Genomic DNA, 175,669 nt, shown 5'->3' with positions numbered 1-175,669 from the left:
GGCCGGGGCTCCGCGGCTCCCTGCCAGTCAAGGCGGTTCAGGTTGTGGACGATCCCGCCGCTGCCCAGGATCAGCACCTCGCGGTCACGGAGCGGCGCCAGGGCCCGGCCCGCGGCCAGCAGCAGCTCGGGTGTGCGGGGGCGGGGCAGGGACAGCTGCACGACCGGGACGTCAGCCTCGGGCCTCAGGTAGCGCAGGGGCACCCAGGCTCCGTGGTCCAAGGGGCGCTGGTCGTCCAGCACCGCCTCCAGGCCCGCCGCCCGCAAAAGCCCCGCTGCTTCAGCGGCCAGCTCCGGAGATCCTGGCGCCGGGTAATCCAGCCCATACAACGCTTCCGGAAAGCCGCCGAAATCATGAAGCACGCCTGGCGCTGCGGCCGAGGAGAGCCGGAAGGGGCCCGGCGCCTCCCAGTGGGCCGAGCAGACGAGGACGGCGCGCAGGGGCGGCAGGCGCCACCTGAGGGCCGAGACCGCCTCCCCCCAGGCCTCTCCATCCAGGGCCAGCATGGGGGAACCATGGGCCAGGAACACGGAGGGGAGGGAGGTCACGCGCATGGTTCCATCATCAACCACGCTAATGCGTGTTTTAACTCTTGGTTGCCGTTCATCCTCTCCAACCTTCATGACGACGGACCTCCGGCATTGGGTAAGCTACAGGTCATCCCCGGAGCCCGCATTGAACCTCAGGCTTGGCGTCAACGTCGATCATGTGGCCACCCTGCGGCAGGCCCGCGGAGGCCATGAGCCGGAGCCGGTGGCTGCCGCGCTCCTGGCCCAGAGTGCCGGGGCCCACGGCATCACGGTCCACATCCGCGGCGACCGCCGGCACATCCAGGAGCGGGACCTCCGGGTGCTCAAGGAGGTCCTCGCCGTGCCCCTGAACGTGGAATGCGCGGCCACCCCCGAAGCCCTGGAAGCCGTCATCCCCACGAAGCCCTCCTGGGTGACCCTGGTCCCGGAGAGCCGCGAGGAACTCACCACCCAGGGCGGTCTCGACGCCATCTTCCTCCAGGGGATGCTGAAGCCGGTGATCCGCGAACTCCGTGGTGCGGGCATCCATGTCAGCCTCTTCGTGGACCCGGTGCTCGACCAGGTCAAGATGGCCGCCAAGCTCGAGGCGGACGCGGTGGAACTGAACACGGGCACCTACAGCGACCTGCCCATGGACTCCGATGCGTCCCTCGAACTGGGTCGTCTCCGGGACGCAGCCCGCTTGGCCAGCCGCCTGGGCCTCCGGGTGCTCGCCGGGCACGGCCTCAACCTCCAGAACGTCGGCCCCGTGGCCGCCATCCCGGAGCTCGAGGAACTCAACATCGGCCACAGCCTCATCGGGAGGGCCGTCCTCGTGGGGTTGGACCGTGCCGTCGAGGAGATGCTCATGGCCATGGGGGAGAGCCGCCCATGAGCACCGTCCTGATCGTGGATGACGACTGTGAGGTCCGCCAGATCCTGCGGGAGTATGTCGAACTGGAAGGGCATCGCGTGATCGAGGCGGCCGGCTCGAGCTTTGCCCGGCGAGCCCTGGCACAGGAGCATGTGGACCTGATCTTCCTGGATGTCCTCATGCCCGGGGAGAGTGGAACGGCCCTCTGCCACTCGATCAAGGACGACCCGGAATGCCAGGGGATCAAGGTGGTCCTCCTCACCGGATTCGATGGGGAGCGAGCCTGGTCGCAGGGACTGCGGAGCGGGGCCGACATCTTCCTGGTCAAGCCGGTGAACCGCGAGCGGATCAAGGTGCTGCTTGAAGAGCTCCTCACCCCGGAGCGCCTGGCATGAGCAACCTCCGCGGCACCCTGGAGAGCATCTCCCTCACCGATGTGGCCCAACTGCTCCACGTCAACCGTAAGACGGGCATGCTCCAGGTGAGCTCCGGCAAGATCAGCGGAGTGCTGTACTTCTCCGGCGGCGAGGTCATCCACGCGGAGACCCTCTCGGCCCGGGGTGAGATGGCCGCCTTCGAAATCCTGGAATGGGATTCCGGCCACTTCGAGTTCCTCACCACCCAGGTCCAGACTCCCGCCACCATCCGGCGCACGGTGCCCGACCTGCTCATGGACTCGGCACGCCTTCAGGACAGCCGGAAGCGCCTGCATTCGATCTTTCCCAGGCTGACCGCCGTGCCCTGGCCCACGCTCCCAGCCCCGCAGCTGCTCGAGGGCATCAAGCTCTTCGCCGAGGAGCGCAAGATCCTGCCCTTCTTCGACGGCTACCGGGACTTCCAGGATGTCATGTCCGCCTCGGGGCATCACGACGTGGCCGTGCTCCAGGCTGCCGCCATCCTGAGGGACGCTGGGAGGCTGGAGGTGTTGGAACCCGATGCCCACATGTCCGTCGTGCAGATGAAGACCGGCCTATTCAAGAAGGGCGGCCACCTCCAGCTGCCCAAGACCATGGAGGGCTGGTGGACCGCCCTCGGCCCCTACCGGCACGGCATCCAGAACCTCCGGGTCATCTGGCCCCATGGGCCGGCGGTGGAGCGGGTGGAGTTCGTCTCCGGCCTCACGGACAAGCAAGTGGCCATTCCCCGGGAACTCATGCAGGCCTGGGGGCTGGCCGAAGGATCCCATGTGAAGGTGAGGCCTGCGCCCTGAGGGCACCCCTGGAGTCCCCATGATCGAATCGCCCGAAGAAAAGCCGCAGGAAGACACGCCGGAAGGCCTGGTGGCCGAATTCCAGACCAGGCGGGAACGTCTCGACCAGCGGCTCCTCAGCTTGGAAAACCTCATCGCCGACCTCCGCAGCGAGTTGCAGGGGGATTCCCAGGCCAGCCTGCATCGCCTGGCCGAGGCCGCCCAGGACATGGCCAATGGCCGGGTCTACCAGAAGATCGACATCGAGGCCAAGGGCGAGCTCGGAGCCCTGGTCTCGAGCATCAACCAGACCCTGATGAACCTGCAGCAGCTCGACGCCTCGGTGAAGCACCAGAGCACCCAGGTCCCCGAACTTGCCGCCCAGCTGGACGCCATCACCTCGGACACCGAAGAGGCCACCCAGAGCGTCATGAACCGCCTGGATACCCTCATGGCCGCCGCCGACGACGCCAGCCGGGCCGTCCAAGCCTGCCAGGACGGCCTCGGTCGCCAGAACCAGCGCCAGGCCACCCTCCATGCCGCCATCGCCGGGTTTCTCGATCGTGCCGCCGCAGGTGAGGATCATAACCTCCTGGCCCAGGAGATCCTGGAATACCTCTTCGCCCACCAGGTGTCCACTCCGCCCCCGGAAGTGGACCTCGGCCCGGCCACAACCATGCTGCAGAAGGTCAGCGACGAGGCCTTCGAGATCCTGAATATCCTCCAGTTCCAGGACATCACCCGCCAGAAGATCGAGAAGGTCGTCATCCTCCTCAAGCAGTTCCAGGGCGGCTTGAACCGGCTGCTGGTGATCTTCAACATCCACACCGCAGGGCTTGGCGAGAACCAGGGCTTTGCAGAGCGGAAGGTGGCGACCCAGGATCACATCTTCGACACCAGCCTGGAAGCCGACAGCCGCAAGGACAGCGTGGACGACATCATCGCCCAGTTCAAACTGGCCGGCGGAAGCTGAACTTTAGGTCAGCACGATCTCGAGTTCGCCTAACCCTTCGATGCCACAGCGGACCCGGTCGCCCCGGACGATCGGGCCAACTCCGGATGGCGTGCCGGTGAAGAGGAGGTCGCCCGGGGCAAGCGCCACGAACCTGGAGACGTGGGCGATGACCTCTGGCACCGACCAGATCATCTGAGACAGGTCGCCCCGCTGCTTCTCCACGCCGTTTACCGTCAGCCAGATCGCGCCGCGGCCGAAGTGCCCCGCCGCCGCCACTGGCAGAATGCGGGAGACCGGCGCCGACTGGTCGAACCCCTTGGCCGAGTCCCAGGGCTGGCCCTTGTCCTTCGCCTTCGCCTGCAGATCCCGGCGGGTCAGGTCGATGCCCACGGCGTAACCGTAGACGTGGGCCAAGGCCTCCGCCGCCATGATGTCCCGGCCACCCGTCGCCAGGGCCACCACTAGCTCGACCTCATAGTGCAGGTTCGAGGTCAGCGGCGGATAGGCGATGTCACCTCCGCCTGGAACCACGGTGTCGTGGGGCTTGCCGAAGAAGAAGGGAGGTTCGCGCTCGGGATCCATCCCCATCTCTCGGGCATGGTCGGCGTAGTTGCGGCCGATGCAATAGATCCGGCGCACCGGAAAGACCCGTGAAGTCCCCTCGATGGGAAGGGCGGGCACGGCAGGAACGGGGATGACTGCCTCCATGGGGCACTCCTGTGGGTCCTGGTTTAGCTCTTGGCCCGCGGATGGGCCTTCTCGTAAGTCCGGGCCAGTTCCTCCAGCCCCAGGTGAGTGTAGCGCTGGGTCGTGCTCAGGCTGGCATGGCCCAGCAGCTCCTGGATCGCCCGGAGGTCCATGCCGCGGTTGAGCAGGTGGGTGGCAAAGCTGTGCCGGAGCGCATGAGGGCTCACCCTCGACCGGACCGCCGCGGCGGCCAGGGCCCCACGGAGCATGGCCCGCACGCTGGTGGGCGTGAGGCGGCCCCCACGCAGGTTCAGGAAGAGGGCAGGACTGGGCGGCAGAGCCTTGGCCGCCAAGTGGCCTGAACGGAAGCCCAGGTAGGCCTTGAGCACCCCGGCGGCCTGGGCGTGGAATGGAACCAGCCGTTCCTTGCGGCCCTTGCCCAGGACGCGCAGGGTGCGTTGGTCGAAGAGCAGATCCTGCAGATCCAGTCCCACCAGCTCCGATACGCGCAGGCCCGAGGCGTAGAGCAGTTCCAGCAGGCAGGCCAAGCGGGCGGTCGGAAAATCGACCGCGACCGGAAGGTCCAAGAGCGCCCGGCTTTCCCCTTCCGTGAGGAAGGCGGGTAGTCGCTTCGGCTGTTTGGGGTTCCGCAGACCGGAGGCTGGATTCTTGGTGATCCTCCCCGTCTCCCAGAGCCACGTGAAGAAGCCGCGGAGGGTGGAAAGGATGCGGGCCTGGCTCGCCGGATCCAGTCCGCGATTGCCGAGCTCCAGGGCGAAGCCACGCAGGGTGCGCGGGGTCACTTCCCAGCCCTCCCAGCCAGCCCGGATGGCGTGCTCATGAAGCTTGCCAAGGTCGCCCTTCTGCGCGCGGGCAGTGTGCGGGGAGACCCCTCTGGCGCGCTGTTCAAGGTGGTAGGCCTGGACCTCCTCACCCATCGTTGCGCTTCCCTTCCCTGCTACCATTCCGTCACATCCCCATCATGTCCGGAGTCATTGTGGCGCAGCCCGTCGAAACGATTGCCCAGCTTTTCTATCAGGCCGTCCAGCGGAACCTCCCGGATGCCCTGGCGTTCAAGCGGAATGGAAGCTACGTACCCATCTCCCATGCCGAACTGCTGGCCCTGGTGGAGCGCCTCTCCCTCGCCATGACCGCCCGCGGGCTCAAGGCTGGCGACCGGGTGGCGATCCTCTCCGAGAACCGCCCGGAGTGGGCCATCGCCGACCTCGCCTGCGCCGTCCAGGGGCTTCCGGACGTCACCATCTACGCCACCCTGAACGCCCCGCAGGCCGCCTACATCCTGAAGGACAGCCAGTCCCGCTGGGTGCTCTGCTCGGACCGGGCCCAGCTGGACAAGGTCCTGACCCAGTGGGACCAGTTGCCGCTCCTGGAGACGGCCGTCCTGTTCGATGGCGACCTGCCCGAAGGGACCGGACGCAACCTCCTGCACTGGGACACCCTCCTGAGCGAAGGCCAGGCCATGGAGGCCCGCCGGCCCGAGGTGAGGGGGTGGGCCGATCAGCGCAAGCCTTCGGACATCCTGACCCTCATCTACACCTCCGGGACCACGGGCGACCCCAAGGGCGCGGTGCTCACGCATGGGAACCTCGCCTCGAACGTGGTGACCTCAATCGAAGCAGTGAAGATGGAGGAAGGACACCGCTGCCTCAGCTTCCTGCCCCTCACCCACATCTTCGAACGCATGGCCGGCCAGTTCCTCATGCTCCACATCGGCGCCTCGATCTACTACGCCGAGAGCGTCAACACCGTCCCGGCAGACCTCCTGGAAGTGAAGCCCACGGTCCTGGCCTCGGTTCCCCGGATCTACGAGAAGGTGTATGGCCGCATCTACGATGGCGTGGCCTCCGCCAGCCTGGTCAAGCGCCTGATCTTCCACTGGTCCATGGTGGCGGGCCGCCGCATCGTGTCCCAGCTCTACCAGGGTCAGACCCCAAGCGGCTGGAACGGCTTCTGCTATGGCATTGCGCGGAAGCTGGTCTTCGACAAGATCTCCGCCAGGCTTGGTGGCCGCCTAAAGTTGGCGGTCAGCGGCGGCGCCCCTCTGGGCGGGAAGATCATGGAGTTCTTCTGGATCGTGGGCGTGCCGATCCTCGAGGGCTACGGCCTCACAGAGACCAGCCCGGTCATCACCATCAACCGGTTTGGCGAGGTGCTTCCAGGTTGTGTCGGACGCCCCCTCTACAAGGACTGGAACGGTCGCCCCTTCGTGAAGATCGCCGAGGATGGCGAAATCCTCTGTCAGGGGCCGAACATCATGGTCGGGTACTGGAACAACGAGAAGGCCACCCAGGAAGCCATCGATGCGGACGGCTACTTCCATACCGGCGACATCGGCCATCAGGACGACCAGGGTCGCCTCTACATCACCGACCGCAAGAAGGAGCTCATCGTCACCAGCAGCGGCAAGAAGGTCGCGCCTCAGCCCATCGAGAACCTGCTCAAGGGTGACAAGTACATCTCCCAGGCGGTGCTCATCGGTGATCAGCGGAACTTCATCAGCGCCCTGATCGTGCCGAACTTCGACAGCCTGGTGCGTTGGGCGGGCTACAAGAAGCTCCGCTTCGCGTCCCATGCCGAGCTCATCCAGGATCCCCTGGTGCTTGCCAAGGTCGGCAGCCGGCTGGAGCGCATCAATCAGCACCTGTCGAACTATGAGCGCGTCAAGAAGTTCATCCTCCTGGACCACGAGATGACCCTCGAGGGGGGACAGCTTACGCCTTCTCTGAAGGTGAAGCGCCGGGTGGTGAACCAGATGTACTCCGACCGGATCGAAGCGATGTACAGCGAGCCGAAAGTCTGATCCCGGTCCCCGGCAAAGTCAGATTCTGGTAGCCTTGACGATCCATCTAGCCTCTGGAGGATCGCCTTGCGCTTCCGTGCTGCCTTTCCCCTCGTCCTGGTTTCCTTCCTTGGCCTGGGTTGCAGGTCCCCGCAGACCGGGACCGGGCCGTGGACCACCCTTCCCACCGGACTGGGCATCATGGACCTCGTCCAGGGACAAGGCCCCTCGCCCAGGCTCGGTCAGACCTGCGTCGTCGACGCCCTGGGCTGGATCGAGGAAGGTGGCGTGAAAGGCAGGCCCTTTCTCGACACAAGGAAGCGGGGCTATCCCAGCCGGTTCCCCATGGGTGGTGGGCGAGTGATCAAAGGCTGGGAGGATGGGCTGGCCACCATGCAGAAGGGCGGCAAGCGGCTGCTCCGGGTGCCCCCTGCGCTCGGCTATTCCCCCCAGGAACTGGGACAGGACATTCCACCCGGGTCCACCTTGATCTTCGAGTTGGAGCTGCTCGATATTCGATAGTCTGCGGGTCCCAGACCCTCGAGGTGTTCCCTGCCCCTCCCCCGCCCAGCGTCGGTCCCGATTCCCATCCGGCCCATCCCGCCGGAGCAGAACCCTCCGCCCTCGTTCCGCCCAGGGAAGCTGCTTCGCGCCTTTCTGACCGTATGCGCGATCATCGTCATCACCGAGCTCACCATCATGGTCCTGCTCGAGCCCTACTTTGGGGCCAATCACCTGGCCATGGCCTTCGTGGACTCCGCAACCCTCATCGTCGTCTGCTTCCCGTCCATCTACTTCCTCCTCATCAAGCCCATGGTCCGGGACCTCTTCGCCAAGGCGGAGGCCGAGCGGGCGCTGAGCGAGGTCCGGGCCTCCAACGAGTTCCTCCGCCAGGACGCCGAGGAGCGCAGCCGGGCCGAGGCCCTGGAGCGCACCAAGGCCGATGCCCGCATCCAGTTCCAGGCGCGGATCCTGGCCGTGGTCCAGCAGGCCGTCGTGGCCACCGGCAAGGGCGGGGTCATCCTCTACTGGAACCGCTTCGCCGAGTGGATGTTCGGGTGGACTGAGGAGGAAGTCAGGAACCAGACCCTGGCCAAAGTGACTGGATTCACCTCGGAAGCGGCCAGCACCGGGCTGTCGGGATTTGGCGCGGTCAAGGGCTGGACCGGAGAGGTGAAGGCGATCCGCCGCGATGGTTCCTCCTTCCCCGCCTACCTGACCTGCTCGACCATCTGGCGCGGCGACGGGTCCGTGGCCGGCTTCGTCTACACCTTCATGGACATCACCGAGCGGAAATCGGCGGAGGCGGCCATCCGCGATTCCGAGGAGAAGTACAGCACCGTCGTCGAGAACTCTCCCACCGGCATCTTCATCTACCGGAATGGCCGGCTGGAGTTCGCCAATCAGCGGTTCTTCCAGATGGTGGGCCGGTCCCAGCTTGACCTCGCGGCCATGGACGTGGCCGACATCATCCACCCAGACGATTGGGCCATGGTGCGGGAGATGTGGCGACGTCGCCTGGCCGGCACGGGAGCCACACAGGACTATGAGTGCCGCATCCTCCATTCGGGTGGCGAGACCCGCTGGATCAGTGGCAGGACAGCCCTCATCCGGTACGGAGGGGAATTCGCCCTCCTCGGCAACATCCAGGACATCACCGAACGCCACAAGGCCGAGCAGGCCCTCCGGGATTCCCGCGAGACCTTGCACCGCCTCTCCGCGCGGCTCATGTCAGCCCAGGAGAGTGAACGCCAGCGCGTGGCCCGGGAGCTCCACGACAGCATTGGACAGTCCCTGAGCGCCGTGAAGTTCATGGTGGAGCGGGCCCTCGACGAGCAGGCCGCCCACGGCCCGGACAGCCCCCAGGCCAGGAGCCTGAGGGCCGTGGTCCCGGTGATCCAGTCCTCGGTGGAGGAAGTCCGGCGCATCTCCATGGCGCTGCGACCGACGACCCTCGATGATCTCGGCCTTCTCGCCACCATCGCCTGGTTCACCCGCGAGTTCCAGGTGACCTACCCCCACATGGAGGTGGAGCGACTGATCGAGATCGAGGAGTTCGAAGTCCCCGAGAACCTCAAGACGAACATCTTCCGGATCATGCAGGAGGCCATGAACAACGCCGCTAAGTACAGCCAGGCTTCCCGGGTCACCGTGGCCCTGCGGCAGGTGCTGGGCGATCTCCAGCTCGTGGTGGGGGACAACGGTGTGGGATTCAATCCCGCCGAGGCTCGCCGAAACACCACGGCCGGGGGGTTCGGGCTGGCCTCCATGCGGGAGCGGGCCGAGCTCTTCGGGGGCTCCCTGATCCTCACATCCTCACCGGGCGAGGGCACCATGATCATCGCCCGCTGGGCACTGTCAGAGGAGCCTACTTCGTGACCAGCCCCTTCTCGATGGCGTAGGCCGTCAAGGCGGACACGGAGTGCAGGTGGAGGCGGTCCATCAGGTTCGCGCGGTGCTTCTCCACCGTCTTCGGGCTGATGCAGAGATACTCCGCGATGTCCTTGGTGCGGTAGCCCTCCGCGATGAGCTTCAGCACCTCCCGCTCCCGGCTCGACAGATCGTCGAAGCCGGGCTTCAGGGAAATGCCATCTTTGGAACTGAGGTAGCCCGACACCACGGTGGTGGCGATGGCGGGGCTGAGATACCTCTCTCCGTTCAGGACACTGTGCACGGCCGTGATCAGCTCCACGGAGGAGGAGTCCTTGAGGACATAGCCATCTGCCCCGTTCTGAAGGGCGGTGAAGACATAGTCTTCGGTCTTGTGGACCGTGAGCACCAAGACCTTGGTGTTCGGACTGAGCCGCTTGATCTCCTTCAGTGCCTCAAGCCCGTTGGAGCGGGGCATGGACAGATCCAGCAGCATCAGGTCGGGAGTCAATTCCTCGGCGCAGCGGATCGCGTCGCGGCCATCCGTGGCCTCCCCGACCACCTCCAATTCGGGACGGGCGGCCAGCAAGGCCTTCAATCCTTCGCGGAGGATTGTATGGTCCTCTGCGATGACCAGCCTCTGTTTCTGTTCCGGGGCCATGGGCTTCCTCGGTCCGAGTTCGCTTGAGGTCACAGCCTAACGATGATCGCCTGCCCTTGACTAGGGTCTTTCACCGGGACAATTACATGGTTCCACCTGGGGCCGATAGTTGGAAATACTGAACATTGCGAATTCTCCAGGCCCATCCACAGCCCAGGGGCTGTGCCCGCCCAGGAGTGCCGGGTCATTGGAGACCAGCGCAAGAACCCATGGAAACTCAGTCCCGGTGAAGGGCTGCGACTGCCTGGAGCACCTTGGACGGAACCTAGGCCTTTAGCCTGCTCCCGATGTAGCCTCGCACGGCCGCATCAGTCTCGGGCAGTTGCAGGCCCGCTAGCTTCGCGATCCGCAGTGCCTCCTCCAGGGGCATCCCCTTGTCGAGGACCAGCCAGGGGCAGATCGCCGCCGCCGCCCGGTTTCCGTTGTTGCAGTGGAGCAGCACCTTGGCCCCCCGCGGCAGGTCCCGGAGGATGGCCCGCAGGAAGTCGAAGTCCCCGGCGGGCGGAGTCTTGCTGAGGGCGTAGCGCAGGTACTGGACACCCATTTCCTGCATGCGGACCGACTCGGATTCGCAGTTCAGGTTGGCTTCCCCGTCCCGGCGCAGGTCGATCACATGCGTGATGTGCTGCTTCTTGATGGCGGCGCAGGTCTGATCGTCCGGGGCGCCGCGCAACACAAAGACGCCTGGGCGCACCTCCATGGCACCCGGGATGACCGGGTCCTGGGCCTGGAGCACCAGGGCTGGTAGCAGGAGAAGCAGCGTCCGAGACATGGAACCCTCCGCGACATCGCCTGGCTCGCCAGGCTGGTTCGCGGAGACCACCGATGGGACTGCAAGCTGGGAACCCTGGTCCCAACGGGCGGGTCTCCACACCCTTCAATGTAGGCAAAGAGGTCAGCTATGCAATGGGCCGGATCAAACCGTCCTGGAAAAAGGCGTCTTGGCACTGAGCTTGGCCAGGTAGGCGTCGAAGGGCTGAACCAGGTTGCGCACGAAGCGCCGGCCCAGATGGGTGATGAAGATGCCCTCGGGGCGGACCTCCACGGTGCCCAGGGGGACCTCCTCCAGCAGCTGCGTGACCGCATCGGCAAAGAGGATGGGTCCGTCCACCCCGAACTTCTCCTTCAATTCGGACCAACGTAGCTCGAAGTGGCCCATGAGGTGGTGGATCACCCAGCGGCGCAGCTCGTCGTCCTCGGAGAGGCGGTGCCCCTTGTGGATGGCCAGATGGCCGTCCCGGATGCTGTGTTCCCACTTTGAGAGGATCTTCTCGTTCTGGGCGTAGACCCCCGCCACGTTGGAGATAGCGCTGGGACCGAAGCCCAGCAGGTCCGCACCCGCCTTCACGGCGTACCCCATGAAGTTGCGGATGAGCTTCCCCTCCTGCACGGCCTTGGCCATGGGGTCGTCAGGATGGGCGAAGTGGTCCATGCCGATGGCCACGTAGCCGGACTTCTCCAGGATGTCCGAGGCCATGAGCAGCAGGTCCAGGCGCAGATCCGGCGAAGGCAGGGTCTCCGCGGGGATGCTGCGCTGAAAGGGCATGATGCTCGGCAGGTAGGCGAAGCCGTAGATGGCCATGCGATCCGGCGACAACTCAAGGGTGGCTTCCAGCGTGCGGCGGAAGGTATCCATGGTCTGGCCCGGCAGGCCATAGACCAGGTCCAGGTTCACGCCCTCGAAGCCCAGGTCTCGGCACTGCTTCATGGCCGTGAGGGTGTGGTCCCAGGTCTGGCCGCGGGTGATGAGGGCCTGCACGTTCTCATCCAGGTCCTGCACGCCGAAGGAGACGCGGTTGAAGCCCAGTTCGCGCAGGGTCGGCAGCTGATCCGGCTCCAGGAAGGTGGGATCCACCTCGATGGCGATCTCGGCGCCCGGCAGGAACTCAAAACGATCCTTGAAGAGCTGGAAGGTGCGCTTGAGGTCGGCGGCATTGAGGTAGGTGGGTGTGCCGCCGCCCCAGTGCAGCTGCAGGGCCTTGCGGCGGTCCTTCAGGTGCGAGCAGACCAGGTCCAGCTCCTTCGTCACCGCCTCGAGGTAGGCCTCCACGGGATCGTACTGGGGGCTCACCACCACGTTGCAGCCGCAGTAGGCGCAGCGACGGGGGCAGAAGGGAATGTGCAGGTAGAGCGACAGGGCCTCGTCCTTGCGGGTATCGGCACGGTCCAGGGCCGCGAGGACCTCAGGCTCCGGAAAGTCGTCGCTCCAGGCTGGCGGCATGGGGTAGCCCGTGTAGCGGGGCCCGGGCCGGTCGTAGCGTCGGATGAGCTCGGCGAGCTGGTTCATGCCTTCACCTCATCGAGTACGGCTCCCACCACGGCGGGGTCGGTTTCAGGCGTCAGGCCGTGGCCGAGGTTGAAGATGTGGGGGTGGCCCTTCATGGCATCCACGATGGCGCGGGCCTTCCGTGTGGCGGTTTCCTTGCCGGCCAGTAGCGCGACGGGATCGAGGTTGCCCTGCAGCACCATCTTCGGAAAGCGGCGTCGTGCTTCGGAAATCGGCACCTGCCAGGGCACGGCCAGGCCCTTGCAGGGCAAGTCATTCAGGGAATCCGGCAGGTAGCCCGTACGGGCGAAGAAAAGGGTGGGTGCGGCGGTCACCTGGGACAGCGTTCGCTTCACGGAAGGCAGCGCGAAGGTCGCGTAGTCGTCAGCGTCCAGCTCGCCGGCCCAGGTGTCGAAGAGCTGCACGCCCTGGGCACCGGCCTCGATGTGGAGGTTGAGCAGCCGAGCGGCAGCGTCCGCAAGTTTGTCCATCCACTGCTGGGCCAGCACGGGGTTCTGGTGGATGAAGGCCTTGGCCTTCGACCAGCTCTTGCTGCCCTTCCCTTCGATGCCATAGGCCAGCAGGGTCCATGGCGCGCCCGCGAAACCCAGCATGGTGACCTTGGGCGGCAGGGCGGCCTTAACCTTGCGGATGGCATTGCAGACCGGCTCAAAGACCTTCTCATCCAGGGGCCGGTTAATATCGATCTGGTCCAGCGTCTTGCCGATGCGGGGCCCGCCTTCGGGGATGGTGACCTCGCAGCCCAGCGCGTCCAGGATCACCAGGATGTCGCTGAAGATGATGGCGCCATCGATCTGGGGGAAGCGCCGGATGGGCTGCAGTGTCACTTCCGCCGCCAGGTCCGAGTCATTGAGCAGTTGCTCGAAGGTGACCCTGGCCCGCACCTCGCGGTACTCCGGCAGGAAGCGCCCTGCCTGGCGCATGAACCAGACTGGGGGCTTGTCGAGGACTTCACCGTTGAGAACACGAAGAAGGGACTGGGGCATCACATCACCGAAAAAACCATTCACCGCAGGAGGCGCAGAGAACGCGTATGAAGACGAACTGCGGAAAGATCAGGCGAAGTCCTTGGCCACGGCGGCCACGGCCTGCTTGAAGTGGGATAGCTCGGGCTCGCCGTGGGCGGAACCGAGGAAGGCCACTTCGTAGCCGCTGGGAGGCAGGTAGACGCCCTGGCCGAGCAGCGCCTTGTGCAGGCGGTTGAAGTTACTGATGGCTTCGCCCTTCACCGCATCGCTGCGGCGGACGCCATCCTGGAACAGGGGCCAGAGCAGGCTGCCATAGCGGGGGCAGTGGAGGTTGGGAATGGTCTCGAAGGCCGTGGCCCACCGGGCGGCATTGGCTTCCAGGCCCGCGTAGAAGGCCGGGGTGAGCTTCTCCATGGTGGCGAGGCCCGCGGCCATGGCCACAGGATTTCCCGACAGCGTGCCCGCCTGATAGACCGGACCATCGGGCGCGACCACGCCCATGATGTCCTTGCGACCGCCGTAGAGGCCCACCGGCATGCCGCCGCCGATGATCTTGCCGTAGGTGCCCAGGTCTGGCGTGATGCCGAGGCGCTCCGCCGCGCCGCCGGGGGCCACACGAAAGCCGCTGATGACCTCGTCGAAGATGAGGACCACGCCGTGCTTGGTGCAGAGCTCGCGCAGCCGCTTGAGGAACTCGGGGCGCTGGAGCAGCAGGCCATTGTTGGCGGGAATGGGTTCGATGATGGCCGCGGCCAGCTCGTTGCCAATCTCGGCGAAGGTGCGTTCCAGGGTCTCCAGGTCATCGAGGGTGACCACGGAGGTCAACTCGGCGATGGCCTTGGGCACGCCGGCGCTGGTGGGGGCGCCGAAGGTGATGAGCCCGGAGCCGGCCTTCACCAGGAGGCCGTCGCTGTGCCCGTGGTAGCAGCCTTCGAACTTCAGGATGCGCTCCCGGCCCGTGAAGCCCCGGGCGGCGCGGAGGGCCGACATGACCGCCTCGGTGCCCGAGGACACGAAGCGCATCTTCTCGATGAAGGGCACCATTTCCTTGATCTTGCGGGCCAGGGCCAGCTCGCGGCGGCTGGGCGCGCCGAAGGTGAGGCCCTCGTGCATGGCTTCGTTCACGGCGGCCAGGATGTCGGGGTGGGCGTGTCCCAGGATCAGCGGGCCCCAGGACATGCAGAGGTCGAGGAAGCGCTGGCCATCCTCGTCCTCGAACCAGGCGCCACTGGCCTTCTTGAAGAACTTGGGCGTGCCGCCCACGGCCCGAAAAGCCCGCACGGGGCTGGAGACGCCGCCGGGGAAGTGCGTCAATGCTTCTGCGAATAGAGTCTCGTTCGACATGGGCTTCCTTTTCTTCGTGGTCTTCCCGTCTTCTTGGTATCGCCTGCGTCGATACGCAAGACGAATTGATTTCTCGTGGTGAATGTTCTTAGGAGATCCAACCCTTTTCCACCGCTTCGCGGCCGGCGTAGGTGACGATCATGTCGGCGCCGGCGCGCCGGATGGCGATGAGGTGCTCGTACATCAGCTGGTCACCGTTCACCCAGCCCAGGCGATCCGCCGCCTTCACGCTGCTGAACTCGCTGGACACGTGGTAGGCGCAGATGGGCGCCAGCTGGGCCTCTCGGAGGCGCCAGATGAGGTCCAGGTTCGGCAGGGCTGGCTTGACCATGAGCATGTCCGCGCCCTCGTCCACGTCCAGCAGCGCATCATTCAGGCCTTCCCGGGCATTGCGGGGATCCATCTGGTAGGTCTTGCGGTCGCCGAACTTGGGGCTGCTGTCGGCGGCCTCGCGGAAGGGTCCGTAGTAGGCGCCCGCATGCTTGATGGCGTAGGTGAGGATGCTGGTCTGGGTGAACCCGTTGTCGTCGAGCATCTCCCGGATGGCCGCCACGCGCCCGTCCATCATGTCGCTGGGGGCGGCCACGTCCGCACCGGCCTCGGCGTGGCGCAGGGCCATCTCGGCGAGGATTGGCAGGGTCTCGTCGTTCTTCACCACGCCGTTCTCGTCCACCACGCCGCAATGCCCGTGGCTGGTGCAGCCGCAGAGGCAGACATCGGTCATAACGATGAGGTCGGAGCCGAAGGCCTGCTTGAGGGCCCGCACGGCCGCGGGGATGACGCCGTTGTGGTCGCAGGCATAGCGGCCATCCGGGCTCTTGAGTTCGGCATCCGGCACGCCGAAGAGCAGCACGCTGGCCAGGCCCTTCCTGAGGTCCTTCTCCACCTGGCGGACGGTCTCATCCACGCCCGCACGGACGATGCCCGGCAGGCTGGAGATCTCGCTGCTGCCCGGCTGGGGCTGCACGAAGTAGGGCTGGATGAGATGGCGCGGCCGGAGATCAGTCTCGGCCACCAGGTTGCGCATGGCGGCGCTGGTGCGGAGGCGGCGGGAGCGGTTCAGCATGGGGACTCCTCCTTCGGATTCTGTTGAGATGCCAGGTGCTGGGCGAGCATGGCCCAGAGAAGGCTGGGCTTCGGTTCGCAGTAAGCGTCGACCGGGGCGCCGGCTTTGGCGAAGGCCTCGGCCGTGGCCTCGCCCCAGGCGAAGCGCCGCACGGACTGCGAGAGCGGCGCGAGGATCTCGGCCTGAGTGGGGCTCAGGGCCAGGACGCCCTCCACCTTCGGCAGGGCCGGGAAGGGTTCACGGGCCGCCTCACGGTGGGTGACCCAGGGATGAAGGCGCCAGATGGAGCCCCGGGCGGCCACTTCGAGGTATTCACGGCTGCGTTCGCCGCGCACCAGGATGAACTCCCCGCCCGCCGGGAAGCGCCCCTGCAGCAGCTCCCACAGCGCCTCAGCGCGGGCTTCAACCGGCAGCTGGACATCCAGGTCTTCCCGCCCCAGGGCATCCGAAGTCCCCGCACCCTGGACCAGGCAGGTCATCCCCGCGGGAAGGACCGGCGCCGCCACCTTGGCCCCGGAAGGGCTCAGGATCAGCAGGGCCTGGACGCGGTTCAAAAGCATGGGCGGCGCCGCGCCGGTCACCCGCAGGGAGGTGAAGGAATAGGGAACCGGCCGCCAGCCGGCCTTGCGCACCGTGTCCGCCAGCGGGTGCTGAGCGGGCCGGGCCAGCGCCAGGCGGGGATGGTGGCTCGAGGGCGTCATGACAGGCCGATGCCCCTGAGCACGGCCGCCAGCAAGGTCTTGTCATCGATACCGCGGGCCTCGGCCCGGCGGAGCTCGCCATCGGGTGCAAAGGCCGCCCGCAGCAATAGGCTCCCGTCGGCCTGGGGCGTGGCCAGAGCGCCAAGGGGCTGCTGACAGCCGCCGCCGATGCCCGCCAGCACCTGGCGCTCCAGGGTGACGCAGCGGGCCGTCATGGCGTCATGCATGTCTGCAAGCGCCTCGACGAGGTCCGGACGGTCCACCCTCGCCTCGGCCAGCAGGGCCCCCTGCCCCGGCGCGGAGGGCAGCTCCTCCGGCGTCAGCGGACGGACCGTGAGCCCGGAGAGATCCAGTCCGAGGCGCTTCAGGCCCGCGGCCGCCAGCAACGTGGCATGCAGGGGCTGGTCCCGGAGCACGCCATCCCGCACACGCTGCAGGCGGGTCTGCACGTTGCCGCGGATCCAGGTGAAGCTGGCCTTGGGGAAGAGCTGGCTGAGCACGCGCTCGCGGCGCACGGCGCTGGTGCCGATGACCAGATCCTCGGGCGCATCCGGACGGATCACCATCCAGTCCAAGGGGTCCTCACGGAGGGGGATGCAGGCCGGCACGATGCCCGCCGGGCGATCCAGGGACACATCCTTGAGGCTGTGGATGAGCAGGTCCGCAGCACCCGCCGCCATGGCGTCCTCCAGCTCCTTCGTGAAGAAGCCGCCGCCCACCTGCTTGTCGAGGGGACCCTGCAGCCACTGGTCGCCAGAAGTGGAGAACTTGCGCCACGATACCTCGTAGCCCTTGGATTCGAGGAACCGCACCATGGGCTCGGCTTGGCCCACGGCCAGGGCGGATCCCCGCGTGGCGACTGTGACACGCTTCGTTCTCATGGCTGGACCGCCTCTCCGTCTGCAGTGGGCTTGGGTTGGGTCTGGATGAGGGCCCGGAAGGCCAGGGTGCGCCCCCGAGACAGGATCTCCTTGAGGGCCTCGCGCTGAACCTCATCCAGCCCCGCCATGGAATCCTCGAGGGCCTTCGCTTCCTCCTCGAGAGCACCCCAGGCCGAATCCAGCCGTTCCTGCGCCGTCACCAGATGGCGCTTGCGGGCCCGGGCCACGGCCCGGTGCCGGAGTCGCCCCGCAGCACCCACGAGGTAGGGTTCCGCTTTGAGGGCCGCCTCGGCCCGCTGGGCCCGGGCCGTGGTGGTCTGGGCGAGGAAGGCGTTGAGGTCGATCCGATGCACCCAGGGAAGCTGCTCAAGTCCAGGTTCAGAGTCCGGCGGCAGGGCCAGGTCAAGGATGCGCAGGATGGGTCGCCGGAGGGACTGCCAGGCATCCAGGGTGAAGAGGGGCTCCGGGGCGGCGGTGGCCGTGACGATGGCGTCGAAGCCTGCCGGATCATGCTGGAGCTGCGCCAGATCCACGATGGGAAGGCCCAGGGGATCCGCCAGATCGTGGGCCTTGCTCCGGGTCCGGTTGGCCACGGCCACCCGGAAGCCGCGCTCCGGCAGGCGTTCCGCCAGGTACTGGGTCATGGGCCCAACGCCCACCAGGACTACAGAAGCATCGCTGGGCAGCCCCTCGGTCAGGTGCTTCAGCGCCACCGTGGCAACGCTCACATTGCCGTCCGCGAGCCCGAGCCGCGCGCGGAGGCGCTGCCCCTCGCGGATGATGTCCTCCACGGCCGTCTGGGCCTCGTCGCCGGCCACGCCCACCTGCCGGGCCTGCACCAGGGCGTCCTTCAGCTGGCCCGGAATCTCGCGGTCCCCCAGGTTGGCCGATTCCAATCCCGCTGACATGGCCAGCAGGTGCGTCCAGGCCTCCTCACCCTCATAGCGGCGGAACCCGGGGCCGGGGTCGATGGCATCCGCGTCGCCCCCCCAGACCATCCAGAGCACCCGCTGACAGGTGGCGAGGTAGATGAGCTCCCGGGAACCGGAGCGCCTCTGCCAGTCCCTCAGGTGGGCCGGAAGGCCATCCCGGATCACATGCTGCGCCACCAGGTCCAGGTCGTGGACAGGCGCGTGAAAGCTGATGAGGACGGGTTCCATATCGGATCCCATCATCGGTTGGGGATGGAGCGGCTCGGTCATCGCTTCGTCATGCCCCTGCGAAAGTGGCCGTCATCACATGGGCGGTGAGGGAGGGAACAGGCCCTCGATGGATTCCCAGTCCCACTCGGCAAGACCGGGGAGGCTGCCTTCCCGGAGTTCCTGCTGGGTCAGCCAGGCATCGTAGATCACCAGGGCGCACATGGCCTCGGCCACCGGCACGATGCGTGGCGCGATACAGGGATCGTGGCGCCCATGGGTTACGATGTCAGCGGCATGGCCCTCACGGTCGATGGTGCGCTGGGTCTTCGAGATGGAGCTGGTGGGCTTCACGGCCAGCCGCACCACAACCGGGGCCCCGGTGCTGATGCCGCCCAGGGTACCCCCGGCGTCGTTCTTCTCCGGGCCCTCCGGCCCCAGCGGATCGTTGTTCTCGCTGCCGCGCCGCCGGGCGCTGGCGAAACCCGCGCCCAGCTCGACACCCTTCACCGCCCCGATTGACATGCAGGCCAGGGCCAGCAGGCCATCCAGCTTGCCGAAAGCGGGATCACCCAACCCGATAGGCAGGCCTTCGAGCCACACTTCGCAGACGCCACCCACGCTGTCGCCCTCGGCCCGGGCGGCCTCCACCGCGGCCTTCTGGGCCTCGAAGGTCGCGGGGTCCGCCACCCGCAGGGGATTCTTCTCCACGAAGCCCCAGTCAATGGCCTTGCCTTCGAGGCCCGCGATCTCCCGGTTGAAGCCACGCACCGACACGCCCAGGGCCGCCAGCTGCTGCTTGGCCCAGGCGCCGGCGGCCACCCGGGCCAGGGTCTCTCGGCCGCTGCTGCGGCCGCCGCCGCGTGGGTCGCGGATGCCGTACTTGCGGTCGTAGGTGAGGTCCGCGTGGCCCGGCCGGAACAGCTCCGAGATGGCCTTGTAGTCGCCGCTCTTCTGATTCTCGTTGAAGACCATCATCGCGATGGGATGCCCCGTGGTCCGCCCCTCGAAGACGCCGCTCAGAACCTGCACCCGGTCCCCCTCGCTGCGGGGGGTCACCAGGTCCGACTGCCCCGGCCGCCGCCGGTCCATCTCCTGCTGGATGGCCGCCAGATCGAAGGGCAGCCCGGGCTTTACACCGTCCATGACGACGCCCACCGCGGCCCCATGGCTCTCGCCGAAGGTGAGGATGCGGAAGGCCCGGCCGAAGGTGGAAGGTGAGTCGAAGAGCATCCAGCCATGGTGAACCGGAGCCCTCCGGACGTCACCGGTTTTCCAGGAGGGAGGGTCAGGCGGGCCGATCCAGGTCCCAGGTGGTGACGCTTTCCGTCGAGAAGGAGGGCAGCTGCGGCCAGGGGCTCGGGCCTTCAAAGCCCGCCACCTGGAGTGCGCCGAGGTACTCGGCGGCATAGGCGAGGTAGGCGGCCAGGGGGCCCCCGCCCCGGATTTTCACGCGTGTGGCCCCCGGCTCCTGCAACTGGAAGGGCACGAGGAGACCGGCCATCACGTCGCCGGGCAGCCGCTTCAGGGCGTGGTCCAGCGGCGGCAGGCCCTGGAGCAGCCAGCGGATGGCCTGCTCGAGGCCCGCGGTGCCCCTCAGCCTGGGCCGGGCGACCGTGGCCTCTGGTGGCGCCGTGGGCAGGACAGGAACTCCCAGCAGGGTTGTGAACTCCTGGCCGGTGAACCCGGCGATGGGCGCACCAGCCGCCCCGAAGGCCCAGGCGAGCCAGAAGGAGGCTGGCCCAGTGCCTTCGATCCACACGCCGGATTCCGGGTTCGTACCGAGGGCCAGGTGGGTCCGGGCCATGCGGGCGGCTCGCTCCGTGAAGGCCCGGGCGCGGTCAAGCCCGCCCTCGAAGGGATCCGGCACGCCCGCCGGGCGCTCGGCGTAGGCCTTCAGCACGCTCTTGTGGATCGCCCGGTGGACGCGGAGGTGGCCCCCAGAGAGGAACCTGGATCCCTCGTGCACGCGGTATTCCATCTGCGGTTTGTGCAAGTGGACCCTCGGGCCGATGGCATCCGCGCGCAGCACGAACAGGACATCGTCGGCGAGGTCATCGGAGGAGAACCCACCCAGTCGCTCCGCCAGTTCAAGGGTCGCGGCGAAGGGCACACCGATGGAATCCACGCTGAACAGGCGCTCCAGGGGAAAGGGTTCAGGCCTTCGCCTGATCTTGGTGCGCCGGCCCTGCTCGTCCATCTCCCAGTAGTCACAGGCCGCCAGGCCCAGGGGATGTCCCGCGAGCGCCTTGCGGTGGTCCCCGACAAAGCAGGGAAGCAGCCGGTTGTCGGTGTGGATGTAGGAGAAGTCGCGCCCCCTGCCCTTTGCCTTCTCCAGCATCAGGTTCAGGCAGGTGCCGGGATCCATGCGCCGGGGCTCATGGATGAAATGGATCCGTGGATCCGTGAAGGCCGCCATCACCTTGGGCGTTTCGTCGGAGGAGTTGTCGAGGATCCACAGCTCCCAGTCGGGGTCCTCTTGTTTCAGCACGCTCTCCACGGCTTCGCGGATGAAGTGGGCCTGGTTGTAGGAAGGCATAAGGAGCTGGAAGGGGACGGGCATGGGCGGCTGGTATCCCGGGATCGGAGCATCGGTGGCGGGGCTGAGGACATGGGATGATAGCGTCCTCACGCTGATTGGAGAGGCCCATGGGGACGCTGAACATCGCCATCGATGCCCGTCTGGATCCCGGCAAGGCCGGTGGCGTGGAGTCCGTGATCCTAGGCCTTGCCCATGGGCTGAGCCGTCTTGATCCTGGCGACGAGGCCTACCACTTCCTCACCTTCGCCGGTCCGCAGCCCTGGCTGGAGCCCCATCTCGGCGGGGCCTGCCGCCTGCTGCAGAGCACGCAGGCCGTAAAGCAGCCCTCGGCCCTGAAGACCTTCGAGCGGGCCTTACGCCACCGGCTCCGGGCATGGTTCCCGTCGAAGGAGCGCACTGAAGTGAAGGTCCCCCGCTCCGACGGCACTCTCGAGTCCGCCGGCATGGACCTGGTCCACTTCCCGCTGCAGAGCGCCTTCCTCACGAAGGTGCCGAGCCTCTACCACCCTCACGACCTCCAGCACGTACACCTTCCGGAGCTCTTCACCGCCAGCGAGATCCACCGCCGGGAGGTCCTCTACCGCGCCTTCTGTGCCCAGGCGGCCCTTGTACCCGTGGCCTCCGAGTGGGTGCGGCGGGACCTGGAGGCTCATCTCGGCCTCCCCCCAGGAAAGGTACCGGTGGTCAACCTCGCGCCTTTCAACGCCGCCATCGCGCCCCTGGCCCCCGGCCGCCGTGAGGTGTTGGCCCGAGAGCTGGCGCTGCCCGCGGAAGGCTTCGTGTTCTACGCGGCCCAGACCTGGCCGCACAAGAACCACATGGCCCTGCTAGAGGCGCTGGGCCTGCTGCGAGACCGGGACGGGCTCCGCATCCCCTTCGTCTCCTCCGGCCGCAAAGGGGACTACTTCCCGGTCCTGGAGCGCCGGGTACGGGAACTGAAACTCAGCGATCAGGTCCAGTTCCTCGGCTTCGTGAATCACGAGGCGCTGCAGGCGCTGTACGAGATGTGTCGCTGCGTCGTGATTCCCAGCCGCTTCGAGGCGGCGAGCTTCCCCCTGTGGGAGGCTTTCCAGGCCGGTCGGGCCGCCGCCTGCGCCACCACCACCTCCCTGCCGGCCCAGGCCGACGGTGCGGCGCTGCTATTTCCCGCTGAGGACGTGCCGGCCCTGGCAGAGGCCATCAAGCACCTCTGGACGGACTCCTCCCTGCGGACCGAACTCGTCGCGAAGGGAACGGAAAATGTGGCGCGCTTCTCCTGGGATCGCACGGCAAGGCTGTTTCGAGCGCACTACCGAAGAACCGCAGGACGCCCCGTGAGCGCCGAGGATCAGCAGCTCTTGGCGGCCCCGCCCATGTTCTAGCCGGTGCCCAGCGACTTGCCGGGACCGCGCCCGGGGCCGTATCCTCGTGCATTCCTTGATTCCAGGAGCCACGCCGTGACCCACCCCCACCTCCCCGTGGCCCAGCCGGACCTGGGCGGCAACGAGCTCGCCTATGTCTCCCAGGCCATCCAGGAGGGCTGGATCTCCTCCACGGGCCGATTCCTGAACCGCTTCGAAGCCGACTTCGCCCGCTTCTGCGGCGTCCGCCACGCCCTGGCCTGCGCCAACGGCACCGTGGCCATCCACCTGCTGCTCCTCGGCATGGGCATCGGACCGGGGGACGAGGTCATCGTGCCCTCCTTCACCTACGTGGCCTCGGCCAACGCCGTGACCTACACGGGAGCTCGCCCCGTGTTTGTGGACTCTGAGCCCGTCACCTGGAACCTCGACGCAGACACGGTGGAGGCGGCCATCACGCCGCACACCAGGGCCATCATGGCCGTCCACCTGTACGGGCACCCCGCCCCAATGGCGAGACTGCTTGAGATTGGCCGGCGCCACGGCATTTCGGTCATCGAGGACGCCGCCGAGGCCCACGGCGCGAAGGTGGAAGGGAAGACGGTCGGCGGCCTCGGCCTGGCGGCCACGTTCAGCTTCTACGGCAACAAGATCCTCACCACCGGCGAGGGCGGCATGGTCACCACCGACGACGATGCCCTGGCCGCCCGCCTCCGCCAGCTCCGCGGGCAGGGTATGGATCCCGAGCGCCGCTACTGGTTCCCCATCGTGGGCTACAACTACCGCCTGACCAACCTCGCCGCGGCCCTGGGCTGCGCCCAGCTGGAGCGGGCGGAGGAGCTCATCAGCCACCGCCTCCGGATCGCCCATGGCTACCGGGAGCGCCTGGCGCCGCACGCCGAGCGGCTGGGCCTCCAGCTCGCCAGCGAGGCCCCCTGGGCCAGCTCAGTGCACTGGCTCTCCTGCATCCGGGTGCCCGCGGCGAAACGGGATCCGCTGATGGCCTTCCTGGCGGAACACCAGATCGAGACCCGCCCCTTCTTCCCGCCCATGCACCGGCTTCCGATGTACTCCGATCCGTCCTTCCGCCAGGGTCGGCCCCTCCCCGTGGCCGAGGAGCTGGGCGACACCGGCATCAACCTGCCCACCTACACCGGACTCGGGAATGCGGACCTCGACCGCATATGCCAAGCCATCATCGCCGGGCTGGAACGCTGATGCAGGACCTCTGGATCGTCGGCGGCAGCGGTGCGGCCCTCGAGGTCTGGGCCGTAGCCCGGGCCATGGAGGCAGCCAGCCCGCAGCCCTGGAAGGTCCGGGGCTTCCTGGTGATCGCTGGAACTCCCGAATTCGACCCGGAGGGTCTGGAAGTTCAGGAGGAGACGGCCTTCCTCGCGGCTCCGTCCACAGCCTCGGCCCTGATCGTGGTGGGCCTCGGTGAACCTTCCCTCCGACAAAAGGTGGCCCGGACTTACGCCTCCAAGGGCTTCAGCTTCGCCACCCTGATCCACCCCAGCGCCATCATCGGCCCAGCCTGCAGCGTGGGCGAGGGGACGGTGCTCATGGCCCAAGCCATCCTGGAGACCCATGTGACTGTAGGCGAGCATGCGCTGCTCAATGTCGGCTGCTCCATCGCCCACAACGGCAGCCTCGGTGCCTGTTGCAGCTTGGGCCCCGGGGTTCGGCTGGCGGGCTGGGTGACCCTGGGCGACCGGTGCGACCTCGGGGTGGGCTGCTGCGTGCGTCCGAGGGTGGTCCTTGGACCAGATACGCGTGTAGGTGCAGGCGCGGCGGTGGTGGCTGACCACCCCGGCACCGCGATCCTGGTGGGTGTGCCGGCCACTCCCCTTCCGACCCCCTGAGACTCCAGATGCAGCGGGTTCTGCCAGACTGTGATCCGTTCACAGCTTCAGAGGCTAGGCGCACGGACTTCCCTCCCAGGATCAAGGAGGCTTTTGCGGAGAGCGGCGCCGAAGCAGCGGAAACCGCAACCCACAACTCCTGGTGATTCATGTCCCACCTCTTCAAGCGCCTTGAACGGTTCCTGCGCCACCGGCTGCGGAGGCCCGGGCGCCCGGACCTCCAGCAACGCCTGAGATCCCTGGAACAGTCCATGGCGAACCTCCTGCTCCTGCAGGCCGAGACCCAGGTCCAGCGGGTCAGAAACCTGCCACCCGGCACCCCCCTGGGCGAGGCCGAGTTCAAGGTGTACTCCCAGTTCGGCGAAGACGGGATCCTCCAGTTCCTCACCCACCATGTGCCCTGCCCCGACACCCGGTTCGTGGAGTTCGGCGTGGAAGACTTCCGCGAGGCCAACTGCCGGTTCCTCATTCAGAAGGATCCGTGGACCGGCCTCGTCATGGACGGGGATCCCAACCTGGAGGCCCGCCTCCAGGCCCAGTCGGTCTACTGGGCCCGCAACCTCAAGGGGCGCACGGCCTTCATCACGGCCGAAAACATCGACAGCCTCCTAGCGGAGGAGGGATTCACCGGCGACCTGGGGATCCTCAGCATCGACATCGACGGGAACGACTACTGGGTCTGGAAGGCCGTCACCGTGGCCTCCCCTCGCATCGTGGTCTGCGAATACAACAGCGTCCTCGGCTGCCAGCGCCCGGTGGTGGTCCCCTACGATCCCGGCTTCCGCCGCCAGACTGCCCACCCCACCTGGCTCTACGCCGGAACCTCCCTGCCGGCCCTCTGCCACCTCGCCCTAGCGAAGGGCTACGCCTTCGTGGGGTCCAACCGGGCCGGGAACAACGCCTTCTTCGTGCGCCGGGACGTCCTCGGGGACCTCCGGCCCCTTGAGGCCCACGCGGGCTATGTGGAAAGCACCTTCCGGGAATCCCGGGGGGCCCAGGGACAATTCACCTACCTGACCGGCCGGGACCGCCTTGCCGCGATCCGGGACATGCCCCTGCTCGACGTAGCCACAGGCGAGTCGATCAAGGCGGGTGATCTGCTCGCCCCTGCTCAGGGCCTCTAGGCCACCTCACCCGGGGCAGGGACCGAGTCCGAACCCGGGCGCCATGCCATAATTCGGGCTTCCTGACCGTACCCACGCCCCCTTTTTTCTGGTGCAGCTTGTCCAACTCAAAGATCGCGCTCATCACCGGCATCACAGGCCAGGACGGCAGCTACCTCGCGGAGCTGCTGCTGGCCAAGGGCTATGAAGTCCATGGGGTCATCCGCCGGGCCTCGAACTTCAACACCGACCGCATCGACCACCTCTACATCGATCCCCATCAGGCCCCGAAGCTGCACCTCCACTACGGCGACCTCACCGATGGCGGCGCCCTGCGCCGGCTTCTCGACCAGGTCAAGCCCGCCGAGGTCTACAACCTGGGGGCCCAGAGCCACGTGCGGGTGAGCTTCGATCAGCCGGAGTTCACAGCCGATGTCGTGGGCCTCGGCGTGCTGCGCCTGCTGGAGGCCGTGCGAGCCTACCAGGACGCCACCGGGAACCAGGTGCGGCTCTACCAGGCCGGCAGCTCCGAGATGTTCGGCTCCGCCAAGCCCCGCCAGCACGAAGGCACGCGCTTCGAGCCACGCAGCCCCTACGCCTGCGCCAAAGTCTATGCCCACTACCAGGGCGTGAACCACCGCGAGAGCTACGGCATGTTCGTGGCCAACGGCATCCTCTTCAACCACGAGAGCCCCCGCCGCGGCGAGACCTTCGTCACCCGCAAGATCACCCGGGCCGCCACCCGCATCAAGCTGGGCCTGCAGACCAAGCTCTTCCTGGGCAACACCCAGGCCAAGCGCGACTGGGGCTTCGCCGGGGACTATGTCGAAGCCATGTGGCGGATGCTCCAGCAGGACCAGCCCGACGACTACGTGGTGGCCACCGGCGTGTCCATCTCCATCCAGGACTTCCTGGCCCTGGTCTTCGAGCAGCTCGATCTGGACTGGAGGCAGTATGTGGAGATCGACCCCCGCTACTTCCGGCCCGCCGAGGTCGATCACCTCGAGGGCGATCCGGGCAAGGCCCGGAAACTGCTCGGGTGGGAGCCCAGCACCGAGGTCGCCACCCTGGCCCGAATGATGGTGGACTGCGATCTCCGCATGGCTGAGAAGGAGCTGGTGCTGCGAAAGGCCGGCCACGAAGAGGCCCCTCGCGGGGGATACCGGTGAACCACCCGGAGACGTTCCCACTCCAGGGCCGCAGGATCTGGGTCACGGGCGGCAACGGCTTCCTGGGCCGGCATGTGGTGGCGCAACTCCGGCAGCACGGCGCCGAAGTCCTCGCGCCCCGCTTCAGTGAGCTGGACCTGCTGGATCCCGCCGCCTCGGCCCGCTTCCTCCGGGAGCACCGCCCATCGGGTGTCGTGCACCTGGCCGCCCGGGTCGGCGGGATCGGCGCCAACCGCGCCCACCCGGGCTCCTTCTTCTTCGCGAACATGGCCATGGGCCTGCACCTCATCGAGGCCTGCCGCGTGGAGGGCATCGAGAAGGTGCTGGTGCTCGGCACCGTCTGCGCTTATCCCAAGTTCTGCCCCGTGCCCTTCCGCGAAGACGACATCTGGAACGGCTACCCCGAGGAGACCAACGCGCCCTACGGCGTGGCCAAGAAGGCGCTGCTGGTGCAGCTGCAGGCCTACCGCCAGGAGTACGGCACACGGGGGATCTTCCTCATCCCCGTAAACCTCTACGGCCCCGGCGACCACCTGGACCTGGCCACCAACCACGTCATCCCCGCCCTCATCCGCAAGTTCATCGAGGCCAAGACCCAGGGCCTGGACCATGTGGAGCTCTGGGGCACCGGGAGCCCCAGCCGGGAGTTCCTCTTCGTGGAGGACGCCGCCCATGGCATCGTCGAGGGCCTCCTGCGCTACGAAGGCGAGGACCCGGTCAACCTCGGCACCGGCGAGGAGATCACCATCCGCGACCTGGCCCTGAAGATCCAGGCCCTCACGGGCTTCGCGGGGGACCTGCGCTTCAACCCCGCCTACCCGGACGGGCAGCCCCGGCGCCAGCTGGACACCTCCCGGGCCCTGGAGCGCTTCGGCTGGCAGGCCCCCACCCGGCTCGACGACGGCCTGCGGCGCACCGTGGCCTGGATGCAGGGCGCCCTGGCCTCCGGCGGGGCGAGCTAGTCCGGCGCCGTCCTCAGGCGGGAGAAAAGGCCAAGCCCTCATCCAGGGCACGGCAGATCATCCCTGCATCCAGGCTCTGCATGCATGGATGGCCCTCCGTCCTGCAGTCCCCCCGCTGACAGACCAGGCAGGACAGGCGCTCATCGCGCACCGCACGCACCCAAGGTCCGCGGGGACAGGTCAGGGCTGGATCGGTGGGGCCGAAGGCCACCACCACGGGCACACCGCAGGCCGCCGCCAGATGGCTCAGGGCCGAGTCGTTGCCCAGGGCGACATTTGCCCCAGACAGGATGCCCGCCGCCACGGAAAGAGGCGCCTGGCCGGACAGATCCACCACGCCCGGGGCCTGGGCCGCCACCAGGGCAGCGTGGGCCTGGTCCTCGCCCGGGGCCCCCAGGAGGACCACCTGGAGACCCAGGCCCTGCAGGTGGCGCGCGGCCGCGGCGAAGGGCCCGGCGCCCAGCTTCTTGTTCCAGCTCATGGCCCCCAGCGCCAGCACGGCGTAGGGCTGGGAGCCAAACTTCGACCGGAGGAGTTCCTGCGCCTGCACCTGCGCGGCTGCCCCCGGGCGGAAGGCCAGGTGCCCCGAGGTATCCAGAGCCGGAAAGGCCTTTCGCAGCAGCAGCCGATAGCGATCCAGCTGATGGCCCTTGAGCCGCCCGTAGTCCAGGCGGTGCGTGGCCAGGAAGCCCGTCAGCCAAGGCGACCAGCCCACCCGCAGCGGCAGACCGGCCTGCCGCGCGGCCAGGGTGGCCCGAAGGCTCCGGGGCAGGTTCAGCACACCACCGGCCTGGTGCGCCTTCAGCAGGTCGGCCATGGCGGAGGCGCCCTGCTTCCCGACGGGGTCAGCCACCGTCGCGGCATAGGGCTCAGCGTCCTCGAAGAGCTCCACCACCGGGGCCGGTCCCCAGGCCACCAGCTCGTGGCCCAGGGCGCGAAGGGGCGCCACGGCCTGGGTGATCATCACAGCGTCGCCGATGAACCGCGGCAGGCGGACCCAGAGGGCCCCCTCAGACACGCTCACGCAGCGCCTCCGGCAGTTCCATAGGGAGCTGCCGGCCCCCATCGTGCTCGGCCACGAGCCCTTGCAGTAGGTTCCAGGCGCGCAGTGGCGACACCCGGAAGGCCGTGCTGTCCAGCTCCACCTTGAGGTTGGTGGGGCGGGATTCGCCGGCGTCGATGCAGGGGCCGCGCACCGAGAGGGCGAAGGGCCCTAGAGGGTTGATCAGCTCTTCGGGGGAGGCGCCGTTGACGGTGAGCGTGGGCCGCCCCGTGCCCGCTGCCGTGTGGGCCAGGCCCGTGTCCACGGCCACATTGCCCCAGGCTTCGCTCTGAATGGCGCAGGCCTGGGGGATGGAGGTGCGTCCCGTAAGGTTCAGGGTGCCGGGCACCTGGGCGGCCAGCTGGCCCCCCAGCTCCACCTCGTCGGGGCCGCCGAGCCACACCACCTCGAGGCCGGCCTCCAGGGCCAGGCGTGCGAAGCCGGTCCACTGGGGGAGCTCCGGGAACCAGCGCTTGTTGTAGCCCCGGGTGCCGAAGGAGAGCGTGACGAAGGGGCCGCCCTTCCACCCGGCCTGGCGCAGCAGGTCGAAGCCGCCCTGGCCGCCGAACTGCGCGGGCCGCATGGGCGTCCATTCGAGGTGCGAGCTGCCCGTGAGCTGGGCCAGCAGCGGCTCGTAGCGGCGCACGATGTGGATGGGGAGGTCCCGGTAGGTGAAGGTGTGGTGGTAGAGGAAGCCCAGGTGGTTGTCGGTGTCGCCGGCGCGGATCGGCACCCGGGCCAGCCAAGCGGCGAAGGCCAGGCGCGCGGACTGGCTCAGGTTCACGAAGGCCACCGGGGGGCGGGAGCGCCAGCGGGCCACGAGGGCCCAGGGATCGGGCTTCTGGTCCCGCCCCGCCTCGATGACGCTCTCGGCGATGAAGTCAGGGTGGGCCTCGCTGAAGATGGCGGCGCCGATGGCGTGGCCAACGGCCACCCAGCGGATCTTCTTGCCCTGGGCTTCGGCCACGGCGTTCCAGCTGCGCTGCAGGGCGAAGAAGAAGGGAATCGAGAAGATCACGTCCCCGAGCTGGCGCGGAAAGCGGATCCAGACCTCGGGCTGCTCGAAGGCCGGGAGCAGCTCCCGCAAGCGCTCATGCCCCGGCTTCACCTGACCCACCACCGCACCTCCACGCCCCATTGTGCCCGAAGCGCCCTGATGGCATGGGCTAGCATGAAGCATCCCGAGGTCCCCATGCGCCGCCTGCTCTTGCTCCTGAGCCTTCCTCTGCTGGGCCAGGGGCCCCACTTCACGGTCCGCGACGCCCTCCAGGCCGAGTGGGCGCGGCAGCCCCTGAGCTGGACCGAGACCCAGAAGGCCGCCCTGCCCCCCGCGGACCGGGCACGGCTGGAGCGCACCCTCCAGCGCATCGGCGCCCCGGGCAGCCCCGCCCTGGTGCCACCGGAGCTGGAGAAGCCCACGCTGGAGGTCTGGGAGGACAAGGCCAAGGTAGCCCGCACGCCCCAGGAGCGCTTCACTGCCCTGTTCATGCTGAACCGCCTGAAGAGCCCCAAGGCCCTCACGGCGTTGGACGGCCTTTCCGCCACCGACGCCGCCACCTGGCCGAAGCACCTGCACCTGGAGGCCTCCCTCGCCGCCGCGCGACTGAACGGCGCCGAGGTGTCCCCGGCCCTGCAGTCCCTCCTCGATGCGCGCCAGAAGGCCGGCAAGGTCGATCCCGTTCGCGCCCAGGCCGCGCGGCTGAGGCTGGTGATGGCGGGTAAGGAGAAGGAGTTGCTGCCGCTGGTGCCCGCGACGCCGGGAAGCGTGCTCACGCTGATGGATGCGTGGAATCGGGCACCATGGAAGGAACGCGTGAAGGAGCATCTTGCTCTTTGGTGGGATGTGGCAGGAATTGAGGTCCCTCCCCCACCAGGCGAAAAACGGGCACCGGTTGATCTCGGTCGAATTGGCCTTGGAAAGTCCTTCCTGGATGTCAAACCTACCAAGTGGGCCATATGGAGCCGGATCTGGGATGGCATCCCCGATGACCTAGGCGAGGAAATGGGTCCTCATTCTTGGCCAGCTGGTGGCCCGGGTGGCCCGAAAACGATCAGGGTGCACTGGGCCTCCAAAGATCCTTTGATGCCGTTGAGTAAAGATGATGTCCGCACCACCTACCATCAATACCTCGCCGCTGTGAAAGACCCGATATACGCCTCAGCGATCCTGCCCGGGTTGCGCCGAAGCTCTCCAAGCGATGCCGACGTCATGCGGGAGCGGCTACTCCAGGCACCCGACTCCATCGCCCGCGCCGCCGCCCTTGAGGATCTCCCCTCGGCTCCCGCCGACCTTGCCATCCTCACCCAGCGCACCTGGGCCGACTCGCAGTTCGAAGCCCAGCAGACCCTCATCCAGAGCTACGCCCGCTGGAAGATGACGCCGGAGGACCAGAAGGCGCAGCTGCGGCCCTGGCTGCAGCACCCGGACTGGGCCTGCCGCTGGGAGGCCTATCAGGCCCTGGTGAAGCTGGATCCGGCGACCGCCTGGCCCTCGGCGCCGAAGCCCACGAAGACGGACGAGGCCATCCTCAAGGAGGCCACGCGCCTGGCGGAACGCGGCAAGCCCGTGCGCCTGCGCATCACCTTCTCGGGAAAGCGCCGCGTCACTCTCAAGCTCGATCCCGAAGTGGCCCCCATAAATATCGCCAACCTGGTGCTGCTCGCCAAGAAGGGCTACTTCAACGGGCGGCTGGTGCCGCGCGTGGTGCCTGACTTCGTGGTGCAGATGGGCTCGCCCTACGACACCATGGACGGGGGGCCGGGCTACACGGTGCGCTGCGAGAACTCGCTGACCTGGTACGGCCCGGGTAGCGTGGGCATGGCGTTGTCGGGCAAGGACACGGGCGGCAGCCAGTTCTTTATCACCACCAATGCTACGCCCCACCTCACGGGCAAGTACACCCGCATGGGCGAAGTGGAGGACCTGGACCGTGCTCTGAAGCTCCTCGATGACCTGGAACTGGGCGCGAAGATCGAGTCCATCAAGGTGCTCGAACCGTGAAACCACGGTTCCTGTTTTTCATCTTTTTCGCGGTTCCCTACGCCTCGGCCCAGGCCCCCATGCTGCAGGACAGGGCCGCCGCCCTGCGGCAGGCGCGGCTGGACTGGACGTTGGGGCAGGAGCCGCTGGGCCCCTCCTCCATGCCCTCCTTCGAGGTGGGCTGGGGCGGTGCCTCCTCCGAAGGTGCCTACGCGCCGCTGGTGGGCGGCGAAGGGCTCGGCACGGGCACCCAGGGCTGGGGGCTGGGCCTGCAGGGCCGCTATGTGCGCAATGGCTGGTCCTTCTCCGCCACGGCCCTGGCCCTGCGCGACCACGGCCACACCCTCGGCGTGCTCCAGCGAGCGGCCCTCGCCTACCAGACGGACTCCGGCTGGCGCGTGGCCCTCGAGCAGGCCCCCTTTGCCTGGGGGGCGGGCCTGAACGGCGGCGACCTGCTGGGTGATGGTGCCCGGAGCTTTCCGCGCCTCTCCCTGGCGACGCCGGAAGCCACGCTGCCCCTGGGCCGCTGGCGCCTGGAGGCCTTCGCGGGGCGCCTGGAGCGGGACCGTGCGATGCCCCAGTGGGTGCCGGAACGCGACACGCGCCTCGAGGCCCAGGCTGCGGGCCTCAACCTGCAGCGACCCCTCCTCTGGGGCGGCCTGGTGCGGACCGCCTTCGGCTCCCGAGTGGAGACGACCTTCGGAGCCGTGACCATGGAAGGCGGCCGGGATGCCCAGGGCCACGCCGCCCCGGCGACCGCAGCACGCACCATGACGCTGCTGGAGCTCCGGCTGCGGCTCCCGGAGCTCGCACAGCTCCTCCGGGCCCGGGGCGCCTCGGCCACCCTCAACCGCAGTGCCGCGCCCGAGGGCCGGTCCCTCGCGTGGACGCCGGCCCGAAACCTCGGCGGACTGCAGCTGGTATGGGAGGGCTGGGACCTGGGCCTGGAATACGCGGGCGCCGCGCCCCGGGTGGCCATCTCTTCCGCCGAGCCCAGCCACCTCGCAGGGTTCTCGACCCACGGCGATCCCCTGGGCCCGGCCTTCGGACGCGAGACCACCACCCGCACCGTGGAGCTGGGCCTGCCGCTTTTCCTGGAGGGCCAGGGCCGCCTCCGGACCGTGCGGGCCACGGCACCACTGGATCATCCCTCGGGCACCGCCTCCTGGTGTCTCCAGGGCGAGGCCCAGTGGCGCACGCCCACGGGCCGGGCCGGCGCCTCCCTCGCCATGCAGCGCAATGAATGGCCCGGCACACCGAGCCGCTGGGGCTGGAGCTTCGCCGTTTTCCAGGCCTTCCGGGTGTTCTAGGACTTCACGCGGCTGTAGTAGCCATCGAAGGAGACGGTCCAGGTGGCGCCGCCATCCGTGCTCTGCTCCCAGAACTGGCGCACCCGGCCATCCGGCAGCGGGGTCCAGGTGATGCGCTCCAGCACGCGACCCTTGGGTCCCTCCGTCGCGCCCCGCAGCACCATGGCGGTGCCCTCCAGGCCGCCCATGAGATCCAGGCTGCCCCCCTTCGCGTCGACCCAGCACTGCCGCCAGGCCTTACGGGCCGGCAGGTAGGCGTTGAGGCTCGTGCCCGAGCCCCCCTGGCTGCCCTGCCAATGCTCCTGCAGCACCGTTCCGCCCAGCAGGGCCTCCACGCGGTTCTGGCCGAGGCGCTGGCCTTTGGCGTCCCTCACCTCCCAGTCGCCCACCCAGAAATCGAACTGGCGCTGCTCGGGTGTGCGGTCGGAAGGGGACATGGCCCCCAGCATGACCGGAAGAAGGAGGGGAAGGACACGGCGCATGGGGACCTCGGATCCCGCCATGCTGCATGCTCTGCACGCGAGCGTCCTCCCCTGAGGGGCGAAGCGCGCAGGACGCGGGGCGAACGGGGGGCCGTCGGCCTGCGCTATCCTGGAGATTCCTGATGAGGTCCGAATGGCTCTGTCCCGAGATCAGCTGGTCCGCCGCGCGGCGCAGGAACTGCGCGACGGCTTCTACGTTAACCTGGGCATCGGCATTCCCACCCTGATCGCCAACGCCATCCCTCCGGGGATGGACGTGGTCCTGCAGAGTGAGAACGGCCTGCTGGGCATCGGCCCCTTCCCCACGGACGAAGAGGTGGACCCGGACCTCATCAACGCGGGCAAGCAGACCGTCACCGCGGCGCCTGGCGCCAGCTTCTTCAGTAGCGCCGACAGCTTCGGCATGATCCGCGGGGGCAAGATCGACCTCTGCTTCCTGGGCGCCATGCAGGTAGACATGGAGGGCAACCTCGCCAACTGGATGATCCCGGGCAAGATGGTCAAGGGCATGGGCGGAGCCATGGACCTGGTCGCCGCGGCCAAGCGCGTGGTGGTGGTGATGGAGCACACCAGCAAGGACGGCGAGTACAAGATCCTCCGCAAGTGCAACCTGCCCCTCACGGGCCAGCGCTGCGTGCACCGCATCATCACGGATCTGGCCGTCATCGACGTGGTGCCGGGCCGCGAAGGCCTGCGCCTGGTGGAAGTGGCGCCGGGCGTGACCCGCGAAGAGGTCCAGGCCAGGACGGAACCCCCTCTGGTGACGGACCACGTCTCCGAGATGGTCGGCGTCTGAGGAAACCATGATGCATCGCCTGTTCTCCACTACTGCCATCCTGCTGGCCTTCGCCTGCACTGCTCCCGGGACCAACGTGCCACCCAAGCCCGCCGAACCCTTCGTTCCCAGGCTGGCCCTGCGCCCGGTGGCCGTGAGCCTCGCCCGCAGTGCCACCCAGGGCTTCCAGGCGGAGATCAACTACCCCGAGGGCATGCGCTACCTGCGCCAGCCCGTCGCATGGCGCGTGGTGGAGCCCGAGGGCGGCAGCATCACCGTCACCGGCCTCTACACGGCCCCAGGGGTGCCCGGAACCTTTCACGTGGAAGTGCGGCGCGAGGACTTCCCGGGAATTTCCGCCACGGCCACCGTAACGGTGAAGTGATGGACCTGTACGGCGCCCTGCGCCCGCTGGTCTTCCGCCTCGATCCCGAAACCGCCCACAACCTGGCCTTCTGGCTGGGCGCCCGGGTTGCTGCCTGGCCGAACCTGCCCAAGCCCGATCACGTCCCAGCCCTGCGCAGGAATGTCCTCGGCCTGGATTTCCCCACGCCTCTCGGGCTGGCCGCCGGGCTGGACAAGGGCGCCACCCTGCTGCCGCTGTGGAAGTCCCTGGGCTTCGGCCACGTGGAGATCGGCACCGTGACGCCCCGGCCCCAGCCCGGCAATCCGAGGCCGCGCCTGTTCCGCTTTCCCGAGGCGGGCTTGATCCTCAACCGCATGGGCTTCAACAGCGAGGGCGCCGAGGTCGTCGCGGCCCGGCTGCGGTACCGCCCTGCGGGCCTCATCGTCGGCGGCAATCTCGGCAAGAACAAGGAGACACCCGAGGCCACCGCCCTGGACGACTACCGCGCCGCCTACCGCCTCATCGCCCCGCAGGTGGACTACACGGCCCTGAACGTGAGCAGCCCCAACACGCCTGGCTTGCGGAACCTGCAGGCGCCCGAGGCCCTCAAGCCGCTGCTGGCGGGCATGCTGGACCTGCGCAAGGAGATGGGCCTGGAGCGCCAGCCCCTGCTGCTGAAGCTGGCCCCGGACCTGGCCACCGAGGACCTCGATGCCATTGTGGAAGTGGCCGTGGCCTCGGGCCTCTCGGGCCTCATTGCCACCAACACCACCCTGGATCGCGGCGTGGTGGCGGAACCGCTCCGTGCCCTCGTGGAGTCCAAGGGTGCCGGCGGTCTCAGTGGCGTTCCCCTCAAAGCCAAGGCCCGCGAGGTGCGCCGCCGGATCCTCGCGGCCCTGCGCGGACGCCTGCCCCTGGTGGCCTGCGGCGGCCTGGGCTCCGCCGAGGACGTGCGCGGCGCGCTGGAGGATGGCGCTGCCCTGGCGCAGGTGTACAGCGCCCTGATCTTCGAGGGACCGGCCCTGGTGGGCCGCATCCAGGCCGGCCTCTAGCGGAGCGGACTCCGCCGCCCTGCGTCTATACTGGGCCTCATGCATTCCGGCTCCCTTCCGATCCGCGTCGCCCGTCCCGGGCGATTCCTGTGGGTGGCGTGCGTCTGCGCGCTGGTGGTGGGCATCGCGGCCCAGCTCGGGTTCTCGGAACGCAACCGGGACCTGATGGTCATCCTCGGAATGATCACGCTGGTATCGCCGGCGCTCTTCCACGCAAGCCGGCGCGCCTGCCTGCCCGACCCGGAGGCCCGGGGCTGGCAGCTCATCTCCCTCTTCCTGGTGGTCGCCCTCCTGCTCCAGCTCATCCGGATCCCGGAGCACTTCAAGGTGGGCTGGCCATTCCTGTACGGCCCCTTCCCCTTCGTGCTCTCCCTGGTCGGCTCCACACTCCAGGCCATCGCCTTGGCCTGCTGGCAGTTGTCCCCCCGGACGCGGTTCGAGCGGCTTCGCTACGGGCTCGATGGCCTGATGTTCGCAATTGCCGTCTTCTTCGTGCTCTGGGGTCTGGTGCTCGGCCCGCTCTTTCTGGGCGACCGGTTCCCCGTTGCCGTTCGCCTCGTGTGGCTGGCTACCTTCCTCGTCTATGACCTGCTGCTGGGGTTCACCCTCTACCTGGGGCTCTCGGATCCGGCCAGGTTCCGTGGGCCCCTTGGCTGGCTGGCAGCCGCCTTCCTCCTGGCGAGCCTCTTGAACCTCTACATCCTCCTGGTGAAGCTCTCGGGATCCGCCATGGTGCCGGATCTTCCCGGTGGGGTCACCTTCCTGCTTCCACTGGCCTACCTGGCCGCGGCCCTGTCTCCACGTGCCGTCGGCTCCAGTGTCCGTGCGGGCGAGCCACCCCACATGATCCACCTCCTGCCCTACCTCCCCGTGCTGGGCGCCGCCATCCTGGGCATGTGGCTTCTGGCCTTCGGGTCCGGGGAAGGACATCATCCAGTCCTTGTCTGGCTGGCCATGGGCCTGGTTCTGGTCCTGCTCGTCCGGCAGTACCTGGCGCTACGGGACTATTCCATCCTTTCCCAGACCCTCGAAGCCAGGGTCGCCGAACGCACCCTGGCCCTGGAACAGGCCCAGGCCCTGCTCCTGCGCACCGAGCGCATGAACTCGCTTGCCACGCTTGGCGCAGGGCTGGCCCACGACATGAACAACATGTTGAGTGCCATCCAGAGCCGCGCGGAGCTCGTCCTGATGGATCTGGACGAGGGCAGGCTCCCGAACCGCAAGGACCTGCTCCGGGTCCAGGAGGCCACCCAGTTGGCGGCCGCGCTCAGCGGCCGACTGATGGCCCTGGGCCGCCAGGATTCCGAGCCCCCGCGCCTCCTGGATCTGGGCGAGGAACTGCTTGCGATCCAGCCTCTGCTCCAGATGTTGCTGCCCCGGAACCTGACCCTCCGCCTGGAAGGCTCAGGCCCCATGCCCTTCCTGGGCACCCGCGGCATGCTGGAGCAGATCCTGGTGAACCTCGTCGGCAATGCCCGGGACGCCATGCCCTCAGGAGGCGTCATCACCCTCAGATGCCGCCCGCACAGGCCCGAGGATGGCCCGGTGGGTCCCCTCCTCGAAGTCGAGGACACGGGAACCGGCATCCCAGAGGGTCTGCAGGCCCAGGTGTTCCAACCCTTCTTCACCACCAAGGCCCCTGGCGTCGGAACCGGGCTTGGCCTTGCTTCTGTGAAGTCCCTCCTGGAGAAGGCGGGTGGCTCCATCCAGTTCGTCAGCCGTGCGGACCGGGGAACCACCTTCCAGGTGCGGTTGCCCTTCGTAGCCAAGAGCATCTGATTCTCCCTGAACCGCGGCAGATCTCCAGCCTGCCGAAGCTACAGGTGGTCAGCCGCAGGGGGTTACACTGGAGGACCGAGGTATCGATGTTGTCACTGCAATCGAGGATCCGTGACCCGCGCCTGCTGCCCCTAGCGGACAAGGTGCTACGCGGCGAACGCCTCACATTCGAGGATGGTCTTCTGCTGTATGAGACGCCCGACCTCAACGGCGTGGGTGCCATGGCCCACTACGTGCGCCTGCAGAAGCACGGCCGCGCCGCCTACTACGTGGTGAGCCGCCGTCTCTCTTATACGAACGTCTGCTACACCCACTGCCAGTTCTGCGCCTTCCAGGCCAAGCCCGGCGACCCCAGGGCCTATTCCCTCTCCGCCGAAGAGATCATCCGGGAGCTCGAGAAGCCCGAAAACAGCGGCGTGCGCGAGCTGCACATGACCTCGGGGCACAACCCCAAGCTGAAGGTCGACTACTTCGTGGATCTGTTCACGAAGATCAAGGCGCGCTTCCCCTCGATCCACCTCAAGGTTTTCACCATGATCGAGATGGACTACTACGCCCGCATCAGCGGCCTCAGCACGGACGCCTTCCTGGACCGCTGCATGGCCGCGGGCCTGGAGAGCTGCCCCGGTGGCGGTGCCGAGATCTTCGATGAGGAACTCCGCGAGAAGATCTGCATCGGCAAGAAGGACGCCCAGGTCTGGCTGGACACGGCGGCCATCTGTCACCGCAAGGGTCTGCCCACCAACTGCACCATGCTCTACGGCCACATCGAGGAACCGAAGCACCGGGTGGACCACCTGCTCCGCCTGCGCAAGCTGCAGGATGAATCCTTGGCTGCGGGCTACACCAGCTTCCTGGCCTACATTCCCCTGGCCTACCAGAACGAGGACAACGAGCTGAGCGCCACCCACGTCATCCACGAAACCACCGGTACCCAGGATCTCCGCGAGATCGCCGTGGCCCGCCTGTTGCTCGACAACGTCCCGCACATCAAGGCGTACTGGGTGATGATCTCGCCGGGCCTCGCCCAGGCCGGTCTCAGCTATGGGGCCGACGACCTGGACGGCACGGTCATAGCCGAGGAGATCGCCCACTTGGCCGGCGCCAAGAGCCCCCAGGGCCTTCCGCAGGGCGAGCTGGTGCGCCTGATCCAGGAGGCGGGTTTCGAGCCGCTGGAGCGCGACAACCTCTACAACGTGTACGCTGCGGTCTAATCGACCTTTCGCTTTTCGTAACCCCTCGCAGGATCCAGTGCGAAGGCGTAGCGGCTGTTCCAGAGGCGGTCATGGATGCGCGCGGCCTCCGTGGCCAGGGGGGAATCGCGGAAGACCAGCTCTATGTTGCGCGACTCCGTGAAGTAGCTCTCCTCCCAGTTGCTGGTGCCAAGGGCCAGGTGGACCTCGTCCACCACCAGGTACTTGCTGTGGATGACGCGGGCGAAGGGGATGTGGCCCTCCTTCGCCTCGGGGATCGAGGCCACCTTCACCTCCAGGTTGGGGATCAGGGTCAGCGCCTTGAGGTGCGGCAGGGCCCGACCACCCAGCACCCAGTCCGACACCAGCAACCGCACCTTCACACCCCGCACGGCGGCGGCCCGCAGAGCGTTGTCCAACCGGGGCCAGAAGTGATCCTGGCCCGAGATCGGGGAGTATGTGAGCAGTTGCACCCGCACGGTCTGCTGCGCCTTGTCGATCAGGTCCACCAGGGCCTCGATGGAGGGCCGGATGTCCTTGGGCGTGAGGAACGGCGGGCTGGCCACCAGCTCCACCTTCGGGTGAGCGGACAGGAGCGGCTGAGGCGGGAACTCAGGCATCCTGCGGTTCTCCGCGAAGGCCCAGTCGATGGCGAAGAGCCGAGCCAGCCGCGACACGATCCCGGGCTCGGAGGTGCGCACGCCCAGCTCGTGGATGTGCTCCAGGGCACGCCAGTCGAAGTTCTGGCTACCCAGGAAGGCCTCGCGGCCATCCACGACGAAGTACTTGGCGTGGAGGATGCCCTTCGAGACCCCCGCCATGTCGAGGCTGCGCACCTCGGCGCCCGGAATGCGACGGAGCCGGGCCACCGAGGCAGGATCCTGGTCGAGCATCTTCGACGAGAGCAGGAAGCGCACCTTCACCCCGCGCGCTCCAGCCTTCTCCAGCTCGATCAGCACCGCCTCCAGGGCACTGCCGGGGCGGCTGGTCACGTAGAACTCGGCAGCGTCCACGCTGGCCTTCGCGCCGCGGACCATGTCCAGCCAAACATCTTGGGCGAAGGGCAGCTTGGGGTCCGCGAGGGCGGTCTCCACGGGGATGGACTGCACCAGACGGGTGGCCGGGGATTGGGCGCCGAGGCCCAGACAGGCCGTCAGGATCAGCAGCAGGGAACGCGGGCTCATGGGGTCACTCCACCCGCGAGGATACCCCGTTGACGCCAACCCGTTTCCCCTGTTGATCTGATCGAATGGAGACCAAGGCCGAGTTCCGCGCCCACCTGAAGGCCCGCCGCGACGCGCTGCCCACGGCCACCCGCGAGACCGCTTCCCTCACCATCTGCGGCCACCTGGAGCGCCTCTGCCGGAATCGACGCTTCACCCGCATCGGCGCCTTCTGGCCCTTCGGCTCCGAGGTGGACCTGCGGCCGGTCATCACCGCGCATCCTGATTGGCTCTGGTTCTTCCCGCGGGTGGCTTCGACCCAGCCGCCCCGCCTGGCCTGGGGCACGGAACCCCTGGAGAAGGGCCAGTGGGGCCTCTTGGAGCCAGCCCTGGCCCAGCACTTTCTCCCGCCCGTGCAGCTGCTGCTGGTGCCGGGCCTCGCCTTCGACGATGACGGCCATCGCCTGGGCTATGGCCGTGGCTTCTATGATGCGTTGCTGGCAAAACTAGCGGATGAGGTCCTCACCGTGGGCGTGGGCTTCGAAGCCCAAATGCACCTTCCCGTACCCATCGAACCCCATGACTGGCCGGTCCAGGCGCTGCTGAGCGAGGCAGGGCTTCGACTGATCGAGGCTGGAGGCTGGAGGTAGGAGGCCAGGTACTGATCCTTGTGGCGCCCTTTGGGCGCATCCCCCTGCTTCCTTTGGGCTCGTAGGCCCGGTCAGTCGAGAACAAATTAAAAAGCAGTCGCAGCGAAAGGCGCCGCATCAGGAAGCAGTACCTCCAGCCACCAGTCTGATTCCCTAGCCCAGCTTCAGGATGCTCGACCCATCGGCGTAGTCCTCCGTGGGCGTCTCCCGCATCTTTTGGAGTACCTGCACCAAGGCCCGGATGCGATCCACCATCTCACCGATCTTCCCGAGCTTGACCTCCTCGGGATACTTCCGCTGCAGCATCTCCACCTGCATCGAGATGATGGCCAGGGGGTTGTTGATCTCGTGCTTGAGGGTGCCGGCCATCTGCCGGAAGGAGTCGAGCCGCTCGGCTGCCAGGGCCCGCTGCTGGAGTTCGGTGTGACCACGCAGCACCTGTAGCCGGTGATGCAGGGCCTCCCAGCGGAAGCCTTCGGCCAGCCAATCGGTGGCGCCAGCCTCGATGAGCCGGGGCGTCTCCTCCTCGGTGGAGCGCACCACCAGGATGGGCGTGGTGGCAAAGGAGGGGTGGTGGCGGTAGGCGCGGATGCAGCCTTCCAGATCCTTGGTGCCACGGGCATCCACCACCAGGAAACGGAACTTTGGAACCGGCGGCGGCGGCGGTTCCTGCTCCAGCGGGTGCAGCCACAGGTTGCCCGCCTCGGCCACGGTCTGGAAGAGCCCCAGCAGGTCGAGTTCCTCGCTCACGAGGCCCAGCAAGGGGCGGGCGGGCTCTTCAGGCATGGCGTCCGGGCCTTCGGGCAGGAATAGGTTGAGAGCCTGGTCCGCCCAATGCCAGCGGACACCCGCATCCTGCAGCATCCGCTGGGTCCAGGGATCGGGAATGGGCCCGTGCAATCCGGCGGGAAGGGAGAGGCGGAGGATCCTGAAGCTGCGCTCCTGGTCCCAGCGGGTGGAGACCACGGCCCCCGCCGCCAGCTGCATGAACATGGGTTCGACCAGGCCGGCCAGGGCCACGACCAGGGGACCGCCAGACATCCAGATCGAGGCGCTGGGCACTTCGGAGGTACTGAGCCTGGCCTTGCGAAGGCCCAGCAGGGGCTCCCAACGGCTCAGAAGCTCTTCCTGAAGGGCCGCGAGGGTCAGGGGGTGACCCGCCTGCGGCACATGGTCGGGCAGGTCCTCCCGGCTCCCGCAGTCAAGCAGGGCCGTCAGCTGATCTAGCTGGGCCCGGATGGCCGACCCTGCGGCACTCGGCAAGTCCTCCGCCCAGCTCTGCACCCGGCGGATCGGCGAAGCCATGGCTGCCAGCAGCTCCCCATGGCGGTCCGCTTCGCGTTGGAAGCCCGTCCGCAGGCGTAGGAGCTCGCCCTGCTGCTCGGCCTGGCTCAGAGCCCGCCGGTTCAGCATGGCCTGGCGGAGGGCCATGGAACCAAGCCGCACGAAGGCCTGGAAGACGGCCAGGTCGAAGCGGGTGAACGGGCGGCCCTCGGATTCCCGGTCCAGGTATAGGGCCCCGTGGATCTCACCGTCGTCCTCCATGGGTGCGCAGAGCAGCGACCCGCGGTGCAACTCAACCAGGCTCATGCCTCCGAAGCGGGGATCACCCAGGGGGTTGTTGGACAGCACCGCCGTGTGTTCCCGCGCCACGTAGTCCAGGACCGATCGGGAGAGGCCGATGCCCTCCTGCACGTCACCCACGCGGTGGGCCGTGCGCCACCCGCCCTCCTTGGCGGTCATGACCAGGAAACCACGGTCACCATGCAGGAGCCGGAGCGATTCCTCCAAAAGGCCTTTCACCATACTGTCCGAATCCACCTGCCGGAGCAGCTTCTCCGTGGAGCGCTGTAGCAGCTCCATGCCACGGATCAGTACCATCGCCTGGGCCGGCTCGGGCCGGACCTCGTAGAAGAGGTCACCGACCCGCTCTGCAAAGGTGATTCCATCCAGACCCGGGAACCCCTCCGTGAAGGTGAGGTGCCAGTCCCCCAGCACCAGTTCATCCCCATCCTGGAGGACGGCTCCATGGGGGCTGTTGACGGGGATGCCGTTGAGAACCGTGCCATTGGCAGAGTCCAGATCCTTGACCCACCAGATGCCGCCGATGCGGTCGATGCTGGCGTGCGCCCGGGACACCCCGCTCAAGGTCGGCTGGGCAACCGCGCACGTCAGGGGGTCACGGCCCACCTGGCACGCCTCATGGACGGCATGCCGCATGAGCTGAGTCCCCTCCAGCCAGGACAGGTATGCCATCGGTCCTCCACCCACCCTGTTTCGGCAGGTGTCGGCGGGTGTTGAATCAGGCGGGCAATTGATACCGTGTGTCGTGGGTCCGGCTGGGCCGGAAGAACAGCATGGTGTGACCAATGGTCCAGACATGCTCCAGGCCCGCCACCGCCGCACACAAGGCCCGGGCAGCGGAGTCCTCATCCTCGAAGCTGTTCGGGTTGATCTTGACCTTTACAAGCTCCAGGCTGTCCACCATCACATCGAGCTCGGCGGCCTGGGCAGGCGTGACGCCCCCCTTCCCCACATGCATGACGGGCTTGAGCTTGTGGGCCTGGGCTTTGAGGAACTGGCGCTGCTTCGAGGTCAACATCGGATCTCCGGCCTTCCAGTCTATCTTGGTTGGCGAGGTGCCCCATGATCCGTCCCCTGCTGCTGTCCCTCACAGCCCTGGCCTGTCTCGCTGCGCCCCCCCGCACCCTGCGCGTGGACTATGGGCATACCGGAAATTCCGCCTCCGAACACTTCGGCATTGACCGGGTGGTGCTGGAACCGCTGGCCTGGCCTGGCGACCTCACGAAAGCCATCGACACCAGCAACCTGGGGAAATACTGCTTCGAGGTGGCCGACAAGGCCACGGGCCGCCTGCTCTATTCCCGGGGTTTCGCCAGCATCTACGGGGAGTGGGAGACCACGGAGGAGGCCAAGGGCCTGAGCCGCAGCTTCAGCGAATCCCTGCGCTTCCCCCAGCCGGAGGCGCCCGTGCGCATCACGGTGAAGAAGCGGGACGAGAAGAATGCCTTCGTCCCCGCGTGGACCTTTGAACTCGACCCCAAGGACCCTCTCATCGAGCGGACCCCCGCGCCGGATGCCGGCGGCCTTATCGCCCTCCAGAAGAGTGGCGACTCGGCGGAGAAGGTGGACTTCCTTATCCTCGGTGACGGCTACACCGCCGCCGAACGGGGCAAGTTCGAAGCCCAGGCCCGCAAGGTCATGGAGTTGCTGTTCCAGCAGACGCCCTTCAAGGAGCACCGCCAGGACTTCAACGTCTGGGCCCTCTGCCCACCCTCGAAGGAAAGTGGCATCTCCCGGCCCTCCACCGGCGTCCACAAACGCACGCCCCTGGGCACCACCTACGATGCCTTCGGCAGCGAGCGCTACGTGCTGACCTTCGACAACCGCGCCTTCCGGGACGTCGCCGCCAAGGCCCCCTACGAGTTCGTAGAGATCCTCACGAACTCCGAGACCTATGGCGGCGGCGGCATCCACAACCTCTACAGCACCGCCTCCGCCGGCAACAGCACCATCGGCTACCTTTTCGTGCACGAGTTCGGCCACCACTTTGCCGGGCTGGCCGACGAGTACTACACCTCCGATGTGGCCGTCACCAACAGCCCCTCCCGGATGGAGCCATGGGAACCCAATGCCACAGCCGATCCCAAGCATCCAAAGTGGGCCTCCCTGCTGAGCCCCGGCGTGCCCCTACCCACCCCCTGGAAGAAGGACGAGTTCGAGGCCCACAGCCATGCGTATCAGAAGGAACGCCGCGCCATCCGCGCCGCCAACAGGCCGGAGGCCGAGATGGATGCCCTCTTCGCCCGCGAGAAGGTCTTCGAGACCAGGTTGCTGGGCACCGACACCCACAGTGGCAAGGTGGGCGCCTTCGAGGGCGCCAACTACGAGGCCAAGGGCTACTTCCGCAGCCAGGAAGACTGCCTTATGTTCACCCGGAACGATGCGGGCTTCTGCGCCGCCTGCCGGGCCGCCATCGAGCGGGTGATCCGGCAGTACGCGAAGTAACCTCTGAGGAAACCTAACGCCCGTTCAGGCGGAAAGCGAAACGGCGGGCCCCAATGGACCGGCAGGTCCCGCGGACTCCAGCCGCATGGCAGGGAGATGCCAGTTCGGGGGGTGTCCGATTATGCCGGATCCTCGACCAGGCTCCAACCCAACCTGCGGCCTGCACCAGAACAAGGGCCCGCCATGGGCCCCTGTTTCTTCCCGATCCAGTGGAATCGGCCGCTTCTGCTTACCGGTCCAGCGTGGCCAGCAGCGCGTACATCCGATCCAAGCGCTGCTTCTGGATGCCTGCACCGATGAGCTCGTACTTCTCCCGCTCGTTGCCGAGGATGGCCGGAACCAGTTCCTTTTCGCGCGTCTGCTTGAAGGCATCCCAGGTGCTCCTGAGTTCCTTGAACTCGGTCGCCTTGCCTTCGGGAGCCTTCAATTTCGCAAGATGGGCACTCACGGCATCAGCCGTGGCCTTGACGGTGCGCTGCTGCTCCGGGCCACGCTTGTCCCGGTAGAGCACCATGGTGACGAGGGCCTGCCTGGCGGTGACGATTTCGTCCTTGAGGGTGGCGAACTCACCGGCAGAAGCCGGCAGGGCCGCGGCGAGGACCAGGATGGAAACGAGCAGGCGAAGGGCGTGACGCATGGTGACTCCTTGAGTGTGGGGTTGGATGTGACTAGGTGGAAGGTTCGTTTCGGAGCGCTTCCGGTTCCTTGATGAATCGAGGATCCCAGAGGTGGAGAGCCGTTCCAATCGGGTCAATTACCTAGCGGCATCGGGCGGATTACCTACATCTCCAAGGAGCGGGCGGAGGCGCCGAGTTCCCCTGGTCCGGCCTACCGCTTCGACGCACAGCCGCAGGGATCCCACCTCGGTGAGGTTGCGGATCCGTGCAGGTTGCCGACGATCAGACCAGGTTCGCTCGGATGGCCAAGGCCGCCAGGGCGGCCGCATTGTGCAGGTCGAGCTTCTCCATGATGTTCTGCCGGTGCGCGCTCACAGTCTTGGGGCTCAGCCCGAGTGCGGCCGCGATGTCCTTGGTGACCAACCCCTGCCCGACATGTGCGAGCACCTCCAGTTCCCGTTCCGTGAGGGTCTTGAGCAGCTGCTGCTTGAGCGCATCCGACTGCAGGGCGGGATCGGGTCCCTGTTCCAGGCGGCGGAGCCGGCTCTCGACCGTGAGGATCAGCTCGTCGGCGGTGAAAGGCTTGGTGAGGTAGTCGTCCGCCCCTGAGAACATGCCCAGCCTCACGCTGGAGCGGTCGTCCTGTGCGCTGATGAGGACCAGGGGCAGTCGGGCCAGGTCGGGATCGCGGCGAACTTGCATCAGCAGCGCCATCCCATCCATGCCGGGCATCTGGACATCCGTGACCAGGATGTCCACCGGTTTCGACCTGAGCACCTGCATGGCCTCCAAGCCGTCGCTGGCCGTCTCCACGAGCCACTCCGGCCGCTTGGCGTTCATGGCGCGGGTGGCCATGGCCAGCACCAGCCGCTCATCATCCACCAGGAGCACGCGCATCAGGACAGGGTACCTCCGATTTGCATGCTAACCCAGTCGCCATTCTCCAAGGTTGGCTGGCAGTGTCGGGAAGGTCACATCTGGTCCATTCTGCCGCATGAATCTGCCATCTCCTTCCAGGGCGAGTGGAACTGGAGCCGCCGTCAGAAGGAGCGCAGGAGCCTTCTGAACAGGTAGCCGATGGATCCGGCCGCGTAGGCCAGCCCGATTCCGAACATCCCAGCGAACACTACCTCGAAGGGCCAGAGGCTGTGGGAAGTGGGATCCTTCATGGTTTCCACCACGACCCGCGCCAGCACGGCGCAGGGCACTGCGCCTCCCACTACCAGGCCGCCACGACCCAGCCCGAGCGGCGTCCATCCGGCCACCCAGGCCGCGATGCAGACGAAGGCGAGACAGCCCAGGATCGCCAGGGGATGGGACAGGGTGAAGTGGTTGTAGGGTGCCGTCCACCAGGGGATCCCCACGGCGAGGAAGGCCGCGGAGAACCAAGCCAGCCAGGGTTTCATCGGCGTCTCCTGGGATGCAGCCACGGGGCCGACTCCATTCCCTCATAGGACTGGCCGGACGGGAACCTCCTGATCACTTCCGGGGTGTCTCCAGGGCCTTCGCCCGGAGCTCCCGGAGGAAGCCCGCATCCACCCACCACAGCGTGGTCTGGCCATTGCCCGGCTGCGTGCGCTCCGCCAGCAGATCGGCGAAACGGAGCGGCCTGCCCTCCAACCGAGGCAGGGCGCGGTCGCTGCCGAAGAAGACCACCCGGCCATCGGGGCTCAGGCTGATGGAGTACTCGTCCCGGGCGGCGCTGTTCACGGTGGACCCCAGGTGGACCGGTTCGGTCCAGGTACCATCCTCCCGGCGGAAGTAGCCGTAGTAGTCGGTCCCCCCCAGGGAATCCGTCCGGCCCATCAGCGGCACCAGGATGAAGCGCCCCTCGGGGTCCACCCGCGGATTGGCCTGGCGGGCGTCCGCATTGAACGGCGGCGGCAGCTTCTCTGCCACCGTCCAGGCACCATCCTTCCATGCGGAGCGCATCACCCAGCCCCCCTGCCCTTCCTCCCGCAGGAAGTGCAGCACGCCCTCCCTGGTGATGGTGGGGTAGAAGGTGTTCCCGACCCCGTTCACCGCGGCGGGCAGGCGGCGGGGCTCGGACCAGCCAGGGCCGGCCCGCTCCATCGCCCAGATTCCGAAGGGGCCGGGCTTCTCGGCCTTGGAGTCCTCTGGGCGATCTGACACGAAGAAGAAGCGCCGGCCATCGGGGCTGATGCAGGGCTCCAGGCAACGCCAGCGTGGATCCCGGGAGAAGGACGCCACCTCCGGTGCGGTCCAGCGGTCCCCCGCCTGATGGGTCTCGATGATCACGGCCTTGCGGAAGCCCGGCAGGAAGAGCCCCACATAGAGCTCCGACCCATCCGGCATCAGGGCGATGTCACGCGTGGCCAAGCCGCTGTTCAGAACCCCGGGCGCAAAGGGCGCGGCCTCGGCCCCCGGCAGGGTCAGCCCCAGGTACGGGCCGGCCTTCGTCTGCCCTGAGAGACCTGCCCAAAGGCAGACGAGCAGGATGCCGACCTGAATCGTTTGCAACCCCATGGCGACTCCGGAAGTGGGTTTCAGGTTGCCACTTTCCTGTCCATGGAAGACGGGAAACAGGGACCACCCGTGAGGAAACCGGGGCGGCCAGCGCGTCCATGGAGGCCTCAACCCGGGTCCCGCCCTGCCAAGATGGTCCGCACCGCGCCCCAAAGAAGCCCCTGCCCATGCGCCCCCTGCCACCCCCCGTCTCCATCCCCGGCCCAGACGGCCCGGTCCCGGCCCTGACGCTCGGCGACTGCGAGTCCGCCAGGGCTGCGGTCATCCTCCATTACGGGCTCAGCGGCACCATGGCCGTGCAGTGGCCGGAGGCGGAGCGCCTGGCGGCCGCCGGCTATGCCGTGCTGATTCCCGAGGCGCCCCACCATGGCCTCCGGTCGGACGGGTTCCTCGAGCGCATGGCCATCGCCACGGCGCCGGGATCTCCATGGGGGGCTTCGCGGCCCTGGCGTCACCCCAGCGGGATCCCCGGGTGGGCGCCGTGGTGGCCTTCCTGGCGGATCCGTATTGGGATGACCGGACCGAGTCACCCCACCTGCACCCGGAAGCCTGGGAGCACACGGCGCTGCTCACGGTGGTGGCGGCTCGGGATGAGCTGGTGCCCCCCGGCCCGATGAAGAGCTTCACCCACGACCTCGCGTCCCGGTTCGGCTCCGCTTCCAGGTTCACCGGTCTGGAGTACCCGGGCGGACACACCATGGATCCGGCCGACTGGGAGGAAGCCTGGTCGAAGGCCATCCTCTGGCTTGACCACCACCTACGCTAACCGCCCAGGAAGAGATCCGCGGGGTCCCCGGTCGACTCAGCATTCCGGTCCCGTGGCGGCCAGGCCAGAGATGTCCAGCAGCCGTTCGCGTCGGGCACGCAGGATCCGGTCGCGTAATTCCGCCGCGTCCTCAAACTTCATCTGTGACGCGAGCTCCTTCATGCGCCTCTCGAGCTTGGCGACTTCGCGCTCGAAGTGCTTGTCCTCCAGGTAGAGCAGCGGCTCCTCGGCGGCCCGCTCCTCCTTGGTGACGTTGATGAACTCCCGGGCCAGGGCCTCGCCCATGACATCGTCCAGGTTGCGCTTCACGGTCTCAGGGGTGATGCCGTGCGCCGCGTTGTGGGCCAGCTGCTTGTTCCGCCGCCGCTCGGTCTCGCCGATGGCCTGCTTCATGGAGCCGGTCATCATGTCGGCGTAGAGGATGGCCTTGCCGCTCACATTGCGGGCCGCCCGGCCGATGGTCTGGATGAGGCTGCGGGTGTTGCGGAGGAAGCCCTCCTTGTCCGCATCCAGGATGGCCACCAGGCTCACCTCTGGAAGGTCCAGGCCCTCCCGCAGCAGGTTGATGCCCACAAGCACGTCGAAGACGCCTCGGCGCAGGTTCTTCAGCAACTCCACCCGCTGGAGGGTGTCGATCTCACTGTGCAGGTATTCGGCCTTCACGCCCAGCTCCTGGTAGTAGGCCGTGAGCTGCTCCGCCAGCTTCTTGGTGAGCACCGTCACCAGCACCCGCTCGTCCCGGGCCACCACTTTGCGGATCTCCTCCAGCAGGTCGTCCACCTGAGTGCCCACGGGGCGCACTTCGACCTGCGGGTCCACGAGGCCCGTGGGTCGCACCACCTGCTCCACGAAGGCGCCGCCGCTCTGCTGCAGCTCGTAGTCGCCCGGGGTGGCGGAGACATAGACCACCTGTTTCACCCTGCTCTCAAATTCTTCGAATTTGAGAGGGCGGTTATCGAGGGCGGAGGGCAGGCGGAACCCGTACTCCACCAGGGTAGTCTTCCGCGATCGGTCCCCGTTGTACATGCCGTGGAGCTGGCCCGTGGCCACGTGGCTCTCGTCCATGAATACGATGAAGTCCTCGGGGAAATAGTCCAGAAGGGTGTGGGGCGGCTGGCCGGGCTGGCGGCCATCCAGGAAGCGGCTGTAGTTCTCGATGCCACTGCAGACGCCCATCTCCTTCATCATCTCCACGTCGTAGATGACCCGCTGGTGGAGGCGCTGAAGCTCCACGATCTTGCCCTGCGCCCGGAACTCGTTCTCCCGCTCCTCCAACTCCGCCTTGATGTCGCGGATGGCAGCCTTGAGCTTCTCCTCCGGCGTCACGTAGTGGGTCTTGGGCCAGATGGTGAGCTCGTCCAGCTTTTCGATGACCACGCCGCGCAGCGGGTCGATCTTCGACAGCCGCTCGACCTCGTCGCCCCAGAGCTCGATGCGGTAGGCCACGTCCTCGTATGCGGGGTAGACCTCCACCACGTCGCCCCGCACGCGGAAGATGCCTGGCTCGAAGCTCAGGTGGTTGCGCTGGTACTGGATGGCCACCAAATCACGCAGCAGCATGGCGCGGTCGATGCACTGGCCCGTCCTCAGGGTGACCGAAAGGTTCAGGTAAGAGCTGGGGTCGCCCAAGCCGTAGATGCAGCTGACGGAGGCGATGACGATGGTGTCGCGGCGCTCCAACAGGCAGCGGGTGGCGCTGAGCCGCAGCTTCTCCAGCTCCTCGTTGATCTTGGCGTCCTTGTCGATGAACAGGTCCCGCTCGGGCACGTAGGCCTCGGGCTGGTAGTAGTCGTAGTAGCTGACGAAGTACTCGACGGCGTTCTCGGGGAAGAACTGCTTGAACTCGCTGAAGAGCTGGGCGGCCAGCGTCTTGTTCGGCGCGAAGATGAGCGCGGGACGGCCCACCCGGGCGATGGTCGAGGCCATGGTGTAGGTCTTCCCCGAGCCCGTCACGCCCAGCAGGGTCTGGGCCCGGTCGCCCCGCGCCAATCCTTCCACCAGCTGCGCGATGGCCTCCGGCTGGTCACCCGCAGGCGAGTAGGGAGCGACGATCTTGAAGGGGATTGCCTTGACCATAGAACCAAAAGAGAACCACGAAGACAGGGAGACCACGAAGGAAAATTGGCGTCATCCTTCGTGGTCTTCCCTTCTCCACTGTGAAAACCCTTCGCAGGGCTCAGACCTTCCGGAGAATCAGGCAGCCGTTGGTGCCGCCGAAGCCGAAGCCATTGTTCATGGCGTACTCGGCATCGAAAGTGCCGGCCACATTCGGAGTGACGTCCAGGTCGCACTCAGGGTCCTGGTTGTCGACATTGATGGTAGGCGGGATCTTGCCCGTCTTGACAGCCAGGACGGCCACGATGGTCTCCAGGCCGCCGGCGGCACCCAGCAGGTGCCCATGCATGGACTTGGAACTGCTCACCTTGATCTGCTTTGCGTGGTCGCCGAAGACCCGCTGGATGGCCAGGCACTCCAGCTTGTCACCCACGGGCGTGCTGGTGCCGTGCATGTTGACGTAGCCCACCTGCTCAGGGGCGATGTCCGCGTCCTTGATGGCCGCGCGCATGACGCGCTGGCCGCCCTCGCCCTCGGGGGCGGGCGTGGTGATGTGGTTGGCGTCGCCGCTCATGCCATAGCCGGCGACCTCGGCGTAGATCTTGGCGCCCCGGGCCTTGGCCAGTTCATATTCCTCGAGGATCACGATGCCGGCGCCTTCGCCCATGACGAAGCCGTCCCGGTCTAGGTCGAAGGGACGGGAGGCCCGCTCAGGCTCGTCGTTGCGGGTGCTCAGGGCGCGCATTGCCGCGAAGCCACCCACGCCCAGCTGGTTCACCACGGAGTCGCTGCCGCCAGCCATCATGCGGTCCGCGTAGCCGAAGGCGATGAGCCGCGCGGCATCGCCGATGGCGTGGGCGCCCGTGGCGCAGGCGGTGGCCACGGCGCTGTTGGGGCCCTGCAGGCCGTACTTGATGCTGGCCTGGCCGCTAGCCAGGTTCACGATGAGGCTGGGAATGAAGAAGGGACTGGTGCGGCGGGGCCCGCGGTAGCCGTTGGCCTCGTCCCAGATGGTGCTGAGGCCGCCGATGCCGCTGCCGATGTAGGTGCCGAAGACCTCGCGCTCGGCCTTGGTCAGCTCGACCTGGTCGAAGCCCGCATCCACCCAGGCCTCGTGGGCCGCGCCCAGGGCGTAGTGGATGAAGATGTCCATCTTCTTCTGTTCCTTCTTGTCGATGAACAGGTCGGGGTTGAAGCCCTTCACTTGACCTGCGATTTTGCAGGCGAAGTCGGTGACGTCAAACCGGTCGATGGTGCCGATGCCACTTTTCCCGGCCAGTAGGTTGTCCCAGGTTTCGGGCACGGTGAGGCCGCAGGGATTGACGGTCCCCATCCCGGTGATGACGACGCGACGGCGCTGGACGGTCCTGGTCATGGGTTCACCTCAGGTAGGCTCGGGAAAACAAACGTGCCGCAGGGCCATGGGGGCGCTGCGGCACGTCACGATCGCGAAGGGTCAAGCCTTCGCGTGCTTCTCGATGTAGGAGATCGCATCGCCGACGGTGCGGATCTTCTCCTGCTCGCTCTCGGGGATCTCGAGGCTGAAAGCCTCCTCGATCGCCATGATGATCTCGACCGTGTCGAGGCTGTCGGCACCGAGATCGTCCACGAAGTGGCTGGATTCGGAAATGGAATCTTCGGGCTTGGCCAGCTGCTCAGCGATAATAGCAATGACCTTCTTGCGCACATCAGCCATCGGGGGCTCCTCCAAACGAACCTGGAAACCCTAACATACCCCGGGCCGATTTTCCAAACCCTGGGTAAAGCACCGATTCCAAGCCCAGGAGAACAGAAGGATTGCGCCTGTCTGCCAGCCATGGAGGATGGAGGCATGCCCCGTCCGAAATCCCTGGAGGAACCCGAGCACGGCTGGCCCCTCGGCTGGAGCGCAAGTCTGCACGAGTTCCGCATCTTCCTGGCCGTGGAGCGGGGCCTGTCGGGAAATACCACGAGTGGCTACATGTCGGACCTCAGCCACCTGGCGGCCTGGGCCTGCGACCACGAGGTCCCCGCCGTGGCCCTCACCCGCGACCAGCTCACGGCTTTCCTCGTCTCCCAGCAGGCATTGGGCAAGGCCCCGCGCAGCCTCGCCCGGATGAGCTCGAGCCTCCGCTCCTTCCTGACCTTCCTCCGCATGGAGGGCGGGGGTGGTGCAGGGCCCGAGGCCATCGTGACCCCCCCCCGGCCGCCGAGGATCCTGCCCCGCACCCTGGGGGAGAGCCAGGTCGAGGCCCTGCTCAACGCCCCGGATACGGCCACTCCTCTGGGCGTGCGGGATCGTGCCTGGCTGGAGCTCCTCTACGCCTCGGGCCTCCGCGTCTCCGAGCTGGCGGGGCTCCCGGCCCTCTCCGTGTTCCTCGACGAGGGCTTCCTGAAGGTGACCGGCAAGGGCCGCAAGGAACGGCTCATCCCCTTCGGCACTGGCGCCGAGCGCTGGATCCGCACTTGGCTCCTCCTGCGGCCCGGGTTCAAACCCAGGGGCGGCGAGCTCTTCGTGGGACAGCGCGGCGAGGGCCTCACCCGCCAGCACCTCTGGCGTCTGCTCAAGGGCTATGCGAACGCCGCTGGACTCCGCGCCGCCGCCGTGAGCCCCCACGTGCTCCGACATGCGTTCGCGACGCACCTGCTCGATCACGGAGCTGACCTCCGCGCCGTCCAGGCGATGCTGGGCCACGCCGACATCAGCACCACCCAGATCTACACGCACGTCCACCAGACCCGGCTCCGCGCCCTCTACGACCAGTTGCACCCGCGTTCCGGCGGCTGAGGAACCCCGACCAGCGAATTGCGCGGTGGACCGCTCCGAGCGGAATGGGTGATGATGGGCCAGGAGCCTGACACCCATGGCCGTGACCAAGACCCCCCGCAAGAAGCCCGCGAGCACCACCGAGAAGGTGGAGGAAGCCGTCCCCAAGACCAAGGCCGCCCCGGCCAAAAAGGCCGCGGTCAAGAAGGCCGAACCCAAGCCCGTCGAGCCGAAGGTGGCCGAACCCAAGGCCACCCAACCCAAGGCCAAGCCCGCCGCCAAGGCGCCTGCGAAGGCCAAGGCCACCAAGGCTGTGGCCAAGGCCCCAGAAATGGCGGCGGAGGTGACCGCCCAGCCCGCTCCCGAACCCAGGCCCGCGGTGGTGAAAGCGCCGGTCTCCCCTGTTCTGACGCCCTTGGCCCAGGCCATCCTGACCGCGATCTGCGAAGGCCGGGCCGTGGAGTTCATCTTCGCGGATGCCGAGGCCAATGCGCCCCGCACCTTCGAACCCCGCCACCTCACCTTCGATGCCCTCAGCCAGGCCTGGTATGCCTGGGGCTGGGACCGCCGTTACAACGCCGAGCGCCACCACCGGGTCGATCTCCTGGCCGAGGTGAATGACGTGGAGGGCGTGGGCCGAGCGGCCCAGGGTCCCTATGCCGAGGGCACCCCCGCCAACCAGATCGGCGGCTGGCTGGGCGGCGAAGCCATCGCCGTGAAGGCCAGCCTGGCGAAGCAGTGGGTATTCGCCGTGAAACAGGCGCCCCCCGCCTTCCCCAACTTCAAGCTGGAGGATCAGGGCGACGGCCAGGCCCTGGTCACCTTTTCTGCCACGGACCTCCGGGCCATCGCGCGCTGGGCGATGCAGTTCGGTGACGGCATCCAGGTCCTGGAACCAGCCCGGCTCGTGGATCGCATCAAGCAGGTGGGCGCCGTCTGGGCCGGCCGCGAGCGCCAGGCCCCCCTGCCTGCCGCACCCAAAACGGCTTCCCGTCCAGAAGCTGCCCCCGAACAGCCCCGGCGCCACGAGGCCCGCCCCCATCGGGAGGCCCGACCTGACCGCGAGGCCCGACCGGAGCGGGAAGCTCGCCCTGACCGTGAGGCCCGCCCGGAGCGGGAAGCCCGCCCTGACCGCGAGCGTGAGGACTCTCCCAAGACCAAGCCCGGCAAGGTGGAAGTCATCCGCTTCGACCGGCTCTGAGCGCAGACTCGATCAGTCCTCCAGCCACCAGCCCCTGCGTCCTGGCACGTAGCCATAGGTCTGGCCGAGCCGGTTGAATCCGATGCCCCGCAGACGCCGATCCAGGGCCAGATAGGCCACGCCATACGTAAGCTGCAGCAGGGGATGGTCGTTCTGGATGTGCTCGCTGATCTTCAGGTAGAGGTCCCGTCGCCGCGCGGGGTCCAACTCATGACGTCCCCGATCGAACAGACGGTCCACCTCGGGGTTCCGATAACCAGTGACATTGCTGCCGCTGGCGACACCGTCCGACGAGAACAATGGGCTCTCGCTATCAGGGTCCAGGCCCGTGTTCCAGGCGTAGTCCCAGATGTCCCCCAGGCCCTTCGTAGACATGATGTAGGGCTCGTCGATGGGGGTGCGCCGGAGGTCGATCTCGACTCCGACCTTGCGGAGGGTCTCGCAGAAAGCATCGGCATGGTCCCGCCCCGAGTAGCCCCAGGCGGAGAACATGACCAGGTGGAGTGGCCGGCCACGGGCATCACGACGCACTCCATCCGGGCCCAACTTCCACCCTGCCTCATCGAACAAGACTGCCGCGCGTTCCGCCCTGGGGAGCGGCGCCACAGTCTGATCAAAGGCCCAGCTCTGGGGCGGCCAGAGGCTCGTGGCCAGCCGCTCGGCCCGGAGTCTCCGCTGCCCTTTGAGGAACTCCCACGGCATGGCCTCCGCGAGCGCTCGCCGCAGCCGTACATCGCCAAGGAGGCTCCGTTCGGCATTGCAGTTGAACCAGAAGGTGTTGAACGAGGACAGTGGCGTGGACTGCGCGATGAGATTGCCGTCGCCGAAAGCGCCCCGCCGAAGCAGGTAGTGGCGGAACCAGTCCAGCTCGCCGAAGTGGTACTCCCGTGCGCGGAGCTGGCGTGCATACTCCGCCTTGTCCTGGGGCTGGACCCGGAAGCGGAAGGCGCCCCAGCGGCCGGGATGCGAACCGTGGTAACCCTCCCACAACTGCAGCCGGATGTCCGCCCCATGGGCTCCCGGTTGAACTCGGTAGGGCCCCGATCCGATCGGTGCGTAATTCAGCGGATGCGTCAGTGATTCAGCGCCCTGGGTATAGCGCCGGCGGGGAACGGGCTGGAAGTTGTAGAGATCCGAGAGCAGGGTGGCCCGGGCCGACTTCAGGCGGATCCTCACCCGGTGCGGTCCTTCGGCCACCAGGCTGTCCAGAGTCCGGACGCCGACCAGATCGTTGATTTTCCGGACCTGTGGCAACGACAGCAGGCGCCAGGTCGCCACCAGGTCTTCAGCCTCGATGGGGGTGCCATCCTGCCAGGTCAGCCCGGGACGGAGCTTCAGCAGGACATCACGGCCATCCTTGGAGATCTCCCACCCCTCGAGCAGCTGGGGAACGAATTCGCCATGCTCGTCCAGGGCCACCAGCCGGTCAAACACCAGGTCCACCACCTGGACCTCGACCTCCCGCGAGAGAAGGAGCGGATTCAAGCTCATGACCGGCTTGTCCAGGGCCACAGAGATCGGCTGCGCCCCGAGCGAGAGGACCGCGAAGAGGCAGGACAGCAGACAGCGCATCAGGAACCTTCCAGCGTCCAGCCGCGTCGGCCAGGCCAGAAACCAAAGCTCTGGCCAAGTGGGTTGAAGGTCACTCCCCGGAGCCGGCGATGGATCAGGACCCGGTTCTGCGAGTAGGTGGTCGGGATGACCGGTTTGTCTCGATAGATGATCTCAGCAATCCGGTGATAGATTTTTTTCCGGGCTTCCAGATCCAGGGTGTGACGGCCTTCGTCGAACAAACGGTCCATCTCGGGGTTCAAGTAGGCGCTGACATTCGCCTTGGTCCGGTAGCCCTCGGAAGTGAAGAGCGGGCTGTCCACATCCGGGTCAAGGGCGAGGGACCAGGCATAGGACCACAGGTCCCCATCATGTTCGGCGGCCTTCCGGGTCAGGCTGATGAAATCGATGTAGCGGACTTCAATTTCCATTCCGACACGGGCCGCCTGGCGCGCAAGCAGATTGGCTGGAGCCCTGGGATCGCGCGGCTCCGGTTCGTAGATCACCAGATGCAGTCGGCGTCCCCGGGTATCCCTCCGGACACCGTCGGGGCCAGGTTTCCAGCCAGCCGAATCCAGTAGGCCCGCGGCTCGTTCGATCTGGGGCAGTGGTCGCGGCATGGGATCGAAGGCCCAGCTTTCAGGCGGCCAGAAGCTGCTGGCGAGGCGCGTCGGGAAGAACCGCCTCGCCCGTGCCTGATCCTGCCATGGCACCAGCTCTCCGAGCACCTGCCGAAGCACCGGATCTCCCAGAAGACTGCGCTTGGGGTCACAGTTGAGGAAGTAGGCGCCAAAGGAGGCTTGCGGGACGGAGGCAGCCGTCACCAAACCCTCCCCGATGGCCCCTTTCTTCACGAGGTAGTAACGCAGGGGACTGATGACGGAGTAGTGGATCCGCTCATGCAGAAAATCCTGGAGGATGGGCGTCTTGGATCCTGTGAGGTCGAGGAACTCGAAGCCCAAGGCCGAACCGGGGTGAACGCCCCGATACCCCGACCATCGTTCCAGGACCAGGCGCTTGGTCGTGGCTGGGCCCACCACCCGGTAGGGACCCGAGCCTACGGGAGCGAAATTCACCCCGTCCAACCGGGGATTGGGCCCCACCCGATAGTGATGCCGAGGGACCGGAATGAAGTTGTAGAGGTCCGACAGCAGGGTGCCGCGGGGTCGTTTCAGGTGGATGCGCACCGTCAGCGGATCCTCTGCGATCAGGCTGTCCAGGCTGGCCACACCGGCCACCGTATCGGCAATCTGCCGGACCCGGGGAAGCCTGAGGGCCTTCCAGGTTTGGACCACATCCTCGGCCTGGATCGGCATCCCGTCCTGCCAGGTCAGCGATGGGCGCAGCTTCAACACCACTTCCCTGCCCCCTTTCAGCACCGTCCAGGATTCCAGCAGCTCAGGGATGAACTGCCCCGTGGCATCCATGGTCACCAGACGGTCGAAGACCAGGTCCAGGGCTTCGGTGTCGGTGTCCTGAGTGATCAGCAGGGGATTGAGGGTGCTCCATTCACTCACGGACACACGGACCCTGTCCCCGGACCACAGGCCGGAAAGCAGGCTGAATGCCAGGACGAGGGAGCGCCAACGCATGGTGACTCCTTCATCGGTTCCCCGCGATTCCCCGTGAGTACAGGACTAGATTGCTTTGGCAGCCGACTCCACCAGCTCCACCAGCGCCTCGGCCATGCTCTGCCCCGCCCTGGGGGGGTTCTCCACCACCGTCCCCATCAGCTTCTGCCCCCCACCGGGCTGGGTGGCGAACAGGTAGAAAGTCGGCACCCGATGCAAAGCCTGGGGTTCCACCCCCTGGGGCCAGACCGCGCGGTCCAGCTTCTTGTCCCGATTCACGCCGATGTAGCGCACCTCGATGAAGGCGTTGGGCTCTGCTGTCAGGGCCAGCAGGTATGGCAGGTGGTACTGGCTGTCGGCGCACCAGGAACCAAACACGACCACCAGCGTGAGGGGCTGTCGGATCGCCGACCAGCGGGCTCTCAGATTGGCGTTCACCTTCACCTTGGCAAGGTTGTGGCGATAGGCCGTCCGGTGGGCGAGGATGGCCTTGGCGGACGTTTCGCCGAGCAACAGGGGCAGGCTATCGCCGTTGTCCAGCCGCGGCCCCGCGGGGAGGGCACTGGACGGCTGGCCCCTGACAGCAACCGGCTGCTGAGCCAGCAGGGTGGCGGTGGCGACGGCCAGGAAGGCAGGATTCATGGGGGGCTCCCGGACCGAGTCTAGCCTGGCCGATAAACTTGACTCATTCACTCAGGAATACTAGCCTTGAGCCTGGAGAACCTTCGTGAAGATCTCGGCCCGAGGCAGGTACAGCATGCAGGCCCTGTTCGACCTGGCCCACCACAGCCACGGTCAGCCGGTGCCCCTGCACGTGATCGCCGAGCGCCAGAACCTCTCCCTGCCCTTCCTCGAACAGATCTTCAACAAGCTCAAGAAGGCCGGCGTGGTGGCAAGCGTGCGCGGCCCCAAGGGCGGCTACATCCTCACACGGCCCTGCAACCAGGTGAGCGTGGGCGAAGTGCTGCGCCTCACGGATAGCAGCTTCTACGCCGCCGCCAAGGAAGACCCGAAGACCGCCAACAAGACCCTGCTGGCCGACGAGCGCATGAGCAAATTGCTCTGGAACCGGCTGTCCGATCACATCTCCGCCTTCATGGAGAAGGTCACCTTCGCGGACCTCTGCTCGGAGACCTCCAGCAACACCTGTCCCGACTGCACCTGTCCTGAATACGTGAAGGATGTCCAGGGCCAGATCGTGCGCGGAGAACGCAAAGCCTGCGGCGTGATGTGAGCAATCCCTGCGCCCTGCCCAGCCTGGCCCTGCCACCCACCGAGGCTGACCTCAAGACCCTGCCCCGGCTGGAGAAGAAGGTTGCCCGGCGCCTGGGTGAGACCAATGCAGCCTACAAACTGATCGAGGATGGCGACCGCATCCTGGTGGCCGTCAGCGGCGGCAAGGATTCCTGGGCCCTGCTGGATGTGCTGGAGCGGCTGCGCAAGCGGGCCCCCGTGACCTTCACCGTGGACGCTGTGACCGTGGATCCAGGCTTCCCCCAGTTCAACCCCGATCCCATCGCCGAAGTGTGTGAGCGCCTGGGCATCCCCCATCACGTCATTCCCGCCCCCATCGACAAGATGGTGCGCAGCAAGCCTGAGGAGCTGCCCTGCATCATCTGCTCGCGGCTGCGCCGGGGCGTGCTCTATTCATTTGCGAAGCAGCATGGCTACACCAAGATCGCCCTGGGTCACCACCTGGATGACCTTATCGAGACCCTCCTCATCAACCTGTTCTTCGAAGGCCGCCTCAGCACCATGCCCCTGCGTCTGGTGAGCGACGATGGCGCCAACACCGTCATCCGCCCCCTGGGCACCTGCGAGGAGAAGGACCTGCAGCGCTATGCCTGGCTGCGGGGCTTCCCCATCGTGCCCTGTGGCTGCCCCCTCTGTGGCTGCTCCAGCCTGGAAAGCCGGCGCAAGCAGGTGAAGGAAATGATTGGTTCCTTGGAAACGAGCATCCCCCGGCTGAAGGCCTCCATGCTCGGCGCCATGGGCAACGTGAAACCCAGTCATTTGCTCGATCTGAACCTCGGTGCCCTGCAGGCCAAGGGCTTGGACGAGGCCGTGGAGCGGCTAGGGTAGCTGGTTGATCACCCTTGGAAGGCTCTGTGAAAGGGCAAGACCGGGGAAAGGAAGAGCTCAAGGATGAAGCTGGCCGGCGGCAAGGGCCTGTTCGACCTGGAGCCGCAAGGGAGACTCGGCGCCCTTCTTCTGGTACTCCGGACGCTGACAAGCTTTCGCGACGCTCTTCAGGACGGTGGGGGGGATATGTCGAGTGAACGTTCGCTTGAGCCATTCGGGGATATCGCCCCCCATGTCGAACCATTCGGTGAAGGTACCCTGCGTCGTCTCGCGGTCCACATAGTCCAGTTGGAGAACGCCCTCCATTCGGGGGATGCGCACGACGCCTGGCACTGGTGGACGGAGGTGTGATTCCTCGCGCCGGATGTAGGCGAAGGCTCGACCCTGCGGAATGTTCCGCTCGATGTTGATCCGCAGGTAGATGTCCCGATCGGCAAAGGGCCAAGGCAGGCTGTAGTAGTTGTAGATCAAGTAGTCATCGTCTGATCGCCGCTCCACCACCCGGGATTCACGGAGCTGCTTCATCCATTCCGGGTAGGCCGGCACATCGAGCAGCACCGAAGCCAGCACTTCGAACCGCACGCGGGCGCGGCTGATGCCACGGATGCCCATGGGCCTTCCCTCGGCACGAGGCTGGGAGTAGACCCGCACCGGTCCCTCTTCATGGATGAGTTCCCAGCCGGAGTCCAGGGGAGTGGTCTGTACCTTCACTCCCTGGGCCGAACCGCAGACCAGGAACCCCGCAAGAAGGCATGGCCATGGAAACCTCATGTCGCCTTTCCCCTTCCAACCCGGAACTCGAAGTCGGTTGTGAGTTGCTGGCCATGAGTGAAACGGAGGTTCATCGAAGGACACCTACATGATGTTGGGTGCGATCCTGCGTTTGATCTGATGGCGATAGTAGAGGTTCACCAACAGGAAGAAGAAAAAGCGTCGGGGATCCCGCCAGAACCGCCTGTGAAGCAGGGTGCGTTTGAGAATATTGCCCAGAGTGTAGAGCCGGTCATAGATCTCCCAGTAAATGTCGTTCAACGCCTGGGTGGTCATGTTCGGATGGGTGATCACGGCGTTCGAGGGGCTGAACTTGTAGAGGTCCTCTTCGACGATGCGGTGCGCCGCGCACATTTCCGTGTAGTAATCAGTCCCAGGGATGGGCGTCATGATGTAGAACTTGGGTGCGATGATGGGCGTGCCCAACACAAAGTCGATCGTCTGCCGCAATGAATCAGGTGTGTCGGCGTCAATACCCACCATCATTTCGCTGGCCACCTCGATGCCAGCCTCCGTCACCTTGCGAAGAATGGCGGCATAATCCTCAGGGCGGCACCAGCTCTTGTGGATGGCGGCGAGACTCGCGGGAGAAATGCTTTCCAGACCGAGGCTCAGGGTGGTGCAGCCGCTGTCGGCCACGATGCGCAAGAGTTCGTCGTCCTGGGCGATCTGGATGGCACATTGGGACATCCACTGCATGTCTAGCGCCTTGATTTCAAGGCAAAGCGCCTTCAGATACGCAGGATCCGAAACGATGTTGTCATCGATGAGCAGGAACCTCCTGAACCCGAGACTCTTCACGTGGGTGATGTCGCGCATCACTTCCGCGATCTCGCGGCGCTGGTAGCTGCCCCTGTAGATGCAGTAGATCGAGCAGAAGGGGCAGACGTTAGGGCAGCCCCGGCCAGCCTGCACGGGCAGGAAGTCCCCGATCCGCTTGCAGGTGACCAGGTCATAGCGCGGTAGCGGGCGGGTGAATGCCTGGGGCATCTCTTTGTAGAAGGGCTGAAGACGCCCCTGTTCATAGTCCGCGATCACTTTCGGCCAAACCGTTTCGGCATCTCCGTAGACCACGCAGTCCGCGAATGCCTGGACGACGTCCGGCGCCAGGCTGGCCATGGGCCCTCCCATAATCACGGTCTTGCCGCGCTTTCGGAACTCAAGGGCCAGATCCCGGCTCCGCTTCGCGGCATGCCCCATGCCGCCCAGGCCGATCAGCGGGGCATCGGTGTCGAAGGGGACGTCCTCGATGGTCTCCAGGCAGATCTCCGCCTCCCAGTCAGGGGGCAGCAGCGAGGCGAGCACCGGATAGGCCAGCCCGATGAAGTACAACCGATGCTTCTTGACGGGCCGATCTCGGTCGTCATAGATGGTCGGTTGAATGAAGAGAATCTTCTTCTTCAAGGGTCACCTTGGGAGCGGGAAGGTCTGCGACAGCATGGGCCTACCCACGGAGGGCCATCAACAGGTATTGCCAGGTGAGGTGGAGGGCTCCGTAAGCCGTTCGGGCAAAGATGCGAAATCCATACCTCCTCAACACGTACCAGTGCCCCTGGAAACCCGTGCTGGCCTTGTAGTAGACGCGGATGATGTTCAGGTAGAACGCCCGCCGGCTCATGCGGGTCGGGTCGATTAGCATGTGCGCCATGTCCCACAGGTGGTAGTCCTCGCGAGGGACGGTAACCTGCCCCTTGATTCGCTCGAAGAGGGGCGTGCCGGGCATGGGCGTGAGGGGCTGCACGTTCAGCAGCGGTCGCTTGAATCGCTTCAGGAAGGCAATCAGGGCGTCGAAGTCCCGTCGCTCCCAGTCGGTGCCCACGATGATGCCCGAATAACACTCGATGCCTAACTCGTCGAGGATCTCGACAGCGCGAATGTTCATGGCCACCGTAGTCCGCTTCTGGAATTGCTCCAGTTCCGCTTCCCGGAAGGATTCGATCCCGACAAAGATCGCCTTGAGGCCGTGTCGCTGGAGCAGGGCGATGTGGTCGGGGTGCTCCACGATGAAATCCGCACGGCCGAAAAGGATGAAGTTCTTTTGCAGTCCCTCCTTATCGAGCAAACGGCAGAACTCCTGCACTCGCTCCAGGGAGACCAGGAAATTGTCATCCACGATAAAGATGTTCTCCTCGCGGATGGTCTTCACCTCCTCGACCACCTCGGCGATGTCCCTGGCGAAGTAGCGACCCTGTGTAATGGCCACGCAATAGCAGAACTCGCATTTGTAGGTGCAACCGAAGGAGCTCTTCAAGGTGGCGCATTTCTCATGAAAGATGTAGTTGTAGCGTTTCCGGTAGCGTGCGGTCTTCTCCCGGTCGGGAAAGGGGTAGGCGAACCCCTTCTCCGGGACATAGGTTTTGCCAGGCCCATTCCAGATCCCTTCCACATCGGCGCGAATGTCGCCGACGGATCTGCCGTTCCCGAGCGCCTCCAGCAATAGGGCCATGGTCTTCATGCCATTGGCCTTCACAACGAAGTCGATGGCGTTGTCCTCGAAATCCCCCGGATTCACCTCGGCATGCACCCCTCCGACGACAGTGACCACCCCCGGCAGTGCCTCTTTGATCCGTCGCGCATAATCCAGGACCACCCCGACGTGGGAGATATAGCCGGTGAGACCGATCACGTCCGGTCTTCGCTCCCGCAGCAGTTGGATCAACTTCCGACCCGATTCGAGAATCATGTCGACGATCTCAACGTGGTGTCCCTGAAGCTCTAGGTAGGCGCTCAGGTACTCGAGCTCAAGAGGTTCGCAGATCATGAACTTATGCAGCCCGATGGACTCCCGGTGCGGTTTGGGGCGGATCAGGACGACGCGGCTACCCATGGGCTTGCTCCTCAGCCGCCGGCCTGTTGGTTTGATCCTTGAATATGTGGAACTTGTCCTGGTCGAGCGGTTTGTAGCCGATGGCATTGATGAAGAGGCGTGTCAGAAAGTTGGTGACCACGTTGGAGTGGTGCAGCAGCGCGAAGAGTGGACGGTACCGGCTTCCCAGCTTCAGCTTGGCCTCGTCGGCCGTCTGTCCAAAGTTGATGATCTTGAATCCGTTGGCGATCCCATGTTCCACAATGCGCAGCAGCAGTGATATGTAGATGTCGTACTGGCCATTCAGCGCGTGATCGAAGCCGACGAACTCGAAGATGAGTTCACTGCCATTCTCGATCAGCTGCACGAACCCGACGGGACGGGCCGCGAGTTCATAGACGAAGATCTTGCAGTGGGGTCCCTGGAAGAAGCTCTTGGAGAGTTTCTCGATGCGATAGGGCGAATTATCATAGACCTGTTCATAGAGCCGATAGAGCTCATCATTGAATTCGCGGTTGTCTGCGAGCATCCGATACGTGAGCGGTTGCGACTTCCGGAGGGCGATGCGATAGCGCCGGCGATACCCGCTGCGCATGCTCTCCAGGTAGTCCTCGAAGCGGTTCCACCGTAGACGGAGCATGCAACGGGGGAAGGTGGTGGTCTGGGCGAAGCCCTCCAGCCTGAACCCTCGGCGTGTGTTCAAAAAGACCTTGTAGCCCTTGATGGCGCGGAGGTAGGCGGCCACTTCGGGCAGCATCTGTTCGTGGCCGGCGTAGCCCGGGCGGGTCACTGAGAGGGGGACGTAGATGAATGTCACTCGCAGCGCTGCCCGGATTGGCGTGAACATGAAGAGATTGAAGTCATGGCGGACATAGGTCATCAAGATCGTATCGATGACGCCCCGGGCATCACGGAAGATGCAGTAACGCTGCTCACAGCTGTCCACGGTTTCGATGAACTGGAGGAAGGTGCTTCGCAGGTAGAAGTTGTCGCCGCTCAGGGTGTCCCACTCCGCGGGCAGGTCGGCGGCGCGGTCTAGGATCTGCAATCCCGCGAAAGTGCCGACGGAGGTGGTCACGAAACGGGCCCCACGAAGGCGGCATAGCGCCGGTCCACCTGGTTGCCCATGCCCAGGTTGAACCTGCGGGAGTGCTCGTTGCTGTCCCAGACGAAATTGGTTTCGCCCCTCAGGTAGCCCAGACCGGCGTGGCGCAGGGCCGTCATGAACAGCCCCATGGCTGCACCGCTCTTCTGGTAATGGGGCAGGACGCCGATGGCGTTGACCTTCACTGTCGAGATCTGCGCGCGCCGCAGGAGGTACCTCAGTACAAATCCCGCCAGGGAATGGCGGCGACCTGGGGTCAGCACTTCGTTGTAATCCGGATGCCAGAAGATGAACCCGACCTCTCCGCCGTCCTTCAGGACGAAGAGCAGGTTCTCGGGCCGGAGGAACCATTTCAACCCACGCATCAGCTCCGCCAGCTGAGCGGGATCCCGGTCGAAGTAGAGGAAGGTGTCGTGCAGACAGCGGTTGGCCAGATCACCGAAGAGAAGCATCTCCTGGTGGAAGCGCGCCATTTCCATGGGCCGGAAGCTGAATTCGCGGTAGGCGCGATCCTGCCTGCCGTAGCGCTGGTCGATGTGTTGCAGATCGATGGTGTAGGTCGAGAGGGTATGGTGCTCCAATCCACGGCGGGTGAAATAGTCCGCGTAGTAGGGTTTGTTATAGAGGGAGTCAAAGGAGGTCGCACGGCCGTAGCCACTGGTCATGATTCCGACCCCGTAGCTCACGTGGCCGTTGAGCCCGACGGCAATGCGCTGCGCGTCATGGCGCTTCGCTTCGGCACAGGCCTCGGCCCAAAGGAGATCGACCGCGCCATCCTGTCCGGGCAGTGCTTCAAAAAAGGAAAGCTGCTGGCAGGGAAAGCCGGGATTGAAAACGAGGATGCACTGGGCCAGCGTCCGTTCACCTTCCACCACGGCAAGCACGCGGAGGATCGATTCCCGCGTGAAGCGATCGCTCCGTTCCAGGAACATCCTGGTCAGGAGCACCGAGGTATCCACGAAGCCGGGGTCATCCCGGTAAAGGTCGTAGATGAAGTTGACGAACTTCGCTCGCTGTCGGCGGCTGGTGACCTGGATCAGCCTCATGGCCCCCCCATCGCCCCTGACCACCCATGCCCCTCCCCTGCCACGGAACGGGCCAGCTCACCTGGTTCCCGACGGACAGCGTCCACAGGTCACCTTGATTAAGAAAGGTTGCGCCCAGTATCCTTGCAACCCACATTGAATGAAAGTCTAAATCCGACCTGCCGGTATTGTGAGACGCAGACGCTCCTGACAGGAACGAGGATCAGTTCAGACTCAGCCACAGCCCCTTGAGGTAGAACCCCTCGGGATGGTTCAGCGCGTAGGGATGGTCCGAAGGCTGGCCGAGATGCGCCAGAACTCTCGCTTCGCGGCCGGCCTCCAGCAGTGCGGTCCAGACGGCTTCCTGGAAGCGCGTACGGTCCAGGTGCTGGCTGCAGGAGAAGCACCAGAGCATGCCTCCAGGTGCCGTGGCCCGGGCGCCGAGGCGGAAGACGTCCTTGTAGGCCTTGAAGGCCTTGTCCACGTCCTTGCGCTGCTTGGCGAAGGCCGGTGGATCCACGATGACGCGGTCCCAGCCGAAGGGCTCCAGTTGCCGCATCAACTCGAAGGCATCGCCTTCCATGCGCAGGTGCGCCGCGGGGTCCAGGCCGTTGGCGGCCCAGTCCCGCTCGGCCTGATCCAGGGCCGGGACGCTGATGTCCAGGGTGGCCACTTCAGCGGCACCGCCGAGGCCCGCGTGGATGCTGAAGCCGCCGGTGTAGCCGAAGGTGTTGAGCACGCGCTTGTCCTTGGACACTTGGCCCAGCTGCAGCCGGTGCTCCCGCTGGTCCAGGAACAAGCCCGTCTTCTGGCCGCGCAGCAGGTCCACGGTGAGCTTCGCCGCACCTTCCCGCACGGTGACGGGGCCCGCGAGGCTGCCCTTGAGCAGGCGGTTCACCGGATCCAGGCCCTCGTCGCGGCGGCCCGACTGGCTGCGTTCCACGAAGGCCGTCATGCCTTCGCGCTTGCCGATCTCGAAGAGGATGGGCCACCAGGTCTCCCGCAGGAGTTCCAAGCCCGCCGTGCCCACCTGGAGCACCAGGGCCGAGGCATAACGATCGACCACCAGGCCAGGGAGACCATCCCCCTCGCCGAAGATCCAGCGGCAGCCACCCTCGGGATTCCACAGGCCCAGTTCCTTCCGGAGGGTCAGGGCAGACTCGATCCGCTCGCGGAAAAAGGCCTCGTCCAGGGGGGCGTCCTCGAAGCGGAAGATCCGTGCCGCCAGAGGGTTCGAGGGATGCGCCGTGCCCACCCCCAGGACCTGGCCAGAATCATCAGCCAGCCGCACGAGATGGGCCTCGGAGGGCTTTGCCTGGGCTCCTGAGAACACCCAGGGGTGACGCTTGGAGATCAGGGTCTCCTTGCCGGGTTTCAGGCGGAGCAGGGGATAGGGCCAGCGAGGGGTGGTCATGAATCAAGGGTAGCTGGTTACCCTTGATCCATGCGTCGTGCCGCCTTTTTCTCCCTCCTTCTCGCTTCGCTGGTGCAGGCGGCACCGCCCGTTCTGTTGCTCAGCGCCGATGGCGTCGGGGCCATGCAGTTCACTTCCCGCACCATGCCGAAGCTCTGGGCCCTGTCCGAACAAGGTCGCCGAGGCGAAGGCCTGCCTCCCTTCCCCTCCACCACCTTCAACGGGCACACCACGATCGCCACGGGTTGCTGGCCCGAGCACCACGGCGTGGTCGCCAACAGCTACCGGGATCCCGGCACCGGCAGCATGGTTCAGGTGGCGCACCGCATCGAGGACTTCCAGCGGGAGCCGCTCTGGGTGGCCGCCACGCGCAGCGGAGTCAGGACCGCCGTCTACCACTGGGTGGGCGCCACGGGCCCATGGGAGGGCGTCGCACCTTGGCGCCATCTGACCTTCCAGCCCGGCCGTCCGGATGCCGAGGGCCTGGCCTTTGCGGACAGGGCCCTCGACGAGGGGGCGGGCTTGGTCATGGTCTACCTGTCTGGCACGGATGAGGAAGGGCACCTGAAGGGTCCCGTCAGTCCGGCCACCCAGTCGAAGCTGAAGCAGATGGACGACGAACTGGCCCCCTGGCTTCAGCGGATCCAGTCGAAGCATCCGGGCCTCAAGGTGATCCTCGCGGCCGACCATGGCATGGCCACCATGCGCCGCCGCATCCACCTGCCCTCCATCCTCGACGGCATCCCCTGTGTCCTCGTCACCCACGGCGGTAGCGCCTACGTTTACCTCAGGGACTCCAGCCAGGCGGCCCGGGCCCTGGCCCGGCTGCGGAAAGCAGGGCTCACCGCCTGGCGCCGGACCGAGGTGCCCCGGAGCTTTCACCTAGCGGCCAGCGCCCGGGTCGGAGACCTGGTGGTGCTGGCCCCCGAAGGCCAGTGGCTCTCCAAGGCCCGGTCCAGCCGGGAGGAGGAGGACGAGCGGCGGGGCCGCGCCGGCGCCCATGCCTACAGCCCTGCGACGCCCTCCATGCGCACCTGGCTGGTGGTGCTGGGTGCCGGGAAGGGCCACCTCGGCCCGGTGGCCCTCTGGGACCTGGCCCCCACCGTGGCCTCCTGGCTGGATATTCGTTGGCTAAGGCCACCGGATGGAAACCCCGTTCCCGTTCTGGTGGGGAGCCGCTGAGGATCCAACGGCAGGCAACCCCACTACCGGATCAGGGCCAACAGCACCTGGGCCAGCACGATCTTGAGGATGGTGGCCAGGGGATAGACCGTGGCAAAACCCACATTGGGCAGCTCATTGCCCGTGTGGTGGTTGGCATAGCCGAGCACCACGGGCTGGGTGTGGGTGCCGGCCAGGATGCCGAACATGATGTTCAGGGGGATGCCGAAGAGCTTGTGGCCGAGCACCATCGTCAGCGAATCCGCCACGAAGCAGACGAGAAACGCCGCGCCCAGGAAGAGCGGCAACACCGAGATGTTCTGGGAGACGATGGCCCGGAACCCCTCGCCCGAAATCACACCGATGCCAGCCGCGAACAGTACTAGGCCGAACTGGCGGATGGTGTGGTTGGCGCTGTAGGGGAAGTTCCAGACCAGTGGCCCGATGCGGTGGAAGCGGCCCAGGATCAGCGCCACGGCCAATGGCCCCCCCGCGAAGCCGAGCTTGAAGATGATGCCGTGGCTCAGGGGGATGGGCAGCTGGCCAAGGGCCAGGCCCGCGGCGAGCCCCATGGCGAAGGTCAGGAAGCTCACTTCACTGAGGTCGCGGTAGCTGTCACCGAAGAACTCCTCGATGGCCTCGATGTTGTCTCGCCGCGTGGTGACGCGCACGCGGTCACCGAGTTCCAGCACCGTGTCGCCATCGGGAACGAACCAGAGGTCGCCCCTCCGCACGCGCGTGATGATGGCCGCGTGCTTGTTGATGAGGTCGAGCCTACCCAGAGGGACTCCCACCACGTCCCGGCTGGACACGAAGACCCGCGTGGCATCGAGGGCGCTCTGGTCGCGATCGAGCTCCACGTGGCTCCGCTGACCGACGAGCGCTTCGACCTTGGCCAGGTCCTCCGGAGAGCCCACCACAGTGACCAGGTCCTCCAGCTGGAGGCGGAAATCCGGCCCAGGGATCAGCAGCTCCGCCTTCCGCAGCACGCGGCCGAAGACCACGTGCAGCCCCTGGGGGGCGCGGATGTCCCGCTTCGTCATGGCCACAGCTTCAGGCTGGGTCACCCGCAGGGTCCAGACCTCCAGCTTCTGGTGGCCTGTCTGGTAGTCCTTGAGCCCGTCGGCCTCTTCCCGCAGGTTCACGCGGAAGACCTTTGCGCTGACCAGGATGATCAGCATGGGGACCAGCACACCGATGGGATAGGCGATGGCCGAGGCCACCGTGGGCTGGGCCAGCTCCACCGGGCCCACCCCCGTCATGGTCTTCACCCGCTCGATGACGCCGGCGAGGGCCGGCATGTTGGTGAAGCTGCCCGTGAGCAGGCCGGCGGCGTACCGGGCGTTGAAGCCCATGGCCTTGGCCAGCAGCACGACGAAGGCCGTGGAAGTCAGCATCACCAGCAGTACCACGGCGTTCTTCTTCATGCCTTCGCGGCTGAAGGCGGCCCAGAAGCTGTGGGAGATGGACAGGCCCATGGCGTAGACGAACACCGCCAGACCCAGCTCATAGACCAGCTTCATCTCCTTGGAGATGTCCTTCTTGAGGCCCGGATCCAGGCCCGGCGCCATCACCAGGGCGCCCAGGGCGATCCCCGCGAAGAGGATGCTGGCGATGCCGAAGGAGGCGCCTGCGATGCGCAGCTTGCTGATGGGATAGCCCAGCGCCACCACCGCGAACAGCATCAGGAGGGGGTTGTGCGCAAAGAAGAAGAGGACCTGCTCGATCATGCCTGCTCCGCTTCGGGGGCGGCGCCCCGGGGCTTCATGTCAACAGCTTGATGGCCGCCACCAGGGCCTCCACCTCGCTGGGCTGCGCGTCCGGAAGCATCGAGAAGCGAAGGACCGAGCGCGCCTCTTCCAAACTATACCCCAAGGTAGTGATTGCATGGCTGGGCTTCACCGAGCCACTGTGGCAGGCGCTGCCCGTGCTGACGGCGAAGCCCGCCAGGTCCAGCGAGGCTTGCAGAGCCTCGCCGTTCCTGCCTCTGAACAGGAGGCAGCTGGTGTTGGGCAGGCGCGGCGATCCCAGGCCAATGACTTCAATGTCCCGACCCCAGGTTGTGACTTCCGTCTCGAAAGCATCCCGAAGAGGCGCCAGTGCCGCGTTCATCTGTTGACGCTCCGTCAAGTGCCGCGCTGCCGAACCCAGTCCCAGGATGGCCGGCAGATCCTCCGTGCCCCCGCGGCGCCGGCGCTCCTGGGGACCTTCCATCACCGCTTCCCAGGGGAGGCCCGGCCGCATCCAGAGCAGGGCGGCGCCCCGGGGGCCGCCCATCTTGTGGCCGCTGAACACGGCGGCATCGCAGTCCGATAGGTCAACCGGCAGCTTGCCCCAGGCCTGGGCGCAGTCCTTGATCCGCACGGCATCCAGCACCACGGGCATGGTGTAGAGGATGCCGGTCTCGTTGTTGGCGGCCATCTGCACCACGGTTCCACACTCGGGCGGAACCTCTGGAAGCCAGCTGATCCGTGACCAGTCCCGGAGCGGGTTCAGGCAGGCGCTGTGCTCCCCGGGGAACACAGCGGCCGGCCGGTCCCACAGGGCGGGCTGGAGGCCCCGGAGGAGCAGATGCAGGGCCTCCGTCGCGCTGGCACAGAAGACCAGCTCGCCGGGCGCCACAGCAAGCGCCCCAGCTATTCCGCGCCGGGCCTCTTCGATGAGGAACCTTGCCCGCTGGCCCTCCCGGTGGGTGCTGGTGGGATTGGCCCAGTCCTCGGCCATGGCCTGCCGCACCGCCTCCACCGCCTCCGGATGGGGCGGCGCGCTGGCGTTGGCATCGAAATAGAGGCGCGGCATGGGACCAATGTACCCTGAGGCCATGGCCAATACCCTGGAAGGCAAGCTCGTCGTCGCGATCTCCTCCCGCGCCCTCTTCGATTTCGAGGAAGAGAACCGGGTCTTCGAAGAGAGCGACGACCGGGCCTACATGGACCTCCAGCTCTCGCGCCTGGACGTGCCCGCCAAGCCCGGCGTGGCGTATCCGCTGGTGAAGAAGCTGCTGGCTTTCAACACCGCTGACGAGACGCGTGTGGCCGTGGTGATCCTATCCCGCAACGACCCCGTGAGCGGCCTGCGGGTCTTCCGCAGTGCGCAGGAATCGAAGCTCCAGTTGGAGCGCGGCGTCTTCACCCGGGGCCGGAATCCCTATCCCTACCTCACCTCCTTGGGCGCGAACTTGTTCCTCTCGGCCAAGGAGGAGGACGTGCGGGCTGCTCTCAGTGCCGGCTTCGCCGCCGCCCGGGTCTATCCCGACAGCGCCGTGGCGGCGGACCGCCATCCGGACGAGATCCGCATCGCCTTCGATGGCGACGCCGTGCTGTTCAGCGACGAGGCCGAGCGCGTCTATGCCAAGGATGGCCTGGCGGCCTTCCAGGCCCACGAGATCGAACGCGCCGCCATCCCCCTGCCCCCGGGGCCCTTCAAGCCCCTGCTGGAGGCCCTGCGCCCGCTGCAGGACATGGCCGCAGGCGCGCCCATGCGCGTCCGCACCGCCCTGGTCACCGCCCGCAGTGCCCCGGCCCACGAGCGGGCCATCCGCACCCTCATGGCCTGGAACATCCAGGTGGACGAGGCCATGTTCCTCGGCGGCCTGGAGAAGGCCGACTTCCTGCGGGAATTCGAGCCCGATTTCTTCTTCGACGACCAGACAGGCTACTGCGACACCGCCTCCCGGGTGGGGCCCACGGGTCACGTGGTGAGCGGCGTGAAAAATGAACCACGGGAGTCTTGACGGTTTGTCCGGCGTGAACTGGATCAAGTCACCGGACTGGTAGACTGCCCCGGTCTGGAGGAACCATGTCCCGCAAGCTGGTGGAGTGCGTGCCGAACATCTCGGAGGGTCGGGATGCCGCGAAGATCAAGCAGGTGACAGACGCCGTCGCCGCCGTGGCGGGTGTCGAGCTGCTGGACGTGGATCCAGGGGCGGATACCAACCGCACGGTGATCACCTTTGTGGGCGAGCCCGAGGCCGTGCTGGAGGGCGCCTTCGCCTGCATCCGGGAAGCCGCCAAGGTCATCGACATGCGCGAGCACCGCGGCGCCCATCCCCGCATGGGTGCCACCGACGTGGTGCCCTTCGTGCCCGTGGAAGGCGTGTCCATGGAGGGCTGCGCCGAGCTGGCGCGCCGCCTTGGCGCGCGCGTGGCCCGTGAGCTCGCCATTCCGGTCTACCTCTACGAGGCCGCCGCCTCGCGACCTGAGCGCCGGAACCTGGCCGAGGTGCGGAGGGGCGAGTACGAAGGCCTGGAGAAGAAGCTGCTGGATCCCCAGTGGCAGCCCGATTTCGTCGCCCCCTACAACGCCCAGGCCGGGGCCACCATCATGGGTGCCCGGGAGTTCCTGGTGGCCTACAACGTGACGCTGAACTCCGGAAGCAAGGATCACGCGACGGACATCGCCTTCGAACTGCGCGAGAAGGGCCGCGTGGCCCGCCGCGGTCGCGTGAAGCCCTACTACCAGGCGGGTGAGTTGATCTTCTACGCCGAGGGCGCCTTCCCCTGCGGCAACTGCGATTTCACGGGCACCACCTTCCAGGAGACCGTGGACCACTGCGCCAAGGCCCACAGCTACGACCTGCCGGAGCTCATGCGCCTGAACGACGTGGATCCTGCGAATCCCGTGGGCCAGAAGGTGCGCCGCCGGGGCATCTTCGACCACTGCAAAGCCATCGGCTGGTACGTGGACACCTACCGCCGCGCCCAGATCAGCATCAACCTCACGGACTACAAGCAGACCGCGCCCCACACCGTGCTGGAGGAGGCCCGCAGCCTCGCCCACGAGCGCGGCCTCGTGGTGACCGGCAGCGAGATCGTGGGCCTGGTGCCCTTCCAGTGCCTGCTGGCCTCCGGCAAGCACTACCTGAAGGCCATGGGCAAGTCCACGGGCGTTCCGACCTCCGACATCCTCCAGACCGCCGTCTTCTCCATGGGCCTCTGCGACGTGGCACACTTCGAGGTCGAGAAGAAGGTCCTGGGCTTGCCCACCTTCGATCCCAAGGCTCTGGTCTCCATGCCGGTCCACGCCCTCACGGATGAGGTCAGCCGCGACACGCCAGCCCCGGGCGGCGGCTCCATCGCGGCTCTGGCCGGCAGCCTGGGCGCGGCCCTGGCCAGCATGGTGGCGAACCTGGCCCAGGGTGGTCCCGATGCCGAGAAGGACGCCAAGCTCATCGCCCTGGCGGAGCAGGCCCAGGCGCTCAAGGACCGCCTGATGGTGGCCGTGGACGCCGATACCAATGCCTTCAACGCCTTCATGGATGCCCGGCGACTGCCGGATACCACCCCTGAACAGAAGGCCGCCCGCCATGCCGCGATGCAGGCCGGCCTCAAAGTGGCCATCGACGTGCCCCTGGATACCGCCAAGGCCAGCTTCGCAGCCCTGGAACTGGCCGGGGAGGCCTCGCGCCTGGGCAAGGTGGCCTCCATCACCGACGCGGCCGTGGGCGCCCAGATGGCCTACGCGGGTGTGCGCGGCGGCATCTGGAATGTGGTCATCAACCTCAAGGACATCACGGATGAGGCCTATGTCGCGGAGATGCAGCAGGAGTGCGACCGACTGCTGAGCCAGGCTGGAGCTCGATTAAAGGAGATCACGTCCTACATCGACCAGAAGCTGCTGGATCGCCTGGCCAAGGCGAGGAAAGCCTGACGTTTTTTCCATAACGGAACACGGGGGCCGCCAGGCCCCCGTGTTCCGTAGATGCCAAGAGCCTACTCGTAGATGCCGGCCCCGACGACCATGCCGTTGAAGAGCTCCACGAAGGAGGCCTTCTTCATGACCTTGTTGTTCTGGGAGGGGTTCAGTTCCTTGTATTCGATCCAGCCATTGCCCTTCTCCTTCACGAGCTTGGTCCAATCCTGGATCCAGGACTTGCCGTCCGGATCCTTGGCCGTCCAACGGTTCACCCCCACCAGCTCGCGCCTCACCCCGTGGGCCAGGACTTTGCCTTCCAGGTCGTAGACGAATATGTAGAGATCGTTGTTCTGGCCCTTGTTGAAGTGGAACTGGCCCTTCACGCCGGAGACCTCCTCCAGGAATTTCTCCTTGGGGTTCTTCTTCGCGAACTCCACGGCCTGTTTCACGAAGGCCTTGGCCTGATCGCGGGTCTGGGCCGCCAGAGGCACCACGGCCGCCAACGCCAACGCCACGATGATCCCTGTCTTGCGCATGCGTCTCTCCTTGCAGATAGCCCCCCCCCTGGGGGCTCAAGTCGCTTAACGGCCCTGGCGCTCCTCTGCCTGAGATTCGCCGTGCCAGCCACGCCCACAGTCGGAATTCAACCTGGACTAGACCAAGGCCGAAAGGGATCTGTCCTAATTCGTTCTTTTTTGCCAGGGGTGTCCTTCCATGAATCGCAAAGGCTTGGCCCTGAAATTCTTCCTGCCAGTATCCCTGGCCCTGGCGACCCTGCTCGGTCTGGTCATCTGGGGCGTCAGCACCTACCAGATCGCCCAGGCCGAAAAGGCCTTCACGGAACACCTGACCTCCCTGGCGGTGGCCTCCGGCTCGATGTTCCATGCCGATGCGGAGGACTACTGCCGCACGCGGGGAATGACCTTCCATCGCGTGGCCGCGGGGAGGTATTCCAGTGATTCGACCGAAGAGGCCTTCGAGCGGGGCAGCATGACCCTATTCGAGGCCAACCCCGCCCTTGAATACAAGGTGGGCCAGTTCCGGAACGCCAGCGGCGACCCCCGGATCTACGTGCTGAGCCAGGGCCGCCTGAAGGACTCTTGCATCACCTGCCACAACGCCTTCGGGATCGAGGCCTTCAAAGCCAAGAAGGCTGGAGATCTGGTGGCGTCCTTCGGCGTGTCCATGTCCACCGCCGAGCTCTACCGCACCCAGCGCAACATCCGCATCCTTTCCATCGTGGCCGGGCTGGCCCTGCTAGGCCTCATCAGCGCCATCATGACCCGCCGGGTGACGACCACCATCCTCACGCCCCTTGAACACCTATCCAAGTCCATCAGCCGGGTGGCGACCGGGGACATGACCGTTCACGCCCATGTGGAAAGCCAGGATGAGATCGGCCAGCTGGCCCAGACGTTCAACGGCATGGTCTCCGACCTCAACCGCGCCCTAGGTGCCATGGGCCAGGCTTCCGAACAGGTGGCCTCCGGCAGCACGGAGCTCGCCGCCAGCGCGGAGCAGATGAGCCAGACGGTCCAGGAGACCGCCCGGGTGGGCGAGGATCTGCGGGAGTCCGGACGCGCGGTCCTGCTGGCCCTCCGTCAACTGGATGCCAATGTGGAATCCATGGGCGACCACACCCGTCAGACCGGAGCCAAGACCGACGAAGCCGTGAAGGATACGGACCGGGGTGCCGAAACGGGCCGGGGCACCGCCCAGGGCATGCAGGCCATCCAGCAGGCCACCTCACGCATCGTCCAAGCCGTGAAGGTCATCCAGGGCCTAGCCCGCCAGACCAACCTGCTCTCCCTGAACGCCGCCATCGAGGCGGCCAAGGCCGGGACCCAGGGCAAGGGCTTCGCCGTGGTGGCGGAGGAGGTGCGCATCCTGGCTGAACGCAGCGGCCATAGCGCCAAGGAGATCGAGGAGACCATCCACGCCATGCAGGACGCCGTGCGCGAAGGAGCTTCCAGCGTGGAGGTCACGCTCCACCATCTAGAGGCCATCCGGGACCGGATCTCCGCGGTGTCCGGAAGTATCCACGACATCGGCGACCTCAGCCAGGGTCAGGCCGAGACCAGCCAGGGCGTGGGACGCCTCATGAACCAGACCGCCTCCCAGTTGGATCAGAACGCTACGGCCACCCATCAGCTGGCAGCCACCGTCCATGAGGTGGCCCGCACCTCGGACGAGCTGTCCCGCGTGGCCGAGACCCTCAAGGAAACCGTGCAACGGTTCAAGCTGCGATAATCCTGGGCCGCTCGGATCCCCGCACGGCCCCAGGAGTCCCATGCGCGCCCCGAATGGAGGCCATCGCCACCTCGACCAGATCGGGGCCGCCGATTCGGGCCGGATGGTGCTCGCCTACCTGGCCTCCCGCTACCCAGTCGCATCTGAAGACGAGTGGCTGCAGCGGATCGGTTCTGGGCAGGTCCTCCTCGATGAGCGCCCCGCTGGCCCTGAGGAGCGGCTCAGAACTGGACAGCAGCTCGCCTGGCACCGCCCTCCCTGGATCGAACCCGAGGTCCCCCTGGCCACGGCCATCCTCTACGAGGATCAGGATCTGCTCGCCGTCGCCAAACCCAGTGGCCTGCCCACCCTGCCCGGTGGCGGGGAGTTCCTCGAGCACACCCTTCTGAACCTGGTGAGGCGGCGCCATCCCGAGGCCAATCCAATGCACCGGCTGGGCCGCTGCACCTCAGGAGTCGTGCTGTTCGCGCCAGAGGCTGCATCCGGGAAACCCCTCCAGACCGCCTTCCAGGCCCCGGGCACCCGCAAGGTCTACCGCGCCCTGTGCGCCGGGCATCCTGCCCTCGATGGGTTCGAGATCACAGCCCCCATCGGCGAGGTCCCCTACGCCCCCCTCGGCAAGCTCCACGCCTTCCATCCCGAGGGACGTTCCTCATTCAGCCAGGTGACCGTCCTGGATCGCAGGGAGGACGGCACCCTCCTCGATGTGGAGATCAGGACCGGCCGTCCCCACCAGATCCGCATCCACCTGGCCTGGGCCGGACATCCCCTGGTGGGCGATCCGCTCTACGGCCCCGGCGGCATCCCCCTGGAAGGCACACAGGCCCTGCCCGGCGACCCCGGCTACCTGCTCCACGCCCACCGGCTGGAGCTGGACCATCCACGCAGCGGAAAGAGGCTCCTGCTCAGCTGCCAGCCACCGCCGGGATTGCGAGGACCCTAGTTGTGAACGCCCGGTGCCTCGCGGCCCATGCGTTCGACATATTCCGGGTACGAGCCCTGGAACACCACGGGGCCCTCGTGCTCCTCACCCCCCAGTTCCAGCACACGGTTGGCGAGGCCGCGCAGGAAGGTGCGGTCGTGGGACACGAAGAGCATGGTGCCTTCGAAATCCTTCAGTGCCTCGATGAGCATCTCCTTGGTGGCCAGATCCAGATGGTTGGTGGGCTCGTCCAGCACCAGGAAGTTCGGGGGATTGAAGAGCATCCGGCCCATGACCAGGCGGGATTTCTCACCACCCGACAGCGCCCGGACCTTCTTGTCCACATCGTCCCCGGAAAACTGGAAGGCGCCCAGCAGGTTGCGCAGCACGCCCAGGCCCTCCATGGGGAAGTCCTTCTGCATCTGCTCGAGCACCGTCAACTCGGGATCCAGCAGGTCCAGGGCCTGCTGGGAGAAGTAGCCCAGGCTGAGGCTGGCACCCAGCTTCACGACGCCCGAGTCCGGCTGGATCGCACCCGCCACCATCTTCAGCAGCGTGGACTTGCCGGCGCCGTTCTTGCCCATGACGCACCAGCGCTCGCCTCGGCGGATGTGAAAGGCGAAGTTGTCGTAGATGCGGCGTTGGCCGTAGGCCTTGCAGACACCTTCCAACATGACCACGTCATCGCCCGAACGGCCTGGACTGCGAAAGTCCCACTTGACCACTCGCCGCTGCTTCGGCGGTTCGATGCGCTCGATCTTGTCCAGGGCCTTCACGCGGCTCTGCACCTGGGCGGCCTTGGCGGCATGGGCCGAGAACCGCTCGATGAAGCGCCGTTCCTTGGCCAGCTTGGCCTGCTGCCGGGCGTAGGCGGCCTCCTGGTTGGCGTCCCGCTGCTCGCGCTCCTTCACGTAGAAGTCATAGTTGCCGTTGTAGGTGACGATGTCGCCGCCATCGATCTCCAGCACCTTGGTGACCACCCGGTTCATGAAGTCCTTGTCGTGGCTCGTCATGAGCAGCGTGGCCGGAACGTTCTTGAGGTAGTTCTCGAGCCAGAGGATGGACTCGATGTCCAGGTGGTTGGTGGGCTCGTCCATGAGCAGCACGTCGAAGCTGCCGAGCAGCACCTTGGCCATGGAGACGCGCATTTTCCACCCGCCGGAGAGGGCGCCGACATCACCGTCGATCTGCGCATCCTCGAAGCCCAGCCCATGGAGGCAGGCCCGGGCCTTGGCTTCCAGCTCGTAGCCTCCCAGGTGCTGGTACTCCTCCTGGACGTGGCCGAAGCGGTCGAGGATGGCCTCCAGCTCATCGCCCCGCTCGGGATCGGACATGGCGTGTTCCAGGTCCAGCAGCTCGTGGTGGAGGTCCCCGAGGCGCCCGCTGCCGGCGATGGCCTCGTCGAGCACGGGCCGCCCGGTCATCTCATCCACTTCCTGGCGGAAATAGCCGAGGGTGAGCTTCTTGGGCAGCGTGACCGAGCCGTCGTCCGGTGACTCCTCGCCCATGATCATGCGGAACAGCGTGGATTTCCCGGCCCCGTTGGGACCCACCAACCCCACCTTCTCGCCGGGGTTCAGCTGGAAGTCCGCCTCGATGAACAGGATCTGCCGGCCGTACTGCTTGCTGACGTTGGAAAACGAAATCATCAGGCCTCGGCTTTCCTGGGGGGTGCTGGCGTGTCGCCGCGGGGACCGTGCATCAGTTCCACCACGGCCTGGTTCAACCGGAGCCGCGTGTCGTGGCGTTCAAAGGCGCGCGTGATGTAGCGGGCCCGGACTTCCATGCCGTTGGTGCCCGGCACCACCTGGACGCCCGGAACGGCCGTGAAGGCCTTGACGCGGTACCGCGCCGCCGTCTGCTGCCACTCCGCCTCGGCGAGCTTCGCGTTGGCCTCGGTCTGCTGTTCCACCAGCCGCTGCACCCCGTCGATCACCGGGTAGGGATCCTGCCCTGGCTGGATCAGGACGCGGAGCTCGTCCCACATCCACTTTCCCGAGGTCGAGAAGTTGAAGAAGTGCCCCTCGATGGCGAAGTTGTTCACGAAGGCGACTCGGCGGCCCGTGGGATGGCCCGCATCGCTCCAGCTGCCCGTCTCGAGGATCACGGTGCGGAGCAGTCCGATCTCGACCACTTCGCCGCCCACGCCGCGAATCTCCACCCAGTCTCCCACCCGGATGCCGTTCTTCCCCATGAGGATGAACCAGCCGAAGAAGGCCACGATGAAATCCTTGAGCGCCACCGTGAGCCCCGCTCCTGCCAGGCCGAAGACGGTGGTGGCCTGGGGTGGGACCCCCAGCACGAGCAGGAGGATTGCCAGGCCCGCGACTACCCGCAGGATCACCTTCAGGACCGACTTGTGGGCACTCACCGAAGCCCGGTCCTCGGCGTCCATCCGGTGGAAGCCCTGGCCGATGAGCAGCCCTAGAAGATAGGCCAGAGCAGCCAGTCCCAGGATCACCAGCACCTGGGTGAGCACGCGATGGAGGGCGGCGTTCCGGTATCCGTCCACCAGCCCCAGCCAATTGCCGTAGGTGTCCGCCAGGGCCTGCTGGTCCTGGACCCGGCGGGCCATGGTGGCGAGCCGGTATTGGACCTCGCCATATTGCTGTAGGTAGGACACGGCGGACCTGGCCTGGTCCCGGCCGGGGCCTCCTCCAGCAGCGGCGGACTCCTTGACCAGGTTGGCAGCCCAGAACTTCGCGGCTTCGCGATCATCTTTTTCCTTGCTGGCCTGGGCTTCGACCTCAGCCCGCCGCTTGGCCAGGGACTGGCCCTTGGCTTGGGCCTCCAGCCGGGCCTGTTCCAGCCGCGCATATTTGCTGCGCTGGGCGCGCCACTCGAGGATCCGTCCCAACAGGCTGCCCGACCGGAACAGGGGGTTGGCTTTGGCTTCGAGCATGGCCTGGGAGGACTCCCGATCAGCCGCTTCGTGCGCCTCCTTCAGGCGCTTGATCTTGGCCTGAGGATCCCCGCCGGCCTTGGCAAGATCGCTGGAGGCGGTCTCCAGTTCATCCCTGTCCAGCTCCAACTGGGCCTTGGCGACTTCGATCTGGTCCTCCAGGGTGTCCTTCATGGCTCCGCTGGCGACGGCCAGCTGCCGGGTGAGCCGCAGCATCAGCCGCTGGCCCGCCTCCACGGCCTCCTGGGCCTTGGCCTTGGCGCTCAGCAGTTCCTTGATTTCAGGGGTTTGGGGTGGCTGGGCGGTGGCAGCCCTCCGCAGCGCATCCGCGAAGGCCAGATCCACCGAGTGATTGCCAAGGCGCTCCGCCTGAAGGGCCAGCTGCCTCTCTTCGGGGGTTGTCGCCAGAGGCACCAGGCTCCGTGCGGTCAGCAGAGGCGACTGGTCCACCAGTCGCTCCCGGGTAGCCGCCGCCCGCCGCAGCCCCCTTCCTGCCAGACCTGCAGGTTTTCCAGCAACCGCGGACTCCGTGGACACGGGAGCCGAGGCCTCGCGCGTCCACATCCAGCCCGCCGTGGCCGTGGCGGCCAGGAGAATCAGGACCAGGGCGGGAATCCAGGGACGTATCTTCATGATTCCAGACAATCACGAATGGGCCCGGAACGCAAAAGACCCCGGGGCCTGGCCCCGGGGTCTTTGGACAGCTGCCTTGGCTGGCTTCAGCCCTTCTTGGGGGCTTCCTTCTTCTTGCCGCAATCAGGGCAGTCCTTGCAGGAGGCGGCCTTGTTCTTCTCGCAGCAGGCCATGCCACAGGCGGGCTTCTTCTTGGCCTCGGGCTTCTTCTCCTCGGATGCGAAGGCAACGAGGGCGAACGAGCTGACCAGGGCGAGCGCCAGGAACTTCTTCATGGAATCCTCCGGATGGGTGGGACACGATCCCACGGGAGCACCATACTCCCGAAAACAGCCTTTCCAAACACCCAAAATTCGGACTAGATGGATCGGACTAGCTGCCGAACATGTTCTTCATGACCATGAGCGCCATGGCGGGGTTGGCGGCGAGACGGCGCTTGAGGTAGTGGACCGCATACTTCCAGTCCTCCGCAAAGGGCACATAGAGGCGCATGATCTGCCCCCGCTTGACGATCTCCTGCTGCAGCTCCGTGCGGGGCACGCCCAGCAGCATCTGGAACTCGTAGGCATCCTTCGGGATGCCCCGCTGGTCCAGATAGGTCATGCAACGCCGAATCAGGGGCTCGTCGTGGGTGGCGATCTCGGGATAGTGGCCGTGCTCCAGCAGGAGCTGGACATGCTCGAAGAGCTTGTCCTTCATGTCCGGCTTCTCCTGGAGGGCCACGTCGGCGGGCTCCTTGTAGATGCCGATGCAGATGCGCACCTTGCATGGCTTCGCGTGAAGGGCCTTGATGTCCTCGGAGGTACGGTAGAGCCTGCTTTGCAGGACGATGCCGAAGTTGTCGAACTCGTCGCGGAGCCTCCTGAAGATCCGCAGCGTCACATCCGTGAAGTGCCGGTCCTCCATGTCCAGGGTGATGTGCATGCAGTGAGCCGCGGCAGCGGAGACGATGCGCCGCAGGTTGGCCTGGCAGTAGTCCTCGCTCTCGTTGATGCCCAGGGAGGTGGGCTTTAGGCTGATGCTGGCGTAGGGGCGATCCTTCAGGGCCTCCACCATGCGCAGGTAGACCTGCACCGTGGCCTCCACGTCCTCGCGGCTAAAGACCTCCTCGGCCAGCAGATCCACGGTGGAGCAGATGCCCTGCTTCGAGTGTAGTTCGTCGGCCTTCAGGACACCGGCGGAGATGCCCTTGCCGGAGATGTAGGGGGCGGCGAAGGTCCGGACCAGGGGACCCGGCATGAGGTCGATGATGGCGCGTTTCAGATCCACGGTGTTCCTCCCGGCAACCCTGCTTTTCAAGTCCGTGTCCCCATCGGGAGCGGCTTCCTCAATCAGGAATTATAGCGGCCGTCCTCATCCACAACGCACCCGCCAGAACGAGATGTGACAGGGTAGACAGCACGAAAAAGCCCGCAGAGGTTGGTCTGCGGGCTCCTGGTCTGGTGGTCCCTCCCGGACTCGAACCGGGGACCCTCTGATTAAGAGTCAGATGCTCTAACCAGCTGAGCTAAGGGACCACGAGAAGAAAAGTTTACCAGGGCCGATCCGGAACGCAAGAGCCGGTTCTGCACCGGATCCAGGGCCAATGGTGGTCCTAGAGGACCGGCATCTTCATGGCCTCCCGGACATCGGCCATGGTGTCGGCGGCCACGGAGCGGGCCCTGGCGCTTCCCTCCCGCAGGACCGACTCGATGTCCCCAGGGCGGGCAAGGTGCCCCTCGATCTTCTCCCGCACCGGCTCGATGCGGCGGGTCATGGCCTCGGCGACCCGCTTCTTGCAGTCGAAGCAGCCGATGCCCGCCTGGCGGCACTCGGTGTTCACCAGTTGGATGGTGGCGTCATCGCTGAACAGCTTGTGGAACTCGAAAACCGGGCAGATGTCGGGATTGCCGGGATCCGTCCTACGTAGGCGGGCCGGGTCCGAAGCCATCTGGCGGGTGCACTTCTCCAGGATCTCGGCGTTGGTGTCCCGCAGATAGATGCAGTTCCCGTAGCTCTTGGACATCTTCCGCCCGTCCAGGCCGGGCACCTTGGGCGTCTTGGTGAGCACGGCCTCGGGCTCAGGGAAGACCTCCCGCTGGAAGAGGAAGTTGAAGCGGCGCACCACCTCGCGGGCCAGTTCCAGGTGGAAGAGCTGATCCTCGCCCACCGGCACCTTGTGGGCCTTGTAGATGATGATGTCGGCGGTCTGCAGCAGCGGATAGCCCAGGAAGCCGTAGCTGCCCAGATCCGCCACGGAGTTCTGCAGCTTCTCCTTGTAGGTGGGCACACGCTCCAGCCAGGAGAGCGGCGTCACCATGGAGAGCAGCAAGTGCAACTCGGCGTGTTCCTTCACCAGGCTCTGCACGAACATCGTGGCTCGGTTCGGATCCAGGCCCGCCGCCAGGAAGGTCGCCGTCAGCTCCAGGGTGGCCGGCCAGATCTCCTCGACGGATTCGTACTTCGAGGTCAGCGCGTGCCAGTCCGCGATCATGTAGAAGGCCTCGCCCTGGCCCTGCAGCCGAGTGAAGTTGTCCAGGGCCCCCACCAGGTGGCCGATGTGCTGGGAGCCCGAAGGCTGGATGCCGGAGAGGACGCGGTGCTGCATGGATCAGGCTCCGAGGAAGAGGCGAGCAAAGAAGTGCAGGCCCATCTGGACCAGAAGGAACACCGGGCTGAGCAGCCAACCAAGAGCTCCCGTGAGTGCCAGGACTATCAGAAGGCCGCCCATCCAAGGCTGGATTCGATCGAACTTGGGCAGCCAGCGCCAGGGCAGCATGCCCCGCAGAATCCCGGCGCCATCCAGAGGCCCCATGGGAAGCAGGTTAAACAGGGCGAGCCCAATGTTGATGATGATGAGGCGTCCGCACAGGGCCAGGGCCAAGGTCTGGACGGGGCCCAGATGGAGGGGCTGGAGACTCTCGACCCTGCCCATGAAGATGGCATGGAGGAAGAGGGGGGCCTGGATGGCGGGTTCCGGCGCGGTGAGCTTGACCAGGCCAAGCAGCAGGAAGAGGAAAACCAAGGCTTGAATGAGGTTGGAAGCCGGACCGGCCGCAGCCACCAACGCATAGCCCTCCCGTTGGCTGAAGCGGCGGGTCAAATTCCTTGGATCCACGGGCACGGGCTTGGCCCAGCCGATGAAGGGGAAGCCGGTGGCCATGCCCAGGAGCGGGAAGACCACCGTGCCCAGGGGATCGATGTGAGCCAAGGGATTGAGCGTCATGCGCCCCAGTCGCGCCGCCGTGTCGTCCTCAAGCCAGTAGGCGGCCGTGGCATGGCTGGCCTCGTGCACGCTGAGGCTGAACAGCAGGGCCACGTAGCTGACGAGGATGGTGGGGATGGAAAGGCTGTCGAACACCCGGACTCCGGCAATATTCCAGTCTACAGGGTGGAGGCCGATGAACGGGGGGATGGCCTGCAGAGGCAGTGCTGGCTCTGGTTATGCTTGTCCATCCCCGATCCGGAGCCAGGCATGTATGTCAAAGCCAACTCGCCCCATGCCGCTGCCGCGGGGAAAAGCGTCATTGGGTTCAACCTGATCAATGGCAAGGAGGTCGAAGGCGACCTCTCTCTGATCCAGTCCAAGTCCGCCGTGGACAGCCGGGATCTGGTTGGCATGTTCCCCGACAGCGGCGAGAAGGATGTGGCCCGGGCTGCCAAGGCCGCCGCGGACGCCTTTCCCGCCTGGTCCGGGACGCCCTTCCCGGCCCGGGAGGCCATCGTGCTCCGCACGGCTGGCATCCTGACCACCCACCGGGACAAGCTGGCCCGCATCATCACCCGCGAGGTGGGCATGACCCCCCGGGAGGCCCTGGGGGATGTCCAGGAGGCCATCGACGCCTGTGCCTTCTTCGCGGCCGCCGTCGGAGCCCAGGCCCTTTCGGCGGGTGCCGGTCCGTGCCGTCGGCCCGTGGGCGTCTGTGGAGTCCTCGCCACGGGCAGCTCCCCCCTGGCCGCCCCCGCCGGCAAGATCCTGCCCGCCATCCTCTGCGGCAACACCGTCGTCTGGAAGCCCAGCGACAACGCCCCCACCGCCGCCTACCTCCTCCTGCGAGCCATGCTTGAGGCGGGCCTGCCGCCCGGCGTGGTGAACACCGTCAACGGCAGGGGCCGGGCCGGCTGCGGCAAGCACTTCCTGGCGGGAATCGACAAGGGGCACTTCCAGTCCTTCAGCTTCGTGGGCTCCGCCTCCCTGGGACGCATCGTGGGGGAGGCCTGCGGCCGGAACCTGATCCTGCCGAGCCTGGACCTGGTAGGGAAAGGCAGCCTGGTGGTCATGCCGGATGCGGACCTGGACCGGGCCGCGGACGACGCCGTCCAGGCCGCCTTCGGACAGGCGGGCCAGCGCCCCATCGGCCTGGTCAACTTCCTCGTGCATGAGGCTTGCGCCGCGGGGTTCAAACAGCGACTCCTGGACCGCGTCGCCGCGCTGGCGGTGGGCAACCCCCTGACGCATCCGGAGGTGACCTACGGACCCATGATCAATGCCCGCGCGGCCACGGCGTTCCGCGAGCACTGGGAGCTGGGGCTGGCCCAGGGCGCCACACTGCTCAGCGGCGGCGCCCAGTGGACCGAGGCCAACCGCACAGACCAGGTGAAGGGCGACATCGCCCACGGTGCCTACATGCAGCCCTGCGTCTGGGAGGGCGTGACACCCGACATGGGGCTGTTCCGCCACCAGGTGACGGGCCCCACGGTGAACCTCTGCACGTTCCAAGACCTGGGCGAGGCCCTGGGCTGGATCGCCGACTCCGCCTCGGGCGCCACGGTCAGCCTCTACACCCGGGAACCCGCTCACATCGAGCTGTTCCAGCGGACGGGCCGGACCGACATCGCCCGCGTCAACACAACCCTCGACGACCGGACCACCCTGCTGTCCTTCACCGGCCACGGCACCTACTCGGGCTGTCAGCCCGTCCTCGACGGGTTCACGCGGTGGATGTCCGCGCAGGGCGAGGGCGGATGGGCTCCGATCACCGGGACCAAAGCTCCGGAACCCGTGGTTGCCACCCTCAAGACCGACTGGGACAGCCTCTAGGCCCACTCTCCCTGAAACTCAGAGATCCAGCCCGGCCAAGGCAGCGCCTAGGTCCCCGGGCGCCTCACCCAATCTGAGCCGCATCAGGAACTCGACGTTGCCCTCGCCACCCTTGATGGGGCTCACGCCCATGGTCTGTGGGCGAAGCTCCGTTTCAGCGAAGAAGGCCCAGGTATCGACCAGGACGCGCCGGTGCACCGCCGCATCACGCACGATGCCACCGGAACCCACGTCCTCTCTGCCGGCCTCGAACTGCGGCTTCACCAGCAGCACCGCCTCGGCCCCCGGCACGAGGCTGGGCAGCACCGGCGGAATGGCCAGACGCAGCGAAATGAAGCTCAGGTCCGCCACCAGCAGGTGGCAGCGTTCCGGGATGCAGGCCGGATCCCAGGTGCGCAGGTTCACCTGCTCCATGGAGACCACGCGGAGATCGCTGCGCAGTTTCCAGTGCAGCTGGTTGGTGCCCACGTCCACCGCGTAGACCTTCGCCGCGCCCCGCTGCAACAAGCAGTCCGTGAAGCCGCCGGTGCTCGAGCCGGCATCGAAGCATGTGAGTTCCGCCGGATCGATGCCCCAGAGATCGAGGGCCCCGGCCAGCTTTAGCCCGCCCCGGCTCACGAAGGGCAGCGCCTCCCCGCGCAGGCGGATGGTCGCGGCCTCGTCCACGGCGGTGCCAGCCTTGGTGACGGGGCGATCCTCCACCAGGACATCCCCCGCGAGGATGCGGGCCTGAGCCTTGGCGCGCGTCTCGCACAGGCCCAGCTGCACCAGCAGCAGATCCAGGCGTAGCTTAGTAGCCACGGGCCACTTTCTTCTGCCGGGCGATTTCCTTACGGTACACGCCCACGTTCTTGTTGTGGTCGCGCAGGCTGGGCGCGAAGCTATGGCCGCCCTTGCCGGTGGCCACGAAGTAGAGGTCCTTCCCGGCCAGGGGCGCCTTGGCGGCGGTGATGGCCGAGGGGCTGGGGATGGCGATGGGGGTCGGTGGCAGGCCTGCCACAGCGTAGGTGTTGAAGCGGTGGGAGCGCCGGATGTCCTCCACCAGCGGGGCCGTGAACCGGAGGTCGCCAAGGAGCCAGCGGGCGTAGAGGCTGGTGGGGTCGCACTGCAGGCGCATGCCGATGTCCAGGCGCCTCTTGTAGACGCCGGCCACCCTGGGTTGTTCCTCGGCCAGCTTGGTCTCCTTCTCCACCAGGCTCGCCAGGATCAGCGTCTCGTAGGGGGGCAGCGGGCCACCCTCCAGCTTGGGCCGGACCTGGTTGCGGAAGGCCTCCACCAGCATGAGCATGACCTCCTCGGGTTCCATGGCATGGTGCAGCTTGTAGGTGGCGGGGGCCGCCAGGCCCTCCAGGGTCTCGGCCTTCTCGAAGCCGGCGGTCCGGGCCAGCCGCGGGCTCTTCCAGAGGGTCCAGAAGACCTCCTCCGGAACGAAGTCCTTCAGGCGCTTCTGCACGGACCACGCGTGGGCGCCTTCCGGAATGGACACGGTGGTGTAGTGGATCTCCGCCCGCCGCAGCTTGCTCGCCACCTCCGAGAGGCTGGCCTGGGGCGTGAAGGTGTACTCGCCACGGATGAGCTGCAGCTTCCGGGCCCGGGCCCAGAGCTTGAACAGCGAGGCCGAGCGGATAACCCCCTCGCGCTCCAGCTGGTCCGCCATCTGGTTGATGCTCGTGCCCTTCTTCACCAGGACCGTGGCCTCCTGCTGTAGCGGCCCCTGGCGTTTCCAGGCCCACCACCCACCGAGCACCGGCAGGGCGGCCAAGACCAGGATGGCCACGAAGAGCCGGAGAGAGACCGAGGAGCGAGCCATGGCTCCAGAATGCCGTGGTAGCGTGATTCGATCTACCCAAGGAACTTATGCACGCCACCGGCTACCGCCGTCACCTCGGCCTGTTCTCAGCCACTATGCTCATCGCCGGCTCCATGATTGGCAGTGGTGTCTTTATTGTTGCTGCGGACATGGTGCGCACCGGTCGGTCAGGCGGCTTCCTGATGGCGGCCTGGGGCCTCACCGCGGTGCTGACCCTCTTCGCGGCCCTGAGCTACGGTGAGTTGGCCGGGATGTTTCCCAAGGCTGGCGGCCAGTACACGTACCTCCGTGAGACCTACGGTGCCGCCACGGGCTTCCTCTACGGGTGGACCTTCTTCGTGGTCATCGAGTGCGGCACCATCGCCGCCGTGGCCGTGGGCTTCGGGAAGTACCTGGGGTCCTTCTTTCCGGCAGTCACGGACACCGCCTGGCTCGGCCCCCACCTGGACGTGCCCCTGTGGCAGGTCACGCAGAGCATCGCGGTGGGGCCGTACCACCTGGGCCTGACGCCCTCCCGGCTCTCGGCCATCGCCGTGGTGCTGTTCCTCAGCGCCGTGAACCTCTACGGCGTCAAGCTGGGCGCCCGAATCCAGAACCTCTTCACCGTCGCCAAGATCGGCGGACTGGCGGTGCTCATCCTTCTGGGCCTGTTCCTGAAGCCCCCGGTGGCCGCGGTCCAGACCCCATTCCTCCCATTGGATGGCTCCGCCGCCCTGCCCTTCCTGACGGCCCTGCTGGTGGTGCAGACCGGCAGCATGTTCTCGGCGGACGCCTGGAACGCCATCACCTTCATCGCCGGCGAAGTGAAGGAGCCCGAGCGGACCATCCCCTTCTCCCTGCTCATCGGCACCACACTGGTTTGCGGCCTCTACGTGCTGGCCAACGCCGCCTATCTGAAGGTGCTGGGCCCCACGGGCATCGCCAACGCACCCCAGGATCGCGTGGGTAGCGCCGCCCTGCAGGCCCTGCTGGGCTCCGGCGGCGGTCTCATCATGGCGGGCAGTATCCTCATCTCCATGTTCGGCTGCCTGAACGGCCTGGTGCTGTCGGGAGCAAGGGTCTACCAGCGCATGGCCGAGGACGGTCTGTTCTACCCCAGCGCCGCATCGCTGAACGCCCATGGCGTGCCGGCCTTCGGACTGTGGATCCAGGCGCTCTGGACCTGCCTGCTCACCCTCACGGGCACCTACGGCCAACTGCTGGACTTCGTCATGCTGCCGACGATCCTCTTCTACGTCTTCACCGTGGGCGGCGTCTTCCTGCTGCGCTGGCGCCGCCCCGACCTGGAGCGCCCCGTGCGCGTCTGGGGCTATCCGGTGGTGCCCGCCCTCTACCTGGTGGGGGCCTGCGCCATCGTCGGCGCCCTCTTCATCCACCGGCCCAGCTACTCCTGGCCGGGCCTGATCCTGGTGGCCCTGGGCTGGCCCGTCTACTTCGCGGTGAAGCCGCGGGTCGCAGCCGCCGAGTAGTCCAAGTCCCTCCTGCGCCCTGGACAATCTGTCAAGAAAGTCCCGGATCAGCCCTTGGATGGGCGACATCCCAGGGATAATCCAGCAAGCAAACAGACCAAAGGGGGACTGCCATGAAGCATGTCGTCGTTCTCGGAGCCGGCCGCGTGGGCGGGGCCATGGCCAAGGACCTGGCCCCCGATTTCAAGGTCACGGTCGCGGACCGCTCTGAAGCCGCCCTGGCTCGCATGCAGGCCGCGGGCCTCACCACCCTGGCCGCCGACCTGTCCACACCTGATGGCGTGAAAGCCGCCGTGGCGGGCGCGGACCTGGTGGTGGGCTCTGTGCCGGGCTTCATGGGCTTCGCCACGGCCAAGGCCGTGCTGGAGGCTGGCAAGCCCCTGGTGGACATCTCTTTCTTCGACGAGGACTGCTTCGAGCTGGACGCTCTGGCAAAACAGCAGAACCTGACCGCCATCGTGGACTGCGGCATCGCGCCGGGCTGCCACAACATCATCCTGGGCGACCTCTCCCGCCAGTGGGACCGCATCACCAGCTTCGAGACCCTGGTGGGCGGCCTCCCCGTGATCCGCAACTGGCCCTACGAGTACAAGGCCGGCTTCAGCCCCATCGACGTCATCGAGGAATACACCCGCCCCACGCGTTACGTAAAGGATGGGAAGGTCGTGGTCTTCCCGGCCCTCTCGGAACCGGAGCTCTTGGATTTCCCCGGGCTGGGCACCCTGGAATCCTTCAATACCGACGGCCTTCGCAGCCTCATCAAGAGCTTCCCCGGCATCCCCGACATGAAGGAGAAGACCCTGCGCTACCCCGGCCACATCGAGAAGATGCGCATGCTCCGGGAATCCGGCTTCTTCAACAAGGAGAAGATCCGGGTGGCGGGCGTGGAGATCAGCCCCCTCGACCTGACCACGGCCCTGCTCTTCCCCATGTGGTTCATGGAAGAGGGCGACGAGGACTTCACGGTCATGCGGGTCACGGTGGAGGGCGAGAAGGACGGGCGCCCCGTGCGCCACCAGTTGAATCTGCTGGACCGCTACGACCGGGCCACAAAGACCACCTCCATGGCCCGCACCACGGGCTACACCTGCACGGCGGCCGTACGCCTGCTGGCGAAGGGCGGGTTCAGCCGCAAGGGCATCAGCCCGCCGGAGTTTGTGGGCCAAGAGCCCGGCGCCTGGACCTTCATCCGTGAGGACATGGCCAAGCGCGGCGTGGTGTTCACCGAGGGCTGAGCCTGAACCTCAGCCTTCCAGCTCCCGGTGCCGAACGGTCAGCGCCGCCACCTCGCCCCTGAGCCGGTGGGCCAGCATCTCCACCAGGGCCACGGAGCGGTGCTGGCCGCCGGTGCACCCGATGGCCAGGGTATGGTAGGCGCGGCCCTCCTGCTGCACCAGCGGGAGTGACCAGCGGAGCCAGGACTCGGCACGCTCCAGGAATTCTCTGAACTCGGGCGCCTCCAGCAGGAACTCCTGAACGGGCCAGTCGCGGCCCGTGAGGGGCTTCAGCGCCTCGACATAGTAGGGGTTGGGCAAGAAGCGGGCATCCAGGATCACGTCCACATCCGGCGGGATGCCGCGCTTGAACCCGAAGCTGAGCAGGCGAACGGCCGTGTTGCGGGCGGGCAACTGGGGCACGAGTGCCGCGATGCGCAGCCGGAGCTCCGAGAGCGTGAGCTGGCTGGTGTCCAGGATGGTCGTGGCCAGGGCCCGGATGGGGGCCAGCAGCTCCCGCTCCCGCTGGATGCCCTCGCCCGCCGTGCCCAGCAGGGCCAGATGGTGGGGGCGGCGGGTCTCGGAGAAGCGACGCAGCAGAACCTCCTCCGAGGCCTCCACGAAGACCACCTGCACGGGCACGTTGCCGATGCGGAGGCGCTCCAGCAGCGGGCCGAACTCCTGGGGGAAATCCGCCTGGCGGCTGTCCATGCCCACGACCAGCCGTTCCCGATGGGGCTGCAGCTTGGCCTCCAGCTCGAGGAGGGGTTCCAGCAGCCTGGGTGGAACGTTGTCCAGGGCCGTGCAGCCCGTGTCCTCCAGCGCACCGAGCACCGAGTGGCGGCCGGCTCCGGAGAGCCCCGTGACGACGATGAGTTCCATACCTCAAGACCCTAGCAGGCCCGAAGGGCCTGCCTCCAGCAAAACGCGGGGGCCTGCCGGCCCCCACGTTTTTGCTAATAAGGCGCGAAGGAAGGATCAATCCTCGAGGCCGCCGGCAGTGAAGCGAAGCACCCGCTGGATGCCTTCGGGTGGGTTGCCCTGCTCGTCGGGCCCCAGTTCGAAGGTTTCCGAGGGGCCGCGGAAGAAGTCTTCGTCTGGCACGTAGGCCGGCTGGGGCTCCACGCGGTAGAGGTACGAGATGATCTCGTCCTCGTAGCCGAAGCGCATCTGCTCGAAGTACTCGTAGCTCTCGCGCTTGTATTCCACCAGCGGATCCTTCTGGCCGTAGCCGCGGAAGCCGATGGCCTCCTTCAGGTGGTCCATGACCAGGAGGTGGCGCTTCCAGGCCGCGTCGATGATCTGCAGGATCGACCAGCGTTCATAGCTGCGCATGCCTTCGCCGCCCAGCCGCTCATCCTTGCCTTCGTAGTAGCGCTGGACCAGGGCACCCAGGGCCTGGGTGGCCTGGGCCTGGGGCATCTGGCCCACGGCATCCACGTCCTCCCCGGTCAGAGTGAACAGCTGCTCGACACGTTCCCGGAAGCCAGCCTGGTCCCGTTCTCCCTTGTCCGGCAGGAAGTCATTGGCAATGCCCTCGGCGATCTCGGCGGCCACACGCAGCACGTATTCCTTGGTGTTGCCCCTGAGGATCTCGGTGCGAAGCCCATAGAAGAAGATGCGCTGCTTGTTCATGACGTCGTCGTATTCGAGCAGGTGCTTGCGGATCTCGAAGTTGTGGGTTTCGACGCGTTTCTGGCTCCGCTCGATGGCGCGGGTGACCATGCCAGCCTCGATGGGCTCATCGTCGTTCATGCCCATGGCGCCCATGAGGTTCTTGATGCGGTCACCGCCGAAGATCCGCATCAGGTCGTCCTCAAGGGACAGGTAGAAGCGGCTCGAGCCGGGATCGCCCTGGCGACCGGCGCGGCCCCGGAGCTGGTTGTCAATGCGGCGGCTCTCGTGCCGTTCGGTTCCCAGGATGTGCAGGCCGCCCAGGGAGACAACCTCCTCATGCTCCGCGGCGGTCTGCAGGCGCATCTGCTCGACCAGGGCGGAGAACTCGGGCGTCTCGAAGCCTTCCTCGTCGTAGAGGGCGATATCCTTCTTCTTGGCCTCCAGCCGGGCGAGTCCCTCGGGATTGCCACCCAGGATGATGTCCGTGCCGCGGCCCGCCATGTTGGTGGCGATGGTGACGGCACCCTTGCGGCCGGCCTGGGCCACGATCTCGGCCTCCCGCTCGTGATGTTTTGCGTTCAGCACCACGTGGGGGATGCGGGCGGCCTTGAGGGCGTCGGACAGGTCCTCGCTGCTCTCGATGCTGGCCGTGCCAACCAGCATGGGCTGGCCCTTGGCGTGGAGTTCGCGGATCTCTTCCACGATGGCCTTCTTCTTGCCGCTGCGGGTGGAATAGACCGTGTCCGCGAAGTCCTTGCGGACCATGGGCATGTTGGTGGGCACCACGATCACGTCCAGCTTGTAGATGGAGTGCAGTTCCGTGGCTTCCGTCTCGGCCGTGCCGGTCATGCCGGCCAGGGTCTTGTACATGCGGAAGAAGTTCTGGAAGGTGACGGTGGCGAGGGTCTGGTTCTCGGCGTTGACCTCCACACCCTCCTTGGCCTCGATGGCCTGATGCAGGCCGTTGGACCAGCGGCGGCCCGGCATGAGCCGACCCGTGAATTCATCCACGATGACCACTTCCATGCCCTTGCCGTCTTCCTTGGGGCGGACCATGTAGTCCACATCCAGGCGGTAGAGGTTGTGGGCCAGGAGGGCCTGGTTCAGACCGTGCAGGGTCTCGATGCTAGTGGGATCGTAGAGGTTCGTCACCCCAAGCAGCTGCTCGGCGTAGTGGATGCCGTCATCCGTCAGCATCACCTGCCGGTCCTTCTCGTCCACCTTGTAGTGTGTGTCCTTCTTGAGCTTGGGGACGATGGCATCGATGCGGAAGTACTTGGAGGTGTCCTCTTCGCTGCTGCCCGCGATGATGAGCGGGGTGCGGGCCTCGTCGATGAGGATGCTGTCCACCTCGTCCACGATCGCGAAGTTGAAGCCGCGCTGGGTGAAGTCGTCCAGGTCCCACTTCATGTTGTCGCGGAGGTAGTCGAAGCCCAGTTCGTTGTTGGTCGCGTAGGTGATGTCGGAGCCGTAGGCGTCCCGCCGTTGCTGGTCATCGAGGCCATGCTGGATGATGCCCACGCTCAGGCCCAGCCAGGTGTAGAGGCGGCCCATCCACTCAGCATCGCGGCGAGCCAGGTAGTCGTTCACCGTGACCAGGTGGGCGCCCTTGCCCGCCAAGGCGTTGAGGTAGAGCGGCAGCGTGGCGGTGAGTGTCTTGCCCTCACCCGTGCGCATCTCGGCGACCTTCCCCTCGTGGAGGGCCATGCCACCCACCAGCTGCACGTCGAAGTGCCGCATCTTGAGGACGCGCCGGCTGGCCTCGCGGGCCACGGCGAAGGCCTCGGGGAGGATCTCCTCCAGGGTCGCGCCGTTCGCCAGCTTCTCCTTGAGGTAGGGTGTCTTGGCCTTCAGGGCCTCATCGCTGAGGGCCGCCATCTCCGGCTCCAGGACATTGATGGCCTGGACCTTGCCCCACAGGCGCTTCAGCTCCCGGTCGTTCTTGGAGCCGATCAGTTTCTTGAGAAAGTTGTCGAGCATGGAGCCGTCCAGTCGCGTAAACCATCGATTGTAGCGCGATGGGGCGCCATTTCCCAGCGCCCGTGACTGGCCCCAAGCCTTCGTGGTTGCCGATTTTACCCCTTCAGGGCACACTGATTGTTTGGATTCCGGAGGCACCATGGCCCTAGAGCGCACCTTTGCCATCGTCAAGCCCGACGCCGTCAAGGACGGCCACATCGGCGAGATTATCACCGCCATCGAGCAGAGCGGGCTGAAGATCGTGGGCCTGAAGCTGACCCGCCTCACCCCCGCCATCTGCCAGGGCTTCTATCACGAGCACGTGGGCAAGGGCTTCTACGCGGAGCTCGAGGCCTTCATGACCGAAGGCCCCGTGGCGCTCATTGTGCTCGAGGGTGAGAACGCCATTCTGGCCTGGCGCGACCTCATGGGCGCCACCAACCCCGCGAACGCCGCCGAAGGTACCCTTCGCAAGCGCTTCGGCGCCAACATCGGCCGCAACGCCACCCACGGCAGCGACAAGCCCGAGAGCGCCAGGTTCGAGGTCGGCTACTTCTTCAACGCCTTCGAACAGCACTGAACTTCCAGTCACAACTCCTGCGAAAATCGGCGCCAATGGCGCCGATTTTCATTCAAACGAAAGGTGACTGAAACCTCAGACCTCCGCCACTGCCTGCAGGGCGGACTGGCAGAGGCGCCGGACACCGGGCAGCAGGTCGGCGTTCAGCAGGCCCTTGTCGCTGAACCACTGCCCACCGGCGGGTGGGGGCGGCAGCATGTCGTCGGGAGCCTTGGTGCGGAGGAGGTGGCTGAGGTAGAGGCGCTGCTGGCCTTCCAGACCTTCCAGGCGCAGGAGCCAGGGGGTGGGCAGGCGGCTGGTGCGCTCATCGAACACCACCGGCAGCACCGAAGAGTCGACGAAGCGGAAGGGAATGCCCCAGGCGGCCTCGATCTGAGCGTTGAGCAGTGAAGTGGGGAGGAACCCCGGCGACCAGGGGATCTGGGCCGGCATGAGCAGGCCCCGGTGCGGGCTGTGAGGTGAGGGGACGAGCAGAACGAAGGGCGTCTGCTGACCATGGACCAGCACCCCTTCAATGAATGTGGTGAGGTGGACCCGGCCTTCTGCCATCAGCGCCCTCCAGCGGTTTCCAACTCCAGCATGATGCGGTCGCGGGCGGCGGAGACTTCCGCCACGGCGGCCTCGGGTTTCAGCTTGACCACTTCCTTGGTGCGACGGTCACGCAATTCCACGATGCCATCCTTCAGGCCCTTGGCCCCCACGGTGATGCGCAGGGGGAAACCCAGCAGGTCCGCGTCCTTGAACTTGGCGCCGGGGCTCAGGCCCTCCCGGTCGTCATGGAGCACCTCGAACCCGGCGGCTTCGAGGTCCTTCTCCACCTGGGTGGCCACGCCGGCCACGTCGGCACTGCCTGGATCCAGACAGAGCAGGTGCACCTGGTAGGGCGCGATGGGCCAGGGCCAGATGATACCGTCGGCATCGTAGTTCTGTTCCACCGCAGCGGCCACCGTCCGGGTGATGCCGATGCCGTAGCAGCCCATGACCATGGGATTCTCCCTGCCCTGCTCGTCGAGGAAGGTGCAGGACATGGACTTCGAGTACTTGGTGCCGAGTTTGAAGACCTGGCCCACCTCAATGCCGCGGAAGGGCTGATATTGCCCCTTCCCGCAGCGTGTGCAGGTATCCCCTTCGGCGGCCATGCGTAGGTCCGTGAAGGTGCAGCCGGGCAGGTCGCGCACGGGATCCAGGCCGAAGTGGTGGTAGTCCGTCCGGTTCGCGCCGCAGGTGAGGTTGACGGCACCCTTCAGGCTGGCGTCTACGAGAATCTGGACCTCCGTCAGTCCTACCGGCCCCATGAACCCGGTCTTGGCGCCGGTGAAGGCCTCCGCCTCCTCCAGGGGCATGAGCTCCATCTCGGCGGCCCCGGTGAAGTTCTTCACCTTCACGGGATTGACCTCGTGGTCGCCCCGCAGCACGGCACCCACCAGCTTGGTGGTCCCATCGGCGAACGTGACGCGGTAAAGGAAGAACTTGCTGGTCTGCTCAATGGGCATGCCATCGTGCTCCGCATCCTTCATCCCTGCGGCCTGCTCCACCTGGCCCACCACGCCCGGGGTGCAGTAGTGGTCCCTGCGAAGCGCCATCGGCGCTTCGCTAGCGCCAACGCGGAGCGCTGGCGCCTCCGTCTTTTCGATGTTGGACGTGTAGTCACACCCGTCGCAGCTTAGGATGGCGTCCTCGCCGCTGCCCGCCAGCACGTGGAACTCGTGGGTGAAGCTGCCCCCGATGGCGCCGCTGTCGGCTTCCACGGGCCGGAACTTTACACCCAGGCGCGAAAAGATCCGCTTGTAGGCGTTGAACATGGCCCAATACTCGCGGTCCGCGCAGGCGTCGTCAGCATGGAAAGAGTAGCCGTCCTTCATCGTGAACTCGCGGCCGCGCATGAGGCCGAAGCGCGGGCGGCGCTCGTCCCGGAACTTGGTCTGGATCTGGAAGAGGTTCATGGGCAACTGCTTGTAGCTGCGCACGTTCTTGCGGACGATGTCCGTAATCACTTCCTCGTGGGTGGGCCCCAGGCAGAAGTTGTAGAACTCCCGCTCGTCAGGCTTTTCGCCCCGGGCGCGGCGCTCGGCCACCTCGGCCTTAGCCTTCCGGTCGCAGAAGCGGAGCAGTTCGTCGCCGTAGAACTTCCAGCGTCCGCTCTCCTGCCACAGCTCGGCCGGCAGCACCGCGGGCATGAGCAGTTCCTGGCAGCCATCCTTGGCCAGTTCCTCGCGGACGATCTCCTCGAACTTGCGGATGCTCCGGAAGGCCAGCGGCAGGTAGCTGTAGATGCCGGCGGCCACCTTCTGGATCATGCCGGCCCGCATCATCAGCTGCTGGCTCACGACATCGGCATCGCGCGGCGTCTCGCGCAGGGTCTGGATCAGGAGCTTCGACTGCTTCATGGGGGCCTCGAACCTTCAAGTCTAACCCATGAAGCTGGGACGGGCCTCAGGTGAGGAGTGACTGCACCAGCGCGCTGGCGGCCTTGCCATCGATGGCGCCCCCGTGAGCCGCCTGCAGGGCCTTCATGACCAGACCCATGTCCTTCTTCGCCTTGGCCCCACTCTGGGTGATGGCCGCCTGCACGGCTGCCTCCAGGGCCGGGCCCTCGAGCATGGCTGGCAGGTAGGGCTTCAGCAGTTCGATCTCGGAGCGCTCCTGGGCTGCCCGGTCCGGTTGCCCCACCTTCTCGAACTGGGCCACGCTGTCCTCGCGGGACTTCACCAGGCGCTTGAAGACGGCCAGGGCATCGCCTGCTTCCAGGGTTCCCTGGGGCCCCAGCCCCTTGGCCACGGCCTCATTCCGATAGGCCGACAGGGCCATGCGGAGCACCTGGGTCCGGGGAGCGTCCTTGGCCAACATGGCGGTCTTCAGGTCAGCCAGCAGGCGCGTGAGCATGGGGCAACTCCGGGGGTGAACCTCCATGGTGCCCCCAGGGGAGCCGCCCCTCAATGCCAGAAGTCATGTCAGGGCAGGCCCAGGCCGAAACAGGAGCCAGTCAAATTGCCCGAGGTCCCATGAACGTCGCCTTCATCAATCCCTTCATCGAGTCCACCCTCCGCAGCCTCGAGATGATGGCCAGCATCGCGGCCGAGAAGATCGGCCTGTCGGTGAAGGAGGACCTCATCACCACCTACGACATCTCCGCCATCATCGGCATCACCGGGGACACCTCGGGTTCCATCATCCTGAGCTTCCCGGCCTCCGTGGCCTGCCGCATCGCCAGCAACATGCTCATGGAGGAGATCTCCACCCTCGACCAGAGCGTGGAAGACGCCGTTGGCGAGATCGGCAACATCGTGGTGGGCGACGCGCGCCGGCTGCTCATCCAGGATGGCTTCAGCCTGTCCATCTCCGTGCCCACGGTGGTGGTCGGCAAGGGCCACAAGATCAGCCGCAGCGGCGACGTCCCCTGCATCGCCATCCCCTTCAAGACCGAGTTCGGCGAGTTCGAGGTGAACGTCGGGTTGAAGGAGTAGATTCCGGTTCCAGCCGGCCACCCTGAACGCGAGAAGGGCGCCTAAGGCGCCCTTCTCTTACCTGAATGGCGAAGCCGTTCGGGCTTAGACCTTGTCGAACTTGATGACTTCCACGGGGCAGCTGGCGGCAGCGGCCTCGATGGCGGCCTCCTGGGCAGACTGGATGTCATCGTTCAGCTCGCTCATCTCCTCGCGGTTCTCACTGTCCACGCCATCCTTGCGGACCGAGCCGTTGATGTTGCAGCTGGTGTCGGTGACGTGGAACACGTCGGGGCACTCGGCCTCGCAGGCGTTGCACACGATGCAGCCTTCTTCGATCCAGACTTTGGTGATGGCCATGGTCGTCTCCTCGCGATTCAAGTAGGTGGCCCGGCATGGGCGGACCCAACCAAGCTAGCATCGCCAAGGCCCGGGACCAAGCGTCGCCTGGCCTCCTGGGCCATGGGAGACTGGAAGTGTGACGGAGGTCCTCTCATGCCCCTGATGGAGTCGGGAATCCTTGCCCGGATCCGGGATTTGCTGCCCGGGGGGGGGGAGCTCCTGGACGATTGCGGAGCCCTTCCCCCAACACCCCCTGGGCAGACCCTGCTGGTGACGACGGACCTGATGGAATCCGGCCAGCACTTCCGCCTGGATTGGCATCCGCCGGAACTGCTGGCCCGCAAGCTGCTGGCGGTGAACCTGTCGGATCTGGACGCCTCCGGGGCCCGCCCTTTCGGCTACACCTTGACCCTGGCCTTGGGCCCGGAGGTGGCGGCACCTTGGCTCGACATCTTCCTGGCAAGTCTGGCGGCTGTCAGCCGGGAGACTGGAGTCCGGGTCCTGGGGGGCGACACGGTGGGACGGCCCGTGGGCCTCGGCCTCGGTCTCACGGCCTTCGGCTTCGCGCCCCGCTGGCTCCGGCGGGATGGCCTGCAGCCCGGCGACGGGATCTTCACGGACCAGCGCCCCGGCGCCAGCCTGCGGGGCCTGCGGAAGCTCCAGGCCGGACAGCGCTGGGATCCGGCAAACCCGGACCCCGAACTGGCGGCCCACCTGGCACCCAGGCCCAACCTGGGGTTGGGACTGAGCCTGGCCCAGATTCCCGAGGTCCATGCCTGCCTGGACCTGTCGGACGGCCTCAGCCGGGACCTGCGGAACCTGGCCGAGGCCTCGGGACTCAGCATCATCTTGGACCAGGGCCTGAACGAAGACGCGCTTCGCGGTGGCGAGGACTATGCCCGCTGCTTCGGCAGCTCCCTGGACCAGGCGGAGCTCGAAGCCAGGCTGGGTCTGTCCCTGGTTCCCGTGGGGAAGGTCCTGCCGAGGGGGAATGCCCCTCTCCTGACCTATGATGAAGGGGCACTCCGCCCCTTGCCGGACTTCAGCTTCGACCACTTCGGACGCCCATGACCCACCAGGACAAGACGCACATCTGGGCGCGTACCAAGCGGTTCCTCGCGGACCCCAGCCTCGAGCCCCACCACCTGGCCTGGAGCTTCGCCCTGGGGCTCTGCATCGCCTGGAACCCCCTGCTGGGAACCCACACAGGTCTGGTGCTCATCTCCTGTGCCCTGGTGAGGAAGCTCCACCGTCCTCTCACATTTCTGGGTGCCTTCACCAACAATCCTTGGACCATGGTGCCGATCGCCACGGCCTCGACCTTCTTCGGCAACCTGTTGCTGGGTCGTGGCCTCCACCTCGACCTGAGCGGCGTGGACTGGAAGAGCATCGGCTGGCAGAGTTTCACCTCCCGCCAGGGCTTCGATGCCGCGGCCACCATGCTCAAGCCCATCCTCGCCCCCTACCTGCTGGGCGGCTTCGTGCTCAGTGCTGTGGCCATTCCCGTGGGATATTTCCTGATGCTGCGGCTGGCCCACCGGTTGCGCTGCCCCAAACCCCTCCCCGTCCCCCCTTCTGGAGATTGACCATGGACATGCGTTTTCTGATGAAACAGGCCCAGCAGATGCAGGCGAAGCTGGCGGAAACCCAGGCCAACCTGCGCATCGAGGGCACCGCCGGCGGCGAGCTGGTGAAGGTCACCCTCAACGGCTCCAAGGAGCTGATGGGCCTCTCCATCGCCAAGGACGCCATGGATCCCGAGGATCCCTCCATGCTGGAAGACCTCCTGCTGGCGGCCTTCCGCGATGCCACCACCAAGGTCGACGAGGCCATGAAGAAGCAGATGGGCGGTATGGGCGCGGGCCTCAACCTGCCGGGCCTGGGACTTTGAAAGGATGAGACTGCCGCCCCCCCTCGAGGCCGTGGTCGAGAGCCTCCAGAAGCTGCCGGGCGTGGGGGCGAAATCCGCCCAGCGCATGGCCCTGCACCTGCTGAAGGAGGGCCCCGAAGCCATGGCCCACCTGGCCCACCAGCTGCAGCAGGCCGCCGATAAGGTGGGTTTCTGCGGGATCTGCGGCGCCTTCACGGACCAGCCCACCTGCCCCATCTGCCTGGATCCCCGTCGGGATCCGGCCAGCCTGGTCATCGTGGCCGAAGCCTCCAACGTGCTCAGCTTCGAGCGCAGCGGCCACTTCCGGGGCCGCTACCACGTCCTGGGCGGCCTTATCTCACCCTTGCGGGGGGTGGGTCCGGATCAGCTGCGCATCCGCGAGCTGCTGAGGCGCCTGGAGGACCACGCCATCCAGGAGGTCATCCTCGCCACCAATCCCACCGTGGATGGCGAGGCCACCGCCAGCTGGCTGGCCCGGCTGCTGGAACCCATCGGCATCCGCACCACGCGCATCGGGCTGGGCCTGCCGATCGGCAGCGACCTCGAATACGCCGATGAGCTCACGCTGGATCGCGCCATGGAGGGCCGGCGGGTCGTCGGATCCTAGTATTTGACGCTGACGTCGCCCCGGGCCCAGGTCTGGCAGGCGAGGCGCTGGTCCGGGTTGGCCTTGAGGGCGAGGAGCACCCGGGTTTCTGCCGCCCCCTTCTCGCTGAGATGCTCGGCCCCCTCCACGACGGTGACGAGGCAGGTGCCGCAGCGCGCATGCCCTCCGCAGCGGTGGTTCAGGGGCACGTTCGCCTTGGCGCTGGCGGCGAGCAGGGCCGTCTCTCGGTCGCATTCCGCGGCGCCAGGTGTCTTGCCGTCGAATTGGATGGTGTGCATGGGCTACCCATAAGTCATTAAAGTAGAAGGAATAGAACAATCCTCCGTCCACTCTATCAGGCCGTACCGCGGCCCAGATGCCCTTTCGCGATCGCCAGGAAGCGCTCCCGAGCCAGGGCGTGATCCACGATGGGATCCGGGTAGTCGAGGCGGACCCGCTGGGCCCGGGGCAGCTTCCATGGCTCGTGGATGAACGCCGTGGGGCAGTCAGTCAGTTCGGGCAGCCAGCGCTTCACATAGGCGCCCTCCGGATCGAACTTCAGCCCCTGGGAGACGGGATTGAAGATGCGGAACCATGGCTGGGCATCACAGCCGCAGCCCGCGCTCCACTGCCACCCGGCGCTGTTCTGGGCCCAGTCGCCATCCGTGAGCCACTTCAGGTAGTGGGCCTCGCCCTGGCGGTAGTCCAGCAGCAGGTGCTTCGTGAGGAAGCTCGCGGCCACCATGCGGGCGCGGTTGTGGACGAAACCCTCGGCCAGCAGCTGCCGGGCGGCGGCATCCACCACGGGGTAGCCCGTGCGGCCTTCCGCCCAGGCGCGCCAATCGGCTCCATCGACCCGCCAAGGGAAGCCTGTGAACCCCTCACGGAAGGGCCGCTCCAGCAAGTGCGGCCACTCCCAGAGCAGGTGGTGGCTAAACTCGCGCCAGAGGAGCTCACCGAGGAAGCGCTGGCCGGATGTGCCGGCCCCGGCTGCCGACGCAGCCTGCCAGACCGTCCGTACCGACAGTGTTCCGAACTTCAGGTCGGCGCTCAACCGCGAGGTGCCGGGCCGGTCCATGCGGTCGCGGCCCGTTTCATAGTCGGCGATGGGGCCGCTCATGAAGGCCTTCAGTCGGGCCCGCGCGACCTTTTCTCCACCTGTCTGCAGGTTCGGGTTCATGGGCAAGCCCAGTTCCGCCACGGTCGGGATCGGTACTGCCTCCAGCGTGAGACCCTCGGGCAGGGGCGGCAGCGCCCGTGGCGCGGGCAGCGCGGGCCCGAGCTCCAGCCGGGCACCGGCGGACCTGGCGAAGGGCGTGAACACCCGGAACATGGCGCCCTGCCCATTCCGCACAGAGCCCGGTGGCAGCAGGGTCTCCCCTTCGAAGAGGCGGAAGTCGATGCCCTCCCGAGCCAGTGCCTCGCCAACCCGACGGTCCCGCTCCCGGCCGAAGGGTTCCACCCAGCGGTGGGCCAGCACCTGGTCCACCCGCCACCGTGCAGCCAGACGGGGCAGCACCTCCACGCTGCGCCCCCGCACCACCAGCAGGCGGGAGCCCAGGTGCGCCAGGTTGGCCTCCAGCGCCCGCAGCGAGTCCAGCAGGAACTGCAGGCGGTGGGGCAGCTCCCGGGCCCGCTCCGGCGCAAAGAAGAAGGGATCCAGCACGAAGACCGGAATCACCTCGCCCGCAGCGGCAGCCTCGGTGAGCGGCCCGTGGTCCGCCACCCTTAGATCCTTACCCCGGAACCAGACGATGGACCGCATGGCTTGAGGCTACCCGGGTCGTGCGAGGGAAATCCGGTGCAAACCTGGACGGGACGCTCAGCGCTCGAGCTTGAACCCGATCCGGATCGTGACCTGGAACTCGGCGACCTGCCCGTCCTGGATGCGGCCGCGCTGTTCCACCACCTCGAACCAGGCCATGTGGCGGATGGACTTCCCCGCCTCGTCCACAGCCTGCTTTACCGCCTCGGCGAAGCTGACGGGGGAGGTGCCAACGATCTCGACCTTCTTGTAGATGCCGGACATGGGATTCTCCTTTCTGCTGATTGTTGGCGCAACGGACCGGGAATTCATAGGCCCAATTTTGGAAAACAATGATTCCCGGCCCTGAGACCCAGGCCAGGGCACCTCGGACTCAGATGGCCTGGCCGCCCCGCTCGCCAGTGCGGATGCGGATGCACTCCTTCAGATCCTGGACGAAGATCTTGCCGTCGCCCACCTCGCCCCCGCCGTGGCGGGCCGTGCGAATGATGGTGTCCACGGTGATGTCCTCGAAGGCATCGTTGCAGGCGATGGTGATCTGCACCTTGGGAATCAGGTTGGGCACGACCTTCTTGCCCCGCTGCACCACGATCTCCTGCTGGCGGCCGTGGCCGCTGACGCGCAGGACGGTGATGCGTTCGATCTCCGCCTCGATCAGGGCCTCGCGGACCTCGTCGAGCTTCTCTTCGGGAATGATGGCGGTGATGAGCTTCATCGCGGCCTCCGGTCAGTTCAGGTTGTTCAGGCCGTAGGCCCGTTCGCCGTGGATCTCATGGTCGAGGCCGGTCTTCTCCACCGACTCAGCCACGCGGAAGCCCACGAGCTTTTCCACCAGGAAGGCGATGAGCAGCGTCATGCAGACCGAGAAGAGAATCGTGGCGCCCACGGCGAAGGCCTGCACCTTGAGCTGGGAAAGGATGCCCCAGCCCGGCGATTTGGCCGCAGCCTCCGCCCACCAGGAATCACGGATGAAGAAGGTGAGGCCCAGGGCGCCGACGATGCCGCCGGTGCCGTGGATGCCGAAGGCGTCCAGGGAGTCGTCATAGCCCAGGCGGTTCTTCAGGAGGATCATGCCAAAGCAGGCGCAGGCCGCGATGGCGCCCAGCACGATGGCGCCGCCCACTTGCACCACGCCGGCGGCGGGGGTGATGACCACCAGCCCCGCCAGGATGCCCGAGGCCATGCCCAGGCTGGTGGGCTTGTCATCCCTGATCGTTTCGATGAGCACCCAGGTGAGGGCGCCTGAAGCCGCCGCCACCTGGGTGACCGTGAGGGCCCGCGCCGTCTCCAGGTTGGAGGCGATGGATGAGCCCGCATTGAAGCCGAACCAGCCCACCCACAGCAGGCCCGCACCGATGAGGGTGAAGGTGAGGTTGTTGGGGGCCATGGCCGTCTTGGGATAGCCGTGGCGCACTCCGAGGAACAGCGCGAGGGCAAGCCCCGCGGCACCGGAGGAGATGTGCACCACCGTGCCACCGGCGAAGTCGATGGCGCCCTTGGCGCCCAGGTTGAAGAAGTAGCCGTCCGGCGCCCAGACCCAGTGGCAGAGCGGGCAGTAGACGAAGAGCACCCAGAGCGTGATGAAGGCCACCCAGCCCCGGAACGAGATCCGCTCCGCCACGGCCCCGGCGATGAGGGCAGGCGTGATGATGGCGAACTTGCCCTGGAACATCGCGAAGGCATACTCCGGCACGCCGGCCGGCAGGATCGTATGGTCGATGCTCCGCAGCAGCACCAGGCCCCGGCTCCAGCCGATGAGGCCGCCAAGGGCATTGGGTCCGAAACTGAGGGAATAGCCCACCACGGTCCAGAGCACACCCACGACGGCCATGGCCGCGAAGGAGTGCATCATCGTGCCGAGGACGTTCTTGGTGCGGACCAGACCGCCGTAGAACATCGCCAGGCCCGGCACCATCAGCAGCACCAGGGTGGTGGACGTGAGCATCCAGGCCGTGGCCCCGGAGTCGTTCACCGGACCGGTCGCCTGGGCGCTGAGGGGAAGCCCCGCACCAAGCACCAAGAGGAGAGAGAGGATGCGCTTCCAGGTCATCGGGTCCTCCGGAACAGGGCTCGTGATTTCAACGGGCGGACGGGGTATAAAAAAATCCTATCCCGAGGGCCCGTTTCGACGCCCCAGTTATGACCCGTCCATTTACATTTCTGATGAGTCCATAACCGCCGTCACCCGCCAGCTTCGCTGCCCAGCGCCACCTGCCAGAGGCCTGTGGGATCGGGATGGAGCAGCCACTCGGAGACCACTGGCCGGCGGGTCCAGGCGCCCATCTCCAGCTCCTGGTCCAGCTGGCCGGGACTCCAGCCGGCATAGCCCAGGAAGAGCCGATACCGCGTGATCGGATCCCCCAGCAAGGTCTCCAGCAGGTCCTTGCGGTGGCTCACGAAGTGGGTGAGGTCCACCACCGTGTCCTCCTCCTCGGGGAGCCCGCCCTGCACCAGGAGGATGCCCCGCTGGGGATCCACCGGACCACCCCGCCAGGCCGTGGCTTCCTCGGAGCCGAGGTAGGCCATGTCGCCCTCGGCGCAGACCTGCGCCAGGGCCAGGGGTAGCGGCCGGTTGAGGATCAGCCCCAGAGCCCCCTCCTCGTCGTGCTCCACGATCAGCACCACGGTATGCAGGAAGTTCGGATCCAGGAGCGCGGGGCTGGCCACCAGGAGGCAGGGAGCTTCGTACGACATGATGCCGATGATGATAGCCCACCGCACCAGCTAGGCTGGAGGGATGCGTACGCCCCCACCTTCCCACCTGGGCGCCCTTGCGGAAGGGCTCAAGCTGCTCAAGCGCCACCCCTGGCTGGTCCTCGGGCTCGCCGTCATGGCCATGTTCCTGGCCCAGTTGGGCCCGGCCCTGGAGCTGGCCGCAGGGGTGGGACCCAGCCTGATCCTCCAGGCCGTCTTCGGGTTCGCCGGGCTGCTGCCCCTGGAGATGTATTTCATCCCCCGCCTGCAGGCCCAGCTGGATGCCGAGACCCGCAACGATGCCGCCAATTCCCTCGGAGGTTGGCGCGAGGCCTTCGATGGCCGCTGGTTGCGGACCTTCCTCGCCCGTCTGGTCATCAGCGTGGCCATCGGACTGGGTCTGCTCCTGTTCCTGATCCCGGGCATCCTGATCCTCACCTTGTTCGGATGGGCTCCGATGCGGATGCTGCTTCGCGGCGAGGGCCTGCTGGCCGCCCTGAAGTGGAGCCAGGCCACCATGGTCCGGAACTGGCCGCGCGTCATCCAGGCTGTGCTGGCCATGATGCTGGTGGCGATGGCCTACCAGATGGCGGCCAGCTGGGCCCTGGACCGCCTGCTCCCCGCGATGGACCCGGACCTTGGGCCAGGCGCCCTGGTGCGCCTGAGGCACCCGGCCTTCTGGTGCTTCAACCTGCTGGGCGGAACCCTCAACCTCTGGCTCAGCGGTGCCCTCCTCGCCCTGTACCAGCGGCTGGAGGCTTCTGGCCAGCCTGTGGAAGGCGCCTGAGCTTCAGCAGCCGCAGACCGGTGCGATGACTCCACCCTGGACACAGACTTCGCAGACCCGGATGGCCTGCGCGATTCCCAGCAGCTCGACCTGGGGGCTGAGGAAGCCCGCCTTGACCGGCTCTTCCCTCATCAGGTCTGTGGACAGGTACTTCTTGTTGCTGTCGCTGAAGACCGTCACCACGACGGCGTTTCGGTCCAGCCGGTCCTGGGCCTGCAGGGCCGCCAGGAAGTTCGCGCCGCTGCTGATGCCCACCCCGAGACCCCGGTTCGCCAGCTTCTGGGCCATGAGGATGGCATCCCCATCGTCCACGGCCAGGATGTCGTCCAGCTGGTCCAGCTTCACGATGGCGGGAATGAATTCATCGGAGATGCCCTGGATGCGGTGCTTGCCCACCTTGTGTCCCGTGTGCAGCGTAGGAGAGTTGGCGGGCTCAACCGGGTGGATCCGGATCGAAGCATCCATGCCCTTGAGGAACCGGGCCACGCCCATGACGGTGCCGCCGGTGCCCACACCCGCCACGAAGGCCTGGGGCTTCAGCCCCACTGAGGCCAGCTGGGCCCAGATCTCGGGACCAGTCGTGGTGGCGTGGGCCTCCACGTTGGCATCGTTGGCGAACTGGCAGGGCAGGAAGGCGCCGGGCATCGCCTCGGCCCAGGCCTCGCTGAGCCGGATGGAGCCCAGGAAGCCGCCCTCACCAGAGCTCACTAGGCGCACCTCCGCTCCAAAGGACCGGATCAGGTCCTTGCGCTCCTGGCTCATCCAGTCGGGCATGAAGATGGTGACGGGGTGGCCGAGCGCCCGGCCCAGGGCCGAGAAGGAGATGCCGGTGTTGCCGCTGGTGGCCTCAGCGATGGGTGCCCCCGGCTTGAGGACGCCGCTGTCGTGGGCCTGCCGCAGGATGTGCAGGGCCATCCGGTCCTTGATGCTCCCGGTGAAATTGAAGTTTTCAGCCTTGGCGTAGATGCGCCGAGCTTCCCCGCGGTAACGGAGGTCCAGGGCCAGCAGGGGGGTTCGCCCCACCAGGCGGCTCAGGTGGTGGAGGGTGGGTTGGATTCCATTCATGCCATGGCCTCAGCAGGTTTACCCATCCACGATCTCACAGACCACCCGATGGGAGGCTGACCAGCGCAAGGCAGGACCGACCGCCTACCCTTCATCCTGGAAATAGCCGGGGTCTTCGACTTCAACCAACTCCCCGGTCTCCAGACCGGAACGCTGCTCCGGTGTCAGGGCCATCTCAAGCCACCGCGGGTCGGTGCGTCCGTTCAGGAAGTGAGCCGAGGGCTGCGCTGCATCATAGTCCTCGCGCAGGCGCCAGAGGTGGACCCAGCCCACGTGGTTGATTCGGGCCCAGACCTTCATGTGCAGGGCCCCCCGGCCTCGCCCTCCCTGCGGAGGACGGCCACCGCATGGGTCAGCAGGGGCCAGGCCAGCTGGATCTGCTCCAGGGCCGCGGCGGGGCGGCCCGACAGGTTGAGGATCACGGTCTTCCCGGCGATCCCGCACACGGCCCGGCTGGCGAAGGCCAGCGGATGGCCGCCCTTGGCGCGGATCAACTCGCAGATGCCGGGCGCCTCGCGCTCAATGACGCGGCGGGTGGCTTCCGGGGTCGTGTCCCGGGACCCGAAGCCCGTGCCCCCGCAGGTGAGGACCAGGGGCGTACCGGCCGCCACGGCGCGATGAAGGTCCTGCTCCAGCAAGTGGGGCTCGTCCGGCATCAGGGAGGAAGTCACCGCCTTCACGCCCTGCCCCTTCAGCCAGGAGCTGAGCAACGGGGTGGACTGGTCCTGGTACTCACCGCGGGAGGCGCGGTCCGACAGGGTGACGAGGTGCACGCGCTCCATGTCAGGGCAGCACGAGATCATCGTCAGCCAGGGCCTTCTCGGTCTGAGCCTGGCGGTAGGCGAGGTACCGCGCTCGGATGTCGGCATCCCCCGTGGCCAGGATGGACGTGGCCAGCAGGGCGGCGTTGATCGCACCAGCCTTGCCGATGGCCAGGGTCCCGACCGGAATGCCCGAGGGCATCTGCACCGTGGAAAGCAACGCGTCTATGCCCTCTGTGGCCCAGCCCTTCATGGGCACGCCCAGCACCGGCAGGTGGGTCTTGCTGGCGCAGACGCCCGCCAGATGGGCGGCTCCGCCCGCGGCCGCGATGATCACCTTGATGCCCCGCGCTTCGGCGCCCTGACAGAACGCCACCACTTTCTCCGGCGTCCGGTGCGCGCTGGCCACGTGGGCCTCACAGGGAATGCCCAGGGCCTTCAGGGTGAGGGCCGTGTGCTGCATGGTCTCCCAGTCGTTTTTGGAGCCCATCAGGATGCCCACCAGGGGAGTCGTCGTCATGGATGCCTCGAAAGTGGGTGGGGCCAGGGGACAGATCAGAGAAGGGCCATTCTAACGGAGGGGGCCTCGCCTGGCGACGTGCTAGCGCCGCACCCAGCTCAGCACCCACAGCACGCCCAGCAGGGCCAGGGCATCCCGTTCGGTGGGGTCCATGCGCTCATTGCGGGAGGCCAACTCCTCAGGGCCCGGGCCGCGCATGACGACGCGGTGGGTCTCCTGGGCTGGATCCTCCAGCAGCACCCAGTCCGGTGCCGTGCGACCCACCACGGCAGCGCCGATGGGCGGGGCCCCCGGCTTCCAGCGGATGTCGAGGGGTTCCCACAGGCCCGCGTTCATGAGGCGCCAAGGGCCCTCGGCGGGTACGGCAGCCAGCTCCAGCACCGCATCCCGGTCCAGGAACCGCACGATGAGCCTGGCCCGGGGTGGCGGCGAGGGCTCGGGTTTCCGGCAACCCAAGCCGACCATCACCAGCAACGCAACCACCAGGCACCGCATGGGACCTCCCGGCGAACCCCTACTTCCGATAGTACGCCCGGATGGCATTCACCACTGCCGCGGCATAGCGCTCCCGGAATTCGGGATCCCTCAGGCTGGCGGCATCATCCTCGTTCGTGAGGTTGGCCACTTCGATGAGGGCCTTGGTGGCGCTGCTGCTGTAGCGGAGGACGGCCGGCACCCACTTCCCGCCATTCCGGTAGATCACGTTGCGGATGGGGCGGTTGGCATGGACGGGAATGCGTTCCTTGTGGAGGGCCTTCATCAGGGCCTCGGAGAACTGGCGACTGCGAGCCTCCCCCTGCAGCTTCTCCCGGCTGGTGAAGGCGACATGGGCCGAGCGCCTCGCCTCCGCCACCCGGCCGGTCTTGGCCCCGCCCAGGCTGAACGTGTTGGGAACCAGCGCCGCGCTCGGCACATAGACCATCGAACCGCGGGCCGAGGGGTGGAGGCTGTCCGCGTGAAAGCTCAGGAACAGGGTCTTCTGGGTGTCTCCCTTGGCTCTGCGGAAGGCGGCGAAGAGGTCGTTGGCCAGCACCCAGCGGAGGTGCACGCTCACGGCCGAGGGGCTCTCGCCATCCACCGGGAAGGGCGGCGTGGTGAGGATCTCCGCGGCGCGAGTGGGGGTTCGGATCTCATCGCGGCTCTGGAATCCCAGGCTCGGATACCGGATGGTGCTGCTCACCTGGGCGTCGGTCTCCTGCTCCAGGAGGCGCCTCACCCGCATGGCGATGTCGTAGACGAAATCGGACTCCCACAGGCCGTTGGCCCGGGCGCCGATATCGACGCCGCCATGGCCCGCGTCCAGGATGATTCTCACGCCCTTGAGCTTGGGTCCCGCCTCCACGCGAATGGTCCGGCGGACTTCAGCGCGGACCTCCCGTTCCCCGGCCAGCTGGGAACTGCCCTCGGCCTGGAAGGGATCCGCCAGGAAGGCCACGGGGATCTTGATGAGCTGGCCCGGCTGGATGCCCCGCACGTCGGTGATGCCGGTGCGCTTGGCGATGCGGTCCGCCAGTTCGTTCACGCCTTTGGGATCCACGCGGTCCGTGTAGCGGATCACGACGCTGGAGTAGAGCGCCTCCCCCTTGCGCATGCGGTAGGCCGCGTACCTGCCTTCGGCATCCTCGCCGAAGGACAAGAGGGCCCGGTAGGCCGCCACCCGCGCTTCGTCATCCAGGTCATCCTCGGGCTGGGTACGGTCGGGCCCCTTGCCCGTACCGCCCAGGTCCACCGACAGCAGACTCCGGGGAATCCGCCAGACGTCGCCCTCCTGCAGCTTCTCCGGAAGGTCGGGATTCGCGGCCATCACCTTGTCGTAGTTCTGCCCGTGGCCCGTGAACAGCGCAGCCATGGTCCAGACCGATTCCAGGTCAGGATGGCGGATCCGGTGCCGGACCTCGTCCTGGCGCCACTGGTCCTCGGGAAACAGCGCCGCCAGGGCCCAGCGCTTGCCCTCGGGGCTGAGGCTTTCGAAGGGCACCCAGCCACTGGCATCCACCCCTTTGCCCAGGAAGGCGCGGGGAAGCGCCTTCCCTTCCACGCTGAGTCCCTTACGGAACTGCAGGCGAAGGAGGATGGGCCGGTCATCCGGCGTGCGGGCATGAGCCAGCGCGGGTGCAGGCTCCTGCGCCGCGGGAAAAGCGAGCAGCGCTGGAAGACAAAGCAGCTTCAGGCCTCCCACGGGGCCTCGCCCGTGGGCAATGCCTCGCCCGTGCGCCCGGCACGGACCCAGCTGCGCATGGCCTCCTGGAGTCCTTCTGGGTCCTCGACTCGCTCACGCAGGAACCCCTTCAGCCGCCGCTCCAGGTGTCCCGCGCCTTCCTCCAGCAGGAAAATGCGGTCATGGAGCCGCTCGTGGGGCGCCTTGCCGGTGCTGGGTGGCAGCTTCAGGGTGCCCATATCCAAAGTGGCGGCATTGAGGGTGAACACCCACTCCAGGTCACCGGAGAGGATCCGCAGCTTCACCTTGGCCGGGCGCATGCCCCGCCCGAGGGCCTCGAAGGCCTCCCGGCACTCGGATGGGTTGCCTTTGCGGAGGGAGATCTCCTTCACTTCGCCCCGCTCGGACACCAGCTGGATGGCGTCGTCCACGAAGCAGCCCGAACCGTCGCCGTCCTCGCCGCTGGCACCGCCCTCGGTCATGCTGCGCATCCAGAGCCAGAGCAGGAACTCCTCACCCAGGAAGCGCCCTTGTTCCATGAGTTCAAGAGGCTTCACCTCAGGCCTCCTCGAGTTCGAGATCCAGCGGATCCAGCGCCATCAGGGCTTCCACGGACAGGTCCGGGCAGAGCCTTCCGGATAGCACGAGGGGGGCCAGGGGATGTACCTCGCAGCCGAAGGACTTGATGAATAGCGTCGTCAGCGCGCTTTGGGCCTTGCTGGACGAGGCCGTGGTCCAGAGGATACCGCCCTTCAGATCCCAGGCCACCTCCACCACCTTGGGCGTGGGCAGCACCTTGCGCAGCAGCTCGACCTTCACCTCGTCCGCCAGGGAGATGCGAGCTTCCTTGCCGATGAAGGCCAGATCCTTCTCCTTCTGCAGGCTCTGCAGGCGCAGGTCCACATGGGCCTTCAGCAACGCCGGCGGCACGCGGCGGGTGTCGATGCGCAGGCCGAAGACGGCGAAGCGCTCCTGGCTGACCCAGTTTTCATCAGGAGGTGTGATGAGCGGATTCCGCCAGTCACACCAGCCCATGCGCTCCTCTTCGAGCCCATCCTGGAAGGGGCGGAACTGGTCTTGCTCCAGCCCCGCCTGGAGGTCCTTCTCGTCGGGCACGGGGCCGAGCACCAGAAAGCGTTTGAGGGACACGGTCCCCTGTAGGATGCTCATGGGGCACCGCCTCCGATTAACCTGCGGAACCGATCCCAGAGTCCTCGACCGCGAGGGTTCGCAGTGGGATGGACCAGCTCAAGGGCCTCCCCCGGCTTGGGCAGTGGCAGGCCGGGATCATTGAGGGTGAGGAGCGCGCCCGTGATGTTGTCGCGGCCACCGTGCGCGAGTGCCTCATCCACAAGCAGTTCGAGGCTGCGCCGGGGGCTGAGCCCCTGGTTCAGCAACTCCTGGATCTGCGGATCAGTGACCTCTCCATGCAAACCATCGGAGCAGCAGAGCAGACGATCTCCCCGCCGGAGTGCGAGCCGCGAGAGGACCACCCGGAGCGGCTGAGGCGACCCAAGGGCCTGGGTGATCATGTTCCGCTGCGGGTGCGTGCGAGCCTGCTCCCGCGTCAGACTGCCCTGCGCAACCAGGTCGTTGACCAGCGTCTGGTCCTCGGTGATCTGGTGCAGCACACCCTGCCGCAGCAGGTAGGCCCTCGAATCGCCGATCTGGGCCACATAGGCGCTGCCGTTCCAGATGACCGCAGCGGTGAGCGTGGAGCCCATTCCCCGTGCCGTGCGGTCGTCGTCCGAGTAGCGCAGGACGGCATCGCTGGCCTTCTCCACAGCCGTCTCGAGGGCTTCCAGGAGCGCGCTTTCGCGGTCCTTGGTCGAAGCGAGGCGGCCCCAATGCCCGAACAAGAACAGCGACACCGCAGCCAGCCCTTCCCGGCTCGCCACTTCGCCAGCGGCGGCACCGCCCATGCCATCGGCCACGGCCACCAGGAGTCCCGAGTCTCCCACCTTGAGAGACCTGGCCGGCCCATTGATGATTGGCTCATCACCATCAATGGCACTCAGCAGGTAGGCATCTTCGTTGTTTTTCCGGACTTTGCCCGGATGGGTGATGGCGGCGTAGTCGATGAGCATGATGGTAGCTGGCCCTGACAGGGGTGGGCGGGTTGCGGTGGCGTACGAGTGGCCCTTTCCGTTCATCATAGCGGGTGGAGGCGTGAATCCATGACGGAAGGACCACTCGGATCGGAACTTCTCGACCTTCCCATTGGAGGGCTCGAGTGCATGCCTTGAGCGCCACGCTCGCCATCCTTGGGCCAGGCACCCTGGGCCTGTCCACCGCCCAGTGGGCTGCTGAATGCGGGCTGGCGACCCGCCTGTTGGGCAGGGATCAGGCGCATGCCGAGGCGGGTCTCCAGGAGATCCACCACCGCTGGGATCGCGCCGTCGCCAAGGGTCGAATGAACCGGGAGTCGAGGGCCTGCAGCCTGGAGCGGCTGTCCGCCGCAGCATTCAACGCACCAGCCCTGGAAGGAGCCTCGGCCTTCCTTGAGGCGTTGCCCGAGGTCCCAGAACTCAAGGCCCCGGCCCTCTCGACAGCGATCACCTGGGGGTCTCCACAGCTGCTGGTCCTTTCTGGTACCTCGGCGCTGCCCATTACCGACTTGGCCCGAAGGGCCGGAGCCGTTGGCCGTCTGGTGGGGTTCCACCTGTTTGTGCCAGTGCCCCGGATGGCTGTGGTTGAGATGGCGATACCGGACGGGACCGCTCAGGTCTGGGTGGACCGGGCCCAGACTCTGGGAGCGGGACTCCGGAAACAGGTGGTCCAGGTTCGAGATCAGCCAGGATTCGCGGCAGCCAGGATGTCCTTGGCCCTGGGGCTGGAGGCCATCCGGCTGGTGGAGTCGGGAGTGGCTTCCGCCGAGGACCTGGATACCCTGATGACCCTCGGCTATGGGCACCCGGTCGGCCCTCTCGAGTTGTCCGACCGGGTCGGCCTTGACCTGCGCCTTCGCATCGCCGAAGGACTCCATGCCAGCGGTGAGGACCGATTCCAGCCCCCCGAGCTCCTTCAATCCAAGGTGACCACCGGGCAGACGGGACTCAAGAGCGGACAGGGATTCCACGCATGGACAGCCACGCGGAGACAGACATGGTAACCCCCTCGCTCCTCATCAGTGGCGTGTTGATCCTCCTCGTGATCTATGTCGCATATCGGATCGGCAAGGTCTTGCTGCGGGTCTTCATCGGCCTCGCCGTGCTGGCTCTGGTAAGCTTGGGTCTCTGGAAATTGTTCCACTCCTGAATCCCGATTCCCGAGGAGCCAGCATGGCCGCCATCTCCTGCACCCACTGCGGTGCCGACCTGACAGCACCCCAGAGCGTTCGCATCGCCGAATACCACTTCGGTCGGATGGAAAAGGTCGATGAAGATCCCGGGTTCAAATACCACTTCGAGCAGGCCGACAACTTCACCATCCTGTGCAACAGTTGCAAGCGTCTGGTACGGACTCTGCCAATCAGCAAGTAGCTTCTCCCCACCATGAAAAACGGCCCCGATTATGGGGCCGTTTTTTCTGTGACCGGATCCAACTACTGGCGCAACACGCGAGGCGTGATGAAGATCAGCAGTTCGACGTTCTTCTCCTGCTTTGTGTCATTGCGGAACAGGAATCCGATGAGTGGGATCTTTGAGAGGAAAGGCACGCCAGTGGTTCCCGTGGAAGAGTTGGTGATGTAGACACCACCGAGGATGGCCGTGCCGCCATCCCGAACAAGGACCTGGGTCTCGATGGCCTTGCGGATGATGGTCGGGGTTCCTTGCACTGTGCGGGTGAAATCGGCCTCGGCCTTTTCCACCTTTAGATCCATGATGATGGTGCCCTCGTTGGTGACCTGCGGCGTCACGTCTAACTGGAGGTTCGCGTCGATGAAGGCGACCGTGATGGCTCCACCCTGGGCGCCACCCTGCTGGGTGGGATAGGGGATTTTTTCGCCGCTAAGGATGGTGGCCTTCTTGTTGTTCTGGGTCACGACCTTGGGCGAGGAGACGATCTTGAGGGTGCCGTCCTTTTCCATGGCCTGCAAGACCGCGTTGATGCTGAATCGGTTGCTGAGGAAGGAGAGCCAGAGTTCCCCGGCCGGAGCAGTGATGGAGGTGGCGCCATCCTTGCCAGGAGACCATGCGACGGACGCATTTTGGCCAGAGGCGGCCCGATTGAAGCCCTGGACGCCATTCCAGAAGGGCGAGGAGGTTCCCACCCAGGGCGTCCCCGTGGATGTCGAACCGCTGGTGATGGCGACAGATCCGTTGTTGGACTGGGGCCACTTGACGCCAAATTCACGCTGCCAGTTCTTGTTGGCCTCCACCACGCGGGCTTCAATCTGGACCTGCTGGATCTGGACGTCCAGGGTCTGGAGCAGGTCGTCGATGACCGAGATGTTGCGAGGCAGATCTGTGATGATCAGTGTATTGGTGCGGTCATCCAGGATCGCAGAACCACGCTTGGTGAGCATGTCCTTGAGGATCTTCTGGACCTCCGAGACTTTCGCATAGGAAAGCGGACGGGTGATGGTCTGGAGTTCGCCAGCTAGGGCCTTCGTCTCATCCAGCTTCTTGCGCTCTTCCTCTTCCTTCTGGAGCTTGTCGATCTTGGCAACCCGGAGCACGCCGTTCTGGATCTCCTTGCCCAGTCCCGCATTCTTTAGGACCACGTCCAGGACCTGGTCCCAGGGGGTGTCCGTGAACTTGAAGCCGAAGTTGCCCTGCACGTCAGGGTCCATGACCAGATTGAGCTTGCCGGTATCGGCCAGGATCCGCAGGAAGTCGCGGATTTCGGTATTCTGGAGGTCGATGGTGATCTTCGATCCAGAATACTTCGTGAGGCCTTCGCCGAGGGTCCGTCCGGCGGCCCGGCTGGGGGTCGGGGCCTGGGTATGGGGCTTCTCAGCTTCGGGGTTCTGGACTGCTACAGGGCTTAGCACGGGCAGTGCGGTCGAGACCGCCAGTTGGGGTAGTAACTGGAAGGATCCGCCCACCGCTGGAAGCGCGGCGAGGGGGCGGGGAGTGGCCTTGGGAAGCGGTGCTGGATTCGCGGTCCCCGGCGTGGGGGTCATGGCTGCCACTTCCACCGGAGCACCCATGGGGAGGGTCGGCTTGTCGGCCCCCTCATATCGGGCCTGGACCCTGTCCTCACCGGGAGTCAGATGGAGTTGCACGCCTTCGGGGCCGGATCCGACCAGGACCTGAGTACCAGGAGCAACCTCCATCACCAGACGGGTCACCGGCTTTGGTTCCATGGAGAACTGGGCGAGCCGGGTCTTCAGGATCAAGGGATGGGCCAGCTGGGCAAGGTCCTTCCGGCTGACGGCGACCCCGCGGTCCACGCCCGGCAGATCGACCACAACCCGATGGGGATTGTGCAGCACCTGCACTCCCGGCCGGGAGCTAAACCCAGGCACACGAAGGAAGACCTTGGCACCAGGGCCTTCGGCTTCCATGGTGGCAGATACCAGGATGGCTTTCCGCGCAACAGATTCGATCGCGGGCGACGCATGGAGGGACCCGGTGTGGATCCCCGCCAGGACCACGCCCCCTGCAACCAGCAAGGAACTCAGGCGAGCATTCATCGTTTACCCTCCTCACGCTTGAACGTCTTCGTGATGGTTCGGAATATGGAACGGTTGGTGGTATTCATTTCCCATTGGTGGAACGTCACCGACTTGTCCGTGATGGCCGTGATCTCGGCATCCTTGAAGCGGTGACCGACCGGGAGCCAGCGGACATTCCCGCGGCTGTCCGAAACGATTGCGAAATTCTTGCCATCCTTCTTGATCATTCCCTTCACGGCAATGTCATCCAACACATCAAGGGCATCGGCCGGACGTTCATCCCGCGGGGCAGAGAAGGGATCCCGCTGAATAGCGGGTTTGTAGGGGGTCGCCTTAATGATGGCAACATCCTCGATCGGCACTTGTGCCGGTGGTGGTGGAGCCTGTGCCTTCAATATCGGCGCGGCAAGAATGAACAGGGTCAGGGTTTGTCGGATCATGACTGGGCCTCAATCCTCTTTGGCGCCGGGCTTGGAAGCGGGGGCCGCCGGCTTCTTCACTGGCGGTTCAGCCGCAGGTGCGGGCTCGGGATTGTAGATGAAAGCGCTGATGGTGCACTTGACCGAAGCAGGGTAGACGCTGCGGTTGTCTGTCTTTCGGGCGAACTCGATATTCGAGATATTGACGATCTTGTCGTAGCCCGACACCAGGGAGGCGAACTGACCGAAGGAGTGGAACCCTACGCGGAATTCGAATTCCACAGGCTTCTCGGTGTAGTAGGCATCCTTCCGCTCGGGCTTGAGGGAGAAGGACACCTGGTCGATGCCGGCGTCATCCGCAATCTTCTTGATCCGGTAGGGGATTTCACCATAGTCCGTTTCCGAGGGCATGATTTTGATCAGTTCCTCGATCCGCTTGTCCTGCTTGGCCACCTCCTCGCGGAGCTTCTCGTAGCTCTGTTTCAGGAGCTTGCCCTTATCCACATCAGCCTGAAGCATCTTGTTCTCTGTGCGGATGGCTTCGAGATCGGTCCTCTTCCCGCCCAACAAGAAGTAGACCAGCCCGGCCAGGACAATGCCGACCAGCGCTCCCACACCAATTTGTTTCTGAAGTTGAGGATTCATGGCCTACCTCAGACGGCGTTCTGGAGTTCGAAGGAGATCGTGAATTCAAAAGAGCCGCTGGTACCCCGCTTGGCGCCAGGGTAATTGATCTTCTTGAACCACCGGGTGCGGGACTGGAGGTTGCCGTAGAAGGCATTGATGGATTCGAAGTTGCGACCTTCCCCTTCCACGGTGACGGTCATGCCCTTCTGGCTGACCTTCTTAAACCAGACATCGTCTGGAAGACTGTTGGCCAGCTCCTCCAGGAAGTGCACCGGCAGAGCCTGCTGGCGCTTCAGGGTAGTCATCACTTCCTCTTTCTTCTGCAACGCGTCCTTCTTCTCCCGGAATTTCTTCTCCAGGGCGATGAAGGGTTCGTACTGCTTCTTGTCCCTCTCCAGCTCGACCTTTTTCTTTTCTTCCCTGGTGAATTCACTGTTCAGCCAGAGATAATAGCCACCTCCGAGGGCCGCGAAGATGAGTCCCACAACCACGCCTGCAATGGGCAGGCTGGCACGACTGCCACCCTCACCCGTGTAAACCTGGACGGGCTCGGCTGTGGTCTTGTCGCCGCCCTTTTTCGCCCCGGCCTGGGCCAGTGCATCTCCGAGCAGGTTGATCTTGATCATCGGTCCCCCACTTGGCGCATGGCCAGCCCGACTACGACGGCGGCAGCGCCACCAATCTCGCGGACCGTCACGGGATCCTCGGTGCGACCATCGACTTCAATGAGTTGGAAAGGATTGAACCGGTCCACCGATACGCGAAGCCGATCGCTCAGCACGTCCAGCAGGCCATGGATCATGGCGCCACCACCACAGACCAGCACCCGGTCCAGGCGATCCACCTTGAAGCTACTCTTGAAGAAGTCGAGGGTTCGCGTAAGTTCGTCGGCGAAGGCATCCGAGACCGCATTGATGGACGGTTGCACCTCTTCGGGCTCCCTACCTTCGGAGGCCTGGTTCCGCTTGAGACGCTCAGCGGCCTCTCGGCTCACGCCCCAATCCTCAGAGAGCTTTTCCGAATATCGGCCGCTCCCCCAGGCCATGTCCCGCCAGAACACCGACTTGCCGCCCACCATCATGGTGAGGTTGGTGAAGGTGGCCCCCATGTTCACCAGGGCGACGACCTCGTCTCGCCCGGCCCCCATGGTATTGATTTCATAGGCGTTCTGAACGGCAAAGACATCCACGTCCACAACCTTCGGGCTGCATCCAGCCTGTGCGACACAGCTGACATAGGCTTCGAGCTTGTCCTTCCGACAGGCAACAAGGACCACGTCCATGTTCCCTTCGCCGGCGCGCTCCTCGATCAGGTAGTAATCAAGGGCGTAGGAGTCCAACCCCTGCCCAGCCGGGAAAAAGCTCTCGGCCTCCCAGCGGACGGATTCTGCCAATTCAGCCTGGCTCATCAGGGGAAATGTCACTTTTTTGACCATCACCTGCTGGCCTGACACGGAAATGGCTACTTCCTTGGCCTTGATTTTCTGTTCTGCCAGAACCTGCCGGATAGCCGACGCCACGGCGTTGCTATCCATGATGTCCCCATCCACGATGGCATCAGTAGGGAGGGCCACCTGCCCCAGTTTCTGGAGCCGGTAGCGGATGTTGCTGCCCTTTCCCATCTGCTGGAGTTCACAGACTTTCACTGAGCTGGAACCAATATCCAAGCCGACAAGACTTTTGGTTTTGCTTCCGAAAAGACCCACCGGATGCCTCACTTGGAGAAATTAGGTAATGGAAAGAGTACCGCCAGAATGGATTAGGTCAAGGTTAACTATGCTTGCGTTAGGATTCCTCGGCTTCCCAGCCCACCAGGACGGCGGTGATATTGTCTTCGCCCCCGTGCTCCCTGGCCACTGTAATCAATGATTCAACAGCATGTTGGAGATCTCTGGATTGCTCCACGATGTCCCAGATCTGTTTGTCGCCGATCATTCCTGACAGGCCATCGGAGCAAAGCAAAAGTCGCTCCGATTTGGAAAGCTCCAGATCCTGCAGCTCCACATCCAGTTCCCCGCCGTTGCCAAGGGCCTGCGTGATCACGTTCCGGAACGGGTGGACCCTGGCTTCGGAGGCCGTCAGGATCCCATTGGCCACCTGCTCGGCCACCCAACTGTGGTCCCGGGTCACCTGACGGATGCCCTCGGGCCCAAGGACGTAGGCCCGGCTGTCCCCCACATGGGCCAGGGTGACCTTGGGGCCGTGAAAGAGACCAGCAACCACGGTCGAGCCCATGGTCTCCCGTTCGGGGTTGCGGCGGATGTCCTCAGCAATGGCCTGATCCGACAGGAGCATGGCCACCTTCAGACGATTCCCGTCGTAGGAAAGGGTCGGATCATACTCCACGGGCCAGGTCCGATCCTTCTCCAGCGTCTCTCCGACGAAGCGGGCCACGGTCTCCACCACAATCTGGCTGGCGACTTCACCGGCGGCATGGCCCCCAAGGCCATCGGCCACGACGAAGAGACCGAGGCCAGGATCCGAAAGGAAACTGTCTTCGTTGTGTTTCCGGACACAACCCACATCGGTGCAGCCCGCGGCGCGGATCCCCATCGTCAACCCTTTCCCGTCAGTCGGCCCCACAGGTCCTTAAGTTGATCGAGGAGGCCCATGGGAGGTGCGGTTCCCTTGGCCTTCTGCCCGGGCGTTGGCCGTCCCTTGGCTCCCGGTCCATTCTTTTTCGGCCCCTTCGGGGTTGGCAGGCGGAGCTTTGGGTGGTTGGGTGAAATCTCGCGGGCTGTTTGGAGGTGGCGCTGGGCGCGGGCTCCCATGCCCAGGGTCTGGAAGTGGTTGGCCAGGCGGATGTGGCTGTCCACGTCCCGGGGTGCCAGCTTCACGGCCGTCTCCAGGGCCTTGACCACCGCCCGCAAATCCCCGCCCTCCTTCTCGAGAATGGAGGCCAGAAGAGAGTGGTAGGTGGCCTTCTCATCATCCAGCCGAATCGCATAGTGGATGAGCGCCCGCGCCTGATCGATGTTCCCCTCCTCGAAGGCTGCCTTGGCCATGGAGGCCCAGTCCTCGGGGGTCCGTTCCAACGGGGACTCGGGTTCCCTGTTGGGGGAAGACGGGGATGAAACCTTCGGCATCTGCTGCTGAAGTGTGAGCCGCTTGGCGGGATCCTTGAGAATGCTGAAGGCCTCGGCCAGCTCTCGGAACTTCGACTCGGCCTCTTCTTTCTCTGCGCCAGTGTAGCGATCCGGATGCCAGCGTTTTGCGAGTCGATGGTACGCGGCCTTGATGTCCTCAGGCGAGGCGTCGGGGGGGATTTCCAGGACATTGAAGGGATTCATGTGTTTCCAGTGAGGCCAGCCATCGGGGCGAGTCGAACGGGATGGAAGGACAGGGCTTGAGCAGAGGATGGTAGCCTATTTCCATCCTGAGCGCAGTTCCTGAGCTACAGAACAAGGATGCTTCCCTTCGGGAGATGGCCCTGGAGCCTCCCACCAGGCTGGCAGTACCCCAGGCTCAATGGCACAGTAGAAGGCTCTGGAGGCGCAGGCATGGCGGTGGGCACGGCGGTAGGTTGGCGTGAAGGCCTCGATGCCGGCGACGTGTCCTCTGAAACCCTGGTTCGGACCGCCTTCGACCGCATTCGCAGCCTGGATCCACACCTTCACGCGATCCTGGCCGTCGATGAGGACTGCAGCCTCCGGCTGGCCCGGGCCGCCGATGCGCGTCTGCGGGCCGGGGAACGCACCCCCGTGCTCGGGCTTCCCGTCGTGCTCAAGGACAACCTGAACTGGACGGGCCTGCCCGTCTCCTGTGGCTCCCGGGTGCTCGACAGATACCGGGCCCCTTACGATGCCACCGTCGTGGCTCGCCTCCTCCAGGCCGGGGCGATCCCCCTGGCCAAGGCCAACATGGACGAGTTCGCCATGGGCTCCAGCGGCGAATACAGCGCCTTTGGCCCTGCTCGGAATCCCTGGGACACGACGCGGGTCCCTGGGGGCAGCAGCAGCGGGTCGGTGGTGTCCGTCGCCGCAGGCTATGCGCCCCTGGCGCTCGGAAGCGACACCGGAGGCTCCGTGCGCCTGCCGGCCAGCTTCTGCAATGTCACGGCCCTGCGCCCGACCTACGGCGTCCTCAGTCGCTTCGGCCTGACCGCCATGGCCTCCAGCCTAGACCAGGTCGGCCCCATCGCCGCCACCGCCGCAGACGTGGCCCTGGCCCTGAGCGTCATGGCCGGCCGGGATCCCCTGGACAGCACCTCCTCCGACCTTCCCGGCGTGGAACGCCTGGCCTCCCTCCGACCGACGGGGCTCAAGGGGCTCCGCATCGGACTCCCCAGCGAATACTTCGGCGAAGGCCTCGAGCCGGGCGTGCGCAGCATCCTGGAGGAGGCCCTCCGGGTATTCGCCGATCAGGGCGCGGAGATCCAGGAGGTCAGCCTTCCCCACACTCGCTATGCCATCGATACCTACTACCTGATCTGCACTAGCGAAGTCTCCAGCAACCTCAGCCGCTTCGATGGGGTCCGCTACGGCCACCGAGCCAAGGGCCGGAACCTGCCGGCCATGATCGCCGAGACGCGTGACGAAGGCCTGGGCGCCGAGGTCAAACGCCGCATCCTGCTGGGGACCTTCTGCCTTTCCAAGGGGTACTACGACGCCTTCTACCTCAAGGCCATGAAGGCCCGGACCCTCATCGCGAGAGACTTCGAACGGGCCTTCGACGCGGTTGATGTTCTTGCCGCCCCGGTTAGTCCGGGAGTGGCCTTCCCCTTCGCCTCCAAGACTGATGATCCTCTGGCCATGTATCTGGCCGACGCCTTCACGGTGACCGCCCCCCTGGCAGGGCTTCCCTGCCTTTCCATGCCCGCTGGTTTCACTGCGGGACTTCCGGCCGGCATCCAACTCATCGGGCCCGCTTGCTCGGATGTCATGCTGCTGGAGACGGCCCACGCCTTCCAGTTGCTCACCACCCACCACCTTGAGATCCCCCCCCCTTTACGCATAGGAGCGAACCATGGCCTTTGACGTCGTCATGCCCCAGATGGGCGAGAGCATCGCCGAGGCCACCGTGCTGAAGTGGCACAAGCAGGTGGGAGACGTGGTTGCGAAGGACGACACCCTCTACGAGATCAGCACGGACAAGGTGGATGCGGAGATCCCGGCCCCCGCGGCCGGCACCTTGCTGGAAATCCTCGTGGACGTAAACATCACGGTTCCAGTGGGCACCGTGGTCGCCCGCATTGGCGATGCCTCGGAGAAGGCGGCGGGCGCTCCGGTTCCGCCCCCGGTTGCTGCCACGCCGGTGGAGCAGGTCGCAGCGGCAGCCATCATCCAGGCACCCCTGGAGGATGACAACAGCCTCGAGGGCCGACTGAAATCCAAGAGCAGCCCCCTGGTCCGTGAGATGGCCAAGCAGCATGGCGTGGACCTCGCGAAGGTCCAGGGGACGGGCCAGGCCGGCCGGGTTACCAAGGAGGACCTGGAGGCCTTCCTCGCGAAGGGGCCGGCAGCAACGGCCCCAGTTCCGGTGCAGTCCATCGCCCCCACCCTGCCCGCGGTGCATGATCCCTCTGCGCCGACCATGGGAATCACTCCCGCCCTGGCGATTCCCCCCACGCCCGCAGCCCCGGCTTTCGCGCCGGGTGAGCGGGTCAAGGTTGAGCCCATGAGCCGGATGCGGAAGATCATCGCCGACGGCATGCTGGCCAGCCGCCGCACCTCGGCCCATGTCTATACGGTCTTCGAGATCGACATGACCCACGTGGCCCAGCTGCGCAACAAGCACAAGCAGGCCTTCGAGTCCCAGTTCGGCACCAAGCTGAGCTTCATGCCCTTCGTGATGATGGCCGCCTGCAAGGCCCTGCGTGCCTACCCGGTGGCCAATGCCTCCGTGGACGGCGACAACATCGTCTACAAGCAGGATATCAACCTGGGCGTCGCCGTGAGCCTGGACTGGGGCCTCATCGTGCCCGTCGTGAAGAACGCCGACATGATGAACCTGGGGGGCCTGGCCCGCAGCCTCAACGATCTGGCTGAGCGTGCCCGCAGCAAGCAGCTCAAGCCCGACGAAATCAGCGGTGGCACCTTCACCATCACCAACCCAGGCGTCTACGGCGACACCTTCGGCCTGCCCATCATCAACCAGCCCCAGGTGGCCATCCAGGGCGTGGGCGCCATCGTGAAGCGCCCAGTGGTCATCACCGGTCCGGACGGCACCGACTTCATCGCCATCCGCCAGATGATGTTCAGCAGCCTCGGCTTCGACCACCGCATCATCGACGGCGCCACGGGCGACCTGTTCATGGCGTTCGTAAAGAAGGAGCTGGAGACTTCGACCTTCGGGTTGGAGTAGCCACGCCTCTGGACTGGATGCGAAGGGGCGGTCAGTGGCCGCCCCTTCCGATCCCTCGTCTCCGGCCGGCTACCCGTAGCCGGCCGTCTCCCGCACCATCTCCCGATACATGGCGAACTCGCCCTGGAAATGCAGCTGGATGATGGCCGTGGGGCCGTTGCGGTGCTTGGCCACGATGAGTTCCGCCGATGGGTCCGGGTCCTCGGTGGCCGAAGGAATCATCTTCCGGTGGATGAAGGCCACCATGTCCGCGTCCTGTTCGATGGCGCCGGAATCCCGGAGGTCGCTGAGCTGGGGACGGCCGCCCGTGCGGTGCTCCACCTCACGGTTCAGCTGGGAGAGGACCACCACCGGGATGCCGAACTCCTTCGCCATGAGCTTGAGGCCACGGCTGATCTCGCCAATCCGGACGGCCTCGTTCTGCTTGGCGCCGCGGCTCCCCTCCGGGCTGCTGAGCAGCTGAAGGTAGTCGATGATGACAAACTCCACCCTCCGGTTGCTCTGGCTTCCCTGCTTCACGATCATGTTCTGGATCTGTGGCACCGTGATCGAGGCCCGATCGCAGATGAACATGGGCATCTGGACGAGCTCGTCCCGCGCCTTCAGCACATCGTTCATGCGGCCGGTGGCGCGGCCGGATTGCAGGTCCTTCATGTTGGTCTGGCTCTTGGCCGCGAGCAGGCGCATGAAGACCTCCTCGTGGCTCATCTCCAGGCTGAAGAAGGCACCACAGTGCCCTGACCGGCCATCCCGCTCCTGGGCGGCCCTCAGGATCCAGTTCAAGGCCAGGGCGGTTTTGCCGATGCCGGGCCTGGCCGCCAGTACGATGAGATTCCCCGGCTGGAAACCCTGGGTGAGCTCATCGAAGCGGCTGAACCCCACGCGGACCCCGGGGGAAAGGCGCCCTTCCATCCGGTCCGACAAGCGCTCCATGGTGTCGTCGGCGACCGCCTGGATGCTAAGGAGCCCCCTGGCCTTGGCATCACCTTGTGCCAGATGGAAGAGGCTCTGGGCCGTCTGATCGACCAGCACCTCGGGCGCCTCGTCCTCTTCGGCGGCCTGGCGCACCAGCTGGGCGCCAAGATGCACCAGCCGGCGGAGCTTGGCCTTGCGGCGGATCACGTCCGCCAGCACCTGGGGCCGTTCCACATCCTCCCCCGCCAGGAGCTCGACCAGTCCGGGATAGCCGCCCACCTTGTTCAGGCTGTCGTCCTGATCCAGGGCGTCCTTCAGGGTGAGGGAGTTGACCTCAACCTGGGCCTCGATGAGGGTCTTCAGGGCCCGGAACACCGCCCGGTGGGCCGGGTGGACAAAATCCTCCTCGGCCAGGGCGAACACGGCTTCGCTGGCCACGAAACCGGCCCCGGGGGCGCAGCAGGTCGCCAGGAAGGACCGTTCCGCGTCGATATCCTCCGGCAGCCTTTCCGGAAGCCAGTCCGCCATCACCACTCCCGAATCAGAGCCCTGGAGGAGTGTAGCCGCCGCCGTTCACATCCACAAAGATGGGGTTGGTCACGGCGATGGGATAGATGCCTTTCATGATCTTGTTCCAGGGGGTGCCCACCCGGTAGCCGCCGGACTGGCTCCTCGCAACGCCAGCCTCGGCGACGAACCAGGCATCCTTGCCCGAGGGCATGGGCAGGGTGACGGTGGCGGTCCTGAGCCGTGGATCTGTGGTCGAGGCCGTGAAGCTGCCCAAGGGTACGGGAACGGGTGTCGAGCCGTTCACCACCAGGCGCACCTCGTCCACGGGGACCCAGTCGGGAGCGTAGAGTGCGATGGTCACGGTCACGGTCGCGTTGGTGCCAGTGACGAGTCCGCCGGGCCCGGTGGCCCCCACGGTCACGTCCAGCATCGGCCCGGTGGAAGCGACGGCGGCACCGGCCCGGAGGGCGGCCAGGACGGGTTCCAGGGCGGTCTGGCTCAGGGTGGGTGCAGCCGCGAGCTTCAGATAGGTCCGTGCGAGGCCCACGGGAGTATCGAGGCTGTAGCGGGCGGCGGACAACCCCAGCCCCTTGGTGAAGGCCACCGGCGTCTGCTGATTCAGGATGGCGAACCAGTCGTCCCGGAGGGTGCTGTACTCGGCATACCAGGTGGTGGGATCGGCGGGATCGCAGCCTTCGGCCCGTAGCAATTCGAGGGCGTCGAAGTCACCCACCCGCTTCCCGAGGGAAGAGGGCCCGGTCTGCGTCCACCAGGCATTGACCCCAGTTCCGAGAGGCACAGTCCGGTCGAATCCGCGCACAGTGAACAGACCCTTCAGACCCCTGGGTTGATGGATGACGGTATAGCTGCCCTCGGCCTGGGTGATGAATTCCGCAAGGTTCCAGCCCTTCGAAGGTCGGGCCCCGCCCTGGCGATCGGTGGTGGTGGCCGGGGTGAACAATGCGGTCACGAACCCATCCCCAAGCAACGCACTCCGGGCACCCACCACGAAGGGATCGGAACCCAGGAGAGCGCGCTCTGCATCGGTCACGGCGGGGATGTCGATCTCGGCCCTGAATTCACTGCGCAGGGCGGTGGGATCTGTGAGGACATCCTCCTCGGTGCGGGCCACCACCTGGACACCCTCGGCCACCGCCGAGCTGAGCAGTTCACCGGGGTTGAATCCACCCGTGGTCACTTGGGTTGGTGCCGGGAGGTCGAATGTGGTCCAGCCAGCTGGCAGGGAGGGAGGGCTCACCACGAACCCATGGGTCACGTTCTCCTGACCTTTAAAGGCCTTTACAGGGAGGGAGTCCAGATGCGAAAGGGGGCCCCGGGTGGCATAGGCCAGATAGTCCCCGGGTGGGAAGAACATGACTGCCGTGGAGGCATTGGAGCCGAAGGCCGTTCCGAAAATCTGGTTGCTGGCGGTGTACTGGTAAGCCCCGAAATTACTGCCCACCCCGATCTTGCCTTTGTAAATTTCGCTGTAGACGCTCGAGAGGAGGCGTGTGCGTTGCATGTTCGGATCCGGAACGCCCAGTCCGTGGAAACTGAGCCGGAGCGGGGTCAGACCGCCAAACTGCAGGGTTCCAGCTTGGCGGGCAGAGAATCCGTGGGCCGTCTGTTTGTAGTCGATCACATTGCCCACCGAATCGAGAACCTCACCCCGCTCTGGACTGATGGCTTCGGCGACTTGCCAGAGCTGGGTCTTCGAGGGGGTGATGGGGGTGGGGAGGAGGGACCGGGTGGTATCCAGCGCATTGGTGCCCAGGGCCAGGGGATCGCCCTGCTGGACCGCATTTCGGGCCGTGATCCGGTACCGATAGGAGAACCCAGGATGATTGGGGTCCGGAATCACCGGGAGGAACATCCCCACCGGCCCCTGACCAGTCGGAATGTCTGTCGGCTCCAACCATTCCACACGCTCAAGGCGCCAGTTCGCCGGATCGGCAAGATGGCTCGGATCCGTCGGGTTTACCCCTCCATAGGTGTAGCGTTCGAACTTGAACTCGGTCTGGAGTGCCCCCCCTCGAATGGCTGTTCCGAAGGCACTGAATGCCAGGTAGCCGATGTCTTCGCTGCGCAATCCGGCTCTGGCCTGGATCATCAGACTGAACAAGGCTGTGGCCTGGGCCGGAAAGACTGTGGAATAGCTGGGCCCACCCACCAGGTAAATCCTGCGGCGATAGGTGATCGATTCCCCAAGGGCCAGACCTGACTTGGCGGGGCTACCGACCACCAGGCGGGCAGGAAATTTCGGCCGCATCTCCGTAAGGGCATGCTGGGGGTCGGACGCCACCAGTGCCAAACCCTCATCGTTGAGCGGAAGAATCCCCAGGGAGGCATGTGAATCAAAGGTGTTCCCGGCCGATTCAGCCCCCATGAGCGCCACCATCGGCGCATGGACGCTGGTGTGCAGGGGGTCGGCGAAATCCGAGCCTGGAATCTCGACCCCCCAGGTGTTGACAGGTGTCGTCCCGTCGAAGGCCAGGTTCGCCGGCACGTTGAACCGGAAACCGCCGCCACGCTGAGACAGGAAGTCGCCCACGCTCTGCACGGGGAGGCTCGTCCCGCTCGCAGGCGTCAGGGTCGTTTCCAGGGTGAAGAAGGTCTCCCCCTTGTTGAGAGAAATCCGGTGAACCACGGACACTCCAGCCACGCGTCCCTGCAGGTCCGTGGCCACGCCCAGCTTCCCCTTGGGGTCCAACAGGTAGCCCTGCATGTCGAGGTGGACCGAGTTGACATCCGTTCCGGGGATGTACCGATCGAACACCAGGGGCAGGTCGGGATCCTGGTTGACCACCGGCCCCAGGCGTTCGAGCATGTCGGTCGGCATTGAGATCCGATGGAAGCTCTGATCCAGGGAGATGGAGCCCACATCGAGCACCGCGCCACCAGAGGGCGCTCCAAACTGGCCGTCCCGATCCCCGAAGGCGGCCCCATCGACCGCCAGGTGGATGGAATCGTTGCCCAGGTAGAAGTCCCCAGGCCCTGCTGAAGCTTTCAAGCCAGAGACACGATCCCCGCCGGTGGCAGGGATTTCCTCCACGGCCACGGCGGGCCGGGCCACTCCGGTGGCCCGGAAACACCCCAGACCTCCGGCCGAGACCAGAAGGGCCAGGGACACCAGGGTCCGCAGGCGCGGCGAGGAGGTGCCAGGAAGGGGGGTCACAGCGGTAGCAATGCTCATGTTCATCAATCGATCTCGCAGGAAGCGGAGGTCCATGGGTCTGGGCGGACGAAAGGTCTATGCTAACTCACGATGCCGATCTCCGCCTTCCTTCATCGCTGCTGGCAACGCCGGTGGCCCCTGATCCTGGTCCCGACGCTGGCCCTCCTGGGAGATTTGCTGTGGACCCTGGGAAGGTTCCCCACCATGCACCGTCTGCAGATCTTCCCCACGGATCGCATGCCGGCGGTGGGCGGTGCGGTCCTGGTGCTCGGCGCCGGTGTCTATGGGGACGGTGAGCCCACGTCAATCCTGGAAGGCCGGCTCCGGACCGCCCTGGAGCTCTACCGGAGCGGCCGGGTGCGGTGGTTCCTGGTCTCTGGCGACAATCGCCATGCCACCTACAACGAACCCCAGGCCATGCGCCGGTGGCTGGTCAAGCAGGGCGTTCCCCCCACCCACATCGTCAGCGACTACGCAGGCTTGCGCACCTGGGACAGCTTGCGGCGGGCTCAGGCCGTGTTCGGCCAGCGCCAGGTCGTGATCGTAACCTCGGATTTCCACCTGCCGAGGGCCCTGTACCTGGCGGATCATATGGGGCTCATGGCCTGGGGCGTCCCGGCCCGGACGGACGACCGCCCCTGGACGTCGAGGTTCCGGATCTGGACTCGGGAATATATCGCCCGTCATCTGGCCCTCTGGGATGCCTGGTTCCCCCCAGACGCCCGCCTCGGCCCCCGGGAACCCACCCCCGACGACTGGGATCCCGCCCGATGAAGGCACGGCACGACGCGGTCATCCTTGCAGCCCGAAGGCTGCCCCAGGGCCGATACGGTGGGAGCCTGGCGGGCCTGGGCGCCGTCAGCCTGGGACTGACCGCCGTGGAGGGGATCACCGGCGATCCCGTCCTCCCGCGCCCCCGCAGCTTGTTGTGGGGCATGGCCCGGAGTCACACCCAGGGCATGAACCCGGCCCGGAGCCTGGCCCTGAAGGGTGGATTGCCCCACGACACCCCTGCCTTCACCCTCAACATGGCCTGCGGTTCCAGCCTCCAAGCCCTCCTCCTGGGAACCCAGCGGCTGGCGGGGGACGGCGCCCCCGTGCTGGTCGGCGGGAGCGAGGCCATGTCCGACACGCCGCACCTGATTCCTGGACTACGCCGGGGCTTCCGCATGGGGCACCGGCAGCTTCCGGACGTGATGCACCTGGACGGCCTCCGCTGCCCCGTCACGGGCCTGCTGATGGGGGAGACCATCGAGCTGCTGGTCCAGAAGCGCGGCATCACGCGCCAGGAGGCGGATGCCTGGGCCGCGGAGAGCCACCGCCGAGCCCGATTGGGAGACACCCGCGCCGAGCGCCTTCCGCACCCAAAGCTCAATCACGACGAGTGCATGCGCGCGGAAGTCTCGGAAGCCTCTCTGGCCCTTCTGGCACCTGCCTTCGACCCGACCGGTCAGGTCACGCCGGGCAATGCCTCCGCCCTGTCCGACGGAGCCGCGGCCCTTCTGCTGGCCCGCCGGGACCAGGCCGGCGATGCCCGGCCCCTCGCGCGGATCCTGGGCTGGAGCGAAGCGGGCGTGGATCCCCGGGACATGGGCGAGGCGCCCGTGCCCGCCGTGCGGCGCCTCCTCGCCGAGCACGGGATGACGGTGAGCGACATCGACCTGTGGGAGCTGAACGAGGCCTTCTCCGCTCAATTGCTCGTCTGCCAGCGGCACCTCTCGATCCCAGCCGAACGGTTGAATGTGGCGGGCGGTGGCGTGGCACTGGGGCATCCCATCGGCGCCACCGGTGCCCGCATCGTCTGCACGTTGATCCACCAGCTACGGCAGCGTGGAGGCGGCCTGGGCATCGCCACCCTCGGCATCGGAGGGGGGCTGGGCCTGGCGCTGCTGATCGAGGCGGAGACCTAGACGGCGGCCTCGGCCAGAAGGGCCTTCAGGGCCCGATAGTCGGTCTTGCCGGTGCCCAGGGTGGGGATCTGGTCGACCTGGCGGACCACCCGGATGTTGTGCAACGAGGAGAGGCCGGCGGCCCGGATGGCCGCGTTGGCTTCATCCCGGGCGATGCCGGACACCGAGAACAGGATCAGGTCTGGGTTCAGCTCCTCGGCTGAGGATTCGACCGCCAGCAGCGGCTCAGTCTCCTCCTCTCCCTGGAAACGCCGCGACAGGGCCTCCTCGATGGCCGGCAGAGAGACCATCTCGCCGCCCAGCTTCACGAACCGCTTCAGGCGCCCCGAGAACACGAGCACGCCACGGTCCTGGAGGACGAGGTCGCCCGTGCGATACCACTGGCGCCCCTCGAAGCACTCGAATGGTGATTCCACGTCCGGGTTCAGATAGCCGGAGAAGATGCTGGGTCCGCGCACCAGGAGCATGCCGGGCTGCCCGGGCTCGACTCGCTTTCCGGTGTCCAGGTCGACGATGGCCCATTCCACGGAGAGCAGTGGCTTCCCGATGGTGCCTGTCCTCGGATCGTCCTCGCGGTTCACGGACACGACGGGAGAACACTCCGTGATGCCGTAGCCTTCGAGCACGGTGGTCTTCGGCCAGCGCCGCGCCAGGGTGGCGTAGACCTGCTCGGGACACTTCTCCGCACCGGACACCACGATGCGCAGTGACTCGAGGTGCCGGTCCTCCGCCATGCGGAGGATGCCCCCCAGGAAGGTGGGCGTGCCGACCAGCAACGTCGCGTGATAGGCCTCGATGAGGCGGGCCAGCATCCGGCCCTCCGTGGGGTTGGGATGGTAGACCACGCGCAGGCCCACCAGGAGCGGCAGGATGGTCGTGGTGGTGAGGCCGAAGGCGTGGAAGGGCGGCAGGCACCCCATGACCCGCTCATCTTCCCGGAAATTCAGGGCCTGGGCCGAATCCCGGATGTTGGCCAGGATGTTTCCGTGGCTCAGGGGCACGGCCTTGGGCAGGCTCTCGCTGCCGCTGGTGAAGAGCACCGCGGCCGTCACCGGCAGTTTGGCCTCCAGCAGGGAGGCCCAATTGAATCGGGCCCGGAAGGCCGCGGCCAGCTTGGTCGAAAGGGAGATCTTCTTGCCGACCTCATCCAACAGCAGCAGGCGCTCCTTGACGGCTCCGAGGTCCACGCCCTGGGCGTCCAACCGATTGACAAGGGTGGAGACGGTGACGACGTGCTTGACGCCCACGAGGTCCAATCCGTAGCCCATGCTCCGGGATCCGGCGGTCCAGTTCACCAGCACCGGGGTCTTGCCGGCGAAGAGCAGCGCCAGGTAAAGGATGCTGGCCCCGCCGGAGGCCGGCAGCATCAAGCCCACATGGGTGCCTTCCAGGGTTTCGAAGATGGGCTTGAGGACCATGATGGCGGTGATGACATCCCGGTAGGTCTTCACGCCGCCCGTCTGATCCGCGAGCACCACCCGACGGGGATCGCGCTTCGCTTGCTTGAGGAAGACTTCCGGGATGGAGTCGCCCGCCGGCATCTCGATGGGGAGATCCGTGCGGGAGTGGAACCAGGCGTGGGGCACGGGCTTGAGTTCACCCTGGCGCAGCGAGACGGCGGCGCCGGTGGCGGCCAACATCACATCGGAAACGGTCTGGAGTGAGGCCGGGTCGCTACAGGCGTAACCGTAGGCCCGCTGGATCCAGAGTTCCAGTTCCCGATGCCCCAGGGCATCCATGCCAAGCTCCCGAACCAGGGTGTGGGCTTCTTGGATGTCGGCCCGGCCCGTCACGGCCTGGAGGTGCCTGCGCACGGCATCCCGAACCGGCGGAGGCACATTCCGGGGATTGCCCTCCACCCTGGGCCTCGGCGGCTCCGGCAGGGTGCGGGGGGCATGGTCCTTCCAGACCAGGTAGGGTACGAACGTCCTCGGCGTGGCCTCCAGGTTCAGCCGTGCTTCGAGGGCCTGATTCAGAGCCGCCTTCCCCTCCCCAACGGACAACCCGAAGACCTCCTCCAGAACCAGACGGACTTCCCGGCGCGGCATGAAGAAAAGACCGTTGGCCAGCAGGTAGCCCAGGCTCTTGAACAGCTCGATCCCAAGCGCTGGCCGGCGGCCGGACGCGGAGCTGAATCGGCTGCCCCACAGGCCCTGGAGCCGGACCAGCACCACCCTCGTGCCAGGCGCCTGGCTGAGGATCGAAGCCACAATGCTGTTGTCGGACAGGTCCTCGGTTCTCTGCCGGGCCAAGCGCCCCCCGGGGAACAGGAGCAGGTTCTGACCGGAGCCGAGGCAGCCGACGAGTTCCGTCAGTTCTCGGTCAAGGACCTCCCGGCAGCGATCGCCATGCGTGACGGGATCGGGCAGCGCCCGCGCGCCCAGGAGGCGCGCCAGCCAACGCAAGGGGACCGAGGCTGCATGGTCCCGCCCAGCGACCAGGATTGGGCGGTAGAGATGGTGCAGTTCGGCGCTGAGCAGGAAGGGGTCGACCAGGGTCGGATGGCTGGCCAGAAAGAGGATGCCCTTCCCGCCCACGCTGGCGGGAGGGTCACCCCCCTCCTGGTGGATTCGGTAACGCAGCCGCAAGAGCGGCCGACCCAGGGCTCGGATCAGGGATGCAATCATCGGGAATCAGGTCCTGCCTACCGGAAAACGGAGGAATCCAGGATTGTAGCGGGAATTATTTCCAAGCCCTAAACGGGTCACTGGACATCTGCGAAGATGAGTGGGGCCGTCCCGTGGCCCACCGAGGTTTTCATGGCCGACGCCCCCCTGATCCGACTCACTAACATCACCAAAGTCTATCAGATGGGTGACATGGAAGTACGGGCCCTGGACGGTGTGTCCATGGAGATCGGCCGCGGAGAATACGTGGCGATCATGGGCCCCTCGGGCTCCGGCAAGTCGACGATGATGAACGTCATTGGCTGCCTGGACACCCCCACCGACGGCACCTACGAGCTGAACGGCAAGCTGGCCTCGGCCATGACGGACGACAACCTGGCCCAGATCCGCAACGAGGAGATCGGCTTCGTCTTCCAGACCTTCAACCTGCTGGCCCGCACTACCTCGCTGCAGAACGTGGAACTGCCACTGATCTACGCCGGGAAGACCCCCGCCGAGCGGCATGAGATGGCCCAGAAGGCCCTGGAGAATGTGGGCCTCGGCACCCGCAGCGACCACATGCCCAACCAGCTCTCCGGTGGTCAGCGCCAACGCGTGGCCATCGCCCGGGCCCTGGTGAACGACCCGTCCATCTTGTTGGCGGACGAGCCCACAGGCGCCCTGGACTCCAAGACCAGCATCGAGATCATGGCCCTCTTCGAGGAGCTGTACCAGAAGGGCAACACCATCATCCTCGTGACCCATGAGGAGGACATCGCCCGCCATGCCCACCGCATCGTGAAGCTGCGGGACGGGAAGATCATCCACGACGAGCCGAACACCCCCATCACCCCCGAAGAGCACCTGGCCAACCTGAGCCTATGACGGGAGCTGACCTCCGGTAGAATCCTCGGATGCAGAAGCTCGTCCAAGGCATCCACCACTTCCAGACCCAGATCTTCAGCTCGCACAAAGAGCTGTTTGAGCGTCTGGACCAGGATCAGACCCCCGAGACACTGTTCATCACCTGCTCGGACTCGCGCATCAGCCCGAATCTGATCACGCAGACGCAGCCGGGGGAGCTCTTCATTCTCCGGAACGTCGGCAACCTGATCCCGCCCTATGAAAGCATGGGCGGCATGGCCGCCGGCATCGAGTTCGCGGTGGCCAGCCTCCAGGTGAAGGACATCATCATCTGCGGCCACTCCAACTGCGGCGCCATGAAGGCCCTAATGGAACCCGAGACCGTCAGCGAGCTGCCTGCCACCAAGGCCTGGCTGGCCCACGCCCGAGCCACCGAGCGGATCATGTGGGAGAGCTACGGGCACCTCAAGGGCGAAGAGCTGCTCCATGCCACGGTGGAGGAGAATGTCCTCGTCCAACTGGACAACCTGCGGAAGCACCCCTCCGTGGCCAAGGCCATGGCCAACGGCATGCTGCATCTGCACGCCTGGTATTACAAGATCGAGTCCGGCGAGGTCTTCGCCTTCGATCCCGAGCGGGGACAGTACGTCTCCGTCACCGGCACGGACGGTCTAGCCCCGCTGGCCGAGGAACACCGGGCGACGGATCTTTCTATTTAGATCGAAAGCCGGTCCAGCCGTTCCGGCCGGTCCCGCCAGCCCTCGTCCACCTTCACGAAGAGCTCCAGGCGCACGGGGCGTTGGAGGAGCTTCTTCAGCTCGCGCTGGGCGCTCTGGCGGATGTCCTTGATCATCTCGCCCCCGCTGCCCAGCAGGATCTTGCGGTGGCCATCGCGGTCCACCAGGATCTGGGCCGCGATGAGGACGCCCTCGGGACCCAGGTCCTCGGGATACTCCTCGTGCCCCGGCTCCAGCCACTGCTCGATGAGCACGGCCACACCGTGGGGCACTTCCTCGCGGGTCTTGCGGAGCACCTTCTCACGGATGAACTCCGAGGCCAGGGAGCGCTCGGTCTGGTCCGTGAAGACCTCCTCGTCATGGACCCAGCCGGGCTGGGCCGCATCGCGCTCCAGGATGGTCCAGAGGGGATCCAGATTCAGGCCCATCTTGGCGCCGATGGGGATGATCTCAACGAAGGGGAGCAGGTCCTTGTAGGTGGCGATCTTCTCGAGGAGCCGCCCCTTCGACAGGAGGTCGATCTTGTTGAGCAGCAGGTAGGTGGGTCGGCCCAGCTTGCGCAGGCGCTTGGCGAGGGCATGCTCGCCCGTGCCCAGGTAGTCATCCGCATCCACCACCCATAGCAGAAGGTCCGCCTCCTCGAGGGCCTGCTCCACGTGGCCCATCATCCGTTCGTTCAGGGCGTGCTTGGGCAGGTGGATGCCCGGCGTGTCCAGGAAGGCCAGCTGCACATCGCCGCGATCCACCACCCCCAGGACGCGGGTCCGGGTGGTCTGGGGGATCTGGCTTGTGGCCGCCAGCTTCTGGCCCAGCAGGGCGTTCAGAAGGGTGGACTTGCCGGCGTTGGGGAGGCCGATGATGGCGAGGGTCGCGTGGCGCTTATCAGCCACGATGCACGCCCCGCTTGGCCTCTCGGATGAAGGTCAGCAGGTAGGCGACCTCGGCAATGTGGCCAACTTCCTTTTCCACCTGGCTCATCGCCTCGTCCCGCAGGAGGCCGGCGTGGAAGAGCAGGCGGTGGGCCCGCTTCAGCCCCTCGATCACGTCGGGTGCGAACCCCTTCCGCTGCAGACCGATGTTGTTCACGCCGTAGCTCTTGGTGTCGCGGGCCCCCACGGTCTTCATGAAGGGCAGCACGTCCTGGGTGGCCACGGTGAAGCCGCCCATGAAGGCATGGTGGCCCACCCGGCAGAACTGGTGCACCGCCGAGAAGGCGCCGATGTTGCAGCCGTCACCGACTTCCACATGCCCTGCCAGTGTGGCGCAGTTCGCGAAGATGTTCTTGTTGCCCACGCGGCAGTCGTGGGCGATGTGGGAACCCGTCATCAGGAAGTTCTCATCGCCGAGGGTGGTCAGCCCGCCTCCATGCTCGGTGCCCCGGTGGAGGGTGCAGCCCTCCCGGATCACGTTGCGATGGCCGATCTGCAGGCGCGTGGGGGCCCCCTTGAACTTCAGATCCTGGGGGCCCATGCCCAGAGTGGCGTGGGAGTAGATGTCATTGTCCTCGCCGAGCTCGGTGTGGGGGCCGATGACGACGTGGCTTCGCAAAAGGGTGCGGGCTCCAATGACGGCATTACCCTCGATGAGACAGAAGGGGCCCACGACGACCCCCTCGCCCAGCCGGGCCTCCGGGCTCACCACGCTGCTCGGGTGGATCTGTGCGCTCATTGTCCCTCTCCCTCCGCCAGGTCCATCAGCATGGACATGAATTCGGCCTCGGCGACCTTCTGGCCGTCCACAAAGGCTTCGCCCCGCATCTTGCAGATGCGGCCCTTGAACTGGATCACCTTCACTTCCATGACCAGCTGATCGCCGGGCAGGACCGGCTTTCGGAACCTCACGCCATCGATGCCCATGAAGTAGATCACCTTGCGGGCGCGGTCCTCGAATTCCCTCATCAGGAGGCAGCCCCCGGTCTGCGCCATGGCCTCCACGATGTAGACGCCCGGGAATACCGGCCGGCTGGGGAAGTGCCCCTGGAAGACCGCCTCGTTGAAGCTGACGTTCTTCAGGCCACGGATCCACTCCTTGGGTTCGAAGTCCAGGATCCGGTCCACCAGGAGGATCGGATAGCGGTGGGGCAGCAGGTCCATGATCCCCTGCAGATCGATCGTACGTGGTTCGCGTTCAGACATGGACACTCCAATCCTCTAGCCTACCGTCTCCAGCCTCCTGCCTCCAGCCTTAGCCCCGAGGCACAGTCCGTTCAAACACTTTGGCCTCGATGAACAAGTCCAGCAGGGGCCGGTCGAGCGCCCCCTCGCGGGCCTCCTCGTCCAGGATGGCCAGGCTGCGCTCCAGGGGCACGGCACCCTTGTAGGGCCGGTCCCGGGCGGTCAGGGCGTCGAACACATCGGCGATGGCCATGGCCTTGCTCTGGACCGGGATCCCGGCGGCCCCGAGCTGACGGGGGTAGCCCCGGCCGCTCAGGCGCTCGTGGTGGGCATAGGCGATCTCCGGCACGCCCGCCAAGTCCTTCGTCCAGGGGATGCGCTCCAGGAACCGGAAGGTGTGGGTGACGTGGCTCTCGATCTCGAGCCGCTCGGCCTCGGACAGGCTCCCCCGACGGATCCGCAGGCTGGTCATGGACTCCGGCTCGACCACCTCCCGGCGCTCACCGCTCCAGTGGGTGAAGGTGAGGGTCTCCAGGAGGCCCAAGCCCTCGGCCACCTCCTGGGCCATGACCGTGGGTTCGTTGCTCTGCCGAATGAGGTGCATGAGCCGCTCGGTCTCGACCTGCCGGTCGTGGATGGCCTGCTCCCAGCGGGAGGCATCGAAAGGGTGGCCACCCTGCCAGGCCTGCGCCAGCAGGTCCAGGGCCTCCTCGACCTCCCGCTGCCGAAGGCGCTGGAGGATGATCTCCAGCTGGCTGGGATCCAACTTCTTGGCCTTCACCAGCACCTGCTCGCGGACGCCCACCTTGCCGAAATCATGCAGCAGGCTGGCGTAGCGGATCTCCCGGAGCTGGCGGTCGGTGAACAGCAGCTCACCGTAGGTCCCGTTGGGCGTGGCGTTGACGGCCTCGGCCAGACCCACGGTCAGGTCCGCCACCCGGCCCGAGTGGCCGCTGGTCACCGGGTCCCGGGCCTCGATGGCTGTTACCGAAGCCGCCACGAAGCCCTCGAAGAGTTGCTCGATCTCCAGGCGCAACTGGGCGTTCTTCACGGCCACCGCGGCCTGGCCGGCCAGGCTCTGGGCCAGGTTCTGGTCTTCAGAGGAGAAGGTTCCGGCGCCCCCGGATTCGTCGTCCAGGCGGTTCAGCAATTGGAGGATGCCCAGCACCTGACCCTCGGTATCCAGCATGGGAACCACCAATACCGAGGCGGTGCGGTAGCCCGCCTGCCGGTCGAAACTGTCGTTGAAACGGTAGGGCGCTGCCTCCGGAATCTGGTAGACGTCCCGGAGGTTCAGGCTCTCGCGGGTCAGCGCCACGAAGCCCGCCAGGGTCCGGTCGGAGACCGGCATGACAATGCGGTGGAAGGGGAGCTTCACCCGGGCGTTCTGGGTGTGGGCGAAGAGTAGCTCCCGCCGTTCCCCCTCCCCGGACAGGAGGTAGATGGAGCCGGCCTCGGCCTTGAGCAGCTCCCGGGCCTTGGTCAGGATCAGGTCCAGCAGCCGATCCAGGTTCTGCTCCGAGACCAGGGCCCGACCCACCTCGTGGAGCCGTTCCATCGACTGCCGGTCCTTGGCCCGCTCCCAGCCTGCCTTCACGAGGGCCAGGGCCGCCTCGGCCCCGGGCCAGGCCGCGCAGCTGGCAAACTGGCCCTCCCCGGGAAGGCCGAGCAGCACGTCCGCCGGGGCTGCGTCCACGAACACCAGGGCCCCGCGCATCTCCCCGGCAACGCGGTCCAGGAGGGTGTTACGGTGCTCTGGGGGGATGGCGACGGTGAAGCGCAAGGCGGAATCAGGCTCCAGAAAGGTCGATGCAGGCTCTGGGACGAAGAAGGTGCCGCCAGCATATCGGAATTCCCCATCTCGCAAGGAAGCCTGGCGTGGTCCCATCGAACGGCTGGCCTGGGGTGGCATGGGCGTGGGCCGCTCCGAGGATGGTCGCCTCCTGCTGCTGGAGGCCCCTCTGGCCCTGTTCCCTGGCGAGGTGGTCGAGGCTGAGGTCATCTGGAAGGCCCGGCACGGCGAAGGCCGCATCACCAACTGGGTCACCCGGGATCCCCGCCGGGCCCAGGCCGCCTGCCCCGTCGCGGTATCCTGCGGCGGCTGCGAGCTGTGGGAGGCGGGCCGCCACACCGCCGACCTGAAGCGCCAGATGGTCGCCGACCTGCTGCGCCGCCAGGTGGGGGAGGGCGTGCCCTGGACCTGGCACCCCGCCCCAGACACGGCCCGCCGCCATCGCATCCAGCTACACTGGGACGGCGCGGAGCTGGGCTATTTCAAGCGGCACAGCCATGCCCTGGTCCCGGTCACGGAATGCCCCGCCGCGGCCGAGCCCCTGTCACATGCGATTCCTCGGCTGCTGGCCGCCCTGGATGGCCGCGCCCTGCCGGCCCGCCCCGGACGCTGGGAGCTGGCCACGGGAACCCCTGCCGACACCGTGTGGGCCACCGACGAGCGGGGACGCACCTGGATCCTGGAGCCCGACGGCTGGCACCGCAACGCCGAGCCCATCCGCCACCTCCTGGGTGAAGCCACCTTGCAGCTCGAGCCCGGTGCCTTCTTCCAGGTGAGTCCACCCTGGGCCGCGGAGGCCTTCGGCGGTCTGCTGGAGTCCTGGGACGTGAAGGGGCAGACCCTGTACGACCTCTACGGTGGCGTCGGCCTCTTCTCCGCCCTGCTGGGCCACCGCTTCAGCCATCGCATCCTGGTGGAATCCGGAGATGCGGCCGTGACCTGGGCCCGGCGCAACCTGGAGGCCGCGGGGCTTTCAGCCGAATGCCTCGTGGCGGACGTGGCGGCCTGGGTGCCCGAAGGCCTGGGCGCTCCGGAGGACGTGATCCTCCTGGACCCGCCGCGGGCGGGGCTCGAAGCGACCCTCTGCGACCGCCTCGCCACCGCGGGCGCCGGCACCCTGGTGTTGGTGGGCTGCGACGGCGCGGCCTTCTGCCGCGACGTGAAGCGCCTGTCCGGGGCCTGGCGCCTCGATCAGCTGGCTGTGCTCGACCTTTTCCCCCTCACCAGCCTCGTGGAGTGCGTGGCCCTGATGACGAAGCGCCCATGACGGCCCTGGGTCGCCACCTGCTGGTGGAATTCACGGGCTGCGAACCCGCAGCCCTGGCGGACCTGGACGGCGTGACCGCGGCGATGCTGGAGGCCGCCCGGGCCTCGGGCGCCACTATCGTCACCCACAGCTTCCACCACTTCAGCCCCCATGGCGTGAGCGGCGCCGTGATCATCGCGGAGAGCCACCTGGCCATCCACACCTGGCCCGAGCACGGGTTCGCCGCCGTGGATTTCTTCAGCTGCGGCGCGGTGGACATGGACCGGGGGCTGGCCGTCTTGAAAGCTGCCTTCGCCGCCACCTGTGAGACCCGCCTGGCCCTGGAACGCGGTCCCCTGCGCACCATCAGTCTCTGAGCGCCCCCTCCAACCGCAGCAGCCGCGCCTTCATGGGCAGGCCCCCAGCGTAGCCCGTGAGGGTGCCGTTGGCGCCGATCACCCGATGGCAGGGCACCAGGATGGACACGGGATTGGCGCCGTTGGCCCGGCCCACGGCACGACTGAGGTTTGGATCGCCCAGCTCGGCTGCCAGCTGGCCGTAGCTGCGGGTCTCACCGAAGGGGATGCGCTGGAGGCCTGCCCACACACGCTGTTCGAAGGGGCTGCCATGGAGGCGGAAGGGAACGTCAAAGGTCTTGCGACCACCCACCGAATAGGCCTCCAACTGCTTCCGTAGGCGCCCCACCACAGCGGCATCCGGTCGGGATGCGGGGCCCAGCCGGGCCACCTTCGCCAGCAGGGTCTCCCGAAATTCATGGTCGGCGAAGCCCAGGTAGATCACGGAGCCCTCGGCGTCGAAGGCCGCCTGCACGGGGCCAAGGGAGGTATCAATCAAGTGGATGTCGTTCATGCGGGAGTTCCTTTCAAGCTGGACCAAAGGTGGAAGGTGGCGAGACTGCGATGGGGGGCGAAATGGGCCATGAGCGACTGGGTTTCTGCCGGGCCCGGCCGCGCCTCGAGCTGGAACCAGCGCTGCAGCGCCAGGGTAAGTCCTGTGTCCCCCACGGGCAGGCAATCACGGAAGCCCAGGCCCCGCATCAGCACGTACTGGGCGGTCCAGGGTCCACAGCCCCGCAGGGCGAGCAGGTCGCGGGCCACGCCGGTGGCCGTGGTGCGCCCTTCTATGAGCAGCCGGCCTGAGGCCACCTCGGCGGCGGCATGAAGGAGATACTCGGCCTTGCGGCGGGAGAACCGCAGGGCCAGCAGATCCTCGACCGCCAATGCGGCGATCCTGGCCGCATCAGGATGGGCGAAGAGGCTATCTCCAACATGGAGGTCCACCAACCGGATCAGGTCGCGCCGCAGGGCGTAGGCGAAGGCCAGGTTCACCTGCTGCCCCAGGATCGCCCACACCAGGGCTTCGAAAGGGTCCAGCGTGAGCAGCACTCGCAGCCCCTCGCGGCCCCGCGCCAATCGCGGATGGGCCGATTCAAACGCCGAAGGATCCCCCTGCCAGCCCAGCAGACGCAGGGTCGCCCCGTGGGCCGTGGCCACTGCGGCGGGACCTGCCGCCCCCTGCAAGGACACCTCCACGGCCTCCTCTAGAAAGGTGATGCTGAGCACTGAAGGCCGGCCTTCGCAGAGGAAGGCCTTGTGCAGACGATGTCCCACCACGCGCTCGGAGACGCTCTGGCCATCGCGTCCGTGGAAGGCCAGCACATCCTGCACCCGCAGGCCTGCCGGCATGGCCAAGGTGAAGTGGTCCGAACCCAGCATTGTGCGGTAGGCGCCGGGACTCATCCCCGTCTGCCGCCGGAAGGCCTCGTGGAATCCCGAGGCGCTTTCGTAGCCAGAATCCATGGCCAGATCCGTCAGATCGCACTGCCCCGCCGCGAGCCGGTCACAGGCCCATTGGATCCGCACGCGCTGGAGAAACGCCGCGGGCTGGAGGTGGACATGGTCGCGGAACAGGTCCTTCAGCTTCGTGACGCCCATACCGGCCGCCTCGGCCAGGGCCTCGACCTCGGGAAAGGCGGCCGGATCCGCCACCGCCTGCGCCAGGACCGACTCCAGCCGGGCTAGGTCCGCATCCTCGCCCCGGTAGAAGGCATCGGGGCGGCAGCGCTTGCAGGGACGGAGACCCGCGGCCTGGGCGGCGGGTTCGTCCCGGAAGAACCGCACGTTGCTGGCCAGGGGTTTCCGGGCGGGGCAGGAGGGCAGGCAGTAGATCCCGGTGGTGAGGACCCCCGTCAGGACCCGGCCGTTGAAGGACGCGTCCTTCGCCAGGATCCGTTCGTAGAGGTGCTCATCCGACCAGCGCATGGCTTCATGCTACGGGCTCAGACCAGGGTCGTCCTCCGCTGGACGGCGTTGGAATTTTTTCAGTCCCAGACCAGTGGAAGCCTCGGCTGGGGGGGGGCCTTTGGCAGCACGCCTTCGAGGCGGAGGAGGAATTCCTTCATGTCCAATCCGCCCCCGTAGCCCACGAGGGAACCGTCCGACCCGATGACGCGATGGCAGGGGATCAGGATGGAGATGGGGTTCGCCCCATTGGCCCGGGCCGCGGCGCGGATGCACTTTTCGTCCCCGAGTCGCCGGGCCAGCTCCAGGTACGAGATCGCCTGGCCATAGGGGATCCTCAGGAGTTCCTTCCAGACGCGTCGCTGGAAGTCGGTGCCCTCCACGTGGATGGGGATGTTGAAGTCCCGCAGGTTGCCGGAGAAATACGACTCCAGCTGGCGCTTCAGGAAGGGGAGGCACTTCGGTGCCGGATCCACGGTGGCAGGGGGCGGGGCGCCATGGAACCGGATGAGCTGGACCAGCTTTCCTTCATCATCGAAGACGGCTCCCAGATCCCCGACGGGCGAGACAATGGGATGGAAGACACCAGGCATGGAACCAAGTATGTCGGAATCACGGTTTTTTGGGATGGTGAGCTAGCCCCGACCGCAAATCGGGAGTGATGATCAGCTCCCGGGTTTGCGCCAACCCAGGCCGGATTCGAGGTCCCGGAGTGCCTTGGGCAGGGGCCCCTCGCCCGGCAGGATCACCCGGTGGGCGGGGATCAGGAGCGCGATGGGGTTGCTGGCGCAGGCCATCACAACCACCTCCTCATCGAGCCCCAGCCAAGCGGCGAAATCCGAGGGCTGCCGGGTCTGGCCGTAGGGGATGGTGCGCACGGTGTCCCAGATCCGCTGATGGGAGGGCCGGCCCTGGGGGTCGAGGGGCACCGTGAAGGTGCGGAGGGTGCCGGCCAGGTAGGCCTCCACCTGCCGATCGAGGAACCGCTTGGCCTCCCGCTGCTCCCTGGGCGGAAGCGGGCTGGTCTTGCGGGGGTCGAACCCTTCCAGCACCAGCTCAAGGAGCCGTCCCCGGCCATCGAAGGTGGCCCGCATCGGCCCCATCGGAGTGTTCAACTCGTAGTGCCAGAGGATCATGCCGGAATCATCGCATACTGAGGGTATGGTTGCTTCTCCCTTCCGCCTGTCCATCATCGACTACCTCAATGCCGCCCCCCTGAACCATGGCTTCAAGCACGGACTTGGCTGGGAACACTTCCACTTGAAGTTCCACTACCCCTCCGCCTGCGCCGACCGGCTGCGGGCTGGCGAGGTCGATGCGGGCATCGTGAGCTCCATCGAGTACCTGAGGATCCCGGACCTACGCATCGTGCCCGGGCTCTGCATCGCCTCACCGAAGCGCGTGCGGAGCGTGATGATCCTCTCCAAGGTGCCGCCTGAGCAGATCCGCAGCCTTGCCCTGGACACCACCAGTCGCACCAGCGTGGTCCTGGCCCAGCTGCTCCTGCGGGAGCGCTACGGTGTGACGCCCGTGGCGGTGGATATGGGACCCGACCTGCCCGCCATGCTGGAGGCCAATGACGCGGCCCTGATGATCGGCGATGCCGCCATGCGGGCGCCCAAGCAGGGCCTGTTCGTCCTGGATCTGGCGGAGGAATGGCATGCCTGGACCGGCCTGCCCTTCGTCTTCGCCCTGTGGCTCGTCCGGAAGGACGCCCCCGAGCTGCCCTTACCTGGCGGCGTGGCCCCCTTCTTCCACAAGAGCCTAGAGATCGGCCTGGCCCAGCTGCCGGCCATCGTCGAGGAGGCCCGGCGCACCATCGGCTGGACCAAGATCGAGCTGCACGAGTACCTGACCGAGAACATCAGCTACACCCTGGGTGAGGCCGAGCGGGAGAGTTTGGCCCTATTCTTCGAGAAGGCTGTTCGCCACGGCTTCGCTCCTGGCCTCAAGCCCCTGCAGTTCCTCTGATGCCCCGAACCCTCCACCTGGAAGCTCCCATGACCGACCCTGCGACCCTCTTTCCAGCCCACATCGCCGAGCGCCAGCGGACCACGGCCGATGCCCTGGCCCAGACCGGCTTCGAGGCCCTGGTCATCTCCAGTGGCAAGGCCTACACCCACTTCGCCGATGACCAGGAAGCCCCGTTCCACCCCACGCCCCACTTCGCCCACTGGTGCCAGGTGGCTGGGCCCCACCACGTTCTCGTGATCCGCCCTGGCCACCGACCCAGACTGATCCGCTTCGCCCCCGAGGACTTCTGGTACGAGCAGGCACCCCTGGGGAACCCCTTCTGGGCCTCGGAGTTCGAGATCGAGGAGGCCGGCAACTTAGACGAGGTCTGGAGCCTGCTGGGCACTCTGAGCCACGCCGCCTACATCGGCCCCGAGGTAGACCGGGCCGAGGCGGCATGTTTGGAGCTTAACCCCGCCCCGCTGACGGCCCACCTCGACTGGCACCGCACCACGAAATCGGCCTACGAGGTCCAATGCATCGAGGAAGCCACGGTCATGGCCGCCAGGGGCCACGACGCCGCCCGGGCCGCCTTCCTGGCGGGAGCCAGCGAGCTTGAGATCCACCACGCCTACGTGCAGGCGGTGGGCATCGTGGACCATGAGATGCCCTACGGGAGCATCGTGGCCCTCAACGAGAAGGGCGCCATCCTGCACTACGAGGGCAAGCGCAAGGTGGGGAACGGCGCGGTCCTGCTCATCGATGCCGGCGCCCAGGTGCGCGGCTACGCCGCCGACATCACCCGCACCGTGGCCGCGCCGCATTGCGATAGCCGCTTCTCGGCCCTCGTCGCGGGCATGGAGAAGATCGAGCTACAGCTCTGCGATCTGGTGAAGCCGAAGCTGCCCTACGGCGACCTCCACCACCAAGGTCACCTGCTCATCGCGGGCCTGCTGAAGGAGAGCGGCATCCTCCACGCCACGCCCGAGGAGGCCGTCGAGAAGGGCCTCAGCCGCCCCTTCTTCCCCCACGGCCTGGGCCACCACCTTGGGATCCAGGTGCACGACGTGGCCGGCCGCCAGGGCACGCCGGACGGAACGCCGGCCCCGCCCCCGCCTCAGCACCCCACGCTGCGTACCACCCGCACCATCGACGCGGACCAGGTCTTCACGGTGGAGCCGGGTCTCTACTTCATCCCCATGCTGCTCCGGCCCTTCCGGGAGAACGAGCACAAGGCCAAGTTCGACTGGACCCTCATCGATGAGCTCACACCCTGCGGCGGCATCCGGATCGAGGACAACCTGCTGGTGACCGCCGATGGGCATCGGAACCTCACCCGGCCACATCTGCCGCTCTAAGCTGGCTTAGAGCCATCTGCCCGAGGCTCGAAGAAGCCTCAGTATGCGATCGATATAAGGTCCCCTTCGGAGTGCGACATGACCTTCCGCGCCAGCCTGACCTGCCTGTTCCTTGTGCCATGCCTGCTGGGCCAGGGGACGGAGCGCCTCACCCTCGAGTCCATCGCCCACCCCACCCTCAAGAAGACCTACGTGGGGACGCCCAGCACCCGGCTGGAGTGGCTTGCCGATGGCAGCCTGATGCAAACCCGGCGGGATGGCGATCAGGTGGCCCTCCTCCGCGTGGACCCCACAACCTGGGAATCCAGGCCACTGATCGAAGCGGCTCCGCTCCAGGCCGCCCTGGTGGCCGCGGGAGTCTCCGAGGCGGAGGCCCGGAAGGCCCTGGGGCGGGGGAGCCTCACCTGGAACGAGGGCCGCAGCGCCTTTCTGATCTCCATCGCTGAGACGCTCTTCCATGTGGATGTGAAGGCCACCACCGCCAGGCGGCTCGCAGGCCGCAAGCCCGACGAGCCCACCTTCAGCCCCGACGGCACCCAGGTGGCCTACCTGCGCGGAAACGACCTCTACCGCGTGGACGTGGCCTCGGCCAAGGAGACCCGGCTGACCACCGGGGGCAGCGAGACCGTCTTCAACGGCCGACTGGACTGGGTGTACCAGGAGGAGGTCTATGGCCGTGGCAGCTTCCGGGCCTACTGGTGGTCGCCGGACTCGAAGCGGCTGGCCTTCCTGAGCCTGGACGAGACCAAGGTCCCGGTCTTCACCCTCGTGGATGATCGCACCCAGCCCCAGCAGCTCGTGAAGGCCCGCTATCCCAAGGCCGGCGATCACAACCCCACAGCCCGCCTCGGCGTGGTGGATCTGGAAGGGAGCACCGCCTGGCTGGAGGATCCCTACGCGGGGCAGGAAACCCTCATCGTGCAGGTGGGCTGGGACCCGGCGGGACGACTGTTCGCCACCTACCAGGACCGGGTGCAGTCCTGGCTGGATCTCCGCCGCTACGAAGGCACTGCGTCCACGGTGCTGATCCGGGAGGAGCGCAGGGCCTGGCAGGAGCGCCTCCCCCTACCCCACTTCCTCCCCGATGGCACCTTCCTTTGGGAATCCGAGCGGACTGGCCATCACCACGTCTACCGCTACGACCAGGGCGGGCGTCTGCTCGGCGCGGTCACTGGGGGCGACTGGGACGTCAAGAAGGTCCATGGCGTGGATGCCAAGGGCCGCCAGCTCTACTTCGACGCCACCGAGCGCAGCCCCATCGGCCTCGACGCCTACCGCATCGGCCTGGATGGCAGGGACCTGACCCGGCTGACGGACCAGCCCGGCACGCACCGGGTGCGCTTCAATGCCACCCGGACCGCCTTCCTGGACACCTGGAGCGACATCCACACCCCAGCGCGGCTGTCGCTGCATGATGCCAACGGGAAGCAGGTGCGCCTCATCGACGCCAACCCCAGCGAGAACCTGAAGGCGCTGAAACTGGGTGCGGTCCGCTTCCAGCAGGTGAAGACCCGGGACGGCTTCCCCATGGAGACCCTGCTCGTGCTCCCCGTGGACTTCGATCCGTCCAAGAAATACCCGGTCTTCCAGCACACCTACAGCGGCCCTGCGGCCCCCACCGTGCGCAACGCCTGGAGCCGGGACATGCTCTGGTTCCAGTTCCTGGCCCAGCAGGGCATCGCCACCTGGATCTGCGACAACCGCAGCGCCTCGGCCAAGGGCCTGGCCAGCGCCTATGGCGTCCACCGGAACCTGGGCGTCCAGGAGCTGCAGGACCTGCTGGACGGCCATGCCTGGCTGAAGGCCCAGGGCTGGGCGGACATGGACCGAATCTGCCTGGACGGCTGGAGCTACGGCGGCTTCATGGCCGCCTTCGCCCTCACCCACAGCAAGGGCTGGAAGCTGGGCATCGCCGGCGCCCCCGTAGTGGACTGGAGCCTCTACGACAGCATCTACACCGAGCGCTACATGGGCCTCCCCGCCGATAACAAGGCCGGCTATGAGGCCAGCTCGGTACTGAAGGCCGCCAAGGACCTCTCGGGGCGGTTGCTGATCCTGCACGGCACCCTGGACGACAACGTGCATCCCCAGAACACCGTGATGCTAGTGGATGCATTGCAGAAGGCCGGCAAGGACTTCGACCTGCGCCTCTACCCCGGCGCCGACCATGTGAGCGCCTTCGGCAAGCCCTGGCAGAACTGGGACCTCGTCCGCGCACGCTGGGACTTCATCTCCAGATACCTATAGGCCCTCAGTCCGCCTTGAGCGGGGCCGCCTCGTCCGCCTTCGCGGGCAGCATGCGGTCGTACACCCACAGCAGCGCGGCCGTGAGCACCCCCACCCCGATGATCGTCCAGAGCATTCCCGTCGGCTGGTGCTTCACCTCGCCAAAGTGGTGCATAAGCTTTCCGCCGAACCAGCCGCCGATCAGCGAACCGAGGCCGATCGGAAGGAACGCGAAGCCCATGTAGGTGCCCTGCTGCCCGGGGGGGGCTAGGCGCGAGATGTACTCGTAGTAGCGCGGGGACTGCACGATCTCACCTAGCGCGACGCAGACGAGCGTGATAATCACGCCGGTCACGGTGGGCATGAAGATCAGCACGATCCAGGCCAGGGAGGACATGAGGGTCCCCAGGGTGACGGCCTTTACGGAGGCGATCCTCTGGGTGGCCAGATTGATCAGCACCGTCAGCGCGATCACCGCCAGCGGCCCGGTCATCAGCAGAAGCTCCGTGTCCGCCTTGGGATCGATGTACTTCGCGACGTACAGGGGCAGCGTGATGAACTCCTGCCAGTACACCACCCAGTAACCCGTGAAGATCAACAGGAACAGCATGAACTTCGGGTTCGAGATCACGGTGACGAAGTTCCTCCCGGTTTCCACCAGGGAGGGCGGTGGTGCATCCCCTTCTTTCCGCGGCTCTTTGAACATCAGCAGCACCGCGAAGAACATCACGAACACGCTGAGTGCGGCCACACGGAAAACATTCTCGACGCTCATGTGCCGGTGGACGTAGGACGCAACGAAGGGGCCGGCCGCGCCGCCGATGTTCACCAGCGTGTAGTAGATCGAATACCCAATTGAGCGGACGTTTTCATTCGACGCCCGCGCCGTAGTCCCGACCACGGCCGGCTTCACCAGCGCGATACCCAGGGCCGGCAGCATCAACAGGAAGGCCACCAGGACGCCGAGGGGCACCATGCCACGGATCGGCACCATCCACGAGGATCCAAGCGACCCCAGAAGGAAGTAGGAACAGCTGAGGATCAGGTACGCCAGGGAGAGCGCCCGGCGGAACCCGAGGCGGTCCGTGATCGCGCCCCCGAAGGCCGCCAGGAACCAGACCAGGCCGCCGAACAGACCGGCCAGGCTGCTGGCATCCTGGGTCGGAAAGCCAAGCGACTCGTTCAGGTAGCGCGCCAGGGACGCGAAGGCCGCGTAGTAGGAGAGGCGCTCGAACAGCTCGCTGATGTTCGCCACCCAGAAGGGCCGCTCGAATCCCACGCGGATGTCGCGCACACGCTGAGCCAGGCTCAAGGTACCTCCAGAGGAAGATGCACTTCGATCTTCCCGGGGAACCCGAGCCAGGGTCAACCCATTCCGTTGACGGCGCTTACTTGTCGGTCTTGGCAAACTCCACGACCGCCCGGAGCATGTCGCCGACGGACATGATGCCCACGAGGTCGCCCTGGCCGTCCACCACGCAGAGGCCATACAGCTTGTGGTCCAGGATGGCCTGGGCCGCGGTGGCGAGGTCCTCCTCAGGGGTGATCGTGCGCGGCGCGGGGTTCATCAGGTCCTTCACCGGGGTCTTGGAGAGCAGGTAATGCACTTCCCAGGTATCCAGGGAAGTCGCCTTGCCCGGGGTGTAGTCCTTGATCATCCGCTCCGTGATCAGACCCGTGAACCTGCCCTTGGCCATGACGGGCAGACGCCGAACGCCCTTCTCCTTCATGAGGTGGATGGCTTCGATGATCGAGGCATCCTGCTCGATTGTGACGGGGTTCTTGGTCATCCACTTTTCGACGGACGTCATCGTCTTCTCCTCACATGCCCAGGAAGGCCTTCTTAATATGATCGTTGTTGAGCAGTTCGTCACCTTTCCCGGTGAGCACGACCCGGCCGGTTTCCATGACGTAGGCCCGGTGGGAGATGCGGAGGGACTGGTAGACGTTCTGTTCCACCAGGAGAATGGTAACCCCCTCCTTGTTGATGCCAGTGATGATGTCGAAGATGTTCTTCACCAGCAGTGGGGAAAGACCGAGGGAAGGCTCGTCCAGCAGCAGGATCTTGGGGTTGGCCATGAGGCCCCGGGCGATGGCAAGCATCTGCTGCTCGCCACCTGACATGGTGCCGCCCAGCTGCTTCTCCCGTTCCTTGAGCCTGGGGAACAGGTCGAACACCCAGTCGATGTTCTTCTGGCGGTCGGCCCGGGTGGCCTTGACGTAGGAGCCCATGCGGAGGTTCTCCATCACCGTCATCTCTGGAAAGATGCGCCGACCTTCAGGCACCTGGACCAGCCCGGCCTCGACCACGTGATGCGACTGCATCTTGGCCATGTCCTTGCCGTCGAAGGTGATGGTGCCCGAGGTGGGCTTGACCAGGCGGGAGATGTTCTTCAGCGTGGTGGACTTGCCGGCGCCGTTGGCGCCGACGACGGTGACGATCTCGCCCTGGTTCACTTCCAGGTCCACGTCCCAGAGCACCTTGAGGTCGCCGTAGGCGAAATTGAGCTTTTCGATCTTAAGCATGGGCTTCACCCAGGTAGGCGCTGATCACGTCGGGGTTGCTGACGACTTCCTGCGGAGAGCCCTCCGTGAGCTTCTCGCCCGAGGTCAAGACGACGATCCGGTCGGAGATGCGCATGATGGCCTTCATGTCGTGCTCGATGACCATCTGCGTGAGACCCCGCTTTTTGATGTCGAGGATGAGTTGGATGATCTCCTCGCTTTCGGCCGGATTCAGGCCGCCCATCACTTCGTCCAGCAGCAGCAGCTTGGGCTGGGTGGCCAGGGCCCGAGCCACTTCCAGCTTCTTGCGCTCGCCGATGGGCAACCCCCCCGCGATGAAATCTGCCCGGTGCTCCATGCGGACCACCTTGATCTGCTCCATGGCCAGTTCTCGGGCGACCTTCAAGGACGAGGTGCGCGCCAGGGCACCCACCATGACGTTGTCCACCACGGAGAGCTTGGCCAAGGGCCGCACCTTCTGCCAGGTTCGGACCATGCCCAGCATGCAGACCTTGTCCGGATCCAGCCCATTCATGCGCCGGCCATCGAAGAGGATCTCGCCCTTTGAGGGCGGGTAGTACCCGGTGATGCAGTTGAACAGGGTGGTCTTCCCGGCGCCGTTGGGTCCGATGAGGCCCATGATCATGCCCTCTTCCACTGAGAAGGACACGTCTGAGTTGGCAGCCAGGCCGCCGAAGAACTTGCTGACGTTCTTGATCTCCAGGATGGCCATCAGACTGCCTCCTGCTTCCGGCGCTTGGCCAGTTTCTTTATGAATCCCATGAGCCCGTCCGGCATGAAGAGGATCACGACCACCACGAGGATGCCGTAGAGCAGCACATGGGCGTGGGACAGGTTCTCTTTCAGGAAGATCCCGATTTTCGATTCCGCGTTCACCATGCCGACTTTCACGAGCGCCTCGGTGATCATGTTGCTGCGCAGGGCCTCGGAGAGCGGTACCAGCACCAGCGAGCCGAGCACCGGACCCCACAGGGTTCCCATGCCGCCGATGATGCAGATGAGCATGATCTGGACTGACACATCCAGGCCCAGCACGGTCGGCGGATCCACGAAGCCCACATAGATGCCATAGAAGCTGCCGGCCAGCGAGGTGAGCACCGCCGAGATTACGAGCGCGATGTTCTTGTAGAGTGAGATGGAGATGCCCAGCGAGTGGGCCGCGTCCTGGTCTTCCCGGATGGCCTGGAAGAAGTAGCCCAACTTGGAGTGCTGGACCAGGTAGGTGACGGCGATGGTGAGCGCGACCAGGAAGAGCCCGATGTAGTAGAACGGCACCTTGGTGGCGAAGTCCGTGATGATGGTCCCGCCGATCTTGAACGCCGGCAGTTCCGTGGCCAGGATGCCCTCGGCACCGTTGGTCAGGGTGGTCAGGTTGATGGCGGACAGGCGGAGGATCTCCGCCACGGCGATGGAGGCCAGGACGAAGTAGGGGCCCCGCAAGCGGAAGCAGATGCTGCCGATGATCAGAGCCACCACGACCACCAGGGCAATGCCGGCCCATACCCCGTACCAGGGGGCGATCTGCTTGGTGTGCATGAGCATCATGGTGGTGTAGGCGCCCACGCCGAAGTAGGCCGCGTGGCCGACGGAATGCTGTCCGGCATAGCCGCCGAGGATGTTCCAGCTCTGCCCCATCATCACGCTCATGAACAGCAGGATCATCATGTGGAGGGCGTAGGGGCTGTCCACGAACTTCGGAATGGCCAGGAGGCCGCCGAGGACCGCGAGCAGGAGGGTGGCCTTGAGGATGGTCTTGTTCATCGTGATCTCCTCAGGTCCGCGACTTGCCCATCAGGCCCGAGGGCTTGAAGAGGAGCACCAGCAGGAAGAGCACGAAGACGATCACGTCCTTCCACCCGGACGAGATGTAGACCGCACTCATGGATTCGGTGACGCCGATCAGGATGCCGCCCAGCGTGGCACCTACCACGCTGCCCATGCCGCCCAGCACGGTGATGACGAAGGCCTTCAGGGTGAAGACGCCGCCCACCTGGGGAAAGATGTAGTAGGTCGGCGAGATCAGCGCGCCTGCCGTGCCGGCTAGGGCAGAGCCGAGGCCAAACGCGATGATGGACATCCGCTTCACGTTGATGCCCATGAGCTGGGCGGCGTCCCGGTCCTGGGCCGTGGCGCGGATGGCCTGTCCCGTGTCGGTCTTCAGCAGGAACCAGTAAAGCGCCGCCGTGATGGCCGAGGTGATCAGGAAGGAGATCAGCAGGGGCGTGGACACCGAGACACCGCCGCCCACCTGGATCGTGGAGGAGGAGTAGGTCGTGGTGAGGATCTTGTAGTCGGAAGTAAAGATCAGCATGACGGTGTTGCTCATGATGAGCCCGAGGCCGATGGTGAGCAGGATCTGGTTCTGCGCCAAGGCGTTCAGCACCCGGTTGATGAACACCTTCTGGAGGAAGCCCCCGAACAGGAACATCAAGGGGAAGGTGATCAGCACCGAGACGAAGGGGTCGATGCCCAGCATCGTGAAGATGATGTAGGTGAGGTACATCCCGACCATCAGGATGTCGCCGTGGGCGAAGTTGATGACCCGCATCACGCCGAAGATGAGCGTGAGGCCGATGCCGATGAGCGCGTACACCCCGCCGATCAGGATGCCGCTGATAAGAGATTGCATGAAGACAGCCATGGCCGTGAAAACCTCCTGGAAATCAGTCCAAAGTCCGCCTCAGATGAACTTTGGTGCGGCCCAGGGGATGCGCGCAGCGCGCGCATCCCCGGACAGATCGAACCTCACTTCCACTTGGGGAAGGGATAGACCGCCTTCTTCGTGGCGAACTTGGCAGGCAGAATTGTCTCGTAGTTCCCGGAGAGGATCTGCTGCACCAGCATCTGGTGGTCGTTCTGATTCGTGAAGCCATCGTAGTCCGCGAACTTCACCTCGCCCATGACTCCGTCCCACTTGCCAGCCTTGAGGGCGTCACGGGTCTTGGCCCGGTCGCCCCCGGCGTTCTTGGCGGTCTCCGCCATGATCATCATCGAGGCGTAGGCGCAGGCAGCGTGGTAGGTGGGTTCCTTGCCAAACTTGGCCTTGTAGCGGGTGCCGAAGTCCTTCGCACCTGGCCAGCTCACGTCATCGGTCCACTGGGTGCAGGAGATGACGCTCTCGGAGATGGCCTTTTCCTTGGCGAACTCGGTGGTGGTGAACCCGGCGCCGGCGCCGAGGAAGGCCTGGGGCTGGAGCCCCACTTCCTTGGACTGCCGCATCAGCAAGATGGCGTCGGCCACGTAGGAGACCATGAACACCAGGTCGGGATTCTTCGACTTGATCTGGGCCAGCGTGGACCGGTAGTCCGCCGAGCCCTTGGGGTAGGACACATCCGACACAACCTGGATTCCCTTGGTGGCCACGTAGTCCTTGGCGGTCTTCGAGGTGGAGGTGCCAAAGTCGGTGTTCTCATACACGAAGGCGATGGTCTTCGGCTTGCCCAGCGACAGTGCCGCATCGATGAGGCTGGAGGCGTACTTGTCGGCCGGGGCGTTCATGCGGAAGACGTACTTCAGGCCCTGGCGGGTGATCTCCTCCTTGGCAGCGGCCGGGATGAGTAGCGACACCTTGTACTTCTCGGCCAGCTTGGCCACGGCGTTGGAACAGGCTGAGGTGTAGGGGCCCACCACGCCCACCACGTTGTCGCGGGTGGCCAGTTTTTCCATGGCGCTCATGGAGATCTGGGGCTTGCCGGTGTCGTCTTCCCACACAAGCTGGAGGTTGATGCCTTTCTTCTTGAGGTCTTCCTCCGCCAGCTTGATGCCGTTGGTGATGTTCTCGCCGATGGGCGCCTCGGGGCCGCTCATGGAGTTGATGACGCCGATCTTCTGTGCCAACAGGCACGGGGTGAGCGCCAGAGTGGCGCCCAGGGCCAAGAGGTGCTTGCGCATGGCTGCTCCTGAACAAAGAAGATGTGGATGGGTGGTATTGGGAATTCTACACCCATTCGCCCCAAAAAAACCACGGAACTCATGGGTTGTGACCCAGGAGTTCCGTGGTGTTGCGAATAGAAGAATCGACTAACGTAGACGACTTAGTAGGACCACATCAGGGAGGCGACGAGGCTGTTGCCGCCCTGCTCGCCAGTCTGGCCGGCGCGGGGAGCCAGGAAGTTCTTGCTGCGCATGACGTAGTCGAGCTTGATCTTGCCCGCGGACTGCTTGGTCGGGATGAACACGTAGTTATAGCCCAGGGTGATTTCCGTGTACTTGGGGCTGTAGTCGTTCCCCGTCGCCACGCCCGTCGCCACGTTGGTGGTGTAGGGGTTGGTGGCGGTGTACCAGTTGTCGCCGGAGTTGTAGTTCAGCATGTCATACCGGCCGGTGATCCAGTGGTTGCCCATCTTGTAGGCACCGTCCACCACGTAGCCGGTGAACTTCTGATCGAGGTGCTCGCGGAGGGGGGCGGCGGCGGCCGTGAAGAGGGTGGCATAGCGCCGTCCCAGCAGGCCCGTGGCGTACTCGGCGCTGACCTGGAAGTTGCTGGTGTTGAAGGCGTAGTAAGCACCCATGAGGGTGGTCTTATCCTTGTTGTCCTTGATCTGGGTGGCACCGGGGGCGCCGACGGTCCAGGTGGCCGGAACCGTGGCGTTCACCATGCTGGAGTCCTTCAAGCCCGTCACGCCCTCGCGGTAGTAGGCACCGGCCTTGTGCTTGGACAGGAAGGTGCTCTCGAAGCGGACGGTGAAGTCCTTCTGGGCATTGCCGGAGCCGGCCAGGGTGTTCTCGTTGTTCTTGCCGCCACTGCCGTCATCGGTAGTGCCGTTGGAGATGGCGAAGTTCAGCTTGCCCTGGAAGGCCTTGGCATCGCCGTAGGTGTAGCTGAACCAGAGGCCGCGGTCGCGGGCATCAGCGAAGCGGCGGTTGATCTGGTTGCGCTCGAAGAACAGGATCTCGCGGGCGGCGACGAGGGTGGCCTCGTAGCAGGTGGGCATCTTGAACTGGCCGGCCTTGACATTGAAGCCCGGGGCGAAGGCCCAGGTCAGGACGAAGTCCTGGAGCACGGCATTGGGAACGGCAGTAGTGTTGCTGTTATTGGGGTCGAACATGATGTTCCAGCTGATCGTGTCCGTCACCGTGCCGCTCAGGTAGACCTCCGAGCGCTTGACGGCGAAAGTGTTCTCCTGGAAGCGGGAATCGAGCGCGTAGTATTTCGAGGCACCGGCGCTGGCCGTGGTGTTCATGCGCAGGTTGTTGTCCATCATCTGGGTGGCCCAGAATTCGAGGAGGACGCCATCCAGCTTGATGGTGGGGGTCTGGGCCGAGGCAAACCCGGCGGTGAGCAGCGCGGCGATGCCGGCGATGCGGGAGATCTTCATGGGTAGGCTCCTTAGTGGGAGGGTTGGGGGGCGTGGTGAAAGGCAGACAAAGAGCGGTCTGACCAACGGACCAATCTGCCTAGGGTGGGATCTGTCGAGTTCAAGCTAAACGGGCCTCAGAGTGGCGTCCATTAAAAAACCCTGAAGGTTCCCGTCCTTGTGATAGAACGCACATTAGGGTATCCAGAACCCGGTGAAGGCATGGAAACAAGGGTGTTACGAATCGGTGCCCTGACAATTCACCAGCCCTCCAAACGCCTTGTCTCCAGGGCCACCTGCCCCCTTCGACCTTGGAAAAAAATTTTGCATCCACAAGAATCCGGGTAGGTTGTGGAATTCTCGGTCCTGATCCCAAAGGAAAAAACCAGCTAGTCGCCGAAAGCGATGCCCAGGTCCCGTCCGGTCTGGAGGGTGTCGCAGTCCAGGGGCACGGCCTTCATGCGGCCTGCGACCTCTTCGAGCGGGACGTAGTTCACCCCGGCCAGGGCCAGGGCCACCATGATGCCGTTCTGCCCCTCCTCGAGGGCGCGAACGGCCGCCGTGCCGAAGCGCAGGGCTGCGAGACGGTCAAAGCTCGTGGGACTGCCGCCGCGCAGCAGATGCCCCAGCACCACCACCCGGGCATCCTTGCCGGTGCGTGCCTGCAGTTCCTTGGCCACCCACTCGCCGATTCCGCCCAGGCGCTCGGCGTGGCCGATCTCGGCCTGTTCGAGGACCGAGCGGTGTCCCGCGGCAGGATTGGCCCCCTCGGCCACCACCACCAGGGAGTACATGCGCCCGACCTGATCCCTCGCCCGGATCTTGGCAGCGACTTTGTCCAGGTCGAAGGGGATCTCGGGAATCAGGATGGCGTGGGCGCTGCCGGAAATGCCGGAGTTGAGGGCGATCCAGCCGGCGTAGCGCCCCATCATCTCCACCACGAACACCCGCTGGTGGCTCTCGGCGGTGCTGTGCAGGCGGTCCAGGCACTCCGTGGCGAACCCCACGGCCGTGTCGAAGCCGAACGTGGTGTAGGTCTTGTCCAGGTCGTTGTCGATGGTCTTGGGAACGCCCACCACCCGCAGACCCTTCTGGAAGAGGGCATGGGCGATGGTGAGGGAGCCATCTCCTCCGATGGAGATGAGGGCGTCCAGCTCCTTGCGCGCGAAGCACTCCAGAATTTCGTCAGTACGGTCCACGTCCTTCACCGAGCCGTCCGGCATCTTCATGGGGAAGTGCAGCGGGTTGCCCTTGTTGGTGGTGCCGAGGATGGTGCCGCCCAGGTGGCCGATGCCCCGTACCCGGTCCCGCGTCAGGCGGAACACGCCCCCGTCCGGGAAGCGCTCGGGAAAGAGGATGCCGTTGAAGCCCTCCCGGATGCCGTAGGTCTCCCACCCCCGGTTGGAGGCGGCAATGACCACGGCGCGGATGACTGCATTGAGGCCTGGGGCGTCGCCGCCTCCGGTGGAGATGGCGATGCGTCGGATGGGGTTGGACATGGCCGACCTTCCTGGATGGACTGCAAGACGAGGTGGTACGGGCTAGGGTAGCGGGACAGGCACGGCCTCGGCCTTCCAGATGTCCCGGGCATATTCCCGGACGGTGCGGTCGATGGAGAACTTCCCCATGCCGGCCACGTTCAGGATGGACCTGTGGGCCCACTCCGAGGGATTGGCATAGGTGGCCGAGACCTGCTCCTGCCCCTCCAGGTACGAGGCATAGTCCGCGCAGTGGAAGTAGTGGTCCGAATCCAGCAGGATCCGGCCCACGGACTGGAAGCGCCCCCCATCCAGGGTCGAGATGGTGTCAATGGCTCGGCGCAGCTCAGGGTTGCCCTGGATCCAGTCACCGGGGCGATAGCCCGAGTCCCGCAGCCGGACGATGCCTTCCGCCGTGTGCCCGAAGATGAAGATGTTGGCTTCGCCCACCTCTTCCTTGATCTCGATGTTGGCGCCGTCCAGCGTGCCGATGGTGAGGGCGCCGTTGAGGGCCGCCTTCATGTTGCCGGTGCCGGAGGCCTCCGTCCCGGCCGTGGAGATCTGCTCGGAAAGCTCGGAGGCTGGGAAGATCAGCTCGGCCAGGGACACCCGGTAGTTGGGCAGGAAGGTCAGGCTCAGGCGCCCCTTGGTGGCCGGGTCAGCCTGGATCGCCTGGGCCATGGCATTGGCCAGGTGGATGATGTGCTTCGCCACCCAGTAGGCCGGCGCGGCCTTGCCACCGATCATGACGGCCCTGGGCACGCCGGCGTCCCCACCGTCCCGAAGGCGGTTCCAGAGGGTCGCGACGTGGAGGAGGTTCAGCAGCTGCCGCTTGTATTCGTGGATCCGCTTCACCTGGACGTCGAACAGGTAGGTCGGATCCAGAGCGGAGTCCAGGGTCTGCCCCGCCCAGGTGGCGAGCGCCTCCTTGTTGGCCCGCTTGACCCGCGTCCAGCGATCCTGGAACGAGGCATCGGTAGCAAAGCGCTCCAGGCCGCGGAGGGCATCCAGGTCGCGGGTCCAGCCTTCGCCGATGGCCTCGGTCACCAGACTGGCCAGGCCGGGGTTGCACTTGAGCAGCCAGCGCCGGGGGGTGATGCCGTTGGTCTTGTTGTTGAGGCGGCCCGGGAAGAGCTCGTTCATCTCGGCGAAGGTGGAGGCCTTCAGGATGTCCGTGTGGAGCTGGGCCACGCCGTTGACGGAGTGGCTGCCCACAATGGCCAGGTTGGCCATGCGCACGCTGTGGCCGTTGTCCACGATGGCCAGGCGCTGGAGCTTGGCATCGTCGAAGGGGTAGCGCTCCCGCACGGTCAGCCGGAAGCGGCGGTCGATCTCCTCCACGAGCTCCGCGTGGCGGGGCAGCAGATTGCGCCACAGCTCCATGGGCCAGACCTCCATGGCCTCCGGCAGGATGGTGTGGTTGGTGTAGGCGCAGACCTGCTGGGTAAGGGCCCAGGCCAAGTCCCACTCCAGGCCCTCCTGGTCCAGCAGCACCCGCATGAGCTCTGGGACCACCAGGGCCGGGTGGGTGTCGTTCATCTGGACGGCCACCTTGTCCGGCAGGTCCTCCCAGCGCCAGCTGGGCCGCTTCTTGAACCGGCGCACCACGTCCTGCAGGGTGGCCGATACGAAGAAGTACTGCTGCTTCAGGCGCAACTCCTTCCCGGCGCTCTGGTCGTCTGCGGGATAGAGCACCTTCGAGATGTTCTCGGAGATGGTCTTGTCCTCCACGGCCCGGACGTACTGCCCCGAGTTGAAGCGCGCCAGGTCGAACTCGCGGCTGGACTTGGCCGACCAGAGCCGCAGGGTGTTCACCGTGCCGTTGCGGTAGCCCGCGATGGGCGTGTCGTAGGCCATGGCCCAGACGTCCTGGGTGTCCAGCCACTCCACCCGGTAGCGCCCATTGGCGTCGACGTGGCCCTGGGTCCGGCCGTGGAAGCGCACCGGGAAGATGGCGTCAGGGCGCTGTATCTCCCAGGGATTACCGTAGCGCAGCCAGCCGTCGGGATACTCGGTCTGCTGGCCGTCGATGATCTTCTGGAAGAAGATTCCGTACTCGTACCGGATGCCGTAGCCGTAGAAGGGTAGTTCCAGGGTGGCGGCGGCGTCCAGGATGCAGGCGGCCAGGCGGCCGAGGCCGCCGTTGCCCAGGCCCGCGTCCCACTCCTGCTCGGTGATGTCCTCGAGCCGGAAGCCCAACTCCCCCATGGCCCGGCTGTAGGCATCCGCTGCGCCCAGGTTCACCACGTTGTTGAGGAGCGCGCGCCCCATGAGGAATTCCAGCGACAGGTAGTAGACCCGCTTCGCGTCCTGCTTGTAGTAGGCGCTCTGGGTGCTGAACCAGCGCTCCATGAGCCGGTCCCGGACCGCGAAGGCCAGCCCCTGATAGACATCGAAGTCGGTTGCGGTATGCGCGTCCTTGGCGATGGAATACATCATCCGGTGGGCGAAGGCGTCGATGATCTCGGGCACGTGCATGCCCCCGGCCTGGGGCGTGGGGATGTTTCGGGGTCCTGAGCTCATTGGTGCACTCCCCTGGGCAGGTCACTTCCCGAGCTTGGCTGCGCCGGGGCCACGCCCCTGCGCGACGGGCAGGTATCCCGCCTATCGGATGCCGTCCCAGGGAGGGTGAAGAGTGGCATCGGGGGGCGGGACAACCGACCAGACAAGCCGCTGAGGTCCCAAGGGCGGACCTGGCGCTTCAGGGCCTCCCGTCGCCCGGCCACGGTTGGCCCTGACCCTGCGGCTGAGCCTGGCAGGTCGGGCAGTGGCCCGTGCAGGTCCAGGAACAGGCCAGACCGGGGCGGTCCTGCTCAAGTGTTCGGGACTTGGTGGCATCACGGGCGGGCATGACCTACAGGTTACTCCGGCAATGGACGCCCTGGGCGGAGTCGGATGTTCTCGCGGGAGGCAATTGTGCCGCGGGGATGCTCACCTTGAGCTGGCGACCGTGAACCGCTCGAACAGGCAGACGCTGTCCGCCTTCGTCCAAATCCCGACATGTCCGCTGACCGGCTGCTCGAGGGCGTGTTCCAGGAATCGGTTCCCATCCAGGTACCCTTCCAGGGTCCGCCCCCGGACCAAGACCTTGAGCTCATGCCACTGGCCACGGATGATCGTCAGGTTCCGGGCCCACTTCACGGCCTCCCGCTTGCCCTTCACGACGCGCCAGAGGGCGAGGTTGTTCTCCAGGGCGTTGGCCCGCAGGGCGTAGTAGTTGCCGTTCGACCTCAGGTCGAAGAGGATGCCGCTGGCCTGATCCACCCGCCCCGCCATGGCCTTGAAGCGCAGGCTGATCTCCCCCCCCTGGAAGTCGCTGACGTCCCGTGCGACCACATAGGGGAAGTAGGCGAAGGCCTTCACGCTGTCCAGGAACTCCGCGTACCGCTCGCCGTAGAGGGCCTTGGCCCGAGCCGGGAGGTTGGCCAGGCGCTGCCCTTCCCGCCAGCGGGTCCCATCGACTTTCAGGACCTTCCGCCCCTGGTCTTGGGTGATGGTCCACTTCCCGACGATGGGGATCAGGGTTCTGGGCTCCTCGCCGACCGTCTCGGTGGCAAAGTCCAGAACCCTCACGGGCGATTGCGCGAACAATGGCAGTGCCAGGAGGACCAGGGGCAACATCAGGGACCGGAGCATGGTTCCTCTTCAGATGGAGGCGGGTGGAGAAGGCAATGGCCTGGTCAGAGGTTCGAGCACTGGAACCGCAGAAGCAACCGGAACCAGAGGATTGCCAGGCGGAACTACGAGACTCGGCACATGAATCGAGCGCACCAAAAGCCTGCACCATGTTTTTGAGTCCACCCAGGGTGCACCCACCAAGCAAAACGGCCACCGCCAAGGTGATCGTAAGTGTTGGTTCTGTTGGTGGTACCGAGAGAACTCGAACGTCCGACCCTCAGATTCGTAGGCTAGGGTAATTTTCACATTATGAATAGTTTGGAAATCGATCGATGGGTTTCCAAAATTGCCATTCCCAGCTAACACATTTTTTCTACCAGAGAATAAGGTGTGGAGGGCTTCCAGTTTTCTTGGACTGGTTCCTGGGGAGAACGTCACACCGGTTGTGAATAGAATGTGTTATTACCATATGGTTAATCAATTGTTTTTAGCTTCCACCCCTGATACTCTGGCACTTTATTCAATAAATGACTGATTTGTCATCTCTGATATGATTCCTTATTGGTTATCTTTGAATGTAACCGCAAGCCTGCCACGAACCACTCTGAACAGGAGCCTCCATGGATACTCGCAACAAGGGTTTCAATACCAAGCTGGTACATGCGGGAATCCGGGAGGACGCCCATGGGAGCGTGGTGACTCCCATCTATCAGACGTCCACCTTTGCTTTTCGGAATGCCCAGCAGGGAGCCAATCGATTCGCGGGAATCGAGGATGGTTACATCTACACCCGCATCGGGAACCCGACGACGGCAGCACTGGAAGAGAACGTTGCCCAACTCGAAAACGGCTTTGGAGCAACGGCCATGGCCAGTGGGATGGGGGCGGTAAGCACCGTGTATCTCGCACTGCTCAGTGCTGGAGATCACATGGTAAGCACGGACTCGGTGTACGGTCCCAGTCGGGGCCTGATGGAGAAGCACATGAGTCGATTCGGAGTCGAGTCCACCTATGTCGACACATCTGACCTGGAAAACATCTCCAAGGCCATGAAGGTGAACACCAAGATTGTCTACATCGAGTCCCCTTCCAACCCCGCCATGTCCGTCACAGACATCGCAGCGGCTGCGGACATCGCCCATGCCGCCGGCGCCCTGCTGGTGGTGGATAACACCTTCGCCAGCCCCCACCTCCAGAAGCCCCTCGACATGGGTGCAGATGTCGTACTGCACTCCGTGACGAAATTCATCAACGGTCATGCCGACATTGTCGGTGGTATCGTCGTGGCGAAAACGGAGGCTTTGCACAAACAGATCCGCGCCATGCTCATCAACCTGGGCGCCAACATGGACCCCCACCAGTCCTACATGGTGAGTCGGGGGTTAAAGACCCTGGCCCTGAGGGTTGAGCGGGCTGAAGAGAACGCCCGCAAGATCGCACCCTGGTTGGAGGCTCATCCGCAGGTGGCCTGGGTTCGCTACATCGGCCTGCCAAGCCATCCCCAGCATGACCTTGCGAAGCAGCAAATGACCGGATTTGGCTCCATGATCTCGTTTGAACTAAAAGGTGGCATGGAGGCTGGACGAGTCGTCATGGACAACGTGCATCTTGCCGGGCTCGCGGTGTCCCTGGGTGGCGTGGAGACGCTCATCAGCCATCCCGCCTCCATGACTCACGCGAGCATGGCTCGTGAGAGCCGTATTGCCGCAGGCATCACTGATGGGCTCGTGCGCTTTTCCGTAGGCATCGAGGATGTTGAAGACATCATCTCGGACCTAGATCACGCGCTTGGGCATATCGGTGAGATCGAGGTTTTGACGGATCCCCAGTATGCGGGACTGCCCTGAGTCACGACCCCCATTCATCTCCTGGGTTGGAAGTCCCACTCGCCTAGGAATAGAGAACCTATCGTCCTACTTGCCTCCGAAGGGCGGGCAAGTGGCGCTCCTGGCTAGCCCAGCGCAGCCGTTCAAAGACCTCGATCAGATCCCGTTCAGTGACGGTTTTCATCAATCGATCGTAAAGGGACACATTCTCGATTTCGGCAGTGATGCCCGCTTCGCAGGCGGCTCGAAAAGTGCTTGGAGCCTCGACCTTTCTGTCCTTCCAAGGGTTCGGGGGAACGGAAAGACCATGAGCCGTGAATAGGTTCTCCAGAGCGCACTGGTGCCGCCGCTCGGCTTCGATGATGTTCGAGAAGGGACGAACCTCACCATGTTTTAACAGCACAGCGGCATAGAGCGCTTCAGCCCGGCGTTCGTCCTCAAGCACAAGTTGAAGTGCCTCCACGCTTCCTTTCGAAAGGGGTTGGGTTGATGGCGATTGATCTGAAGATGCGGCCCACATGGGGGCCACGATCAGGAGGGCAGAGTATAAGATCGAAGTGAGCATGGATTCTCCTTGTAGGTGTCTGCTCGGATGATGGAATGTGCCATTGCGCGGCGTGCTTCACTGGATTTAATGCTCCTATAGGAAGCCCTACCTCAAGCCCTCCCGGATGACGGCATATAGTTCATGTGGACCCAGCCCGTTGGATTCTGCCAATGCGCGAAACGGTTGATCGACTTTCACATTCAACTTACGGGCTTCCAACAGGGTTCGAACTCGTGCCAGGTCGAGATGATATTCCTTGCACAAATCTTCTAGCGTCTTTCGCCCCAGGCCTGGAGCTACTTCCTCTGGAAGTCCCAGAACAGGCGCCTTGGCGATTTCGGCGGGCTTTATGGCCAGGTAGACCTGCTGTGGGGTGAGGTGATTCTTCTTGGCGATATCCTGAAGGCGCTCTTGAGGCCCTTGATAGGAGATCCCGCGAATGCGGAGCAGTGCCTGGGCCTTCTCCAAATCGATTCCCGTTTTCTGGGCAAACGATTGCAGGCTGCTCTGTTCTGCATGGCCATAGGGGGGTTCACCGTAGGTGCGGCTCCCCTGGTCCTTCGCATAGGTATTCAGATCCATCACCCAACGAAAGGGGGGCCACCCCAGCAACGGCCCTATCACGAATAAAGTGGTCACAACGGCAGAAGCCACAAACTCCGGGGTAACGACCTTCATTTGCCTGGTCCGATCCCGAAGATAGGACAACATCGGCCGCCAGTTCAGGATGATGTGCACGACCCCGGCCACCAAGAACAGGAGGCTGAGAAGAATATGCATGGCTCCCCAGGCTTCCTTGGTGAGGCCCCAAAGCCGCCATTCGGACCAGAAGGCCACTCGACCCTGTGGGGTCAGGAAGAGCACCGCTCCCGATGTGATTAACACCGAGAATGAGAGCAGAGCAGTCAGGGATGTCAGTTTGCGCAGGTTCACTGGGACTCCAAGTCACTCCCATTGATGCATGGCGAACTTGAAGGGTTCTCTGAGAACGCCCAGCGACATACCGCTAGGGCCAAATGACAGATTCAAGGGGCTGGGTGTCAGGGAAGCCCGAGCCTTGCCTTCAGGCCTGGTGCGGCGCCGCGACTCACTTCCACGACAAGCCCACCTTGGAGTCGAACCGTCAATCGACCATAGTCACCGGCCTTGATGCCCAGAACCGCTTCAGGCCGCAGGAGCATGTTCCGATGCCCCTTCACGAGCACATCCTTGGGAAGGGACGCTTCCACTTCGGTCAGGCTCTTCCAGGGGGTCTTGTGGCGCTCGCCACCCACGTAGGCCCAGACGACTTCGTCTTCCACTAGAAAGTGGCTGGTCCGTGCCAATTCCATAAACACTAAGCCTTCACCAGCACGCACGGGGTAGCGCAGGGGGGAAGGTGGGCGATTTGTGGCCAACTGGCCTGCACGTCGATCGCGGATCCGGGCAATAGCGACTGCTATGCGGTCTGCCGTGGCGGGCTTCAATAGGTAATCCAGGGCAGCGGTCTCGAACGCCTTGACCGCGTGCTCGGCAAAGGCTGTCACGAAGACTACAGAGATCGTTTTGGGAAGATCCAGGGCGACTTCCAACCCCGTGGCACCTGGCATTTCGATATCAAGAAACGCGGCATCTACCTGGCCTCCAGATTCCAACCATTCCAGGACAGCAGGTCCATCCCGGAGTTCGGCCACCACCTCGCATCCGGCTTCCTGCAACAACCGGGACAAGCGTTTGCGATTGTAAGGCTCATCCTCAGCCACCAGGACCCGCAAAGTTTCAGCCATGGGTGGGCTCCAGAATCACTTCAGCGACCGTTCGATCACCCTCTGCGCGAAGATCCAAATGGGTTCTGCAACCATCCATGAGGCTCAGCCTCTGCTGGAGATTGGCCAGTCCCACGCCTGTGGCGTCGCCAGGTTCATAGGTCCTTCCCGTATTGGAGACCCAGAGCCTCAGGCGACCTGGCTCACCCCCAAGTCCGATCTCCAATTCTCCGCCTTCACGACAAGGAGCGATGCCGTGTTTGATGGCGTTCTCCACCAGCGGTTGGAGCAGCAGGGGCGGGACTTCGACATCCTCCAGACGCGCATCCCAGTTCCAGTGCACGGCTAGGCGGTCTCCCAGGCGGAACTGCTCCATGGCAAGGAATCCCTCTACCAATCCTCGCTCTTCGTCGAGCGTGACCTTGGCCTGGGCCGAGTGGTTCATCAGACGACGCAACAGTCCCGCCAATGCCACGAGGGCCTCCTCGGTAGCGGCACCATTCTCTCGTGCCAACTCCGCAAGGCCGCTCAGGGTATTGAAGAGCACATGAGGGTTCATCTGCCCCTGAAGGGCCTTCGCTTGAGCCTCACGAGCCAACCGAGTTTGCACCTCGGCCCTCTGCGCCTCGTGATCACGATCCGCCAGGATCCACCCAGCCAACAACCCAAAGGCGCCGCAGGCGACGAGCAGGATCAGCAGCCGCGGAGGAAGATTCGGAAGGAACCACAGGGAGGAAGCCCCCCCGCGCCCACCTCGATAGCCAGGCTCGGGCAACAAGGCGACCAGCAGCAGCAGAAGCAGCGCGTTCCATGGCAGCGCTTGGATGAGGCCTCGTGGCACGGAAGCCATGGAGCGCTCGTCGCCGGTCCACTGCCAGGGGGTAGCCGCAAGACCGAGCAGGAGAATGCCAAAAGCGAAGGGGAGCAGGAACTCCCCCGGGGAGAGGGTCTCGGGCCCGGCCACCCAGCGAAGCACGTTCCATAGGGTGCCAAACAGCACCACGACGCCCCAGGTGCCTGGGCGCCTAAGGCGTTTGCCAATGCTGGCAAGAAGGTGAGGGGCGTTCATGGGTCCAGTCTAGTTCCGAGTTGCTGCATCAGAAGGTGATGAGCGTCTGGAGGCTCGCGCTCCAGACCTTGAATTGGGTTTCCCGCTGTCCCCAGGCCAGATCAGCCCGGAGCGCAAACCGATTGCTGATGGGCACATGGCTGCTGGTACTGATGAGGAATTCTTTCAATTTTGGGTAGTCGTACTGGGTCGTGGTCACCGAATAGGTTCCAGTACCGCCGCTTCCAGGTCCCCGTCCCCTTCCACCACCGCCATACATGGTGCTGGTGGAGTAACTGCCACCAGGTTGGAGCGAATCGATGATTCCCTGGCCCCAACCGACTCGAAGGCTGTGCCAGCGACGCAGGTTGTTGGCTCCCCAGCGAAGATCGGCTAGGTAACCGGTATCTGAGAATTCTCCGGGTAGGTAACGCAGTTGTTGAACCCGGACGGAGGCACTCCACGTCTCGCCCAGCCAACCCGGTCCGGCCTGCAGCAACAAGGTAGAGGACCCATCCCGGAAGCGGTTCCAGCCGGCCTCCAAGCCCATCGACCATGGGCCAGAAACGCCAAGATTGAGGTCAACATTACCCCTGAACGTTGGAATGAAATCCGCCCCGGTTCCAACCCCCACGCTGGCCCAGACCCAGCTGCTTTCACCAAAGGAATGATCCTTGGCCACGGTGAACATGGTGCCCTTTCCTTCGGGTCGCTGGGTGCCGACCGCGGAGAGGCTCCATGGCCCGTGCTCGTCGCGGAACCATTCCCCGGCCAGGGACCACCCTTTCCAGGTGCCGGTGCTATCCGAATAGCTATCGGTGAAGCTCCCCAGGCTCAGGCGCGCTGTCGGACGCTCTGGCGCATCTTCGGCCACCAGCACAGAGGCAAGACAAATCAGAAAGGCAGACTTGATCATCGGCATCCCTCACAAGGAAAACACAAGCGCATTGAGGGGAGGACGCAAGTGCGCCCTCCCCTGCCTTGTTCAGGCCAACTCAGCGGCCCTGTCCCTTCCGGGTCCCTTGGCCTGCGCCGCGCGTCCCAGTCGGATTGGGGTTGCCGCAACTCCCGTCACGCTTGCGAAGCTGGCTCTGGGTGCCACTAGCCTTGCCCATGCCAGTTCCATCCTGCTTGCGCACCTGATCGCGCCTGGGGCCGGTCTCGGTGGTCTGAGCCACCACAGGCAGGGCCAGAAGCAGGGCAGTGGCAGCGACGATAGCGGTAGCCTTCATGGAAACCTCCTTCGTTTCACCAAGGGCACCTTACCCAAGGGGTGGGACAGGGTGACCTGTCGCACCTCCAATGGACCGGCCTTTCCCCGGTGGGGTGATTTCATCCCTGAGAGATGCAGAAGGAGGGGGCTCACCTGCAGATTCGCGGGGCTGAGTGCAATCAGCCGGCCGGTTCGACCCCACCAGTGCCCACCATTCAGAACCGGGCGCCCAGTTCCAGTAGCTCTAGCCAGTCGCAACTCCAGACTCTGTCAGCCGATTGTGAAGGGTCACAAGAACATTCACAGTTCCTGTATCCGGCGATTTTGCAGCACATCATAGACGACCACTGCATAATGCAATAGTGGGGGAAGCATGAAGCGCTTAACCAAAAAAGGGTCCCCAGGGGCCGCCTCGGACAAGCTATCTGCCGACCTCCGAACCATCCTGGACTCAATTAATGACGGCGTATTCACGGTCGATGACCAGTTCCACATCACGTCCTTCAACCGTGCTGCGGCGGAGATCATCGGCATCACGCCTGAGGAGGCCCTGGGAAAGCCGTGCTGGCAGGTATTCAATGCGGACATCTGTGAGGGCGCCTGTGCGCTGAAAGAGACGATGTCAACAGGCTCGCCGCTGATCAATAAGCACGTGAACATCCATACGTCCGCACACCGGAAGGTCTCCATCACCGTGAGCACAGCCCTGCTACGGAACCAGAATGGAGACGTGGTTGGCGGCGTAGAGTCCTTCCGCGACCTGACCCTCGTGGAGGAACTCAGAAAGGCGGTCGAGGGCCGGGCCACCTTCCACCAGATGACCTCCGCCAACCACCGGATGTGGGAAATCTTCAAACTCCTGCCACTCCTGGCCCAGAGCGACAGCACCGTTTTGATCCACGGCGAGAGTGGTACGGGCAAGGAACTCATGGCGAGGGCCATCCATGACCTGAGCACCCGGGCCCGTAAGCCAATGGTCACCCTGAATTGCGGAGCCCTCCCCGACACCCTGCTGGAGGCTGAACTCTTCGGTCACAAGGCTGGTGCTTTTACGGATGCCAAGAGGGATCGCAAGGGGCGTATTGCCGCTGCCGAGGGCGGAACCCTGTTCCTAGACGAGATTGGGGACATCTCCGCCCCTCTTCAGGTCCGCCTCCTTCGGGTCATCCAGGAGCGGACCTACGAGCCTCTGGGATCGAATGATTTGGTGAAGGCAAATGTCCGCTTCATCGCCGCCACCCATCGCGACCTCCGCACTGAGGTCAAGGAAGGCCGATTCCGGGAGGACCTCTTCTACCGACTGAACGTCATGCAGATTGCAATCCCTCCTCTTCGCGAGAGGAAGGAAGACATCCCAGCCCTGGCCCGGCGATTTCTGGCCCGCCAAATTGCCCTCCATGGCAGGCAGGTCGAGGGTTTTGCACCCGAAGTGATGGATCGCTTCATGCGCCACTCCTGGCCTGGCAACATCCGGGAACTGGAGAACGCCGTCGAGCACGCCTATGTGCTTTGCCAACGGGATCAGATCCAGGTTGCAGAGCTACCTTCGACCTTCGAGGGAATGGGTTCAAGGCCCTCGACGAAGGGGAAATCAACCTCAAGCCAGGACCTTCGGAGCCATGAGATTGCTCTGATCCAGGCCGCACTCGACCGCCACAACGGGAATCGGACGGCTGCCGCAAAGGAGTTGGGCATTCACACCACCACCCTTTGGAGAAAGCTGCGGCGAGTGTAGGCCACACTGCAATTCGCAGTGATTATTACTCTGATTGCCAATGCATTTTGCAATCAATCCATTTCGATTTAACTTGGTATTAATTTTTAATTATTGTTTTATTTAATTTTATATGACTTGGCAATGCTTTTGCATTTTGATCCTTTGCTGGATGTTCTCAAATGACTTTCCAGTGCTTCATGGACTGCAATCAGTCGAACGTCTATCCCGCCTAGATCTCGATCACTCGCGGAAGCGGTCCTCAGATCGTCGAATCTGACTCTGCTTTCAGGGAGTTGGTGCCGCAGACATGGGGTGATCCCCAGTCTCCAAAATCCATTCCAGAACAATCGCCACTTCCATCGCGGGCGGGATCCGTCTGCCTGAACACATCCCACTTCCAACCAACAGGAGGTTGAAATGCAACACATCCCATTGAATCAAATCTGGCGCACATTCCTGGCCCTGCTAGTCACGGGTAGCTTCGCTTTCGGCGCCAACCAGCCACAAAAGGAAGGGCGGATGACTGTGGCGGTCGCAGTCACCGACCTCGAGCCCATCGTCAAGGCAGTCGGTGGTGGACAGGTCGACACGGTAAACCTGTTCAAGGGATGCATCCTTCGCAAGGATCTTCAGGTTGAATCGACCTCGAAGGCTCGCCTGGCCACGGCGGAAGCGATCGTCTGGACTGGGTTCATGAACGAATCTGCGGCCATCTCGGATGTCTTTCGCACGGTTGGAAGTACGGCTCGAAAGGGTGGTGAGCCCAAGTGGATCGATGTATCCAAGGGGACTGCGAGAACCAACCAGCCCACCTCAACATGCTTCGGATCTGTCGATCCGGCGTTTGCCTCCGGAGATCCGTTCTTCTGGTTGAACCCGGAAAATGGCGGCCTTATCGCCCGGCACATCGCCAAAGGTCTTGGTGAATTGAGACCCGCGAGTCGAGCACTGTTCATGGCTAATGCGGATGCCTTCCAGAAGGCTCTGGCGAAGGACATTCAGCGATGGAAGACGGCTCTGAAACCTCTGCATGGAGTGAAGGTCTTCACCGCGCAATGCGGTTGGCAGAATTTTTCTTCCATGGGGGGTCCTCAATTCCTCGTATGCAAGGGAACTCCTGGGGAACTCCCCAGCCCGCAGACCCTGCTGCTCCACATCAAGCAGTTGAAGCCCGACCTCGTCCTGGTGGACCCGAACACTCCCGCTGAGTATGCGGAGGCCTTCCGTGAGCAGTCCAACCTGAAGGTCGTTGAGGTTTCTTCCTCCATCGAGACCATACGTGGAGCCACGTCCTATAGCGCGCTCTTCGAGAACCTCATCAAGACCCTCCAGGCCCAGGCGAAGCGCTAACCCCTCTTCCTGGAACCCGGACCATCGAATTGAGGAACGACGATATGAATCATCGATCCGCCCGCCTCAGTGGCAGGGATCAGAAGAGGTGTGTGTCCCACGCAACGCCTCCTGGAGGTGCAGGGTGACTGGCAGCGAGCTAGTAAATCCAACCGTTCTCCCGTTGAGACCGACTGTTGCCTTCACCCTCCGCCCCATCGGCATCGTTCATCTCGCTCCTACCAGGCGTGGGCGCGTCCCGAAGTTTTTTGTGCCGTTGAGGAGGGCCATCCTGGAGTTCTTTCAGCCCTATGTGCCTGGCCTGGCGGGACTGTACGAAGGTGTCGAGCTCTGGGTCATCACCTATCACGCTCCGTCGGGTCGAATGCCAACAGATTCCTGGCAGAGCGTGGATGGTGTCCCCGGTGTATTCGCAACTGACACTGTGCAGCGGCCCAACCCCATCGAGTTCCTCCGGGCAAGGGTCATCGGCATTGATCGGGAGAAGGGCCTCCTTCAGGTCGCGGGCCTCGATGGGGAGGAAGGCGAAGCCATTCTCGACATTCGATTAGCCACCTCCCCCCACCATCGCCTGGCCATCGCTAGCGAATGAAAAGGACTCCACCATGAAAGTTGCCATTCCCCTTGATAACCACTCCGAGATCTCAGCCCATTTCGGGCGGAGCCCCGCATTCCTCATCTTTACCCTAGATGGTGGCCAGATTGAACAACGTGAGATTCGCGCAAACGACCAAGTTTCAGCCGAGGACACCCACGCTCAGGTGAAGGGTCACCCGCATGCCCATTCGCATGACCACAACCGGTTCCTTCGGTTGTTGGGGGACTGCCAGGCTGTGATTGGACTAGGCATGGGGGCGGGGGCACGTGTGGCTCTTGAATCAGCCGGTATTAACGTGAGGATCCTCGCCGATTCTTGTTTGCCCGAGGAAGCAGCCATCAGCTATGCCACGGGTCAGCTGGAGGCCAACCCCGGCATCTCCTGCGTATGCCATGGCCATTCCCAGCACATCCAGCGCTGACACCGAGTCCGGGCCAGTCGCGGCGCCACTGATCAACAACAGTTCCAGCCCATACCATTCCTAGATTTAAGGCGACGAGCCCATCGCTCCCGCCAGTGGCCCATCCATGGTTCCGAGTCCAGGAACCAGGTCAATCCTCTGCATTCAGGAGAACTCATGCATCACAAATCCAGAACCCGAGCGCACTCCTGGCTGTCGCGAATGTACCTGGCGGTGCTCTGTCACATGGTTATTCCATTGACGATGGCCCAGGCCCAGCAGGCGAACCAGCCTGCTCCCCCAGGCCATGGTTCATTCACGGCAGTGCACGCCGCCAAGGGTAGACGCCTCACGGCTGATCACAGCAAATTCTTGATCCTAAAGGGACCGTTCAAGGAGGGCGACGGCCCGGCTGTCACCCGGGCCTGCCTCACCTGCCACACCAAGGCTGCCCAGCAGGTTATGGCTACGTCCCACTGGACCTGGAATGCCTCGAAGGACGGCAAGGACGGCTACGGCAAGGCCACCAGCCTGGTGAACAACTACTGCATCTCGATCATTGGGGGAAACACCGAGGGCTGCGCCCGCTGCCACGCCGGCTACGGCCTCAAGAACAAGGACTTCGATTTCACCCGGCAGGAGAACGTGGACTGCCTCGTGTGCCACGACACCACCGGCGACTATGAAAAGGAGAAGGGAGGCTGGCCCAATCCCGCCGTGCCCCTGGCGGAGGTGGCCCAGAAAGTCGGCGCGCCCACCAACAGGAATTGCGGCGTGTGCCACTTCTTCGGGGGTGGTGGTGATGCCACCAAGCATGGGGACCTGGATGACACCATCCTGAAGGCCCCCCGCCTCGAGGATGTGCACATGTCCAAACAGGGCGCGGGCATGGATTGCGTGGACTGCCATGTATCCGATGCGCACCAGTTGGGCGGCCCGAACTATGTCATTCCGGCGGATCGTCGCGAGCAGTCCAAATTCCCTGGCGAGAACCTGTCCCGGATGTCATGTGCATCCTGCCACTCGGATTCTCCTCACAAGTCCTACATCCTGAACCGCCACTACCAGAAGGTGGCCTGCCAGACCTGCCACATCCCCGCCTTCGCCCGGGGCACGCTGCCCACCAACACCTACTGGGACTGGGCCACCGCCGGTCGCCTGAAGAATGGGCGGGGCTACAAGGAGGAGGATGCCAATGGCTTCGAGACCTACAACAGCATCCACGGGGAGATGGTCTGGCAACGGAACGTCAAGCCGACCTATGAGTGGTATAACGGCAACCTCCAATTCCTGCGGCTGACCGACACCATCACCATCCCCGCCAGCGGGAAAGTCGTCCTCAATCCCGCCGCGGGGTCCTATGCCGATCCCAACGCCAAGATCTGGCCCTTCAAGTTCCATGAAGGCAGCCAGCCCTACGACACGGTCCTGAACCGGTTCGTGGCCCCCTACACGTCAGGCCCTAAGGGCTCGGGCGCCTTCTGGGGCGACTGGAACTGGGACGTCGCCATCAGGATGGGCATGGAAACCGCCGGGTTGCCCTACAGCGGGAAGTACGGCTTCGTGAAGACCTCTATGCTTTGGCCCATCACCCACATGGTCGCCCCCAAGGAGCAAGCCCTTAATTGCGTGGAGTGTCATAGCCGAAACGGTCGGCTCGCCAACGTCCCGGGGTTCTACCTCATTGGCCGTGACCGTGGAACAGGTATCGACAAAATCGGAATCGGCATGGTTCTGCTCACCCTATTAGGAGTGGGTATTCATGGCTACATCCGCTACACCAACGTGCGCCACTAGGAGGCTTCATGCGACGAGTTGTTCTCTATGAAACGTTTGAACGCCTCTGGCACTGGGCCCAAGCGGTGATGATCATCCTCATGATGCTCACGGGCTTCGAGATTCGTGGCTTGGGCATCCACCTCTTCGGCTTCCAGAGTGCGGTGTCCCTCCACAACATCCTTGCCATAGCCCTGATCACGCTCATCGTCTTTGCCATTTTCTGGCACGTCACCACCGGCGAGTGGCGCCAGTACATCCCCACTCGGAAGTTCCTGCGGGAGATGGTCGCCTTCTACCTCACGGGCATCTTCAAGGGCGCACCCCACCCGGTGAAGAAGCACCGGATGGCCAAGCTGAATCCCCTGCAACGGCTGGCCTACCTGGGCTTCAAGGTCCTCATTCTTCCCGTTCAGGCCACTACGGGCGCCCTCTACTACTTCTACCCCAACCTTCAACATGCGATGGGGTGGTCACCCTCTTCGCTTTGGGTCGTTGCAGTCGTGCATGTCCTCGGAGCGTTTGGGTTGGTTGCCTTCCTCATTGGACACGTCTACCTAACGACCACCGGGCATACGCCTCTGACAAACATCAAGGCCATGATCACCGGGTGGGAGGACATCCAGGATGATGCCTATTTCGAAGAGAGCTGAAGCTCCGCGTCATGAATCAATCCATGGAGGGCCATTCTTCCCACTTGGGAAGTCCGTGTTCACCCGGGCTTCCCCTTTGTTGAGTTAAGTAATCAACGTTCTCAATGAAGGGCAACAATGGCTTCCAGCATTAGAGCTGACCTGCCTGATGGTCAGCCTCGTAGGATGGGACATCCCCTTGAATCAGTGCCCATAAATGAGGGCCGCTGTGCTGAGTTCCGGACGCCTCGGGCTCCCTCCACCCAGCCTAGCAACACCAACCAAATCAACCCGGATTCCGCACAGAGACCGGGATAATCTTGGGGGGGGGACGTCAGTTACGGAACCACCGCGACCTCCAATTCCACGTTCGTGAGATTGCCGATGAACATCTCGCCGAGAGGGTTGGACCCCTCAGGCAGGTACCGGAGTCGAGGTCAGGGCCATGAGGCTGCTCCTCAGATCCTGCAGGGTGAATGGTTTCGGCAGAAGGAGCACCTGGGCTGAGTCGCTCACCAGGTCCATGGCAGTCTGGTCGGCCCGGCCTGTGGCCAGCAGGATGGGAAGGCCTGGGCGGAGCGCACGGATCTTCGGAAGGGCGGCAGCACCTCCAAGGCCAGGCATGTTCATGTCCAGGATGACGCAGTCAACCTCCAGACCGCCTGCCAGAGCGGCCAGGGCCTCCTCCGCGCTGGAGACCGTGGTGGCAGAGTGGCCCAAGGTTTCCAGTAGGCTCCCCAGGGCGATTTGGATCAGTTCGTCGTCGTCGACCACCAGGATGCGCAGTATCTTCTGCTCGCCCTGACTGGGACTGATCTCGACCGGCGGGAGGGCTTCGGCGCTTGCCGGAACCAGGATGGAGACCGTGGTCCCGGCGCCTGGCTGGCTCAGCAACTCCATCCGCCCCTGGTGGGCCTTCACCGTGCTGTAAGTGGTTGAAAGGCCCAGGCCGGTGCCCTTTCCCTGGGCCTTCGTGGTGAAGAAGGGGTCCAGGGCCCGGGCCAGGACCTCTGGCGGCATACCCGACCCGCTGTCCTCCACTTCTAGGCGCACCCAGCCCTCCTTATGGCGGGTCCGCAGGCGCAGCGTTCCTCCTTCCGGCATGGCATCCACGGCATTGACACACAAGTTCATGAGCGCATTGCTCAGTGCCGATGGGTCTCCCTTCACCATGGGAAGGTCGGACTCAAGGTCCATGTCCAGTTGCACCTTCTGGAGGGTCGTCCGCTCCAGCAGCGCCACCTGGTCTCGTACCAGAATGTTCAGGTCCAGCAGGCGCGCATCAGCCAGCCCCTTCCGGGCGAAGCCCAGCAGCCCCTTCAGGAGGCTACCGCCCCGCTGGCAGGCCTGGATGATGGTGTCCATCCGCTCCCGGCGCACGGATCCTTGTGGGGCTTCCCCAGCCTCCACCGATGCGAGCCCCAGGATGGCGCCAATCACGTTGTTCATGTCGTGGGCCACCCCTCCCGCCAGACTGCCGAGGCTCTCCATCTTCTGCGCCTGGACCACCTGCTCTTCCAGCCGCCGGGCTTCCTCCTGGGCCTTCCTGCGCTCCACCTCAGCCTGCTTGCGCTCGCTGATGTCGCGGATGATGGCGTTCATGCCCAGGGGATTCCCCGCGCCATCCCGGCTCAGGAAGACCTTCAGCTCGACAGGAACCAACCGCCCGTCCCCGCGCAGGTATTCCTTCTCGTAGACCTCCGAATAGCCCCGCTGCATCACCTGCTCGCGTATGATCTCGCCCTCGCAGACGTGCCACCGGGCCGGGGTAATGTCCTCATAGGTCAGGCGGGTTATCTCCCCCTCCGGGCGTGCGAGCAGGTCCCTGAAGGCCGGGTTGAAGGAGATGATCCGCCCCTGCATGTCGACGGTGGCAAAGGCGTCCGACATGGAGTTGAAGAGAGAGCGGTAGCGGACCTCACTCTCCCGGAGTGCCTCCTCCGCGCGCTTCCGCTCAGAGATGTCGTGGGCCACCCCCATGAACCCCAGCGCTCCTTCCTCGGTCAGGAGCCGGGTGCCATTGGCCCGGAACCATAGCCAGGAGCCATCCATGCGGCGAACCCGGTAGGGCGGGCTGGTGGCGCTTCGTCCGCTGGTCAGCACCTCACCGAGATACTCGGCACAGGGTTTCACATCCTCCGGATGTACGAAGGGGACAAATGGCTTCCCGATAACTTCGCTGGCTGGATAGCCGAAGTGCCTGCCCCAGGCGGGAGACACGAACTGAAAGCGACCTTCGGAATCGAGCGTAAAAATGACATCGCTTGACTGCTCCACATAGGTCCGGAAGCGCTCCTCGCTGGCCTGCAGCGCCATCGTCACGCCGAGCTGCCGCCTCCAGGCGACCCAGAGAAGGGCGACCAGGAGCCAGATTCCTAGGAGAGAGGCTCCGATGACGATCACCGTCATGTTGCGCCCCCGCCGCCACTGGGCGAGGTAGTCCTGCTCTGCTAGGCCCACGCCCACCCTCAGCGGCCGGCCCTGGATCTTGCGTGCGGCATAGGAACGGGGCACACCATCAAAGGGAGTCCGGGTGAAATAGGTCGCCTCGGGGAGCCCGGCCCGGATGATCTCCCGCAGTTCCGGTGCAGGGCTGTGATCTCCTATCCTGTTGTTGGGCCCCTCCGGGGGCATGGGATGTCGCGTGATGAGGCCGCCATCGACATCCCTGAGGGTGATGGTGCCATTGGGGCCGACATCGAACCCCGCCAGCCGTCTCCGGAAATTCTCTACCAGCATGGGCATGACGACGATCCCGCCGAACCGGCCATCTGGGAGGTTGTAGCGCCGTGCGGACCGGACCACCCACTGCTTTGTGAACACGCCAATGGCAGGCTTCTCCAAGAACTGCCCGGCCTCAGGGTGATCCTTCAGGTAGCGAAAGGATTCGATGGTTGCCAGGCTGGCCGAGGGATCCCCGGTGGCATTCCCGAAGAGCACCCTGCCCTGGGCATCCGTCACACGGATCGCCACGGCCTCCGGAACCAGGGCTTCCTCGGTGGCGATGAAGGCCGCCATGCGGGCCCGATCGAATCCAGCCGCATTGCGGTTCCGTCCCAACTCGCCGATCACCGTACTGAGCACCAAGTCGATCCGCTCTAAGATGCCCGTGAGGTTCCGGTCGATGGCCTGAGCGAGGTTGCGGCTCTGGACCTCCGCGAGCTTGGTGGCGTCCCCCCGCCTTGCATTCAGATTGCGGAGGCCAAGGCCCCCGACCAGCAGGCTGGCTGCAAGGGCCACCAGTAAGAGGAGGGTTCCAGGTGCCGAGCTTGTCTGGTGAGGGTTGGGGTTCATGATCCATCCATCAGGTTCGAGTGGACCAAAGTGCCGGAAGCGGTGGATCCGAAACGGGTATGGGGACCGCCGGACACCGCTGGCACCATCCCCCGGCGGGGCATCTTGGCCTGCCTGAATCCCTGGTCGGCATTCAGGACCCTGGAGGTTATTTTGGACACCCCAGGCGCCCGGCAACCTGGGCTGTTGAAGTCGCGGGGCATCGCCGCGAGCCGTAGGGAACCTTCCCCGGCCCATTCCCAGTCCTACGGCGTTGGCGGGCACCTAGACCCAGGAGGCGTGTCCCCGCACTCGTGCCCACTCACCTTTTTGACGTTCTCCCCGTAAATTAGTCCGATTATTCTGTGGAATCCACCTCAATCGAGCAGAGGAGGAGCCATGAGGAAAAGCCGGTTCAGCGAGGAGCAGATCATCCACGCGCTGAAGGAGCATGAGG

Annotated in this window: 167 protein-coding genes and 1 tRNA gene; 63 read left to right on the top strand and 105 right to left on the bottom strand. The window is 65.5% G+C overall.

Features of this window, described 5'->3' with window-relative positions; all coding sequences use genetic code 11:
- The coding region (locus WAS25_RS05985; protein ID WP_422310607.1) for a DODA-type extradiol aromatic ring-opening family dioxygenase at positions 1–554 on the bottom strand (554 nt) is incomplete at its 3' end.
- Between the two features lie 121 nt (positions 555–675).
- Between WAS25_RS05985 and WAS25_RS05980 the strand changes: the two genes are divergently transcribed.
- From WAS25_RS05980 to WAS25_RS05965, 4 genes are read left to right on the top strand one after another with little or no spacing between them, the layout of a single operon-like run.
- Entirely contained in the window at positions 676–1,404 is a 729-nt protein-coding gene (locus tag WAS25_RS05980) for a pyridoxine 5'-phosphate synthase (RefSeq protein WP_422310606.1), read from the top strand.
- A complete protein-coding gene (locus WAS25_RS05975) occupies positions 1,401–1,778 on the top strand; it encodes a response regulator (protein ID WP_422310605.1) in 378 nt (125 codons plus the stop codon). The genes WAS25_RS05980 and WAS25_RS05975 overlap by 4 nt, the downstream gene beginning before the upstream one ends.
- Entirely contained in the window at positions 1,775–2,593 is an 819-nt protein-coding gene (locus tag WAS25_RS05970; RefSeq protein ID WP_422310604.1) for a DUF4388 domain-containing protein, read from the top strand. Before WAS25_RS05975 ends, WAS25_RS05970 begins: the two co-directional genes overlap by 4 nt.
- Positions 2,594–2,612: 19 nt before the next feature.
- A complete protein-coding gene (locus WAS25_RS05965; protein ID WP_422310603.1) occupies positions 2,613–3,545 on the top strand; it encodes a HAMP domain-containing protein in 933 nt (310 codons plus the stop codon).
- A gap of 3 nt (positions 3,546–3,548) precedes the next feature.
- Here the strand turns inward: WAS25_RS05965 and WAS25_RS05960 are convergent, their stop codons facing one another.
- Both WAS25_RS05960 and WAS25_RS05955 read right to left on the bottom strand, forming a co-directional pair.
- Positions 3,549–4,235 (bottom strand): fumarylacetoacetate hydrolase family protein, encoded by a 687-nt coding sequence (locus tag WAS25_RS05960; RefSeq protein WP_422310602.1) that lies wholly within the window; start codon positions 4,233–4,235, stop codon positions 3,549–3,551.
- Between the two features lie 23 nt (positions 4,236–4,258).
- The gene (locus WAS25_RS05955) at positions 4,259–5,152 is read right to left on the bottom strand and encodes a tyrosine-type recombinase/integrase (RefSeq protein WP_422310601.1); all 894 of its coding nucleotides are present in this window, start codon (positions 5,150–5,152) and stop codon (positions 4,259–4,261) included.
- Positions 5,153–5,211: 59 nt separating this feature from the next.
- Here WAS25_RS05955 and WAS25_RS05950 point away from each other — a divergent pair, with 59 nt between their 5' ends.
- From WAS25_RS05950 to WAS25_RS05940, 3 genes are all read left to right on the top strand, one after another.
- Positions 5,212–7,035 carry an AMP-dependent synthetase/ligase gene (locus tag WAS25_RS05950; protein WP_422310600.1) on the top strand — a complete coding sequence of 608 codons (1,824 nt, stop codon included), beginning with the start codon at positions 5,212–5,214 and terminating at the stop codon, positions 7,033–7,035.
- Between the two features lie 66 nt (positions 7,036–7,101).
- Positions 7,102–7,536 (top strand): FKBP-type peptidyl-prolyl cis-trans isomerase, encoded by a 435-nt coding sequence (locus tag WAS25_RS05945; protein WP_422310599.1) that lies wholly within the window; start codon positions 7,102–7,104, stop codon positions 7,534–7,536.
- 177 nt (positions 7,537–7,713) lie between these two features.
- Positions 7,714–9,393, top strand: coding sequence for a PAS domain-containing sensor histidine kinase (locus WAS25_RS05940; RefSeq protein WP_422310598.1), 1,680 nt, complete (start codon positions 7,714–7,716; stop codon positions 9,391–9,393).
- Here WAS25_RS05940 and WAS25_RS05935 read toward each other — a convergent pair.
- The 11 genes from WAS25_RS05935 to WAS25_RS05885 all read right to left on the bottom strand — a co-directional run bounded on the left by WAS25_RS05935 (position 9,383) and on the right by WAS25_RS05885 (position 20,994).
- Positions 9,383–10,045, bottom strand: a complete 663-nt coding sequence (locus tag WAS25_RS05935) for a response regulator (RefSeq protein WP_422310597.1) — start codon at positions 10,043–10,045, stop codon at positions 9,383–9,385. The genes WAS25_RS05940 and WAS25_RS05935 overlap by 11 nt on opposite strands.
- Positions 10,046–10,310: 265 nt before the next feature.
- Positions 10,311–10,817, bottom strand: a complete 507-nt coding sequence (locus tag WAS25_RS05930; protein ID WP_422310596.1) for a hypothetical protein — start codon at positions 10,815–10,817, stop codon at positions 10,311–10,313.
- A 144-nt stretch (positions 10,818–10,961) separates the two neighbouring features.
- Complete coding sequence (gene hemN, locus WAS25_RS05925) at positions 10,962–12,332, bottom strand: oxygen-independent coproporphyrinogen III oxidase (RefSeq protein WP_422310595.1); 1,371 nt, start codon at positions 12,330–12,332, stop codon at positions 10,962–10,964.
- Entirely contained in the window at positions 12,329–13,318 is a 990-nt protein-coding gene (gene hemE, locus WAS25_RS05920) for a uroporphyrinogen decarboxylase (protein WP_422310594.1), read from the bottom strand. Before hemE ends, hemN begins: the two co-directional genes overlap by 4 nt.
- A 69-nt stretch (positions 13,319–13,387) precedes the next feature.
- Positions 13,388–14,644, bottom strand: a complete 1,257-nt coding sequence (hemL, locus tag WAS25_RS05915; protein ID WP_422310593.1) for a glutamate-1-semialdehyde 2,1-aminomutase — start codon at positions 14,642–14,644, stop codon at positions 13,388–13,390.
- An 88-nt stretch (positions 14,645–14,732) separates the two neighbouring features.
- Positions 14,733–15,710 (bottom strand): porphobilinogen synthase, encoded by a 978-nt coding sequence (gene hemB, locus WAS25_RS05910; RefSeq protein WP_422310592.1) that lies wholly within the window; start codon positions 15,708–15,710, stop codon positions 14,733–14,735.
- A complete protein-coding gene (locus tag WAS25_RS05905; protein WP_422310591.1) occupies positions 15,704–16,411 on the bottom strand; it encodes a uroporphyrinogen-III synthase in 708 nt (235 codons plus the stop codon). Before WAS25_RS05905 ends, hemB begins: the two co-directional genes overlap by 7 nt.
- On the bottom strand, positions 16,408–17,292 hold the full coding sequence (gene hemC, locus WAS25_RS05900; protein WP_422310590.1) for a hydroxymethylbilane synthase: 885 nt from the start codon (positions 17,290–17,292) through the stop codon (positions 16,408–16,410). Before hemC ends, WAS25_RS05905 begins: the two co-directional genes overlap by 4 nt.
- Positions 17,289–18,452, bottom strand: a complete 1,164-nt coding sequence (locus tag WAS25_RS05895; RefSeq protein ID WP_422310589.1) for a hypothetical protein — start codon at positions 18,450–18,452, stop codon at positions 17,289–17,291. The genes hemC and WAS25_RS05895 overlap by 4 nt, the downstream gene beginning before the upstream one ends.
- Positions 18,453–18,527: 75 nt before the next feature.
- Positions 18,528–19,664 (bottom strand): chorismate synthase, encoded by a 1,137-nt coding sequence (aroC, locus tag WAS25_RS05890; RefSeq protein ID WP_422310588.1) that lies wholly within the window; start codon positions 19,662–19,664, stop codon positions 18,528–18,530.
- A 55-nt stretch (positions 19,665–19,719) separates the two neighbouring features.
- Complete coding sequence (locus WAS25_RS05885; RefSeq protein ID WP_422310587.1) at positions 19,720–20,994, bottom strand: glycosyltransferase family 2 protein; 1,275 nt, start codon at positions 20,992–20,994, stop codon at positions 19,720–19,722.
- Between the two features lie 86 nt (positions 20,995–21,080).
- On the opposite strand from WAS25_RS05885, the gene WAS25_RS05880 reads away from it, so the two are divergent.
- The 6 genes from WAS25_RS05880 (at position 21,081) to WAS25_RS05855 (ending at position 27,409) form a co-directional block, all read left to right on the top strand.
- Positions 21,081–22,334, top strand: coding sequence for a glycosyltransferase family 4 protein (locus WAS25_RS05880; RefSeq protein WP_422310586.1), 1,254 nt, complete (start codon positions 21,081–21,083; stop codon positions 22,332–22,334).
- A 75-nt stretch (positions 22,335–22,409) separates the two neighbouring features.
- Positions 22,410–23,531, top strand: coding sequence for a DegT/DnrJ/EryC1/StrS family aminotransferase (locus tag WAS25_RS05875; RefSeq protein WP_422310585.1), 1,122 nt, complete (start codon positions 22,410–22,412; stop codon positions 23,529–23,531).
- Positions 23,531–24,175, top strand: coding sequence for an acetyltransferase (locus WAS25_RS05870; protein WP_422310584.1), 645 nt, complete (start codon positions 23,531–23,533; stop codon positions 24,173–24,175). Before WAS25_RS05875 ends, WAS25_RS05870 begins: the two co-directional genes overlap by 1 nt.
- A gap of 149 nt (positions 24,176–24,324) precedes the next feature.
- Positions 24,325–25,299, top strand: a complete 975-nt coding sequence (locus tag WAS25_RS05865; protein ID WP_422310583.1) for a hypothetical protein — start codon at positions 24,325–24,327, stop codon at positions 25,297–25,299.
- Positions 25,300–25,397: 98 nt separating this feature from the next.
- Complete coding sequence (gene gmd / locus WAS25_RS05860; protein WP_422310582.1) at positions 25,398–26,447, top strand: GDP-mannose 4,6-dehydratase; 1,050 nt, start codon at positions 25,398–25,400, stop codon at positions 26,445–26,447.
- Entirely contained in the window at positions 26,444–27,409 is a 966-nt protein-coding gene (locus WAS25_RS05855) for a GDP-L-fucose synthase family protein (protein WP_422310581.1), read from the top strand. Before gmd ends, WAS25_RS05855 begins: the two co-directional genes overlap by 4 nt.
- Positions 27,410–27,422: 13 nt before the next feature.
- Here the strand turns inward: WAS25_RS05855 and WAS25_RS05850 are convergent, their stop codons facing one another.
- Together WAS25_RS05850 and WAS25_RS05845 are read right to left on the bottom strand one after the other, a co-directional pair.
- The gene (locus tag WAS25_RS05850) at positions 27,423–28,433 is read right to left on the bottom strand and encodes a glycosyltransferase family 9 protein (RefSeq protein ID WP_422310580.1); all 1,011 of its coding nucleotides are present in this window, start codon (positions 28,431–28,433) and stop codon (positions 27,423–27,425) included.
- On the bottom strand, positions 28,420–29,568 hold the full coding sequence (locus WAS25_RS05845) for a glycosyltransferase family 9 protein (RefSeq protein ID WP_422310579.1): 1,149 nt from the start codon (positions 29,566–29,568) through the stop codon (positions 28,420–28,422). The genes WAS25_RS05850 and WAS25_RS05845 overlap by 14 nt, the downstream gene beginning before the upstream one ends.
- Positions 29,569–29,643: 75 nt before the next feature.
- Between WAS25_RS05845 and WAS25_RS05840 the strand changes: the two genes are divergently transcribed.
- Together WAS25_RS05840 and WAS25_RS05835 are read left to right on the top strand one after the other, a co-directional pair.
- Entirely contained in the window at positions 29,644–31,452 is a 1,809-nt protein-coding gene (locus WAS25_RS05840; RefSeq protein WP_422310578.1) for a peptidylprolyl isomerase, read from the top strand.
- A complete protein-coding gene (locus WAS25_RS05835; protein ID WP_422310577.1) occupies positions 31,449–32,741 on the top strand; it encodes a hypothetical protein in 1,293 nt (430 codons plus the stop codon). The genes WAS25_RS05840 and WAS25_RS05835 overlap by 4 nt, the downstream gene beginning before the upstream one ends.
- Here the strand turns inward: WAS25_RS05835 and WAS25_RS05830 are convergent.
- Positions 32,738–33,223: a hypothetical protein gene (locus tag WAS25_RS05830; RefSeq protein ID WP_422310576.1), complete on the bottom strand. Its 486-nt coding sequence runs from the start codon at positions 33,221–33,223 to the stop codon at positions 32,738–32,740. The two genes, WAS25_RS05835 and WAS25_RS05830, sit on opposite strands and share 4 nt — an antisense overlap.
- 133 nt (positions 33,224–33,356) lie before the next feature.
- On the opposite strand from WAS25_RS05830, the gene WAS25_RS05825 reads away from it, so the two are divergent.
- From WAS25_RS05825 to mqnE, 5 genes are all read left to right on the top strand, one after another.
- Positions 33,357–34,019: a 3-oxoacid CoA-transferase subunit B gene (locus tag WAS25_RS05825; RefSeq protein WP_422310575.1), complete on the top strand. Its 663-nt coding sequence runs from the start codon at positions 33,357–33,359 to the stop codon at positions 34,017–34,019.
- Between the two features lie 7 nt (positions 34,020–34,026).
- A complete protein-coding gene (locus WAS25_RS05820) occupies positions 34,027–34,383 on the top strand; it encodes a hypothetical protein (protein WP_422310574.1) in 357 nt (118 codons plus the stop codon).
- Positions 34,383–35,396 carry a quinone-dependent dihydroorotate dehydrogenase gene (locus WAS25_RS05815; RefSeq protein WP_422310573.1) on the top strand — a complete coding sequence of 338 codons (1,014 nt, stop codon included), beginning with the start codon at positions 34,383–34,385 and terminating at the stop codon, positions 35,394–35,396. The genes WAS25_RS05820 and WAS25_RS05815 overlap by 1 nt, the downstream gene beginning before the upstream one ends.
- 39 nt (positions 35,397–35,435) lie before the next feature.
- The gene (locus tag WAS25_RS05810; RefSeq protein ID WP_422310572.1) at positions 35,436–37,175 is read left to right on the top strand and encodes a sensor histidine kinase; all 1,740 of its coding nucleotides are present in this window, start codon (positions 35,436–35,438) and stop codon (positions 37,173–37,175) included.
- An 86-nt stretch (positions 37,176–37,261) separates the two neighbouring features.
- Positions 37,262–38,389, top strand: a complete 1,128-nt coding sequence (gene mqnE / locus WAS25_RS05805; RefSeq protein WP_422310571.1) for an aminofutalosine synthase MqnE — start codon at positions 37,262–37,264, stop codon at positions 38,387–38,389.
- Here the strand turns inward: mqnE and WAS25_RS05800 are convergent.
- Entirely contained in the window at positions 38,386–39,552 is a 1,167-nt protein-coding gene (locus tag WAS25_RS05800) for a phospholipase D-like domain-containing protein (RefSeq protein ID WP_422310570.1), read from the bottom strand. The genes mqnE and WAS25_RS05800 overlap by 4 nt on opposite strands.
- 65 nt (positions 39,553–39,617) lie before the next feature.
- Here WAS25_RS05800 and WAS25_RS05795 point away from each other — a divergent pair, with 65 nt between their 5' ends.
- Positions 39,618–40,181 (top strand): 5-formyltetrahydrofolate cyclo-ligase, encoded by a 564-nt coding sequence (locus tag WAS25_RS05795; protein WP_422310569.1) that lies wholly within the window; start codon positions 39,618–39,620, stop codon positions 40,179–40,181.
- Between the two features lie 153 nt (positions 40,182–40,334).
- Here WAS25_RS05795 and WAS25_RS05790 read toward each other — a convergent pair whose 3' ends face one another.
- Together WAS25_RS05790 and WAS25_RS05785 are read right to left on the bottom strand one after the other, a co-directional pair.
- A complete protein-coding gene (locus tag WAS25_RS05790) occupies positions 40,335–42,437 on the bottom strand; it encodes an FHA domain-containing protein (protein WP_422310568.1) in 2,103 nt (700 codons plus the stop codon).
- Between the two features lie 46 nt (positions 42,438–42,483).
- A complete protein-coding gene (locus tag WAS25_RS05785) occupies positions 42,484–42,783 on the bottom strand; it encodes a YhbY family RNA-binding protein (RefSeq protein WP_422310567.1) in 300 nt (99 codons plus the stop codon).
- Positions 42,784–42,827: 44 nt separating this feature from the next.
- On the opposite strand from WAS25_RS05785, the gene WAS25_RS05780 reads away from it, so the two are divergent.
- Positions 42,828–44,210, top strand: a complete 1,383-nt coding sequence (locus tag WAS25_RS05780; protein ID WP_422310566.1) for an IgA Peptidase M64 — start codon at positions 42,828–42,830, stop codon at positions 44,208–44,210.
- A gap of 229 nt (positions 44,211–44,439) precedes the next feature.
- Here WAS25_RS05780 and WAS25_RS05775 read toward each other — a convergent pair whose 3' ends face one another.
- The 4 genes from WAS25_RS05775 to WAS25_RS05760 all read right to left on the bottom strand — a co-directional run bounded on the left by WAS25_RS05775 (position 44,440) and on the right by WAS25_RS05760 (position 47,314).
- Positions 44,440–44,847, bottom strand: coding sequence for a hypothetical protein (locus tag WAS25_RS05775; protein WP_422310565.1), 408 nt, complete (start codon positions 44,845–44,847; stop codon positions 44,440–44,442).
- Between the two features lie 262 nt (positions 44,848–45,109).
- Entirely contained in the window at positions 45,110–45,724 is a 615-nt protein-coding gene (locus WAS25_RS05770) for a response regulator transcription factor (protein ID WP_422310564.1), read from the bottom strand.
- 143 nt (positions 45,725–45,867) lie between these two features.
- Positions 45,868–46,233 carry a hypothetical protein gene (locus WAS25_RS05765; protein WP_422310563.1) on the bottom strand — a complete coding sequence of 122 codons (366 nt, stop codon included), beginning with the start codon at positions 46,231–46,233 and terminating at the stop codon, positions 45,868–45,870.
- A 73-nt stretch (positions 46,234–46,306) separates the two neighbouring features.
- A complete protein-coding gene (locus tag WAS25_RS05760; RefSeq protein WP_422310562.1) occupies positions 46,307–47,314 on the bottom strand; it encodes a hypothetical protein in 1,008 nt (335 codons plus the stop codon).
- Between the two features lie 427 nt (positions 47,315–47,741).
- Here WAS25_RS05760 and WAS25_RS05755 point away from each other — a divergent pair, with 427 nt between their 5' ends.
- A complete protein-coding gene (locus tag WAS25_RS05755; RefSeq protein WP_422310561.1) occupies positions 47,742–48,080 on the top strand; it encodes a hypothetical protein in 339 nt (112 codons plus the stop codon).
- Positions 48,081–48,116: 36 nt separating this feature from the next.
- On the opposite strand, the gene uvrB is transcribed toward WAS25_RS05755, so the two are convergent.
- The 3 genes from uvrB to acpP form a co-directional block, all read right to left on the bottom strand.
- On the bottom strand, positions 48,117–50,156 hold the full coding sequence (gene uvrB / locus WAS25_RS05750; protein WP_422310560.1) for an excinuclease ABC subunit UvrB: 2,040 nt from the start codon (positions 50,154–50,156) through the stop codon (positions 48,117–48,119).
- A 100-nt stretch (positions 50,157–50,256) separates the two neighbouring features.
- Positions 50,257–51,510: a beta-ketoacyl-ACP synthase II gene (gene fabF / locus WAS25_RS05745; protein ID WP_422310559.1), complete on the bottom strand. Its 1,254-nt coding sequence runs from the start codon at positions 51,508–51,510 to the stop codon at positions 50,257–50,259.
- An 81-nt stretch (positions 51,511–51,591) separates the two neighbouring features.
- On the bottom strand, positions 51,592–51,831 hold the full coding sequence (gene acpP / locus WAS25_RS05740; RefSeq protein WP_291199395.1) for an acyl carrier protein: 240 nt from the start codon (positions 51,829–51,831) through the stop codon (positions 51,592–51,594).
- Between the two features lie 135 nt (positions 51,832–51,966).
- On the opposite strand from acpP, the gene WAS25_RS05735 reads away from it, so the two are divergent.
- Together WAS25_RS05735 and WAS25_RS05730 are read left to right on the top strand one after the other, a co-directional pair.
- Positions 51,967–52,902 carry a tyrosine recombinase gene (locus tag WAS25_RS05735; RefSeq protein ID WP_422310558.1) on the top strand — a complete coding sequence of 312 codons (936 nt, stop codon included), beginning with the start codon at positions 51,967–51,969 and terminating at the stop codon, positions 52,900–52,902.
- A 76-nt stretch (positions 52,903–52,978) separates the two neighbouring features.
- The gene (locus tag WAS25_RS05730; protein WP_422310557.1) at positions 52,979–54,082 is read left to right on the top strand and encodes a WYL domain-containing protein; all 1,104 of its coding nucleotides are present in this window, start codon (positions 52,979–52,981) and stop codon (positions 54,080–54,082) included.
- Between the two features lie 12 nt (positions 54,083–54,094).
- Here WAS25_RS05730 and WAS25_RS05725 read toward each other — a convergent pair whose 3' ends face one another.
- Genes WAS25_RS05725 through WAS25_RS05715 form a run of 3 tightly spaced genes read right to left on the bottom strand, consistent with a single transcriptional unit; the run spans position 54,095 to position 57,846 of the window.
- On the bottom strand, positions 54,095–55,654 hold the full coding sequence (locus WAS25_RS05725) for an ABC transporter substrate-binding protein (protein WP_422310556.1): 1,560 nt from the start codon (positions 55,652–55,654) through the stop codon (positions 54,095–54,097).
- A complete protein-coding gene (locus WAS25_RS05720; RefSeq protein WP_422310555.1) occupies positions 55,654–57,225 on the bottom strand; it encodes an ABC transporter substrate-binding protein in 1,572 nt (523 codons plus the stop codon). Before WAS25_RS05720 ends, WAS25_RS05725 begins: the two co-directional genes overlap by 1 nt.
- Before the next feature lie 45 nt (positions 57,226–57,270).
- Positions 57,271–57,846, bottom strand: coding sequence for a thioredoxin family protein (locus WAS25_RS05715; protein WP_422310554.1), 576 nt, complete (start codon positions 57,844–57,846; stop codon positions 57,271–57,273).
- 85 nt (positions 57,847–57,931) lie between these two features.
- On the opposite strand from WAS25_RS05715, the gene WAS25_RS05710 reads away from it, so the two are divergent.
- Both WAS25_RS05710 and ttcA read left to right on the top strand, forming a co-directional pair.
- On the top strand, positions 57,932–58,438 hold the full coding sequence (locus WAS25_RS05710; protein ID WP_422310553.1) for an Rrf2 family transcriptional regulator: 507 nt from the start codon (positions 57,932–57,934) through the stop codon (positions 58,436–58,438).
- Positions 58,435–59,286 carry a tRNA 2-thiocytidine(32) synthetase TtcA gene (gene ttcA / locus WAS25_RS05705; protein ID WP_422310552.1) on the top strand — a complete coding sequence of 284 codons (852 nt, stop codon included), beginning with the start codon at positions 58,435–58,437 and terminating at the stop codon, positions 59,284–59,286. The genes WAS25_RS05710 and ttcA overlap by 4 nt, the downstream gene beginning before the upstream one ends.
- A gap of 57 nt (positions 59,287–59,343) precedes the next feature.
- Here the strand turns inward: ttcA and WAS25_RS05700 are convergent, their stop codons facing one another.
- The 6 genes from WAS25_RS05700 to WAS25_RS05675 all read right to left on the bottom strand — a co-directional run bounded on the left by WAS25_RS05700 (position 59,344) and on the right by WAS25_RS05675 (position 66,407).
- Positions 59,344–60,057, bottom strand: coding sequence for an START domain-containing protein (locus WAS25_RS05700; protein ID WP_422310551.1), 714 nt, complete (start codon positions 60,055–60,057; stop codon positions 59,344–59,346).
- Between the two features lie 84 nt (positions 60,058–60,141).
- A complete protein-coding gene (locus WAS25_RS05695; protein WP_422310550.1) occupies positions 60,142–61,461 on the bottom strand; it encodes a B12-binding domain-containing radical SAM protein in 1,320 nt (439 codons plus the stop codon).
- A gap of 40 nt (positions 61,462–61,501) precedes the next feature.
- Positions 61,502–62,884 carry a B12-binding domain-containing radical SAM protein gene (locus tag WAS25_RS05690; protein WP_422310549.1) on the bottom strand — a complete coding sequence of 461 codons (1,383 nt, stop codon included), beginning with the start codon at positions 62,882–62,884 and terminating at the stop codon, positions 61,502–61,504.
- A complete protein-coding gene (locus WAS25_RS05685) occupies positions 62,877–63,941 on the bottom strand; it encodes a GNAT family N-acetyltransferase (protein WP_422310548.1) in 1,065 nt (354 codons plus the stop codon). The genes WAS25_RS05690 and WAS25_RS05685 overlap by 8 nt, the downstream gene beginning before the upstream one ends.
- Positions 63,938–65,014: a hypothetical protein gene (locus WAS25_RS05680; RefSeq protein ID WP_422310547.1), complete on the bottom strand. Its 1,077-nt coding sequence runs from the start codon at positions 65,012–65,014 to the stop codon at positions 63,938–63,940. Before WAS25_RS05680 ends, WAS25_RS05685 begins: the two co-directional genes overlap by 4 nt.
- Before the next feature lie 202 nt (positions 65,015–65,216).
- Positions 65,217–66,407: a class I SAM-dependent rRNA methyltransferase gene (locus tag WAS25_RS05675; protein ID WP_422310546.1), complete on the bottom strand. Its 1,191-nt coding sequence runs from the start codon at positions 66,405–66,407 to the stop codon at positions 65,217–65,219.
- A 30-nt stretch (positions 66,408–66,437) separates the two neighbouring features.
- Between WAS25_RS05675 and WAS25_RS05670 the strand changes: the two genes are divergently transcribed.
- Positions 66,438–67,589, top strand: coding sequence for an alkaline phosphatase family protein (locus WAS25_RS05670; RefSeq protein ID WP_422310545.1), 1,152 nt, complete (start codon positions 66,438–66,440; stop codon positions 67,587–67,589).
- A 23-nt stretch (positions 67,590–67,612) separates the two neighbouring features.
- On the opposite strand, the gene WAS25_RS05665 is transcribed toward WAS25_RS05670, so the two are convergent.
- Entirely contained in the window at positions 67,613–69,298 is a 1,686-nt protein-coding gene (locus WAS25_RS05665) for an aspartate:alanine exchanger family transporter (protein WP_422310544.1), read from the bottom strand.
- Positions 69,299–69,332: 34 nt separating this feature from the next.
- The gene (locus WAS25_RS05660) at positions 69,333–70,367 is read right to left on the bottom strand and encodes a cysteine desulfurase family protein (protein ID WP_422310543.1); all 1,035 of its coding nucleotides are present in this window, start codon (positions 70,365–70,367) and stop codon (positions 69,333–69,335) included.
- A gap of 22 nt (positions 70,368–70,389) precedes the next feature.
- On the opposite strand from WAS25_RS05660, the gene WAS25_RS05655 reads away from it, so the two are divergent.
- Complete coding sequence (locus WAS25_RS05655) at positions 70,390–71,301, top strand: 5'-nucleotidase (RefSeq protein WP_422310608.1); 912 nt, start codon at positions 70,390–70,392, stop codon at positions 71,299–71,301.
- 65 nt (positions 71,302–71,366) lie between these two features.
- Positions 71,367–73,217 carry a glutamate formimidoyltransferase gene (ftcD, locus tag WAS25_RS05650; RefSeq protein WP_422310542.1) on the top strand — a complete coding sequence of 617 codons (1,851 nt, stop codon included), beginning with the start codon at positions 71,367–71,369 and terminating at the stop codon, positions 73,215–73,217.
- 62 nt (positions 73,218–73,279) lie between these two features.
- Here ftcD and WAS25_RS05645 read toward each other — a convergent pair whose 3' ends face one another.
- Positions 73,280–73,738: a cache domain-containing protein gene (locus tag WAS25_RS05645; protein WP_422310541.1), complete on the bottom strand. Its 459-nt coding sequence runs from the start codon at positions 73,736–73,738 to the stop codon at positions 73,280–73,282.
- A gap of 178 nt (positions 73,739–73,916) precedes the next feature.
- On the opposite strand from WAS25_RS05645, the gene WAS25_RS05640 reads away from it, so the two are divergent.
- On the top strand, positions 73,917–75,452 hold the full coding sequence (locus WAS25_RS05640; protein WP_422310540.1) for a methyl-accepting chemotaxis protein: 1,536 nt from the start codon (positions 73,917–73,919) through the stop codon (positions 75,450–75,452).
- Positions 75,453–75,492: 40 nt separating this feature from the next.
- On the top strand, positions 75,493–76,395 hold the full coding sequence (locus WAS25_RS05635) for a pseudouridine synthase (protein WP_422310539.1): 903 nt from the start codon (positions 75,493–75,495) through the stop codon (positions 76,393–76,395).
- Here the strand turns inward: WAS25_RS05635 and WAS25_RS05630 are convergent.
- The 7 genes from WAS25_RS05630 to WAS25_RS05600 all read right to left on the bottom strand — a co-directional run bounded on the left by WAS25_RS05630 (position 76,392) and on the right by WAS25_RS05600 (position 83,249).
- Positions 76,392–78,023, bottom strand: a complete 1,632-nt coding sequence (locus WAS25_RS05630; protein ID WP_422310538.1) for an ABC-F family ATP-binding cassette domain-containing protein — start codon at positions 78,021–78,023, stop codon at positions 76,392–76,394. The genes WAS25_RS05635 and WAS25_RS05630 overlap by 4 nt on opposite strands.
- A complete protein-coding gene (locus WAS25_RS05625; RefSeq protein WP_422310537.1) occupies positions 78,023–79,909 on the bottom strand; it encodes a mechanosensitive ion channel domain-containing protein in 1,887 nt (628 codons plus the stop codon). The genes WAS25_RS05630 and WAS25_RS05625 overlap by 1 nt, the downstream gene beginning before the upstream one ends.
- A gap of 86 nt (positions 79,910–79,995) precedes the next feature.
- The gene (locus WAS25_RS05620) at positions 79,996–80,184 is read right to left on the bottom strand and encodes a hypothetical protein (RefSeq protein ID WP_422310536.1); all 189 of its coding nucleotides are present in this window, start codon (positions 80,182–80,184) and stop codon (positions 79,996–79,998) included.
- A gap of 97 nt (positions 80,185–80,281) precedes the next feature.
- Complete coding sequence (locus tag WAS25_RS05615; protein ID WP_422310535.1) at positions 80,282–81,178, bottom strand: proline dehydrogenase family protein; 897 nt, start codon at positions 81,176–81,178, stop codon at positions 80,282–80,284.
- 171 nt (positions 81,179–81,349) lie between these two features.
- Positions 81,350–81,426: transfer RNA gene (locus WAS25_RS05610), tRNA-Lys, on the bottom strand.
- Positions 81,427–81,503: 77 nt separating this feature from the next.
- A complete protein-coding gene (gene trpS, locus WAS25_RS05605; protein WP_422310534.1) occupies positions 81,504–82,496 on the bottom strand; it encodes a tryptophan--tRNA ligase in 993 nt (330 codons plus the stop codon).
- 3 nt (positions 82,497–82,499) lie between these two features.
- Positions 82,500–83,249, bottom strand: coding sequence for a site-2 protease family protein (locus tag WAS25_RS05600; RefSeq protein WP_422310533.1), 750 nt, complete (start codon positions 83,247–83,249; stop codon positions 82,500–82,502).
- 114 nt (positions 83,250–83,363) lie between these two features.
- Here WAS25_RS05600 and WAS25_RS05595 point away from each other — a divergent pair, with 114 nt between their 5' ends.
- Positions 83,364–84,929 carry an aldehyde dehydrogenase family protein gene (locus WAS25_RS05595; RefSeq protein ID WP_422310532.1) on the top strand — a complete coding sequence of 522 codons (1,566 nt, stop codon included), beginning with the start codon at positions 83,364–83,366 and terminating at the stop codon, positions 84,927–84,929.
- A gap of 18 nt (positions 84,930–84,947) precedes the next feature.
- On the opposite strand, the gene WAS25_RS05590 is transcribed toward WAS25_RS05595, so the two are convergent.
- Together WAS25_RS05590 and mltG are read right to left on the bottom strand one after the other, a co-directional pair.
- The gene (locus WAS25_RS05590) at positions 84,948–85,730 is read right to left on the bottom strand and encodes a TlyA family RNA methyltransferase (protein ID WP_422310531.1); all 783 of its coding nucleotides are present in this window, start codon (positions 85,728–85,730) and stop codon (positions 84,948–84,950) included.
- A complete protein-coding gene (mltG, locus tag WAS25_RS05585; RefSeq protein WP_422310530.1) occupies positions 85,720–86,739 on the bottom strand; it encodes an endolytic transglycosylase MltG in 1,020 nt (339 codons plus the stop codon). The genes WAS25_RS05590 and mltG overlap by 11 nt, the downstream gene beginning before the upstream one ends.
- A 47-nt stretch (positions 86,740–86,786) precedes the next feature.
- Here mltG and WAS25_RS05580 point away from each other — a divergent pair, with 47 nt between their 5' ends.
- Positions 86,787–88,208 (top strand): APC family permease, encoded by a 1,422-nt coding sequence (locus tag WAS25_RS05580; protein WP_422310529.1) that lies wholly within the window; start codon positions 86,787–86,789, stop codon positions 88,206–88,208.
- 113 nt (positions 88,209–88,321) lie between these two features.
- Positions 88,322–89,443, top strand: a complete 1,122-nt coding sequence (locus tag WAS25_RS05575; protein ID WP_422310528.1) for a saccharopine dehydrogenase family protein — start codon at positions 88,322–88,324, stop codon at positions 89,441–89,443.
- A gap of 9 nt (positions 89,444–89,452) precedes the next feature.
- On the opposite strand, the gene rapZ is transcribed toward WAS25_RS05575, so the two are convergent.
- Positions 89,453–90,304 (bottom strand): RNase adapter RapZ, encoded by an 852-nt coding sequence (rapZ, locus tag WAS25_RS05570; protein WP_422310527.1) that lies wholly within the window; start codon positions 90,302–90,304, stop codon positions 89,453–89,455.
- Between the two features lie 96 nt (positions 90,305–90,400).
- A complete protein-coding gene (gene secA, locus WAS25_RS05565) occupies positions 90,401–93,019 on the bottom strand; it encodes a preprotein translocase subunit SecA (RefSeq protein WP_422310526.1) in 2,619 nt (872 codons plus the stop codon).
- A 139-nt stretch (positions 93,020–93,158) separates the two neighbouring features.
- Here secA and ndk point away from each other — a divergent pair, with 139 nt between their 5' ends.
- Positions 93,159–93,578 carry a nucleoside-diphosphate kinase gene (ndk, locus tag WAS25_RS05560; RefSeq protein ID WP_422310525.1) on the top strand — a complete coding sequence of 140 codons (420 nt, stop codon included), beginning with the start codon at positions 93,159–93,161 and terminating at the stop codon, positions 93,576–93,578.
- Between the two features lie 75 nt (positions 93,579–93,653).
- On the opposite strand, the gene WAS25_RS05555 is transcribed toward ndk, so the two are convergent.
- Genes WAS25_RS05555 through WAS25_RS05545 form a run of 3 tightly spaced genes read right to left on the bottom strand, consistent with a single transcriptional unit; the run spans position 93,654 to position 96,461 of the window.
- Positions 93,654–94,127 (bottom strand): hypothetical protein, encoded by a 474-nt coding sequence (locus tag WAS25_RS05555; protein ID WP_422310524.1) that lies wholly within the window; start codon positions 94,125–94,127, stop codon positions 93,654–93,656.
- Positions 94,127–95,965, bottom strand: a complete 1,839-nt coding sequence (gene proS, locus WAS25_RS05550) for a proline--tRNA ligase (protein ID WP_422310523.1) — start codon at positions 95,963–95,965, stop codon at positions 94,127–94,129. The genes WAS25_RS05555 and proS overlap by 1 nt, the downstream gene beginning before the upstream one ends.
- Before the next feature lie 46 nt (positions 95,966–96,011).
- Positions 96,012–96,461, bottom strand: a complete 450-nt coding sequence (locus tag WAS25_RS05545) for a GatB/YqeY domain-containing protein (RefSeq protein ID WP_422310522.1) — start codon at positions 96,459–96,461, stop codon at positions 96,012–96,014.
- A gap of 119 nt (positions 96,462–96,580) precedes the next feature.
- On the opposite strand from WAS25_RS05545, the gene WAS25_RS05540 reads away from it, so the two are divergent.
- Positions 96,581–97,042 (top strand): chemotaxis protein CheX, encoded by a 462-nt coding sequence (locus WAS25_RS05540; RefSeq protein WP_422310521.1) that lies wholly within the window; start codon positions 96,581–96,583, stop codon positions 97,040–97,042.
- An 84-nt stretch (positions 97,043–97,126) separates the two neighbouring features.
- On the opposite strand, the gene WAS25_RS05535 is transcribed toward WAS25_RS05540, so the two are convergent.
- Positions 97,127–97,381: a ferredoxin gene (locus tag WAS25_RS05535; protein ID WP_422310520.1), complete on the bottom strand. Its 255-nt coding sequence runs from the start codon at positions 97,379–97,381 to the stop codon at positions 97,127–97,129.
- Between the two features lie 135 nt (positions 97,382–97,516).
- Here WAS25_RS05535 and WAS25_RS05530 point away from each other — a divergent pair, with 135 nt between their 5' ends.
- From WAS25_RS05530 to recR, 4 genes are read left to right on the top strand one after another with little or no spacing between them, the layout of a single operon-like run.
- A complete protein-coding gene (locus WAS25_RS05530) occupies positions 97,517–98,434 on the top strand; it encodes a thiamine-phosphate kinase (RefSeq protein ID WP_422310519.1) in 918 nt (305 codons plus the stop codon).
- Positions 98,431–98,949: a DUF2062 domain-containing protein gene (locus tag WAS25_RS05525; RefSeq protein WP_422310518.1), complete on the top strand. Its 519-nt coding sequence runs from the start codon at positions 98,431–98,433 to the stop codon at positions 98,947–98,949. Before WAS25_RS05530 ends, WAS25_RS05525 begins: the two co-directional genes overlap by 4 nt.
- Before the next feature lie 2 nt (positions 98,950–98,951).
- Positions 98,952–99,254: a YbaB/EbfC family nucleoid-associated protein gene (locus WAS25_RS05520; protein ID WP_422310517.1), complete on the top strand. Its 303-nt coding sequence runs from the start codon at positions 98,952–98,954 to the stop codon at positions 99,252–99,254.
- Positions 99,255–99,258: 4 nt separating this feature from the next.
- Complete coding sequence (recR, locus tag WAS25_RS05515) at positions 99,259–99,861, top strand: recombination mediator RecR (RefSeq protein ID WP_422310516.1); 603 nt, start codon at positions 99,259–99,261, stop codon at positions 99,859–99,861.
- Here the strand turns inward: recR and WAS25_RS05510 are convergent.
- From WAS25_RS05510 to WAS25_RS05485, 6 genes are all read right to left on the bottom strand, one after another.
- On the bottom strand, positions 99,858–100,139 hold the full coding sequence (locus WAS25_RS05510) for a 2Fe-2S iron-sulfur cluster-binding protein (protein WP_422310515.1): 282 nt from the start codon (positions 100,137–100,139) through the stop codon (positions 99,858–99,860). The genes recR and WAS25_RS05510 overlap by 4 nt on opposite strands.
- A gap of 56 nt (positions 100,140–100,195) precedes the next feature.
- Positions 100,196–101,605 (bottom strand): cryptochrome/photolyase family protein, encoded by a 1,410-nt coding sequence (locus WAS25_RS05505; protein WP_422310514.1) that lies wholly within the window; start codon positions 101,603–101,605, stop codon positions 100,196–100,198.
- A 57-nt stretch (positions 101,606–101,662) separates the two neighbouring features.
- Complete coding sequence (locus WAS25_RS05500) at positions 101,663–101,869, bottom strand: dodecin (protein ID WP_422310513.1); 207 nt, start codon at positions 101,867–101,869, stop codon at positions 101,663–101,665.
- 109 nt (positions 101,870–101,978) lie between these two features.
- On the bottom strand, positions 101,979–102,320 hold the full coding sequence (locus WAS25_RS05495; protein ID WP_291199528.1) for a P-II family nitrogen regulator: 342 nt from the start codon (positions 102,318–102,320) through the stop codon (positions 101,979–101,981).
- 12 nt (positions 102,321–102,332) lie between these two features.
- Complete coding sequence (locus tag WAS25_RS05490; protein ID WP_422310512.1) at positions 102,333–103,655, bottom strand: ammonium transporter; 1,323 nt, start codon at positions 103,653–103,655, stop codon at positions 102,333–102,335.
- A 131-nt stretch (positions 103,656–103,786) separates the two neighbouring features.
- The gene (locus WAS25_RS05485) at positions 103,787–104,299 is read right to left on the bottom strand and encodes a YqgE/AlgH family protein (protein WP_422310511.1); all 513 of its coding nucleotides are present in this window, start codon (positions 104,297–104,299) and stop codon (positions 103,787–103,789) included.
- 43 nt (positions 104,300–104,342) lie between these two features.
- Here WAS25_RS05485 and WAS25_RS05480 point away from each other — a divergent pair, with 43 nt between their 5' ends.
- Complete coding sequence (locus WAS25_RS05480; protein ID WP_422310510.1) at positions 104,343–105,086, top strand: hypothetical protein; 744 nt, start codon at positions 104,343–104,345, stop codon at positions 105,084–105,086.
- Positions 105,087–105,089: 3 nt separating this feature from the next.
- Here WAS25_RS05480 and WAS25_RS05475 read toward each other — a convergent pair whose 3' ends face one another.
- The 9 genes from WAS25_RS05475 to WAS25_RS05435 form a co-directional block, all read right to left on the bottom strand.
- A complete protein-coding gene (locus WAS25_RS05475; protein ID WP_422310509.1) occupies positions 105,090–106,151 on the bottom strand; it encodes a PLP-dependent cysteine synthase family protein in 1,062 nt (353 codons plus the stop codon).
- An 84-nt stretch (positions 106,152–106,235) separates the two neighbouring features.
- Complete coding sequence (locus tag WAS25_RS05470; RefSeq protein WP_422310508.1) at positions 106,236–106,451, bottom strand: hypothetical protein; 216 nt, start codon at positions 106,449–106,451, stop codon at positions 106,236–106,238.
- Positions 106,448–106,924 (bottom strand): MogA/MoaB family molybdenum cofactor biosynthesis protein, encoded by a 477-nt coding sequence (locus WAS25_RS05465; protein ID WP_422310507.1) that lies wholly within the window; start codon positions 106,922–106,924, stop codon positions 106,448–106,450. The genes WAS25_RS05470 and WAS25_RS05465 overlap by 4 nt, the downstream gene beginning before the upstream one ends.
- 10 nt (positions 106,925–106,934) lie before the next feature.
- The gene (gene purE, locus WAS25_RS05460) at positions 106,935–107,432 is read right to left on the bottom strand and encodes a 5-(carboxyamino)imidazole ribonucleotide mutase (protein ID WP_422310506.1); all 498 of its coding nucleotides are present in this window, start codon (positions 107,430–107,432) and stop codon (positions 106,935–106,937) included.
- An 81-nt stretch (positions 107,433–107,513) separates the two neighbouring features.
- On the bottom strand, positions 107,514–107,927 hold the full coding sequence (locus WAS25_RS05455; RefSeq protein WP_422310505.1) for a hypothetical protein: 414 nt from the start codon (positions 107,925–107,927) through the stop codon (positions 107,514–107,516).
- Positions 107,928–107,946: 19 nt separating this feature from the next.
- The gene (locus tag WAS25_RS05450) at positions 107,947–109,611 is read right to left on the bottom strand and encodes an N-acetylmuramoyl-L-alanine amidase family protein (RefSeq protein WP_422310504.1); all 1,665 of its coding nucleotides are present in this window, start codon (positions 109,609–109,611) and stop codon (positions 107,947–107,949) included.
- Positions 109,599–110,147 carry a hypothetical protein gene (locus WAS25_RS05445; RefSeq protein ID WP_422310503.1) on the bottom strand — a complete coding sequence of 183 codons (549 nt, stop codon included), beginning with the start codon at positions 110,145–110,147 and terminating at the stop codon, positions 109,599–109,601. Before WAS25_RS05445 ends, WAS25_RS05450 begins: the two co-directional genes overlap by 13 nt.
- Position 110,148: 1 nt before the next feature.
- Entirely contained in the window at positions 110,149–110,760 is a 612-nt protein-coding gene (gene rdgC / locus WAS25_RS05440) for a recombination-associated protein RdgC (protein ID WP_422310502.1), read from the bottom strand.
- Positions 110,757–111,677: a PP2C family protein-serine/threonine phosphatase gene (locus WAS25_RS05435; protein ID WP_422310501.1), complete on the bottom strand. Its 921-nt coding sequence runs from the start codon at positions 111,675–111,677 to the stop codon at positions 110,757–110,759. Before WAS25_RS05435 ends, rdgC begins: the two co-directional genes overlap by 4 nt.
- A 146-nt stretch (positions 111,678–111,823) precedes the next feature.
- Here WAS25_RS05435 and WAS25_RS05430 point away from each other — a divergent pair, with 146 nt between their 5' ends.
- The 3 genes from WAS25_RS05430 to WAS25_RS05420 are packed head-to-tail and all read left to right on the top strand — an operon-like array spanning position 111,824 to position 113,072.
- The gene (locus tag WAS25_RS05430; RefSeq protein ID WP_422310500.1) at positions 111,824–112,702 is read left to right on the top strand and encodes a 3-hydroxyacyl-CoA dehydrogenase family protein; all 879 of its coding nucleotides are present in this window, start codon (positions 111,824–111,826) and stop codon (positions 112,700–112,702) included.
- The gene (locus WAS25_RS05425) at positions 112,696–112,848 is read left to right on the top strand and encodes a hypothetical protein (protein WP_422310499.1); all 153 of its coding nucleotides are present in this window, start codon (positions 112,696–112,698) and stop codon (positions 112,846–112,848) included. Before WAS25_RS05430 ends, WAS25_RS05425 begins: the two co-directional genes overlap by 7 nt.
- 23 nt (positions 112,849–112,871) lie before the next feature.
- Positions 112,872–113,072 carry a hypothetical protein gene (locus WAS25_RS05420; RefSeq protein WP_422310498.1) on the top strand — a complete coding sequence of 67 codons (201 nt, stop codon included), beginning with the start codon at positions 112,872–112,874 and terminating at the stop codon, positions 113,070–113,072.
- Positions 113,073–113,134: 62 nt separating this feature from the next.
- Here WAS25_RS05420 and pilQ read toward each other — a convergent pair whose 3' ends face one another.
- The 7 genes from pilQ to WAS25_RS05385 form a co-directional block, all read right to left on the bottom strand.
- Positions 113,135–114,970 (bottom strand): type IV pilus secretin PilQ, encoded by a 1,836-nt coding sequence (gene pilQ, locus WAS25_RS05415; protein WP_422310497.1) that lies wholly within the window; start codon positions 114,968–114,970, stop codon positions 113,135–113,137.
- A gap of 197 nt (positions 114,971–115,167) precedes the next feature.
- Positions 115,168–115,593 carry a hypothetical protein gene (locus WAS25_RS05410; RefSeq protein WP_422310496.1) on the bottom strand — a complete coding sequence of 142 codons (426 nt, stop codon included), beginning with the start codon at positions 115,591–115,593 and terminating at the stop codon, positions 115,168–115,170.
- Positions 115,594–115,602: 9 nt separating this feature from the next.
- Positions 115,603–116,217, bottom strand: a complete 615-nt coding sequence (locus tag WAS25_RS05405) for a type 4a pilus biogenesis protein PilO (protein ID WP_422310495.1) — start codon at positions 116,215–116,217, stop codon at positions 115,603–115,605.
- A gap of 8 nt (positions 116,218–116,225) precedes the next feature.
- On the bottom strand, positions 116,226–116,825 hold the full coding sequence (locus WAS25_RS05400; protein ID WP_422310494.1) for a PilN domain-containing protein: 600 nt from the start codon (positions 116,823–116,825) through the stop codon (positions 116,226–116,228).
- A complete protein-coding gene (pilM, locus tag WAS25_RS05395; RefSeq protein WP_422310493.1) occupies positions 116,822–117,904 on the bottom strand; it encodes a type IV pilus assembly protein PilM in 1,083 nt (360 codons plus the stop codon). The genes WAS25_RS05400 and pilM overlap by 4 nt, the downstream gene beginning before the upstream one ends.
- Before the next feature lie 79 nt (positions 117,905–117,983).
- Positions 117,984–118,751: a Stp1/IreP family PP2C-type Ser/Thr phosphatase gene (locus WAS25_RS05390; RefSeq protein WP_422310492.1), complete on the bottom strand. Its 768-nt coding sequence runs from the start codon at positions 118,749–118,751 to the stop codon at positions 117,984–117,986.
- A 2-nt stretch (positions 118,752–118,753) separates the two neighbouring features.
- A complete protein-coding gene (locus WAS25_RS05385) occupies positions 118,754–119,488 on the bottom strand; it encodes a DnaJ domain-containing protein (RefSeq protein WP_422310491.1) in 735 nt (244 codons plus the stop codon).
- A 210-nt stretch (positions 119,489–119,698) separates the two neighbouring features.
- Between WAS25_RS05385 and gatA the strand changes: the two genes are divergently transcribed.
- On the top strand, positions 119,699–121,174 hold the full coding sequence (gene gatA, locus WAS25_RS05380; RefSeq protein WP_422310490.1) for an Asp-tRNA(Asn)/Glu-tRNA(Gln) amidotransferase subunit GatA: 1,476 nt from the start codon (positions 119,699–119,701) through the stop codon (positions 121,172–121,174).
- Positions 121,164–122,501, top strand: a complete 1,338-nt coding sequence (locus WAS25_RS05375; RefSeq protein WP_422310489.1) for a dihydrolipoamide acetyltransferase family protein — start codon at positions 121,164–121,166, stop codon at positions 122,499–122,501. The genes gatA and WAS25_RS05375 overlap by 11 nt, the downstream gene beginning before the upstream one ends.
- A gap of 69 nt (positions 122,502–122,570) precedes the next feature.
- On the opposite strand, the gene WAS25_RS05370 is transcribed toward WAS25_RS05375, so the two are convergent.
- Both WAS25_RS05370 and WAS25_RS05365 read right to left on the bottom strand, forming a co-directional pair.
- Positions 122,571–123,944 (bottom strand): replicative DNA helicase, encoded by a 1,374-nt coding sequence (locus tag WAS25_RS05370; RefSeq protein ID WP_422310488.1) that lies wholly within the window; start codon positions 123,942–123,944, stop codon positions 122,571–122,573.
- Positions 123,945–123,957: 13 nt separating this feature from the next.
- A complete protein-coding gene (locus tag WAS25_RS05365; RefSeq protein WP_422310487.1) occupies positions 123,958–127,119 on the bottom strand; it encodes a hypothetical protein in 3,162 nt (1,053 codons plus the stop codon).
- A 186-nt stretch (positions 127,120–127,305) separates the two neighbouring features.
- Between WAS25_RS05365 and WAS25_RS05360 the strand changes: the two genes are divergently transcribed.
- Both WAS25_RS05360 and WAS25_RS05355 read left to right on the top strand, forming a co-directional pair.
- Complete coding sequence (locus WAS25_RS05360) at positions 127,306–127,875, top strand: SanA/YdcF family protein (RefSeq protein ID WP_422310486.1); 570 nt, start codon at positions 127,306–127,308, stop codon at positions 127,873–127,875.
- The gene (locus WAS25_RS05355) at positions 127,872–129,011 is read left to right on the top strand and encodes a thiolase family protein (protein WP_422310485.1); all 1,140 of its coding nucleotides are present in this window, start codon (positions 127,872–127,874) and stop codon (positions 129,009–129,011) included. The genes WAS25_RS05360 and WAS25_RS05355 overlap by 4 nt, the downstream gene beginning before the upstream one ends.
- On the opposite strand, the gene WAS25_RS05350 is transcribed toward WAS25_RS05355, so the two are convergent.
- The gene (locus WAS25_RS05350; protein WP_422310484.1) at positions 129,008–131,638 is read right to left on the bottom strand and encodes an AMP-binding protein; all 2,631 of its coding nucleotides are present in this window, start codon (positions 131,636–131,638) and stop codon (positions 129,008–129,010) included. The two genes, WAS25_RS05355 and WAS25_RS05350, sit on opposite strands and share 4 nt — an antisense overlap.
- 132 nt (positions 131,639–131,770) lie before the next feature.
- On the opposite strand from WAS25_RS05350, the gene WAS25_RS05345 reads away from it, so the two are divergent.
- Together WAS25_RS05345 and WAS25_RS05340 are read left to right on the top strand one after the other, a co-directional pair.
- Positions 131,771–132,502: an ABC transporter ATP-binding protein gene (locus WAS25_RS05345; protein WP_422310483.1), complete on the top strand. Its 732-nt coding sequence runs from the start codon at positions 131,771–131,773 to the stop codon at positions 132,500–132,502.
- Between the two features lie 29 nt (positions 132,503–132,531).
- Positions 132,532–133,200 carry a carbonic anhydrase gene (locus WAS25_RS05340; RefSeq protein WP_422310482.1) on the top strand — a complete coding sequence of 223 codons (669 nt, stop codon included), beginning with the start codon at positions 132,532–132,534 and terminating at the stop codon, positions 133,198–133,200.
- Here the strand turns inward: WAS25_RS05340 and era are convergent.
- Genes era through WAS25_RS05320 form a run of 4 tightly spaced genes read right to left on the bottom strand, consistent with a single transcriptional unit; the run spans position 133,197 to position 137,115 of the window.
- Entirely contained in the window at positions 133,197–134,108 is a 912-nt protein-coding gene (gene era / locus WAS25_RS05335; RefSeq protein WP_422310481.1) for a GTPase Era, read from the bottom strand. The genes WAS25_RS05340 and era overlap by 4 nt on opposite strands.
- The gene (lpxA, locus tag WAS25_RS05330; protein WP_422310480.1) at positions 134,101–134,886 is read right to left on the bottom strand and encodes an acyl-ACP--UDP-N-acetylglucosamine O-acyltransferase; all 786 of its coding nucleotides are present in this window, start codon (positions 134,884–134,886) and stop codon (positions 134,101–134,103) included. The genes era and lpxA overlap by 8 nt, the downstream gene beginning before the upstream one ends.
- Positions 134,883–135,353 (bottom strand): 3-hydroxyacyl-ACP dehydratase FabZ, encoded by a 471-nt coding sequence (gene fabZ, locus WAS25_RS05325; RefSeq protein WP_422310479.1) that lies wholly within the window; start codon positions 135,351–135,353, stop codon positions 134,883–134,885. The genes lpxA and fabZ overlap by 4 nt, the downstream gene beginning before the upstream one ends.
- A gap of 49 nt (positions 135,354–135,402) precedes the next feature.
- On the bottom strand, positions 135,403–137,115 hold the full coding sequence (locus WAS25_RS05320; RefSeq protein ID WP_422310478.1) for an HD-GYP domain-containing protein: 1,713 nt from the start codon (positions 137,113–137,115) through the stop codon (positions 135,403–135,405).
- On the opposite strand from WAS25_RS05320, the gene WAS25_RS05315 reads away from it, so the two are divergent.
- The gene (locus WAS25_RS05315) at positions 137,096–138,391 is read left to right on the top strand and encodes a class I SAM-dependent RNA methyltransferase (RefSeq protein ID WP_422310477.1); all 1,296 of its coding nucleotides are present in this window, start codon (positions 137,096–137,098) and stop codon (positions 138,389–138,391) included. The genes WAS25_RS05320 and WAS25_RS05315 overlap by 20 nt on opposite strands.
- Positions 138,388–138,747 (top strand): adenosylmethionine decarboxylase, encoded by a 360-nt coding sequence (gene speD / locus WAS25_RS05310; protein WP_422310476.1) that lies wholly within the window; start codon positions 138,388–138,390, stop codon positions 138,745–138,747. The genes WAS25_RS05315 and speD overlap by 4 nt, the downstream gene beginning before the upstream one ends.
- Here the strand turns inward: speD and WAS25_RS05305 are convergent.
- The 4 genes from WAS25_RS05305 to WAS25_RS05290 all read right to left on the bottom strand — a co-directional run bounded on the left by WAS25_RS05305 (position 138,737) and on the right by WAS25_RS05290 (position 141,767).
- Positions 138,737–139,240, bottom strand: coding sequence for a methylated-DNA--[protein]-cysteine S-methyltransferase (locus tag WAS25_RS05305; RefSeq protein ID WP_422310475.1), 504 nt, complete (start codon positions 139,238–139,240; stop codon positions 138,737–138,739). The two genes, speD and WAS25_RS05305, sit on opposite strands and share 11 nt — an antisense overlap.
- Positions 139,237–140,652: an Ada metal-binding domain-containing protein gene (locus tag WAS25_RS05300; protein WP_422310474.1), complete on the bottom strand. Its 1,416-nt coding sequence runs from the start codon at positions 140,650–140,652 to the stop codon at positions 139,237–139,239. The genes WAS25_RS05305 and WAS25_RS05300 overlap by 4 nt, the downstream gene beginning before the upstream one ends.
- Before the next feature lie 59 nt (positions 140,653–140,711).
- Positions 140,712–141,224, bottom strand: a complete 513-nt coding sequence (locus WAS25_RS05295; protein ID WP_422310473.1) for a methylated-DNA--[protein]-cysteine S-methyltransferase — start codon at positions 141,222–141,224, stop codon at positions 140,712–140,714.
- Positions 141,225–141,296: 72 nt separating this feature from the next.
- Positions 141,297–141,767, bottom strand: coding sequence for a methylated-DNA--[protein]-cysteine S-methyltransferase (locus WAS25_RS05290; protein WP_422310472.1), 471 nt, complete (start codon positions 141,765–141,767; stop codon positions 141,297–141,299).
- A 25-nt stretch (positions 141,768–141,792) separates the two neighbouring features.
- Here WAS25_RS05290 and WAS25_RS05285 point away from each other — a divergent pair, with 25 nt between their 5' ends.
- The 3 genes from WAS25_RS05285 (at position 141,793) to WAS25_RS05275 (ending at position 146,189) form a co-directional block, all read left to right on the top strand.
- Entirely contained in the window at positions 141,793–142,602 is an 810-nt protein-coding gene (locus tag WAS25_RS05285) for a menaquinone biosynthetic enzyme MqnA/MqnD family protein (protein ID WP_422310471.1), read from the top strand.
- Between the two features lie 29 nt (positions 142,603–142,631).
- Positions 142,632–143,942, top strand: a complete 1,311-nt coding sequence (gene pepQ, locus WAS25_RS05280; RefSeq protein WP_422310470.1) for a Xaa-Pro dipeptidase — start codon at positions 142,632–142,634, stop codon at positions 143,940–143,942.
- Between the two features lie 78 nt (positions 143,943–144,020).
- Positions 144,021–146,189 carry a DPP IV N-terminal domain-containing protein gene (locus WAS25_RS05275; protein ID WP_422310469.1) on the top strand — a complete coding sequence of 723 codons (2,169 nt, stop codon included), beginning with the start codon at positions 144,021–144,023 and terminating at the stop codon, positions 146,187–146,189.
- 4 nt (positions 146,190–146,193) lie between these two features.
- Here WAS25_RS05275 and WAS25_RS05270 read toward each other — a convergent pair whose 3' ends face one another.
- The 11 genes from WAS25_RS05270 to WAS25_RS05220 all read right to left on the bottom strand — a co-directional run bounded on the left by WAS25_RS05270 (position 146,194) and on the right by WAS25_RS05220 (position 159,105).
- Entirely contained in the window at positions 146,194–147,480 is a 1,287-nt protein-coding gene (locus tag WAS25_RS05270) for an MFS transporter (protein ID WP_422310468.1), read from the bottom strand.
- Between the two features lie 76 nt (positions 147,481–147,556).
- On the bottom strand, positions 147,557–147,979 hold the full coding sequence (locus WAS25_RS05265) for a CBS domain-containing protein (RefSeq protein ID WP_422310467.1): 423 nt from the start codon (positions 147,977–147,979) through the stop codon (positions 147,557–147,559).
- Between the two features lie 10 nt (positions 147,980–147,989).
- Positions 147,990–148,694 (bottom strand): ABC transporter ATP-binding protein, encoded by a 705-nt coding sequence (locus tag WAS25_RS05260; RefSeq protein WP_422310466.1) that lies wholly within the window; start codon positions 148,692–148,694, stop codon positions 147,990–147,992.
- Positions 148,687–149,406: an ABC transporter ATP-binding protein gene (locus tag WAS25_RS05255; RefSeq protein WP_422310465.1), complete on the bottom strand. Its 720-nt coding sequence runs from the start codon at positions 149,404–149,406 to the stop codon at positions 148,687–148,689. The genes WAS25_RS05260 and WAS25_RS05255 overlap by 8 nt, the downstream gene beginning before the upstream one ends.
- Positions 149,406–150,455 (bottom strand): branched-chain amino acid ABC transporter permease, encoded by a 1,050-nt coding sequence (locus WAS25_RS05250; protein WP_422310464.1) that lies wholly within the window; start codon positions 150,453–150,455, stop codon positions 149,406–149,408. The genes WAS25_RS05255 and WAS25_RS05250 overlap by 1 nt, the downstream gene beginning before the upstream one ends.
- A 10-nt stretch (positions 150,456–150,465) precedes the next feature.
- Complete coding sequence (locus WAS25_RS05245; protein WP_291199678.1) at positions 150,466–151,335, bottom strand: branched-chain amino acid ABC transporter permease; 870 nt, start codon at positions 151,333–151,335, stop codon at positions 150,466–150,468.
- Positions 151,336–151,439: 104 nt separating this feature from the next.
- On the bottom strand, positions 151,440–152,585 hold the full coding sequence (locus WAS25_RS05240) for an ABC transporter substrate-binding protein (RefSeq protein WP_422310463.1): 1,146 nt from the start codon (positions 152,583–152,585) through the stop codon (positions 151,440–151,442).
- 143 nt (positions 152,586–152,728) lie between these two features.
- A complete protein-coding gene (locus WAS25_RS05235) occupies positions 152,729–154,012 on the bottom strand; it encodes a hypothetical protein (protein WP_422310462.1) in 1,284 nt (427 codons plus the stop codon).
- Positions 154,013–154,380: 368 nt separating this feature from the next.
- Complete coding sequence (locus WAS25_RS05230; RefSeq protein WP_422310461.1) at positions 154,381–155,490, bottom strand: 6-phosphofructokinase; 1,110 nt, start codon at positions 155,488–155,490, stop codon at positions 154,381–154,383.
- 42 nt (positions 155,491–155,532) lie between these two features.
- Positions 155,533–157,992: a glycogen/starch/alpha-glucan phosphorylase gene (locus WAS25_RS05225; protein WP_422310460.1), complete on the bottom strand. Its 2,460-nt coding sequence runs from the start codon at positions 157,990–157,992 to the stop codon at positions 155,533–155,535.
- Between the two features lie 408 nt (positions 157,993–158,400).
- Positions 158,401–159,105 carry a hypothetical protein gene (locus WAS25_RS05220; RefSeq protein ID WP_422310459.1) on the bottom strand — a complete coding sequence of 235 codons (705 nt, stop codon included), beginning with the start codon at positions 159,103–159,105 and terminating at the stop codon, positions 158,401–158,403.
- 602 nt (positions 159,106–159,707) lie between these two features.
- Here WAS25_RS05220 and WAS25_RS05215 point away from each other — a divergent pair.
- Positions 159,708–160,934, top strand: a complete 1,227-nt coding sequence (locus tag WAS25_RS05215; RefSeq protein ID WP_422310458.1) for a trans-sulfuration enzyme family protein — start codon at positions 159,708–159,710, stop codon at positions 160,932–160,934.
- Positions 160,935–160,992: 58 nt separating this feature from the next.
- On the opposite strand, the gene WAS25_RS05210 is transcribed toward WAS25_RS05215, so the two are convergent.
- From WAS25_RS05210 to WAS25_RS05185, 6 genes are all read right to left on the bottom strand, one after another.
- Positions 160,993–161,478 carry a ferritin-like domain-containing protein gene (locus WAS25_RS05210; protein WP_422310457.1) on the bottom strand — a complete coding sequence of 162 codons (486 nt, stop codon included), beginning with the start codon at positions 161,476–161,478 and terminating at the stop codon, positions 160,993–160,995.
- Positions 161,479–161,565: 87 nt separating this feature from the next.
- Entirely contained in the window at positions 161,566–162,393 is an 828-nt protein-coding gene (locus tag WAS25_RS05205) for a DUF4405 domain-containing protein (protein ID WP_422310456.1), read from the bottom strand.
- A 107-nt stretch (positions 162,394–162,500) separates the two neighbouring features.
- Positions 162,501–163,226, bottom strand: a complete 726-nt coding sequence (locus WAS25_RS05200) for a LytR/AlgR family response regulator transcription factor (RefSeq protein ID WP_422310455.1) — start codon at positions 163,224–163,226, stop codon at positions 162,501–162,503.
- Positions 163,219–164,274: a sensor histidine kinase gene (locus WAS25_RS05195; RefSeq protein WP_422310454.1), complete on the bottom strand. Its 1,056-nt coding sequence runs from the start codon at positions 164,272–164,274 to the stop codon at positions 163,219–163,221. The genes WAS25_RS05200 and WAS25_RS05195 overlap by 8 nt, the downstream gene beginning before the upstream one ends.
- Before the next feature lie 28 nt (positions 164,275–164,302).
- The gene (locus tag WAS25_RS05190; protein ID WP_422310453.1) at positions 164,303–165,169 is read right to left on the bottom strand and encodes a YaiO family outer membrane beta-barrel protein; all 867 of its coding nucleotides are present in this window, start codon (positions 165,167–165,169) and stop codon (positions 164,303–164,305) included.
- Between the two features lie 79 nt (positions 165,170–165,248).
- Positions 165,249–165,485, bottom strand: a complete 237-nt coding sequence (locus WAS25_RS05185) for a hypothetical protein (protein WP_422310452.1) — start codon at positions 165,483–165,485, stop codon at positions 165,249–165,251.
- 354 nt (positions 165,486–165,839) lie between these two features.
- On the opposite strand from WAS25_RS05185, the gene WAS25_RS05180 reads away from it, so the two are divergent.
- The 6 genes from WAS25_RS05180 (at position 165,840) to WAS25_RS05155 (ending at position 171,960) form a co-directional block, all read left to right on the top strand.
- Positions 165,840–167,201 (top strand): sigma-54 interaction domain-containing protein, encoded by a 1,362-nt coding sequence (locus WAS25_RS05180; protein ID WP_422310451.1) that lies wholly within the window; start codon positions 165,840–165,842, stop codon positions 167,199–167,201.
- A 399-nt stretch (positions 167,202–167,600) separates the two neighbouring features.
- A complete protein-coding gene (locus WAS25_RS05175; RefSeq protein WP_422310450.1) occupies positions 167,601–168,533 on the top strand; it encodes a metal ABC transporter substrate-binding protein in 933 nt (310 codons plus the stop codon).
- A complete protein-coding gene (locus WAS25_RS05170) occupies positions 168,463–169,125 on the top strand; it encodes a TrmO family methyltransferase domain-containing protein (RefSeq protein ID WP_422310449.1) in 663 nt (220 codons plus the stop codon). The genes WAS25_RS05175 and WAS25_RS05170 overlap by 71 nt, the downstream gene beginning before the upstream one ends.
- A 13-nt stretch (positions 169,126–169,138) precedes the next feature.
- A complete protein-coding gene (locus WAS25_RS05165; RefSeq protein WP_422310448.1) occupies positions 169,139–169,552 on the top strand; it encodes a NifB/NifX family molybdenum-iron cluster-binding protein in 414 nt (137 codons plus the stop codon).
- Between the two features lie 156 nt (positions 169,553–169,708).
- Positions 169,709–171,328, top strand: a complete 1,620-nt coding sequence (locus tag WAS25_RS05160) for a tetrathionate reductase family octaheme c-type cytochrome (RefSeq protein WP_422310447.1) — start codon at positions 169,709–169,711, stop codon at positions 171,326–171,328.
- A gap of 8 nt (positions 171,329–171,336) precedes the next feature.
- Positions 171,337–171,960: a cytochrome b/b6 domain-containing protein gene (locus WAS25_RS05155; protein ID WP_422310446.1), complete on the top strand. Its 624-nt coding sequence runs from the start codon at positions 171,337–171,339 to the stop codon at positions 171,958–171,960.
- A gap of 393 nt (positions 171,961–172,353) precedes the next feature.
- On the opposite strand, the gene WAS25_RS05150 is transcribed toward WAS25_RS05155, so the two are convergent.
- Entirely contained in the window at positions 172,354–175,233 is a 2,880-nt protein-coding gene (locus WAS25_RS05150) for a PAS domain S-box protein (protein WP_422310445.1), read from the bottom strand.
- Positions 175,234–175,669: the final 436 nt, after the last annotated feature.

The sequence above is a fragment of the Geothrix sp. genome (assembly GCF_049292215.1).
In the GTDB taxonomy this organism is placed as follows: Bacteria; Acidobacteriota; Holophagae; order Holophagales; family Holophagaceae; genus Geothrix.
This window is presented reverse-complemented; position numbering and strand designations above follow the sequence as displayed.

What these genes read in the sequence shown, in the direction of transcription:
- WAS25_RS05275 (WP_422310469.1), top strand. Translation starts at nt 144,021, where the DNA reads ATGACCTTCCGCGCCAGCCTGACCTGCCTGTTCCTTGTGCCATGCCTG.
- WAS25_RS05780 (WP_422310566.1), top strand. Translation starts at nt 42,828, where the DNA reads ATGATCCGTCCCCTGCTGCTGTCCCTCACAGCCCTGGCCTGTCTCGCT.
- ftcD (WP_422310542.1), top strand. Translation starts at nt 71,367, where the DNA reads ATGTCCCGCAAGCTGGTGGAGTGCGTGCCGAACATCTCGGAGGGTCGG.
- WAS25_RS05725 (WP_422310556.1), bottom strand. Translation starts at nt 55,654, where the DNA reads ATGCGCTGTCTGCTGTCCTGCCTCTTCGCGGTCCTCTCGCTCGGGGCG.
- WAS25_RS05965 (WP_422310603.1), top strand. Translation starts at nt 2,613, where the DNA reads ATGATCGAATCGCCCGAAGAAAAGCCGCAGGAAGACACGCCGGAAGGC.
- fabF (WP_422310559.1), bottom strand. Translation starts at nt 51,510, where the DNA reads ATGACCAGGACCGTCCAGCGCCGTCGCGTCGTCATCACCGGGATGGGG.
- WAS25_RS05235 (WP_422310462.1), bottom strand. Translation starts at nt 154,012, where the DNA reads ATGAAGATCTCCCGCATCGCCGGCATCGCCGCGCTGCTCACCGCCGGG.
- WAS25_RS05885 (WP_422310587.1), bottom strand. Translation starts at nt 20,994, where the DNA reads ATGCCCGTCCCCTTCCAGCTCCTTATGCCTTCCTACAACCAGGCCCAC.
- WAS25_RS05360 (WP_422310486.1), top strand. Translation starts at nt 127,306, where the DNA reads ATGCACCGTCTGCAGATCTTCCCCACGGATCGCATGCCGGCGGTGGGC.
- WAS25_RS05755 (WP_422310561.1), top strand. Translation starts at nt 47,742, where the DNA reads ATGGGGGGCTTCGCGGCCCTGGCGTCACCCCAGCGGGATCCCCGGGTG.
- WAS25_RS05175 (WP_422310450.1), top strand. Translation starts at nt 167,601, where the DNA reads ATGCAACACATCCCATTGAATCAAATCTGGCGCACATTCCTGGCCCTG.
- speD (WP_422310476.1), top strand. Translation starts at nt 138,388, where the DNA reads ATGACGGCCCTGGGTCGCCACCTGCTGGTGGAATTCACGGGCTGCGAA.
- hemN (WP_422310595.1), bottom strand. Translation starts at nt 12,332, where the DNA reads ATGAACCAGCTCGCCGAGCTCATCCGACGCTACGACCGGCCCGGGCCC.
- WAS25_RS05190 (WP_422310453.1), bottom strand. Translation starts at nt 165,169, where the DNA reads ATGATCAAGTCTGCCTTTCTGATTTGTCTTGCCTCTGTGCTGGTGGCC.
- WAS25_RS05365 (WP_422310487.1), bottom strand. Translation starts at nt 127,119, where the DNA reads ATGAGCATTGCTACCGCTGTGACCCCCCTTCCTGGCACCTCCTCGCCG.
- acpP (WP_291199395.1), bottom strand. Translation starts at nt 51,831, where the DNA reads ATGGCTGATGTGCGCAAGAAGGTCATTGCTATTATCGCTGAGCAGCTG.
- rapZ (WP_422310527.1), bottom strand. Translation starts at nt 90,304, where the DNA reads ATGGAACTCATCGTCGTCACGGGGCTCTCCGGAGCCGGCCGCCACTCG.
- WAS25_RS05655 (WP_422310608.1), top strand. Translation starts at nt 70,390, where the DNA reads ATGGCCAATACCCTGGAAGGCAAGCTCGTCGTCGCGATCTCCTCCCGC.
- WAS25_RS05700 (WP_422310551.1), bottom strand. Translation starts at nt 60,057, where the DNA reads ATGAGGTTTCCATGGCCATGCCTTCTTGCGGGGTTCCTGGTCTGCGGT.
- WAS25_RS05675 (WP_422310546.1), bottom strand. Translation starts at nt 66,407, where the DNA reads ATGACCACCCCTCGCTGGCCCTATCCCCTGCTCCGCCTGAAACCCGGC.
- WAS25_RS05785 (WP_422310567.1), bottom strand. Translation starts at nt 42,783, where the DNA reads ATGTTGACCTCGAAGCAGCGCCAGTTCCTCAAAGCCCAGGCCCACAAG.
- WAS25_RS05155 (WP_422310446.1), top strand. Translation starts at nt 171,337, where the DNA reads ATGCGACGAGTTGTTCTCTATGAAACGTTTGAACGCCTCTGGCACTGG.
- WAS25_RS05485 (WP_422310511.1), bottom strand. Translation starts at nt 104,299, where the DNA reads ATGTCGTACGAAGCTCCCTGCCTCCTGGTGGCCAGCCCCGCGCTCCTG.
- WAS25_RS05255 (WP_422310465.1), bottom strand. Translation starts at nt 149,406, where the DNA reads ATGGCCATCCTGGAGATCAAGAACGTCAGCAAGTTCTTCGGCGGCCTG.
- WAS25_RS05595 (WP_422310532.1), top strand. Translation starts at nt 83,364, where the DNA reads ATGTATGTCAAAGCCAACTCGCCCCATGCCGCTGCCGCGGGGAAAAGC.
- WAS25_RS05260 (WP_422310466.1), bottom strand. Translation starts at nt 148,694, where the DNA reads ATGCTTAAGATCGAAAAGCTCAATTTCGCCTACGGCGACCTCAAGGTG.
- WAS25_RS05180 (WP_422310451.1), top strand. Translation starts at nt 165,840, where the DNA reads ATGAAGCGCTTAACCAAAAAAGGGTCCCCAGGGGCCGCCTCGGACAAG.
- WAS25_RS05525 (WP_422310518.1), top strand. Translation starts at nt 98,431, where the DNA reads ATGACCCACCAGGACAAGACGCACATCTGGGCGCGTACCAAGCGGTTC.
- WAS25_RS05960 (WP_422310602.1), bottom strand. Translation starts at nt 4,235, where the DNA reads ATGGAGGCAGTCATCCCCGTTCCTGCCGTGCCCGCCCTTCCCATCGAG.
- WAS25_RS05680 (WP_422310547.1), bottom strand. Translation starts at nt 65,014, where the DNA reads ATGAGGCTGATCCAGGTCACCAGCCGCCGACAGCGAGCGAAGTTCGTC.
- WAS25_RS05635 (WP_422310539.1), top strand. Translation starts at nt 75,493, where the DNA reads ATGCGCGCCCCGAATGGAGGCCATCGCCACCTCGACCAGATCGGGGCC.
- purE (WP_422310506.1), bottom strand. Translation starts at nt 107,432, where the DNA reads ATGACGACGACTCCCCTGGTGGGCATCCTGATGGGCTCCAAAAACGAC.
- WAS25_RS05165 (WP_422310448.1), top strand. Translation starts at nt 169,139, where the DNA reads ATGAAAGTTGCCATTCCCCTTGATAACCACTCCGAGATCTCAGCCCAT.
- WAS25_RS05840 (WP_422310578.1), top strand. Translation starts at nt 29,644, where the DNA reads ATGCGCCGCCTGCTCTTGCTCCTGAGCCTTCCTCTGCTGGGCCAGGGG.
- WAS25_RS05905 (WP_422310591.1), bottom strand. Translation starts at nt 16,411, where the DNA reads ATGACGCCCTCGAGCCACCATCCCCGCCTGGCGCTGGCCCGGCCCGCT.
- hemC (WP_422310590.1), bottom strand. Translation starts at nt 17,292, where the DNA reads ATGAGAACGAAGCGTGTCACAGTCGCCACGCGGGGATCCGCCCTGGCC.
- WAS25_RS05290 (WP_422310472.1), bottom strand. Translation starts at nt 141,767, where the DNA reads ATGATCCTCTGGCACTACGAGTTGAACACTCCGATGGGGCCGATGCGG.
- WAS25_RS05895 (WP_422310589.1), bottom strand. Translation starts at nt 18,452, where the DNA reads ATGGAACCCGTCCTCATCAGCTTTCACGCGCCTGTCCACGACCTGGAC.
- WAS25_RS05775 (WP_422310565.1), bottom strand. Translation starts at nt 44,847, where the DNA reads ATGCGTCACGCCCTTCGCCTGCTCGTTTCCATCCTGGTCCTCGCCGCG.
- WAS25_RS05355 (WP_422310485.1), top strand. Translation starts at nt 127,872, where the DNA reads ATGAAGGCACGGCACGACGCGGTCATCCTTGCAGCCCGAAGGCTGCCC.
- WAS25_RS05645 (WP_422310541.1), bottom strand. Translation starts at nt 73,738, where the DNA reads ATGCGCAAGACAGGGATCATCGTGGCGTTGGCGTTGGCGGCCGTGGTG.
- WAS25_RS05315 (WP_422310477.1), top strand. Translation starts at nt 137,096, where the DNA reads ATGGCGACGGTGAAGCGCAAGGCGGAATCAGGCTCCAGAAAGGTCGAT.
- WAS25_RS05670 (WP_422310545.1), top strand. Translation starts at nt 66,438, where the DNA reads ATGCGTCGTGCCGCCTTTTTCTCCCTCCTTCTCGCTTCGCTGGTGCAG.
- WAS25_RS05340 (WP_422310482.1), top strand. Translation starts at nt 132,532, where the DNA reads ATGCAGAAGCTCGTCCAAGGCATCCACCACTTCCAGACCCAGATCTTC.
- WAS25_RS05520 (WP_422310517.1), top strand. Translation starts at nt 98,952, where the DNA reads ATGGACATGCGTTTTCTGATGAAACAGGCCCAGCAGATGCAGGCGAAG.
- WAS25_RS05935 (WP_422310597.1), bottom strand. Translation starts at nt 10,045, where the DNA reads ATGGCCCCGGAACAGAAACAGAGGCTGGTCATCGCAGAGGACCATACA.
- WAS25_RS05970 (WP_422310604.1), top strand. Translation starts at nt 1,775, where the DNA reads ATGAGCAACCTCCGCGGCACCCTGGAGAGCATCTCCCTCACCGATGTG.
- hemL (WP_422310593.1), bottom strand. Translation starts at nt 14,644, where the DNA reads ATGTCGAACGAGACTCTATTCGCAGAAGCATTGACGCACTTCCCCGGC.
- WAS25_RS05390 (WP_422310492.1), bottom strand. Translation starts at nt 118,751, where the DNA reads ATGGGGATCCGCGCCGCGGGCTGCACCGATGTGGGTTGTGTCCGGAAA.
- WAS25_RS05490 (WP_422310512.1), bottom strand. Translation starts at nt 103,655, where the DNA reads ATGACCTGGAAGCGCATCCTCTCTCTCCTCTTGGTGCTTGGTGCGGGG.
- WAS25_RS05770 (WP_422310564.1), bottom strand. Translation starts at nt 45,724, where the DNA reads ATGCGCGTGCTCCTGGTGGATGATGAGCGGCTGGTGCTGGCCATGGCC.
- WAS25_RS05245 (WP_291199678.1), bottom strand. Translation starts at nt 151,335, where the DNA reads ATGGCTGTCTTCATGCAATCTCTTATCAGCGGCATCCTGATCGGCGGG.
- WAS25_RS05435 (WP_422310501.1), bottom strand. Translation starts at nt 111,677, where the DNA reads ATGCTCATCGACTACGCCGCCATCACCCATCCGGGCAAAGTCCGGAAA.
- WAS25_RS05305 (WP_422310475.1), bottom strand. Translation starts at nt 139,240, where the DNA reads ATGAACGACATCCACTTGATTGATACCTCCCTTGGCCCCGTGCAGGCG.
- WAS25_RS05295 (WP_422310473.1), bottom strand. Translation starts at nt 141,224, where the DNA reads ATGCCTGGTGTCTTCCATCCCATTGTCTCGCCCGTCGGGGATCTGGGA.
- WAS25_RS05265 (WP_422310467.1), bottom strand. Translation starts at nt 147,979, where the DNA reads ATGACGTCCGTCGAAAAGTGGATGACCAAGAACCCCGTCACAATCGAG.
- WAS25_RS05425 (WP_422310499.1), top strand. Translation starts at nt 112,696, where the DNA reads ATGGTAACCCCCTCGCTCCTCATCAGTGGCGTGTTGATCCTCCTCGTG.
- uvrB (WP_422310560.1), bottom strand. Translation starts at nt 50,156, where the DNA reads ATGGTCAAGGCAATCCCCTTCAAGATCGTCGCTCCCTACTCGCCTGCG.
- WAS25_RS05475 (WP_422310509.1), bottom strand. Translation starts at nt 106,151, where the DNA reads ATGAATGGAATCCAACCCACCCTCCACCACCTGAGCCGCCTGGTGGGG.
- WAS25_RS05930 (WP_422310596.1), bottom strand. Translation starts at nt 10,817, where the DNA reads ATGTCTCGGACGCTGCTTCTCCTGCTACCAGCCCTGGTGCTCCAGGCC.
- WAS25_RS05955 (WP_422310601.1), bottom strand. Translation starts at nt 5,152, where the DNA reads ATGGGTGAGGAGGTCCAGGCCTACCACCTTGAACAGCGCGCCAGAGGG.
- WAS25_RS05790 (WP_422310568.1), bottom strand. Translation starts at nt 42,437, where the DNA reads ATGGCATACCTGTCCTGGCTGGAGGGGACTCAGCTCATGCGGCATGCC.
- WAS25_RS05825 (WP_422310575.1), top strand. Translation starts at nt 33,357, where the DNA reads ATGGCTCTGTCCCGAGATCAGCTGGTCCGCCGCGCGGCGCAGGAACTG.
- WAS25_RS05470 (WP_422310508.1), bottom strand. Translation starts at nt 106,451, where the DNA reads ATGAAGGTCTGGGCCCGAATCAACCACGTGGGCTGGGTCCACCTCTGG.
- WAS25_RS05545 (WP_422310522.1), bottom strand. Translation starts at nt 96,461, where the DNA reads ATGCTCACGCGCCTGCTGGCTGACCTGAAGACCGCCATGTTGGCCAAG.
- WAS25_RS05535 (WP_422310520.1), bottom strand. Translation starts at nt 97,381, where the DNA reads ATGGCCATCACCAAAGTCTGGATCGAAGAAGGCTGCATCGTGTGCAAC.
- WAS25_RS05720 (WP_422310555.1), bottom strand. Translation starts at nt 57,225, where the DNA reads ATGCGTTGGCGCTCCCTCGTCCTGGCATTCAGCCTGCTTTCCGGCCTG.
- WAS25_RS05975 (WP_422310605.1), top strand. Translation starts at nt 1,401, where the DNA reads ATGAGCACCGTCCTGATCGTGGATGACGACTGTGAGGTCCGCCAGATC.
- mqnE (WP_422310571.1), top strand. Translation starts at nt 37,262, where the DNA reads ATGTTGTCACTGCAATCGAGGATCCGTGACCCGCGCCTGCTGCCCCTA.
- WAS25_RS05210 (WP_422310457.1), bottom strand. Translation starts at nt 161,478, where the DNA reads ATGCTCACTTCGATCTTATACTCTGCCCTCCTGATCGTGGCCCCCATG.
- WAS25_RS05495 (WP_291199528.1), bottom strand. Translation starts at nt 102,320, where the DNA reads ATGAAGCTCATCACCGCCATCATTCCCGAAGAGAAGCTCGACGAGGTC.
- WAS25_RS05385 (WP_422310491.1), bottom strand. Translation starts at nt 119,488, where the DNA reads ATGAATCCCTTCAATGTCCTGGAAATCCCCCCCGACGCCTCGCCTGAG.
- WAS25_RS05735 (WP_422310558.1), top strand. Translation starts at nt 51,967, where the DNA reads ATGCCCCGTCCGAAATCCCTGGAGGAACCCGAGCACGGCTGGCCCCTC.
- WAS25_RS05480 (WP_422310510.1), top strand. Translation starts at nt 104,343, where the DNA reads ATGCGTACGCCCCCACCTTCCCACCTGGGCGCCCTTGCGGAAGGGCTC.
- WAS25_RS05250 (WP_422310464.1), bottom strand. Translation starts at nt 150,455, where the DNA reads ATGAACAAGACCATCCTCAAGGCCACCCTCCTGCTCGCGGTCCTCGGC.
- mltG (WP_422310530.1), bottom strand. Translation starts at nt 86,739, where the DNA reads ATGGCTCGCTCCTCGGTCTCTCTCCGGCTCTTCGTGGCCATCCTGGTC.
- WAS25_RS05625 (WP_422310537.1), bottom strand. Translation starts at nt 79,909, where the DNA reads ATGAAGATACGTCCCTGGATTCCCGCCCTGGTCCTGATTCTCCTGGCC.
- WAS25_RS05185 (WP_422310452.1), bottom strand. Translation starts at nt 165,485, where the DNA reads ATGAAGGCTACCGCTATCGTCGCTGCCACTGCCCTGCTTCTGGCCCTG.
- WAS25_RS05160 (WP_422310447.1), top strand. Translation starts at nt 169,709, where the DNA reads ATGCATCACAAATCCAGAACCCGAGCGCACTCCTGGCTGTCGCGAATG.
- WAS25_RS05810 (WP_422310572.1), top strand. Translation starts at nt 35,436, where the DNA reads ATGCATTCCGGCTCCCTTCCGATCCGCGTCGCCCGTCCCGGGCGATTC.
- WAS25_RS05715 (WP_422310554.1), bottom strand. Translation starts at nt 57,846, where the DNA reads ATGAATCCTGCCTTCCTGGCCGTCGCCACCGCCACCCTGCTGGCTCAG.
- WAS25_RS05285 (WP_422310471.1), top strand. Translation starts at nt 141,793, where the DNA reads ATGGTTGCTTCTCCCTTCCGCCTGTCCATCATCGACTACCTCAATGCC.
- WAS25_RS05230 (WP_422310461.1), bottom strand. Translation starts at nt 155,490, where the DNA reads ATGTCCAACCCCATCCGACGCATCGCCATCTCCACCGGAGGCGGCGAC.
- WAS25_RS05400 (WP_422310494.1), bottom strand. Translation starts at nt 116,825, where the DNA reads ATGATCAAGATCAACCTGCTCGGAGATGCACTGGCCCAGGCCGGGGCG.
- WAS25_RS05530 (WP_422310519.1), top strand. Translation starts at nt 97,517, where the DNA reads ATGCCCCTGATGGAGTCGGGAATCCTTGCCCGGATCCGGGATTTGCTG.
- WAS25_RS05555 (WP_422310524.1), bottom strand. Translation starts at nt 94,127, where the DNA reads ATGGCAGAAGGCCGGGTCCACCTCACCACATTCATTGAAGGGGTGCTG.
- WAS25_RS05800 (WP_422310570.1), bottom strand. Translation starts at nt 39,552, where the DNA reads ATGAGCCCGCGTTCCCTGCTGCTGATCCTGACGGCCTGTCTGGGCCTC.
- WAS25_RS05580 (WP_422310529.1), top strand. Translation starts at nt 86,787, where the DNA reads ATGCACGCCACCGGCTACCGCCGTCACCTCGGCCTGTTCTCAGCCACT.
- fabZ (WP_422310479.1), bottom strand. Translation starts at nt 135,353, where the DNA reads ATGTCTGAACGCGAACCACGTACGATCGATCTGCAGGGGATCATGGAC.
- WAS25_RS05300 (WP_422310474.1), bottom strand. Translation starts at nt 140,652, where the DNA reads ATGCGCTGGTCGGATGAGCACCTCTACGAACGGATCCTGGCGAAGGAC.
- secA (WP_422310526.1), bottom strand. Translation starts at nt 93,019, where the DNA reads ATGCTCGACAACTTTCTCAAGAAACTGATCGGCTCCAAGAACGACCGG.
- WAS25_RS05455 (WP_422310505.1), bottom strand. Translation starts at nt 107,927, where the DNA reads ATGCGGTGCCTGGTGGTTGCGTTGCTGGTGATGGTCGGCTTGGGTTGC.
- proS (WP_422310523.1), bottom strand. Translation starts at nt 95,965, where the DNA reads ATGAAGCAGTCGAAGCTCCTGATCCAGACCCTGCGCGAGACGCCGCGC.
- WAS25_RS05820 (WP_422310574.1), top strand. Translation starts at nt 34,027, where the DNA reads ATGATGCATCGCCTGTTCTCCACTACTGCCATCCTGCTGGCCTTCGCC.
- WAS25_RS05795 (WP_422310569.1), top strand. Translation starts at nt 39,618, where the DNA reads ATGGAGACCAAGGCCGAGTTCCGCGCCCACCTGAAGGCCCGCCGCGAC.
- WAS25_RS05500 (WP_422310513.1), bottom strand. Translation starts at nt 101,869, where the DNA reads ATGTCCGGCATCTACAAGAAGGTCGAGATCGTTGGCACCTCCCCCGTC.
- WAS25_RS05505 (WP_422310514.1), bottom strand. Translation starts at nt 101,605, where the DNA reads ATGCGGTCCATCGTCTGGTTCCGGGGTAAGGATCTAAGGGTGGCGGAC.
- WAS25_RS05575 (WP_422310528.1), top strand. Translation starts at nt 88,322, where the DNA reads ATGAAGCATGTCGTCGTTCTCGGAGCCGGCCGCGTGGGCGGGGCCATG.
- WAS25_RS05405 (WP_422310495.1), bottom strand. Translation starts at nt 116,217, where the DNA reads ATGAATCCTCAACTTCAGAAACAAATTGGTGTGGGAGCGCTGGTCGGC.
- gatA (WP_422310490.1), top strand. Translation starts at nt 119,699, where the DNA reads ATGGCGGTGGGCACGGCGGTAGGTTGGCGTGAAGGCCTCGATGCCGGC.
- WAS25_RS05665 (WP_422310544.1), bottom strand. Translation starts at nt 69,298, where the DNA reads ATGATCGAGCAGGTCCTCTTCTTCTTTGCGCACAACCCCCTCCTGATG.
- WAS25_RS05815 (WP_422310573.1), top strand. Translation starts at nt 34,383, where the DNA reads ATGGACCTGTACGGCGCCCTGCGCCCGCTGGTCTTCCGCCTCGATCCC.
- WAS25_RS05620 (WP_422310536.1), bottom strand. Translation starts at nt 80,184, where the DNA reads ATGAAGAAGTTCCTGGCGCTCGCCCTGGTCAGCTCGTTCGCCCTCGTT.
- WAS25_RS05510 (WP_422310515.1), bottom strand. Translation starts at nt 100,139, where the DNA reads ATGCACACCATCCAATTCGACGGCAAGACACCTGGCGCCGCGGAATGC.
- WAS25_RS05220 (WP_422310459.1), bottom strand. Translation starts at nt 159,105, where the DNA reads ATGCTCCGGTCCCTGATGTTGCCCCTGGTCCTCCTGGCACTGCCATTG.
- ndk (WP_422310525.1), top strand. Translation starts at nt 93,159, where the DNA reads ATGGCCCTAGAGCGCACCTTTGCCATCGTCAAGCCCGACGCCGTCAAG.
- WAS25_RS05540 (WP_422310521.1), top strand. Translation starts at nt 96,581, where the DNA reads ATGAACGTCGCCTTCATCAATCCCTTCATCGAGTCCACCCTCCGCAGC.
- hemB (WP_422310592.1), bottom strand. Translation starts at nt 15,710, where the DNA reads ATGCTGAACCGCTCCCGCCGCCTCCGCACCAGCGCCGCCATGCGCAAC.
- WAS25_RS05420 (WP_422310498.1), top strand. Translation starts at nt 112,872, where the DNA reads ATGGCCGCCATCTCCTGCACCCACTGCGGTGCCGACCTGACAGCACCC.
- aroC (WP_422310588.1), bottom strand. Translation starts at nt 19,664, where the DNA reads ATGCTCTTCGACTCACCTTCCACCTTCGGCCGGGCCTTCCGCATCCTC.
- WAS25_RS05730 (WP_422310557.1), top strand. Translation starts at nt 52,979, where the DNA reads ATGGCCGTGACCAAGACCCCCCGCAAGAAGCCCGCGAGCACCACCGAG.
- WAS25_RS05375 (WP_422310489.1), top strand. Translation starts at nt 121,164, where the DNA reads ATGGCCTTTGACGTCGTCATGCCCCAGATGGGCGAGAGCATCGCCGAG.
- WAS25_RS05765 (WP_422310563.1), bottom strand. Translation starts at nt 46,233, where the DNA reads ATGAAACCCTGGCTGGCTTGGTTCTCCGCGGCCTTCCTCGCCGTGGGG.
- WAS25_RS05760 (WP_422310562.1), bottom strand. Translation starts at nt 47,314, where the DNA reads ATGGGGTTGCAAACGATTCAGGTCGGCATCCTGCTCGTCTGCCTTTGG.
- WAS25_RS05345 (WP_422310483.1), top strand. Translation starts at nt 131,771, where the DNA reads ATGGCCGACGCCCCCCTGATCCGACTCACTAACATCACCAAAGTCTAT.
- WAS25_RS05880 (WP_422310586.1), top strand. Translation starts at nt 21,081, where the DNA reads ATGGGGACGCTGAACATCGCCATCGATGCCCGTCTGGATCCCGGCAAG.
- WAS25_RS05690 (WP_422310549.1), bottom strand. Translation starts at nt 62,884, where the DNA reads ATGGGTAGCCGCGTCGTCCTGATCCGCCCCAAACCGCACCGGGAGTCC.
- lpxA (WP_422310480.1), bottom strand. Translation starts at nt 134,886, where the DNA reads ATGAGCGCACAGATCCACCCGAGCAGCGTGGTGAGCCCGGAGGCCCGG.
- recR (WP_422310516.1), top strand. Translation starts at nt 99,259, where the DNA reads ATGAGACTGCCGCCCCCCCTCGAGGCCGTGGTCGAGAGCCTCCAGAAG.
- WAS25_RS05240 (WP_422310463.1), bottom strand. Translation starts at nt 152,585, where the DNA reads ATGCGCAAGCACCTCTTGGCCCTGGGCGCCACTCTGGCGCTCACCCCG.
- WAS25_RS05350 (WP_422310484.1), bottom strand. Translation starts at nt 131,638, where the DNA reads ATGATTGCATCCCTGATCCGAGCCCTGGGTCGGCCGCTCTTGCGGCTG.
- hemE (WP_422310594.1), bottom strand. Translation starts at nt 13,318, where the DNA reads ATGCCCCAGTCCCTTCTTCGTGTTCTCAACGGTGAAGTCCTCGACAAG.
- trpS (WP_422310534.1), bottom strand. Translation starts at nt 82,496, where the DNA reads ATGCAGCACCGCGTCCTCTCCGGCATCCAGCCTTCGGGCTCCCAGCAC.
- WAS25_RS05940 (WP_422310598.1), top strand. Translation starts at nt 7,714, where the DNA reads ATGGTCCTGCTCGAGCCCTACTTTGGGGCCAATCACCTGGCCATGGCC.
- WAS25_RS05865 (WP_422310583.1), top strand. Translation starts at nt 24,325, where the DNA reads ATGTCCCACCTCTTCAAGCGCCTTGAACGGTTCCTGCGCCACCGGCTG.
- WAS25_RS05200 (WP_422310455.1), bottom strand. Translation starts at nt 163,226, where the DNA reads ATGGCTGAAACTTTGCGGGTCCTGGTGGCTGAGGATGAGCCTTACAAT.
- WAS25_RS05640 (WP_422310540.1), top strand. Translation starts at nt 73,917, where the DNA reads ATGAATCGCAAAGGCTTGGCCCTGAAATTCTTCCTGCCAGTATCCCTG.
- WAS25_RS05215 (WP_422310458.1), top strand. Translation starts at nt 159,708, where the DNA reads ATGGATACTCGCAACAAGGGTTTCAATACCAAGCTGGTACATGCGGGA.
- pepQ (WP_422310470.1), top strand. Translation starts at nt 142,632, where the DNA reads ATGACCGACCCTGCGACCCTCTTTCCAGCCCACATCGCCGAGCGCCAG.
- WAS25_RS05225 (WP_422310460.1), bottom strand. Translation starts at nt 157,992, where the DNA reads ATGAGCTCAGGACCCCGAAACATCCCCACGCCCCAGGCCGGGGGCATG.
- WAS25_RS05660 (WP_422310543.1), bottom strand. Translation starts at nt 70,367, where the DNA reads ATGCCGCGCCTCTATTTCGATGCCAACGCCAGCGCGCCGCCCCATCCG.
- WAS25_RS05630 (WP_422310538.1), bottom strand. Translation starts at nt 78,023, where the DNA reads ATGATTTCGTTTTCCAACGTCAGCAAGCAGTACGGCCGGCAGATCCTG.
- WAS25_RS05195 (WP_422310454.1), bottom strand. Translation starts at nt 164,274, where the DNA reads ATGAACGCCCCTCACCTTCTTGCCAGCATTGGCAAACGCCTTAGGCGC.
- WAS25_RS05150 (WP_422310445.1), bottom strand. Translation starts at nt 175,233, where the DNA reads ATGAACCCCAACCCTCACCAGACAAGCTCGGCACCTGGAACCCTCCTC.
- WAS25_RS05870 (WP_422310584.1), top strand. Translation starts at nt 23,531, where the DNA reads ATGCAGGACCTCTGGATCGTCGGCGGCAGCGGTGCGGCCCTCGAGGTC.
- rdgC (WP_422310502.1), bottom strand. Translation starts at nt 110,760, where the DNA reads ATGAGCATCCTACAGGGGACCGTGTCCCTCAAACGCTTTCTGGTGCTC.
- WAS25_RS05830 (WP_422310576.1), bottom strand. Translation starts at nt 33,223, where the DNA reads ATGCGCCGTGTCCTTCCCCTCCTTCTTCCGGTCATGCTGGGGGCCATG.
- WAS25_RS05410 (WP_422310496.1), bottom strand. Translation starts at nt 115,593, where the DNA reads ATGATCCGACAAACCCTGACCCTGTTCATTCTTGCCGCGCCGATATTG.
- WAS25_RS05370 (WP_422310488.1), bottom strand. Translation starts at nt 123,944, where the DNA reads ATGGCGGACTGGCTTCCGGAAAGGCTGCCGGAGGATATCGACGCGGAA.